This is a genomic window from Enterococcus sp. DIV1639a (assembly GCF_050530445.1).
GTDB classification, from domain to species: domain Bacteria; phylum Bacillota; class Bacilli; order Lactobacillales; family Enterococcaceae; genus Enterococcus_B; species Enterococcus_B hirae.
In genome coordinates, this window is record NZ_CP172886.1 from 115,344 (window position 1) to 346,029 (window position 230,686).

The following is a 230,686-nucleotide window of genomic DNA, read 5'->3' on the forward strand; positions in this document are numbered from 1 at the left end:
TATGTACTGGTCGTCCCTTAGCAGCAATGGCTCATTATTTGCAAGAGTTAGGATTAGTGGACGAAGGGGATTATAGCATCACCTTCAATGGTGGTCTTGTTCAAAAAAATGATACAGGAGAAATCATTGAGAAAAAAGTGATGGAAGTTGCTGATATCCATCGTTTATATGATCTTGCGCAAAAATTGGCATTGCCCTTAGATGTATTATCAGATCATGTGGTTTTACAATTACCGACTGCACCAGGGAAGAAATCTTTATACAACACATTAAATAAATTATTGCAGTTTCAACCGGCAAATTTAGCAGATCTGACAGACGAGTTTGTGTTGAATAAAGCAGTTATTGCCTATCCGCAAGCGGAATTAGATCCTAAGATCAAAGAAATACCAGCCGAATTTCATGAACGTTATGAAATCATCAAGACCCGCAGTATGCTTTTAGAATTTATGCCAAAAGGTGTGACAAAAGCTTATGGTATTTCTTTACTAGCAAAAGATTTAGGTTTAGAACCAGCTGAGATCATGGCAATTGGGGATGAAGAAAACGATTTGCCGATGATTGAATACGCTGGAATGGGTGTTGCCATGGCAAATGCCGTCCCATTTGTTAAAGAAGCAGCGAATTATGTTACATCAAGTAACTTAGAACATGGTGTAGCCAAAGTTATCGAAAAATTTGTTTTAGATTAGGGGGGATCGTATGGGCTTTTTTGATAAAATCAAGCGTGCTTTTACTGGTGAACAACAAGAACCAGAAGAAGTCGAAGTACAAGAGAAATATGATAAAGGGTTAGAAAAAACCAGAAAAACATTTGGCGAACGAATGAATGAATTGTTTGCTAATTTTCGGACAGTAGACGAAGACTTTTTTGAAGAATTAGAAGAAACACTGATTGGTGCGGATGTTGGGTTTGATACGGCTATTCAGATTTCTGAAGCGTTGCGTCAAGAAGTAAAACTGAGAAACGCAAAGAAACCAGCTGAGATCCAAAATGCAATCATTGAAAAATTAGTGGATTTATATGAACAAGAAGGAATCAATGAAGTTAATGAATTAAATCTACAAGAAGAAGGATTAACAGTTATTTTGTTTGTCGGGGTAAACGGTGTTGGAAAAACAACCAGTATCGGAAAACTAGCCCACCAATACAAAAATGAAGGAAAAAAAGTGCTGCTGGCAGCAGCCGATACTTTCCGAGCAGGTGCGATTGACCAATTAGTGGTTTGGGGCGAACGTGCTGGTGTCGAAGTGGTTCGGGGAAATGCTGGTGGCGACCCAGCAGCAGTTGTGTATGATGCGATGGAACGTGCGAAAAGTGAACAGGCAGATGTGTTGTTAGTAGATACAGCTGGACGTTTACAAAACAAAGTCAACTTGATGAATGAGTTGGAAAAAATCAAACGTGTCATTCAACGAGAATTACCAGATGCACCTCACGAAACATTACTTGTACTAGATGCGACTACTGGTCAAAATGCAATGGTACAAGCAAAACAATTTAAAGAAACAACTGATGTCACTGGGCTCGTTTTAACCAAACTAGATGGTACAGCCAAAGGTGGGATCGTGTTAGCCATCCGTAATGAACTTCACTTACCAGTGAAATTGGTAGGGCTTGGCGAAGGAATCGATGATCTTGAACCATTTGAACCTAATGATTTTGTTATTGGTTTATTTAAAGGATTGTTGAAAGAAGAGTAAACAGTTATTCTTTTTATCAGCAAGAAGAGCATTTAGCTAAAAAATTGAATCTTTTTAGCTAGATGCTTTTTCTTATAGAAAGGTAACGGTAATTCTACATATAATGATGGGATTAGTAAGGTATGGGAGTGAACCAATCCAACCGACGAAGTAAGCGTACATAAAATTGGACAGGCTTTTTTTATATTTTGAAACAATTTCATTCTTTTTCTGGCTATTTTTTACTATAATTAGAGGCATACGAACTGGAGGATAATCAACATGAATTTTAAACAATTACTAAAACATCCTAGTTCACGTCCATTTATCGATCAAGCACGTTTTGGTGTGGAACGAGAAGGACAGCGAGTGAACCTTACAGGAGATCTAACACGTACTGATCATCCAAGTGTTTTTGGCGATCGTACGTTTCATCCATATATACAGACAGACTTTAGTGAAACACAAATTGAATTAATTACACCAGTCACCGATTCGATCCATGAGCTTTTCCAATATATGTCAGCCATTTATGATGTTGCTGCTCGCTCAATTCCTGAAAATGAAATGATCTGGCCTTTAAGTATGCCACCAGCATTGCCAGCAAAAGATGAAGACATCATGATTGCAAAATTAGCAAATTTTGAAGATGTGTTATATCGCCGCTATTTAGCTAAAGAATATGGGAAAAGAAAGCAAATGGTTAGTGGTATCCATTTTAATTTTGAATTTGGAGATGATTTGCTTCGATCGTTGTTTGTGCAACAAACAGAGTTTTCGGAGTTTGCTGCTTTTAAAACAGAGCTATATTTGAAAACTGCGCGCAATTTTCTGCGCTATCGGTGGTTGATTACCTACTTTTATGGGGCATCACCATTAAGTGAAGCAAACTATTTCATTGATAAACCAGCTCCTAATGAGCCAGTTCGAAGTATTCGGAATAGTTCGTATGGTTATACGAATCATCCAAATGTCAAAGTTTCGTATGCTTCAATGGAGCAATATTTGTTCGACATTGAAAAGATGGTTGAAGAAGGAAAACTATCAGAAGAAAAAGAATTTTATACGCCACTTCGTTTTCGTGGTGGTAAACGGGTAGCAGATTTAGCTAAAACGGGTGTGCGTTATATAGAATTAAGAAATATCGATTTAAATCCCAATGCACGTTTAGGAATTGATCAAGAACAAGTTCGTTTCTTACAGTTATTTTTAACTTATATGTTATGGACGGAAGAAAAAGAAGCAGCTGATCAATGGGTGGAAGAAGGAACTAGAAAAAATGAAATCGTCTCTCTTGAACATCCGCTAAATCAAACCGAGTTTATCGAGGAAGGTCGTGATCTTTTAACTGATATGAAGAAGATGGCGCTCGAACTTGAGCAACTAGAGGCACTACCATTGATTGAAAAAATGTTAGAAGAACTGGAACGTCCAAGTGAAACACTAGCAGGAACAATCTATCAAGCAGCAAAAGAAAGTAGTCAACATCAGTTTGCTACCTCTTTGGGTCTTTCTTACTATCAAAAAGCGCATGAACGTCCGTATCAACTCGCAGGATTTAGAGAGATGGAGTTGTCTACGCAAATCTTGTTATTTGATGCGATCCAAAAAGGTATTGAAGTGAAAGTGATTGACGAATCTGATCAATTTTTGCGGTTACAGCATCACGATCATATTGAGTACGTGAAAAATGCAAATATGACAAGTAAAGATAGCTATATCGTTCCCTTGATCATGGAAAATAAAACGGTCACTAAAAAAGTCTTGAGAGAAGCCGGCTATCGTGTGCCAAACGGAGCCGAGTTTACGACAATGGAGGAAGCAGTCAAAGCCTATCCAAGATTCGCAAACAAAGCATTTGTCATTAAACCTAAATCAACGAACTATGGACTAGGCATCACGATTTTTAAAGATGGTGCTGATTTAGAGGACTATCAAGCAGGACTTGCGATTGCCTTTAGCGAAGATCGTTCGATTTTAGTAGAAGAATTTATGCCAGGCACGGAATATCGCTTCTTTGTGATTGATGGCAAAGTCAAAGCAATCATGCTTCGTAAACCTGCGAATGTCGTCGGAGATGGACAACGTACAGTTGCTGAATTGGTCGCTGAAAAGAATCTTGATCCTTTAAGAGGCACAAATCATCGAGCACCTTTAGAGCTAATTCAATTAGGAGAATTAGAGCAACTGATGTTAAAAGAACAAGGGCTTACCATTTCTTCTGTTCCCCAGAAAGATCAGGTTGTTTATCTACGAGAAAATTCTAATATTAGTACAGGTGGCGATTCGATTGATGTCACAGACGAATTTTCTGAAAGTTATAAGCAGATAGCTGTTTCTGCAGTTGAAGCTTTAGGCGCAAAAATTAGTGGAATCGATTTGATTATTCCGGACAAAGAGGTAGCACCGGAAAACAGCGCTACTGCTTATGGGATTATCGAAGCTAACTTTAATCCAGCAATGCATATGCACGTGTACCCATTTGCAGGTAAAGGGAGAAGATTGACTTTAGACGTGTTGCATTTATTGTATCCTGAACTTAATATCCTGACTCAAAATTAATCACATTATGGCAAAACTCACTAGTTAAAAATATCCCATAGAATCCAGAAAATAAGGGTGTTATTTTCGGATTTTATGGGTTTTTTTATGCATCGGGTTGCTAAGTACACGATTTATTTTTAAAAGTCATATGTAAAAAGTTAGTGTCATCTGTTTTTCTTAGTGATTTATTTTTTAATTTTTTTAAGAATAAGTGTGAAATCAAAAAAAAAACAAAAAAAACTGAATCTAGTTTAATGATACGCTTTTTTTGTTCAATCAGGACAGTATAAAAATACCCAATGTGTGAAAAAAGAAAGTGAGTGAAATAAATGAAAAAAAGTACTTTTTTAATCAGCACTGGCTTGTTGGCTTCTTTTTTATTAATTAATAATCCAAGGGTATACGCAGCAAGCACAACTACGACCCCGAGTCCAGCAACAGCTGAAACACCGATCAGTGCGCCACTAGAATTACCAACAAATGGTGGGACTAATCCAACGCCACCAAGTAATACGAAAGATCCTGCCAGCTCATCTGATCCAGGGAATAAATCAAATAATCCTACGGTTGCCTTTGGGATTGCTTATGAACCAGGTACTTTTACAATCCCGTCAACAAAATTATTGGAAACTGGCTCTCAGACGATCCCTGTGACCATGCCACAAAATTCTGGCACATTTGATGTCGGGGTCAAAGACAAAACTCGGGAAACTATGGGATGGTCTTTAAAAGCACAAGTTGTTTGGGATAATGGAGAAAAAGGAATGTCGATTCAAACTGCCCATACTGGAACTAATGCGAAGGTCAATACTGGAAATGGTCAGTTAGTAGACGCTCCAGCTGGTTCAGTTACTGCTGTGCCAAATGTTGAGATTACATCAGATGCTCAAGTTTTATTGATGTCAGGAACACAGGGATTTGTGCATAATGACACCTATGATTATGGATTAGGACAAGTGTCTCTTAAAATAGCAAATACAAAAACTACGCCAGCAGGGACACATACAGGACATGTCGAATGGAATCTATCGGTTGCTCCATAATTACCTTAAGAAGGGAAAGGACTTACTCTTTTCCTTTTTTTGATTATTGGCAGACCAAGCTTTTGATCAAAGAGCTGCTGATAATCAAAAAAAGGAAGGAAGAACGGTATTGTTAAAAAAAGTGCAATCAATCATCTTATTTCTTATGTTTATGTTTATTGGTACGTTGGATGTTCAAGCAGAAGAAATAATGGGAGGCTATACGATCGAACGTATTCCCAATGTGCATCAAATTGATACTAATTTAGGCTATTTTTATCTATGTGAGCAACCAGGTACACAAGATCAATTGGGTGTTAAATTGATCAATAGTTCAAATCAGGAGAAACTATTAACGATTAAAGTTACAAACGCAAATACCAATGTGAATGGTTTGTTAGATTATACAGGTACGATAAAAGACAACAAAGATTTGAAATTACCATTGACTTCGATCGTCAAAGCGACACAGTCAGAAGTCAAAGTACCAGCAAAGAGTGAAGTAAAGACCTCTCTTACGGTTACATTACCCAAAGAAAAATTTCCCGGTGTGGTCGTCGGAGGAATCGTGGTTTCTGAGAAAGCTGAAAAAACACCAAAAGACCAGAAAAAAGAAGTATCAATCGAAAATACGTATAACTACACATTAGGAGTAGTTTTAACCAACAATGCAAAAACCAAAATGAATCAACCTATTTCTGTTACTTTAGAAAAAGTCGCTCCGATTTTATCAAATGGAAGAAAAATCATTCAAGCAGATATTTTAAATCCTAACCCTTATATATTTGATCAAGCAACTGTTGCAGGTAAAATTCTTGAAAAAAATACAGATAAAGTCATCAAAGAGCAACAAAAAACAAATGTAAATATTGCACCTTATTCAGTCTATCCTTTTCAATTTGATTGGAAAAAGGATGAACTAAAAGCAGGGACATATGTTTTTACTGGTTCAGTTAAGGCAGGTGGCAAGGAATGGTTATTTAGCAAAGAATTTACGATCAATCCAACAACGGCTAATGATATCAATGAACAGTCGCTTTATCACGTTGTTGTTCCTCAATGGCTCCAAATTAGTTGGATCATTCTCTTTTTAGTCAATGTAGCTGGCATCAGTTATCTCATTATAAGATATAAGAAAAATTAATGAGTACTCATTCTATTTTTCGTTTATATCCATTTTTAGAAAAAATAGGAGTATGAATGATTTACTTTATGAACAGAAATAACATACTTTCAAAGGAGGAATCAAATAAGTATAAGTCTTATATTTATTTGATTGGAAGGAGTGAACAATGATGTATACGATACCGATTTTTATTATTTCAACGGGTATTCTCTTCATGGGCTTAGCCATTTACCTATTTTTAATGAATTATAAAAGAGTGATTATAGGAGAAGAAAATAAAACGATTCTTTATCTTAATACACTAATTCTTATTACTTCAATTTGTTTCATCTTATTAGGTATTGGTTACTTTTTCGTTGTGGCGAAACAATTATAAGTGAAGAGGAGCTGACTGATTTGAGAAAAATAAAATATGTTTCGATCATGATGATTTTGTTAGGAAATATGGTTTATTATGGACAATCAGGCTTTGCAGATAGCCAAACAGAGCAAACAGCGACTGCCGTTGAAAACAACGACTTGAAGCAAGTAGTAGAATCGCCAACGGGAGGAATTCATCAGGGAGTCTATCAACACATCAACTATCTATTGAATGATTCAGAACTAACGCTGTCAGGATTGTCAGACAATACCCAAGTCCCAGCCATCGTGATTAATTCTTCATTTTTAGATGCTATTCAACCAAATATAAAAAAACTAATCTTATCTCCACAATTTTTGAGAGATATCAACAAAAATGAAGTGCATTCTTTGACGGTATCTGCTGATCTTCCTTTCGCCCCTTGTATTGCTAGTGATCAGGGAAATAGTGTCAACTTGTCACAAGTATTTTTTAGAAATCAAACACTTAGAAATGTTGATTTTGGGCAGACTGATTTTAGTCAAGTGACTAATACAAGTGAAATGTTTAAAAACTGTGCGCAATTACAATCTGTAAAGATCAACAAACTTGATGCGACTAATCTATCAGGTATGTTTATGAATTGTCCGAATTTAACACAAGTGACAATCTTAGAAAATGAAATGCCAGAAGATTTGAGTGATATGTTTAATGATTGTCCACAGTTAACAAAAATTGAGGGAATCAACAATTGGAAGACAACCATGATTAAAAGTGTCAAAGGATTCGTCACTAATTGTCACGCATTAAAAAATTTAGATTTAAGTCATTGGCCAGTTTCATTGCAGAATCAATTGCAAGAACAACTAGCAAACAGTGTCATTTTAAAAGACCTAATGAATGAACATTCTATTGAGGGAAGTTATGTAGCGACATCGCCTGTAGATCAAATAACTTCCTCTGTTACAGCAGCAACCGGTACTGTATCGGAATGGCAATATCAGTTGACGCCACAAAAGGATCGTTATCTTTTAACGAAATACATTGGAAAGAGCCAAGAAATCGTTGTGCCTACAGTAATCAATGGAAAGCCGACTATTTTGAACAATATCAACACTGCAGTTTTCCCTAATTATAAATCGATTACCAGTTTTAAAATTGCTTCGGGGAATAAAGTACCAATTCAAACGACAGATTTAAGACATGCTTTTCAATTTTGGTCGAATTTAAAGGAAGTAGATTTGACGGGATTGGATGTTAGTACAGTGACAAACACAGGAGCGATGTTTGCTAATGATCCCCTTTTAACTAAAGCAAATCTGAGTGGTTGGGATACTTCCCATATTATAGATATGAATTATATGTTCAATGCAGATCGAAAATTACAAGAATTAGAACTAGCAAATTGGGATGTTCGTCAAGTAGTAAATATGGATCATATGTTTTCTTATTTATCTAGTGTAAAAAAATTAGATTTGAGCTCTTTTCAAACCGAAAAAGTAAAGATTATGAACAGCATGTTTCTTGGCATGAATGAGTTAAACTTATTAGATTTAAGACAATTTGATCTGACGAATGTCACTGATACTACTAATATCTTTACTACAGACAACAAGACTCCACTATTAGTTATTGCCAAAGATAATAAACTATTGAATTATAATTATCTTTCAAATAATCGGATAATCGCTGGTCCTACTTTTGATGCCAACGGGGGGACGTTTGAAGATAATAGTATAACAAAACACTATTTCCAATCTGTTGCGGTTTCTCCTACCGATCCTAAACTACAAATGGCAACACTTGATCAATTCAAAGCTACTCTAGTCGCTGAGAAACCAAATAGCATTTTTATCGGCTGGAACATAAAAGAAGGGGGCAGTGGAAATCAGGTGACAGACTTACTCAATACGACTTATCAAGCCATCTGGTCACCATTACCAGAAATGCCATCTCCTTCAGACAATATGAGACCGGGAACAACAAGTTCATTTGGACTTTCTTATATCCCTAAGAAATTTAGCTTTCTTGAAACACCATTAAAAGAATCAGGAGAGCAATATATTCCATTTATTAAACAAACTTCTTTTGATGTCGGTGTATGTGATGAGAGTCAAACTAATAATAGTTGGTCACTACAAGCGCAACTTGTTTGGGATAGCGCTCAGGAGATTCCAACAAGCTCGATCGTCCTAACTAACCAAGGTATCGTGAAGAAAAATATCAATGATGGAAATGCGCCATTTAATCCTAGTACGGACTTGGTTGATTGTGGTAGTGAAGTCCAAGGTACTATTTCACCAGAAATAAAAACGGATAGCCCAACCGTTATAATGAAAGCTACTCAAGCAATTCATACCTCTGTCTATAATTATGATTTAGGAAATGTCTCGCTCAAAATCACTGATGCAAAGGTAGCACAACCCGGAAATTATACGGGGCACGTTGAATGGAATTTAGTTAATGCCCCTTAAAATTGATTGAATAGTTATGAAGATCAAAAGAAATTAGCTATGGGATAACATAGGTGAAAGATTTTTTACTGAATGAGGTATGTTGTAGATTGAAAATAGTGTTCAACGCCAAAAAAAGAGAAGATACTTAAATTGCTTGTCAATTTTAGTATCTTCTCTTTTTTAGAGATTGTTTTGAGTATCATGCCTTTTATGGGGAATATGACAGTCAGCATAAGCTTAAAATAGTCGTTCCCAAAAGCTTTTTTTCTTCGGCTGTTCTTTTGGAGAAAGAGACTCTTGTTTGGGATATTTCTTTTCTACATCAATGACTGGCTCGTTGACCGCTTCTTTAGCAGCGACTAATAAACCAAAGCTATTGGGATCATCAGATACATAATCATTAACGATCGTAAAGCGTACATTTTGTTTGGTAGCAAGTTGGATATATTGATTCTGGATCGTTAAAGGTAGCGAGCCATTCAGAAGAACCGTAACATCGGGTTGTTTTTCGATTTCTTTGAGAAAGTTTTCTTTGTTTATAGGATCTTTCATCTCAGCTACAGTCATACTTAAATAGCAACGTTCACGGAATGTCCCCATATATTTATGTTGTTCCTCCGGATTAACTAATGGTGTACCATACATCCCCTTATCTAAGTGGCTTTGTACATCATCTTTTGACATCAAAATATCCTCCTTTTCATTGTATAGCTAATAAAAGTATAACATACAAACAATTGAAGTTTGAAAGGAAAAAAAGCGGTTGCTTTTGTTCATCTGTTCACTTAGAATAAGAATGAGAATCATTATCAATTACAGGAGGGGTTTGATGCGCTACGGTTGGCTCATAGGGTTGTTAGGTTTACTGACTATCAGCTCATTATTTATTGGTGTCTCAACGATTCAAGTAATTGATTTGCTTCAATTCAAAGGACAAAGCACGCAATTGTTTCTTGCCACTCGTCTGCCACGAACGGTTTGCCTGATCCTTGCAGGAGCAACTAGCAGTATTTGTGGCTTGATCATGCAACATTTGACGCAAAATAAATTTGTTTCGCCTACCACAGCTGGAACGATGGATAGTGCAAGATTGGGTATTTTAGTGGTGATGCTTTTTTTACCAAATGCACCGTTGCTTTTACGTTCATTTACTGCTTTTTTGTTTGCTTTTGGTGGGACACTTTTATTTCTTTTTTTGGCACAAACGTTACCTCAAAAGAATCAACTGATGTTACCATTGATCGGTGTCATGTTAGGTAATATCATCGGCTCCATTGCCACTTTTTTTGCTTATCAATTTCAATTGATCCAAAATATGTCTTCTTGGTTACAGGGGAATTTTGCCACGATTATACGTGGAAATTATGAATTGCTTTATGTAACCGTTCCATTATTAATCGTTATTTCTTTCTTTGCTTATCGATTTACGATTGTTGGATTGGGGGAGTCATTTGCGGTCAATTTAGGGATTGACTATAAAAAAATGCAGTTACTAGGGATCGGTCTCGTTTCTTTGGCTAGTGCGATTGTTTTGATCATGGTGGGAAGTATTCCATTTTTAGGGGTAATCATTCCAAATATCACAGCCCGTTTATATGGAGATCAAGTACATAAAACAATTGGTATTACTGCATTGTTGGGAAGTGTTTTCTTACTTTTTTGTGATATCGTTGCTCGCTTGGTGATCTACCCTTACGAAATCCCAGTAAGTGTGATCGTGGGGATCTTCGGGGCAATTATTTTTCTCTATTTGTTGGTTAGGAGGAAAAAATATGCTTAAAAAAAGGGGCGTATTCATTGGACTGTTGCTTCTTGTCCTCTTAGTGATTATGAGCTATTTAACGATCAACACTTATGGAAATTGGCAATTTGCTTGGGCCTTACGGAGTAAAAAAATCGTTGCTTTTTTACTTGTTGCGTTAGCCACCAGTAGTGCCACGATCAGTTTTCAGACAATTACCCAAAATCAGTTTCTGACACCCTCAGTATTAGGACTAGATTCTCTCTATGTCTTAGTTCAAACGGTCCTTTTCTTTGTCGTTGGGGGTGTGACCATGCTTCAGCAAACAGGGACAGGCTTTTTTTTGACAAATATTGCGTTAATGGTTGGCTTGAGTCAATTACTCTTTTTCTTTTTACTAAAGAAAGGACAAACGAACTTGTTTTTGCTTTTGATGACTGGTGTCATCTTAGGGACTTTGTTCAGTAGTGTGAGTACATTTCTACAAGTGGTGATGGACCCAAACGAATATGATTTATTACAAGGAAAATTATTTGCTAGTTTTGGGAACATCCCTAGTCATTATCTAGTACCAGCAACTATATTGATTAGTGGTACATGGCTCTTTTTGTTTTATAAAAGTCGTTATTTAGATGTTTTTCATCTAGGGCAAGAGCAGGCAATCAATTTAGGAATCGATACAGAGCGATTTCAATTTTTAATCCTGTGCGGTGTCAGTCTTTTAACAGGGACAGCAACGGCATTAGTAGGACCATTAACTTTTTTAGGTTTTATTGTAGCGAATGTTAGTTATCGATTATTTGCGACTTATCGGCATCGAGAGTTGTTTTTAGGTAGTTTTTTGGTTGCGTTACTGTTTTTGGTGGGGGGACAACTGCTGGTTGAACAAATTTTTAAATGGAATACCACTGTCAGTGTCATCGTAGAATTTTCAGGAGGACTGTACTTTATGATCAAACTGATTCGAGAAAGGAAGACAATTGGATGATCGATTTAAAAAAGGTCAATAAAAGTTACCATGACAAACGGGTAGTCAAAGATGTCGATGTCTCTATCCATGACCAAAGATTAACGGCTTTTATTGGTCCCAATGGTGCTGGTAAATCAACGGTTTTATCCATGATTAGTCGTTTGATTGCGAAAGATACTGGGGAAATCTATCTTGATCATAATGAAGTGAAAGCCTGGCGATCAAAAGAATTAGCTCAAAAATTAGCCATTTTACGCCAATCAAATGGCATCAGTATGCAAATCACAGTGGAAGAATTGGTAGAATTTGGGCGCTTTCCTTATACAAAAGGCAAGCTAACTACAAAGGATCAACAAATCGTGGCGGAAGCTTTGCAACACTTAGGTTTAACCTCCTTAAAAAACCAGATGATCCATACGCTTTCGGGTGGGCAACTACAACGAGCCTATATAGCGATGGTGTTAGCCCAAGATACTGATTATATCTTACTAGATGAACCGCTAAATAATTTGGATATGAATTTTGCTGTTCAGATCATGCAAATTTTACAACACTTAGTTCGAGATTTAGGGAAAACGATCATTATTGTGCTTCATGATATCAATTTTGCAGCAAGCTATGCGGATGAGATCATTGCCATGAAAAATGGGGAACTGTTTATTCAAGGAGCCACCAATGAAATTATCCAAAAGAACATCTTAGATGAATTATATGAAATGGACATTCGAGTTTGCGAGATTGAAGGACGCAGATTCTGTCTTTATTTTTAAAATAGCAGAAGGAGAATCGGAATGAAAAAATTAGTTGTCAGTTTTTTATTAGTAGCAACAGTAGCGTTAGCAGCATGTGGTAGCAATGCGGGGAGTACTACGACAAATACGAAAACCAGCGGCGGAGAAGTTCAATCTTCTTTGACCGTAAAAGACAGTAACGGTGAGAAAATTGAAGTTAAACAAAAACCTCAAAAAGTCGTCGTCTTTGATAATGGTTCTTTAGATACTTTGGATGCATTAGGAGTGGGGGATAAAGTCGTTGGTGCGGCCACGAAGAATTTACCAGACTATTTGGCAAAATATAAAGAAGTGGATTCCGCAGGCGGACTTAAAGAACCTGATTTAGAAAAAATCAACCAAATGCAACCTGATTTGATCATTATCTCAGGGAGACAAAGCGATTATCAAGAGGAATTAAACAAAATTGCGCCTACTTTATATTTAGCTGTTGATTCAAGCAAGCCATGGGAATCGATACAACAAAATGTTCAAACCTTAGGAAAGATTTTTGATCGAGAAGATCAAGCCGAGGCAGGACTTACCGATTTAACTAAAAAAATCAATGAGATAAAAGAAAAAACAAGTAATCTTGATCAAACTGCGTTAGTGACGTTAGTCAATGAAGGACAATTATCCGCCTATGGTTCAGGATCACGCTTCGGACTTGTTCATGATGTCTTTGGTTTTAAACAAGCAGATGAACATATTGAAGCTTCTACTCATGGACAAAGCGTCTCTTATGAATATGTATTAGACAAAAATCCTGGTATTCTTTTTGTGGTAGATCGTACGAAAGCGATCGGTGGCGATGACAGTAAGGATAATGTCGCTGCGAATGAGTTGATTGCACAAACGGATGCAGGTAAACATCATAAAGTGATTTCGCTACAGCCAGACGTTTGGTATCTAAGTGGTGGAGGCTTAGAATCCATGAAATTAATGATTGAAGATGTTGCTCAAGCCTTGAAATAAAGTAAAAACGAGATGGGACGATTGTTATCGGTCTCATTTTCTTTATATATAAAAAAATATTAGATTCTATAGATGGTGGAGTAATCTTTTTTATAGTCATAACGGGATGTGCTCATATTTATGTAAGCTTAGAACAACTATTTCTTTCTTGAGGAAAAAATTAATGAATATTATATCTTCAACTATGCTATATTTGTTAGCAACTCCCACTAATGAATCGAATAAAGTTTTTTAAATTATTCATCTTAATCTCTACATATGAAAGGAATTGAATTATATGGATGATTATCAACGTCGTTATGAGCTTTTAGCCCTGACCTTAGGGTTAAAACATAATACCAACTTATACTATAGAATGGAAGATGCTGTCAAAGAGCACAAGAGAGACGGTGATACTGGCACAGAGGACGAAGTGATGCTACTTTCTACCTACAAAAAAATGATTGAACAGGATACTGATGGGTTCTTTATTGATGAAAATAGGAAAGAACACATTCTTTCGTCATTAACAAAAACACTAGATTTTTGTAATGCACCAAGTACTACTGCATCGTTACAAATACTGGAAAGTCTTAAAACAAATGATCCTACGTCATTTTTGATTGTACCACTTGCCTATCCTCTTTATTCTGGTAAAGGACATTGTTCTGGATTAATAATATATAAACATGGAAATTGTTATGACGTAGTAATGGTTGATAAAGCGAAACTATTTAATCATCAATTTCCTGTTGGACTTGTAACCATCTATGCTGAAAGAATAGATCAGCTTAATCATGTACTTTATTTAAGTAATAAGTTTGCTCTACCAACGATACAACCTTTCGAAGAATTAAAGAAATTAGTTCACATATCAACAAAAAAGTGTGTTTCTAGGCTTAACGTTGATATGTCACCTCAAAATGTTGGAAACTGCGTTGTTAACGAGGTAGAGTCTACACTTAAAGTAGCTCTTTTTAACTGTCAAAAAAGTATTCTGTCATATTCTCATTCTAAACCAACATTGAGACCTAAATGGAACTCTTGCCCTAATTCAACTTTAGAGATGAGAAAACGATTTCTTAAGGCTTTGAAAACTAATAAACATGAACAAAATAAGTCTTTTGACTATATTTTTAACAATTATTATCTGAAGCGAAAAAATCATCCAAAAAATGTAAAATTACAACAGAAGATGATGAAATTAGAAAAAATACGAAGTCAAAGAAAAAATAATATATATAAAAAAATAAAATACATAGTTTTAAAAAGAAGATATAACAATATTTATAAAAGAAATTGGAGGCTTTATAAACGGAATAAAATTGTTGAAGAATTTAAAAAAGATTCTCGTATTGTAGGAATCAACAATGAACAAATGCCACCTTCTATACCTCAATTAAAAAAAATGGGAGATATTCTTACCTTACCTAGACAACAAAGAACTGAGCCTTCGTTACAATCATATGTTGTAAAGCAAGAGAAATACTTTTCTAGAACATAAGCTTGTTTAATAAAAGTACATTTTTTTTTAAGGAAGATTAATGGTTATGGATTTGTATATAGATATATATTTAGAAGATTTAAATAGGAGAAAAAATGAGACTGTCAGAAAATAATCTGTCAGTCTCTCTTTTGGTTATAAAGCAAGCTATTAGTAGCATTTAGGGAAGTCTGTCTTCAACATAAATTCATTTTCGACTTCATAAGGATTAATTCTAGGTTGATGTTGGGTAAATAATCGTGTGAAAAATTTTTTTATCATCTCGTTCGCCTCCTATGGTGTTGATAAAGATACTAAACGAAACATAAATAAAACTTAAATTTTTATCCTTTTGTTTCAGCTAATGTTTGGTAATTTAAAATTGTCATCGTACGATAAAATTCAGCCGGTAAATGTGCCCACCGTTGTAATAATTGGGAAAAATAACTTTTTCCGGCTTTGATTTTATACTCACCGAGTACTAAGCCAAAAGACGGCATTAGTTTTTTTGATAATTGTTTAAATGTCGTGAGGGCTTGTTCTTTATCCTCGTTGACAAATAAGGTTTTTACTTCAATATAAGATCCTTCAATATTTTGGGTTTCTTCAATAAAATAGATTTTTTTCGTATATTCTCTCATAGGAACTCCTCCGATATCCATTGTATTTATTGGTTATTTCAACGATAACGAAAAGATGTTAATAAAACGTGAACAAAAAATTATTCTTTTTCAAGCAATGATTAAGGATTTTTTATTTTGAACTTTCCAGTCCTTTATTTTAGGCAGGTTTAAGAATTCTTTCGACGGAAGTAGTTGAAAGTTATAACAAATTTCGCTACAGTTAAGAAAACGAAAAAGCAAAAGGTGAGGATAGCGATGGAACAATTGATCAATCGAAATTTGGTTTTTGCGCAACATCAACGTATTGAAACAGAGCGCTTGATTTTACGCCCCGTTACATTAAATGATGCAAAAGACATGTATGACTATGCTCATGATGAAGAAACGACACGGTTTGTATTTCCAACACATCAATCCGTTGAAGATACGAAAAACAGCATCGCTAATTATTTTATGTCAGCACCTTTAGGGAAGTACGGTATTGAATTAAAAGAAAATCAACAATTCATCGGGACAATTGATTTAAGAGTACAAGAAAATGAAGATAACGCAGAGATCGGATATGCACTGAATAAGAACTATTGGGGAAGAGGATTTGTTCCAGAAGCGAGTCAAGCATTGATAAAATTAGGATTTGAAGAGTTAAACTTGGTCCGAATCTTTGCTTATCACGATGCAGAAAACCCTAAGTCGGGGCGTGTAATGGAAAAACTTGGGATGAAAAAAGAAGGAATCATCCCTGATGCAAGGCGTTTCAAAGGAAAAATCGTTTCAGTTGTCTTGCGAGGATTGACACGACAAGAATGGCAAGCAGGTAGAAGTTGATAAAGGTGTAGCATAAACAAGTTAGTTGCATCTGAGTTGTAAAATCATTAAGCTAAGTTTGAGGTGATAAGAATGGAATTATTACTAACAGATGAAGCAAAAGAAAAATTATTAGCACAACAAAATGAAGATGAACAGTTATTACTTGATATTGAAGACGGAGATGGTCCTTTTGCCGACAGTCGAGTAACTTGTCAGATTGATACATCCTTTCGTTTGATTCTCGTAAAGAAAGAGACAACAAAAGATTTGAGTTTATACTCTGTCAAAGTAGAAACAGCTGTTGGACCAATCTACATCAAAAAAAGTGCATTGATGTATCTAGATGATCCGACGACAATTGCAGTTGAACCGACTTATAAGAGTTTACAGTTAAAAGGCCCCAGTGGATTACTAAAAGGTAATCTTCAAATCATACATCACGAGTAGAAAATAGGAGACAGAAGGTAAGCGTATGGGAAACTTGGCAATTATCAGCGATTTACATGTAGATATCAATCAGTTTAGTGAACAAGAATGGCTGATTTTGTGGAAGGTTCTCACAGACAAAGGGATCACACGGCTTCACTTAGCAGGAGATGTGGCGAATAAAGTTGATCTTTGCCAAGCAGTTGTTGAATTTTTTGCTAAAAAAGGAATTTCTACAACGTTCAACTTTGGGAACCATGAATTGGCAGATGTTGAGGGAGAAGAAATGATGAATCATTTCCCGGATTCTCACTTTTTAAATGAACGATATCTGGCGTTGAATGAGCAGACAGTCCTACTTGGGATGAATGGTTGGTATGATTATCAATTCTCAGAGTTAAAAGAAAATAAACAAATTCTGTGCATGAAGAACCTTTACTGGTATGATCGTTTTATTAAACGAGAGGGAAGTGACATTGAAGTCAACGCTCGAGTTCTGATAGCAATGAAAAAGTTACTAGACCAGTTAGAAGCAAAAAAACTGGACGTTATTTTAGCGACACATTTTGTTCCTAAAAAAGACTTTATTGTCTATCAAAACGCTCCATACGAACGCTGGAACAACTTAAATGCTTTTTTAGGTTCAGCTTCTTTTGGACAACTATTAGATCAATACGATAATATCAAACAGGTTGTTTTTGGACATACCCATCGTCGTTTTGAAGATAAAATCATTCATGGTACCCGCTATAGTTGCCGTCCTTTTGGCTATTATTATGAATGGCAATTGACGAGGGAGTTTGTACGAAAAAATCACTTGATCGATAGTTATCATCCCATGAAGTTACGCACGCTATTACGAAAACACGACCCAGAGTTTAATCGCTACCGCAATGAACATTTGTACGAAGAGTTTGCAAAAGCCATGACGACCATTTCTTATTAGAAGGGTTGTCATGGCTTTTTATTCCATTGTCAACGAGTAATATCATTTTTTGAAAATAGGGTTAGAACGGTCACGGTCTAACTATTTATTGCGGAGCTAGGCACTCGTTTATTTTTTCTTGTTGAGCACAATCGGATTATTGATTCACATTATCCCCTTTAGCGAATGAACTCATCTTTTGGCGTCCTTTTTTCGGTTCTTAGTCCGTTAGCTATCCTATTTTTTTCGTCAGTTATTTTTTCAAAAATATTGATCATATTTTTGGTATTGCCAGCTTTTGGATACTTACCCATTTTCGGATCTGCTATAATTGCTTTGTTTAACTGTATTGGTTTCTCTACTTTTGAAAGGTTACTAGAAGGCGTTTCTTTGAAGATTTCTTGAATTTCTGGATGATCGGCAAATATTTTTTTGTATATTTCATGTATTCTTTTTTTTTCTGTCGTTGTTAAAGGCGAATGTTCATCATTCGCTCGTTTTCTCAATTTGTAAATTTCAAAGAAATAATCAGGAAGAGGAGATTTTATGTATTTTGATTTGATCACAGTTAAAAAACGTTTTTGCATCTCCAAAGTGGACTCGGGAACATCACTCCATTTTAATTTTTTTTTACCTTGTGAAGCAAGAAGGTCATGGCGGCAATGTAAGAGCGCAGTTTTTGCAGTAGCTTCTATTTCTTTGACCACACAATTTCCTTCTTTTTGTTCATGCATCGTATAGTCTAGTGACGAAAAGCTGTTAGAAGAGGAATGGTCAATAATTCTGTACAGAATATCATAACAAGTTTCGAGTTTAGGATGATCTCTCTGTGCAAACAATTCTTTACAAAGGGGAGCCATTTTCTCCGAAGGAATTTTAACCATATTTACAGATGAGTTTGACAGGTGCTTCCTTTTATCCACTAGAATAATTCTATAGTTTTTCGTTTCTTTGTAGATGAGTGCTCCGGAAACATGACCACTTTTTTTATTTTTCTTTATACTATAAGATAAGGGCAAAAGAATAAAATCTCGAGGATCATTTGAAATCATCCGCTTTAAAGTATGAAAAAGTTGTGTGTGACGAGTAAAAGAATAGAAATCCTTGCTTCGGTTGAGTGACTGAATCATTTTTAATTTGTCTTGCTTACGTACAAAAAATTCTTGTTCATCTTGTTGGATCATTTTAATATAAATAGAAAATAAAAGTGGGTAATTCACTTTATCATCTTCCGGAGACCATCTATTATTTTTCTTTAATGATAAAGAAAGAGCAAATATATCAAGATGTCGTTGAAGCTCTGTTTCGTAAGGCATAGGAGTTCCTCCATTTATAAAATAAATAGTAAAGTCTGCAATTTATTTTGCGTTATTTGCATAGTATGACATAGGTTAAAAGAGGACAGAAATCAATTTTTTCTCCAAATAAAAAAACTTGGAATCGAAGTGATTCCAAGTTTTTTTGATAAATTAAGCCATAAATAAGAATTTGTATAAGAAGACAGCAACGATACCAGCACAAATCGGTGCAACAACAGGTACCCATGCATAACCCCATTGTGATGAACCTTTATGTTTTAATGGTAACAATGCGTGGACTAAACGTGGTGCGAAGTCACGTGCTGGGTTCAAACCAGGTCCAGTAGGTCCGCCGAGAGAAGCAACTAACGTCCATACTAAGAAACCAAGAGCTAAGTGTGCTGTACCAAGATTGTCTTGGAAGAAAGGTGCTTTAGTAATTCCTAGTGCACCAAAGAATAAAACAAATGATCCAAAGAATTCATTAACAAAACCATTGAATTTAGAACCAACACTGTTGATTGTTGAGAAAGTACCTAATACATGGTTTACATCGTCTGTTTGATCATAATAAGGTTTGTAGCAAGCTACAACGATCAATTGTCCAATTGCGGCACCAATCAATTGAGCAGCAATATAAGGTAATACTTCAGCCCATGGGAATAAACCATTTGAGGCAAGAGCAATTGTGAACGCTGGGTTAATATGATTTCCACTGATACCACCAAAAATCATTGCTGGCATCATTACACCACAGCCATAACCTACAGCGATCAACATCCAGTCACTTCCATAACCTTTTGTTCCTTTTAAATCTACGTTTGCTACAGCACCATTCCCAAGAATGATTAATAAAGCTGTACCGATCATTTCCGCCACAAGACGGTTCATAAGTGAATAATCCATATATACCTCCAAAATTTATAAAAATGCAAAAAAAAAAGAAACAACAACACAATAGGTGTAGTGCTTCGCATCCTACGTTTTTATTGGTCATAAATAAGTGCAGATAAAAAAATGATTTCTATGTATAAAAGAAATCTGACCAACTTCCAAAACAACGTATGGAACTTTCCCACAAAACACCAACCTTAATTATAAATATACCAAAAAAAAACGATTATATTTTTCAAATATTGTACTTTAGAAACAGCACAATTTGAAAATTTCAGAAAAATATTGTTAGTAAAATGAAAGCTAACAATAAGGAGTGTTTCATAGATGAAATTTTTTCAAGAATTTTTTATTATCCTCTTTTTCTCAGTTTTAGGTGAAGGAACTCGTGTATTGTTCCATTTACCAATTCCTGGAAGTATCCTAGGTATCTTATTTTTGTTCCTAGCTTTTGAGATGCGACTAGTAAAGCCTGAGCATTTAGGAGGAACAGGTGATTTTTTATTAAATAATTTAACGATTTTATTCGTCCCGGCAGGGGTAGGTTTACTTGACTATTTTGGTGATATTGCGACAATTTGGCCTATTTTATTAGGTGCAGTAGTGATCTGTTCGATCGTAACGATGGTCGTAGCAGGCAAAACGGCAGAAGTAGTAGAAAAAATGTTACAATCTGTTCAATTGAAACAAACAAGTAGCCAAAAGTTGCAGAAAATCAAAAGGAAGGAGCAACAAATTGACTGAATTTATTCGTAACCCATTATTTGGATTAAGCTTAACGTTAGGTGTCTACGTATTATCAGATAAATTTTTACGCAAGTATAAATTGCCGATTATCAATCCGTTAGTATTGTCTATTTTAGTGATCATTCTTTTTCTTCATTTTTCTGGAATCAGTTACCAGGATTATAATGTGGGTGGGAATTTTTTGACCATGATGATCACGCCAGCAACAGTTGCATTAGCTATTCCTTTATATAAAAATTTTCATTTGTTAAAAGAAAATTTTTTCCCAGTCATTGCGGCAATCTTAGCGGGGATCGTAGCTAATTGCTTAGTCAGTGTGGGTATTGGCTATTTATTTACATTAAAAAAAGCGATGGTCATTTCTCTGCTACCTAAATCAGTGACAACAGCGATATCTGTTGATCTTTCTCATACGATGGGAGGAATCAATGCGGTCACGCTTGCAATTGTTGTTTCTACTGGTATCTTTGGGTCGTTGATCGCTACTCATATCTTTCGTCTTTTTAAGATCAGCAGTCCGATTGCTAAGGGGGTTGCGTTAGGAAGTACCTCTCATGCGATTGGTACAGCAAAGGCAATCGAATTGGGTGAGATCGAAGGGATTATTTCAGGCTTAGCCATTGGCGTCAATGGCATGCTGACCGTCTTTTTATTACCATTATTATTTCAGTTTTTTACTAACCTGTTTTGATGTTGTTTCCCAGGATTTATGCTACAATGAAAAAAACGTTCTAGCATAAAGGAGTGGTAAAAGTTGTATTTGTCATCTGAATATTTAAAACGATTTGATAAAGACCTTTATTATAAAATTCTCCTGCTGGAAAGTTTCGAGGATCATCAGTGGCACACGATTGCTGAACTGGCACAAACAGTCCAATTAGATGCAAGAAGTGTCGCTAAGTACTTAAACGAATTAACAAAAAATTACCATCAGTTCAACGAGAGCTCTCAAACATTGTTTATGAAAACCCCTCGTTCTGGCTATTCCTTTTATGATACGCTTGATTCTATCGAACATGAGCGTTTTTTGATTTTTCTCGTGCAAAGTACGCTGAAATACCAGCTATTGCACGATATTTTTTTTGAAGAGTTTCATACGATCTATCAATTTGCTCAAAAACAATATATCAGCGAATCAACTGCGCGTCGAAAGATCAACGAGTGGAGAGAACAATTAAAAAATTACGGGATTTATTTACAACGTGGGACTTATGTGGTGCAAGGAGAAGAAGAAATCATCCGGCTTTACCTTCACATGACGTTTTGGCAGTTGTTTCGTGGGAAAATTTGGCCTTTTGTAACGATTTCACAATTAGATGTGAAAAAAATTGCTGAACAAATCATGGCTTTTTTCAATGTTCGCCTTAATGAGATCAAAAAAAGAAGACTAGAGTATATGTTAGGAGCTTTCTTCTTGCGTAAATCTCAGAAGCATTACGTATCGTTAAACGAACGAAAGCGACAACTGATTACTGATAATCCTATGTTTCAAAAATTTTGTCATTGGATGCAACCAGTGTTTCCTAACTATTTTCAAAATGAAGAAGAATTAGGTGCGTTATTTTTAGTTTTGATGACACGAGAAGAGTACTATACGGATGAAGACATCCGAGAAGAAATGTTTGCTTTCCATCGAAGGAGACAAACACCACCCTACCATGCACTTTATGAAGCAAAAGAAGCATTAGCTCTCTATCAAGTGGAACAAGGATTGTCAGAAGAACCCTTAACAAAAGAAGCTGAAACCTATCTTTTTAGTAGTCATTTATTTGCCTATCTTTTTCCAGAAGCTAAGGAAACCATTGATGGGAACGACAGTGACTTTATAAATCATTTGATGATCGAAAATAGTGAAATTGTCCAGTGGCTCGATTTGTTTTTTGAGACCGAGCAAAAAGTGGATCAGCTAGCATTTCAAAATACGTCTTTTTTGATGGGGCGGTATTTAACGGTTTTAAAGACAATGGGTGCATTTACACCAAAGTTACCGCAGATCACGATTCTTTTGATGACAGATTTCCCTCTGTTTGAAGAGCAGTTGTTAATAGAAGACTTACATCGTTTTTTTCGAAATGTTTATTGTTTGAAATTTTTACCAACAGATTATCGGGGACGAGAAGTTGATTTATTACTTTCAACGAGCAAAGTGCATCGTAAGCCATGGTCTGATTTAGAATACTTTATCGTGACTGGAGAGTTACAGTTAAACGATTATATCCAATTGTACCAAAAATTTGTGTTGATCCAAGACCGAAAAGATAAAGAAAGGAACGAAATAAATGACATTTGAAGAAATTTTACCAGCATTAAAAAAAGGGAATAAAGTGATTCGAAAAGGTTGGAGTGGTTTTGAATTGTATGTCGTTCTTGTTTCAGGAGAAGAATTTGACGGTTGTCCCGTTACCCCTTACTTTTTAATCAAAACAAGTGACGAAGGATTTTCCAGTTTTGCGCCTACAGTCTGTGACATTTTAGCTGAAGATTGGATCATTGTGGAATGAAAAATAGATACAGTGATCTAACAGAGAAAGTTGTTTTTGTCACTGGAGCAGCTTCAGGTATCGGACAGGCACAAGCTAAAGCCTTTTTAGAACAAGGTTCGCGGGTGTTTGGTTTTGATCAGCAATTAGGCCGAATGGACGATCTATCCCAGCAATTTTCTGAAACCTTTGCTTATTTTTTAGGTGATATCACGAATCATTCTTTGTTAAAAAAGGCGGTTGAACAGTGTCACGAAACGTTTGGAAAAGTTGCGATCTTGCTGAATACAGCAGGAATTTTAGATGAGTACCAGCCATTGTTGGAAACAGATGAAGCTTTATGGGATCGAGTGTTTGCTGTTAATGTCAAGAGTATGTTTCAGCTAACGCACTTGATCCTTCCAGATATGCTTGAGGAAGAAAAGGGGACAATCATCAATATGGCATCAATTGCTGGCTTTGTCGGTGGTGGGGGCGGGATTGCCTATACCAGCGCAAAGCATGCGATCGTTGGCTTTACGAAGCAATTAGCATTAGATTATGCTTCTAAAGGTATTTGTATCAAAGGAATTGCACCAGGCGCGATTCAAACACCTATGAATGCAGCTGATTTTGCAGGAAATGGTGAGATGGCAGAATGGGTGGCGAATGAAACACCTGTTAAACGGTGGGCGCAACCAGAGGAAGTTGCTGAATTAACGTTGTTCTTGGCGACCCCTCAAGCAAGCTATATCCAAGGGACGATCATTCCAATCGACGGTGGTTGGTTATTAAAATGATTTTGTTTTTTTTATTGTTTTCAGATAAGCTATGATTAGCGAATTTATTCGCACTACGGCACTTCAGTTGGAAGTCAATTCCCATCCTTTGGTCGTAGTTATTACCAAGAGTTGAGAGAGACGAGATCTTTTGTGGCATTTTTGACCACAAGGATGATCGATTGTATCACGACCTTGTAAAGGAGAAAGAATATGGATCAAAAGAAAATTCGTTCTACTAATCGTTTTACCACAGCAGAAATTGCTCGAATGGCACTTGTAACAGGCTTATATGTGGCAGTTACATTCGTGTTGTCAGTTATCAGTTTTGGTGCCATTCAAATACGTCTTTCCGAAATGTTCAATTATTTGTCGCTCTATAATAAAAAGTATATTTTGGCTATCACGCTAGGTGTTGCTTTAGCCAATCTTTCCTCTCCATTGGGATGGATTGATGTAGTAGTTGGTAGTATCAGCACCTTACTCGTCTTATTGATTAACTATGAGATAACAAAACGAGTAAGAAACATGAAAATAAAAATGGTGATTACAGCTTTGGTCTTTGCATTTTCTATGTTTACAGTTGCTGGACAATTGAAGCTATTCTATCAATTACCCTTTTTCTTCACTTGGGGAACTGTTGCTTTGGGTGAGCTAGCTTCCATGCTAGTGGGAGGAGTCATCATTTATTGGGTCGGACAAAAAGTAGATCTAAAAAAATAAACGACGATTTAGCTAAGTCTAAAAATAGAAGATAAAAAAGCTTACGATTGAAAGCTTTTAGATTGAAGGGACTGGGACAAAAGTTGTCTCAGTCTCTTCTAGTATCTCTAAAAACGAATAAACGGTGAGACAAAAGTAGCATCTTCGGAAATAAGCCGAAATTTACCAAAAATTTGAGAAGCAATTTTCGGAAATTCCTTCTTATTTCTTGATGCTGAACACTTTTGTCTCAACCTCTTTTTTATATGTCTATTTTCAAAAACAAAAGAAAAATTTGTCTTCTTTTCTTTAGAAAAATACTCTTTTTTCGCTTGATATTTTTTGATTTAGCTTTTTCATATTTAGACAAGCAAAAGTAAGCCCGATTTTCATGTGTATTTTTACAATTCCTATTTGATTGGTATAACGTAATCCATGAAATTCTTTTGTGGTGCTGAATATTCGTTCAATCGTTTCTTCTCTTTTTTTATAGAGATCTTTAAACTTACTTTGTTTTGAAAGCATCGGGTACAGCTCCAATTTATCGTTCTGTTTTAACTTATAAAAAAGACAAAGAACTATAAATAAGCACTTTGTCTATAGTCTGAGATGGGTTATAAACAGAGCCTTTCTTTTTCTTATTGCCATTTATCGTATTGAGATTTGTGTCGATTAAAAAGAAAAATGACAAAATATAATTAATTATTTATATCTTATATAGTGTTCAGAAGGGGAAGGCTATGTCAAATAAAAAATATGATTTACAAGATGAAGTTTTGATGACTGCGGCTGAAGCAAGTATGAATAACTTGAATACAAAAGATTAGAAGCAGAGATACTTAAAATTTCTTATAAAAATCGGTATAGCTTGTTAAAAAAAAGAAGGAACGTTTGAAAAAAATTGAAAGACCTATTCCTGAAGTATATCAGAAAAAAATCAAAAAATGGCTGCAACCTAATAGTTGTTTTGAAGAAGGTATAAAATTTGCACTTGATTATAAGGAAGTAATTTATTGTATCGGACAATTTCAGCAAAACGAAGTTTATAACGCTTAGATCGAATTTCAAGATCAAGAGTATTGTTTTGATGGACACTGCAAGCTTTTTATAAAAAAGAAAACTAAAATAGTTGTATATGAGGACTGCTGTAGGAATCACACAAGTATGCTAAATATGGGTTATATCCAGAAGATTATCAAGCTATAAAACAAATAGTTTAAATAATATTTGTTTTTTTATAAATATATAATTTGTATGAATGCTGTTTTTTTAGCTTTTTGGTGTTTAAAAAATATTTTATTATTTAAAAATACGTTATTATAACTACACCGTTTTATCATCATTATTTTTGGGTAATATAATGTATGAATTTCCATTAGGGGTTATTATTGTGTTGTAAACGTTTGCAATACAATAAATGAATGGAGAAGAACAAATGAAAAAAGAAATTGGTAGGTCCTCTAAAAGTATTTATGCTTTATTTTTCGCAATTCTTTTATGTTTAGGTATATTTTCTCCCATGGCATCAATAGTAGTAGCAGCTGATGAAATTGCTGTGTCAGAAGCAACTTCAATAGAAGTGGTGAAAAATGCGAAATGGGTCGCATTAGAACAGGAACTAGCTACACCTCAATATCAAGTAGCTTCGAAGGCCAATCCTGAAAGCACGGCACAATATATACTTAACAAATATGAGGGAGCAGAAGCCTTCGCTGCTGGGTTAGGTCAACGTATACAAAATGGTGGCTGGAATGTATATTATAATACAGCTTCTGGCAAACAAACTGCTCGTACCGCTTATAATGGTATGTATGTTGCTGCTGCAGGAACCGGTAGCCTTGCTACGGCTTTAGCTAAATTTAGTACTTCTGCTGGATCAGTAGTTATTGGAGCTGCAGATCTTTTAGCAGGTATAGCAATGGGTGCGCTTCATCTTTACTCAAAAGATTGCAGAGATAAAATTGACAACCATGGAAATACTGGAACTGCTCGGATTACACTTACTGAATCAAGATGGTCTTCTAAATATGATAACCGTTGGTAAATTGATCATTTAAACTAAAATACAATCTCTGTTAAATTTATTGATATAATAAATGAGTATAGAGATTGTATTTAGTACATGAGGAGGTGGGAGATGAAATCCCTGGGTTTTCTAAGAATTTGTCAATTTATTCTCTTAGCTCTAAGTCTTTTTTTAGCTATGAAACACCATGCATCATTCGCTTTGTTTCTATGGGCACTATCTAGTGTACTGAGTTTCACTATCCCCCAAAAATATCGATCCCTTTTTCGGTCACCTTACAAAGGATTATTCTTTCCAGTATGGATTGAAAATATTATGGAGTTAGTAATAACAATAGGTGTACTGCTATTGATGAGCTTTCTTTCATGATATAGAAATAAATACGTTGATTTGGAAATATAGTTGCCGCTTGGTAAGGGGCAACAATTATTTAGTTACTACAAAGAATGCTTAAACGTCTCTAATTTTATGTTGGAGGCGTTTTTTTCTGGCGATAGATCCTTCCAAAATTTAAAGTAGTGATCTGTTAGTTCAATGCTACTGATAGTATCCTAATGTACATGGTGTTCACGAATCAACTGTATAGCAACGTATTAAGAATTAAGAATCAGAAATTTTTACAAAATATAATTTATATCAGATTGAAGACAATCCTTATGTAAAAATAAGGTTTGTCTTCTTTTCTTTAGAAAAATACTCTTTTTTCGCTTGATATTTTTTGATTTAGCTTTTTCATATTTAGACAAGCAAAAGTAAGCCCGATTTTCATGTGCATTTTTACAATTCCTATTTGATTGGTATAACGTAACCCATGAGATTCTTTTGTGGTGCTGAATATTCGTTCAATCGTTTCTTCTCTTTTTTTATAGAGATCTTTAAACTTACTTTGTTTTGAAAGCATCAGGTACAGCTCCAATTTATCGTTCTGTTTTAACGTATAAAAAAGACAAAGCACTATAAATAAGTACTTTGTCTATAGTCTGAAAGCTTACGATTGTAAGCTTTTTTTATTTATCAACAATTCAAGGAATTTAGGTAATGCCACAATCAGTTTGAATCAGTGACGATTTTATTTTAAAAAATTTTTCGTAAAGGAATACAACGTAGTAGTTGTTTTGTCTAGTTATTTATCCATACTAAACAACTGAAGTCGAGACAAACGTTTTTTTAGAAACAGACCTACCGAAGCGGCAGCAATCGATTTGATTGCTTCAGGGATTATAAAAGGAAGAAATCCACTTAAAAATGCAGTGTGAAGAGAAAGACTGCTACTGATCATTAACCAAAGCATGCCACAGCATAATGCGGCTGCTGAACCAACTAAGTTTGCGGATATTGTCAGAGGATAGCGAGAACCGACTTTCTCCATGATAAATCCAATTAGCCAAGACTGGAGGATAAAACCAACTAGATAGCCACCGGTAGGACCGAATAATACACCAATCCCTCCAGACATCCCCGAGAAAACAGGTAACCCAATAAGACCTAATAAAAGATAGATCAAGACGGAGACAGTTCCTGTTCTCTTACCAAGGAAAGTAGCAGTTAAACCAATGGCAAAAGTCTGTCCAGTCAAAGGAATTAGACCTAGAGGGAAAGTGAATTGTGAAAGAACGGCAATGATCGCTGCAAATTCTGCAGCAAGAATGAGTTCTTTGAGTGATTTTGTCATAAGTTCTCCTTTGTTAACCATTTTTATTTTCTAAGTTAACGAAATTGTATAAGAAAAATTATTTTTTGTAAAGTATATTTTTTAAATAAACGAAGTATTCCTTCAAAATATTAGTCTATCTTCCTTTGAGGATAGGTTATATGTTCAGTTAAACATTGTTTCATTTTGAACTTTTTGGCAAGTCTCAACATATGATTCTAGGAGAGTTACACGGGCGAATCAAATTCAAATAAAGAAGAGAGCTAGAAAAGAGAGAGGGAAATCTACATAAAAAAAGCCCAACTATCGAATAGATAGTGGGCTTGTAAGCCAAAGCTTTGAAAATTATAGGCTTTGGTTGTAGTATTCAACGACAAGAGCTTCGTCGATTTCTGGATATAGTTCGTCACGTTCTGGTAAACGAGTTAATGAACCTTCCAATTTTTCAGCATCGAAGCTTACGAATGCTGGACGACCAACAGTTGCTTCAACAGCTTCTTTGATTGTTGTCATGTTTTGTGATTTTTCACGAACTGAGATCACTTGACCAACTTCAACGTGGTATGAAGGGATATCAACGCGTTTGCCATCAACCATCACATGACCATGGTTAACTAATTGGCGAGCTTGACGACGAGTAGTTGCAAGACCTAGACGATAAACAACATTGTCTAAACGTTGTTCTAGTAAGATCATGAAGTTAACCCCGTGTTTACCTTCTTTGATTTTGCTAGCTTTAACGAACAAGTTACGGAATTGACGTTCGTTCATTCCGTACATGTGACGTAGTTTTTGTTTTTCAGTTAATTGCATACCGTATTCTGATTGTTTGCCACGGCTGTTTGGTCCATGTTGACCTGGAGCGTAAGGGCGACGTGCTAATTCTTTTCCTGTGCCTGATAATGAAATACCTAGACGACGAGAAATTTTCCATGATGGGCCTGTATAACGAGACATTAAAATTTCCTCCAATAAAATAAATTTAGTTTTTGGAGTAAAATAATCCGATAAAAAATTCATAATCGTGTAGTCCATTCTTCAATCTTCACCTTTGCAGCCGCGGTTACGCAATTGAACCCGAATCGGGGCAATGAACTAGGGACGAAATTATTATTTTTCCGCTGCATTATTTTACACAAAGTCCAGTATAAGGGAAACAAGGTGAAACTGTCAAGTACGTTTCTCTTTAAAAACGCTTTACAAACCTTGTTTCACTCTATAAAATAAGAGGGTATCTTTTAAAAGCATGAAAAATAAACGTACCAATCTTAAAAAGAAATAAATGAAGGATCATGCTTGTGTAAGCACAGCCTATTTTCAACCTACAGAGCCACTAAAAGGTAGTGACAGTGATTTTTCAGCTGTCACCTAAGATACGGGCTTGATTTTTCAAGGAGGACTGTCTTGGAACTTTTAGTTTTTCAAAAAAATGAAGAAAAAGCACATCCAATGGAAATGTATATGAGAAATCAGTTCTCATTTGCAGGTGTGCCCAAACCAGAACGTTGGAAATTGCAACAAACACTTTTGCGTGAAAGCAAAGTGCTTGATGTTCCAGACCTTTTTTTCCTTGTTTTCTATTATTATGAAAAAAAAGAACGGGAGTATCAGTACCTGGCGATTGATTTGATTCAACAAAACATCAAACGTTTATCATTGGATGAGTTGGTCGAATTGTCTGTATTGGTACCGGAAAAAGCATGGTGGGATACGATTGATGCTTGGCGGAAAGTTTATGCTACATGGTGTAAACTTCATATGGAACAATTAGAGACGGTTTCTCTTTTGTTTGAAAAAAAAGAAGATTTTTGGCTTCGGCGAATAGCAATTACGTTACAGTTAGGATTTAAAGAAGCTACCAATCAGCTGTTGCTGGATCGAGTGATTACTGAAGATCGCTTCTCAAAGGAATTTTTTATTCAAAAGGCGATTGGGTGGGCATTGCGCGATTACAGCAAGACAAATGTTTCTTGGGTAAAAGAACAATTGACAAAAGAATGGTCTGCTTTGACAAGAAGAGAAGCAAGCAAGTATTTATAAGAAAGTGAGTCGACTAAAAAAATGAAACGTAAATTATTTGCTTTTGATATTGATGGGACGCTACTGGACACAAATAAACAAGCATTAGACAGCACAAGAGAAGCCTTGGATAAGTTACGTAAAGCAGGACATTTGGTAACGATTGCTACTGGACGTAGTCGTTTCCATGCGCAAGAGGTTATCCGAGATCTAGCATTTACAAATTATATCTTATGTAATGGCGCTGCTGGATTTTTAGATCATGAACAAGTTTATAAAAATTTGCTTGACCGTGAACAATTAGACAATTTTGTCAAAGAAGCACAAGATAAAAATATCGATACTGCTTTTGTGAGTCTAGATAATATCAAACGTTATTCTTCCAATCATGTGGGAATGATGGAAGAGGCAATGCATTCATTTGGTGCTGTTTTACCTGAACTGGATCAGTACTTTGTGGAAGAACAAGATATCTATCAAGCTTTAGCATTTTTTGATCAGAATTACGATCATCATTTTTCTAGTTACGATAAGATTCGATTTGTTCGTTGGCATGAAAAAAGTGTGGATGTTGTTCCACATGACGGTTCAAAAGCAGCCACGATTTTACACCTAGCAGAACAAGTCGGAATTGCGCAAGAAGATATCATTAGTTTCGGTGATGGCCAAAATGACCGGGAGATGCTGCGTATGTCAGGCATTGGTGTTGCAATGGGAAATGCAGTTCCAGAGGTACAAGCAGAAGCGAAGTTGGTTACTGATACAAATGATGAAGATGGAATTTGGAAAGCATTGAAGCAACTTTCCATGATTTAAATAAACAAGTATAATCTAGGATAGTAAAAAGAACTAGTTGGAGACTGACTTCAGCTAGTTTTTTAGTAGTTTCAGATGAGGGTTACGCAGAGGATTTTTCTGCCCTTTTCTTTCTACAAAAAAACAACTATAATATAGAATGATGTTAAAAGAGAAGAGGAAAACGTGTGCGGGTTTTATTTATTGGTGATGTAGTAGGTTCAATGGGAAGAGATATGATTACAACCTATCTTCCTCGTTTAAAAAAGAAATATCAACCACAGGTCACAATTGTAAATGGAGAAAATGCAGCTTCTGGAAGAGGAATAACTGAAAAAATTTATAAAAAGTTTTTACAAGACGGTGTAGATGTTGTCACGATGGGCAATCATACTTGGGACAACCGAGATATTTTTGAATTTATCGATCAAGCAAAAAAAATCGTTCGTCCAGCAAACTTTCCTGAAGGAACGCCAGGTCAAGGAATGGTATTCGTGAAAGTCAATCAAGTAGAACTAGCTGTAATCAACATGCAAGCACGTTCTTTTATGGTCGACTTAGATGATCCATTCCGCAAGATGGATCGCTTGATCGCCGAAGCAAAAAAAAGAACGCCAATCATTTTCGTTGATTTTCATGGAGAAACGACAAGTGAGAAACAAGCTATGGGATGGTTCTTAGATGGAAAAGTCTCAGCGGTCATTGGGACCCATACGCATGTACAAACCAATGATGCTCGGATTCTACCGCAGGGAACTGCCTATTTAACTGATGTAGGTATGACAGGTCCTTATGACGGAATTTTAGGTATGCGCCGAGAACCAGTTATCGAAAAATTTTTAACAGCTTTGCCGAAACGTTTTGAAGTCGTTGAACGAGGACGAGGTATTTTGAGTGGCTGTTTACTGGAATTTGATGATGCAACTGGTAAAGCGAAAACCATCCAATTAATCCAGATCAACGAGGACCGTCCATTTTTAGAATAGAAAGTGAGACATCTTTTGCATAAAGAGCCGAATATTCAACGAGAAGCGGATAAATTAGCTCAACTTTTAAGTGAACATGAAACGATCATCCGCTACCACGAACTAGAGCGAAAAGTACAAACTAGTTCCTATTTAGAAAAGTTAACGGAAGATATCAAATCTGCACAAAAAGAAGCAGCAAACTATGCTTATTATGGGAAAAGAATAGCAGAAAAAGAAGCGAATGGTCGGGTTGAACAATTGACGAAACAATTTGATCAACATCCGATCGTAGTAGCTTATCGGAAACAATTGCTTGAAGCAAATGATTTATTGCATCATTTGACGAAAATGCTGCAAGATGAAATCAATAATTGGATAGAGGAGGAAGACAATGCCTCAAAAAACTAAGAATACTCCAATGATGGAACAATATTTAAGCATCAAGGCCCAATACCAAGATGCTTTTTTGTTCTATCGTTTAGGTGATTTTTATGAATTATTTTATGAAGATGCCATCAATGCGTCTCAAATTTTAGAGTTAACATTAACCAGCAGGAATCGTAATGCAGACGAACCAATTCCAATGTGTGGGGTACCCCATCATGCAGCACAAGGCTATATTGATATTTTAATTGAAAAAGGCTATAAAGTGGCTATTTGTGAACAAGTAGAAGATCCTAAGACCACCAAAGGGATGGTTAAACGTGAAGTGATTCAATTAGTGACACCTGGAACAGTCATGGATAGTAAGGGACTATCTGCTAAAGACAATAATTTTTTGACAGCAATTGTTAGCCAAGGCAACGAATTTGGATTTGCCTACGCTGATTTAAGCACAGGGGAGTTAAAAACTGCTCATTTGTTTGATGAAGAAGCTGTACTGAACGAAACGACGGCTTTGCAAACAAAAGAACTTGTTTTAGGAAATGAAATTAGTGAAAAACTTGCTGAGCAATTAAAGAATCGATTAGGATTAGTTTTCTCAAAACAAGAAACAAGTGAAGAAAATGCAGAGTTTAATTTCTTAACCAGTGAGCTATCCGATCCACTTGAAAAAGAAGTGACCGGAAAATTACTTACTTATTTAGCAGTGACACAAAAAAGAAGTCTTGCGCATATCCAAAAAGCGATCGAGTATCAACCGGATCACTATTTGAAAATGGATTACTATTCTAAGTTTAACCTCGAACTAAGCCAGTCCATACGTACAGGAAAAAAACACGGCACGCTTTTATGGTTGCTAGATGAAACGAAAACAGCTATGGGCGGGCGTTTACTGAAACAATGGCTTGACCGTCCGCTGATTCAACTCAATCAAATCAAGGCACGACAAGAAATGGTAGCTTCTCTTTTGAATAGCTATTTTGAACGACTTGATCTACAAAGTGCATTGACGAAAGTTTATGATTTAGAACGCCTAGCAGGAAGAGTGGCTTTTGGAAATGTCAATGGGCGTGACTTGATTCAATTAAAGACTTCTTTAGAACAAGTACCGCTGATTCGTCAACTGATCGAAGGGATCGATCAAGGTCAGTGGACTGACTTATTGAAGGAAATGCAACCGATGGATGATCTGGTTCATTTGATTGATCAAGCAATTCAAGAAGACCCGCCCCTACAAATTACTGAGGGGAATATCATTAAAGATGGATTTAATGATCAGTTAGATACGTACCGTTCTGCGATGACTAATGGGAAGCAGTGGCTAGCAGAGTTAGAAGCAAGAGAACGTCAGCAGACTGGGATCAAAAATTTAAAAGTTGGCTTTAATCGTGTATTTGGTTATTATATCGAAATCACTAAAGCGAATCTGGCAAATGTTGAACTGGAAAAATACGAACGTAAACAAACATTGGCCAATGCAGAGCGTTTTATCACACCAGAATTAAAAGAGTTAGAGACGCAAATTTTAGAAGCAGAAGAAAAGTCTGTTGATTTGGAATATCAGCTGTTTTTAGCAGTGAGAGAAGAAGTCAAAAAAGCGATCAAACCATTACAAATTTTAGCAAAATCAATCAGTACAGCCGATGTTCTGCAAAGTTTTGCTACGATCAGTGAGCGATACCAATATGTTCGTCCTAAGATGGTCTCGGATCGACACCAATTACTGATTCAAGAAGGTCGGCACCCAGTCGTTGAAAAAGTATTAGGACATCAAGAATATATTCCCAATAGTGTGGATATGGCTGAAGATGAAATGATCTTATTGATAACTGGACCAAACATGTCAGGGAAAAGTACGTATATGCGTCAGTTAGCATTAACTGTTTTAATGGCTCAAATGGGGTGCTTCGTCCCTGCGCAAAAAGCGATCTTACCAATTTTTGATCGGATTTTTACCCGGATTGGTGCAAGTGATGACTTGATTGCTGGACAAAGTACGTTCATGGTGGAAATGATGGAAGCCAATCAAGCGTTGCGGCATGCGACACCAAACAGCTTAATTCTTTTTGATGAATTAGGTAGAGGAACTGCGACTTATGATGGAATGGCATTAGCTCAAGCGATCATTGAATATATCCATCAACATGTACAAGCAAAAACGCTCTTTTCTACACATTACCATGAGTTAACAGTTCTAGAGGAAGAATTACCTCAATTAAAAAATGTACATGTAGGAGCTGTTGAAAAAGACGGCGAAGTAGTATTTTTGCATAAGATGATGGATGGCCCAGCTGATAAAAGCTATGGGATCCATGTAGCGAAAATTGCAGGGCTACCTTCTAATTTATTAGCAAGAGCTGCAGATATTTTGCATACATTAGAATCAGGAGAAGTGAGCCATCATTCCGTGGCTGTTACAAGTGAGCCGCTTGAAGCAATAGCACAACCAGTAACTGATACTGCATCGATAGAACAAGAAGAAACGCAACAACTGTCCTTGTTCAGTGAATTAAGCGATGCCGAAACAGCAGTTATTTCTACATTGAAACAAATGAATCTGTTAGAAATGACACCAATGGATGCATTGAATCAACTCTATGAATTGAAAAAACAGCTGTAAATCAACGATAAATAAGAAGAGTAAGCTCACTATAAATACTATATAGGAAGAAGGCGTAGAATGATGGCGAAAATCCAAGAATTATCAGAACGCTTAGCCAATCAAATCGCAGCCGGTGAAGTTGTCGAACGTCCAGCCTCGGTAGTCAAAGAACTTGTGGAAAATGCCATAGATGCAGGAAGTAGTCAAATCGATATTTTAGTTGAAGAAGCAGGATTAAAAACGATCCAAGTGATTGATAATGGAGAAGGTATTTTGACAGAAGATGTTGAGAACGCCTTTAAACGTCATGCAACAAGTAAAATCCACAATCGTGACGACCTTTTCCGAATTCGTACGCTTGGGTTTCGAGGAGAAGCATTGCCTAGTATTGCTTCTGTTTCAGAGATGACGGTAGAAACAGCCAATCAAGAAGAAACGCAAGGAACCTATTTAGAGCTTAAGGGGGGTGCGGTAATGGAACACCGCCCAGCTCCTTTAAGGCAAGGAACGAAAATCACAGTCAGCAATCTTTTCTTTAATACACCAGCACGCTTAAAATATGTTAAAACGTTGCATACTGAATTAGCGAATATCGGTGATATTGTGAATCGCTTAGCCTTAAGTCACCCGGCAATTGCTTTTCGATTAGTCCATGATGGGAATAAGATGTTAGCAACTTCAGGAAATGGCGAATTGAAACAAACGATTGCCGGAATCTATGGGTTGAATACAGCAAAGAAAATGTTGAAGATTGAAGCGAAAGATTTAGATTTTGAAATCTTCGGTTATATTTCTTTACCTGAAGTGACTCGTGCTAGTCGTAATTATCTTTCAACCATCATTAATGGACGTTTTATTAAAAATTTTTCCTTGAATAAAGCAATTGTAGCCGGCTATGGTTCAAAACTAATGGTAGGGCGATTCCCAATCGCTGTACTGGAAATCAAAATGGATCCATTGTTAGTGGATGTGAATGTCCATCCAACAAAGCAAGAAGTTCGTTTATCGAAGGAACAGGAATTAACTGAGCTAATTACTCAAGCGATTCAAAAAGCATTGGTACAGGAGAACTTAATTCCCAGTGCAGCTGACAACTTGCGATTCAAGAAAAAGGTTGCTGATCAACCAAAAGCGGAACAAATCGAAATTGATTTATCTTACGCTTTTGAAGAAGCGAAACCTAAGAAACCGCAAAGCTTGAATTTTGATCAAACAACCGGAACATTTTTTGTAGCGGAAGAAAAAAGCGAGTTTGTGCATGAATCTGTTGATAAGTCTGTGGATAATGTTGAAAACTCTCCTGTATTTTCTGAAGAAACTACTAGTTATCCAGAAAGCAAAAGAAAAACAGTGGATAACTCTGGTGATATTGTTGATAACTATGTAGAAAAACCAGTGGATAAGAGTGAAAATGAGTTATCCACTATTGAAAACTTTTCCAACGAGCATGAAACAACAGCTGAAGAAGAAACTTCTTCAGAAACAGTTTATCGTGAGGATTTAGCGCTACATCCAGAGTTTGATTTAAGTCAAAATGGGCGCTCATTAGATCAAGCGATTCAGAAATTAGAAAATGAGCAGGTAACACAACGCTTTCCACAATTAGAATATTTTGGACAAATGCATGGAACGTACTTGTTTGCTCAAAGTCAGGATGGCTTATACATTATTGATCAACATGCAGCGCAAGAACGAATCAAGTATGAATATTTTCGAGAAAAAATTGGCGAAGTTTCTAACGATCTACAAGAACTACTTGTGCCGTTTGTATTAGATTATCCCAATAGTGATGCTTTGAAACTGAAAGAGAAAAAACAATTGCTTGAAGAAGCAGGTATTTATCTAGAAGAATTCGGTCAAAATAGTTTTATCGTCAGAGCACATCCTACTTGGTATCCAGCTGGAGAGGAAGAAGCGATTATTCGAGAAATGATCGATATGTTATTAACAACGGGTAGTGTTAGCGTGAAGAAATTTAGAGAAGCCACAGCAATCATGATGAGCTGTAAACGTTCAATCAAGGCAAATCATTATTTGAATGAAGCTCAGGCGAGGGTTTTATTGAAGGACTTAGCCCAATGTGAAAATCCTTTTAATTGTCCTCATGGACGCCCTGTGTTGATCCATTTTACTAATTCAGATATGGAAAGAATGTTTAAACGCATCCAAGATCCACATTAATGAGCCTCATGAAAAGGAGAAGAAACAGATGAAAATTGTGTTAGCTTCGCAGTCCCCTAGAAGAAAAGAATTATTAGGGCGACTGGTTAGTGCATTTGATGTTCATCCGGCTGATATCGATGAAACACCTTTTGTTCAAGAAAAACCTAAAAATTATGTTGAGCGAATGGCAACTGAAAAGGCAAAAGTAGTCAAACATCAATACGATAATGATGTATTGGTGATTGCAAGTGACACGACAGTTGTTTTCAATGATGAGATCATCGGTAAACCAGCGGATGAACAAGAGGCAAAAGCTATCCTTCAAAAACTTAGTGGGAAAACGCATGAAGTATATACAGCCGTGGTGCTGACGAAAGGTGATCAAGAAGAAAAAATCTTAGCACAAGCTAAGGTGACCTTTTATCCTTTGACAACTAAGGATATCGAAGCCTATTTAGCAACCGGTGATTATATGGATAAAGCAGGTGCGTATGGTATTCAAAGTTTTGCAGGTGCATTTGTTAAAGAGATCCAAGGCGACTATTACAGTATTGTTGGATTTCCAATCGGTGCAGTTTACCAAGGTTTGAAAAAATTTATGTAGCTGCAGTTGACGAAAATCAGAAATTGAGATAGGATCGTTCAAGTTTGTGTCCGCTACTTTCAGTCATATTTAGAATTGCAAAGTGTATGAGTGATTGGTATAATCAAAACGAAAGAGGAGTTGCGATCAACAACTCCTCTAGACAGCACCGCGAAAGACGGTGGCGGTTGAATTTAAATATTCGACAAAGAATAAGAATAGCCAGTCTCCCGCTAAAGTGATGGCTATTCTTTGTCGTTTTTAAGCATAGTGACGATCAAACTGACTAAAGCGATGGTGAACGTACCAAAGCCAAGTATGGTTTGAACGATCTCATATGCGGACAAAAAGCGAACTCCTTTCATAGATTTTAGTACTTATTCCCATAAGCACCACCACCTTTGTGAGAAGTTGCCACCGTCGATCCACTTTACTGTCGAGTTTATTGTAGCACATTATCGCGACGAGAAACGTGTTTTATAAAACATAAAAACGTTATTTTTATTTAGGTTTTTTTAGAGGAATTCTATCTTTACGAAAGTTGTAAATACCTGAAGGAATTGGTATAATGAAAACGAAAGAGGAGTTGCGCTAACAACTCCTCTAGACAGCACCGCGAAAGACGGTGGCGAATTAGTTTAATAGTTCAAAAAGAAATAGCTATACTCGCTAAAGTGACGGCTATTTCTTTTTGTCGTTTTTAAGCATAGTAACGATCAAACTGACTAAAGCGATGGTGAACGTACCAAAGCCAAGCATGGTTTGAACGATCTCGTATGCGGACAAAAAGCAAACTCCTTTCATAGATTTAGTACTTATTCCCATAAGCACCACCACCTTTGTGAGAAGTTGCCACCGTCGATCCACTTTACTGTCGAGTTTATTGTAGCACATTGTCGCCACGAAAAACGTACTTTTTAAAACATAAAAACGTTATTTTTATTTAGGGTTTTTTAAGAGGAATTCTATCTTTGCGAAAGTTGTAAATACCTGAAGTAATTGGTATAATGAAAACGAAAGAGGAGTTGCGTCCAACAACTCCCCTGGACAGCACCGCAAAAGACGGTGGCGAATTTTTATTTTACAAAAAATAGCCAGTCTCCTGCTAAAGTGACGGCTATTTTTTGTCGTTTTTAAGCATAGTAACGATCAAACTGACTAAAGCGATGGTGAAAGTACCAAAGCCAAGCATGGTTTGAACGATCTCATATGCGGACAAAAAGCGAACTCCTTTCATAGATTTTAGTACTTATTCCCATAAGCACCACCACCTTTGTGAGAAGTTGCCACCGTCGATCCACTTTACTGTCGAGTTTATTGTAGCATATTAGCGCCACGAAAAACGTACTTTTTAAAACATAAAAACGTTATTTTTATTTAGGGTTTTTAAGAGGGATTCTATCTTTAAGAACGTTGTAAATACCTAAAGTAACTGGTATAATAAAAACGAAAGAGGAGTTGCGACCAACAACTCCCCTGGACAGCACCGCGAAAGACGGTGACCGTTTAATCAGATATTTCAAAGAGAAATAGCCAGACTTCGGTTAAAGTGACGGCTATTTCTTTTTGTCGTTTTTAAGCATAGTGACGATCAAACTGACTAAAGCGATGGTGAACGTACCAACGCTTAAAGAGTGAAAAATAACCTGAAAAAATTCACTAAAAGAATTTTTTCAGGTTATTTTTCATATAGTAGTATTTTTTATTTTAGTTGCGCTTTTCCAATTTTTTCGCTATGACGAACGAGACCTGTTTGATCTAATGTTAAGGCAGCAACTTTTTCATTATTTGTTAATACAACTAAGATGTCCGTTTTCTTCCCAGCCTGCTCAATTGCTGTGAGGTCCATGTCGGCTAGTTGTGTTTTTGGCGTGACTGAATCGCCTTCTCTTACATGGATCGTAAAAGGTAGCCCATTCAATTCGACAGTATCTAGACCCATATGAACGAGAACTTCCAGACCTTCATTAGTTAAAAGACCAATCGCATGTTGTGTATCAAAAATATTTGTTACTTTACCAGCGACTGGAGCATAAACTTTTTCGTTGGAAGGTAGTACAGCATAACCTTCACCCATCATTTTTTGAGCAAAAACAGGATCTGCTACTTCGGTGATTTCCTTGATTTGTCCATCTGCTACAGCGAATAACTCTTCTGTCGGAGTAGAAACTGCTGTTGCATTGGCAGCTTCAAATTTTTGTGGTGAAACGTTGTTTCCATCAGCTGTTTGTAGTTGTAAGCCAGTTGTGTTTTCTACGGGTACAGCAGGATCGATTTTATTTAAGATCCCTTGACGTCTGAAGATTACGGTTAAACCAAATGGAACAATAACTGCAATGATCATAGAAATGATGAACGGAACCCAAGTTTCTGCTTGGATAGCTAGAATACCAGGTAGTCCACCAACACCAATTGCATTAGCACGTACATTCATCAAGTTGGCAAACATTCCAGCTAAACCTGAACCAACCATTGCGGCAACAAATGGGTAAACATATTTTAGATTGATCCCAAACATTGCAGGTTCAGTTACCCCTAGATAACAAGAAATCATTGCTGGAATCGAGATTTGTTCTTCTTTTTTATTTCCGCGATGTAAGAAGATGATCGCAAGAACTGCCGAACCTTGTGCGATATTTGATAAAGCAATCATTGGCCAAAGATTCGTAGAGCCGAAATCGGCAATCAATTGCATATCAATTGCATTCGTCATATGGTGTAAGCCGGTGATTACTAAAGGTGCATATAAGAAACCAAAGACGGCACTAAATAACCAACTGATTGAAGAAGTCAAGCCAGTATTAACAATATTTGAGATCCAACTACCGATTGTCCAACCCACAGGCCCTAAGATGACATGGGCAGCTAAGACTGTTGGGAGTAGAGAGAACAATGGAACAAATATCATAGAAATCGACTGTGGAATATATTTACGGAAGAAAATTTCAAGATAAGCTAACATAAATCCAGCAAGCATCGCTGGAATGACTTGTGCCTGATAACCAATCATATCAACTTGAGCAAAACCAAAATCCCAAAATGGAATATCAGCCGCAGCTGTTGATGCGACACTATAGGCATTTAATAATTGCGGTGAAACTAACGTAATCCCTAAAACAATTCCTAATATTTGTGTAGTGCCCATTTTTTTCGCGATACTCCAAGTGATACCAACTGGTAAGAAATGGAAAATTGCTTCGCCAGGTAGCCATAAAAAGCCGTTTACGCCGTTCCAAAATTGAGAGTGTTCAACAATTGTTCCACCAAGACTTTCAAATTGGATTCCTTCTAATACGTTCCGGAAACCTAAAATCAGTCCCCCTACGATAATGGCTGGAATCAATGGTGTAAAAATTTCTGCCAAAACAGCGATTGCTCGTTGGACAGGGTGGAGATTTTGTTTAGCAGCAACTTTACTTTGCTCCTTGGATACGCCTTCAACACCTGATACAGCAACGAAGTCGTTGTAAAAGGTTGAAACATCGTTACCAATAATGACTTGGAATTGCCCAGCATTGGTAAACATCCCTTTCACACTAGGAATATCTTCGATTGCTTCTTCATTGGCTTTTTTTGGATCATTTAAGACAAAGCGCATCCGAGTGGCACAATGACTAACTGCAGCAATATTTTCCTTTCCACCAATTTCCTTTAACAGTTTCTCAGCATCTGCTTGGTACTTTGCCATAGGAATAAACCCCTTTCTTTTTAAACTTGTATACACAAGTTATCTTATCCATACTATACTTGTTTCTTCCTACTATTGCAAGCGTTTTACAAGTGAAAAATGAAAATGTAATCGCTACACTTGGCTTAGTGTAGGGATATGTGAAAAGAGGGGGCGATTGAAATAACAAAAAAGCTGTAGTATAGTTTATATGCGAATAAAAGAAATTGAATATTAAGTGGAGGAAATGTAATGAATAAATTTAATGAAATTTTTTTAGATTTAGAGCAAAAAATTTTGGATCAACAATACCCTCCGCATACTTTGCTCCCTAGTGAAAATCAGCTGATTCAAATTTATGGTGTTTCACGAGAAACAATTCGAAAAGCGCTTAACCTGTTAACGACTGAAGGTTATATCCAAAAGAAACAAGGAAAGGGTTCGATTGTTTTAGACCGCAATCGATTTGATTTTCCAATTGCAGGATTAACAAGCTACAAAGAATTACAGGAAACACAACGAATCCCAAGTGAAACCATCGTTCAATTAATCGAAGAAACAGAAGTGGACCAATCATTAAGTGAAATAACAGGTTGGAAGAAAAAAACGCCGGTTTGGCATTTGATTCGTCAAAGGAAAATCAATGGAGAAGTGGTCATATTAGATCGTGATTATTTATTAAAAAATGTGGTACCAACTTTAACAGCAACACAAGCTGCTGGCTCGATCTACGAATACTTTGAAAATGAATTGCAACTAACGATTGCTTACGCCCAGAAAGAAATTACCGTTGAAGAAGTAACTCCTGAAATCGAAGAGATGATGGATCTACATGGAGATCGCTATGTCGTGGTAGTAAGAGGACTGGTTCACCTCGAAGATACAAGGTGTTTCGAGTATACAGAATCAATTCACCGTTTAGATAAATTTCGTTTCGTCGAGTTTGCTAGACGTCGTAAAGTCTAAGCAATTATTACTATGAGCAGAATGTTTGCTTCTGATACTTTTGTCGTTATGATTAAAAGAAAAAGGAGGCGTTTTTAGTGGGCGATTTCAAGAAAAATGAGCGTGATTTAAAAGAGGAATTATCTCCAATTTCATATGCTGTGACGCAAGAAAACGCAACAGAAAGACCATTTAGTGGGAAATATGATGATTTCTATGAAAAAGGGATCTATGTCGATATTGTCAGTGGGGAACCATTGTTTAGCTCAGCCGAAAAATACGATGCGGGATGTGGCTGGCCGGCGTTCAGTAAACCAATCACTAGAAAAGATATTAAAGAAAAGGCCGACTTTTCTCATGGTATGCACCGAGTGGAAGTGCGAAGCAGTCAAGCAGATTCTCATTTAGGACATGTATTCAATGATGGTCCTGCTGAAAAAGGCGGACTACGTTATTGCATCAATTCTGCGGCTTTAAAGTTTATTCCATATGAAGAAATGGAAGAACAAGGATATGGAGAATATCTATCACAAGTTGAATAAGGAAGAGCTTTATTTTTGGGTAAAAAATCTTGAGACAATTTTTGATTGTTTCAAGGTTTTTTCTTATTTATCTTTATTGAAGCGTTGTTTCCTGAATATTGATCCTTTGTTTTGAGGAAAGTGCTGAAACTCTGATCGTTCAAATTAAAATCTCTTGCAAAAAATGTTTATCCTAAAAACCTTGATAAACTTACGTTAAAAAGGAGAAGCGTAGCTCGATCTTCTGTTCTCTTTTTTCAAAAGAAAAAGTATGCTACAATGGAAGAAAATATGCGAACATATGTGTGTGAAAGAAAGAGGATAACAGATGTATGAATATCTTACAGGTGTAGTAACCTTTATCAATCCTTATTATTTAGTAATCGAAACAAATGGGATCGGTTATCAAATTGCATTAGGCAATCCCTATCGTTATAGTAGTAAGCTAAACAAAGAAATCAAACTTTACGTCCATCAGGTCATTCGAGAAGATGCACATCTTCTGTACGGATTTGATTCTTTAGAAGAAAAACAATTATTTTTAAGGTTAGTTAGTGTTTCAGGAATTGGACCAAAAAGTGCCTTAGCGATTATGGCTAGTGATGATCATTCAGGATTGATTCAAGCGGTTGAAACAGGGGATGTGACTTATCTGACCAAATTCCCTGGTGTGGGTAAAAAAACAGCTCAACAAATGATTTTAGATTTAAAAGGAAAATTTGGCGAATTAAGTATTGATACGCCCTTCAATTTATTTGATGAAAGTACAGCACAAGATGCGACGGCATTATCAGAAGCAATGGAAGCTTTATCAGCACTTGGATATAGTGATAAAGAGGTCAAGCGGGTCGAGAAACAACTAAAAGAAGTAGAAAATCTCACAACAGATGAATACTTACGCCAAGCTTTAAAATTAATGATGAAAAAATAAGGAGGGAAAATGATGACCGATGAACAGTTATTATCCCCTGAAACGGGCGAGAATGAATTAAGTTTAGAGAAGACCCTCCGCCCACGGTTACTTTCCCAATATATTGGTCAAAAGAAAGTGAAACAGGAACTCAAAATATATATTGAAGCTGCCCGTCACAGGGAAGAGCCGTTGGATCACGTTTTGTTATATGGTCCGCCGGGATTAGGGAAAACGACAATGGCAATGGTGATTGCGAATGAAATGGCAGTCAATATACGAACAACTAGTGGTCCCGCAATCGAGCGACCAGGAGATCTGGTTGCTATTTTAAATGAGTTGGAAGCTGGCGATGTTTTATTTATTGACGAAATTCATCGATTACCTCGTGTAGCAGAAGAGATGCTTTATTCTGCCATGGAAGATTTTTACGTTGATATAATGGTTGGACAAGGACCAACTGCTCATCCTGTTCATTTTCCTTTACCACCTTTTACATTAATTGGCGCAACAACTCGTGCAGGTATGCTTTCAGCGCCACTTCGTGATCGATTTGGGATCATTTCTCATATGGAATATTATGAAGAAGCTGATTTAAGAGAAATCGTGATTCGTTCTGCTGATATTTTTCAAACAGAGATCATTGAAGAAGGTGCACTGGAAATTGCTAGACGTTCAAGAGGAACACCACGGATCGCTAACCGCTTATTAAAAAGGGTACGTGATTTTGCACAAGTACAGGGAGATGGCAAGATCAATCAAACCATTGCCGATCAAGCATTAACGTTGTTACAAGTCGATCAGGCAGGTTTGGATTATGTCGATCAGAAACTATTACGTACGATGATTGAATTATATGGTGGCGGACCGGTTGGATTGAGTACGTTATCTGTCAATATTGGTGAAGAAAGAGAAACTGTTGAAGATATGTATGAACCTTTTTTGATCCAAAAAGGTTTCTTGAAACGGACACCTCGTGGAAGGATCGCCACACCGTATGCCTATGAACATTTTGGTTATGATTATCAAGTATAAAAAGTGATACTTGAATCGACTGTCCACATAAATACTTTTTCAAGAAAATCGTAGAACTAGAAGTCTTTGTAAAGAAGATAGGAGATGATGAGATGGGCGATACACCGCATACTAAGCAATTGATTAAAAACGTATTGATTAATCTATGTCAAAAGCAGTCTTTTCAAAAGATCAGTGTACAGAAAATCGCCCATGAGGCAGGCATCAATCGCCAAACATTTTACTACCATTTTACAGATAAATACGATTTGTTGCGATGGGTGTATTACGAAGATTGTTTATGCTATTTAGATCCTCATTCTCTTTCTTTAGACAACTGGGAAGAGCAAGCATTAAAAATGTTGAAGGCAATTGCTGCACAAAAAGAATTTTATGCGAACACTGTTACATCTGACCAAGAAATACTACAAAAAGAGTTTACTGCTGTTATCCAGCAATCATTTATTAAGATTTTTGATCAAATGGATGAAGAAAAGCAGTTATCAAAAGCAGACAAATTGTTTTATGCTCGTTTTTTTTCTTATGGATGTAGTGGGGTTCTAATCAATTGGATTACACATGATTACGAAGAGACGCCTCTAGAAATCGCCGTCCAATTGTTCCGCTTAGCCAAAGATACAGAATTATATTCCTATCGGTTGTATGCAAAAGAAGAGCTGGAAACAAATGATTAGAAGGAGAGCAAACATGACGAAAGTTTTATTTGTATGTCTAGGAAATATTTGCCGTTCACCAATGGCAGAAGGTTTGTTGAAGAAAATGGTAGCTGAAGACGGACAATCTGATCGATTTTTGATTGATTCTGCAGCGACAAGCACTTATGAAGTGGGGCGTTCACCTCATAAAGGAACAAAGAAAATTTTAGAAAATGAGAACGTGGATACGAGTCAAATGATTGCACGCCAAATCACAGAAGAAGATTTTCAACGATTTGATTGGATCATTGGCATGGATCAATCTAACGTAGAGGATTTACAACGGATGGCACCGACCGACGCACAACATAAGATCCATTTATTTTTAAGTCGGGTTCCTGGAAAAGAAACACAAAATGTTCCTGATCCATACTATACCGATAACTTTGACGAAACTTACCAATTATTGACTGAAGGGCTCAAGTATTGGATGCAAGAATGGAAAAAAGATAAATAAAATAACGATATATCTATATAGGTAACGCTTTCTTTTTGTTGCTCAGTATAGATAATATTCTTGTTATTTCGTTAAATCTTAGGTAGAATATAGTTAATTAAGTAACACTTTCTTAGCTAAAGGAGGAGTGCATTCAATGAACGAAGAAACAGTATCACCAATGAAGAAATTGACCAAGTTAGTCACGCATACGTCGTATCAGCTTTTTGATTCTTTTGTAAATGACACTGAAAAAATAGCAGAGAATGTACGTTTGCAAGGAAAGTTTGTTTTAGAGTTGCAAAAAGCAGCTACTCAACATAGTTTAGTGATTTTACAAGTAAGAGCCAATCGAAAAAGTAATAAGTACGAAACGATTTCAGGCTGGGTAGCTACAAAAAATGTTGAAAAAGAAGTAGTCATGATTCGCCTACAAAACAAGGAACAACAAATACGAATGGTTCCAATTGATCAAATCGAAAAAATCACCAGTCTTTCTCCAGCAGGAGATCAAGAGCGGTTATCTAAATAGAAGCAAAAAAAGCGATGGAATAGATTCTTCATTTTCCGTCGCTTTTTGCTTTTTTTCATATGATGTTGGCGAAGAGAAAACTTAAAATCAATACTAGAGCAGTACATAATTAAGTCATGAGGATAGATGGATTTTATCAATCAATAGAGAGGTGTTATGGGTGCCAAAGAATCGTTTGATTAATTATATGACCAAAAATTGGAAGATAGCCGGATGGAATATATTTGATTCTTTATTCCTTTCTGCAGCTGCAATCGTTGTTTCTTTAAATATAGTGTTCGTCCTATTTCCAGATTTGGATAACTATTATACAAACGCATTAAATTTATTTTTGATTGGTCTGATGATGGTGTTTGTTGGCTTGGGAGAATCAGTAAAATCTAAAGTTGGAAAACGAATCGATGTTTTAATTGGTAGTATTTGGGTAATTTATCTATGCCTCTATTACTTTACAGGTTTTCATAATCCTACTTGGATGAATTGGCAGTTTTTTTGATACGATAAAACGAAAAACAAGAATGATACTTTGAAAATTTGGCAAGACTACTAGGAATGACAAAAGCTGGCTAGTTGGTGATAGATAAACTAAAACACAAAATGGTTGAGACAAAACTATTTTTCAGGTTTGTCTCAGCCAGTTCTAGTTCAATAAAAAAGTCCTGCTAGCCGGGGAGCTAGCAGGATAAGGAGTTAAAAATGAAAAAGTGTTGTTAGGGTTGTTTGTTGGTATGCTTATATATTACTCAGGAGTTGTGAATTTTTTGTGACGAAAGTTTTTGGAAGTTGGTAATTTTTTTAGGAAAATATATTTCTGCTAGCCATTTGACTAAATAGTTAAATACATCCAATGGATTCATTCAAAAAGTAATTTTGTCAGTTATCTGTTGATTCTAATGACTTAGTAAAAAATTCAGAGCCGAAAATAGAAGTAAAATACACAGGTTCCTTCTTGTATATATAAATAGAGCATATTTGAAGCACTTTTCCACTGTTAGATGCAATCTAATAATGGAAAGTTACTTCAAATATGCTCTGTTCATTTCACAGAAGTGAGGTTAGCACACCGTTCCTTCTTTTAGAAGAATGATCGTTCTAGATGCCGTTACTCTACAACAGGTGTTTCTTTTTTAACCATACTCCAAATCAAGCCAATTACTAAACCAATCAATGCTGGGACGATCCAACCCATTCCTAATTTAAAGAATGGCAGATAATTCGTTGCGAAGTCTAACAACGTTTTGACAAAGCTGGTTTGCTTGATTCCGTCTGGGCAAGCATTTAAACCGTCTAAAATTGAAGCAATTAGTGTAAAATAAGTGGTCATGCGGTAAACAGCAGGACGTTGTTTAAACAATGGACCCACAAGAACGAGTAAGATCAAGGTCATTGCTAAAGGATAAATAAACATCAAGACAGGTAATGAAATTTGGATGATATTTGTCAATCCCACAGTAGCGACCAAACAAGCAAGTGCACTAGCTAGTGTCACAAATACAATGTAATTTCTTTTAGGAAACAGATCGGTAAAGGTTTCTGCGAAAGCAGTGATTAGTCCAATCCCTGTTTTTAAGCAAGCAAGGATCACAATAAGAGCGAGCAAGATGCTGCCATAAGTTCCTAAATAATGATCTGCGATTTGCGCTAAGGCGATCCCGCCATTTGAACTTAAAGCAAATCCACCGAGACTCATTGTTCCCACATAAGCAAGTAATGTGTAGATGATTCCCATCAAAACGATACTGATTGCACCAGATTTGATCGTATCCTTAGCAATCTCAGAAGGCTTTGTTACGCCCATATTGCGAATCGTAGTAACAATAAGGATACCAAATGCTAAGGCAGCAAGTGCATCTAACGTATTATATCCTTGAGTAAAACCAGTAAAGAAAGCATGTTCTTGATAACTAGGTTGGACAGTAGCTTGATCGATTGCACCCAATGGATGAATAAAAGCAAGTACCAACAAGATTCCTAGTAAAATCAAAAAGGCAGGATTAAGGAATTTTCCTACATAATCAAGGATTTTAGTAGGCCGTCTGGATAACCACCAAGCAGTGAAGAAAAATAAAATACTAAAAATAACTAAAAATACATGTTGTTGCTTGGCTTGGATAAATGGAGCTAAACCAATTTCAAAAGAGGTAGTTGCTAATCTTGGTAAGGCGAAAAACGGTCCGATGACGAGGTAAAGCAAAACAGTAAAAACCAAAGCATATTTTTTGCCGATCCGTTCTGCTAATTCATAAACCCCTGATGTTTTTGAAACACCGATGGCAATTACACCTAAAAAAGGTAGTCCGATCCCAGTTACTAAGAAGCCAAGATTGGCCCAGAAAACGGCAGAGCCAGATTCTTGTCCCATGTGAACGGGAAAAATCAAATTACCAGCACCAAAAAATAAACCGAATAACATTGAACCGATAAACATACTTTCTTTGAACGTCAATTTTTTTGTCATAGATTTCTCCTTTACTTATTTATACTTTTTTTAAAGTAACAAAAATAACGTAGTTTAGCAATGTTTTTCTAATCAAATAATGAGTATAAAGTATTGATCTTGAGTTGAAATAATCATTATATCCTGAGTGGTTCTGTGAGAGAGTAATTGAAGGGGAGATGTTCTATAAGTAATTGACCAAAAAATCTGGAGGCTGAGCCAAAACTTGCCTCAGTCGCTTCTAGAAGCTCTAAAACCGAATAAATGGTGAGACAAAAGTGGCATCTTCGGAAATTCCTTCTTATTCTTGATGCGAAACACTTTTGTCTCAATCTCATATTCTAAAGATTTTTTGCGGCTTATAAAAAAGAGAGTCCTAACATACTTTTATCAATCTATTTTTTTTTAGTATGGATTGTTGTCTGTATTTCAAAGTGATTGTTTCTCGTATTTCATTCGATAAATGATCAATAACCCAATAAACCAAACAGGAGTTAAGAGTAAGGCAATACGTGTGTCTTTGCCAAGAAATAAAACTAGACAAATGAAAATCATGTAGGCAAAAACAAGAAAATTACTATAAGGATAAAAAGGCATTTTGAACGTATGCTCTTTTTTACCTAACATACTTTTACGATATTTTAAGTGAGTGTAAACGAGTATTCCCCAGATAAATAAAAAGCAAGTAGTCGCAATACTGCTGACGAGTGTAAATACTTCACTAGGCATCACATAATTTAGGATAACGGAAATAAAAATCACAATAGTTGAAAAAACTAACGCATTTCCTGGTACACGGTGAGAAGTCAACTGACGGAATTTTTTAGGCGCGCTACCTTCTTGTGAAAGAGAGCGTAACATACGTCCTGTACTGTAGATCGCGCTGTTACAAGCAGAAGCCGCAGCACTCAATACGACTAAATTAATCAAAGATGCGGCTATGGTGATCCCGATTTCTGAAAACACTTCGACAAATGGGCTGTTGTTCGCATCTAAGCTATTCCAAGGATAGATAGACATGATAACGAACAAAGAACCAAGGTAAAAAAGAATGATTCGAATAGGAATATTATTGATAGCTTCGGGTAAGACTTTCTCAGGGTTTTTGGTCTCACCAGCAACCAAACCGACTAATTCGATTCCTGTAAAGGCAAATGTGACCATCTGAAAGGAAAGAATGAATCCTTTCGTACCAGTTGGGAAAAAGCCGCCATGTGACCAGAGATTGGTGATACTAGCAGGTCCAGCACTTGTTTTGTAATGGGTAAGAATCATGTAAATACCAACGATAATAAATGCAATAATGGAAACGACTTTGATCAAAGCAAACCAAAATTCTAATTCACCAAATAATGAAACAGCCACCATGTTTAAACCAAGCAGTAAAATCAGAGCGATCAATTCAGGAAGCCATTGTGGGACTCCTGGAACCCAGTAACGGACATACATCCCGATCGCTGTCAAATCCGCCATGGCGATCGCAACCCAACAAAACCAATAAGTCCAACCTGTTACGAAAGCAACTTTTTTTCCAAGATATTCTGCAACAAAATCAAGAAATGAATGATTATTTGTATTAGATAATAAAAGTTCACCTAAGGCACGCATAATAAAGAAACAAACGCACCCGGTAATAAGATAAGCCAGTAAAATAGAGGGACCAGCTAATTGAATCGTTTTTCCTGCTCCTAAGAAAAGACCTGTTCCGATCGCACCACCAATCGAAATCAATTGAACGTGTCTATTCTTAAGTCCACGCTGTAGTTCTTGTTGCTCTTCAACCATTGTTTAATCATCCTAACTAAAAAATTTGATAATTTCTATATTAATAGAATTTTCTAAAAATTACAACTTAATTCAGAAAATATTCAAAAATTCATTTTCAAACAAATGCAATCAGACCAATCAATCTAAGAAGAGAGGACTGATCGACTGATGAATTAATGAATGGTGTTCAAATAGATTGCAGATAAACATGAGAAAATAGTGAATCATTTCCCAAAAAAGGAAAAGCCTTTATCAAAACGAACCTGTCGTTTCGGATAAAGGCTTTCTTCTATTTTTTTAAGATACGTGATAAAAACTCTTTGGTGCGTTCTTCTTTTGGATGAACAAAAATATCATCAGAGGTTCCTTCTTCAGCAACAACACCTTTATCCATGAAGATGACACGATCAGAAACATCTTTTGCAAATTCCATTTCATGTGTCACGATAATCATCGTTAAACCAGTGTGAGCTAGGTCTTGAATGGTATTCAATACTTCTCCGACCATCTCAGGATCAAGTGCTGATGTTGGTTCATCAAATAACATTACATCTGGGTCCATTGAGAGGGCTCTAGCGATTGCCACACGTTGTTTTTGACCACCTGATAATTGAGAAGGTTTGGCTTCAATATAACGTTCCATTCCAACTTTTTCTAGATTTTCAAGAGCGACTTTACGAGCTTCGTCTTTGTTTCTTTTTAAGACAGTCGTCTGACCAGACATACAGTTTTCTAAGACATTCATGTTATTGAAAAGATTGAACGATTGGAATACCATTCCGACATTTGTTCGATATTTAGGCAAGTTATATTTTGGCGCAAGAATATTTTCGCCATTATACATAATTTCGCCACCAGTAGGTTTTTCTAAAAGGTTGATGCAGCGTAAGAAAGTTGATTTACCAGAGCCAGAAGAACCAATGATGGTTACAACTTCACCTTTATGGATATCCATGCTGATGTCTTTTAATACTTCATTTTCACCAAAGCTTTTTCTTAAATGATTGATTTTAATGATTTCTTCACTCATGATTCTTCCTCCTTATTCCTGCAAGTTGGCGTTGTCAACTTCTTCAATTTTTGTATAGGCTGAAGGACCATCGATTTTTTTCTCCACTACACGCAAGATTCTGGTAATCGTAAAGGTCATAACCAAGTAGATGATACCTACGATTGTAAATGTTTGGAAGAATTGGAAGTTTGCTCCTGCAGCAGAGTTCCCTTGGAAGAATAGATCAGCTACACCAATAACACTTAAGACTGCTGTATCTTTGATATTGATAACAAATTCATTCCCGGTTGCAGGTAAGATGTTACGTAAGACCTGAGGAACAACTACTTTTCGCATTGTTTGTCCATGTGTCATACCAATTGCTTGCGCTGCTTCAAATTGTCCTTCATCGACAGCGAAAATACCACCACGGACGATTTCAGTCATATAAGCACCAGTATTGATCGATACAATGAATAAGGCAGCAATTGTACGATCAAGGGAGATTCCAAAGGCTAATGCTAATCCGTAAAAGACGACCATAGCTTGAACCATCATTGGTGTTCCACGGAATATTTCAATATAAATCGATAGTAGTAAATTTGCTAACTTTTGGAAGAAACGTGTCACGGCATTGTCAGACTCAGGAATAGAACGGAAAACACCGATCAACAAGCCTAAGGTAGTTCCAATAACTGTCCCAATCAATGCAATAAATAACGTAAGTCCTGCACCACGAAGGAACATATTCCCATATTGATCCCAAATCGTTTTGAAATCAGTGAACAAACCAGCTTTTTCTCCCTCTGTATTTGTTGAAGCGGGTTGATCTTTGATTGCTTGATCCATGATTTCTGTACGTTCTTTTTGAGAGATACCGCTAAGAATTTGGTTAACTTTTTGGATATCTGGGTCACCTTTACGCATTCCAATAGCGATTTGGACATCTTCAGGATTTGTTTGAAAACCATTCTGACCAGTAAATTCTAACATTTTTAAATCTTTATTGACGCTAGTTGCTGTTACCCCTTCAGGTCGTTCGCTGACATAACCATCAATCATACCTGAAGCAAGAGCGGTACGCATCGCAGAGAAGTTATCCATTGCTTGTTGCTTTTGCACATCAGGAATTTGATCGATGACATTATAATGGAAAGTATTTAATTGAGCAGTAATCTTAGCATTTGATAGATCCGCCAAACTTTTTGCATTGGCATATTTACTATCTTTTTTGACGACTACAACAAGCTGTGATTCATAATAAGGATCGGTAAAATCAATTTCTTTTTTACGTTCTGCTGTGGGGCTCATCCCAGCAATGATCGCATCGATTTTGCCAGATTGTAACGCAGGGGCTAATCCATCCCATTTGGTTTGCATGATGACTAATTTTTTCCCTAATCCATCCGCAACTTTTTTGGCAATTTGGACATCATAACCACCAGCATAGCTTTTTTGACCTTGGATCGGTACAGCGTTGTTGGCATCTGTTTGCTGTGACCAGTTGAAAGGGGCATACCCCGCTTCCATACCTACACGGAACTCATCTGTTGGTGTTTTCTCATCGGCATTCACGAAACTTCCTACAGGGAAGAATGAAAAAATAAATGCCATCAATAGGGTAAGTGTAACTGAACTTTTTTTCATAATCTTTCTCCTTTTCTTTTTACACATACGGCTCGACGATTTCATCAGGAATGAAACGGGCGAAGTTCCGCTTCAGCTAACTTAATTTTACTGTCAGATAGACGTACTTATCAAATTAACTGTTTACGCATAATTTTTTTACGAGCGGTTAAACAAATGCGTTGCAGTAGCTTATCAGGAGAAATAAAAAACGACCGCTTCAAGAATATAAAAGGGTCGCTAACATTTCACAAAAGTGATAAACCTCTCACAAAACATAGCGCAACTTAGCATCACTGCTAAGACAGTCCACAAGCTCTTAACTTGTGTCCCAACGTAAACTTCAAGCAAAGAAGAGTACATTTCGGCGATCTTCCCTAGTCCTGCTTCACGGTGTTTGCTTCACTCCACAGGGTTAATGATTCTCGCGACCTCTACCTCATTGATTGAGGTATCTCGTATTCAGTTATTTATACAAAAAATAGTTTACGATAGACAAAGCACTTTGTCAATCTATAACAGAAGTTTTCTTGTGAAGTATTGATAGCTATAGAAAATTTCTATAATTATACAAAAAATAAGAAAAATGATATTCAAAAAGAGCGAAAGTTGTAAAAGAATAATTATTCATTAAATAAATAAAAATTAGGACACGAATCTATTTAAGTGTCCTAATTCCTACTTATTATATAAATATAAAGTAAAGCAGTCGAAAAGATGAGCTGCTTAGCAATAGCTGATCCAATCAATCATTTTCGATCCTGGCTTTCTGTTTATTATGCTGTTTTACTAACTACTTTTTTTTCACGACCTAAGATTGCTTGAAGAATAATCGTTACGCCATAAATAGCCAATATTAAATAAATCAGACTTGAATATTGAGTGATTCCCCAACCCCATGTTCGGAAAATAACTAAGGTAATCGCTAAAACGATCGCAGCAAGTACATTGAAAAATGCAAATGCCCAAAGATTTCCATTTTCTTTACGAGCAAGGTAAAAAATTGAAAAATAAATACTTAATGCTAACCAGGCGATACAAGCTAAAATCACGCCCCAGTAAATAATGGATGGTACCATACCAACTCACCTCACTTTTGTTCTATATGCTTGGTTTATCGTACTATTAGATAGCAATAGTGATGATCATACCGAAGAATCTAGCAGTATTGTAGCACGTTTTCATTGGTTTGTCAGTCTATATTGTGAGATGTTTCTCAAAAAATGAAATCGTTTGAATAAAAAGTACGATCAATCAATAAACGAAAGATAGATGTATAATAAGAGAGAGGTGAAAGGAAATGAAAAAAGTAACCGTTGAAGAAGCGGTAGCAACAATAGCCACTAGTTCAAAAATCACTTTCCTAACTGGCGCTGGGGTATCAACGCCTTCTGGTATTCCCGACTATCGATCGTTAAAAGGAATCTATCATGGATTGGAACAACCCGAATACCTTCTAAGTCATGAAGCAATGAACAATGAGCCACAAAAATTTTATTCATTTGTGAAAAAAATCTATCATCCAACAGCAAGACCAAATATTATTCACTTAGAAATGGCAAAGTTAGCCTCAAAAAAGCAAGTTTGGGTAGTTTCCCAAAATATCGATGGATTACATGAAAAAGCGGGAAGTCCAAAACTTGTGAATTTTCACGGAAATCTTTATCATTGCTATTGTAGGAAATGTGGGAACACCGTTTCTTGGGAAACCTATTTACAAACAGATCAACATGCAACATGTGGGGGACAAATTCGACCAGATATCGTGTTGTATGGGGAGGGATTTAATGATGAAGTCATAGAGCGAGCAACATCGGCTGTTCAACAAGCAGAGTTGATCGTCATCGTCGGAACGAGTTTTCAAGTACACCCGTTTTGTGACTTAATCCAATTTCGTAATACGAAGTCTCAAATCTTAGTAATCAACCAAGAGCCAATCCAGTTAGACCAAGAATATGATTTTCTGCAAACGGACGGTGCTATAGTATTTGAAAAATTATCAAAAGGAGCAAATTATGACCATTAGAACAGAAAAAGAAAAAATGATTGCTGGCGAATTATATTTTGCTAATGATCCGGAATTAGTAGCGGATCGTCAATACGCAAGAAGCCAAAGTACGATCATCAACCAAGCAGAAACAGCAGAGCTACGTTCTCAATTACTAAAAGAAACCTTTGGAAAAACGGGAGAAAAAATCTACATGGAGCCAACGATCAATTTTGATTATGGTTACAATATTCGTGTAGGTGAAAACTTCTATGCGAACTACAACTGTACATTTTTAGATGTAAGTACGATCGAAATCGGCGACAATTGCATGTTTGCTCCAAATGTTCAACTTTATACAGCCACTCATCCACTTCATCCAGTGAAAAGAAATAGTGGCTTAGAATATGCGAAACCAATCAAAATTGGTCATAATGTCTGGCTTGGTGGTGGTGTGATTGTTACGCCAGGTGTTACGTTAGGAAACAATGTCGTAGTTGGAGCGGGTTCTGTTGTAACTAAATCTTTTCCTGATAATGTAGTGATTGCAGGTAATCCTGCTCGAGTAATCAAAAAAATATTAGAAGATCAACAACCAGAAAAACTTGAAGACTTACGTCAAACAATCGATCAGATTGATCAACAAATCGTCAAATTACTAGAAAAACGTATGGACACGGTAACGAAAATTGGCGAAACCAAACAAGCATCGAAAAAAGCAGTCTATGACGAAAAAAGGGAGCAAGAAGTATTAGAAAAAATCGCTAGTCGGTTAGAAAATACGAAATATAAAGAAACGATCACAGCGACATATATCGATCTTATGAAACATTCTCGTGATTATCAAAATGAATTGAATGGGGAGAAAGTGGATGATTGATGGAGAAGTACGGCGCAAAGAGATTCTGCATACCCTGGCAAATGAAGAAAAACCGGTCAGTGCCAGCAAATTCGCTTCACGTTTTCAAGTGAGCCGTCAAATCATTGTCGGAGATATTGCGTTGTTGAGGGCATCAGGTGCGACTATTATTGCAACGGCAAGAGGTTACGTTCTTGAAACAAATGAAACACAGAACGGCTTAGTGAGCAAGATTGCTGTCCAACATGGTCGTGAGCAAACAGAAGAAGAGTTGCGCTTGATCGTTGAAGCTGGTGGCGAAGTTTTAGATGTCATTGTAGAACATCCCTTATATGGTGAGTTGACAGGCATGCTTCATATCCAAACAACTCAAGAAATTGAATTGTTTATGAAACGCTATAAAAAAAGTAATGCTACGTTGTTATCTGAGCTGACCGATGGGATTCATCTGCATACCATCCGTTATCCAGATACTAATGTGTTGAGAACGATTAAGCAACAGTTGATAAAAGCAGGAATTCTCTATGAAGGCTAATGAAGAGCAGAGTAGTCTGGGATGAATATATAAGAACATTAAATAGTGAATAACTGGTATGATTTGTCCATTTATGAATCGTACCAGTTATTTTATTTTTTTGAAAAAATAAGCGTTCGACTATTTTATTTATAAATTACAATAATACGGAATATGAATAATTCAAGCACTATTCTTCTACATAATAAAAAAATAGTGGGAACCAAGTTTAGCAATAGATATTTTTAATACATATTAAAGTAAAGGAGTTAAACCAAATGGATAAATTCACTAGCAAAACAGTACAAGGAAATGGGGAAAAGGCTAAAGTCACAGCAAACATCCAAGAAAACGCAGAAGTGAAAGACCAAAAAGAAGTAAATTCCAATATGCCTTTTATCCAGCAAAAAATAGAAGAAATTTTCACTTTACAATGGGGAATTCAAGAAGTAGAACAAAAATTAGAACAAAAATTAGAACAAGAATTAGAACAAGAATTAGCAGCAAAACAAAGCTTCATTAGCCTCTGTAAAAAAAATCAGAATCAGAATATTGAGGAAATTAGTAACAAATTCAACGAGTTAAACAAAACAAGTGGAATAGTCAATCCAATTCCGACTTTCATCAATCAAAAGTTAGAAGAAACTTTCCTATTGAACAAGCGTATTCTGGAAATACATGACACAACAGAAATAGATAGTAAGTCAAAGAAATCAATGATTGAGAACTTAGAAAATTCGAAGGATAAGCTTATGGATCAATTAATTAAGAAAGTTAGTGAAGAATTCAACGAACTAAGAATGGATAAATCAATTAGCGAAACAGTTCAAGGCAATGATGAAAAGGCTGAAGTCACAGCAAACATCCAAGAAAACGCAGAAGTGAAAGACCAAAAAGAAGTAAATTCACCAAATAATCTACTGAAAACAAGTGGAACAGTAAATACAAATATGCCTTTTATCCAGCAAAAAATAGAAGAAATTTTCACTTCACAATGGGGAATTCAAGCAATAGGACAAAAAGGAGAACAAGTATTAAATAAATCAAGATTTTACCGCGTTACATACTTTAAAAACCAGAAGAATCAGAATATTGAGGAAATTAGTAACAAATTCAACGAGTTAAACAAAACAAGTGGAATAGTCAATCCAATTCCGACTTTCATCAATCAAAAGTTAGAAGAAACTTTCCTATTGAACAAGCGTATTCTGGAAATACATGACACAACAGAAATAGATAGTAAGTCAAAGAAATCAATGATTGAGAACTTAGAAAATTCGAAGGATAAGCTTATGGATCAATTAATTAAGGAAGTTAGCGAAGAATTCAACAAATTAACAAAAGAACAATCAAAACAGACATTAAGAAGCATGAAAGAAATACAAAAGGTAAAAAACACAAGTCAAAATCCTTTATCTAAAAGGGCAAACTCTTCACCACAAAAAGCAGAACCAGATCAAAAGAAGTCAAGATAGTAATATAAGTTGCAATAACATTGAATATGAATTATTCAGGTACTATTTTTCTACATACTAAAGTAAAGGAGCTAAAACAAATGGATAAATCAACTAGCGAAACAGTTCAAGGAGATAGTGAAAAGGCTAAAGTCACAGCAAACATCCAAGAAAACATAGAAGGAATTTTTATATTTGACGAAGTGATTCGAGAAACTCAAGAAATGGTAAGAACAAAGGAACTGATAAGATCAGGAGAATCACTGATTGCGATCTTAATAAATCGAAAGGAACAGTATATTAAGGAAAATAGCAGAAACCTCAACGAATCAAAAAAAGAACAAACACAACAGGCATCAAGTAACATGAAAGAAATGAAAAAGGTAAGAAATACAAATAAAAAGCCTTCATTGCTAAAGGTAATGTTCAATAAACTAATGAGAAGGTCAAAAAATAAGGACAAAAAAGAAGTAAATTCCCCAAATAATCCAATAGAACCAAGTGGAATTGAAAATACGTCTTTACTCAAACAAAAGATAGGAGAAATTTTCATATTTGACGAAGTGATTCGAGAAACTCAAGGAAAGGAACTGACAGAATCAGGAAAAAAAGTGAATGAGTACGTAAAAAATCAGAAGAATCAGCTTATTGAGGAAATGAGCAAAGAATTCAATGAATCAGACAAGGCAAGTGGAATCGAAAACCCCGTTTCGTCTTTAATCAATCAAAAATTAGAAGAAAATTTTGAGGCGAATCAATTCGTTCAAAAATACGAAAAAGATGTAAGCACACATACTTCCGCAATGGTACTATCGATTAAGTTATTAAAAAATAAGAAGTATGCTATTGAGGAAACTATTGGAAAAATCAACGAATTAAAAAAACAACCACAACAGACATTAAAAAGCATGGAAGAGGTACAACAGGTAAAAAATACAAGACAAAATCCTTTATCTAAAAGGGCAAACTCTTCACCACAAAAAGCAGAACCAGATCCAAAGAAGTCCAAGATAATGCAACAAGTAGGCCAACCGGATCAAAGTCGGTCATGATATCTGAAATGGTTAAGGTAAGATCGTTACACTAAGAGAATAATATTGTAGTACAAGAGTTTACGTACTTGAAACTAATGAAACAAAGAACGGCTTAGCGAGGAAAAGAGTTGCCTGGGCTGAATATATAAGAACATTAAATAATAAATAACTGGTATGATTTATCCATTTACGAATCGTACCAGTTATTTTATTTTTGGGAAAAAGAAGGAAGAAACTAGTTTCATTTTTTAAGTAAAATGGGACAATAGGAAGTTTTGCAGCTGAATTTATTTTTTGATTCTGCTTTTTTACAGAAGTATTCGTGACATAAATAAAATATAGGAGTTGAAGCGCATGATAGGATGGATCTGTCAGTTTGAAGATGTGATTCGCTTTTTGGATGATGAAATTAGCGTAAATTTAAAGCAAGCTAACTTACGAATAGCAACATTCAATGCATTTTCAAATAAAAATCAGACTGAAATAAGCCTCCTAAATAAAGGGGAGGATGCTCAATCTAAGCTAATAAAAGAACAATCTCAACGCTTGTCTATGAAAAATTATGCACAGAAAGATATTAGTTATCTATCGAAAGAAAAGCTTGCTGAATATGCAAATATAGCAGAACAGCGAATCATCGAATGAAAGACAAAGAATTCTGGAGATAAAGTACTGGAACAACAAGCTAGTTTTTGGAAGGGGTACAATAAAGTTGCTATCTGAATTAAAGAGTATTGAAATGTTGGAAAAGCGGAAAAGAAATATAATAGAATTCCCCTTTTTATACGAACAAAGCACCGTTGAACAAACGATCAGTTGGTTCGATGAAAACTGGGGATCGGATTTCGATAGAAGTGGGCGCACAAAGGCTCTCTTAAAAAAGAATCTTACCATTTGTCAAGAGGATCTAGAATTTAGAGCACAAGCAGATAAATTACAAGATGAGGTGAATAAGCGACCTGTTTCAGAAATAAATGCATTTTTAAGAGCAGTGGCAGAACGAATAGTTAAAATACAAACAAAACTACAAGAAATCGAATTAAACTCTTCTGAATTTGACTGGCGGGACCTAGATTCTGCAAAAAAAGAATTAGAGAAGTGGAAAGGTTTCGTGGTGGAAATATACAAGTCGCAGGCTGTTCTGATACAACCTTATCTATATGATAAAAATACAGTTGAGGATAAAATAAAACAATTGCCGAGTAATAATGCCACGCTCTTTAATTTGATGGCTAGAAAAAGATGCGAGAAAGATCTTGCGTTACGATCTGAAGCAGAAACAATAATTGAAAATATAAAATGCAAAAATACTCCAGAAATAGTACATATATTAAAAAAAATAGAAGGTCAAATTGAAAAAATTAAAGTTGGGATCAATAAATTAAAAGTATCAAATTCTGAATTAGAGACAGAAATTACTAAAAATCAATTAATGCAAAAAGATGAGCTAATAGGAGAACGCAAAGATCAATTAAAAATCTTGACTCAGCAACTTCGTGCTCAGCGAGAGAATCAATGCTATGCGCAACAGAACGGAGAACAACAGTTAGACAAATGGATGGAAATGATTGGTGAAATAAAACGTTGGGCAAAAACAAACAAGATAGACCTATTGGAGTTGGAAAAGAATCTGACGTTAAGCCCATCTCCAGAGAATCTAGGGCAGAAAAAGATAGTAGAAGGCACAACTAGAGCGGGAGGTAAACTTGAACGACAAGAAGAAAAGTTGGGAGAAAATAGACATAGTAAAGACAGAAACCAGTTTAATGGACAACGAACACATCGCTGATTCTTAGTAATATAAAAAAGGAGTGGGGCTCCCCACGTCAAAAAGCAACATCTTCGAAAAAATGAGTAGCGATTTCCGAAGATGTTGCTTTTTAGTTCAATTTCTTACGAGTCATTTAGATTGAAATACAACTTTCAATCATTTTTATTCAATCACCAATACGCCTTCTTTAAGGGCAAATGGATTCTTTTCGTTGATATGGTCGTAGAACATCACGCCGTTGATATGATCAATTTCGTGTTGGACAACGATTGCCTCATAATTTTTCAAGCGGATTTTATGTTTCTCGCCATTCATATCTGTATAAGAAACCGTGATCTTAGCGTGGCGGACTACGTAGCCAGGTACTTCTCGATCAACAGATAAACAGCCTTCTCCTTCGCCAAGGCAAGCATCTTGAACTGAGTGACTAAGGATTTTTGGATTATACATTACCGTACTTAGCGTGGGTTCTGTTACTTCTGGATCAGGGCTTGGCACGTGTACAGCAATGATGCGTTTAGAAATATCTAGTTGAGGAGCAGCTAAACCAACTCCTCCACGTAAGTTTAATTCTTCCGCTTTGATTGGATCTTGGCTATTTTTCAGGAATTCGAGCATTTCTTTTCCTAGGTCGATATTTTCTTTGCTTAATGGGAGAGCAACTTCTTCAGCTACTTCCCGCAAAGTAGGATTTCCTTCACGGATGATATTATCCATTGTGATCATGGAATATGTACCCCTTTCTTTTTAGACAGTTATACGTCTATTTTCGCATTATAGTTTAACATAAAATTTAAAAAGTAGGAGAAAGTTTGTTTAAAAACTAAATTTTCTTAATGATTCTTCACTTGATTTCTCCCGTAGATTCAGGTAAAGTATAGCTGTATGCGTAAGGCATATCGCCTGTTACTTGGTTAAGCGAATCACCAACGTTTTACTCAGTCACAGGGGAATAATCGAAAGAGGTGAAAGAAATGGCAATTTCAAAAGAACGTAAAAATGAAATCATCAAAGACTATGCACGCCATGAAGGGGATACTGGTTCTCCAGAAGTACAAATCGCTGTATTAACGGAAGAAATCAACCACTTGAATGAACATGCACGTATGCATAAAAAAGATCATCATTCATACCGTGGCCTAATGAAAAAAGTTGGTCACCGTCGTAACTTGTTAGCTTACCTACGTAAGACTGATGTACAACGTTACCGCGAATTGATCAAACGCTTAGGTCTACGCCGTTAATTTTGACAAAAAGAGTGGGGTTCAAATGAATCTCACTTTTTTTACTGTAATACCTAATACAACCATTCTCGAAAAAAGCATGATAGACTCCTACTAACCAAATGAAAGCTGGATAAGCGACGTTTGGCGGTTTTCATTTGTTTAGTAGCGTCTTGCTTTCACGAGAAAGAAAAGGAGTAATTATGTCAGAAAAACAAATATTCAAAACGACATGGGGAGGCCGTCCCTTACAAATCGAAGTCGGTCAATTAGCAAAACAAGCGAACGGAGCAGTTTTAGTTCGCTATGGAGATACTGTAGTTTTAAGTGCGGCAGTTGCTTCAAAAGAAGCAAAAGATACTGACTTCTTCCCGTTGACGATCAACTATGAAGAAAAGATGTATGCTGCCGGTAAAATTCCTGGAGGATTTATCAAGCGTGAAGGTCGTCCAAGTACAGAAGCAACTTTAACGGCTCGCTTGATCGACCGTCCGATCCGCCCAATGTTTGCGGATGGCTTCCGTAACGAAGTTCAAGTAACCAACATCGTGATGAGTGTTGAAACAGATTGTTCACCTGCGATGGCTGCAATGCTAGGTTCTTCTTTAGCATTATCAATTTCAGATATTCCATTTGATGGACCAATTGCTGGTGTCGAAGTCGGCCGTGTGAATGGCGAATATGTCTTGAATCCAACAGTTGAACAAGCGGAACAAACAGATATTGAACTAAGTGTTGCAGGTACAAAACAAGCAATCAACATGGTTGAAAGTGGTGCGAAAGAAGTTTCTGAAGAAGATATGCTTGGAGCATTACTATTTGGTTTTGATGCAATCAAAGAATTAGTTGCTTTCCAAGAAGAAATCGTCCAAGCTGTCGGCAAAGATAAAATGGAAGTTTCTTTGTTACAAGTAGATGCAGATTTGAAAAAAGAAATCTTTGATGCTTCTTATGCTACGATGAAAACGGCTGTTATGACAGAAGAAAAACTAGCTCGTGAAGACAATATCGAACAAGTAAAAATCGATATTCGTGAAGCTTATGCCGAAAAATTTATCGGGCATGAAGAGGAAGATCAATTACTAAAAGAAGTAAAACAAATTACTGAGGACTTAGAAAAAGATGTAGTTCGTGAATTGATCACGATCGACAAGATCCGTCCTGATGGGCGTAAATTGGACGAAATCCGTCCACTAGCTTCAGAAGTAAGCTTGTTGCCACGGGTGCATGGTTCAGGTTTGTTTACTCGAGGACAAACTCAAGCATTATCTGCTTGTACCCTTGCGCCACTAGGTGAACACCAAATTATTGATGGACTGGGAGTAGAAGTTAGCAAACGATTCATCCACCATTACAACTTCCCACAATTTTCTGTTGGTTCAACAGGGCGTGCGGGATCACCTGGTCGTCGTGAAATCGGACATGGTGCTTTAGGTGAACGTGCGCTAGCACAAGTGATTCCTTCAGAAGAAGATTTTCCTTATACAATCCGTTTAGTGGCAGAAGTTTTAGAATCGAATGGTTCTTCTTCACAAGCAAGTATCTGTGCTGGGACATTAGCATTGATGGATGCCGGTGTACCAATCAAAGCACCAGTTGCAGGGATTGCAATGGGACTTGTTTCAGATGGCGAAAACTATACGATTTTAACAGATATCCAAGGATTAGAAGATCATCTGGGAGATATGGACTTTAAAGTGGCTGGAACTAAAGACGGGATAACTGCTCTACAAATGGATATTAAGATCCAAGGGATTACGGAACAAATCCTAAAAGAAGCGCTAGCCCAAGCAAAACAAGCACGTATGGAAATCTTAGAAGAATTGACTTCAACGATTGCAGCACCTCGTGAAGAATTAAGCCCATATGCACCGAAAATCGAAATGATCCAAATCGACCCTGCGAAGATCAAAGATGTGATCGGTAAAGGTGGCGACACAATCAATGGTATCATTGAAGAAACTGGTGTGAAAATCGATATCGATCAAGATGGTAAAGTAAGTATTGCTTCATCTGATAAAGAAATGATCCAAAAAGCAATCAAGATCATTGAAGACTTAACCAAAGAAGTAAAAGTCGGTGAGGTCTATCTAGGAAAAGTAGTTCGTATTGAAAAATTTGGTGCTTTCGTTAACTTGATCAAAGGAAAAGACGGATTGGTTCACATCTCTCAACTTTCAAATGACCGTGTCAATAAAGTAGAAGATGTAGTCAAATTGGGTGATGAAGTCCTTGTCAAAGTAACTGAGATTGACAAACAAGGTCGCGTAAATCTTTCTAGAAAAGCGATGTTAACAGAAGAGGGTTCTGAAAAAGAAACAAAATAATCGTTTAAGCGATAAAATAGCAAAAAGAGTAATCTGAAGGGTGAAATGCCTACGCCAGTGAAAAATACTTGTTTTTGCTACATTGAAAAAGAAGGAGTGAGACAATGTCTTACTCCTTCTTTTTATAGCTAAAATCCCTATGGAAAGTTTACTTGGATAAAAGCTATTCATAATCTTTGGTCTAATTTTCAAAATAACGTAAAATAAAGGTGTATTTTTTAAGGAGGGAACGAGATGCTTTATTTTTTTCTGACTTTGATCGTTGGTGGCGTTTTAGGTCTGTTCGCTGGATTGATCTTAAATGAGGATGTACCTGGCGGTGTCACTGGAAATGTAGTGATCGGTTTTTTAGGAAGCTGGTTAGGAGAATTTGTTCTTGGTGAATTAGGTCCCTCGATCAAAGGATTCTACCTCATCCCTTCATTGCTAGGAGCTCTTTTTTGTCTCGGTGTGTATTCATTTTTAGCAGACTATATCCGTCGACATTACTAAATGAAATCTTGTATAATGATTTGACACTTCGTAGGGGTCTCTAGTTAAGTAAATCACATGAAATAAAAGATCAATGATTTGTGAAGAAAATACGATAGTGAACGAAAGTAGAAAAGAGGGGGACAATTGACAACAAAACACAACACTAAAAAAATTTCAATGGCTGGTCTATTAGTTGCGATGGGCGTAGTTTACGGAGATATTGGAACGAGTCCACTATATGTAATGAAGGCCATCGTAGAAGATAACGGAGGACTACGAGGTATCAATCCTGAATTTGTCCTTGGTTCGGTGTCATTGATTTTTTGGACACTAACATTACTTACCACAATCAAGTATGTGGTGATTGCGTTAAATGCAGATAACCACGGTGAAGGTGGGATTTTTTCTTTATATACACTGGTCAGGAAAGGGAGCAAATACTTGATCGTTCCGGCAATGATCGGTGGAGCTGCTTTACTTGCTGATGGAGTATTGACCCCAGCGGTGACTGTCACGACAGCAATCGAGGGGTTAAGAGGTATCCCACAATTTTTTGATCGATTCGGTAACAATCAAAATATTATTGTCATTATTACATTAGTCATCATTTTCGTATTATTTATGGTTCAACGATTCGGTACCGAAATAGTAGGAAAAGCGTTTGGTCCGATCATGTTTTTATGGTTTACTTTTTTAGGTGTGATGGGTTTAATAAATTTCAGCCAAGACTGGACGGTGATCCGAGCGTTGAACCCCTACTACGCGATTCGCCTACTTTTTAGTCCAGACAATCGATTAGGTCTCTTTATTTTAGGAAACATCTTTCTGGCTACGACAGGGGCGGAAGCATTGTATTCTGACTTGGGGCATGTGGGGAAATTAAATATCCGTTTAAGTTGGCCTTACGTTAAACTTTGCTTAGTATTGAATTACTTCGGACAAGCGGCTTGGTTACTGAATATTTATCAAAATCAAGAGGTGCAACAAATCAATAATCTCAATCCATTTTTCCAAATGTTACCTAAAGGTTGGTTGATTATTGGCGTTGGGTTTGCTACGATCGCTGCGGTCATTGCTTCACAGGCTTTGATTACTGGATCATTTACATTGGTATCAGAGGCGATTAAGTTAAAACTCTTACCACGCTTGAAAATCATGTATCCAGGAAACAGTATCGGTCAGATGTATATTCCCGCGGTTAATTTGATTTTATGGTTGGCTTGTTCGTTGATCGTGGTTACTTTCCGAACATCACATCATATGGAAGCAGCCTATGGACTTTCAATTACTGTCACGATGTTGATGACGACGGTACTTCTTTATTTCTATTTGATCCAAAGCAACTATTCCAAATGGTTCGCCTGGATTGTGTCTTTCTTTTTTGGTGCGATCGAGATCATCTTTTTCATCTCAAGTATCGTGAAGTTTTTCCACGGAGGGTTTGTTGCGGTGTTGATGGCGATCATTATTTTAGCTGTCATGTTTATTTGGGAACAAGGAAATATCATCCGTGAGTCTGCTGCGGAAGATGTGGCATTAAAAGATTACATTCCACAATTAGCGGAATTAAGAGATGATCACTCATTGCCACTTTATCAAACTAATGTGGTGTTCTTAGTACCAGATATGGCCGAAGGAAAAGTTGGTAGACAATTTGTCTACTCGATTCTGGACAAACGACCAAAAAGAGCACGTGTATATTGGTTCGTACATGTGGAAGTGACGGATGAACCTTATACGAAAGAATACCAAATCGATATGATGGATACTGATTTTGTCGTACAAGTGAATCTCTTCTTAGGATTCAGAGTACAACAAGAAATCAATGTCTATGTTCGTCAAATCATTCATGATTTGATGAAACAAGGAAGATTACCAAAACAACCGCAGACTTACTCGTTAACTCCGGGAAGAGAAGTCGGTGATTTCCAATTTATCTTGATTGATGAAGTGATCTCAAATGTGACGACTCTCAGCAAATGGGAACGACAAATCATGCAAGCAAAACTTGCAATTAAAAAAATTGCGACCACGCCAGAAACTTGGTTTGGTTTAGAGTATAGTGAAGTAAAGCATGAAACAGTACCGTTACTAATTGGTGTAACAAGAAAAACGTGGTTAAAAGAACGGAAAAATTAAACTTTAGCGAATAAAGTATTCAATGGGAGAGACATTTCTTGGAATGTTTCTCCCATTGTTTTTGGGCTATTTAGCGTTGCAAAGAGAGTTTAGCTTTTTTAGGCTCGCTTAGATGTTTATTTGAAATACTATTGATTGCTTTTCTTTTTAAATCTTTTAGGTGAGATTTTCCTAGGTAGATGTCAATTTCATTTGGTTCTTGTTGCATTTGCTTTATGTAAACTTGGGTTTGCGTCTTTTTATATGCGAAATTCATCTTAGCGAGGTGTTTTTTAACACCAATTTCGATTACTTTTTGAGTTTTTAGAATGATTTTTTTTCTTAGTATTTCAGCATCCAACTTTGGTAATTCAAGGTTATTAATGATGTGGTTTAGGCTGTGTAACGTTTTTTTTTTTTTGCGATTATTTTTATTTTTTGATTGAAATTCGATATTATATTCATTTTGTTTGCTTCAACTATTTTTTGTGTGTTGGCTAATCGGTCCATTGTTTTTGGTAACTGGAGGTTAGCCATAATAAATTTAATACTTCTGGCTTTATAGTTTAATTTAGACAAAGATGCTAAGCATTCGTTTGGGCCACGTTCTTTACACCTCGTGTTCCACTGGTCAATCGTATTTAGTAGTTCTTGGTTGGATTGAAAATCTGAAGTGATAGTTGATCGCTCTGCCGTAATGATTTTATCTGATTCAATGACTGGATTTATCGTTTCTGGTAAGTAAAGATTCGCTATGATAAATTTGATCATTGAATCATTATAGTTACAGGTAGCTAGAAAAGCGAAGGTTTCATCAGCACCGTTTAGTTTAAGCATTGCGTTCCACTGGTCAATTGTGGTTAGTAACTCCTGATCAGATGAAAAACCTGATTCCACCACCGTTTTGCCCAGAACATTTAACAAGGTTTCAATCTGTTCTTTATCTGTTCCTGCTGGCAAATGAAGGTTGTTTATAATATTTTTGATACTTTCAGTTTCATAATTAAATGTAGTTAAATAGGCTAAGGTTTGGCTTAAGCCGTGAATTTTCAACATTCGATTCCACAAGTGAATACTATTTTCTGATACTTTCATTAATTTGTGTTCTTTCAGAACTTGACTAAGGGGCATAAGATAATCTCCTTTTGATTTTTTTACTAGAACTATTGTAAAGGAATCGATCAGACAAAGAGTCTTCTTTTTTCGGCTATATGAAATTTTAGTTTTGGATAAAAGCTTGACAAAGCTTGCTAAGTTAAAAGAGTTTTGTTGTTCAAGATGAGACTGGGACAAAACTTGTCTCAGTCTCTTCTAGTATCTCTGAAAACGAATAAACGGTGTTCAAACATCAGCTCCTTGAAATAAGCCTGAATTTTTCAAAACATGAGGAGCTGTTTCGAGATTTCCATCCTTAACGCTCAGGTCAAAACACTCTTTTCACGACCTCTTGTTCACGGTGAGACAAAAGCAGCATCTTCGGAAAATTTGCCGAAATTTACCAAAAATTTGAGAAGCACCGAGTAGGTAACAATCAACATCAAAAACAAGTATTTGTGTTTCTTGTCAATTTTCGGAAATTTCTTCTTATTTCTTGATGCTAAACACTTTTGTCTCAACCTCCGATGTGATCGTGGATCGTTGATTTAAATTATTTTTCGAAAAGAGGTACAATAGGGGAGAGAAGAGAGGTGGGAAGTTATGGTACTTAATTTTGCCATATTATTTTTGATGATTGCGGTGACTTCTTTTTTTGTAGCTAGTGAATTTGCATTAGTTAAAATCAGACGTTCACGCTTAGAACAATTAGAAAGAGAAAATGTAAAGAATGCCAAATTAGCATTACATGTCACGCATCATTTAGATAACTACTTGTCGGCTAGTCAATTAGGAATTACCTTGACTGGGTTGATCATTGGTTGGGTTGGCGAAGGCTCAGTGGCGGCGTTACTAGAGCCTTGGATCGGTCGATTGCCGTTTAGCTCAGCATTGAGCGGAACGATTTCTGTCGCGTTAGGGTTTATCTTAGTGACATATATCGATGTGGTGATCGGAGAACTTTTACCTAAAAGTTATAGTATCGTGAATACAGAGCAAGTGGTCTTATTTGTTGTACGTCCGTTGCATTATTTTTATAAAGCAATGTTTCCTTTTATTTGGGTATTGAATCATTCTGCTGCGGCTTTAGGAAAAGTATTAGGTGTGAAATTAGTTTCAGAAGGAGAAGAGACATTATCTCAAGAAGAATTGACGTTAGTGGCTATGAATTCTTATGAAAAAGGAGAGTTGACGAAAGAAGAGTACTATTATTTAGAAAATGTCTTTGAATTTGATGATACGTTGGCAAAAGATATCCAAGTGGATCGAACCTCTATGCAGGTTTTTGAAGCTGGTGAGACAGTGAAAGATGCAATTCAAGCTTCTATTCAAAGAGGTCATACCCGCTACCCCGTTATTTCTGGGTCAAAGGATCACGTCCTTGGTTATGTTACTTTACCAGATTTGATTAAGCAGTCGTTTAAAGACGATCAATTAACAGTGGATGAGTTGGTGGAAGAACCAATCGTTACTTCAGAAACGATCCCCATCAAAAAATTATTGACGATCATGCGTAAAAAAGGAAAACATATTGCTATTTTAAAAGATGAATACGGGGGAACGAGTGGTTTAGTGACGATTGAAGATATTTTAGAAGAAATCGTAGGGGAAATTCGGGATGAAACGGATTTGGATGAAGCATTGATAGCGAAACAAGCAGATGGGAGCTATATTGTTTCAGGAAAATTGACGTTAGATGATTTTGGTCGTTATTTCCACGTTACGATCCCTGAATTTGAAGAGTCTACTTTTATCACACTATCTGGATTTATGTCGAACCATGAAAAAAACATCAAGACAGGTACAGTGATCCAAATTGATTCTTTTCAATTTACGGTGTTAGAATATAACCATACGCATGTGGACTATTTTAAAATCAAAAAACAAGAAATAGCAGAAAACAGTATCGATTCGAATAAAACAGAATGAAGAATCTGGGATAAACAAAATCCTACATTTCACGATCAAAAAAAATGAGAGAAGTAAGACAAAACATTCTAACCACTACCAAAAACGAATAAACCGATGTTTATACTTTCTTTTTGTCCCTTAGTCGGAAGCTTCCTACTCATTTTGGTGGACGGATCTCTTGATCATAAGATTTTAAACGATAGAACTGATGCCAATCCATTCGACTTAGCTGAATGGATTGGCATCTTTTTTACTTTGTAAACCATATATTTGTTCTAAAAAAAAATATCCGATAGAATAGATCTGTAAGCGGAATCACTAAATACAGACATACTATTAACAGGAGGGATTCACATGAATGAAAGAAATCTAACAGTTATTGGTAGTTACAGTACGAGGGAAGAAGCTTTATCAGTGATCGAACAATTGCGTGATGAAGGATACGATCGAGACGATATCATTATCTATACGACAAAAGATGCTGCTCAAAATTTTGGTTTTTCTGGTTTATCAGGAATTGATGTAGAAACGAATGTGGATGAGGTTGAAGGCACGCATGAAGAACGCTCGCTATGGGAACGGATCAAAGATACGTTCACTTCTAACACCTATGAGGAAGATTCGTATACAGAAAAAGCGGATGATTCTGTTAACGATGATCCATTGTATTCATACAAAGAGGATATTGCCGCTGGGAAAATAGTGATTACGGTTAAAGATTACAAAGCGCCAAATGAAGCAGTTGTTGAAAACGATCGGACTCAAAATATGCCCGATCCAACGGATACACTAAATACAAATAATGAAAATATTCAACTCAAAGAAGAACAGTTAGATGTCAATACCCATGACGTGACAACTGGGGAAGTTGATATCCATAAACACGTTGTTAATGATACTAAAACAGTGGAAGTCCCTGTGAAGCGTGAAGAAATCGTTATCGAAAGAAAACCAGTAAATGCTGAAGCAAGCGATAATATTTCAGATGATTCTTTGGAAGACGAAACGATTACAATTCCTCTTAAAGAAGAACAAATTGATGTCAATAAACATACTGTAGTACGTGAAGAGGTAGGTATTCACAAAAAAGAGCATGAAGATATGAAACAAGTGACGGAAGAAGTAAGTCGTGAAGAGTTGGATATTGATACAAAAGGAGACGTTCGAGTAGAAGATACGGATGAAAATACTCGTAAAAATGATCATATATAATAATTGATCGCTAAAATCATCTAACCAGACTCCTTCGTTTTTTGAACGGAACATCATGTAAATTGCTAATAAAAAAGACATTTCTGCTTATCTGATCGATGAGAGAAATGTCTTTTTTTCTTTTATTGGATACTATTGTACTGGATTTCAGGATCATCCATAGCGTATTGTTGTTCATTCTCGAAAGATTTAAGTTGTTTCATTGAACGCAAGTAAGAGTATAGTAGAACAGCGACAGATCCTGCCCAAGCAAGTGGTGAAGCAGCTGCAGCACCCGTATAACCAAGTAAACCAGTTAAAATGATTGCTGCAAATGAACGCATGACTAATTCCATCATTCCTGCGAGTGTTGGAATCTTACTTTGACCAAGTCCTTGTAGTGTGTAACGTAAGATAAATAAAATCGCTAAGATCCAATATAAGGAACCATTGATATTGAAGTAAGTTTGAGCTAATTCAAAGACACGAGTCTCTGTCGGTGAAACAAACAACTGCATAAGTGAATGACCGAAGAAAATCACGATCGCACCTGCAACAACACTAAAGCCAATACTCATCATAAGTGTTTGCTTAACACCTTTTAAAATTCGACCATATTCTTTTGCACCATAATTTTGAGCAGTAAATGTTGCAATAGCAATCCCGAAGGACATCATTGGTTGGTTAGCAAATTGGTCAATTCTGCTGGCTGCTGCTTGAGCGGCTACGACATCTGTTCCTAAACTGTTCAACGCAGCTTGAAGGACGATGGCGCCAATGGCGATGATGGATGATTGAAAAGCCATTGGAAGAGCAGCGTTTAAATGAACACGAATCTCTTCTTTATCAAAGTGAAAATCTTTTTTACGTAATTGCAACAAAGGAATTTTTTTCTTGATATAAACTAAACATAGTAGGCTTGAGCAAACTTGGGCAATAACCGTTGCAATTGCTGCGCCTTCGACACCCATTCCAAAAGAAATGATGAAAATCAAATCAAGCACAACGTTGACAACCACTGCAATAATCAAAAAGAAAAGTGGTGTCCGGCTATCTCCAAGCGCGCGAATAACATTTGAAAGCAAGTTAAAACTCATAGATGCGAAAATCCCTAGTAAGATGATTGAAATGAACGTTTGTGCTTGGTCAATAATCTCAACGGGCGTTTGCATCAATTGCAGCATCGGACGAATAAATACTAAACTAAGGACGGTTAATGCAATAGTGACAACCAAACTGATAACAACACTTGCAGCAAAACTTTTCTTAAGACCACGATAATCTTTTGCACCATAACGCTGAGCTGTGATGATCGCTAATCCAGCAGTAAGACCTTGAGCGAAGCCAAGGATTAAAAAGGTCAAGCTTCCGGTTGCACCAACAGCAGCCAGCGCATTTTTCCCTAATGTTTGACCAACGATGATCATGTCGACCATGTTGTAAAATTGCTGAAAGACATTACCAATAAGTAAAGGAACGGTGAACATTAAGATTAGTTTAGCTGGACTTCCTTTTGTTAAATCGCGCATTTTTTAAACTCCTTATTGTCTATAAAATTTAGTTAGTAGTATATAGTGTTTATCCTGAGATTACTAGGTAAAAATGAAATAATTTTGATAACTTTCAATGTATTGCAGATTCATTTTCAAAGATATTTTCAATGATGTGCATTATAAAACAAGCCAAGAATTGAATCGCTGAATAAATTCAAAGAATGAAACGCAAAGAATAAATTCAAAGGATCAACTACTTGGCCTGGGCGTACAAATCAAAAGGGACAACGAATGGTTGTGAACCTTAATACTGTCTTATCTCGCTGGGTAAAAGAATGGTTTCTCTAGTACCATCATCATAAGCATATACTTGGCTTGGAAAACTTGATGAATAGTGAAACGGTAAATCGATTCCCATCTCAACATCACTACCAGCTTGCGAAAAATGCATAGTTACTTTTCCATTATTGTCGATTAAATCAAAGGCTAACATATTATCTAAGGGGATGACTCCCTTAAGGTCTAGGTCAATAATAAACCAGATACTATCAATCAGTTCATCTGGTAAACTTGATACAACACCTACAGAGGCATACCGGTTACGACTACTGTCAAAACTTTCAAACATCTGTTTAACCTCCTTCGTTTTATCGAATAGACATGTTTTATTTCTTCATTTAGGATAAACGATTTACTGTAACGATGGTTCATTCTAATAGACTTTTTTTAAAAATGCAACAAAAATCGTGTACTTTTTTTCAAAGTATAAGTTTTTTTTAAGGAGAGAAAAAAACGTGCCAAAAGCGAAGGTTACCAACGCTTTTGACACGAACAAGTCACTTGTTATTCTTCCGTTGAACCAATAACTTCTGGTTCGCTTTCTTCATCAGTAGTTTCAGCTTCCTCAGTTGGAGCTGCTACTGCAGCAATTTGTTCTTCACCATCAGAAACGACTTTATAATCGTTGTTTTCAGGTAGATCGGCTACTGTGATTGCATCGCCTAGATTTAGGTTTGTTACATCAACTTCGATACGTTCTGGTAAGTTGCTTGGTGTAGCAGAGACGATCACAGTGTAAAGGTTTTGTGCTAAGACACCACCAGCTTTTACACCTGCAGCTTCGCCAACAAGAACGATTTCAGTTTCGACTTCAGTTTCTTCTGACATGTTCACAGATAGAAATTCCACATGTTCAAAATGGTTGGTAAAGGTATTCGTTTGGACTTTATGAACCAACGTGTTGACTTTTTTTCCATCAATCGTCATTGTGATTACTGTATTTGCGCCATTTTCACGTAATAATTTACTGAATATTTGTCCATCAATAGCAATCGGAGTACTTTCAACATTGTACCCATAAACAATAGCTGGAACTTTACCTTCATGACGCAATTTATTTCTCAATGAACGGGGACGTACTTCTCTCTTACTTACTTCTAATGATACTGACATAACCAAAATTCCTCCTTAAAATGTGACTGTCGGCAACGTAGACCAACAGATTTTATTTAAGTGAACTTTCGACGGCTATTCTCGTGCACATTATTGGCTAGGGCGCTTAAAAAACGCAAAAAGGTAGATGCGCGCATCTACCTTTAGAAAGTCAGGATTCAACTTTTCTCCACCAGGTCATTACGCTGTGTATGAGAAATCCAATTCACTTTACTCTTTAACCGTAGCGCGAATCTGAATTTAAGTCAAGGAATAACAATGGCTTTCTTATTTGCATCTACTCTCTTTCGGGTTATAATGCTTGTTAGGCTAAGAAAGGAAAGCACCATGCGTTTAGATAAATTAATTGAAGAAACTTTACAAACGACTCGAAAAGAGATGAAGCGTTTATTTGCATCAAAACAAGTGAAAATTGATGGTTGTGTCGAATTTTGCCAAAACCGAAATGTGGATAGTTTGATTCATGAGATCGAAGTCTCAGGTAAGCGTTTAACGACAAACGAAGTCTATTACTTATTGAATAAACCGAGTGGTGCTGTGACTGCAGTTAAAGACCAAACAAAAATGACCGTGTTAGACTTGATTGCTTCAGCGGATCGAGCGAAGCCGCTCTATCCTGTCGGACGCTTGGATCGTGATACCACAGGACTACTATTACTGACATCAAATGGTCAGTTGGGATATGAAATGTTGCTGCCTGATAAAAAAGTCTTCAAAACTTATGAGGCGCAGATCAATGAACAAGTGACAGCTTCAGATATCGAAGCTTTTCAAGCAGGAATTGTTTTTGAGGGTGGCTATCGTTGTTTACCTGCACAATTAACAATCATGGAAACATCCAAAAACAGCAGTCGAGTACGAGTAACGATACAAGAAGGAAAATTTCATCAGGTAAAAAAGATGTTCCTTGCACGTGGTAAAAAAGTGACAAAGCTAAAGCGACTAATGATGGGACCTTTACAGTTAGATGACCAACTTGCTGAAGGTGCCTATCGTTCACTGACATTAACCGAATTAAAGCAATTGAAAATATATTTTAAATAGGAGAGAAAAAAAATGAATTATCATACTTTATTATTCGATGTAGACGATACGTTACTTGATTTTCAGATGACAGAAGCAAAAGCATTAAATGAATTATTTGCAGAGCAAGGAATTGAATTGACACCAGAAGTGAAAACAAGTTATAAGGCATTAAATCATCACTTATGGCGTGAATTTGAAAAAGGGAATATGACGAGAGAAGAGGTTACCGGGAGTCGTTTTGGACTACTATTTCAACAATTTGGTAAAACAGTTGATAGTTTAGCTATGGAGAAAAGATACAGACATTACTTGAATCAGGGGCATGATTTGATTGAGGGAAGTCATGAACTGCTTCAGACGTTATCTTCACAAGCGGATCTTTATATTGTGACAAACGGGGTATCGAAAACGCAATATCAACGTTTGACTGATGCGAAAATGTTGGGCTATTTCAAAAAAATTTTTGTTTCAGAAGATGTGGGCGCCCAAAAACCAATGAAAGAATTTTTTGATCATGTCTTTTCACAGATTCCTCAATTTGAAAAAGAAAAAACAGTTATTATTGGCGATTCATTGACCTCAGATATTAAAGGAGGGAACTTGGCAGGAATTGATACGATTTGGTTTAACAAAAATCGGTTGCCGGAAATTCCAGAAATCGTACCGACTTATCGGATTGATTCGTTAGCAGAACTTTATCCTCTTTTGGAAATCGAGAAGCATTAATTTTCAGAAAAATATAGCATTTTCGTGTATTTTCGCTATAATAGATAAGAATGTAAAAACGGATATGAAAGAGGTTTTAGTCAATGACAAAAAGCAAGCCAATTATCATTGGTGTGACGGGTGGATCAGGAAGCGGTAAAACAAGCGTAAGTCGTGCCATTTTCAATAATTTCCCAGACCATTCCATCATGATGCTTGAACAAGATTCTTATTATAAAGATCAAAGCCATTTGAGCTTTGAAGAACGATTGAATACGAATTATGATCATCCCTTTGCCTTTGATAATGATCTGCTGATTCAGCACGTGAAAGAACTACTGAACTATAACGCCATTGAAAAACCAGTTTATGATTATGTTGCACATACAAGAAGTCAAGCAACAATCATCCAAGAGCCTAAAGAAGTAATTATATTAGAAGGCATTTTGATTCTAGAAGATGAAAATCTACGTGACTTGATGGATATCAAAGTATATGTAGATACAGACGATGATATCCGTATCATCCGCAGAATCAAACGAGATATGGAAGAACGTGGCAGAACGTTGGATTCCGTGATCGAACAATATTTGACTGTGGTTAAACCGATGTATCATCAGTTCATCGAACCAACTAAGCGTTACGCCGATATCATCGTGCCAGAAGGTGGCGAAAATCACGTAGCGATCGATTTGATTACGACAAAAGTTGCTAGTTTTTTGGATCATAAATAAAACAAAGAAACCAATAGGATAAGTCGAAGAATCATGAAAATAGGAGAAGCTATTTTCGATTCTTCGACTTATTTATCAAGTGAAACGTTTACTTTTGCAACGATTCTTAATGAAAAGTAGCGCTAAAAGGTGGAGAGACTGAAAATGAACGATCACAATCATTTACATAAATATATCCGAGTAATCCCGATTATTGGCTTATTGTTCTTTTTGGTGTTAATCATTTATGCTTATCAACATGGGATCTTTCGATCAACCACTTCTTTGCAACGCTTCATCCAACAATTTGGGGAGTATGCAGTAGTGATTTTTATTCTCCTGCAGATCATTCAAGTGATCATCCCAATACTACCTGGAGGAATTTCTTCAGTGGCAGGCTTGTTGATGTTTGGAAATGGCTGGGGATTACTTTATAGCTGTATTGGATTGATTATCGGTGAAGCCATTGGTTTTTTATTGGTTCGTTATTATGGCGTTAGTTTTGTACAACTTATTTTATCGCCCAAAAAGTACCAAAAATTCGACCAATTACTGACACAGAAAACGAAGGATATCAAAAAAGTACTATGTTTGACCATGTTGATTCCTTTTGCGCCTGATGACTTGGTTTGTCTGATCGCAGGGTTAACTAAAATATCTTTTAAGGAATATATCCAAATTGTCCTATTATTGAAACCTTGGTCTGTCGGTGCGTATAGTTTGATTATGTTGTATCTGTTCCAGAAAGCACAAGGAAATTTTTAGCAGTAAGAGAGGAAAGAAAAAGAATGTTAGAAAAAGTCAAGGTAACCTCAACTGAAATTGACGAGTTGGTATCAGTAATCAAGGAAGTTTGGCCAGAAGCATTTGTTCCGATCATTGGGCAAGCACAAGTGGACTATATGCTGGCTACCTATCAATCAAAACAACAGATTGAAAAAGAAGTGGCGGAAGGTGTGCAGTATTTTCTCTTAAAAGAGCAAGGGCAAACGGTCGGATATACCGCCTATGAGGTAATAGCCTCCAAAATATATTTGAGTAAGTTATACTTAATGAATCAATTCAGAGGGAAGGGATTGACGTCGGCTCTTTTTCAGTGGTACGAAACTATCGCTAGAGAACAAGGAATCAAAGAGATTTTTCTACGTGTCAATCAAGGCAATGCTCAAGCCATCGCCGTTTACCTTCATCAAGGTTTTGAAATGGCTGGTGAACTGATCTCGGATATTGGTCAAGGATTTCAAATGGTCGATTATCAAATGAAAAAAAGACTCGCATAACTTTGGGATATGTGTTAAAGTAACGACATGCGACGGGTCGAGAAGGCCTCTGGTTTACAGATGCGCCTAATTGATTTTGGAGACACAAGATCATGATGTGATCACTTGCCGGAATGCAAGGGTGTCGGGCAAGACTTTTGTGGAGAAGGGCTTGTCTGCTTGAGTTCACAAAAACTCAAGTACCAGTAAGATAGGACATTAGTCAGAAGAGATTCTGGGTAATGTCCTATTTTTTATGGGCAATCTTTCGTGGTTTGTTTGGCTTGAGTGTTACTATTACTGACAAGAAGACGTGTCGCAATAGGTTATCGCTCGTTATAAGTCGGAATTCTTAGTTGAGAGTATCGGCTAAAATTGGTTTCTACTTATGATTAATGCTAGAATGAATGAAAAATAAGTTTTGTAATTACTCGCTAAGGAGTTTTTTTATGTTCGAGAAAATCAAACAATTTGGTCGTAATTTTACGCAATCAACACCTTTTATTTTAGCTAATACGGTTATATTTATTCCTTATCTTTTATTTCTGAATTTGAGCGATGGGGCTAACTGGGCTTCGATTTTACCGTTTACCTTATTTTATACTTTCCGTATGACGGGATTGTTTTTGATCCGCAGTATTCGTTTAGGTCTAGATAGTTATACATTACTGATGATTGCTCTTTTGATGGGAGGGGCGGGTTCGTTATTAGGGATCTTTGGTGTGCTCTATTTCCCCTTGTTTTATTTGTCTAGTATTTTATTGGGATTTAGTGCAGCTTGGCTACTTCCAGCAAATGTGACTGTTAATTACCATGAAAAGCGACAGGGTTTTACGAATATGACAGGCAAAAAATATATCTTTGCGCTACTATTATTGGTTTTGCTTTTTCGCTCGATCGAGTTGTCAGGTACGACCCAAATCGTTGTGACGTTAGGGCTTTATACATTGTTTTATATCATGGCTTATCACACCATCAGCCATTATCCTAGATATGAATTGGATTTTAAAGAGATGAAAACGACGATTTTTGTCACGAAAGAATTTGTGCTGTTCATTGTGTTTTTTGTCTTATTGTTTTTGCTTCGAAATGCACGCTTGCTCGTTGAGCCAGAACTGTTTGATCTTACAATTTATGTTTTTCTCTTTTTATTTGTTTTAGCCGCTTTTTATTTAGGGCGAGGCAAAAAAAATTGGCAGTTTCCAAGTTGGCTCAATCTCATGAATTTTTTGAGTGGAATGGTGGGGAACTTTCTCTTTTTGTTTAGTACATTTTATGTAGGAGTTTTGTATGGATTTGATCATTTAGCCACTTATATGTATCTACCTTATATTGCTGGAATGGTCGTCGCTAAGCTGATTGGTAATCGTATCTTACGTAGTTTCCCCTATCCTCCAGTGATCGTCCAGTTGATCGGACTATCTCTCTCTTTATTGATTTTATTGATCCCGACTGCGTTTGTGATTGGATTGTTTTTCTTAAGTTTTTGTCATGCTGTGATCAGCGGTTGGTTAAATCGTGTGTGTTATGACACTGATACGGATATTCCCATGGATCAACGAGTCATCATTAAATTTACGACACAAAACAAAGGGAGTGTGGTCCATCAGTTTCTCTTGATGGGGCTGTTACTAGTTCTTACCCGTTGGCTAGAACTACCTGTTGCAGTGTTGTTGCAGTTGACTGACAAGTTAAGAGTTCCTACGATCAGTGTGCAATTAATGGAATACGCTAAGTGGGGGAACATCAGCTGGTTACTCCTTGGTGTGCTGGGTGTTTATCTATTATGGAAACGAGAGGTGCGACATCATGCGAATACTGATTGATGGAGATGGTTCGCCGGTTAAGGAAGATGTAATTGAAATTGCTGGTTTGTATCAAGTGGAAGTCATGATCGTGACGAGCGTGGCTCATTACACCCATAAAGAATATCCAGCGTATGTTCATTTTGTGTACGTTGATCAAGGCGCAGATAGCGCAGATTACCGCATTGTGGGCTTGATTCGCAAAGGAGATATTCTAATCACACAAGATTATGGGTTAGCTTCTTTAGTTTTACCAAAGAGGGTACGAGTGTTTCATCAAACGGGTAAAGAATTTAGTGCAACAACGATTGACTCCTTGTTAGAACAACGTTACCAAAGTGGAAGGTTGCGCAAAGCAGGTCTTCGAACTAGAGGACCTAAACCTTTTACCACTCAAGATCATCAAAACTTTAGACAGGCATTAATTCAAGCACTTGAACAAGTCAAGTTATCTTCAAACAATGAGTAGCGACAATAGGTTTGTTTTCCCCTCAATTAGTACGATATCTTTGCTTGTATTGTCTTTAAAATGATAAAATAATTAAAGATATTTTATTATCTAATTTTTTTCTAATCTGAGGGGAGAGAGTGGAAAATGAAACATGTAAAAGCATTAATTGTAAAAGCAATCATGATTTGGGCGATTTTATGGATCGTATTAACAGGATTATACGGGGTTAGCTTCATGGATTCGACAATTGTTGGGGTCATTATCGTTGTGATGATTTATGTATTAGGTGATTTACTCATTTTGCGAAAGGTGGGGAATATTGCGGCGACGATCGCAGATGCCGGTTCTTCCGCAGTCATTTTGTGGGTATATCTTTATTTTATGAATGATATGACGAACATCTGGATGAAAGTTTTGATTCCTGCTTTATTAATTGGCATAGGAGAATGGTTCTTCCATAAATGGTTGTTAAATCAAGGGATTGTCCCTGATGAACGAAAGATGGAATAGATGAAAAACAACAATCGAAAAAGAGGCGCAGGCAGCGATGCCGTGCCTTTTTTCTTGATTTAACAAATAAGTTTATCGACTTTTTGAAAAATAAGCTGTTTGATTCTTTTGATTTTGTGCTAAAATATGAAGTAAAAGTGAAAGATATTGGATACGGGAGGACAATCTTTTGAAGATTACTTTACTATATGGTGGACGCAGTGCAGAACATGATGTTTCAGTTCTTTCAGCGTTTTCAGTCTTAAATGCTATTTATTATACGTACTATCAAGTTCAACTGATATTTATCAGCAAAGAAGGTCAATGGGTGAAAGGCCCTTTGTTAACAGAGAAACCAGCGAGCAAAGAAGACTTACATTTGACATGGGACCCAAGCGGAAAAGTGACAGATGGCTTTACGGGAAGAGTGATCAATCCTGGAGAAATCAAAGAAGAAGGAACGATTGTTTTCCCTGTCTTACACGGACCTAATGGTGAAGATGGAACGATTCAAGGATTTTTGGAAACATTGAACTTGCCATATGTCGGCGCTGGCGTTTTAACAAGTGCTTGTGCAATGGATAAGATCATGACCAAATACATTTTGCAAGCGGCAGGGGTACCACAAGTTCCTTATGTCCCTGTTTTGAAAAATCAATGGAAAGAAAATCCTAAAAAAATCTTTGATCAATGTGAAGGGTCTTTGCTTTACCCAATGTTTGTCAAACCAGCAAATATGGGTTCAAGTGTAGGGATCTCTAAAGCGGAGAACCGTGAAGAGCTGCAAAATGCGCTTGCATTAGCTTATCAATATGATTCTCGTGCGATCGTTGAGCAAGGAATCGAAGCACGTGAAATTGAAGTAGCTGTTTTAGGGAATGAAGACGTGCGTACCACATTACCTGGTGAAGTAGTCAAAGATGTTGCATTCTATGATTATGATGCGAAATACATCAACAATAAGATTGAAATGCAAATCCCAGCTGAAGTACCGGAAGAGGTCTATCAAAAAGCGCAGGAATATGCAAAAATTGCGTATACAATGCTAGGTGGGAGTGGCTTGAGCCGTTGTGATTTCTTCTTGACGAATAAAAATGAACTATTCCTAAATGAGTTAAATACAATGCCTGGATTCACGCAATTTAGCATGTATCCATTATTGTGGGAAAACATGGGCTTGAAGTATGGCGATTTGATCGAAGAATTGATTCAATTAGGAATCAATCGTTTTAATCAACGACAAGGTTTTTTTGAAGCAAACGAATAGACAAATAAAAATAGAAGCTGGGGCGAATGTCATTCACATTTGTTCCGGCTTCTAAATGCGAAAAGGCGGGTTTTTTATGAAACTAACAGTACAAGAAATCGCTCAAGCTGTAGGAAGCGTAATGAATGATTTAACGGAAATCACAGGTGTGGAGTTCGATAGTCGCAAGATTGAAAAAGGTGGGTTGTTCGTGCCGCTAAAAGGAGCAAGAGATGGACACGAATTTATTCAACAAGCCATGGATAATGGAGCGGTTGCTACTTTTTGGAGTCTGGAAGCGTCCAAAGCACCTAGTGGGATTCGAGTGATTCTTGTGGATGATCCACTAAAAGCAATGCAAGATCTGGCGAAGTACTACCTAGCGAAAGTTGGGGCTGAAGTGGTGGCAATTACGGGAAGTAATGGGAAAACAACGACAAAAGATTTGACTGCTTCAGTTTTAGCTCAAAAGTACAAAACCTATAAAACACAAGGAAATTACAACAATAATATTGGATTGCCTTATACGATTTTGCACATGCCGATGGATACCGAAAAAATCGTTTTAGAAATGGGGATGGATCATGCCAGAGAGATCACTGAGCTTTCTTTGATTGCCCGACCTAAAGTAGCGGCTATTACGATGATTGGTGAAGCACATATTGAAAACCTTGGCTCACGAGCAGGAATCGCGCAAGCAAAAATGGAAATTGTTGATGGTTTGAGAGAAGATGGGCTGTTGATTATCCCAGAAGAAGAACCATTATTGAAACCTTTGACTGAAAGTTTGACTCAAAAAATTGAAACGTTTGGATTAAATACAGGGCAGCTACAGGCGGAGGTAACGAGTGAAGAGAAAACAGCCACACATTTTATCGTCAATGATGAATCGTTCATGATTCCTCTTCCTGGAAGTTATAATGTCACCAATGCGTTGATTGCTTATGCTGTTGGGCAATTTTTTGGTCTGCCAACGGAAGCCATCCGTCTAGGTTTAGCAAGTGTCACAGTGACGCAAAATCGTACGGAGTGGCTAAGTGCTGGAAATGGTGCGGGGATTCTAAGTGATGTCTATAATGCGAATCCTACAGCAATGGGATTGGTCTTAGATACTTTTGCCAACTTACCAACAAAAGGGAGAAGACTTGCTGTACTTGCGGACATGCTGGAATTAGGACCAGATGCTTTGAAGATGCACGCAAGTATGGCTGAACATCTTGATCCAGCTAATTTTGCGGGAGTCTATTTATATGGGCCCAAAATGAAAGCATTATATGAAAAGTTGAACGAAAAGTATCCAGATTTATACGTACAATATTTTGAAACAGATAAAGAACAACTCATTGCAACGGTGAAAGAAGAAATACGTCCGGAAGATAGCATCGTTTTAAAAGGAAGCAATGGAATGGGATTGATTGATGTCGTTAAACAATTGCAAGGAATGAAATAATAAACTGCAAACTTGCAGAAAATAAGAAATTATGCTAGAATAACCTATTGCCGAAAGATGAAGAGAAATTGGACTGGTTCTTTCGTTTATGTAAATTGCTAGAGCCAGATGTCATAACAATGATAAAGCTGAACGCGACCCGTTTGGCTTTTCTAATGCCTAAACTTCGCAAAGTGATTTTTCGGTGGTGCCACAGGGGCTAAGAATGAGTAAAAACGTACGTGGCCACTGTCAAAAAGAACCAAACACTTTGACCGAACAATCGACGGGGTAGCAAAAATTAAGCTACATCCTCAGTTAACAACCATATAGGAGGATTCATTTGAAATTTAAAGAATTAGAATTATCACCAGAATTATTGAAATCAGTAGAGCGTGCTGGTTTTGAAGAAGCAACACCGATCCAGTCAGAAACAATCCCTTTAGCATTGTCTGGAAAAGATGTGATTGGACAAGCACAAACAGGGACTGGTAAGACGGCTGCTTTTGGTTTGCCGATGTTAGAAAAAATCGACACTAATCGCCACGAATTGCAAGGGTTAGTCATTGCACCGACACGTGAATTAGCGATCCAAACACAAGAAGAGCTTTATCGTCTTGGTCGTGATAAAAGAGTACGTGTACAAGCTGTTTACGGAGGCGCTGATATCGGTCGCCAAATCCGTGGATTGAAAGATCGTCCACATATTGTCGTAGGAACACCTGGACGTATGCTGGATCACATCAACCGCCACACATTGAAATTAGGAACAGTGGAAACATTAGTTCTAGATGAAGCAGATGAAATGTTGAACATGGGCTTTTTGGAAGATATTGAAAGTATTATTTCAAAAGTACCTGAAGAACGCCAAACATTATTATTCTCAGCAACAATGCCACCTGCAATCAAAAATATCGGCGTGAAATTCATGAAATCACCAACACACGTGAAGATCAAAGCGAAAGAAATGACAGCTGACTTAATCGATCAATATTATGTTCGAGCAAAAGAATACGAAAAATTCGATATCATGACACGTTTGTTCGATGTCCAAACACCAGAACTTACGATTGTTTTTGGTCGTACAAAACGACGTGTTGATGAATTGGCACGTGGATTAGAAGCTCGCGGTTATCGTGCAGAAGGAATCCATGGGGACCTTTCACAACAAAAACGAATGAGTGTTTTACGTTCATTTAAAAATGGTCATTTAGATATTTTAGTTGCTACGGATGTAGCTGCACGTGGTTTGGATATTTCAGGCGTGACTCACGTCTACAACTATGACATTCCACAAGATCCAGAAAGTTATGTTCACCGTATCGGACGTACAGGTCGTGCGGGTAAAGGCGGGATGTCAGTGACATTCGTTACGCCAAACGAAATGAGCTACCTACATGTTATTGAGAACTTAACGAAAAAACGGATGGCTACTCTACGTCCGCCAACTGAAAAAGAAGCATTCAAGGGACAACTAGGTGCTGCAGTGGAACAAATTGAAGCTAAGCTTGAAGAAAACGGCTTAGACAAGTATTTGCAAACAGCAGATAAATTGCTTGAAGAGTATTCTGCACAAGATTTAGTAGCTTTGTTACTAAAAACGACTGCGAAGGATCCTTCTGATGCAATACCAGTTAAAATCACTCCAGAACGTCCATTGCCAATGCAGAAAAAAGGCTATAATAAAAATGGCAAACGTGGCGGCGGAAATAACCGTAATCGACGCGATAATAACAACTACCGTGGCAACAAATCAAAAGGTGGCTACAGTAAAAATAATAACCATCAAAAAGATGGCGGTAAGCGTCAAAACGATAAAAAACGTGGATTTGTGATCCGTACAAATAACGATTAATAATAAATGATAAGCTTCTCTTTTTTAAGAGGAGCTTTCTTTTTAGTTATTTATGGACATATTGGTGGTAAAATACCGAGAATTTGGTAGAATGAGAGTGTTCTAAAATTTTTGAAAAGAGTAGAGTCTATGATTAAAGGAATTGGGATTGATGCAGTTGAGTTACCAAGGATTGCAAAGATCATCAAAGAAAAACAAAATTTTATCGACCGAGTGTTGACGCCAAATGAAATCGAGCAATTTCAAATCCTGCCTTTTCACCGACAAGTAGAATTTCTCGGAGGGCGTTACGCTTGCAAAGAAGCTTTTTCAAAAGCGTGGGGAACTGGTATTGGTAAGGTGACGTTTCAAGAAATTGAAATTTTAAAAAATGATGCAGGACAACCTGTAGTCACAAAATCACCTCATTCAGGTACTTGTTTTGTTAGTATCACGCATACGGATGAATTAGCGTTTGCACAAATTATTTTAGAAGATTAGAAAGAAGGAAAAATCATGGTTGTCGCTTGGCACCGACCTACAAGAGTCATTATACATACAAAAGCTATTACTGAAAATGTCAAAAAAGAATTAGCTAGATTACCAAAAGGAAAAGAGCTATTTGCTGTAGTCAAAGCAAATGGTTACGGGCACGGAGCAGTCCAGACAGCAGAAGCTGCACTGGCTGGAGGTGCTACTGGATTTTGTGTGTCTAATCTAGACGAAGGGATTGAATTGCGGGAAGCGGGATTCACACAACCTATTTTAGTATTGAATATGATTCCCATTGACGCATTGACTTTAGCGGTTGTCCATGATTTATCGATCACTGTAGGAAACAAAGAATGGTTAGAACAGGCTGTTGAATATCTGCAAGAAAGAAAGCTGAAACATGCGTTAGCACTTCATTTGAAAGTTGATACCGGCATGGGACGGATTGGTTTTTTGACACCTGAAGAAGTCGTAGAGGCAGTTTCATTTATTCAAGAAAGTGCTGTATTGGAATGGGAAGGGATCTTCACCCATTTCTCAACGGCTGATCAAGCGGATGAAACGTATTGGCAACAGCAACATCAACGTTTTATAGAGACAATCGATGCATTGCCTGCTTTACCTAAGTATGTTCATGTAAGTAATAGTGCTACTGCTTTATGGCATGATGAAAAAATTGGTAACATGATTCGTTTTGGTGTAGCAATGTATGGGTTAAATCCTTCAGGGCATGCACTGCCAGAACCGTATCCATTGGAACCCGCACTAGAGTTAGTTTCTGAGTTGATCCAAGTGAAACGTTTGGCTAAAGGTGAAGGCATCGGCTACGGGGAAACCTATATTACCGATCAACCAGAGTGGATCGGGACGATCCCGATTGGCTATGCGGATGGCTGGTTACGAAACATGCAAGGCTTTTCCGTCCTAGTGGATGGAAATTTATGTGAAATTGTCGGACGTGTGTGTATGGATCAAATTATGATCCGTTTACCTCAGGAAGTTCCACTGGGAACAAAGGTTACTTTGATTGGTAAAAATCAGGAAAAAGAGATATCGATGCAAGCAGTAGCGGATCAATTAGGTACGATCCACTATGAGGTAGCCTGTGTACTAGGAACGCGCATTCCTAGAGAATATGAAGAGTAAGGAGAATCCTATGGTAAAAAGAGGAGACATTTATTTTGCTGACCTTTCTCCAGTCGTGGGTTCAGAACAAGGCGGGACACGACCTGTCTTAGTTATTCAAAATAATTTAGGGAATCATTTTAGTCCAACGATTATTGTGGCGGCCATTACTGCCAAAATGGCCAAACCTAAATTGCCTACGCATATTGGAATAAAAGCAACTGGTACTGGAATCGAACGTGACTCTGTCATTTTACTTGAACAGATCAGAACAATTGATAAATCAAGATTAAAAGAAAAAGTTTGTCATTTAGATCGAGGAATTATGTCAGAAGTCGATCATGCACTTAAAATCAGTGTAGGTATCGAAGCATTGACCCCTGTCGCTAAATAAGCACATTATGCCTTTACATATAAAAGGAACAAGCTAATTATCTTGAATGTCAATCAACAAAGGTTATAAGAGAAATCGTTGGATCTGAGCGTTAATGATGTCAATCGCTATACGGTCGTTTCTGACTCTTAATAAAAAATGCTGGATAATGATAAGAAAAAAGTTGAGTCAGCATTGTTCAACTTATAAAAAAGCCGTAAGGACCAAAAATAGTTTTCCTATCTTTAGTCCTTACGGCTTTTTTTATATGTGTTTGATTAGTTTATCTTATTCAGAGAGTGACTGCTATTTTGCCAGAATATCTTTCGTCTGTCTAATACTAATTACCAACTAGCTTTTTTGACACCAGGGATCAGTCCTTGATGAGCTAGTTCGCGAAATTTCACACGAGACATGCCGAATTTTCGCATATATCCGCGAGGACGTCCATCGATCAAGTCACGGTTTTTCAAACGCTCAGGGCGTGCATCTAAAGGTAATTGACGTAAGGCTTCATAATCTTTATTCGCTTTTAACTCTTGTCGTAAATCAGCATAGCGGGCAATCATTTCTTGTTGTTTTCTAGCTTTTGCAATTTTTGATTTTTTTGCCATATTTTCCTCCAATAATCTCTTTAATTTTTCAAATCGTAAAAATTACGGTTTAGTGTAGATACCTTAACATAGTGTGAGAAATAAAACAATTATTTTGTTTCTAAAAATGTTTAGTCCTTCTCTTGTTCTCTATGAAAGAGAAAGACCACCGATGCGATTAAAACAGTTTTTTTGTCAAATAGTGGTGTTACACGTAAACTAGAAGAAAAGGAGGGGGTAGAGATGCGTAGGTTTGCTATTAGTGGTTATGGGCCAGCTGAAAAGGTGTTTCAAGAAATAGTAGACACACCAAGGGAGGTCACGCCAAATCATCTTCGTGTGGAATTGAAAGCGTTTAGTATCAATCCTTATGATGTCGCTTTGCGTTCAGGAAAGATGAAGGAAGTTCGAACCTTAACATTCCCTTACGTATTAGGGAATGATGGTGCAGGAATCGTGACGGAAGTAGCAAGTGACGTCGATTCATTTGCTGTGGGGGACCGTGTAGTCGTTCATCCTGTGTCAGGTGCTTACGGTGAAGAAATCGTCTTACCAGCAAGTAAAGTGGCTAAAATACCAGATGAAATGAGTTGGGTAGAAGCGGCTGCAATGGTAACGACGGGGATCACTGCTTACAATGTGATTAATCATCTGCTAACGATCCAACCAACTGACACGGTAATGGTGACCGGAGCTTCAGGAGGCGTAGGAACTAGTTTGATCCAATTACTTCATCAAAAAGGGATTCGGACGTTTGCTAGTGCATCAAAGACAAATGAAGAATTAGTCCGAAGTTTAGGCGTTACTCATTTTTCTTCTTATGATCAAGAAAATCCTGAAGAAGTATTCAGTAATCAAGCAGATATTGTGATCGATGCGACGAAAGGAAGCATCGCGGGAGACATGGCTATCAAAATTATGAAAGAAGAAGGTCATTATGTTGCGTTGAACGAATTGCCTTCCCTTGCATCTCGTCAGAAAAAAAATGGGTTTTATGAGACTTTTGTTCCTAGAAAAGAATACTCAGATCAAGAAGCTTTGACTCATTTAATTGCCGCATATAAAACAGGAAATTACCAAATTTTTGTAGCAGAAGAATTAGCTGCAACTCTTGATCATTTAATCTGGGCACACCATCAACTTGAAGGACACCCCTCTGCAGGTAAAATCGTATTAACTTATGATTAGAGCTGGGCTGGTAAAAGGAGCAAACTTTTTCTGGATGCGTTTTCTTCTTCTGATTTTTAGCATGAAAATTTCTTTCTGCTTTATTTAATGGTAAAGTGGTACATGTAAAATTTAACTATTTCTTCAATTCTATGGTCAGACAATCGGACAGTTTGACTATTATGTCTAAATTATCGAGCTTTTTGAAAAAAGGGAATTGAAAATTACATGATTTACATGGTAAAGTAATGCAGCTGAAAAAAGAAGAAGGGGATATTTATGCGGTCAATCAAAAACACATTAAAATTATATCTACTTGACTGGAAAAGAATTTTTAAAAATCCAATTGCTACACTTTTGATCATTGCAATTATGATTATCCCTTCATTATATGCGTGGTTCAACATCAAAGCGTTATGGGATCCTTACGGAAATACCGGTGAATTGCCTATTGCGGTTTACAGTGCAGATCAACCGGCAGAATTTCGTGGGAAAGAAGTCGCAATTGGGAAAGAAGTGATCAAATCACTTCATGACAATAAACAACTCGGATGGCAATTCGTTGACTCAAAAGCAGAACTGGAACAAGGGGTTCGTTCTGGGAAATATTATGCAGGAATCTACTTACCGAAGGATTTCTCAGAAGACTTGTTAAGTTTTACGAGTGGAGAGATCAGAAAGCCAAAAATCGAATACACGGTGAATGAGAAAATCAATGCGATTGCTCCTAAGATCACCGATAAAGGAGCTTCTGCGATCCAAACCCAAATTACAGATGAATTTATCAAGACAGCTAGTTCAACGTTATTGAAGGTCTTTAACGAGATCGGTTATGACATTGATTCGAATCTAGTAAGTATCAATAAGGTCAAATCAATGATACTTTCAACGGATGAGAACCTTGATACGATCGACGGTTATACGCAACAAGTACTCGATTTACAAAAACAACTACCTTCTATTAAAGAAAAGTTAAACAAAGCCAATGAATTTGTGGACTATCTCCCACAAGTCGATGAAATGGGACAAAAAGTGGTTGCACTGAATGATAAAATGCCACAGCTCCAAGAGCAAGCGAAAATCATTTTAGATTTACAACAAAAAATACCGGAAATCCAAAATGCAGGTCGACAAATTGCTGAGATCGATCAGGATTTTTCATCGATCCAAGAAACGATGGATCAAGGAATCACTGAAGCGAAACAAGGGTTGTCGATCATTCAACAAGTCCAAGAAATCTTACCTGACGTGAAGAAATTAGAAACACAAGCAAAAGATCTAGCTACTCAAACAAAATCAGGTGCAGAGCAGTTAAAAGATGCATTACCAGGTATCACAACAAGCGTGAATACAACGGTACAATCAATTAGTCAGACAGCAACGTCCATCGGTCTATTTGCAAAGAATGTTGAACAAGCAATCACAGACCATCAATTGACGGAAGACGAGAAGAAAAACTTACTCAGTCTATTGGATAATCTCTATAATAGTTTACCAGCACAGCAACAAGCGATTGATCAGTTGATTACCTTTTTGACACAGCTACAGAATCAAACGGGTAATACCAAACTTCAAAAAATAATTGATACATTAAATAGTATCAAACCAGTTTTAAGCGGCTTACAAAATCGCCTGCCTGCGTTGAAACAAGCCATTCAAGAAGGCAATGTCGAAAAAGTAAGTGAGATCTTAGAGGAAGTTCAAACTGCTGCTGAAAATGTCAATAACTTGATTTCTGGAATCGATGTGAACCAAGTCAGTTCAACCGTTGATTCACTATTAAATCAAGTCATCAGTACGATTGAAACAGCTCAAGGTGCGTTAAGCAAGGCTGACCAAATCGATTTTGATTCGCTGTTAAATTCAACAAAAGCAACAGTGACCAATGCAGTGGCGATATTAGAGAAGTACCAAAAAGAAATGCCAGCGATCGGACAAGAGATCCATGATGCAAACACCATGTTGAATGGTAATATGGAAACGATCGTCAATGGGATCAATAAAGGAGCCGATCTGTATAATAATGATTTGCCAGTGTTAGCCAACAAATTGAGTACAGCTGCTAACTTTATCCAAAATGACTGGCCAACGATCAAAAATGAAATCACAAGTACGATGACAACAGCGAATGAAAAAATGCCACAAGTTGAAACGGCAGTAAATGCAGCAGCTGATTTGATCAATAATGATTGGCCAAACATCAAGACAGGTATCCAAAAAGCAGCAGATGCTATTCGTAAAGGAGAAAAAGAAGTTGATCTAGGAGAAGTGATCAAATTATTGAAACTAGATGCCACGAAAGAGAGTGACTTCTTTACGCAACCAGTAGAATTAAAAACCAATACGATGTATCCAATTGCAAACAACGGATCGGCAAGTACGCCGTTTTATACAGCACTTTGCTTGTGGGTGGGAGCTGTCTTACTCTCAAGTGTAGCGACAACCGATTATTATCTCGGTAAAAAAGAAAGAAACAATTTTACAAAACGAGAACAATTTGTTGCTCGAATGCTCACGTTCTTAACGATGGCTATCGCACAAAGTTTGATCGTTACTTTAGGAAATATCTTTTTATTAGGTGTAGATGTCCATAATCCAGTTTACAGCGTGTCCTTTGCCGTTTTGATCTCGCTAGCCTTTATGATGATCGTGTATGTTTTAGCGGCGCTATTTGATAATGTTGGGAAGGGACTTGCGATCATTATCCTCGTGCTATCGATTTCTGGTGGAGGTGGGAACTATCCTATCCAAGTATCAGGGAAGTTCTTCCAAATGATCAATCCATTCTTGCCATTCACTCATGCGGTTAATCTATTACGAGAATCAGCAGGAGGAATCTATTGGCCAAATGCTGCAAATGCGATTTGGATCATGATTGGTCTATTCGTTAGCTTTGGTGTTATTGGAACGGCTGTTGCGCCTTATCTCCAAGAAAAAATGGTCAAATTCAAAGAAGCAGCACATCAGAGTCATATTTTCCACTAGTAGTTAAAGCAATAACCAGTTTGAAAAAAGAAGACCTTGTTAGACAGAAATAGTCATATATTTTCGTCTGACAAGGCCTTTATTTTATTAACAGAGCTTAGGTGATCAGAGGAGCTATTTTTTTCTTTTTGTAGAAACAACGAGTTTAATTGAAAAAATTGAAAATAGAAAAGTAAAGTTTGTTATGGCTGATTCCACAATGATTGATGATTGCTAGAAAAAATCACAGTCCGTTTACTTATTTTTTGGAAAGTGCTGGTTGTTCAAGTTCTACGAAAAGTAAAAGTTTTTATTGAATAGGAAAGAAAAATCTCGATGAGTGAGATGTTACATTTTTTGACAGAAAAGGAAAAAAGTCGTTGAAATGTAAGGCATTTGCTAATTTAACGTACGATTGAAAAAAATACTGTTTTTTTTCTAATTTTTTTCAATTAATTTTATGAAAGTTTATTGACTTTTATATTATGGGAGCGTACTATAACATCTTGTTTAAGATAAATTTTTTTTAATTTTGACAATAATAATTTTGAAGTAAATATGTGTGTAAAGGAGTAAAAAAATTGGACTACTTAAAAAGGTTGTTAGTAGGTAAGCCGTTGAAATCTGCTGAAAACGACGAGCATAAATTAACTCGTTTTGCCGCGTTAGCATTGCTGTCATCGGATGCCTTATCATCCATTGCTTACGGTACAGAGCAGATTGTGGTTGTTTTAGTTGCCTTGTCAACTGCAGCCATTTGGTATTCACTGCCAATTGCAGCATTTGTTATTATTCTATTGATTTCATTAACTCTCTCTTACCGTCAAATCATTCACGCGTATCCTCAAGGTGGAGGAGCTTACGTCGTCAGCAGTGAAAACCTTGGGAAAAATGCCGGGTTGATCGCTGGAGGTTCCTTGTTGATCGACTATATGTTGACGGTAGCTGTTTCCGTGTCAGCTGGTGCCGAAGCGATTACCTCGGCAATCCCCGCATTGTATGGTCACCAAGTAGCAATCTCAGTTGCAATCGTATTGCTCTTGATGATGCTGAATTTACGCGGGTTAAGGGAATCGGCTTCTTTCTTGCTATTCCCTGTTTACACGTTCATCATTGTGATTACGTTGCTAATTGCGGTCGGACTGTTTAATATCATTACTGGTGCCGTACCATTACATGCAACAGCCTTACCTGGAGCTGCAATCCCAGGGGTGTCGATCGCATTGATTTTGCGAGCATTCTCTTCTGGTTCTTCTTCTTTAACAGGGGTTGAAGCAATTAGTAATGCCGTACCATTTTTCAAGAAACCTCGAGCAAAAAATGCAGCAGCAACTTTAACAATGATGGCTTTGATCTTAGGCTTCTTCTTTGTCGGTATCACGTTCATCAACTATTGGTATGGGATTGTACCTGAAAAAGAAGTTACTGTATTGTCTCAAATTGGGAAAGCTGTCTTTGGCCATGGCGTATTGTATTATGTATTACAATTTGCTACCGCTTTGATCTTGGCGGTTGCTGCCAATACTGGATTCTCTGCATTCCCAGTATTAGCATACAATTTGGCAAAAGATAAGTTCATGCCACATATGTATCAAGATCGTGGCGATCGTTTAGGGTACTCAAATGGGATCATGACATTAGCTTTTGGTTCGATCATTCTCTTATTTATTTTCCATGGTTCAACGGAACGCTTGATTCCGTTATACTCGATCGGTGTATTTATTCCTTTTGCGCTATCGCAAACAGGAATGGTCGTTAAATGGAAAAAAGAAGGAAAGAACTGGTTAGGAAAATCTATTGCAAATATCACAGGTGCGTTTATCTCTTATGCGATCATTGCGATTTTGTTCGTTTACCGCTTAGGTGATATTTGGCCATTCTTTATCATCATGCCAATTGTGATGTATATTTTCTATCGCATTCATGATCACTACAAAAAGGTAGCAGAACAGTTGCGACTTGAAACGGACGCCAAGTTACATGACTATGATGGAAATACCGTGCTGGTTTTAGTAGGAAATGTCACACGTGTTAACATCGGTGCGATCAATTATGCTCGTTCGATCGGGGATTATGTGGTGGCCATGCACGTGTCATTGGATGAAGATATAGCAAAAGAAAAAGAAATTGAAGCAGACTTTAAGAAACATTTTCCTGATGTCCGTTTTTCAGTTGTTCATTCTTCTTATCGTTCCATTGAAAATCCAATTATCCGCTACGTTGATCTGGTAAGTAAAAATGCCGCAAAACAAAACTATACGACGACAGTATTGATTCCACAGTTTGTACCAAACCGTCGTTGGCAAAATATCTTACACAATCAAACAAGTTTACGATTAAGACTTCGTTTATCTTGGCGAGAAAATATCGTGATAAGTACGTATAGTTATCATTTGAAGAAATAAATGTTAAAGACAAAAAAATGCTTGAGTGAGAAACTCAGGCATTTTTTTATTTATTTATTTTATAATTACAAAAAAAATAAATAAAAAAGTGTCACTTAATTGATGTATTTTTTTAGTAGAACATGTTTATCCAATTTATTTGAAGGAGCTGAAAAGACAATGGCACAATATTATAGAAATACTAAAAATGGGAAAGTCTTGACGGAAGATCAATATAAAGAAATCAAGGATCAAATGGGCAACTTTCAAAAAGTATCTGACGATCAACTCAATAAGTCAGAAATGTTGATGGCTAAAATTGCTTCAGGTGATCTAAATGATTATTCTTCTTTTTATGAAATGGAAGATCTAGCTCTGGATCCAAACATCGAAGTAGAGCCGGAAAATACACTAATAGTGATCAACATGGCGGAAGATGTTCACTGCTTAGAAGTGTTCAATAAACTTAAAAGAAATGATCTAAAACCAGATGTTGAGGTTCAACAAGTGATGTTAGCTCAACGCGCGTTTGACGAAAGAGGATTCACAGTGATGGATTTTGAGAATCTTTCAGGCGAAAAGAATGAGTGGCGTGATAGTATTTTAGGTATTATCATTGGCTTTATCGGTGGTCCATTAGGGGCGATTTTTGGCTGGGCAATTGGCGATGTCATTGGTTTTGGGCAAGCGCATCATGCAGAGAAAAAATCTAAAAATGTTTTTCATTATATTGCTAACTGTATCCCAGAAGGACAAGAAGGGGTCTTAGCGATTGTCAAAGAAATGGATGCAAAGAAATTGAATGACTTAATCACTGTGGAGTTTGGAGGCACAATTAAACGTTTTGAACTCAATCATATCAATGAGGCAATCAAATCTATAAAAAAATAAAACGATCACTTGCAAGAAATCGGTTTGTTCGTTCGTTTCTCTTTCTTCTTTTTTCGAGTGCGGGTTTTGCCAAGGCAACAGTAAAAATGTTAGAATGACAAGGCAGAAGATAGAAAGTGAGTGACGATATGTTAACAACAGAAGATTTTGACTTTGATTTACCAGAAGAGTTGATCGCTCAAACACCACTAAAAGACCGTGACCATTCTCGGTTACTAGTTTTAGATCGTACAACTGGGGAAATGTCGGATAAACATTTCCATGACATCTTAGAAGAATTGCATCCAGGAGATGCGCTAGTGATGAATAATACACGTGTGTTGCCAGCTCGTTTATATGGTGAAAAAATTGAAACAGGTGCACACCTCGAAGTATTACTTTTGACAAATACAGAAGGAGATACTTGGGAAACGTTGATCAAACCGGCAAAACGAGCAAAAGTAGGCACGCGGATTACCTTTGGTGATGGTCGCTTACAAGCAGTTGTCAAAGAAGAATTAGAACATGGCGGAAGAATCATTGAATTTGAATACGAAGGTATTTTTCTTGAAACGTTGGAATCATTGGGCGAAATGCCTTTACCTCCTTATATCAAAGAACGTTTAGAGGATCCAGATCGTTACCAAACTGTTTATGCAAAAGAAAACGGGTCAGCAGCAGCTCCTACAGCTGGATTACATTTTACCAAAGAATTGTTAGCAGAAATCGAAGCAAAAGGGGTAGAACTCGTTTATTTGACACTTCACGTAGGGTTAGGAACATTCCGGCCGGTCAGTGTGGACAAGATTGAAGAACACCATATGCACAGTGAATTTTATCGTCTAACAGAAGAAGCAGCAAGTCGCTTAAATCAAGTCCGTCAAAATGGTGGCAAGATCATCGCCGTAGGAACGACTTCGATCCGTACACTTGAAACGATTGGAACTAAATTTGATGGTGAAATCAAAGCAGATAGTGGTTGGACAGATATTTTCATCACACCAGGTTATCAATTTAAAGTAGTAGAGGCCTTTTCAACAAACTTCCATTTACCAAAATCAACGTTAGTCATGTTAGTGAGTGCCTTTGCTGGACGAGAATTAACATTAGCAGCTTACCAACATGCTATTGATGAACGTTATCGCTTCTTTAGTTTCGGCGATGCAATGTTTGTCAAATAAAGATAAAAAAGCTGTTTCAATACAATTAAACAAAATGGCAGTAATTGCCCATTATAAATTATCAGTCAAAGAATCCTCAACTAGAAAAATGGGTTCTTTGACTGATTTTTTTCTATTCTTTGTTTTAGTTGGAATTAAAAAGTGTAGGAGACATGGATTCGTTTATTGCAGAAGATAAATAAACTCAGGCGACAAAAAAAGCTGGGCTCTCGATAAGCCCAGCTCTTCGTATGCGGAAGGAATCAAATAAACAAAATAAGTGTAACTTTCCATGACCCATGCAAAGTACCGTGTTGAATTTCTTCTTGATAAACAAAAAATCTTGTTTTTGTTACATCTTCAACAGTTGAAACATCTCTTGATTCTATTCAGTTTTCAGATATTCATGTTCTTCTTTTTTACGTATCATGTTACTTCTGGTTTAGATACTGCATGATCTAACGCCTCATACGCATTCACTATTTGTAAAAGATTATACTTCACATGACCTCATTGGTGAAACCTGTACCTTTTAACAACTTTGTTTGCTTATACTAATCTATCGAGAAATTCTTTTGTTTATTTGATGGTATCCTCCTTCCTTACACTTATAATATAGCACACTTTGTTAGCGGTTGCAAAAAAGAAGCTCACGAGATATGCTTATTTTAGAGAAGCAACAAGCGGTATAGTTGAATAAGGCAATTTAACAATGGTATAGTAAAATAAGTACCTTTTTTGTGTGCTTAAAATAAAGGAGGAATAGGATGGATGATTTTAAGAAAACAGTGAAAGAAGTGGAGAATGAAACAAAAACAACAATTGAACAGGGGTTAACGACCCAAGAAGCAGAAAAAAGAAGTCAAGAACAAGGGAAAAACAAATTTGAGGAAGCGCCTAAAGAGTCATTGGCAAAAAAGTTTTTACGAAGTTTATCTGATTTTACTACGATTATTTTACTTGTAGCAGCAGTCATTTCTTTTTATACTGCCTTTGCCACCGAACATGGGGATTTATTTGAAGGACTGTTGATCATTGCGATCGTAATCATTAATTCAGTATTAGCTATCGTACAAGAAGGAAATGCCGAAAAAGCGTTGGAATCTCTTCAGGATATGAACAAGCAAACTGCCACAGTCATCCGAGATGGCAAAGTTGAAAAAGTGGATGCTGAACACCTAGTTGTGGGAGATATTCTGGTCTTGGAATCTGGCTCAGCCATTGCGGCGGATGCTCGATTAGTTGAAACCTCTCAATTAAGAGTAGAGGAATCGGCACTGACTGGTGAAAGTGAAGCGGTCGAAAAAGATGCAGATTATGTGAGTCAAGAAGATGATGCCTTAGGTGATCAAATCAATATGGTGTTTAAAGGGTGTACAGTCGCAGCTGGTCGTGGGAAAGCGATTGTGACCGCTATCGGGATGAAAACCGAAATGGGTAAGATTGCTGGACTTTTAAATGACGACACTGCTCAAAAAACACCATTACAAATTCGATTGAATCAACTAGGCAAACGCATCAGTTTTATCGCATTAGCTGCTGCAGCGTTAGTGTTTATTATTGGTGAACTCCAAGGAGAACCCTTACTGGAAATGTTTATGACATCCATTTCTTTAGCCGTCGCTGCGGTGCCAGAAACATTGACAGTTATCGTTACATTGACTTTAGCATATGGTGTCCAAAAAATGGCGAAGAAACATGCCATTATTCGTCAGCTCCCCGCAGTTGAGACTTTAGGAACAGCCAATGTGATTTGTTCAGATAAAACGGGAACGCTGACACAAAATAAAATGCGTGTCCGCCGAGTTTGGAGCAAAGAAGATGAAGTGACTGATGTAGAGGACTCAATGACCAACAGTGCGATGGAAATCTTGAAGATGGCTGCTCTTTGTACCGATGTGACGGTCGAAAAAGAAAATGATGAATTGATTGTCAAAGGAAACCCTACAGAAGCCGCGATCGTACGAGCGGTTGAAGAAAATTATCACACAAAAGAGGAATTAGAAGAAAAGTACCCGAGAGTGGCAGAACTACCCTTTGATTCAGACCGTAAGATGATGACAACGGTTCATCAAATGGGTGAAAAATATATTTCAATTACGAAAGGCGCTTTTGACGTCCTAGCTTCGCGTTTTACTTCAGGAGACATTGAACAGGCCACGATCGTCAATGACAGTTTTGGGAAAAAAGCTTTAAGGGTCATTGCGGTAGGTTATGCTACCTATGAAGAAGAACCGCAAGAAATCACTTCAGAAGCATTAGAAAAAGATTTACGTTTGATTGGTTTGATCGGTATGATTGATCCGCCTCGTCCTGAAAGTAAAGGAGCAATCAAACGAGCGAAAAAAGCAGGAATCAAAACAGTGATGATCACAGGAGATCATGTTGTTACGGCTAGTGCCATAGCCAAAGAATTAGGTATTTTAACAAATCCAGCCGAAGCACTGTCGGGCTCAGAACTACAAGCACTATCTGATGATGAATTAGACGAACGTGTCAAAGACCTTTCTGTCTATGCTCGTGTTACGCCGGAAGACAAGATCCGGATCGTTAAATCATGGCAACGAACTGGTGCCGTGGTGGCTATGACTGGAGATGGCGTCAACGATGCACCCGCCTTGAAGGCAAGTGACGTAGGGTGTGCAATGGGAATCACTGGAACTGACGTGGCACAGAGTGCATCAGATATGATCTTGACCGATGACAACTTTGCAACGATCGTCGATGCGGTTAGTCAAGGACGTTCCGTCTATCAAAACATTCGTAAAGCGATCAACTTTTTGTTGAGTTGTAATGTCTCAGAAATTTTTATTGTGTTGATTGCGATGTTAGTGGGCTGGGGAGCACCATTTACAGCAGTTCAATTGTTGTTTGTCAACGTGGTTGCTGATGGGTTGCCTGGATTTGCTTTGGGGCGTGAACCAGCAGAAAAAGGGATCATGGACGAAGCACCGATTCCTAAGAATGAAGGGATTTTTGCTCGAGGATTACTACAAAAAATTGCGATCAATGCGACTATATTTACGATCGTGACTTTGTTTGGTTATTATTTGGGAAGCTATGTCGATACTATTAGCCCTTGGGTCGATGCAGGACAAGAAGTTGGACAGACAGTTGCCTTTTTAGTGTTAGCATACTCGTCAATCCTCCATGTATTCAATGTGCGTAGCAGTCAATCAATTTTCAAAGTGAACTTAGCAACGAATAAATCGTTATTGGAAATGGCGGTACTTTCATTGGTCATCACTACGGTCATTGCACTTTTACCGTTTACCCAAGAACTCTTTGGCTTAGTGCATGTTAGCTTAAACCATTGGTTGTTAGTAGGCTTTTTATCAGTCGTACCTGTGGCTGTGAATGAGTTGATCAAATTTCATCAATTGCCTGAAGCAGAAGAAGAATAAATCAAAAGAGCTTGGGACAAAAACGAACAGCCCAAGCTCTTTCGCATGTAAAAAATGGCTAAAAGACGTTTAAACAGCTGACTTTCAGTAGGGAAAGTTGATGCGAGAGATTTCTCTTTCCTGCTTCTGCGGTTACTCGTCACATTCTACTTGGCGTGTTTTGTTCTTAATTTGTTTTACTTTCTTTTTGCCTTGATTGATCAAAAACAACGTAAGTAATGACATAGAAAGTAAATAGATAAAATTAAAGAACCAATTGTTTAACAGACTTCCTTCCTTTGGTAAATAAAACTCATAAATATAAATATAGAAAATATGAATAAAATAAAGTTCTTGTGAATGAAGAGAAAGATAATTACTGATAGGGGCGAAGAAATTCCCTTCATATTTAGCTAACATATACCATAAGAAACAGCCACAGAAACAGCCATATAAAATAAAAGGCAACTGTGGTGGGTATTTAAAGTAAGTTAATCCATGGAGTCCGTAGAGATAGAAACTAATGCTTAAGTAACATAAGATAACAATTGATAAGTGTAATAGTTTTTTTCGGTCTAATTGAAAAACAAGTAATCCTAGTAAAGCAATCGGACAATAGCCAAAAGCTAAAGGAACGAGTTGAGTATAAAGTATTTGCCATGAGCTTGGAACATAAGGAATCAAATAAACTAAAAAGATTTGGAGGATTAATAATAAAGTGAAAATACCAAGTATTTCCATAAAGTGCTGATATTTTTTGCTCAATTTATACAGGAAGGGCATGAGTAAAGATACAAGAAAAAACGTTCGCATAATCCAAGCATAACCATAACCTGTATCCATGAAAAAAGCGTGCAAAATATAAAAAATATTAAATTGATAAGGAGTATCGGTAATCTGAGCAATGAAAAAAAGTGATGTAAATAATAACGCCAGAAATATATAAGTTGGAACCATTAAACGAGTGAATCTTTTTTTGACATAGGAAATATAGGAGAGATTCTTGCTGCTATAGTAATAAGAAATAGCTAAACAAAAGGCCATTAATGGCACATCAAAACAACGCAAATTGAACAGGATTCCTTGTAATCCTGTATGAGCAAGAATGATACACAAAATTGCTAATGCTCTCAAGTGATCAATTTTTTGATTGCGTGATCGTTTCATAAAATAATCATCCTTAATAAAGTGGCTGGGGCAATAGTGACTCTATAATTTGAGGTTGAGACAAAATTGTTCAGTATCAAGAAATAAGAAAGAATTTCCGAAAATTGACAAGAAATACAAACACTAGTTTTTGATGTTGATTGTTACCTGCTTGGTGCTCCTCAAATTTTCCGAAGATACTAGTTTTATCTCACCGTTTATTCGTATTTAGAAATACTAGAAGAGACTGAGACAAGTTTTGTCCCAGTCTCTTCATGATTGACAAAGAGCCGCAATCTTTGCTCCAGCTTCAGTTAAATAGTTAGTATAGAATTTTTAATAACATTTTTTACTTTCTTAGAACTAATTGTCCGTTACGTACATCGTAATGGTATGTTCCTCTTGTATTGTGTTTCAAGTTCTCATGATTGATGGCTAAACGAGTTGCATTTGCTTCTCGGTGTGTCACAGTAACTGTGTCGCCCTCCTTCAAATTGATCGTATCCGTTTTAGCATCATAATGACGATCTCCAATGTATTCTTTTTGATAGAGCGTTTCATTATTACGTGAAATAGTGATACTTGCATAGCGATCATTGAAGTAACTATGCGGAGTACCAGCTATTGTACGTACGGTTGCTACGCCATTTGCTACGTCAAAGGAAGCAAAATGGAAGTTTCCTAATCCTTTGAAAGTAAACTCTTGCAATTGATCAAAAGCATTATTTAATCGTGTCAATAAGTTATCTTTTTGGCTACTGTTTGGTAAAGCCGTTACTTTTTTCTTGGCTTGATCAATATCTTTTTGCATCAGATTTGTCTTGATTTTCGAATGATCATTGTCTTGGAATAAGTGGTCAACAGCTTCTGTGGCTTCTTTGAGATAGTTATTTAATGAAATAGTTACTGTACCATTGTCTTTCACAAAAAGATATGGTTTTTGGATATAACCAGTGTCTGTTCCCAATTCAAGAGAGTATACACCATTTGGCATGTTGTTGATCGTAACTGGATCGCTACCTAAAGTAATTTCTTTATAAAGTTTGTTTCCATCTAAAATACGCAATTTCATACCTTCGAACAAGTTGCCATCTTTAAACTTCAATGTAACGTTGCTTGTTAGATTCAATGGTTTTAATTCTTCATTTGTAACTAAAGATAAAACGGAACTTAGACGATTATTTTGTGTCAATTGTTGAATCGCTGCATCTAATCGATTATCAGGAACCACTTGTGCCAAATGAGCTACTTGTTGGTAGCCATTATCTGCGGCTGCTTTTTTCGCTTTTTCTGATACTGATAAGCCCCAAGCGTTTAAGACAGCAGAAAAGTCCACTTTCTTCGGTGCACCCATTTCAGTTGTGATCAAATCTGGTAATGGATAGTTATTGGCATTGAATCCTGACTGACTAGCAAATTTTCGGTAGTTTGTATAGAAATTTGTAAAGCCTTCATTTCCTGCTTTATCAACGATGTTTGAAAGAATGACTAATTTTTTACGTAAATCTTGACTATTGAATTTTGGATCAGCACTATTGATTGTATTCTTTAATGCATTTTCAATGGATTGTTTGTGTCCATAATCATAAAGCCAAGAATTTTTATCGGCAGCAGTTTTACCCATGTGTTTGTAATTATAAATTACACCATATAGATTATTCCAAACTTCACCGACATCCATTCCTTTGTTCATAAAGCTTCCTTGATAGCCGTGACCAGTTTCATGAAGCACTCCCCAACCATCGCCTAACCAAGCGTCGCCAGACGTACTAGTTTGTGCTGCCCAAAGGCCACCATAATAAAGAGCACCCGCACCTGAAGCATCTGCTTTATAGAAATATCTACGTTCTGAAGAACGGTTCAATGGATTTGGGTCATTGTCAGATAAACCTAATAATTCATTATAGGATCCGATAATATCATTATCATATTTATCAATTAGACGGTTGAGGTCCACTTTTAAAGCTTGATTGCGATTTTGTTCAGGTAAGAAAGTTTGAAATCTCTTTCCTTTGATCAACCCATAACCTTTTGTTTGATTCCAAGTATCTTTAAATGCTTCGATATCCCCATTTTTACTAAAGACTGGTAATAGGATTTTTTGTCCTTCTACAGTAAATTCTAATTGTGGTTTTTCCCCATTTTCTTGATTATATGGCGTATAAACAAATGGTACTGCTAAAGCTTTAGCAGTTAGTGTGACATTGTTTGTTGTGAAATCAATAGCAGATTCAGTACTTGAATTATTGGTTAATAAACGCAACGTCATTTTTGAAGTGAATTTTGGATTCGTTTGTCTAATGGTAATTTTTGCACCTTTTGTTAATTGGATACCTAAATCTTGACGATCATGATCTTTCCCCATTAAAATTCCTGCAGCAGCAGTATTTCCTGGATATGCTGTGGTGAACATCGTTTTTTTATAGGTTTTTAATGCAAGATAAGCTTGGTCATATTTTTTTTGTAAAGCTGTTCGTTCAGCTAATCCGTTAGGTAAAGCATTGATTTTTTCTAAAGCTGTGTTTAATTGTTCTTGTGTATTTTCAGCTTTAGGTGTTTCGCCATCGAATAAATCATTGACGGCTTTCGTCGCTTCTGCCAGTTGCGAAGTGAGGTTTTCTAATTTGCCATTTTTAACAAGATAGGTGTAATTGCCGGCAGTATTACCCTTTAAAGAAGGATCTGTAGCAACAAAACGAGTATCATTCGCTTCACGATGTGTGATCGTTACGATATCCCCATTTTGTAAAGGAATATCTTTTTGTTCGGCTGTCAATTTTTGGTTGCCGACAAAGTTTTTTTGATAAACCACTTGTGTCCCACGTTTAATTTGTAAACTTGCGTAAGTATCTCCATAGAAGCCCCAATGTGGTTGGACAGCGAGGGTTTGTAAGTGGAGGTTACTTCTAGCAACACTGATTTGAGCAAAGGTTGTATTATCATAACCTTTTAAGGTAAATCCTTGTGTTTCAGCTTGAACACTGATGGCATTGTAGGCCTTTTCCAGCTTATTCCATAACTGATCGCGTTGAGTTAGATAATCCGGTAGTGCATTAAGTTTAGCTGCTGCTGCATCTGCTTGCTCTTGGGTAATGCCCAGTTTAGGTGTGTCGCCATTGAACAACTCGTTGACAGCTTTCGTTGCTTCTGCCAGTTGCAAAGTGATGTTTTCTAATTTGCCATTTTTAACAAAATAGGTGTAATTGCCGGCAGTATTGCCCTTTAAAGAAGGATCTGTAGCAACAAAACGAGTATCATTCGCTTCACGATGAGTGATCGTTACGATATCTCCATCCTGCAAAGGAATATCTTTTTGTTCAGCTGTCAATTTTTGATTGCCGACAAAGTCCTTTTGATAAACCACTTGTGTTCTACGTTTAACTTGTAAACTTGCGTAAATATCACTATAAAATCTTGAGTGTGGTTCAACGGCCATTGTTTGTAAGTGAAGAGTACTATTCACTACACTAATTTGAGCAAATGTTCGATCATAGTAACCTTTTAGGGTGAAACCTTGTGTCTCAGCATGGACACTGATAGCATTGTAAGCTTTTTCTAGCTTATTCCATAATTGACCAAGTTGGGGCAGATAATTTGGTAGTGCGTTAAGTTTAGCCGCTGCTGCATCTGCTTGTTCTTGGGTGATGCCCAGTTTAGGTGTGTCGCCATTGAATAAATCATTGACTGCTTTTGTCGCTTCTGCTAGTTGTAAAGTAATATTGCTTAATTTGCCATTTTTAACGACATAAGTGTAATCGCCAGAAGTATTACCTTTTAATGATGGGTCATTGACAGCAAAACGAGTATCATTCGCTTCACGATGAGTGATTGTTACGATATCTCCATCCTGCAAAGGAATATCTTTTTGTTCAGCTGTCAATTTTTGGTTGCCGACAAAGCTTTTTTTGTAGACGTCTTGTGTTCCACGCTTAATTTGTAAACTTGCGTAAGTATCTCCATAGAAGCCCCAATGTGGTTGAACAGCGAAGGTTTGCAAGTGAAGGTTACTGTTAGCAACACTGATTTGAGCAAAAGTTGTATTATCGTAGCCTTTTAATGTAAAACTTTGCGTTGAGGCTTTAGGAATAACTTGAGTATTAGTTGATGAGAGATTTTCTTGGGTAGCTAGTACTTGGGCACTTGGTAAAAGTAAATTTGAAAATAGCATGATACCAGTAGCTGAAGTAATAATTATTTTCTTTTTCATTGTATTTCATCCTTTCTCCTATCCAAATAAAGATTTCTGTTTAGGACCTAAGCATATTATTAGTGGCTCAGATATTTTTTTTTTATATTTCAAAAAAGATAGAAGAAATTTATTTTGCTAGAAATGGGTTAAGACATTGATATAACAATATTTGATGTGGATAACTTTAGGAGAGCAATCATTTTTTATTGGAAAAAGGATAGACGTTTATTCGATTGGAGATTTTTATTTTTTAACATAAGTATTCTTGAAATTGAAAAAACGTGAAAAAATTTTTTTTGGAGGTCGCCTATAATTTGTCTATCAATAAAAATTTATTGACAATTTAATAGGAGGTTTTAATGTAAAATGGGAAAGAAAAATCTATCAAAAAGCAAAAAACTTAGAAAACAACTACTTGCTGCGTCAGCTGCAGGCTTAGTGCTTGTTTCAAGTGCAGCTAGTGCAGGAACCTCATTGGTTTATGCAGCAGAAAAAAATCAAACAGCAACTACTGCTGAAAAAAATACAAAAAATTCGGAGGCTATTTCAAACGAGAACACGTTGACTCAAAAACAAAATCTAACAGCTACAGAAAGAAAAACAGTGAATCCTTCCAATTTTGATTGGAATATTGGAGAAGTATTACCATCAACACCGACGAATAATTATTCTGGGACACTACCAAATACTGTGCGAGGAGCTACTTTTCAAATTACTTTTTCAATCTTCAAACAACCTAGTTCCACATTAACAGCGAATGACATAAAGGTTAATGTTCAAGGGAAAAATGTGAAGTTTTCTACTTCGCAATATTCAAATACAATAAATGTTCAAGTGACATTCCAAGCTGAAGGAACATCAACTAATTTTTCTATTAATGTGGCTACTGGTAAGGGAGATATTGCTCGTTGGAATACAAGTAACTATCGTAAATTCACCGATGTCCCACAAAGTGCAATCACAAGTAGAAACAGAATCAGTACATTGCTTGACTCAATTTATTCAACGAGTGGTATCTTAGCTCCAGGTGTTACTCAAAGTAGAATTGATAATGTTCGTCAAGAAATGAATAATTATATTCCAAGAGATATTAGTAGTAGCTATATCTCAGCATACTGGGCTAATTTCCTTACACCGTTTCTAGATAAAGCATCCGCTGAAGTAGATCAAATAAATAAAGCTACGGTAGCAGTGAATAACTTATTCAATGATAATCAAGTACCTAAACCTAATAATACAAGTGAACAGGTTAACGCTGCCAAAGCATTAGTAAATGCTCTGCCATATAGTCAAGCAAAAGAAGACTTGCTTGCAAAGGTTGCAAAAGCTCAGAATGCTTTAGACGAAATACAAGTAAATGCAGCCACAGAAGCAGTAAATGCGTTATTCAATGGAGATACACCAAAACCAGAAAATACACAAGAACAAATTGATGCAGCTAAAGCTAAAGTGGATGCATTAGCAAATAGTGATGCAAAAACAGCTTTATTAGCAAAAATTACGACAGCTCAAAATGCTTTAAATGCAGAAGTAGAAAAAGAAAATGCAGCCACAGAAGCAGTAAATGCGTTATTTAATGGTGATACACCAAAACCAGAAAATACACAAGAACAAATTAACGCAGCCAAAGCAAAAGTAGATGCATTAACAAATGAGACAGTAAAAACAGCTTTACTAGCAAAAATCACTGCTGCCCAACAAGCATTGGATGAAGCAACTGAAGAAGCTGCGAAAGTACAAGCAGCCACAGAAGCAGTAAATGCGTTATTCAATGGAGATACACCAAAACCGGAAAATACGCAAGAGCAAATCAATGCAGCCAAAGCAAAAGTGGATGCTTTAAAAGCAAGCGAAACAAAAACAGAATTATTAGCCAAAATCCAAAAAGCACAAGAAGCACTTGAAGAAAAATCGAAACAAACATTAACACTTAATCCATATACATTAGGAGATCAATATGTAACGGGTACAATTACTGGGAACATCAAAAAATTCCAATTGATTGTCAATGGACAAACCTATGAACCTGGTTTTAAATTAAAAAATGGAAAACTTGAAGTATATGTAGGAAATCGTGTCCCAGAAGGAACAACTGAGTTTACATTAAAAGCATTTAACCCAGCAGGCACACAAGTTGCTTCTCAAACAGTACAAGTTCAAGCACCATCATTGTCTGTCGATAAATTTGTTTTAGGTAGTGAATACATGACAGGCTCTTACCAAGGCAACAGCATTAATAAATTCCGACTAACTGTTGATGGTAAAGTATATGAACCAGGCTTTAAATTAGAAAATGGTAAATTTGAAGTTTATATCGGAAGTAAAATTACTGGAAGTTCAAAAGTTATTAAGCTTGAAGCATTAGATAAAGCCGGTAAAACAATTGTCGAACAAAATGTAACAGTAGAAGCACCGCAATTGACAATTAATGAGTACATTCGTGGTAATGAATACTTAACAGGTACTGTTGCAGGGGAAGGCGTTAAAAAATTCAAATTGATTATTAATGGACAAGAAAGCTTCCCAGGATTCAAATTAACTGACGGTAAATTTGAGATTTACGTTGGTAATAAAGTACCAGCAAATGTTAATTCTATTAAAGTAGTGGGAATAGATAAAACAGGTCAAGAAATTGTTTCTCAAGATGTGAATGTACAAAATCCTGAGTTACAACCAAATGAATACCTAGCTGGCAATGAGTATGTAACAGGGACGTTCACAGGTCAAGCAATTAAAAAATTCAAATTAGTAGTTAATGGACAAGAAAATTACCCAGGATTTAAAATCACTGAAGGTAATAAATTTGAAGTATATATTGGTAACAAAGTACCAGTAGGAACAACGACATTTACGCTGATTGGATTAGATAAATCAGGACAACAATTGACTTCAAAAGAAATCACTGTGCAATCCCCAACTTTAAGTATCAATGAATATGTCCGTGGCGATGAATATATGAGAGGTACATTCAACGGTGACGGCATTAAGAAATTCAAATTAGTAGTAGATGGACAAGAAAGCAATCCTGGTTTTAAAATCACTGGTGAAAACCAATTTGAAGTTTATATTGGTAATAAAATCACGGCTGATTCAAAATCTATAAAATTAGAAGGTCTAGATAAATCTGGAAATGTCTTAGTAAGTCAAGAAGTTTCAGTTTCCCAACCAGAATTAGTTCCAAATGAATATACACGTAATTCAGAGTATCTAACAGGGACTTACAAAGGAGATATCCGTTCTATCAAATTAACTGTTGATAATAAGGAATACAAACCAGGCTTTAAATTAAAAGAAGGCAACCAATTTGAAGTTTATATTGGTAATAAGATTCCAGCTTCAGCAAATAGTTTTACAATTGAAAGTCTAAGTTTCGATGGAAAACAACTTGTTTCTGTAAATGTACCTGTTAAATAAAAGGTATGAAAGACGCTCAAAGCATAGAGAACGCTTTGAGCGTTTTTTTGTTAAAGTTCGTCTTTTTGATATAAAAGTAAAAAATTCCAACTGACTTTGATTTTTTTTCAATTATTGAGGCTGTTCTAAAAAAAAGGAAGAAATAGTTAAAATTAATACTTTGTGCAACTAAATAGAGTCATTGACCGAAGGAAGCTAAAGAAATGTATTATTTCTATCCTATCTTTCAACTAGATTCATTTAAGTTTTTAGTATGAATATAGCAGTATGTTTAAAAATGAAAAAGAATGGATAGTTAATTTTATTGATAAAAAAATAGGCTGAGGTGAAATAGATAAAAAAATGTTATCTGTATGTTTTGCTAAAATATAAATTAAGAAAAGAGGAAAGCGGCTCTCTTTTTCTGCTAGTTCATTGCAAAAAGTATTCTTTAAGGTCTTTGAACGAATGTTTTTCATTTTTAGTAACTTAGAAGAAATTTTTACCAAAATAATTGTAAAATGAGCAGAAGTAAATTTTTATAATGATAACAGTAAGTAATTTTAGGAAGTTAGGAGAAATGATCATGAAATTAGAACGTGGAATCACTGTTTCGGCCTGTGCTGTTTCTGGGGAATTAGCTACAGGGAAGATTAGTAATATTTTAACGAATGTCGTTATTGTAGAAGCAGGTGTCAAACACTATGTTGTTACTAAGAAAGTGCTGAAGGAACAAGGATATATCATCGAAGAGCCAGAAGAAGAATTAGCAAAAGATTATAAAGATTATATAGTAGCGATTTGAAGAGAAATAATCTTTGTCCCATCCTTGCTCTTAGTTTGTTCAAACTAGTTTACTGAGTGGAAAAAAGAAATATTGCTTATTCGAACAAACAGAGTGAAATCATTGGTACTGAACTAGCTTTTTTATTAGTGATAGAAAAGAAAAAAGAATTAGCAAGCAAATTGGATCTTGCTTGCTAATTCTTTTCAGTATCAAGTGAAGATCAATCAAAGTTCATGATACGTGTCGCAATCTTATTGATATCCTTAGAGATGGAATTCAATGAGATTGGGAAAATATTCTCGGTGTTAAAGGTTTCCTTATTCAAAAGCGTTCGCTCACAAATAATTAGATGACCGGTTTTTTTGATATATTTAGGCACATCGTCCATGGAATAATAAAGGGTAGTGTCAATCAATAAATCACTTGTAGACATTTTCTTTTCTAATGAATTCCGAAATACGATATGCGAAGTTTCACTTTCTGCTACGATGACCACACCTATTTTTGATTGGTTCCCATGGGTCAAGATGAAAAAGGTCAACTGACAAAATTCTTGCAGATGAAAATAAGGAATATGATGAATAGGAGTATCAAGTTCTTCAATCCATTTATTTAAAATAAACTTGACTTTATTTAATAAATCTAGTTGCTCTGCACTTAAGAAAATATGTTTGGTAACTAAGAAATTACCAACGTTCAAAGCACACGTGTATAGCAGGTTAAAGAGGGGGACTTCAAACAAAATATTGCCAAATAAATTCACACCAAATTCTTTTTCAAACATTTCGATCAATAAATCGATTTCTTTAAACTTGGTGATCAAGCGATTTCTTACATAATGATAATCGATCTCGATCATGAAATAATTTGGTGAATTGTAAGGAAGTGTACGGTAAATAAGGGCTAGATAGGCTATCTCTTCATCTGTTAAAGGTTCCTCGATTTGTATGAAAATCTCTCTAAACATATTGAAAATGATACCATCTTTAAAAATGTTCATAGTGTCGTTTGGAAAGACAATTGGATTGCTTTTTCGCCGTTCCAATGAAAGATAGATGGCGGATTTGAAGAAAGTATATTGAGTTTTATTTAAACGATTAGACAGGATATGAAGTAGTTTGTCTGCATATTTTTCAGCTTTTTCCATTGTTATGGGATCAATTTGTGTATCTAAATAGTCACACCGCATCCAAACTGAAAGGATCAAAAAGCGATACTGTAACTCATGCGATTCTTCGGGTTCCTTCGTAAGTGGGGTGAGTGCTTCTGCAAAATAGTTCTCTACATCTTTTTTTATTTTGAATACTTTTGTCACAGATAAAAACTCTTCATCCACAAGTGCTAAATAATCATTTTCTCCCATGATATATCGGGAACAAACTCTTAAAAAATTAGAATCTTGGTAAATTTGTTTGATGAGATCATAGCGCCTAATAGATGGTTTGAAAAATATCAGTAGATGACTACTAGTCATTTTATAATAGTCGATATCATCTTCGAGTCGAATGACTAATTTTTGGAAATCCGCTTTGATTGTGTTGAATGTCACACCCAATCTTTCTGCAGTTTCGCTTACGTTCAGTTCTTTTAATTCAAATAAAAATTCAACTAACTTTACTTTTCTAATAATGTCTTTTTCTATATAATCTTCAATCATTTTAAATTCTCCTAAACAGATTTGATTCTCTTCCATTTGAAGTTTCCTTCGCTTGGTAAATATCACTTTATAACGCAAAATATCCATTTTTTGTTCGTTAAATTTTGGGGGAACCAATATAAATAAAGGTAACTATAGTTATTCTATAAGCAATTTTAAAAGGGATTTTTTTTATTATTAATTTTTTTGTGGGGTTCTATAAAAAAATTAGGAAAGTATTATGAACGAAAATACTATACTAATATAGCAACTAAATTTTTTTGTACTAATTTAGGAAGAATGAGATAAATGATTTTAAGGAGAGATGAACAAATGAAAAAAATAATTTTAGCAAGTATGGTTGTTTTCGCATTGGCAGGCTGCTCGGCAGGTAAATCAACTAAAACTACTAATACAACTAGCACTGATAGTACAGCTTCTTCCAGTCAACCAACGCAGACAAGTAGTGAAATGACATGGGCCGATAAGCAAGATATAGAAGTAAAGCAATTAACAAAAATTGCTGAAAAAACGATTACCCAAAATAATAAATTGGACCCAAAAAAATTGAAGTTTATTAAAGAAACATTATCAACAGCTGATTTAAAGACAGTTAAAGGAAAAGGCCAAGAATATAAAAATGTCAAAGAAATTTATGGGAAATATAGTTATGAAGGTAAAGAGACTGATTTTGATCTAGTGATTTCATTTGAAAAACCAGATTCATTCAAGCAATATACAGTCATCAAATATGTAACGGATAATGAAAAAACTAATTTCAGTAAGATTGATTAAGTCAATAGTTGACTGTAGTATCCCTTAGATAATTGATAGCAACTAAGAAAGATAAAAAAAGTATTATTTTCTTTCAAAGTGAACATCGTCAATTAACGAGCAAAAATAGTTTATAAATAATTTTATTTAGGAGAATCAGAGATAAGGATGGAGCAAACAGTAAACATAGAGAAATTTTGGCGTATCATAAAAAAAAGAAAATTTGCGATTGTGATTTCTGCTTTATTAGGTTTAATTATGTCCATGCTTTTGATTGCATTTGTCTTAGTCCCAAAGTATGAATCACAAGCCCAATTAATCGTTACTTTACCTAAAAACGAAACGGCAGACATTAATGATGTCAACAGCAACTTGCAAATGATTACCACCTATAAAGACATTATTACTGGAGACTTGATAATGGATGAGGTGTCTCAAGACTTAGCGAAAAATTTTGGTGTCCATTTAACAATTGAACAATTACGAAACCTTATAAGTATCAAACAAAAGGAAAATTCTCAAATGTTTTCGATTGTCGCAACGGATCCTGATCCAAAACTTGCCCAATACATTGCTAACGTTACAGCCGAAAAATTTCAGAAGAATGCAAAAAAATTACTCAATGTAGATCGCATTTCGATTATTTCAAAAGCTACGCTTAGTGCAACACCAACAGAGCCACATAAAAAAATAGTTTTGGCCAAAGGATTGCTCATTGGTTTATTTATTGGTTTGATGATCATTATGATATTAGAATTCATGGATCGAACAATCAGTGATAGTGAGACGATTCAAAATGAATTTAATATGGTGGTACTGGGAAGTATCCCTTATATGGATGACAATGAGAAAAAAAATCGAAAAAAGAAGTAAGGGTGTAATCAATGAGAAAGACAAGAAGAGGAAGAAATGCCACAGTCAGAAAAAATTTAATTACAATCATGGATAAAACTTCACCGATTACAGAACGCTATCGAACGATTCGGACCAATATCCAATATAGTTTTCCTTATGGTAAAAAAGTGCAAACATTAGTGGTTACTTCGCCAGGTGTAGGTGAAGGTAAATCAACTACAGCAGCTAATTTAGCAGTGGTTTACGCAAATCTAGGGCAAAAAGTATTGATCATAGATGCAGATATGCGGAAGCCAACCCTAGACAAAATTTTTTCTTTAGAGAAACATGTAGGTCTTAGCACATTATTAGGTACAAACATCAAGGCTAAAGAGTGTATACAAGAAAGCTTTGAAAAAAATCTTTCTGTTATGACAAGTGGACCGAAACCTCCTAATCCGGCTGAATTGTTAGGTTCTTCTCGCTTAGAAGAAGTGATTGAGGAGTTGGAAGCAACCTATGACATGATCATATTCGATACCCCTCCCTTGACTGCCGTGACAGATGCACAAATATTGTCTTCAAAAGTGGATGGAACGATTATGGTAGTCAGTGAAAAGTTAACAAAAAAAGCGAATTTTCGAATAGCTAAACATCTACTGGAATTAGTAAATGCCAATATTTTAGGAGTAGTTTACAATGCTTCTAAAGAGGATGAAAATCAAGGCTATTACTACTATGGATCGTGACCTGCTATCATGTTCCAAATGAAACTCTTTGCTAAAGAGAAAAGCATCAAAGTACACGAATGACAAAACAAAAGAACTTTTTCAAAGAAGACCCTAAGTTTTGAAAAAAATCATTTGTCGTAAGAGGCTGACACTGAGGTCTCTCATTTATTTCCTTTTATAATTATGAAAGAGTTTGAGACAAAAATTTTTTGTCTCAAACTCTTTTTATGTATACAAATCATTTTTTATTTTTTTAAGTAATTTGTTTGAAGGCTAAAAAAACAAAAAAAATCAAGTGAGGGTTCTCAGTAGAATAAAAGACATAGTTAATCCTAAATTTACAGGATTTATTAATGAAAGGCGGAGAGATCATGAAAAATTTTAAAGGGATATTGTTGACATTGGTGTCAGTTATCTGTTTATTGTTGCCGACAGCAGTTCATGCTGAAACACAAGGGGCAATCACCAACGCAGAAAGAGATATTTTAAATGAGCTTTATACCGGTGTAACGGTGAAAGGGAAAAAATATGATTTTGATATTACAGATATCACAAAAGCAGAAAATTATCTGAAGGTCCATCAGGTGTCAGATGAAAATGCGTTAAAGGTAGCAAATTACTTAAGAGAAGCACGTCAATTGATCTTAGATAATTCACAAAATGTCGATGTTCGTTCGATCCATTCACTAAAAAATCTGATCAAAGCTTTACCACGTCCAGTGATTGAGCAATTAAAAACGATTGTCTTAAAAATTGGAGAAATTTTAAATCTGAGAGTGACTTTTTATCGAGATGGCGTTTCGGTTGTCGATCCTTCAGGTACTCCTATTTATTCTACAGAAGATGAAATCAAACAAACCGGTGCAGATTATACCACGAGCTATGTGGCTTTAGGTGCTGTATTGATGTTGGCTGGAGGCGCATATTGGGTGGCACGTAGAAGTGAGTAAGAGAGGAATCAAGGGAGGTCTAAATCGAATAGTTAACGGATGTCTGTTGGCGTTTCTTTTTTTGGTCATCAATTATTCTTTGATTTATGTGATTGGCAAACCAGTCATTCACTTTGTTACCTCCTCTATCCAGACATTGTTACTTGCAGAGGCACCCACATTTAAAGAGAACAATCATAAAGAAGCTATCAAACAACTTTCTACGAATGGAGAAAGCGAGATTTCTTCTAGTAAAATTCAATTTCCTCATTATGGTCAATTGTATGGAGAGATATCTGTCCCTTCGATCCAATTAAAAACACCATTATATTTTGGCGATTCAGCAACTATTTTAAGAAAAGGCGCGGGACAATATATGGGTTCCACTTTTCCAGGAGAAATAGGAACTACATTGATTGCTGGGCATAATAGTGATTCATTTGGCAAGTTAATTAACATCAAAGCGCAAGAGATTATAACAATCCAAACGAATTACGGTAGCTATCAATATGAGGTAGAAGAAGTAAGAGTAGCCAATAAACATGATGCTCAGATAAAGCAGGAGATTCGTCAAAGAAATAATGCCAAATTAATACTATATACCTGTTATCCGATCGACAGCATTGGCTTAACGGATCAACGATTATTTGTAACTGCAAAATTACATGCAGGACCGATGATCAATGAAAATAAATAAACAAAGGATAGTCGGCATGAAGAAAGGTTTAAGAAAGAAAACAGCACGCTTATTTTTGACCTATATTTGCTCGGTTGCATGTCTTTGCTTTTTGTCTTTGCTTTGTATCAGAGTAACCTTAGCAAATCCTAATTTCATGAGCAAGCAAATGGAAAATTCTCGATATACAAAATTAGTTCAACAAGAAATTAACGAGAAAATTCAAGATATTGGAAGAGGTAGCAATGTCCCGGCGAATCAGTTAAAAGAGATTGTCTCGTTATCATTTGTCCAAACTAATGTCAAAAAGTATGTAACTAGCCTTTATATGAGGAAAACATACGATTTATCTGGAGAAGAAGAAATCAAAGAGAAAATCCAACAACATTTAAATCACTATATTCAAACAAAAAACATACAAGTAACGAAAGACAAAGAACAAGTAATCAATAGGCTAGTGGATTCTTCGATCGAAGCAACCGAAAAATCGTTAGAAATTCCATTTTTAGCTAACTATGTGAATAAAGTGAAGCAATTTAAGCCGTTGCTGAATCAATTGATTATTGGAAATGGTGTGATCTTGGTTTGCCTACTTCTGCTATTGCTCCATACCATTCATTGGTCACATCAAAAATTCCGATTTGTCGCCTTGATGTTTTTAGGCGCTGGCGGAACACTCCTATTATTACCCACATGGATCTATTTTAGTGGTGTGATTGATCGGATCGGTATTTTAACGGAAAGTGTTTATTACTTTGTACGGGGGTACTTATTGTCTTTCGTCCAAACATTTATATATGCAGGGGTACTTGCTGTGGTTATGGCTATTGGAATGTATGTAATCAGTGAGATAAAAAGAAAGGTCGTTATCAATAAAGGTGGGGCTCAAAAATGATCGATTTACATTGTCATATTTTACCAGGAGTTGACGATGGGCCGAAAACCATCGATGAAAGTCTCAAAATGGCGTTGAAAGCCAGAGAACAAGGAATCACACATTTGATGTGTACCCCCCATCATAAGAATGGGCGATTTTTGAATCCCGCTACGAATGTAGCCAATGAAGTAGCAAAATTACAAACTGAATTTGATCGTAACAATATTGAGCTGAAATTGCTCGTAGGTCAAGAAAATCGTATTACTGGTACGTTGATAGAAGATTTAGAAAAAAGAGAAATTATTGGTTTTGGGCAGCAAAAACAGTTTCTACTAATAGAGTTCCCGACGAATGACGTTCCCCTTTATGCAACAAAGCTCTTTTTTGAATTAATTGCTAAAGGCTATATACCAATCATCGTCCACCCAGAAAGAAATAGGATATTCATTAATGATCCGAATAAACTGTTGCCTTTCTTAGATATGGGGGCGCTAGCTCAAGGAACGGCACCAAGTATCGTCGGTTTGTTTGGACGAAAAATCCAAAAGACTGCCAAAACAATGATTCAATTAAATATGGTTCAAATGATTGCTTCCGATGCCCATAGTTTAGAAAAAAGGAATTTTTATTTAAAAGAAGCATATCACATCATTCAAAAAGATTATGGTAATGAAAAAGTTAAATCATTAAAGAAAATGCCGATGGATATCCTATACGAAAACAAAATTGAGCCGTTTACTTATCAAAGAGTGAAACATCGTCGATTTAGTTTCTTTCGTTGATTTGATCCATTCGATAAAGAAAGGTGGCAATGGGATGAGTGAAAATATCGAGGTTACGAAAAAATTTCAAGAGGGCTTTGGCTCGAGAGTCCAATTTTATCGTGTGAAGCTGAAACGCAAAAAATTATATGAACTTTCTAAAAGAATCATTGATATTATTTTTAGCTTTATTGGCCTTGTGGTTTTATCACCTCTCTTACTTTGGATTGCTCTTAGGATATATCTGGAAGAGCCGGGAAAACCAATCATTTTTTCCCAATACCGAGTAGGCAAAAATAAGCAGTTATTCAAAATGTATAAATTTCGTTCGATGTGTGTCGATGCAGAAAAAAAGCTCCCAACGCTACTGAGCAAGAATGAAGTAGAAGGGGCGATGTTCAAGATGAAAGATGACCCACGTGTAACAAAATTTGGACGATTCATTCGTAAAACAAGCTTAGATGAATTACCACAACTATGGAATGTTTTGAAAGGTGAAATGAGTTTAGTTGGTCCTCGTCCATCTTTACAAAGAGAGGTTTCGCAATATACGAAATATGATGAGCAAAGACTATTGGTCAAACCAGGTTGTACCGGTTTATGGCAAATTAACGGGCGTAGCAATATCGGTTTTTCTGAAATGGTGATGCTAGATTTAGAATATATCGAAAAGCGAAGTATTTATATTGATTTCAAAATCATCTATCGTACATTTTTTGTTATTTTGCGTCCTGAAGGAGCGTGTTGATAGGGAAATGAAAAAAAAAGTTTTGCTCTTGAGTGAATCAATGGAAGGCGGCTTAAGAAAACATATCGTTCAATTGATTGAACAATTAGACCAAGAAGAATTTGATCTTTACTTTATTCATGGAACAAAAAAAATGGATCACTGTTTTTCTGATCAATATATGCAGTTAAAAGATCGAGCTACCTTTATTCCCTGTCCTACCTTTACTAGAAATGTCGATGTGAAAAATGATTATGTTACTTACCGCTTCTTGAAACAACAAATGAAAGAAATTCAACCGGATATTGTGCATTGTCATAGTTCGAAAGCCGGTGCGCTAGGGCGAATAGCTGCTAAAAGAAATCGTATTGAGCAAGTTTTTTATACACCACATGCGTATTCTTTCTTATCTTCGGAATTTAAGCAATCTAAGAAGACACTATTTATTTGGATAGAGAAGATGCTAAGTAGGTATGCAACGAAGAAGACGTTTAATGTATCTGAAGAAGAACGAATGGCAGGTATAAAATTACACCTTGATAACCCATCCAAATTTATAGTCATCCGCAATGGATTGCCTGCAATCGACTTTCCTTCTAAAAAAACGATCAAAGAATCTCTAGGGTTGAAGGAATCGAATATTGTTATTGGTAACAACGCACGTCTTTCTTTTCAAAAAGACCCTTTTTTATTTATGGAAGTAGCAAAAGAAGTCATTCAACAAGACCCTAATTATCATTTTGTCTGGGCAGGGGATGGACCACTATTCAAAGAAGTCAAAGCATTTTTAATCAAGCACGATTTGACGGGAAATGTCCATTTATTAGGAGAAAGAACGGATAGTGAACGAATCGTTGCAGGGTATGATCATTATTTGATCACTTCGAGATATGAAGGGTTGCCTTATTCTTTGATCGAAGCGATTCGCGCTGGTGTTCCGATTATTGGCAAAAAGGTGACAGGAGTAGAAGAAATTATTGAACAAACAGGTGGTTGCTTATTAAATACAGATAGTCCTCACTCATTTGCACGAGCAATCCTAAATGCAGAACATAGCTGTGACAAACAACAAATAATAGCGATCTATCAAAAAAATTATTCATTAAATCAAATGATTCGAGAGATTACAAAACAGTACAACGGAGAAAATTGAGAGAAGGCATAGTATGGACAAACGCTTAAAGGATAAAAAAATATTGTTTATTGCATGGAAATTTTACGATTATCCACAGCTGATCATCGAAGAATTAGAAAGAAAAGGCGCAAAAGTGACGTATTATAATGCGATCCCTTCGGACTCACACCTCAAAATGAAACTTTCTACAAAGTTCAATACCTTAAGAGAGAGTTATCTGAAGCAAATTTTATTAGCGATAGGACAAGAAAATTATGATTACTTTTTCGTTATCAATCCAGTACTGTTTCCTGAAAAGTTCATCAAAGAGGTGACCGATATTGTTGGACCGATCCCTAAATTAGCCTATTTGTGGGATTCAATTGCTACATTTTCACAAGTGACTAGATACTTTGATTATTTTAATTATTTATATAGTTTTGATGCGAAAGACTGCAAGAAATACGCAGAATTAAATTTTTTGCCATTATTCTACATAAATTCCGATGAGAAAAACAAAAAAGAGCCAACCTATCTTTTTTCTTTTGTGGGATTCGGTCATAGCATGCGTTACTCATTTATCAATCAAGTAAAAGAACTTTGTGAGAAAAAACAATATAGCTACTATTTCAAACTATATCTTCCTTCTATCTGGCATTTTTATTATTACAAATATGGAACTAAGACACTCGCAACAGCCAAAAAAGAAGAATTCATCTATCAACCACTTCCGCAAACAATCGTTAATGAAGTGGTTAAAGAGAGCAAAATTATTTTGGATCTAGAGCTAGCAAATCAATCAGGTCTCACGATGCGTACGATTGAGACACATGGAATGAGAAGAAAACTGATTACAACAAATCCAGAAGTGAAAAATTATGATTTTTACCATCCTGATAACATTTGCGTAGTTGACCGAAAAAAGCCAGTTATTCCACAACGTTTTATTGAGACAGACTACCATTTACTAAATGATCAACTTTACAAAAACTATCAATTATCCACTTGGCTCGATCGGATCTTCAGTGGAAAGGAGTAAGAAAATTGAAGAGAATTAGCGTGATTGTTCCAATCTATAACGGAAGCTTGTATTTAGAAAATACACTCCAAGCGTTATTGAATCAGCCCTACAAAAACATCGAGTTGATTTTGATTGATGATGGTTCACAAGATGATAGTTATCAAATTTGCCAAAAATTTGCACAACAAGATGAACGTATATTATTGATTCATCAAACAAACGCGGGGATCTGTGCAGCCCGTAATACAGGTTTAGCTTATGCGACAGGCGAATTTGTTAGTTTTATCGATCAAGACGATGCAATTGATCCCAATATCTATGTCTATTTGTCTAACAAAATCGGAGATGCAGATATGATCGTAGGCGGCAAATCGATGCAGTTGATTGATAAGAAACAACTGCTTTTGTCTGAAATAGATTACTCCTATGAAGAAAAGCAATTAAAGGATCAAAAAGAGATTGCTTATGCTTTGTTTAATTTAGATCATCGAATGACGTTTCTCCATTTATGGAATTGTTTGTACCGAAAAAAAATAATAGATGAGTATGATTTGAAATTCGATGAAAGATTTCGTTATGGGCAAGAAGATACTTTATTCAATTTTAACTATGTTTCTAAATGTCAAACGATTCAGCTGGTCCCCGAAGTAGTTTATCAATATAGTCAACGTGAATTGACGAGTACTTCTTTAAAAAATAATCCCTCAGCTGTGAAAGATTTTCAAATATTTATAGAAACAATTGGAGAAATTGAATGGAATGAACGCGTTTATCCCTACTATCAAAAATATCGCTATACTTATTTTTTACGACATGGGTTGAATATCTATACCCAATTCGGCATGAATACAGCGAATCAAAAAAAGATGCTACAAGATATCCAACAACTATTGTCCAAAGAGAAAATACAGAAACCTTTAATCATAGAATCATCACGGTATTATAGAAACTATTTATGTCTGGTGAGTCGTTTAATGGAAAAACGGAGATATCGAACCTTGAATCAGTTGATTTATGGAACCAGTTTTATAAAAAAAATGTTGAATAGGGTGTCTGCTGGATGATCATCGTTGCTTATTTTGCTGTACTGATACTTAATTTTATTGAAGTTTTCAGAAATAAACGCAATAAATATTTACTCTTATTAAGTGTTTTGATCCTCGGATTGATTTTTGCAGGTGGTACTGAAAATACAGACATGGTCTACTATAAAGCAACTTATTTTGATGATGCACGTATCAAATATAAAGCGACAGAATTCGGCTTTTACTATTTTGCACAGTTTTGCCGACAATTAAATTTAGGACTCTTTGGTATGCGTGGGTTGGTCTTTTTATTTGCAACCCTATTAATCGGTGCGACAGTTAAAAAATATTGCGTAAATACTCATCTATTTATAATTATTTATACGTTATTTTTATTTTTTATTGATGCTATTCAACTAAGGAATTTAGTGGCGATATCTCTTGTAATTTATTCATTTCCATATTTAGTAGAAAATAAAAAAATAAAATATTTTTTTGGCATAATTAGCGCTAGCTTATTTCATACGATCAGTTTATTTTATCTACCGTTTTTATTTTTATCTTCAAAAAACAAAAAGTTTTTTATTCAACTAATGGTTGGTGGTGCAATTTTTCTGGAGTTGATCTATGTAATCTATAGTGGAACTCCTCCCTATTTGAATTATTTAATCGAAGAGTTCTCAACAAATTCCGGAAGAATCCAACAATATACTGAAAAAATAACAAATGGTTCGATACAAGTTATTTTTCTTTTCTTGCTGAATGTGGGGTTAGCATACTGGGCACATTTAGGATTTCCTAAAAGTACAATCAGTCAAAAAAATAAACTATTCTCACAATATGTGTTTTATGCTTCGGTGATTTTATTGATGTTTATTCCTTTGCTTTGGTATTCTGTGGAATTTTACCGTTTAGCCAGAGGTATATTGCCTTTGATTTATATTTCTGTGATCAATGCTAGTTATAAATACAAAAAAGTCACCTATTATCAACTCGTTTTGTGGGGGATGTTAGTTATTCACCTTCTGGCTTGGTTTTATGTTTCTTATTTTTCGATCTCTATACCTGAAAGGATTTTTAATCCGCTATTTTATCAGAATGAATGGTTATAAGAAAGGACAAAATACAATGAGCATCTTATTTTTGAGTGGGATTTCTGCAGAAGAAAATAAAGGTATTTTTAAAAAGAACTGTTCCCAAGCAAAGTATATGAGCAATCATAAAAAGCAATGTTGGTTACTTTATTTTAAAAAACAAGAAATAAGAGTACGTGAGTTTTATGACAAGCAGATGATTCACGACAGTCTATTAACAAAGAGTGATGCAACGAATCACCGTCAAAAAATAAAAGATATCCAAATAGCAACAAAAAAATTATTGTTGTCGAGAGAATGGACTCATTTCTATTTTCGGGATCAATATTATACAAAAATAATGAGTGAACTGTTAAGTATCTCTCAGCAAAAAACAATTCAAACGATTATGGAAATTCCTACTTATCCTTATTATAAAGAACAATTGAATGTAGCACCCAATAAGTTAAAGGGTGGATTGAGTCTAGTATGGAATTACTTAGGTGATCGATTGTATGAAAAAAAATGCAATAAGATTGCAGTAATTGAGGCGAAGACAAGTAATAAAAAAAAGGCGAAGATGGTTTCTTTTTACAATGGTGTAGATCCGGATAATTTGCCAGTCAATTTATATCAGAAAAATGAAGAACAGCCTACACATCGGGTAGTTGCTGTTGGAAATTTTTATCCTTATCATGGGCTGGATCGTTTAATTGAAGGACTTGAATATTATTATCGGACAAAAGATGAGATAGCACCAGAGGTCTTCTTTGACATTGTTGGTGGGGGACCAGCAATTGAAGAGTTAAAACAACTGGTAGCATCTTACCGATTACAAGGATACGTTATATTTCATGGGTATAAAGATCGTCAAGAATTAGAACAGCTTTATGGTGAAGCTTCAATGGCTATCGGTACATTAAAGTTACATCTACGAGGTGCCAATATTGAGACAGCTATCAAAGTATCCGAAGCACTTTATCAAGGAATTCCAGTGATTACATCAGGCGAAACACCATTTTTTAGTGCAGTAAAACAAAATATTTATCAAGTAAAGGATGATGATTCACCGATCTCAATCAACGAAATGCTTCAATTTTTGGAAAAAAAACGTATCCCTGTTGGGGATCAGGTGTTACTCGACCTCTTCTCATGGGAAAAAATAATAGAAAAAATAGTAAATTTGGGGAGTGAGAATTGATGAAAATATTAGTAACTGGAGCAAACGGTTATTTAGGAACTGGAATTGTAGACCAACTGATCAATGATGGAAATGAAGTTATTGCGACAGATGTCAGAACGAATCGAATAAATAAAGAAGCCACTATCTATCAAGAAAATCTTTTTGATATTTCTGATCCGTATCATTATTTTGGTGAACCGAACGTATTAGTCCATCTTGCATGGCAAGATGGGTTTATCCATAATGCAGAAAGTCATATTAGAAACTTATCCGATCATGCACTATTTTTAAAAAAATTTTTCTTATCAGGAATCGATAAAATCGTAGTGATGGGATCGATGCATGAAGTTGGATTTTATGAAGGCTGCATTAACGAATTCACTAGTACACACCCAATGAGTTACTATGGCATTGCAAAAGATTCATTGAGAAATTTCAGTTCGTTTATGGCTAAAGAAACCAATAAAAAATTTCAATGGTTGCGTGCTTATTACATTGTATCGAATCAACCGGGTGGTAGTTCGGTTTTTTCAAAAATCATTGAGAAAGCCAAGGAAGAAGAGGTAAACTTTCCTTTTACAATGGGGGAAAACCAATACGATTTTTTAGACTATGATGATTTTTGTTTTCAAGTAGCAGCAGCTGTTGAACAAGACGAAATCTCAGGAATTATTAATATTTGCTCAGGTTATCCTGTTAAATTAAAAGAACGTGTCGAACAATTCATTGCAGATAATCACTTGAATATTCATTTGGATTATGGTGCCTATCCCGATAGAAAATATGATTCTAAGGCTGTATGGGGGGATAATAAAAAAATACAAAAAATTTTAAAACAAGCAAAAAATAAAAAAATAAGTAAGGTGTAAGAAATGAGACTATCTGTTTTCGGTATGGGCTATGTAGGGCTAGCAAATGCATTGTTGCTTGCCCAAAATAATGATGTGGTTGCTTATGATATCGATCAGAAAAAAATCGAGAAACTAATAAAAGGTTGTTCCCCAATCGAAGATAAAGAGATCCAAGAATTTTTGAATAATAGAGAATTGGGAATAACTTTTACACAAGACTTCAAAAGTGCAGCATCATGGGGAGAATTTATTTTGATTGCTACTCCAACCGATTATGATGAAGAAAAAAACCTATTCGATACTTCCTCCATAGAAGAAGTAATCGAAAAGGTAAAGGCAGTACGTACGGATGCTGTATTTATCATTAAGTCAACGATTCCTTTAGGTTATATTAAGTATTTAAAAAAGAAATATCAATCAGAGGATTTTATTTTTTCACCAGAATTTTTGCGGGAAGGAAAAGCATTGTATGATAATCTCTATCCTTCTCGTATCGTTGTAGGCGAAAACACGAAAAGAGGACAAAAAATTGCTTCGATGTTTAAAAAAAATACTAGAATAAAAGATGTTCCTGTTATTTTAACTGATTCAACAGAAGCAGAAGCGATCAAACTGTTTTCTAATACCTATTTAGCATTAAGGATTGCTTATTTCAATGAACTTGATACTTATGCTGAAATGAATGGATTAGATACAGCTCAAATTATCTCGGGGGTTTCAATGGACCCAAGAATAGGGGACTATTATAATAATCCCTCTTTTGGTTATGGCGGATATTGTTTACCGAAGGATACGAAACAATTACTAGCGAATTACCAGCACGTGCCAAATGATCTGATCCAAGCCATCGTTCAGTCAAATGATACAAGAAAAACATTTATTGCAGATCGTATCATGGAAAAAAATCCAGATGTAGTAGGGATTTATCGTTTAACAATGAAGGCGGGCTCTGATAATTTCAGATATTCATCTATTTTAAGTATCATGCGTCTTTTGAAAGATCAAGGCATTAACGTAGTCATTTATGAACCGACAGTGAAGAAGGAGCATTTTTCGACATTTAAAGTAATAAAGGACATTGATGAGTTCAAGAAGCATTCAGATGTGATATTAGCCAATCGATTTGATCCGTTACTCAAAGATGTAGAAATGAAAGTCTATACGCGAGATATATTTGGAAGGGACTAATAGAATTGAAACATGTGCTTAAAAATTTTGGGTATCAGTCATTATTTCAACTGACAAAGATTATCATGCCAATCATTACAGTCCCAATTGTTTCAAAAGCATTAGGTCCTGGAGGATTAGGGATTTTTAATTACACCAATTCGATTACTCAATATTTTGTGTTAGTCGCTAGTTTAGGGATCTCGATGTATGGGAATCGAGAAATCGCATTAGTTTATAATCGTAAAGAAAATATTTCAAAAACGTTTTGGGAAATCTGTTTATTAAAAGCAGTTTTAACATGTATTACACTTTTAGTTTTTTTGTTATTTACTACTTTTTTAGGTAATAAGATCTATTTCTATATACAAAGTCTCACTATTATAGCTGTTATGTTTGACATTTCGTGGTTTTTTATGGGAATCGAGGATTTCAGAAAAACGAGCATGATCAATCTGGGAATTCAATTTGTTACTTTCATTTTAATTATCTTTTTGATTAAAGATTCTTCTGATACGATTTTATATATTTTACTACAGTCAGTAGGAACCTTATTATCTCAACTATTGACATGGCTATTTATTCATAAACATATAAATTTTAAAAAGGTAGCATTCTTAGATAGCTTTAGACATATCCGATCATCTTTTGAATTTTTTATCCCACAGGTTGCTATTTTACTTTATACGAATCTAAACAAGACTTTATTGGGTGTTTTTATTGGTAGTACAGCTGTTGGTTATTACACTAATTCATTAACAATCAATACGGTATTTATCACGGTTATTACAACGCTTGATATGGTGCTATTACCGCACATGAGTGGGTTATATGCCAAAGGAAACATTAATAAGATGGTGGACATCATTGATAAGACGATTCATTTACAATTATATTTTAGTGTTCCAGCGATGTTCGGGATGCTTACGGTTTACGATAAATTAGTTCCCTGGTTTTTTGGGAAAGAATTCTTATTCATCAATAAAGTTATTCCACTTTTTTCTATTTTGATCGTTGTGATGCCCTTAGGTATGTCCATTTCTAGACAATATTTGATACCGATTGGCAAAGTAAAAATCTACAATAAATCTGTATTAATTGGTGCGGTTATCAATATTTTATCTAATTTAATCTTGTTACCGTGGATCGGTTTTTTTGGAGTGGTTTTTTCAAATCTTTTAGCAGAAATTTTTGTAACAGTGGTACGTACAAAATCATTCTTGAATCAAACAAATTTTAGCTTTAAGAAAAAAAACTTACTGGTTATTTTTTGTTCATCCATTATTATGTGGTTCGTTACAAGAATAATTACAAATGGCATGTCACCTACCTTTTTGACTAATCTAATCCAAGTTTCTATAGCCGTCCCTATCTATTTTTTATTAACGTCTTTGTTTGGCTATAACCCTATTTTGAGTGGTTTAGGGAAATGGAAAAAAGAAAATTGAACACGAGTAGTTTCCTTGCTCAAAATTTTTAATAATTTCAATAAAGAGTAGATTCGTATTTTTTTTAAGAAAAAATGACGTTGAATAATCCTTTAGAGTAAAGAAGTAAATAGACGCAGTTTGGTTTTAGGTAAAATTTACTATTCTTGTAAACAACCCAATCATTCCTATACACTAACCTTTTATGTGATACCCAATTACCTAGATGCCAACTACTATATTTACAATCAACTTTGGAGGGCGAAATTTATGAGCAAAATTTATGAGGTAGCTACTATTAATACAGGTGGTCGTAGTGGTAAAATTTATTCACAAGAGAAAAAATTTTTGTATGATGTCGCAGCACCTGGAACCCAAAACACGGATGCAACAAATCCCGAAGAGCTCTTTGCAGCAGCTTATAGTGCCTGTTTTAACGGTGCCTTAGAATTAGTTTTATCTAGAAAGAACATCAATCAACCTAGTTCAGTAAAAGCAAACGTTGCCTTGCTGAATCATGGAGAGGCAGATTTTACAATAGAAGTTCTTTTGACAGTCTTTATCAAAGATATGCCGAAAGATGAAGCAATACGTTTTGTTGAAGAAGCAGATCAAGTTTGCCCTTACTCAAAAGCTTTGCGTGGAAATGTAACAGTAAATTTAGAAATCAGTGACACTGACTTCTAAAATCGTTCCTTTCCATCAAAAGTAATGATGAAACATATTAGAAAAGCCATGGGGGAGCTTTTCTAATATGTTTTTTTTTTATTTGTTCATGACTAGATGGTAAAAAAATAAAAAAAATAAGATGAAAGATTTAAGTAGAATAAAGACATAGGGATATATTATTTGCTTTATCTCTTATATTCTCTCAATGAGGCTGGAGGATTCAATTCATCCAGCCTCAAACTCCTAAAAAAAGAACGATTAATCGTTCATTTCAAGAATCTAACAATTGATTGTGAAGGAGCTGAAAAAGATGAAGTTGTTTGTATGGTGTTTAACGGTATTAACTAGTTTTAGTTTGGGGATGTTGGTGATGTTTGTTTTTAATTATCCTTATGAAAATTATGGGAATGAAACGAAAGAAATCAAGGTTGCCAATGTTTCTAGTTCGTCCACATCTGCGGATGAAATTGAGGAGCCGGAAAAATTCAATGTATCATTAAAAGAAGCACTTGAAACTTATCAGACTTGTTATCCTCATCAAGCGATTACTTCTGTGAAAGTTAGTCAGACTGTTGGTCCTTACTATTACAAAATTACTGGTAGAGATGCAACTAAAGAATGCAGCGTAAGAATTTCAACTAAAACAGCGAACATCAAAAAAAAAAGTATATCGCATACGAAACAAACACGAACAAGCCACTACCGAGCAATCCGCAGATCTGTTCAATATCAAAAACTTAAAAAGTTTATCGGAAGTTACTGAAGTAGCTGAAGAAACGACTGGGACAGGAAAAGCAGTAATGTGGTATCTCGAAAGACAATCAGGAAAATCGTATTGGACAATTACTATTAAAGAAAAAATAAAAAAAGTGACAGTCAAAGTTGATGCGTATACTGGCGAAGTTCTAAAAGCTGAGCAGAAGTGAGCGAAATGAAAAAAGCGACTGCGGCTGAAGCATGTGAAACGACCCTCAAAAGTTAGATTTTTGGTCTAACTTTTGAGGGTCGTTTCATTGGACATTGATTTTTATACGTTTTTTGGCAATTGTTCATAAAAAGCTGCTTTAGTTGCTGTAATATAAGGATTTAACCATAAATAACCAATTCCAGCAGTTAGCATGGCTAAGATATGCCAGCCAATAAAGGATAGATCAAGCCAGAACAATTTACCTTTGTAGCCATCCATTAATTTACGACTAGCAGTGATCGTATTGAGAACACTCGGTTTTTCCCCTGTTTCAGTGATAACATCATAGTAAATGAAGTAACTTTGGGAATAAGAATAACTTTTGATGATACCAGGAATAACGAATAATAACGCCCATAAAGTAGTGAAGATCGAAATCAAAATAGCTAGTAAAATCACACCACCAAGAAATAATCCTGTAAAACCACGAAAGGCATCTTTAAATGGTTCGATGGTCGATTTGGTTCCACGCAGGATATCTAGATAGGTCCATGAGATCCCACTCATAAATAGTGCGCTGATAATACCAGACACAATACCACCACCGCTAGAAGCAGCACCTCCGTTGGTATTGTTTGCCATATCTTGGACAGCTGCAGGATCATTATAAGAATGAGCAAATAATAAAGCGGTCGGAATAGCTATGATCATAATGAGTGCAATTGTGATTAACGTTGGGACTAAATTCAATAATACAGCTTGTCCCCAGCGTCCTTTTAAACTGTCTTTTGCTTGTTGTTTCAGTTCTTTTGAAGATAGCATGAGTTTCACTCCTTTTTATTTATGCCATAAGTATAACAAAGAAGAAACAATTTGGCTTTCTTTATCTTTTATCTGTTATTATAATTTCTTTAAAAAATGAAGGTTAAATAAACACCTGTTACCCAATGAACCCTTGCAAAAAAGAGTTAGAACGATTATGATGATGGGAGTTGTCAATGCGATTATTATAGAGAAAGTAGGGAATTGAATGACACAACCTGCCATTCGTTATCGTTTAATCAAAAAAGAAAAACATACCGGTGCCCGTCTTGGTGAATTGATCACTCCTCATGGGACATTTCCCACACCAATGTTTATGCCTGTGGGAACACTAGCAACTGTCAAAACCATGTCACCTGAAGAATTAAAAGCAATGGGTGCGGGAGTCATTTTAAGTAATACGTACCATTTATGGTTAAGACCTGGAGAAGACTTGGTAGAAGAAGCAGGCGGCTTACACAAGTTCATGAATTGGGATCAACCGATTTTGACAGATTCAGGTGGTTTTCAAGTGTTCTCGCTAAGCGATATGCGTAACATCGAAGAAGAGGGTGTCCATTTTAAAAATCATTTAAATGGTTCTCGGATGTTTTTATCACCAGAAAAAGCAATTAATATCCAAAATAAATTAGGATCAGACATCATGATGAGCTTCGATGAATGTCCTCCTTTTGATGAAAGCTATGATTATGTCAAAAAATCAGTGGAAAGAACCTCACGTTGGGCTGAGCGAGGCTTAAAAGCCCATCTGAATCCTGATCGTCAAGGATTATTTGGTATCATTCAAGGAGCTGGGTTTGAAGATTTACGTCGCCAAAGTGCAAAAGATTTGATCTCAATGGATTTCCCTGGCTATTCAATCGGTGGTTTGTCTGTTGGCGAACCTAAATCAGAAATGAACCGTGTGTTAGAGTTTACAACACCATTGATCCCTGAGGATAAACCACGTTATTTAATGGGTGTTGGTGCAGCAGATTCATTGATTGACGGCGTGATTAGAGGAGTCGATATGTTTGACTGTGTCTTGCCTACACGTATCGCAAGAAATGGTACTTGTATGACTTCACAAGGACGCTTAGTCGTGAAAAATGCACAATACGCACATGACTTCCGCCCAATCGATGAGAAATGTGACTGCTACACATGTAAAAATTATACACGTGCGTATATTCGTCATTTGATCAAATGTGATGAAACATTTGGGATACGGTTAACGTCTTACCATAACTTGTACTTCTTATTAAATTTGATGAAACAAGTGCGTCAAGCGATCATGGATGACAATTTATTAGAATTTCGAGCAGCCTTTTTTGAGGAATATGGGTTTAATAAAGAGAATGCCAAAAGTTTCTAATCTTTTTCACTAAATTTATGTAAAAAACTAGTGTCTCACGCCTTTTTCTGCTAAAGTTGAGTGTGTAGATACATGTTAGTGAGGTGAAAAAAATGGGATCATTACCAATGTTAGTCATGTTCGTTGCTCTTTTAGCAATGTGGTATTTTATGTCACGTTCACAAAAGAAACAACAACAAGAACGACAAAATTTACTAGACAGTATGAAATCAGGCGATGAAGTAGTTACAATCGGCGGATTACATGGTGTTGTTTCAGAGATCGACAATGAAAAACGCACAGTCGTTATAGATTGTGAAGGGATTTTTCTAGAATACGATCGAGCAGCCATCAAAACGGTTAAACCTGGAACTGTCGTAACCAATGATTCGACAGTAAATACGGTAGAAAAAACAGAACCAAAAGTTGCTGAAACAGTAGAAGTGAAAGAAGAAGCTACTGAAACTGTTGAAACACCTGAAGATAGTAAAGAAAACAAATAGGTAAAGCTTAGTAGTTGAGTCTGAGACGGTGTCTCGGGCTCTTTTTTTATCCTAAAACTCTGACTTTGTTAAGTTTTGAATAAACTGTTTTTTTGATAAAATACTTTGGATAATTAGGATAATAAATAAAAATACTGATAAATAAAGGATTTAATCGAAATTTAAAAAACTGTGAAAAAAATCACAATAAAGGTTTACATCTGAAAAGGTTTGTTGTATGATGAGAATGTGAATTAATTAACAAACAACCATGACCCATTAGGAGGAAGACAATGGCTAAAGTAATGGAGAAAGAACAACCAAAAACTATTGATGTTCAAGGAATGATTGATGAATTAGCAACGAAAGCAAATGTCGCATTAAAAGAGATGGAAAACTTTGATCAAGAAAAAGTAGATCATATTGTGCATGAAATGGCAATGGCAGCATTAGATCAACATATGCCGTTAGCTAAAATGGCAGTTGAAGAAACTGGTCGTGGGATCTATGAAGATAAAGCGATCAAAAATATGTATGCTTCTGAATATATTTGGAATAACATCAAGCACGATAAAACAGTTGGTGTCATCAATGAAGATGTTCAAAAAGGCTTGATTGAAATTGCTGAACCAGTTGGTGTGGTTTGTGGGGTAACTCCAACAACTAACCCAACATCAACGACAATTTTTAAATCAATGATCGCGTTGAAAACAAGAAACCCAATCGTTTTTGCATTCCATCCAAGTGCTCAAAAATCTTCTGCTGAAGCAGCACGTGTCGTTCGTGACGCAGCGATCGCAGCTGGCGCACCTGAAAATTGTATTCAATGGATTGAACATCCATCGATTGAAGCGACTTCAATGTTGATGAATCATCCAGGGATCGCAATTGTTTTAGCTACTGGTGGGGCAGGAATGGTAAAATCTGCTTATTCAACAGGAAAGCCAGCTTTAGGTGTTGGACCAGGTAATGTACCAGCATATATTGAAAAAACAGCAAAAATCAAACGAGCAGTGAATGACTTGATCGTTTCTAAAACGTTCGATAACGGAATGATTTGTGCTTCTGAGCAAGCAGTAATCGTTGACAAAGAAGTCTATGCTGCAGTTAAAGCAGAATTCCAAGCACATCAAGTCTATTTTGTGAAACCAGCTGAACTTTCAAAATTAGAAGATGCAGTGATGAATGAAGGTAAATACGCAGTAAATCCAGCAATCGTTGGACATTCTGCAATGGACATTGCAAAACTAGCTGGCATCAAAGTTCCAGAAGGGACAAAAATGTTAGTAGCTGAATTAGAAGGTGTCGGAGCGGATTACCCTCTTTCACGTGAAAAACTTTCTCCAGTACTTGCAATGGTTAAAGCAAACAATACAGAACATGCCTTTGAATTATGCGAAGGAATGTTGAACTTAGGCGGGTTAGGCCATACTGCAGTGATTCACTCAGAGGATGAAGAGCTACATGTGAAGTTTGGTCTACGGATGAAAGCTTGCCGTATCTTAGTAAATACTCCTTCAGCAGAAGGTGGAATCGGAAATATCTACAACGAAATGATCCCTTCACTAACTTTAGGTTGTGGTTCATATGGTAAAAATTCTGTTTCTAGAAATGTAAGTGCCATCAACTTGATCAATGTCAAAACTGTAGCGAAACGGAGAAATAATATGCAATGGTTCAAATTACCACCAAAAATCTTCTTTGAAAAGAACTCTTTGCTTTATTTAGAAAAAATGGAAAACGTAGAGCGTGTCATGATCGTTTGTGATCCTGGTATGGTGCAGTTTGGTTACTGTGATACGGTTCGTGAAGTACTATCAAGACGTAAGAATGATGTGAAAATCGAAGTCTTCTCAGAAGTTGAGCCAAATCCTTCAACAAACACAGTCTATGCAGGAACGAAATTGATGGCTGATTTCAAACCAGACACAGTGATTGCATTAGGTGGCGGTTCTGCAATGGATGCTGCTAAAGGAATGTGGATGTTCTATGAACACCCAGATACTTCATTCTTTGGAGCAAAACAAAAATTCTTAGATATCCGTAAACGGACATATAAGATCGATAAACCAGAAAAAACACAATTTGTGTGTATTCCGACAACTTCAGGAACGGGTTCTGAAGTAACACCTTTTGCCGTTATCACAGATAGTGATACACATGTGAAATATCCATTGGCAGATTATGCATTAACACCAGATGTAGCAATCGTCGACCCACAATTTGTCATGTCAGTACCAGCTTCTGTCACGGCAGATACAGGGATGGACGTATTAACTCATGCGATTGAGTCTTATGTTTCTGTTATGGCTTCTGATTATACAAGAGGATTGAGCTTACAAGCAATCAAATTAGTCTTCGATTACCTAGAAAAATCAGTGAAAACTCCTGATATGGAATCACGAGAAAAAATGCACAACGCTTCTACAATGGCAGGGATGGCATTTGCGAACGCCTTCTTAGGAATTTGTCACTCAGTTGCGCATAAAATTGGTGGAGAATATGGTATCCCACATGGTCGTACAAATGCCATTTTATTACCACATATCATCCGCTATAATGCAAAAGATCCACAAAAACATGCAATGTTCCCTAAATATGATTACTTCCGTGCAGATACAGACTATGCAGATATTGCTAAGTTCTTAGGGTTAAAAGGACAAACAACAGCGGAATTAGTTGAAGCTTTAGCAACAGCAGTTTATGAATTAGGACAATCAGTTGGAATCAATATGAGCTTGAAGGCGCAAGGTGTAACACAAGAAACCTTAGATTCAACGGTTGACCGTATGGCAGAACTTGCTTATGAAGATCAATGTACAACAGCAAATCCAAAAGAGCCATTGATCAGTGAGCTAAAACAAATCATTATTGATGCTTATAATGGTTAATTCAATACAAGTATAGTTAATCAAGCCCCTTTTCCAGATAAAGATGATCTGGAAAGAGGGGCTTTTTTTGTCGGAAAGGGGAACAATCTCGTTAGAACTAGCGTAGAAATTTCTTTTGTTAGAAAAAAACGATTAATTCGCTTTTTTAGAAAAAGTAGTTTTATCAAGACCGATGAACCATGTTACTTTAGATAAGTAAAAATGAAAAAAGAAAGGAAGTTGTTAGGATGACAAAACCATTATTTGAGAAAACAAAAAATCAAGAAAATATGGGAAAAGAACAATTGATGTCAACCGTTGATTCATTAGAAGTCAAATTGCGGGAAAACTTAGAACCACTTGAAAACGTACACAAATGCACTGAGCTATACATAGAGTTGAAAAATGAACTAAAGAGAGAAATTGAAGAACGGGCTAAGAAAAGAGAGGATTGGTATAAGAAAAAGCATTCTCAAATTAAAAAAAAGGAAGATTGTGAGCAGGAACTTCAAAACGCAGTGAAAGCAAAAAAAAATGCATTATATAAAAGCACCAAGCGAGTACATGGTGAAACGATCAAGAGCAAAAAAAAAGAGCTTAACGAAATAGCAAAAGAAATCAAAAATTGCAAGTCTGAGATAAAAAAACTGACGAAGGAAATGCAGTATTTAACTGGTAGGAGAGGTGAAAAATGGATCGATCATTCTTTATTAAAGTACGTGGTGAACACTAAAGTTGTCGCAGATGAAAAAAATACACCGGAGGATGACAAACTAAAAGAGGAAGCAGCAACCGAAAAAAATATAGCAGCAAAAGAAAAAGTAACAACAAAAGAACTAAAACTGGTTACTAAAGAATTGACTGGAAAACAACGAAAGCAACAATTAAAAAATAATCTCCACAATCTTAAGGAGCTAGATCAAACGTTAAAAAAATTAGGGAATGTAAAGAATCCTTGTTTTAATCAAAATAAAATAGACTATTATGTCATAATACGTTTATATCTTAAAAGATCTATGCAGCTAGAAAAAATTATACGATTCAGGATTAACCCTGGCGGAAAAACGCTCAATCTATTTAGTGGTGGTAAAGTGGATAAAAAACGAAAAAAAATAGAACGAGATCTTCAGATGAGTTGGAGAGATATTTATAGTTATCTACTAACCAATCCAGATAACTTTAAGCGTGAAACAGCAGTTCAGGAAAAACAGCAGGGGAAAAAATAATTGACTGATCTAATAAGCAAAGAACTAGGGAAAGTATGTGAAACGAGTAGTCCTGAGATAGGGAAGGGGATGGGTATAATAAAACCTAGCGCTCCGCCAATGATGCCAGGAATGGAATTATAGCCGTTTGTCAAAGATACATAGGTTTTATTTTTGTTTATCAGATGAAAAAGAATTGGTATCCTATTATTTATCGCATGAAAACTTGAACAAAAGTATGAAGTGATTGGTGAAGGATAAAATAGAGTCAACGCCATAAGAAAATCTCATTCTAAGAAAACTTTGTATTTTTGTAGACAAAAAAGGTCGTCATTCATCTTTTCGATGATTGGACAACCTTTTTGAGTTGAATCGATTTGTTTATTTCTTTCGTGTGCCATATTTGGTCAGAGGGATTCCTCGGGCTTCGCACCAATCTTTAGTAGTTCCAGATAAGATCAAGGGTTGGTGATGAAGTTCTTGGATAGTTTTAGCTCCTACCATGGTCAATAGCCGTTGAAGTTCTGCTTGCCATTGTTGGACTAGTTGGATCGTTTCTGCCACGCCGTGTGTCATGAGATGCGTTAAGATCGTTCCAGAAACGCCTACTGCATTGGCACCAAGACAAAGTGCTTTGAAGAGGTCGAAGGCATTGCGAATACCACCAGAAGCAAGAATCTCTACTTGATGTTGGGCTTCGTTTGCCTCTAGCAGAGAAGTAACCGTTGATTGTCCCCAATCGACTAAATAATCTAACTCTCTTTTTTTTCGACGAGCATTTTCGATTTGAGTGAAGCTGGTTCCGCTTCGGCCACTGATATCGATTGTCTGAACCCCCAACTCGGCTAGTTCATCGATCGTTTCTCTAGTCATACCAAAACCGACTTCTTTCACGATCAAAGGAACCGAAATGCCTTCGCTGATTTCTTTGATCAATTCTTTCCAATTGGAAAAATCACGATCCCCTTCAGGCATCACCAATTCTTGTGGTGCATTGAGATGGAGTTGTAAAGCATCGGCTTGAAATAGTTCAATCGCCTCTTTTGCTCGTGCTAAAGAGGTGCCGGCTCCTACGTTGGCAAGGATCTTTCCTTCTGGATAAACGTCACGCATGATCGTGTAAGAATCGCTTAAAGCAGAATCTTTTAAAGCTGCACTGACTGAACCCGTGGCAATCATTAAATTTGTTTCTTTTGCGATCATCGCTAGATCATGGTTGATTTTTTTAGTTTTTTCACTTCCACCAGTCATAGCATTGATATATAAAGGATAGTCTAAAGTTAAGCCAGCAACAGTCGTATGTAGATCAATCTCTGACATGGAAACTTCAGGTAAGGGGTTATGAACGATTCGAACCGTATCAAATTCATTTTTTTGTTTACTATGAAAAGCTTTAGCTAATGAGACATGTTCATCTTTTCGATTCATCCTTTTTCCTTTCGTTGGTTACTATAGACGTGTAATGGCAAGGGTGTAATTTCTGCTAATTCCCAAGCGCTCATCAAAGGCAAGATACCGGATTTTTGATCCACGATTACGATACCACAATCGCCACCACCTGCTCCAGATGATTTTGCTGCACCCTCGTATTCTTCTGCTAAGCTACATAATTTATTTAAAGCAGGGGTTTCGATCAATACGCCCGTAATTGACGATAGCTCATGGAGTAGTTGTCGGTTTTTCCTGATCATGGCTTGGATCAAATCAATGTTATTTTCTTTGAATCCTTTAATCATTTCATGAACGCATAAGGTACTATCTTGTAAAAATTTTTGATAGGCTACCATTTTTTCCTTACGTGAGCGATGGACTTGATCGACTAAATCAGAAGTTGATGCAGGACTACCAGTCCAACCAATCAGTAAACGCAGATCTTTCGGTGTCGGAAGAGACTCAATGGATAAACCAGGCCAATCCATTTCGATGAGTTCAACGATCGTATGTTGTTTTTCTTGTTCTTGGAGCCACTGGTGATCAAAGGTTGAAAAAGCAATCCAACCACCATAACAACTAGCTGCAATATCTCCACAAGAGCCATTATCTTGAACCGTTAAATTTGCTAGTGCAGCAATTTTGAAAATTTCAATCTGTGTAAGATTTAACGCATAAAACATATTCAATGCCTTGACTGTTGCGACAGTTACGGCGCCACTTGAGCCTAGACCGTATTTGCGTCCGTTAGAACTATCCAATTCACTTGTCACTTTTAGGTCATAAAAAGAAAGTAAAATATTTTTTTCTCGTGCGTATTTTTCAGTCAAACGAATGGCAGCAAGGATATAATGAAATGGATTTTCACGAATATCCAAGACAAGTTCACCATCACGCCGAGTCCAACGAATCGGCATGCCACTATATTGCTCAGATTGGATGCTGCCGACTTTTCGTGCGGTTTCAACGGTTACAGTAACAAACTGATCAATGGCTACGATGATAGCCGGATGTCCGGTTTCAACAACTGCGTATTCTCCAGCAATATAAAGTTTTCCTGGTGCAGATACTTCAATCATAAAAATCTCCCTTTATTCAATAATCGTCATTCCTGGACCTGCAAAAGCCGAAATGACTTGTTGGCTACTAAATAAGTCACTAAATGTTGTTTTGACCTTATCTAGATGGTCTTTTTGAACTAGCACTTTCACATTTGGGCCAGCATCCATAGTAAAGTAACAAGGAATCCCCTGATTTCTTAAATCCCGTACCGCTTGCATGGCTTTTAAACTATCAGGAGACCAGTAGGTAAATGGCGGACGAGCAGCTAATGTCGTTCCGTGCATTTTTAACCCATTTTGTTCCATAGTTTCACCTAGAAGTTGAAAGTTCTTAGTTTTGATTGCTTGTTTTAGTTGATAAAGATCGGCTTCGACAGAATCTAACCATCCTTGATAAAAACTTGAAGTTTCAACCGTTCGGCGCATACCATCACGACTTGAGACATCCTTTTTTTGTTCATTCAACAATAGAAAGACCATCGCTAAGTGATCTTCAAAACCGTCTGAGGAAATTGGATGAGCATACGAACTTTGATCATCGTGTCCTTTTTCCCATTCAACAAATCCACCAAAAATACTCCGACAAGCGGAACCTGATCCTCTACGAGCCAGTCTTGATAAAGCTTGGTCATCTAACCCTAATTTCAATGCCTCGTTGCATGCTCCGGCTAAAGCCGCTAAGCCGCTGGCAGAAGAAGCTAAACCCGCAGCAGTCGGAACGAAATTCTGGCTGATCACTTTTGCTTTTTTCGTGGTACCCGCTTTTTCTCTCGCAATATCCAAAAAAGTACTGATTTTTTTGGTTGCTTTTTCATCTTGCAATTGATTATCTAAATAAAATTGGTCTTCTGTGTAAGCTTCTGAAAAGCTGACTTCAGTTTCCGTATAAAATGCATCTAATGTGAGTGATAAGCTGTTATTCATCGGGAGAATCAACGATTCATTTTTTTTACCCCAGTACTTGATAAGGGCGATATTCGTATATGCTCGTGCTTTGCCTTTAAACATAGGTATGTACTCCTAATCCTTGAATCCAAGTTGCAGCTGCTCCCGCTTGTAAGAGGGCTTCGCTGATTTCTTGGGCTTTTGTTTTTGTTTGAGCTAGCGCAATCATGCAGCCACCTCGACCACCACCAGTTAGTTTTGCTCCCAAAGCGCCTGAATCTCTAGCGGTTTCGATCAATACATCAAGAAAATCGTTGCTGATCGTTAAATTTTTTAAAATTAGTTGGGCTTCATTCATCGCTTGGGCTAAATGCTCGGGGTTATTTTTAACAATGGCTTTTTTGGCTTGCCTTGTTAAGTATCCTAGTTGTTGGATTTTTTGTCCAACTTTCTGCTGATCTTTTTCAAATAAATGAGCAACGTCTTTGACCACTGCTCGCGTCTGACCTTTGATTCCGGTATCAGCGACAATCAAAAAAGCGTCGATATTTAAAGAGAAATAATCAAACGGGTGTCCTTTCACAAAGTAGATTGGTTCTAAACTGCTTGTTGCCGCAGCATCGATACCGCTAGGATTACCATGGGCAATTTTTTCTGAAATTTGAACATTTGTCAAGAGCTGTTCGCGAGAAAGTGGTTGTTCGAGATAATCGTAAAAGGCACGAGTAACTGCCGTAGCTACTGCAGCGCTTGAGCCCATTCCACGTTCGGCAGGGATAGTGCTGTGAATAGTTAACTCTAATGATTGCTCAATTTGCAGTTCCTTTTTTAAGTTGAATACTAACTGCTTGATGTTTTTTAACGAATGTGGGGCATCACGCAGTATTCCTGTATAGTAGGAAGAAACAAGCTGATCTCCTGACGAAGTGATGTGTTCATTCAAGGAAGCAACTACTTTTGCTGCCTGAAAAGGAAAAGCGATTGCCGGTTCGCCGTAGACAACTGCATGTTCGCCCATCAGAATAATTTTACCATTTGATTCCCCTTGGCCATAATTTGCCATAATCTAACTCCTTCTTTTATTCCCATAACTTTTTTGAGCAAAAAATAAAGCGCCTTGGATCCTTTGCGCTAACGAACAGATTGTATAACATAGAAGTTCAAAAAACAATTCATCTTTATTTTACTAAAACCTTCCCAGAAGTAAAATAAAGAATACGTTTTCTGTTGAAAAACCTCTTTTTTCTTAAGATTTTATTGAATTTTATGAATGGAAATATCCTGTTATTCCTAATTGACACCACCAGATATTGGGGGTATATTTAAAAAGAATTGGAAAAAGACACAACATTTAGTGATAAAGTGAGTTGGAGGTTAATGAGTGTGATTGTTTTAGCAGGTACCATTGGCGCTGGAAAATCAAGTTTAACAGAAATGATGGCTGAACACTTTGGAAGTCGAGCTTTTTATGAGTCAATCGAGGATAATGAGGTATTGCCTTTATTTTATGCCAATCCTGAGCAGTATGCGTTTTTGTTACAAATCTATTTTTTGAATAAACGTTTTGAAAGTATCAAGCAGGCAATGAAAGAAGACAACAATGTTTTAGATCGTTCGATCTATGAAGATTCTTTGCTTTTTCATTTGAATGCTGATTTGGGGCGGGCGACTGAAACAGAAGTTCGAGTATACGACGAGCTATTAGCCAATATGATGGAAGAGTTGCCGTATGCCGCACATAAAAAACATCCGGATTTATTGGTTCATATTCGTGTTTCATTTGATACGATGCTTGAACGGATCGAAAAAAGAGGACGATCATATGAACAACTTTCCTTCGATCCAAGCTTATATGATTATTACAAAGAATTGAATCGTCGCTATGATCAATGGTATGACGAGTACAATGAAAGTCCCAAAATCCAAATTGATGGCGATCGATTCAATTTTGTGGAAGATCCCCAAGCAAAAGTAGAAGTGCTGAACATGATTGAAGAAAAGTTGGCAGAAATTCGTCAAGAAGTCTTTGTTTCTTGAGTTCAATAAAAAATGATAGTATAAAGAAGACAGGATCTAACTTCGATATCTAAGCCGAAGAAATTGAAAATAGGAGAGCTATTTTCGCTTTTCATCGGCTTATTCTGTTTTTTGAGAGCGAGACAGCGGTCGGAATGGCTAACTATCTATAAATTCGCCAAGAATACTTGGAAGGGTAGCCATGAGACACTCAATGAATCTATCAGTGCAGGAAGAAGGGGAAGGTATGAGAGAAAAACGTTTTTTTAATTTTGATCAAAATTTTTGGATGAACGTACCTAGAGATGATGTGATGGGAATCAAAAATCTTAAGGAAGAGTATGGCATTAGTGATGAGATGCTTACCTATTCTTTAGACAAAAATGAACGTGCTCGTGTGGAATATGATACTCTTGATGATATTTTACTTTTAGTCACCAATGTTCCTCATCAACAAAAAATCGAAAACCACTATGAAACAAGTCCAGTAGCATTTATTCTAAAAGAAAATGGTCTATTTACATTTACGACTCAAAATACAGAATATGTGATTCGCCTGATTCGTTCAATCTTAGATCGAGATTCCGAGATAAATGTATATAGTTTACTTTTCCGTACGCTCTTTCTGATTTCAGATTCCTTCTTCCCGTTGATTGAAGAAGTGAATAGTGAACGACAACGCTTAAACCAAAAGTTGCGAGAAAAAACTACGAACCGCAATTTACTAGCTTTATCTGACCTCGAAGTTGGTTTAGTTTATCTAGTGACTGGTACAAAACAAAATGTCGTATTATTAGAACAAATCAAAGCATTAGCGATTTATCGAAAGCTCACTGAAAAAGAGAAGGAACAATTGGATGATGCATTGATTGAAGCAAAACAGGCAGTGGAAATGACTAATTTGGCCTCCCAAATCCTAGATCAACTTTCGGGAACGTATAATAATTTGTTGAACAACAACTTAAATGACACGATGAAATTTTTGACAGTCTGGTCGTTGATTCTGACTGTTCCTACCATTGTGACAGGCTTTTTCGGTATGAATCTACAATTGCCTTTTACACATTCTGTCTTTGGTTGGGGGATCGCCTTATTCATCAGTCTGATATTGTCAGTTTGGATGCTGATCGCATTGTGGCGTAGGATTCGGTAGTTTCAAGGAAGACGGTCACCAAAAAAGTTGAGTGTCTGATGAAGGGTGTGTTTCGATAGCTAAAAGTTTTTTTATTTAGACAAGTATACAACTAATGTAATTAAATGATTGGGGAATGTTTCGAGAGTCTCTAGTGAAAAAGATTGACAAAGAAATATAGATTTGCTATACTATTGAAGTTGAGAAATAAAAGCAGAAGCACCCGCTTCTCGCCTTAGTTGATTCAGTCACTGGGCTAGATAGTTTTCATCTATTGAATTAGGTGAAGTACGTGCGGGTTCTGGAAGAGAACTCGTTTTTTTATTGCCGAATATTCGGTACGCTTTTCTTTCTCTCATAATATTTGGAGGTGAATGACCATAGCAAAGGATATGATGGTTAACGACGGCATTCGTGCACGTGAGTTACGATTGATCGGTTCAGATGGTGAGCAATTAGGAGTTAAGACAAAAGCAGAAGCATTGAAAATTGCAGAACAAGCAAATTTAGATCTTGTGTTAGTTGCCCCAAGTGCGAAGCCACCAGTTGCGCGAATCATGGACTACGGAAAATACCGTTTCGAGCAACAAAAGAAAGACCGCGAGGCGCGTAAAAAACAAAAAGTGATCAATGTTAAAGAAGTTCGTTTAAGTCCAACAATTGACGTGAATGACTTCAATACAAAACTTCGTAATGCACGTAAGTTCTTAGAGAAGGGCGATAAAGTGAAAGCTTCTATCCGCTTCAAAGGCCGTGCCATTACCCACAAAGAAATTGGTCAAAAAGTCTTGGATCGCTTAGCTGAAGAAACTGCTGATATTGCGACAGTTGAGCAAAAAGCGAAAATGGACGGACGCAGCATGTTCTTGACGCTGGCACCGAAAAACGACAGTAAGTAATTTGAATGACTCACTGACTGTTGGACAGTCGATAGTCGGATAACGAAAGATTTTGAGGAGGAAATATAGTCATGCCAAAACAAAAAACACACCGCGGATCAGCAAAACGTTTCAAACGTACTGGTAAAGGCGGATTAAAACGTTTCCGCGCGTTTACAAGTCACCGTTTCCACGGTAAAACTAAAAAACAACGCCGTCAATTGCGTAAAGCAAGCATGGTTTCTAGTGGCGACTTCAAACGTATTCGCCAACAACTAGCAAAAATGAAATAAAAAAAACAAAAAGATCGAAATTTGAAGATTTATTTTTATTAGGAGGAATTAAACATGGCACGTGTTAAAGGTGGAACAGTCACTCGTAAACGTCGTAAAAGAATGCTAAAATTAGCAAAAGGTTACTACGGTTCAAAACACACTTTATTTAAAACAGCAAAAGAACAAGTAATGAATTCATACAACTACGCATATCGCGATCGTCGTCAAAAGAAACGCGACTTCCGTAAATTGTGGATTGCTCGTATCAACGCAGCAGCACGTATGAATGGCTTGAGCTACTCAAAATTGATGCACGGTTTGAAATTAGCTGAAATCGACATCAACCGTAAAATGTTAGCCGACTTAGCTGTCCACGATGCAGCAGCATTTACTGCATTAGCTGACCAAGCTAAAGATGCTTTAGCTAAATAAAGGGTATTCAATACCCACAAGCCCACTTTAATTAGTGGGTTTTTTGTTATTTAAAATTTAATTTAAACTCATAAATTCCATTAGCTTATCAACGATTTGTTCTCTTTGCTTATCATTTAAATGCGTGTATACATTTAGTATAGTTTTCACATTAGAATGAAACATTTCTGTATCTCTTTTAGATTTATTCATCATAACTATAGTAAGATAGTAGACTTACATGTATATACATCAAACCATGAATTGTAATAAATTTTTGGTCTTTCCCTGTCTTCTTTTTATAGTGTCTGACAATAATTTGTATCCATTCTTTTGTTATAGTTGGTTCTAATTTTCTTCCTATTTTTAGCTACTGCCTACATAGTAATTGAACATGAGTTTGATTGTGTTATCTCCTTTTTGTATTGTTTGATTTATATCACAAAAGATCTCCTTTTTATGGGATAGGATAAAGTTGAGACTATTATTTGGTATCAGTAAAGAAAATTCTAATAAGATTAGATATTAAGAAAAAAGTTAGTAAAGTTGGGGGATTTTCGCTATTACAGATTGTTTAATGGTACTATCCTTCTTTTTTTATTATTAATTTAATTGTATACTAAAGTAGATAGCTTATTGAGGGTGATTGAATGAATATAACTTTTTTGCTGGGGAATGGCTTTGATATTCAATGTGGGTTACAAACTTCATATATTAATTTTTATGAATATATTTTAAAGAAAAAGTATTCTTTAGAATTGTCCCAAGAAATGGATGAAAAGTTTGTTTCAAAGATTGATAATATGATTTATTCTGAAATTTATAAATCCAAAGATAGTATCGAAACTTGGGCTGATTTGGAATTTCAGTTGGGGGCATTTACGAAACGTTTAAAAGAAGAAAATCAGGAAACCAGTATAGCCGAGAGATTTTTAGACGATTTTGAAACACTGCGAGAAGACTTAAATGAATATCTTAAAGGTATTCAAATACAAGATAATGTTCAAATTAATGAGGATTTTTCAGAGATACTGTTTATTACTATGGATAAATTTTTTAATGGTGTATTAGAACAAGAACATGATGAAATTAAATCTATGCTAAGTGAAAACACTAATAGTCATTTTAATTATCGGTTCATATCTTTCAACTACACAAACAGTTTACAAATAGTACTTCAAAATTCTAGTAACAATACAAAAGGTAATAGTTTCAATAGTTCAAGTTTTAGTCAATATCTTAACAAAGCAATTATCAATGTGCATGGAGTAATTGACCGATTTTTAACATTAGGATTGAATGATGAAAGCCAATTAGCAACCGATTTTTTTGAAAGAGATGATTTAAATGATTTATTAAAACCTGACTCACTCGCAAATTCTAGAGAGTATAGACGTAGAAACGCTGAAAATGTTATTGAGAATAGTGATATTATTGTAATTTTTGGAATGTCCATTGGTTCAACAGATAAACATTGGTGGGAAAAGATTGCTGAGGTTTTGTTAAAAGCTAAAAATAAAAAACTAATTATTCATCTATATGAAAAAGAACCTAGTTATTTATCTAGTAGAAAAGTAAGATTAAGAAGAAAGAAAAAAGAAGATGAGTTCTTATCTCATTTAGATAATTTAGACTTATCAGATGAAAAAATATCTCAATTAAGAAAGCAAATCTATATTGTGACGAATAGTCAATATATTGTTAATGCTGATTTAAGAAAATATTTGAATCAAGTTGAGAGTAAAAAAGACAATATCATTGATTTTGAAACAAAAGATAACAAATTATCTGAAAAAGCCACCTAGAAAAACTAGGTGGCTTTTTAAAAGTTTGATAGATTAGGTTTTGAATAAACCAAAAGAATATTCTTTTATTTCTGAACGAGACCTATATTCTGAGGAGTTAAGATATTTTTCGTTCATTTTAATTCTAGCTATAGGAGAAAAATATTGTCCATAATTTTTTAGATAAGGCATATAGTCAGATGTACCTGCACAGATTATGCTGTTTGTATTATTGCCTTTTAATTCTCCCATTCTAAGTGTGACTTCTCTTAGGGCTAGTTTTTTAAATCCTTTTTCAAAAAATAAGAAATTAGTTGTTCCAGTTACCATAGATTTATATGCTATACAATCTGGTTTTTCATGATTTATTTGATTTATTAGGATATTGTCTTCATTAGATAATGGAATATTATTATCACATTTTTCTAAAATTTCTTCAAAACCGAATCGTATCCCATCGACAATAATCAAAGGTTCTTTATTATCGAGAGTTGGAAAAGTACTTGTTAAATCATCGTATGCCCAGAATGTAAGAATATTTTTACTAGAACCATGTTTCTTGATTTCTTTGCGAGAAGTATCTGAACAGTCTGACCAATAAGACAATTTTTGATTTGGAAATAATTGAGAATATCTATTTGAAATATTACTATTTCTTAAATTACCATGAAATAGTTCACTGACAGTTTTTCCGTAAAAACTTGAATTAAATTCAACGCATCTAAAAAAGTCAAATTCTTCAGTTATCAGTATGGGTAAAGTATTATGTTTATAAACCTTAGATAGATAAGAGTGATTGGAATATAATTTGCAACCTCCTAGTAATGATGTTATAAAATTCCTTGTTAGAAGGATATTTTTATAATTAGTATCCCTTTCAGATATTGATTTATCAATTTCTAAACAGATTGTCTGATTGAAAAGGATACATTAATTATTATTCAATAATCCCTTTAAAATACTAAAAATGACAAGAAATATTATTAATGTCAAACTCATAAAAGATAAATAAGTGATGTTAGATGTTTTATCAGAATTGTAAAAAGTAAGGCATGGAAAATCGAACATCTGATTTTTACAATAGGAATTTTTACTGGTTTGCGGATTCCTGATATTTTGTATTTAAAAGTTTCTGATGTCTAAAATAAAACAACTGCAGTTATTGTTGAGGAAAGAACACTAAGCAAAGAGAATTAAATTTATCTAACTTAACAAGCCTAATTATTAATTATTTAAATACCTATCATGATGGAAAATCTGAGTAATTATTTTATCGTCCTTCAATCCATTCACAAGAGTTAGGAACTCATCGATATTCTAAAGTCCTGCAAAGAGTCGCAGATACTTTAGAATTTAATTATATTGGTATACACACGATGCGAAAAATATTCGGATATAAGTATTATCGCCAATTCTGGGATATTCCCATATTGATGAAGATTTTGAATCATTCTAGTTAAGCAGTTACTATCCGTTACATCGGATTAGAATAGGAAGAAATTCGAGCAAGTTTAGACAAGTTTAATCCTTTAGATTAAATAGGGACACTTTGTTAAGTGATATTGGTGAAGAGAAATCTTAGAATAATTTGGACGAGGTTGAGACAATAGTCAAAAAAATGGCTCTTTGTCAAATGATGTTGGTAAAGAGAAATATTAGAATAATGTGAACAGAAAGAAGAGAAGCTTCTTTCATGATCTCTTGCTTTAAAAGGTGTTTAAACATCAGTTCATTGAAATAAACCTTAATGTTTCAAAACATGAGAAAGTGTTTCAAAAAGTTTTTCTTATTGTCTCGGAGCCCCAATACTTTCACAATCTCTTTTCTTTTGTCCCAGAATTGACCCAGACTTTTTCAAAAATAGCAGGCTATCTCTTATTTAGTATCTTTAACGACAGGGAACTGAGCCAAAACTTGCCTCAGTCGCTTCTGGTATCTCTAAAAACGAATAAACGGTGTTCAAGAAGCAACTCCTTGAAATAAGCCTGAATTTTTCAAAACATGAGAAGCTGTTTCAAAAAATTCTTTCTTATTGTCATCAGAGCTACCCGATGTTTTCACGACCTCTGATTCACGGCGTTCAAGAAACAACTCCTCAACAATAAGCGATGATTTTCTAAAATATGAGGAGCTATTTAAAAAAATCCTCTCTTATTCGCTCGGAGCTGAACGCTTCTTTCACAGCCTCTTGCTATTACGATAATCTTGCTTATGCTGTCTTATTTCGAATAACGAACATGTCAGGTGCTTTGTATTTATCTCCCTTTTTCAGGGTCAAAGAATAGGGTTAGTCCTTTGATTATTCGTACATAACACGTATTCATGATTACTGATGGTTTTTTCCTTATTTGATCTATGTGGCAGTCGAATACAAAAGTAAGAATGTAAGTTGAATCAAAAAATGCTATAATTTTCTTTGTGAATCACAGGAACCTTTTTTATAGCAAAATTTAAGAAGAAAGTAGGAGCGAAGTGAAACAAATAAAAGAGACTATCCGCAATAATAAAAAAATTTTAGTTCTTATTTCTGCCTATGTTATCATGGCTGTTTTAAATTTTTTAACACTGTTAATTGCGGATGATATTGAGTATATGTATAAAACAAGTAGTTTTTCATCTATTTTACATGATGAATACACACAATATATGACCTGGACAGGAAGATCCGTTGTCCATATCATTGCACGTTTGTTTTTGTTGATGCCTAAAACAGTATTTAATTTGGTCAATCCACTGATCTATGTTTTATTGACATTATTGATTTATAAAATGACCACAAAAGATAATACTACGTTTTATTCCTTCAAATATTTTTTAATTAATGTATTTTTATGGTTATTTGTCCCAGCTTTCGGTCAAACAATTTTATGGGAAACTGGTGCTGCTAACTATTTATGGGGAGGTATCATCGTTGTCAGTTTCCTATTTCTTTACCACCGCTATTATGAGAAAGAGCAAGAATTGTCTTTTAATCCTATAGTAAATAGCATATTGCTACTCATTTTAGGAATCTTAGCTGGCTGGTGTAATGAAAACACTTCTGGTGGGATGATCTTGATCGTTCTTGGCTACCTCTATTTTTATTATCAAAAGAAAAAGCCTTTACGACCATGGATGTTCACAGGATTGTTAGGAGCAATTTTTGGCTTATTCATGATGGTAACAGCCCCTGGAAATGCTGTTCGAGCTACTTATTTTGCTCGTAGCCAGTGGTCTTTACCTCGGAAATTGTATTCGGGCGTTTTTTCAATCACAAAAACGCTATATGAAAATAGTTTAGCTCTTTTTGTGTTGATGGCGGTTCTGATCGTGTTGGGAATTTTCTTTAGTAAACACAAAGAATGGTTGAGACTATCCTATATCTATCTCTTTGCAGGGATAGCCACGATCTATGTATTATCTCTTTCACCAGCTGGACTTGATTGGGGAAGATCATTTTTTGGTGGTGTTTTATTTATCATTATGGCGATGGCGTTTGAATGGCCAGATAAAGTGTTGAAATCTACCCAGGGAGCGTTTTATGGGGTGATTAGTGGCGTATTGATTACCCAATTTCTATTTACTTTTGCTTTAGGAGTCAATGACATCGCACTTTCTTATAGAGAGATCAATCAACAATACCATTACGTCAGAGAGCAAAAAAAACAAGGAAATTTGAATCCGGTGATTGCCAACTTTACGATTTATAATCAAACTGGTCATACTGCTTACTCGGGAGGACTATCCCACGTAAAAACGGATATAACGAAACAAGTCAATCGAGCGAATGCAAAATATTTTGGTTTAGAGTCCATTCATTCAGTACCAAAAGAGGCTTGGGAAACAATCTATCAACAGGGAGATCCAAAATGGATGAGTATTTGGAATGCTAACACCTATTTTGAAGCATTAAGTCAAACTGATCATTTGGTTGTGATGGCAGGTGCAGGAGACAAGGCACAAATGAACCAGCAGTTAGCTGAAGAGATCCGTAAGCTGTTCCCTGAGTTTAAAAATGGGGATTCAGAAAGTTCTTGGAATTTTTCGGGTATCCGTCTGTTAGGAAAAAATCCTGAATTTTCACAGACAAAGAACTATAATTCTGTTAGCCAAGAAATCAATGGGAAAGAGATCTCAGTATCTTCAAGTTTTACACCGTATGCTGACCAACAGTTTGCTGCGATAAAAGTGGGCGATATAAATGTTGCAAGAAATAAAGCGGGCATAAATATTGCTGTTTTGTCAAAAGAAGGAAAAATAGTAGATGCTGTTAATATTCAATTAACTGGTGACAAACTAACCCTCTCAAGATAGAAGAGAGAAAATAGTAAGAAAAACGAGCCTACCAAAAGGATCACTCTTTTTGGTAAGCTCGTTTTTTAAAGAAATTTTTTGGACAAGCAAAAACCTCAACCATGTTGACTAACTAATGATTGAGGTTTTATTTCAATCAGGGCGTACTTCGTGCAGTTGTTTGACACGCCCTCCGATCGATTTAGCAAAAGCTTCTGATGCTTTTTTTTCTTTGAAAATCAATAAGTTATCTGGATTTTTTTCTCTTGTGCGGCAGCCTGTTTTATCAATGTAACCGTGCAATACTTTCACAACATACATGATGATCACCTGCTTTTTATTTTATTATACGGATGAATCAAGCCAACACAAGAAAAAAGGCAGCTTTTTTGATTTTTTTTAAGAAAATCCGTAATGGAAATCCTAAAAAATACAAGAGGTAAAGACTATTCTTCAGCTATCCAACTGTGCATACTCGTGGAATAAGCGATCTAATGCAGGATTTACCCGTTCAAGTTTGGTTAACTTCTGATTGTCAGCGAGTAAAAAACAATGTTTGCTAGAGCCAGTTGTTCGTAATTTTCCGTCATCTAAACCGTAGATTTCATAACTAAAATTTAATCTTGTGCCACTATATTGTTCGATTTTAGGCAAAATACGAACAGTTTCACCATAACGAATCATTTCTTTGTACTGGCAAGTGACTTCTAAAACAGGGATGATCACCCCTAGTTTTTCAATTTTTGTATAGCTGAAACCTAAATGATCCAATAAAGCAACACGAGATTCTTCCATCCAACGGATATAGTTGCTGTGATGGATGATCCCCATTTGATCGGTTTCATAGTAAAACGGCTCACGCATGTACCCAGTAAATTTTTCCATTATTAGAACTCCTTGTTTCCATCTTTTTTCTGACTAAAATAGTGCATCCATTGAGGGATTGCTTGACTGATTTGTGTCGGTAAAACAACATATTGTTTTTTTGCCAGTTGATCCCCAATAAAACTATGCAGGTAGACAGCTGCTGCGATCGTTTCATCGTTTTTAGGGAATTGTGCCAAGAATCCAGTGATCATACCAGCTAATGTATCACCAGTACCTCCAGTGGCCATTGCGGCAGAGCCAGTAGTATTTTGATAACATTTTTGTTGCCCGTAGATCGTGGTTCGATGACTTTTTAAAACAATCGTTGCGCCTAATTTGGCTTGCTGCTTGCGGTTGTTCTCAGGTGTTTGTTCCTCGATCTTAAGTGAGCTTACTCTTTGCCATTCCATTTGATGAGGAGTCATGACGGTTTGCTCGGGAAAATGGAGGGTTAGATTTTCTTTAGCGAATAATGTTAATGCTGAACCGTCCATCACTAACCACTGATGGCTTTTTTGATGTGCTAAAGTGAATGCTAATAATTCTAAACTCAATGAGGAGTCCCCTAATCCTGGACCAATCAATAGAACGTCTGCCGTGTCCATCACTGCTAACAGTTGTTCTTTTTCTTGCCAGTCGATGCACATTGCTTCAGGTAAATGGGTGTGAAGTGGTGCTTGATTCCACTGGTCCGTAGCAACAGTCGTTAATCCTGCGCCACTGTGTACAGCCGCTAGTGCACTCATGATGATCGCACCACCAAATTGATGATTACCGCCAATCAAGACAGTACGACCGAATGTTCCTTTATGTGACTTTTCTGGGCGTGGTTGAATTATTTTTTGTAATAAATCGCTATCTATTAACAATTTCTCCGCCTCCTTTCTTGTATTATAACTGAGTATTTTTAAATAAAATACCGTTTGGCTAAGGAACCACAAATTTTTTTGCACGTTTTTTTGGCAGGATTTATGGTATGATGGACAGGTAGACTTAATGAGTGGAGGATTGATTTTATGACAATCGATTGGCAAAAAGAAGTAGAAGCACGTAAAGAAGAACTACTTGAAGATTTAAAAAATCTTTTACGTGTGAACAGTGAACGGGATGATTCAAAAGTAACTCCTGATGCACCTTTTGGACCTGGACCTCGAGATGCGCTAAAACATATGTTGGCTTATGGCGAACGTGATGGGTTTGTCGTAAAAAATGTTGATAACTATGCAGGACATATTGATCTTGGTGAAGGTGATGAAACTTTAGGTATTTTTGGTCATATGGACGTAGTACCAGCAGGGGATGGTTGGGATACAGATCCTTATGAACCAGTAATCAAAGATGGGAAAATCTTTGCTCGTGGTTCTAGTGATGATAAAGGACCAAGCATGGCTGCTTACTATGCCATGAAGATCATCAAAGATCTTGACTTGGAATTATCCAAAAAAGTTCGTTTTGTAGTTGGTAGTGATGAAGAAAGTGGTTGGGCAGACATGGCTTACTACTTTGAACATGAAGAAGAACCTGACTTTGGCTTTTCTCCAGATGCAGAATTTCCAATCATCAATGGTGAGAAAGGAAATGTTTCTTTCGCACTACGTTTCCAAGGAGACAACGCAGGAGATTATGTCTTGAAGACATTTACTTCAGGTTTACGTGAAAACATGGTGCCTGGAACAGCAACAGCGACTCTTGAAGTACCAAATGTAGAAGCTGCGATCCAAATGGAAGAAGCTTTTTATCGTTTTGTTGAAGCAAACCCAGTAAGTGGTTCGATCGAAGCGGATAATACCTATGTGAAAATCGAATTGATCGGAAAGGGCGCACATGGTGCAAGTCCTCAATCAGGGATCAATGCCGGTTCATTCTTAGCATTATTCTTAGACGATTATGAATTTATCGGTTCTGCTAAACAATTCATCCATGTAGCAGCAGCCTATGTCCATGAAGATTTTTATGGAGAAAAATTAGGGGTTGCCCATGAAGACGAAAAAATGGGTAAATTGACCATGAACGCTGGATTGTTTGCCTTTAAAGAAAATGGGTCAGAAGAAGATAACTATATCAACATGAACTTCCGTTTTCCAAAAGGGGTTACCGTTGACGGCTTAGAAAATGACATTGCAACAACGATGAAAGCAGAAGGAGCAACAGTTACTCGTGGCGCACGTGTCATGGAACCTCACTATGTACCAATGGAAGATCCATTGGTAGCAACTTTATTGCAAGTTTATGAAGACCATACAGGCGAAAAAGGCTATGAACAAATCATTGGCGGCGGAACCTATGGCCGACTATTGAAACGTGGTGTAGCTTACGGCGCAATGTTCCCAGGCTATACAGATACAATGCACCAAGCCAACGAATTTATGAGTCTGGATGACCTTTTCAGAGCAACTGCCATTTATGCAGATGCCATCTACCGTTTGGCGAAGTAATAGTGAATGAAACTCATGCTGATTCAGCGAATATCCTTGTTCTAAAAGATAATTTTTGAAAAGGATCGTTGGAAAAGTGAATGAAAAAGATGTTCTAACATGATATGGATGTGATTTTTTGCTTGATGGGGCGAAAAATCACATCCTTTTTATTTGCTAAATAATATTCTAAATATTCAACATCGAAGATTGTTCCAAAAAAACAAATGAATGATATTTTTTATGAAGGAAAAAATAATATTTGTAGTTAATGATGAGGAGATAAAGATAAAAAACAGTTATTGGTTCAGCGATTCTCATCAATAAAGAAAGTTGCTAGGAATAAATATCATTAGCATAGAACAAAAAATCTGTTATTTAGAAATTTTTGGCTAAAAAAACTCTACATTTGTGTTACATTCAGATTATTAATCAAATAAGAGAAGGGGATCTAATGACAGAAATAGCAGAAGGTAGAGGATTTACAAAAGCAGAGATTGATAAGCAAAAAAAAATAGTAGAGAACGCCTATAAAACAATGGATAGTCACGCTACCTATCCTCACGGAGAAAATTATAAAAACGCAGCTCGTATTCATGAAAAAGAAGAGGGAAAGTTAGCAACGATGCTAAGACGCCCAATTAAAGCAACAGATATGGAATATAGTCGTGAAGAATTGAAGGCGCAAAAAAAATTGGTAGCACAGCTCTTCTCAACTTATGATGCTTATTCCACCCATCCTCATAATGATAAAGCAAGAAAAGTAGAGAATGACTACTTAAAAGCAAAGTGGGATTTACATATTATGGAAGAAACAAATAGAGAAATTCAAGATAAAAGAGAACGTGCAAAAATAAAACATTCTCCTAATCATGCAGAAGCGAGGATACCAGAAATTAAGCAAGAAACTCAATCAATAGTCCAAGAAGGTAGTTTAGCAGTAGATGAAGAACGAGAATTTTTTAAACAAAAAGATTCTTCTCTTTATGAGACAGTAGAAACTGAAGTTATCGACAAATTAAGCCCGTTAGAAAGTAAAAAGGAAGAAGTACATACAAAGTTATCTAAACTAGACGAAGAAATTAAAAATATCTTAAATAGTATAAGAGAACGTGATGAAGCCAAAGAAAATTTTTTGGATAGCTATTTTGAAAAGTTATCTCTACAATCAGATGCTGAACAAATAGACTCGAAAATTAAAGCGATTGATCAGTCATTCTTTAGAAAAATCATTAATTTTTTTACTAAGGAACAGGCTGAATTACGAACAGAGTTAGATACAAAAAAAGCTACAATTAATACTATGATTTCTAAAATAGAAGAAGCACAAACAGTTTACACAAGAAATGAGAATATCCTTAATGAAGTTTTCTCTAGTAATGAAATATTTGAGGGGTGGAAAGAAAAGTGTGCAAATATAGGATCCACTTTGAATGATTTAAATCAGAATTATGAAATAGTAAAGGAAAATATACCAAAAGAGGTAAATAGGGAAGCTTTAACGAAAAAAATAGAAAATTTACAGAAGAATTTAGAAGAAGTTAAAGGTACCGTGGGAGGTATAACACAAAATCTGCAAAAAATAGACGAATACCGTAAGCAAGAACAAAGTAAAGATCAACAAGGATTTATTCGTCTGATAAGCAAAGCGATAGATCAAACAGTAATCGAAACAGTAAATCAAACAAATGAAAGAAGGGAAAAAAATGCTAAAAGCAAACATTTGAATGAAAGAGAAAATATCTTTACCAATCAACTTTCGGCTGAATTGGGAAATAAAAATGTACGTATTGAAGAATTAAATGCTCCTAGTTTGTATCAATATTTAGTCCATAAAAGCACCGAATTAGATATGAAAGTTCAAAATATCTTTTCCAGTGACTTTAAACAATTATATGACTTAACGATACAAGAGCGTGATAAGGCAACTCATTCTGTGAAAAATATTACTCAAGAAATTACGAAGATACATAAGGATTGGGAAAAATCAACGAAAAAAATAATTAATAGCGATCAGCCGAGAGTAAAACGATTTCTTAGTCGATTTACTAAAAAACATATAAAAGCTAGAGAAAAGTACACTGCCAAAAAAAGCGGGTTATCGACAACTTTTAAGGATAAAATAAAGGAACTCATTGAGCGAAAAAGGATTGAAACAGAAAAGAATGAGCAGGCTGAGAGAATTTTTATCAAGGCGAGAAAGGAAGTTGATCATGTTAACAATGAATTGGCAGATTTAAAAAGCCAGTTGAAACAGCTGAAAAATAAATATCCAACAGGAGAAGAACAACCAAAGATTAATAATGAACTAGCTGCTCAAATAAAGAAAAGTTTAAAATTTATTAAGGAGCAACAGCCAAAGATAAAAGAACAATTGGGTTTTTGGGTGATGCTGGAACTTAAAGATAAGGAACCTTCAGAAAAAGTGGATCAGTCACAGAAAAAATCTGTTGATTATCAAAATCCTAGAATATTGGTAACGAATGCTTGGAATAAGGAGTTGTTAAAAAATAACAAAAATAGCACCCGGCAATCTCAACAAGTACATAACCAAACGAATCAATCAATTGGCAGAGAAGTACATACATTATAGAGAATAAAATTTTGTACTCTCTAATATGTGGCGGTATCTTGCCTGATGTTTTACTAAGATATGATATACGTATCAAGTGATACAAGAGATTTCTGAAGAAAAAAGTGGTCTGTTATTGAAGGAGCATCTTTTGAATCTGTAAATAAGAAAAATATAGGATTGGCATTAAAATCAAGAATGGAAAAGCAAAAATTGCTTTTGATCTTCTTGATTTTTTTGTTTGCTTTCGGAGGTGAAGTCAACGATTGGTAAATGCTGACGAGTAAGTACAGATAGAGGATACTAAATACTACTTGTTTCGAAAAACGTTAGTTTGATCTCTCAGAAGTTTTAAGGGTGCGATGAAGTGTCTTTTTATTCTAGAAGAATGAAACTTTTTTAAAAATTTCCAAACAAAGAAATTATTAAAAAATAAAGTTTTTATTGTCATGTTACGCTTAATTTATCAATATAACGAAGGAGTGAAATAAGAATGGGAAGGCCAGTTTTTCAGGAAGGAATAACTCAGCAATCAGCTGCAGAAGTAGCCGCAGAAGCTGAAAAGAAAAAAGCGATGGATAAAGCTATAAAAGAAATTGACCTACAACAAGAAAAAGTTAATGGTGCATGGCAGGTATTGGATCATATGGAAACATATCAACCTTTTTCAGATGAGTTTAAGGTTGCGAAGATTATCCATGTAGCTGCAGAAAATAAACACGCTGAATTGGTGGATAAATTTTTAAAAGAATATAAAGTGATGCCTTCCAAACCAAAGAAACAGGAAATAAAACAGGAAACAAAACCAAAAAGTGAAATTGACGATAGTAAGCGAGATCCAGAAGTCGAGGGGTTCGGTCCTAACGCACGGAAGCAAAAGGAGGAAATAGATCAACAAATCAAGGAATCAGAGACTAGAGTAAAAAATATTATAAAAGACTTGTTTCCAAATAGAGATGTTATTAAGGAACTAAAAGAAATAAAAAAAGAAACAGAAGAAGACATAAAAGAAGAAATCGAAGAAGAAGTAGAAGAAGAAATCGAAGAAATAAAAGAAATAAAAGAAGGAATAAAAAAAGAAATAAAAAAAGAAATAAAAAAAGAAATAGAAAATGAAAGAAAGAATCAGCTTAGTAAATTGAAGACATCTTCCTTAGAACCCGTAAATAACAATCTAGTAGATAGCTTAAGTAGTAAAGTTGGTGAGAAACCGTCATTCTTCAAACGCTTGCTTAATTTTTTTACTGGAAAAAAAGAGCAACCAAGGAACCCCATACAGCAAACAACCTTGAAAACTAAGGATTGGGAGGCAGAATTTGAGAAACGCTTTGAGGCAGAATTTGAGAAACGCTTTGAGGCAGAATTTGAGAAACGCTTTGAGGCAAAACTTGAGGAACGCTTTCAGGAAAAACTTGGGGAACGTTTTCCAGAAGAACTTAAGGCACGCTTTCCGAAAGATCTTAAGGAACGTTTTAAGACAATAGAATCTACAGATGAAATTGCAAAACAAGTAAAAAAAGGCTTAGAAAAAGAAATAAAAATGTTCAAAAAAGAGTTAGATAAAGTAGAAAGGGAAAAAGTAAAAGCAGTTAAACCTTATGCAATGAAAGTATATGCTGAAATCATTAGTAAGGTGACAACGCTAAAGGATGGAATAGAACCACTACAACTTGAAGCCCGAAAACTAATTAACGACAACTCGAAGAAACCTCAAAAAATCCGTAAAAAGATTAATCAAGCACAACAAAAAGCTACTATATACTTGGATCAATCGGACTCATTAAACATGCAAAATGGTCAGAAGCTTAATAGTAAAAAACATTCAAGGGCATAGTAACTTAGCAAGGCATCGTCAAAAATTCTCAAACAAAAAAATTATTAGTAAATAACATGAATAAACTCATAATACGCTTGTATTACATATGTTAGTACGAAATACAGAGAAGTGGAATGAAATATGGAAAGTCATGATAAAAAAAGTTACTCAAGTACCATCAACCGCACGGTACAGCGATCAGGAGTTAGAAACTCTAAAGGGAAATTTTGAAGAGGCAAAAAAAGTTTACAGATGAGAAAACTATACCGAATCAAAAAGCTTTTGAAGGTTCACAAAAACAATACAATAATGCATTAGAGAACAATAAAAGAATTAAAGAAAAAGTTTCTAAAGACATAAAAAAAGTAAACAATATAAAATCAGTACAACAAAAAACTCTGGAGAGAATGGCTGCAGCATCAGAACAACTCGATAATCCTCTAATTGATGATTTAGAGAAAAAGGTAAATAAATTTGAATCCCAATTTAAAGATAAGATTAGCCAAATAGAGCAAAAACTATCGCCTGTTCAAAATGGCGATCAACAAATAGCTGAAATAGGTGAGGTAGATACATCTATTGGGAAGGTAAATACGAGATTAAAAAAACTAGATACGGATCTCGTTACTAAGAACCAAGCCGTCACTTATTTCAACAATTCTTTTGTACGGAAGTTGTTTAACGTCTTTACAGGAGAAAAAACTAAATTAACACAGAATGTAAAAATAGTTACTGAGGATATTATAAATACGAATAATCAACTGATTGAAGATATTAATCAGAAGGGTAACTTAGAAAAAATGGTTACTTCGAATTTAGATAAGAATATAGCTGTCTGTGATCAGGTGAAAAGTGAAATTAACGTTCCTAAAGCGAAACTTAGTGAACTGTCAGCAGAGTATGACGTTGTTGAAGATAAGACAAAGGGACTACGAGATGTTAGTAAACACAGAGAGAACAACTTGAAAATTAAACGTCATGGAGCAAAAGGTTGAGGACCTGGAAAGAAATGTACAAGGTTGAATAGGAAAACATGAAAAATTTAAAGAAGAGCTTCCAGTGAGAAAGCAAGAGATACACCAACTGAAAGAGAATGCTAAACAGCGGGCAGAAAAGCTCAACAACCGAGGTGATAAACAAGATCAAATGCAAAATAGCAGTAAAACGAATCGAACTTCAAGAGGATAATCGGATGGTGAAATGCCAGCAATCATAGATAGTAAAACAGAAAATAATCCATTGATGAAAAGAGCAACGTACATAAATAATTAGATAGCAGTATCTTACTTGGATAATCAATTAAATTTAGGAAAAAAGAGCATAGGTGTTCCCTAAAATTTAACGTTTTTACGTATATTTTTTAGGAAACACCTTATTTTATATCCATCTGTTTTTTGAATCGGTGTATTGGTAGAACAGGTTCGGAATATTTTTTAAGTGAGAGTTCTATCTCAGTCTCTTCTAGTATCTCTAAAAACGAATAAACGGTGTTCAAACATCAGCTCCTTGAAATAAGCCTGAATTTTTCAAAACATGAGAAGCTGTTTCAAAAAATTCTTTCTTATTGTCATCAGAGCTACCCGATGTTTTCACGACCTCTGATTCACGGCGTTCAAAGAGCTGACCTTCGGTGATAAGTCAAAAAATCTCAAAACATGAGGAGCTGTTTCGAGATTTTCATCCTTAATGCTCCTGCGATTACTCGTCGCAGTTTTTACTTGGTGAGCGCTCAGGTCAAGACACTCTTTTCACAACCTCATGTCTGAACTAGTTTATTGTCACCGCTGTCCCACTACAGGTGACCATTAGCATTCCGTTATCGCTCCCCAATACTTCATAATCCATTTTCATCCCAATGACTGCATCTGCACCTAATGATCGAGCACGCTCTTGCATTTCTGCTAAGGCCTCTTCACGTGCAGCAAGCAATTCATCCTCGTAGCTTTTTGAACGTCCGCCAAAAACATTGCGAAATCCTGCCCCGATATCTTTTAATACGTTGATTCCAGTAATGACTTCACCAAAAACAATGCCTTTATATGCTGTTACTTCTTTATTTTCCACGTTGTTTGTTGTTGTAATGATCATTCGATCACTCCTTTCTTTAAAAATAGTATATCAAAATTTATTTCTTAAGTCGCAATTGGAATTAGCTAGTCAATTACAGCGCATCATTTCCAAAAAATGGACATTCTATTATATACTGGAACTATGCAAAATAATATAGTTGATGATCAAAAGAATGAAAGCGCAAACTTGGTGTGACCACAAAAGGAAGAAGGAGAAATGGCATGAAAAAAAGTATCTTACTTGTCTCCCATAGTCAACAGTTAACGGATGGACTCAAAGAAATGATTGAACAGATGCAACAATCAGAAGATGTGTTACTTTTTTCCTTAGGAGGGGTAGAGGGAAGAATTGGTTCTGATCCGATGAAAATCATCGATGCGATCAACCAATCAGCTGATTCCGATATGTATTTTGTGTTTGCGGATATCGGGAGTGCGGTTTTGAACGCTGAAATGGCGAAGGAAATGCTGGATGAAGACCAACAAAAGAAATACTACCTTGTGGATGCGCCACTTGTTGAAGGAGCTTTTGCTGGAGCCATCACAGCAGGTATCACGGATGATCCTCAACAAATACTAACGGAAGCACAGAATGCGAAAAAGAAAGGGTGGACGTGAAATGAAAAAAATCATGAATAATCCTAGTACGATCGTAGAAGAAATGTTGTCTGGTTTAGTGATAAGTTATCCAGAAATGATTCACCAAGTAGCTGATTCTCGAGTAGTAGCAAAAAATGATCAAGTAGAACAAGTTGGCTTGGTTTCTGGCGGAGGAAGTGGTCATGAACCAGCGCATGCAGGTTTTGTTGGTGCTGGGATGTTGAGTGCCGCAGTTTTAGGAGATGTTTTTACTTCGCCGACACCTGATCAGATTCAGATAGCTATCAAAGAAGCGGATCAAGGAAAAGGCGTTTTATTGATCATCAAGAATTATACAGGAGATGTACTCAATTTTGACATGGCTAAAGAAATGGCGGCTATGGAAGGGATTGAAGTAGAAAGTGTTGTAGTGGATGATGACATTGCGGTGGAAAATAGCACATATACTGCTGGAAAACGTGGAGTGGCTGGAACAGTTCTTGTGCATAAAATCTTAGGGGATGCCGCTAGGAAAGGTGCATCCTTGCAAGAATTGAAGGAACTAGGAGATAGACTAGTTCCAGCGATCAAGACGATTGGTGTGGCATTGCGTGCGGCCACGGTTCCTGAAGTAGGAAAGCCAGGATTTGAATTAGCCGAAGATGAGATCGAATACGGAGTAGGGATCCATGGCGAGCCTGGTTATCGTAGAGAAAAGTTGCAACCTGCTAAAGTATTAGCTGAAGAATTAGTAACAAAAATTTTAGCTGACTACCCAGAGAAACCAAAAGAAGTTGGAGTGCTAGTTAATGGGATGGGTGGCACGCCATTGATGGAACTCTTTGTTTTTATGAATGATGTCCAATCATTACTCGATCAAGAAGCAGTCAAAGTGACATTTCATAAAGTCGGTGATTTTATGACTTCTTTAGACATGCAAGGATTATCTCTGACGATGATTGACCTAACAACTAAGAAATGGCAGGAAGCATTGGAAAGTGAAGTTCACACAATTTCGTGGTAGAAGGTGGGAGAATAATGGAACTAACGGTCAAAGAAATTCAAGCGTGGTTAACGGATTTTACAGAGAAAATCGATGAAAATAAAAGTTATCTGAGTGAGCTCGACACGCCGATCGGTGATGGCGATCATGGCAATAATATGGGGCGAGGGATGACGGCTTATCAAGAAGCGTTTCAAAAAGAACAACCGAAAACGATCAGTGACACGTTCAAGGTTCTTTCGATGGCAATGATCTCAAAAGTTGGAGGTGCTTCTGGACCATTATATGGTTCTGCCTTTATGAATATGATGAAGGCTACAAAAGACATTGATGTGATTACATCACAAGAACAATTAGGGAAAATCATTGAAGAAGGAAAAAATGGGATTCAAGCTAGGGGGAAAGCAGAAGCAGAAGAGAAAACGATGCTAGATGTCTGGTTACCTGTTACTGAAGCCTTGAAGAATAATCGATTAACAGAAGAAGTGATTGAAGAAGCGAAGGAACATACAAAAGATTTAGTAGCCAAAAAAGGACGTGCCTCTTATCTAGGGGAAAGAGCCATTGGCCATATCGATCCCGGAGCAGCTTCTAGTGCTATTTTCTTTGAAACTTTATTAACTAATATAGAATCATAAATAACAAAATATTTATATAGCTGACTTTTTGACCAGTAAAAATGGGAACAAAAGTCAGTTTTTTTCTATTCCAGAACACTTATGAGAATATGCTTTCAAATCAAAAAAACAAAGGATAAACAATTTTAAAACAAAAATTTCCAAACTGAGAAAATGTCGGAGAAATAACAGTTGTCGCGCGTGTTATCCTTAACACACTAAAGTAATAAAGGAGATAAGCAGATATGGGGGATTTAAATAACAAAAATAAAAATGTGGCAGTATCTAGTTTAGAAATGGAACAGGAAGATAAATTTAAGAAATATAAAAAGGAATGTATAGCAGCGTATGTCACTAACGACCAAGCTAAAATTGCGTCAATTGAACAAAACAAACAAAACCTGTTGAAAAAACACGAAAAATCAGATCTAAGTCTAATGAGCGAATATTCTTTTGGTTCATATAAGGAATCATTAGTTGTTCCTAAAAAAGAAGTACAAAAGTGTTTTGAACTAAATAAAGACATGAGGTCAGTAATTAGTATGCAAAACAATTTAGAGAGTGATGAAGACAAAATAAAAATAAAAATTCAGTCGTTGGAAGAAGAGATAGGCGTAGAATTGACTAGCTACACTAGTGAAAAAAACAACATGGATAACAAATTGGATCGGTTAAATGCAATACCAGTACTAATCAAGGAGAAGACTGATGAAATCGATAAGATCAAAGCTTCACCGTTTAGAAGATTTTTAAGTTATTTTACAGGTGAAATAGGAGCATTGGAAAAAGAGAAGCGTTCATTGGAAAATGAACAAAAGCTTATAAAAGGTAAACTGGAGTCTGATCTATCATCACTTTATGGGAAAGGCTATAGTTTGAGTGGGGAGGTTGATAGTAAAAAGATAAAGAAGAAATGGATAAATAAAATAACGAAAGAATATTCTGATTTGAATATGAATGAACAATTTAGTATGGTGAAGAAAGGTTTTATAGATTTAAATAATAAAGTATCAGCCAGTCTATTTCCGTACGTGGCACCGCTATTAGGCGAACTTGCTCGCTCAATTTATACAACCGAAAAAAATTTCTTAGAGACACAGCAGAGATTTGAAAATATCAAGAATCATCGCCCACAAGTACTAAATGCGGAGTTACATGAATATCAGAATAAAGTACAAGCCGAAATGAAAAGAAATGATGAACAAAAAACAAATGGTCCACGTGAATTATATACTCTGATAGAAGAAGTTACGCAGCCACAAAGCCAACCAGGGAAACAACAAAGCCAACCAGGGAAACAACAAAGCCAACCAGGGAAACAACAAAGCCAACCAGGGAAACAACAAAGCCAACCTGAGAAACAACAAAGATCAACGACTGAACACGATTCACGTAATTAGTAATATGTTTGGAAAGTTTCGTTTGTCCAAATGCGTTTCGTCTAAGTTTAGGCACAACGCATTCGTTTTCGAAATATCTCGATTACTAAATGATAAGGAGTAAAAAAATGTCAATACTACCAAAAGCAAAAGAGGTTAAAACAAAAGAAAAAATTTATCAGCTTGTTGAACAAGAAGTAGTATCTAAAAAAAATGCCAAGATTTACCAATTAACTGAGGTAAATGGAAATAAAAAAAAGAGTATAAAGATGGAAATTCCCATGCTATTGGATAAGGAATTTTTACATACATATAAAACGATCCTAGAGTTAGATAAGCAAAGACAAAAGCAGTATGCTCGAGTTTCTTATTTGAAAAAAGAACGGATGAATCGATTAAATTATTTAAATCATGCAAAAAAATTAGACGTAGAACCACGAGATCAGGAAAATATGAAAGTTCATTTGACTCAACGAATCGATAAATTGCAGGATAGTATGAACAAAAACGAAGAAAAATTAGCAAAAGGTGTGAATTGGTTACAAAAATATATGTTGAAAAAAGAAATTGACGCTCAAAAAGCTGAGTTAGCATTAGGAAAAAAACTTCTAGGAACAAAAAGTCTTGAAAAGTTAAAGAAAGATGTGAGCAAGGAAAGAGAGCGTTTTTTAAATTTGAATGTTCAACTGGAAAACACTACTCAGAGTCAATCACAACTTCTGGTTGCCAAAATGATGCCTTTGATTAATAGTTTTAAAGGATTGGTAAAACAAGATATAGAATATACAGATAAGCTGATCGCCTCTCTGGAAAAGCATATGGAATTAGAACAAGGGAATGGACAGCGACAAAAAGCTCAATTAAAAGACAAAGTACAGAAAAATGGGACAACAAAGCAGAATCCAGTTAATAGACAACCAATTACACAAGCAAAACAAGATCTAAATGATAAAGGAAGATGATTATCGAGTATTTTCACCGAAATAATTCCATGCTCACTCTTTTCTTGCTATTTTTATTGTTTCTCTCATTGATAGTCTTTACAATGTAGGATAGGGAAATCGTTAAGAAAGAAGTGGCGGAATGGATTTATTAACTAGTGATTATGAATTGTTTGATCGTTCGATGTATACCTTTAAGCAGCTAAAAGAAAGTTATACTACTGAAGAATTAGTACAGCTTAAGGTGAGGTATCAAACACACTGGCAAAAGTGGAAAAAAATGAATGAACAAGTGGCAAAAGCAACCCCCTTGCAATGGCAGATGAGAAAACCAAAAATCGAAAGTTGGACGAATGGTTGGAATCTCAGAAGCCATTTTTGGTGTGCGTACCGTAGTGAAGGACGCCAACAGGAAAATGCTTGTTTAGCTACTTTGCTAAATAAAAAACAATTTCAAATCTATTTGATGTTTCAACATTATAAAAGTGAAGAACGCCAAGGAAGTATTTCGTCCTTCAATCATCTACTAACGGTTTTAAAGGAATGGAGTAAGCACATCTCAGTTGAAGAGTATTATATTTGGCCGCAACCAGAACATGAACTGGTGGATCACCTGCCGTTAGCCACCTATTTGACGGATAAGCAAAAACAAATCGAATTAAAAAAAGCAATGGAGGATAAAACCTTCCAACTTGGTAAGCTTTATTTTTATCCCAATGAATTAAAAGATGCTGAAAAGTTGATTTTAGATGGTATGCAGGAATTGATGCCTTTATACCTTCGATTGAATGGGAAATAATAACATTAATTAGGGTGAGAGAAAGAGGTATTTGATCGCTTAGATGATCGAAAACGTTAAAATAATAAAATAAAAGAAGTAAATTTGTCGTTGATAAATACTAGTTTATAAAATTTTCTTAAGCTTCAAAAATTTTTAAAATTTTCATTTGATGGTCAAATGAGCGCCATTGAATGGATCATTCATCTTAGAAAAAATGGATGAAATAAAGGGATCAATGAGTTATTTTAGGTAATTGGATGCAAATAATTTTAAAAAAAGAATGTTCGGATTTTACTGTTTTATTCCATTGTTGAAGAAGTATAGAAAGAAATTTTTATCTTTTTTATTGACAAAGAAAAAATAGCGTTCTATGATAGACACATATTAACTTGATAACAGGCAATGATCAAAACGCAGTAGTTATTAAAGCCAATGTTTCAGAGAGCTAGTGGTTGCTGAGAACTAGTACAAGCTTTAAGACGAATTACATTTTAGGAGCCTTTGGCATTGATTTGTCACGTGACAGCGTTAAATGTTTGAGTGATATGTTTTGAATGAAACATATAAAATGGGTGGTACCGCGAGATTTCGTCCCTTGGTTAGTTAACCAAGGGATTTTTTTTATTGATTTTAATTAGTATGAATGATAGCAGGTTCCTGCTTTCACAATAAAATGATACGGAGGGATTTAACATGAATATTATCGACGAATTAACTTGGCGTGATGCCATTAACCAACAAACGAATGAAGAAAGACTTCGTGAACTTGTTGACGAAAAGAGTATTTCACTATATTGCGGAGTTGACCCAACTGGGGATTCTATGCACATCGGACATTTGATTCCATTTATGATGATGAAAAGATTTCAATTGGCAGGACATCATCCATACATTCTGATCGGTGGCGGAACAGGTACAATTGGAGACCCAAGTGGCCGTAAGACAGAACGTGTCTTACAAACAATGGAACAAGTCCAACATAATGTTGATGCTTTATCTAACCAAATGAGAAAATTATTTGGGAAAGATGCAAACATCACGTTTGTAAATAACTATGATTGGTTATCAAAAATCTCATTACTTGAATTTTTACGTGATTACGGTAAAAACTTCAATATTAACACGATGTTAGCGAAAGATATCGTAGCAAGTCGTTTGGAAGTCGGTATCTCATTTACAGAATTTACTTACCAAATCTTGCAATCAATTGACTTCTTGCACTTACACAAAACATATGATGTTCAACTACAAATCGGTGGTGCTGATCAATGGGGGAACATCACAGCTGGATTAGACTTAATCCGTAAATTAGAAGGACCAGAAGCAGAAGCATTCGGTTTAACGATCCCATTGATGTTAAAAGCGGATGGGACAAAATTTGGTAAAACTGCCGGTGGCGCTATCTGGTTAGATCCTGAGAAAACATCACCATTTGAGTTCTACCAATTCTGGTTGAACCAAGATGACCGAGATGTTGTGAAATACTTGAAATTCTTTACTTTCTTATCACAAGAAGAAATTGAAGATTTGGCGAAAAAAGTTGAAACTGAACCTGAAAAACGTGAAGCACAACGACGTTTAGCAGAAGAAGTGACGAGATTCGTTCATAGTGAAGAAGACTTGAAAGAAGCACAAAAAATAACAGAAGCATTGTTCTCTGGAAACATCAAAGAATTAAATGCAGCTGAGATCGCTCAAGGATTTGGTAAAATGCCAAACGTTGAAATTTCAAGCAAACCTGAAAATATCGTGGAATTATTGGTTTCCACAAAAATTGAACCATCAAAACGCCAAGCGCGTGAAGATGTTTCAAACGGAGCTATAAGTATTAACGGTGACCGTGTTACCGATTTAAATTTTGTCATAGATCCATCGAAGGAATTTGATGGTAAGTTTGTGGTTATTCGAAAGGGTAAGAAAAATTACTTTTTGGCCAAAGTAGTTGATTAGAATTTAGTAATTTTTTGGCTTGAAAATGGTCAACTCTATTACAAGATTCCAATTTTGAAACCCAACCTAAAAGGGTGACGTGGGATCTCGTTAATACAATCTTTACGAGGGAATTTACTTTTGTAAATTCCCTCGTTTTTTTTAATTTTTTTAAATGTGTAAACAATTCGCACAATTGATAAATATTACAAAATGATTAAAAAATCACTTGTGATTTAGTTTACAGAAATAAAAAACAGGTGTAATGTAGGGCTCGACAAAATTTAAATATTTTTTAGGAGGGTTTCACATGGAATCATTGTCAAATGAATTAAACCTAAATGCACTATTTATCGGAGACAAAGCGGAGAACGGCCAACTCTATAAAGATTTGTTGAACGATTTAGTAGATGAACATTTAGGCTGGCGACAAAACTACATGCCACAAGACATGCCAGTTATTACACCAGAAGAACAAAGTAGTGCAAGTTTTGAGCACACAGTCAATAAAACAAAAGATGTTTTATCTGAAATCTCAGCTCGTATGCGTACTCACTCAGTACCATGGCATACAGCTGGACGTTATTGGGGTCATATGAACTCTGAAACATTAATGCCATCTTTACTAGCATATAATTTCGCAATGCTATGGAATGGTAACAACGTTGCTTACGAATCTTCTCCAGCAACAAGTCAAATGGAAGAAGAAGTAGGACTAGAGTTTGCGAAATTAATGGGCTATAAAGATGGCTGGGGACACATCGTTGCTGATGGTTCTTTAGCTAACTTAGAAGGTCTTTGGTATGCACGTAACATCAAATCACTTCCGCTTGCAATGAAAGAAGTTGCACCTGAATTAGTCTCAGGAAAAAGTGACTGGGAATTGATGAACATGTCTACAAAAGAAATCATGGACTTGTTAGATAGTGTTCCAGAAAAAATTGATGACATCAAAGCACATTCTGCACGTAGCGGAAAACATTTACAACAATTAGGAAAATGGTTAGTACCACAAACGAAACATTACTCATGGCTAAAAGCAGCTGATATCATCGGTATCGGGTTAGATCAAGTAATCCCTGTACCAGTTGATCACAACTATCGAATGGATATCAACGAACTTGAAAAAATCGTTCGTCAACTAGCAGCTGAAAAAACACCAATCTTGGGTGTAGTCGGTGTTGTTGGTTCGACAGAAGAAGGAGCCATTGACGGTATCGATAAAATCGTTGCATTACGTCGAGTATTAGAAAAAGATGGTATTTACTTCTACTTGCATGTTGATGCTGCTTACGGCGGTTATGGTCGTTCCATTTTCTTAGACGAAGAAAATAACTTTATTCCATTTGAAGAATTAAAAGATGTTCATGCAAAACATCATGTATTTACAGAAAACAAAGATTATATCTTAGAAGATGTACACAGTGCCTTCAAAGCAATTGAAGAAGCAGAATCTGTAACAATTGATCCACATAAAATGGGTTATGTTCCTTACTCAGCTGGTGGGATCGTCATCAAAGACGTACGTATGCGCGACGTTATTTCTTACTTTGCTACTTACGTGTTTGAAAAAGGCGCAGATATCCCAGCATTACTTGGTGCATACATTTTAGAAGGTTCAAAAGCAGGAGCAACTGCTGCTAGTGTTTGGGCTGCACATCATGTCTTACCACTTAATGTAACTGGTTATGGTAAATTGATGGGAGCTTCAATCGAAGGAGCACATCGTTTCTATAACTTCTTACAAGATTTATCATTTAAAGTTGGCGATAAAGAAATCGAAGTACATCCATTAACTTACCCAGATTTCAATATGGTTGACTATGTATTTAAAGAAAAAGGCAACGACGATCTAGTTGCAATGAACAAATTGAATCATGACGTTTATGACTACTCTTCATACGTTAAAGGTAGCATCTATGGTAATGAATTCTTGACATCACACACTGACTTTGCTATTCCAGATTATGGCAACAGCCCATTACAATTTGTGAACCAATTAGGTTTCTCAGATGAAGAATGGAACCGTGCAGGAAAAGTAACTGTTTTACGTGCAAGTGTAATGACACCATACATGAATAAAGCAGAAAACTTCGAAGAATATGCTGGAAAAATCAAAGCAGCTCTTCAAGAAAAATTAGAAAAAATCTACGCAAATCAATTACTAGCAAGCGAAGAAAAATAATAAAATAAAAAACATTCTGAGTATAAGAAGTAGAAGTCACTTTTATTGTATGCTATAAAACCGAATAACCGGTGGTAGCTCAATCGAAAAATACAGTTGAAGGATCTTTAAAATACAAAAAGTTATTTTTTAGATTCTTCTGCTGGTTTTTCTGAGCTCAGCACTTCTGTTATCTGCTCAGGTGTTTTTTGTTTTACAGGTTGTCTTTGAAGCGATACAAGTAATCCGTTCAAAACAGCCGAGGTTGTAATGAAATAGCTTGCGCTCTTTTAGGTATTTGGTATGAATGAAGAGAAAGATCGAAAAGCTTCAATACAAATACAGCGAATGGAACACAAGACTATTTCAGATTTTTCTTTTTTAGCAAATAATAACTAATAAAATCCAGTCACTAAGCATCGTTTTTATACTAAAAAAGTTGTGGGGAACAACCTCTTGGCTTTTGTCTTGCGACTTGGGATTACTTTGAAGACAACGTTTTTTTATTCAAAAAAAACAAGGAGCGTGTCAACAGTGAGTAAATCACAAGTAAGTAAAATGGGTCTTGGGACCTTTGTCGGTCTGACGATGGCTTTGTGTGCGACAGTTCGGAGTATTCCGACTTTAGCAGCCGTTGGTTGGACATTGATTTTTTATTCAATTTTTGCCGTACTGTTTTTTGCCGGTCCTATTTCGATGGTTTCTGGTGAGCTTTCTACGATGCTTCCACAAGAAGGTGGACCACAATTATGGGTCAAAACTGCCTTAGGAAGTAAATGGGGATTTGTTGTTGCCTGGTTGCTTTGGGTTCAAATGTTCCCAGGGATGGTTATGGTTGCATCAACATTAGGTCCATTATTAGGAAATACATTCGGGAACGTAGAATTAGGCAATAATCATTTATTTGTATTAGGTTGTATTTTAGTTATTTATTGGATCATTACAATTTTGAACTTGAAATTTGATATGGCCAAAGTTGGTGGGAACATCGGCGTTTGGTTAGGTGTGTATATCCCAGTGGTTATCATGTTTGTCCTTGGTTTATTCGCCGCATTCAAAGTGGGTCTAGTATCTAATGGTTACTTAGGAGATTTTTCTTGGTCAAAAGCTTTCCCAGATTTACAACATAGTGAATCATTGAAATATCTTGCAGGTATCACATTTATTTTTGTTGGTATCGAAATGAGTTCTGTTTACATGCCTCGTTTAAAAGATGCAACGAAAAACTACACTAAAGGGGTCTTTATTGCGTTGATTGGTCTTGTTTTATTGAACGTGATCAATGCAATGTTAGTTGCCAATGTTGTACCAAATGGAAAAATGGAATTAGCAAACATTACGCAACCAATCTTGATTTATTGCCAAATCCTTGGCTTACCAACAATTATTGGGAACATCTTCAGCTTTATGGTGTTTATCGGTGTGTTACTTCAATTATCTGCATGGGTAACTGGACCATCTAAAACGATTATCCAAGTAGCACGTGAAGGTTTCTTACCACCTAAATTTGGATTCCATAAAGAAAATGAATATGGTGTTTCTCGTAATGTCGTATTAACTCAATCAATCGTTATTTCATTATTCGCTTTACTTTACGGCGTAATGGATGACGTCAGTGCTGTATTCTTAACATTAACAAATGCTACAACTGTTATTTATTGTATCGTCTATATTTTGATTGCTGTTTCATTGATCAAAATGAGAAAAAGCCATCCAGATTTAGAACGTCCTTATCGAATTGGTAAAAAAGGAAATGGAATGGCTTGGGTAGTTAGCTGCATGTTGATTTTCTCTATCATTGCAGTAGTTGTATCCACTTTAGGAACATCTACCTTGACGGATGCATTATTGGTAGCAGTTATTGCAATCGTTATGTTTGTCATTCCTTTGATCATCAATCGTTTTAAAAATGATTCTTGGGGAAGCGAAGTAGAAAAGAGTTTAAAAGAATAGAATAAATAAGAAGCAAGTAAAAAATGTAAATAGGGAAGGGGGCTATGACAAAAATCTTGTCACAGTCCCTTATTCCTAACAAACGGTGTTCCAGAAGTAGCTCATGTCTGTTACAGCATGGTTTGCCAAATGTATGCTTTTTAATCAGGGAACCTTTGCGAAAATAACGCTAATCATAAGGTTCAGCGGATTTGAGAAAATAATCGTCATTAGCATCGTCTATCCGCTAAAACAAAAAAATGATGCTATGACCAGTTGTCCTACCAAAAGAACGCTTTTTTTTAGGTAGGGCTTTTTTTGTAAAAAAATAGGAGAAGATACGATGAATAAAAAAATATCTGTGAAAGAAAGTATGGCAGTTTTATTCATATTGTTGGCGATATTAGGAATACTGATTATTGGATTTCAATTGTCTCCGCATATTCCTATACTAATTGCTTTCATGTGTTTGTTATTTTATGGACGATTTAGAGGTTTCTCATGGGATGAGATTCATGATGGGATTGTCAAAGGAATTACTCCAGGGATCATCCCAATTTTGATTTTTCTATTGATTGGTGTTTTGGTAGCTTCGTGGATTTTATCTGGAACGATTCCAACGATCATGGTTTATGGTTTCCAATTGATCTCGGTTCGCTTTTTCTTACCGACTGCTTTTCTTGTTTGTGCAATCGTCGGGATTACGGTGGGAAGCTCATTTACAACGATTTCGACGATCGGTATTGCTTTTTTAGGAATCGGTCATATTTTAGGTTTTAGTGATGCAATGACGACAGGAGCAGTTGTTTCGGGGGCTTTTTTAGGAAATAATTGTTCGCCGTTATCTGATACTACGAACCTGGCGGCAGGGATCGGAGAAGTAAATTTATTCGAGCATATCGCTCAAATGCGTTACACTGATTTGCCGGCATTTTTAATTGCTATGTTATTTTATGTTTTTCTTGGGAATGGGAGTCACACAGCGGATCTACATGCGATCACGGATATGATCCAAAACATGAAAGCAGGTTTCTGGATCTCTCCATGGACGTTGATCCCATTAGTGATCTTGTTTGGTGGAGCGATTAAAAAAATTCCAGCGATTCCAACACTACTAGTTGGTTCAACTGCTGCGATTGTTCTTTCCTTCATCAATCAACCACATTTAACGATGTCAAAAGTAGCTAATATTTTAATGAACGGCTATGTTGCCCATACAGCAGACCCTAAAATCAATGAATTGCTTTCAAGAGGGGGAATTGTTAGTATGCTTGGTTCAGCAAGCTTGATTCTTCTAGCTTTAGCTTTGGGTGGCTTGTTGATCAAATATACGATTGTGGAAACGATTGTTCAGGAATTGCGAGAAAAAATGGATCGGCCTTCTCGCTTGGTTGGCTTTACAGCATTAAGCTGTATCGGGATCAATTTGATCGTAGGCGAACAGTACTTGTCGATCATTTTACCAGGCGAAACCTTTAAGCGATCGTTCGATCGTGCGGGCGTTAATAAAAAGTATCTTACCAGAACTTTGGCAGATGCTGGAGCAACCGTTAATTCACTCGTTCCGTGGGGAGTTAGTGGTACCTTTATTATGGGCACGATGAAAGTCAGCGCATTACAATATCTACCATTTACTTTCTTCTCGATCTTAGCACCGATTTTTACGATTTTGAGTGGTTTCTGGCTTAATCAAAAGATGAAAAAACGTACCAGTGAATAGTCTAGGCACCATCAAGGTTTGAGAACGAGAATCGAAATAGCTTTTTATACTCAGTTTCTTTTTCATGAAAAAGTTATTTGAAGAGTGTAGATTCTTAAAAAATGAACCTGTATAGTAAAAAAACAACTGAAGACACTACAAATAGTTTATTTGTGTGTTCAACAGTTGTTTTATTTTTTTTCTTATAAACGAGGAACGACAGTTTCTCGTTTGACGAGTTGATGAGGAATGACTAAACGAACACCGCTACTGATTTCATCGTGGATCAATTCGTATAATTTTTGCATCGCAACCCTTCCTAATTCAGAAATATCGATATCGATACTGGTTAAATAAGGGTGAGTCAATGTAGCGAAAATAGAGTTATTGAAGCTGATGATTGATAGGGTATCAGGAATTCGATAGCCATACATCTGTGCTAGTTGCATCGTTCGTAAGGCAAAAATATCGTCAATGACTACAAGCGCTGTTGATTGTGACTTTTTCAAAATGGCATCAAAAGCTAAATAATCTTCGGGTTGTTCGATCACTACACTAGGATGAACTGTAAGTCCAGCTAGCATCAAGGCTTTTTGGTAGCCAAAATAACGTTCGAAGTAAAGGCTCTCGTGGGTTGTATTGGTTACGAAAAGAATGTTTTCATGACCGTTTTGAATCAAGAAATCCGTGGCTTGTTTACCTAATAATTGGTTATCATTATCGACATAAATGATTTCATTCTCATGTCGGTAAGGCTGACCAATCAAAGTGAAAGGAATCTCATTCGTATAGAGATAATCTATGACAGGATCTTCACTGTCGGAATAAACTAAAATAAACCCATCGACTTGTTTTTGCAGATGCATCCGTTGCACGTTTTCTAATAAAGTATCAAAATTTTTGGCTGTTGCTATAGCAGTTGTCAGATCATAACGGCGTGCTTCTTCATTGATCGCTTCCATGATCTCAAGATAAAAAGGATTCCCAATCCGTTCTTTTGAATCAAGGGGTGGGAGAATGACGCCAATTGCGCTAGAAATTCTTTTCCCTAGATTTCTAGCAGTGATATTTGGTACATAGCCTAGTTCATCCATGACTTTTCGTACTTTCTTTTTGGTTGCCTCTGAGATGCTTGGATGGTCATTGATGACCCGTGAAACAGTCGAGGTCGCAACACCAGCTTTTTTGGCTACATCCTTCACTGTGATCGCCATAAACGATACACCTCTTTTCTAGACTTGCTTTTCATTTAAACGATGAAATTGATAAGTGGTAGAGCAAATTTTTTCTTGTCCCGGATATAATGCGATTGACCCAAATTCAGGGAAATGAACGGCATCAGGAAGTTCTTGTGGTTCAATTGCCAACCCATAATTTGAGTGCATTTTTTGCCCATTGATTAAAAAATCTGCTTCAAATCCAGTCGTAGAAAATAATACCATACTTTTGCTCGTCGTTGCTATAGACAACTGGCGACCAGCTTGCTTTTCGGTCAAGGTAAGTATTTTCTTCGTTCGTTTAGGCGTACTTAAAACAAAAGCATCATCTAGTCCGTATGGATCATTCGTTAAAATTTCCATTAGCGAATGTGAGTGTTTAAAATTAAGCGGTAAGTCGCTGAGAGCGATCACTTCACCAGTTGGTATTTTTTCGTGATCTAAGGCTAATATTCCATCTGTTTGGATCGTTAGTTCATGATCGTAGATATCTCGTTTGCCATTGCCAGAAAGATTGAAATACGCATGATTCGTTGGGTTGCAGATGGTTTCAGTCGAGCTGCTTGTCTTGGTGATCATTTCTAATTTATTTTGGGTTATCTGATACGTAACGGTTGCGGTGATCGGACCGGGATAACCGGAAAAAGTATCCTGCAAATAAAAAACAACACCGATCGCTGTAGGAGTCTCAAAAACTTCTACCTCCCAATACTGAAATGCCCAACCGTTTGAACCACCATGGATATGGTGATTTCCTTCGTTTTTTTCTAGCTGGTGATCAGCCCAAGAGCCATTTTTAATTCTGCCAGCGACTGGTCCAATCGTTGCCCCAAAATAGCTTTGATCTTTTAAAACGTCTTCTAAGGAATCATAAGATAATAAGACATTTTCTAAGTGACCATTTTTATCTGGAGCTAGAATTTGATGAAGCCTTGCCCCGTAGTTGAGAAGAACGACTGTGAGTTCGTCGTTCTTCAATGTGATTTGCTTCAAGTTGGTGTTGGGAATGGGGATCACAGTGATGGAAGGTTTAGACATACTGTGTCCACTCATTTTTTAAATAGTCTAGTGTAAGGCAAGTCGTATCAGGTACGACTGGGATATCTTTTCCAAGATCTTCTATTCGTCCAACACCAATTGGAAATGCTCCGCTAGCACGGATTGCTTTGATCCCAGATTGTGCATCTTCGATCCCGATGCATTCTTGTGGGGATAAGCCAATTTCTTTTGCGGCCAATAAGAAAATATCGGGAGCCGGCTTACCCAGTTTGATCGTTGCAGGATCGGCAATTGCATCGAAAAATGGCGTTAATGCCATTTTAGCAAGGAGGAAAGGTCCGTTTTTACTAGCTGAAGCAAGGGCAATCTTGATCTTGTTTGCTCTCAATTCTTCAAGTAATGGCAATATCCCTGGAAAAACATCTGTAGGCGTGATCGCTTGAATCATTTCAAGATAGTACTCATTTTTTCTGTGCGCTAATTCTTGAAATTCTTGTGGGGAAAACTCACTTTCTTTTTGTCCGTAGGAAAGCAATAAGCGAAGTGAATCTTCTCGACTAACCCCTTTCAATTGTTCGTTGAATGTTCGATCAATGGGAACACCGATTTCCTGACCTAATTTTTTCCAAGCGCGATAATGAAACTCCGCAGTATCTGTAATCACCCCATCTAAGTCAAACAAAACTCCTTTAAACATCTAATTCCTCCTTACGCAAAGGTACCTTTAACTGGTCTTCTAAAAGATACGTTTTTTCGTACACCTTTAATGGACAACTTTCGCCTGATACTAAGGTCAATTGCACCTGTTCACTAGACACCGAAACAAATAATAAACGACCACGATAATTCACATGGAAGGAGTAGGCTGTCCACGTGTTTGGTAAGAAAGGAGCAAAACGTAACTGTTCGTGATCTGTTTTCATTTGAGCGAATCCTTGGACGATTGCGAGCCAACTACCAGTCATCGACGTGATGTGTAAGCCGTCTTCGGTATCGTTATTATAATTATCTAAATCAAGGCGGGCTGTCCGTTGATACATTTCCACTGCCTTATCCTCCATACCTAATTCAGCAGCTAAAATGGCATGGATACTTGGTGAAAGGGAAGACTCATGAACGGTCATTGGTTCGTAAAAATCAAAGTTCCGTTGTTTTTCTTCTTTACTAAACGAGTCGTTGAAGAAATAGATTCCTTGTAGCACATCCGCCTGCTTAATGAAACAAGAACGCAAAATTTTGTCCCAAGACCAATGTTGGTTTAATGGAAGCTCGCTAGGAGATAGCTCTGATACCGGCAATAATTCTTTATCTAAAAATGTATCATGTTGGACAAAAATACCTAATTCTTCATCTTTAGGAAAATACATATTTTCTGCAATGGTTTGCCAATTCGTTAGTTCTTCGTCAGTGATCGTTACAGTAGTTTCTGTTTGGAATTTTAAATAGTTTTCCCGGGTATACGTTAATACCCAGCAAGCTATCGTATTGGTATACCAGTTGTTATTGATGTTGTTTTCATATTCATTCGGACCAGTCACGCCATGGATCATATATTTGTTATGACGTTTTGAAAAATGAACCCGATCTGCCCAAAAACGAGCAATCTCAACTAATACTTCTAACCCTTCTTTTTTCAAATAATCGGTGTCACCTGTATAGTTCGTATAGTTGTAAATCGCATAAGCAATCGCACCGTTACGATGGATCTCTTCAAAGGTGATTTCCCATTCGTTGTGGCATTCGACTCCTGTAAAAGTAACCATTGGGTACAAAGCGCCTTTTAATCCTTGTTGTTGGGCATTATGAATAGCTTGTGGCAATTGATTATGGCGATATTTAAGGAGATTTTTTGTCACTTCAGGTTTTGCTAAAGCAAGATATAAGGGGACAGCGTAAGCTTCCGTATCCCAATAAGTAGCACCACCGTATTTTTCTCCTGTAAAGCCTTTGGGTCCAATATTCAAACGTTCATCTTCGCCGTAATAAGTAGAAAATAGTTGGAAAAGATTGAAACGAATCCCTTGCTGTGCTTCCTCGTCACCTTCGATCACCACATCAGCCAGTGCCCAGCGTTTGCTCCAAGCAGTGGTTTGTTCTGCTTTTGCTTGCAGATAATGACTTTGTAAGTCACTAAATTCTTGGAGGATCTGTTGGACTTGCTGTGCTTCGGGGATGTCACGGCTCGTCAATACAAGCACTTCTTTATCAAGTGTCACGGATTGATTCGTTGTTAAGTCGAAAGAAAATTCCCCAAGGACTGCTAATGTATCTTCGTGGTAAATTGGTTGCGCTAATTCTTCATTCACGAAATGTCTCATGGCAGCTGTTACGGTAAATTGTTCGATCGCAAAATTATTTGGAATCGTTTTGGTCATTAAGTAGGCTGTTTCATCAGAAGTACCTCGACCGATTTCATTCCAAAAATGTTCATCATAGTTACTATCTTCATTTTGAACTTTACTATCCAATTTAGAGATGACTTTGACCGTGCCATTTCCTTCGAGCATCGTAACTGTTAAACGAATATAAGCAGCTTCGCTTTTGACGATACTTAAAAAACGTTCAAAGGTGATCTTTAGTTTGTTAGTTGCAGTCGTTACTGTGTAACTACGTGATAACACACCGTTTTTCATATTCAATTCCCAATAAAAGTCTTCTGGTTCGATTGTAGCAAGGTCTAATAATTGCTCATCGATATAGATATCCATGGCAATAAAATTGATTGCATTAATCACTTTACCAAAATATTCGGGATAGCCATTTTTCCACCAGCCAACACGAGTCTTATCGGGGTACCAAACCCCAGCTAAATAAGTTCCTTGATGATGATCACCTGAATAGGCTTCTTCAAAATTCCCTCGCATGCCCATGTATCCGTTACCAATACTAGTTAAAGATTCCTGTAAACGGAGATTTTCCCGATCTAATGTGTTGGTGCTGATCTTCCAAGGATCAATTTGAAATAGGCGCTTGATTTGTTTCATTGTACTCCTCCTAGATAATTTCATTGATACGTTTATAATAAACGCAACCGATTGCGTAAGTCAATATAAATAAAGCAGAATTTTTTAGCGGGGATTTAAAACAAAGAAATGAAAAGATAATTTTCCTGGAAAACATTAACTGTTTTGATAATAAGTTACTATTGAATGCGAAAAGAAAATGATTCTTCTGATAGCGACTGTTTGGGTAGAAAGTGAATAAAATCAAAAATAAAGCATTTACAAAAAAAGAAACAAAGGCTATAATAACTAACAACGAAACCGATTGCATAAAGGAGAGCAGGAGTTATGAAGAAATTATTTAATTTTGAGTTTTGGCAAAAATTTGGGAAAGCTTTAATGGTTGTTGTGGCAGTGATGCCAGCTGCGGGTTTGATGATCAGTATCGGGAAATCTATCCCGTTGATTGACCCTAACTTAGCTTTTTTAGTAACAACGGGGGGTGTCATTGAAAATATTGGTTGGGCGATCATCGGGAATTTACATCTGTTGTTTGCTTTAGCAATAGGTGGAAGTTGGGCAAAAGAGCGTGCGGGTGGTGCTTTTGCAGCAGGGATCTCATTTGTTTTGATCAACCGGATCACGGGAGCGATTTTCGGAGTGACGAGTGAGATGCTAGCAAATGAAGATGCCTTTACCCATACATTATTTGGCACGAAGATCATGGTCAAAGGATTTTTTACTAGTGTATTAGAGGCACCTGCGTTGAATATGGGCGTGTTTGTAGGGATTATTGCTGGTTTTGTTGGTGCAATGGCCTATAATAAATATTACAATTATCGTAAATTACCTGATGCGTTATCTTTCTTTAATGGAAAACGATTTGTTCCTTTTGTAGTGATTCTTTGGTCAACGATTGTAGCTTTAGTATTGGCTGTTGTCTGGCCAAATGTCCAAGCAGGTATCAATAATTTTGGTCTTTGGATCGCTCAGTCACAAGAAAGTGCACCGGTTTTAGCGCCATTTCTTTATGGTACCTTAGAAAGATTATTGTTACCTTTCGGCTTACATCATATGTTGACGATTCCGATCAATTATACGCAATTAGGGGGCACGTATGAAATCTTATCTGGTGCACAAGCAGGAACGCAAGTCTTTGGGCAAGATCCTTTATGGTTAGCTTGGGCTACTGATTTGGTGAATTTAAAAGGTGCGGGGGATTTATCACAGTATGAATTTGTGTTGAACAACTGGACACCAGCTCGTTTTAAAGTGGGGCAAATGATTGGTTCTTCTGGTATTTTGATGGGGTTAGCTTTAGCTATGTATCGAAATGTTGATCTTGATAAAAAAGCACGCTATCGTTCCATGTATTTCTCAGCTGCATTAGCTGTTTTTCTAACAGGGGTTACTGAACCATTAGAATTTATGTTTATGTTTGCTGCAGTTCCACTTTATATTGTTTATTCTGTGATCCAAGGGGCAGCATTTGCAATGGCAGATTTATTACCGTTACGTGTTCATTCCTTTGGAAACATCGAATTGTTAACTAGAACTCCTCTAGCGATGAAAGCTGGACTTGGTGGCGATTTGCTTAACTTCGTCATTTGCGTCATTTTGTTTGGAGTTGTTACGTACTTTGTGGCAAACTTCATGATCAAAAAATTCAATTTTGCTACACCAGGGCGTAATGGTAATTATGATAGTGACAGTAACGATAGCAATGGGAATGGAGAACAAACGACAGTCCAAGCTGGCACGTCAGACCCACAAATCATCAAAATCATTCACTTATTAGGCGGGAAAGATAATATCAAAGATGTAGATGCATGTATGACACGGTTACGTGTGAGTGTAGCTGATCGTGAGAAAGTAGGTTCAGAAGAAGAATGGAAACGTGCAGGCGCTATGGGGCTAATCGTCAAAGATAATGGTGTACAAGCTGTCTATGGCCCAAAAGCCGATGTATTAAAATCAGATATCGAAGATTTGCTTCAATCGGGGGCGCCTATCCCAGCTCCAGTAGAAGAAGTTGTTGTTGAAAAAGAAACAGCTAATAATCAAACGTTAGGTATACGAAAAGAGTTGCAGACTGTAGCAGCTGGTGAAGTGATAGACTTGGCAACAGTCAACGATCCTGTTTTTTCAAAGAAAATGATGGGGGATGGCTTTGCTGTTATTCCGACGACTGGTGAAGTTGTGGCACCTATTACTGGGAAAGTAGTTAGTATTTTTCCAACCAAACATGCTATTGGAATGGAAACAGAAGAAGGTGCAGAAGTACTAATCCATATGGGAATCGACACAGTCCAAATGGATCAACCAGCTTTTGAAATCCTGGTAACAGAAGGTCAAACCGTTGAAGCAGGAGCAAAACTGGCACAAATGAATCTAACCGAAATCAAAAATGAAGGAAAAGATATAACGATTATGGTGGTATTTACGGATGGGAAAGTCAATGAAATGATTCTCAAACATTTAGGACCAACGGAATTAGGAACAGTAATTGGCGAAATAAAACTGTGATCATTATAAAAGACACCCAACAATAATGAGTAAGATGACCAGTACCAAATTTAATTCCTTATTTGGTTTCCGATAGTCAGTTTTTCTGTTTCTCAAATAAGTCTGAAAACACGAAAACGCTATACTTCGTTTTTGAGTTCTCAGACTTATTTTTTTGAATATCTGCGAGCGGGTAAACAATCACAGCTAATAATCCATGGCTATCCTATCATAAAAGAAATGAAGTAAGTTTTAATCAATAAGGAGAATTGAAGATGAAGATGATGACTTTGAATACACATAGCTGGTTAGAAGAATCACCAGAAGAAAAGATGCGCCAGATCGTAGATAAAATCTGTCAAGCAGATTATGATGTGATTGCTTTACAAGAAGTCAATCAATTAATCACTTCCGAAAGTATCGTGAATGAAGAATTAAACAAATTTTGTCCAGTTATAGAACAATCGCCCGTCCATGTCGATAATTTTGCTTATTGCTTGGTGCGCTACTTAGCCAAACAAGGGAAAGACTATTATTGGAGTTGGGAAATGAGTCATGTCGGTTATGGGATTTATGAAGAGGGGAATGCGCTGCTTTCTAAGACACCACTAAGCAGTGAAGCAATCTATGTTTCTGAAACAAAGCAAAGAGAGGATTACCACACTCGGAAAATTTTGATCTGTCAGACGATGATCGATGACCAAACAATCACTCTAGCAAGCTGTCATTTTTCTTGGTGGATAGATGAAACGAAGGGCTTTGCTTTTGAATGGCATTGCTTGATGGAACACTTAGCTAATCTCTCAAATCCACTGTTTTTAATGGGGGATTTTAACAACCCAGCAGGAGAGGCAGGCTATCGCTTGGTTGAAAAAAGCCCTCTTGCGATTGTCGATTCCTATACTGTTGCCCAAGAAGTTCATGGTCAGGCAACCATTGAACAGAAAATCGATGGATGGGAAACGAATACAGAGCAGTTACGAATCGATTATATCTATGTACCACAGGAATTCTCAGTTCCTTCTTATCGTAGTATTTTTGATGGAAAACAAGAAATCATTGTAAGTGACCATTATGGAGTAGAGATAACGGTCAGCCCCATTCAATAAAATAATCAAAAAGTCCCATAGAAAGGATGTATCCATTTTTCTTTCTATGGGACTTTTTGTTTGCAGCAGCTTCAGCTACGTGCAGAAATTTGATTAGATAATTAAATGACTGTTAGCGCGATGGGAAGCACCAAGGAGGAAGGCAATAAAATTCTCTGTTTCTTTGGTCTCTGCATTGTTTTTTTAACTCGGCTGGACTTTTTTTCCGATTGGCAGAAATGAATTCTCGGACATTTTTCAAGGAGTCGGGCTCTTTAGTTACCGGTGTATTTTTTTGTAAATTGGTATTATGTAGTACTTCCTCATGTAAAATATTAAAATGGTCTATAAATCGATCTTTATCGGAATCGGTTAGAATTGGCAAGTTATCTAAAAGATTCAAAAGTACAACGAGGGAATCTTTGATTTTAGGCTCATGAGGTTGCAGATCTTCACCGCTAGGCTCACGATGTGGCAGTTCATTAATTAACTGCTCTATGATGCTTGTCAGCTCTTTTACCTCTTCAGGAGAGTTTGCAGTTTTTTTTAAAATGTCTAAAATGGTATTTCTTTTAGAATAATCTTGGTCATTAATACAAGTTGATTCACTCGTTGACCGAACATTTGAAATGGGCGTAGGTGATCGATCACCAATTACAGTTACATATAGCGGCTCAGTCTTACTATTTGGCAGCTCATACAGCTGTTCATTAGTTGATTCTTTAATTGATAGCGAATCCTCAGGTAGATCTTTAAGTATCATTTTAAGGTGAGACTCAGTATTAAGGGTAGTATTCGTAGATTGATGAACAAAAGCATGTCCGATTTTTTTTTTCAAAGTCAATTGTCGATTCGTTGTTTGAGGCATATGTATCACTCCTTCTTTTCTGTATTCTAGTATAGTTTATAAAAGAAGAGAGTAAATAAATATTTTTTCTTATGTTTAGAAAAAAAAGTAGCTACTAACACGATTCGTTTATTAGGACTACTATATTTGACGATTTGTTTGCTATTCTATAAAAAGGTATAAAAAAGAGACAGCTTCCGTGTTGAGAATTTCTCTTTTTGATCCACAGAAGCCAGTCCCTTATTTTTTAGTTATTCTCCAAACCTGGTAACGATTTTTGACAAAGAGTCCGATCAAAACGAACCAACCAATCAGGAAGAATGCCATCACAAAGTAAAAGAAAGTTGGTAAATCATAATAGAGAGTGATCTCATTGATTCCATTGTGCTGTTTGACGATAGGAGTACCGATATCTGTTAATTGATAATCTGTCAATTTTTTGCCGTGTTGCAGTAACACTGTGCGGTCATAGACAATGACTGGTAAATGGACAGTTTCTTCCCCAGTGTTTTTCCATTTGATCGTTAAACGTCCACCAGGATGAGATTTAATGAACGTGGTTTCTCCTTCCAAGATTTCTTCATTATAACGATCATATTTATTTGCTTTAGTTTCATGATAGATTGGTAGATAATCGGGTGTTGTCTTTTGAAAAACGAATAAACTAGTCGACATATCATGGTCATAAAATGTTTTTCTTGCCTCTGCTGGTGTATCAAAGAGATACGTGTGACGGCTGACAAATGTTTCGTCTTGCCATTTATCCAGATGCTGATAGAGGTTTTGGATCGTTTGTGCAGAAGCGACAAAGAGAAATAGGACACTCAACGCACGATACCAATTTTTCTTTTCCCATTGATTTAGCGCAAGCGCTAAAAAGAGTAGAAAGAGCAAGGTAAATGGGACAAAGAAACGAAAAGGAAACTGGATCAAGCTTACGAAAGGTACCTCTTTTTCCACTAGTGTTGTCCAAGGGATCAAACTGGTTGAAAGTAGGAAGAATCCAAGACTTGTGCGTAAAAGTAACTTTGTAAAAATGTCGTAGTGACGGCGGAAAAGAAGATACAGTATTAGTCCGATCAATAAAAAAATTGGAAAAATCTTGGGATACGCTAGCCAATAGCTGCCATCCAGATTGATTGCTTTTTGGCTCATCTCTCGGTTGACAAAAGGTGGCAAAATCTTATTTCCACCATAGACGATAGCTAATCCTGCCCAAATATTTGCTGTTAGTACAAAATAAAAGAGGACAGATTTGATCAGTTGCCCGATTGCTTTGCCTTTTTCTGTCTGAGTAAAGAAATAATAAAGATAAAAAGGGATATACATCAGTACCAACATAACGGTGGACAGTAAGTGGATCTGAGTCATCAGTGCAATTGAAAAGGTAACTTTCAAGACAGGAAATTTTTTATGAACAACAAAGTCCACTAATGGAATCATGCATAAGGGATAAAAACAGGTGCCCCAACTGGTAAAGCCCTGATTGATTGCCCAATATTGAATGGAATAAGTCGTCATAAATAATACCGAGATTGGTATGCTGACCCATTTTTTCACCTGTACATAATTCAATAGTGTCAACATCGACCAACCAGAAATCACAAAGAGAATAAAGTTTGATAAGATTTGATAGTGGAACCAACTGCCTGAAACTAAAACGATCAAGCCTTGAAAATAAGCAAACAACGGACCATAGATCGCATTGACGATACGCCCGCTTTGCTGAAATCCATACATGGAAGGGAAATAATGGAAATCCCAATTAGCGAATTGTTCAGCGGCATCGTAAAAACGGTTATAATGAAATGGTGCATCTGCTCCAATGATAAGGTCATGTGTTAGGATATTTGGCATAACAAATAAGAATGCAAATAGTAAAATTGTCAAATACGGAACATATTTTTTCAATTGTCATACTCCTTTTTTGATAGTGTAACTTATTTAATCATAAAGCTTACCTAAAAGAGTGGCAAGAAATTCGAAAAAATATGAAAAAAATTATCATTATTACAGGAAATTTTCAAAATACATCCTTTGTTGCTCGCTTTATTTAGATCAATAGTTAATTAAAAAAACAGCCATAGTATGAGATGCTATGGTTGTTTTTCTCTATTCGTATAAGACTAATAGTCAAATCTACGAATGATTCTTATTTTATCCGTTTATAGTTTTTATCAAAATAACGACCTTCTCGGATATCACTAGGCATTCCTTCATAAGGAGCTTCACTAATGACATCTTCATTATTGAGACCAGCATCGCCCATATAAGTAATGTTAGCGAACTCTGGTACTAACAATTTTGGATAAGTTTCATATTTTTCACGTGCTGCTTCCATCTCAGCTATATGTTCATTTTGGAAAGTAACTGTGATCTCAGGATGTTCTTCAACCCATTTAGGAAAGAAAATCGTTCCATGTAATTTTTTTTCATTGGGCATGAAATCCAAGGCCACGTCAGTACCAGTTGGTTCAGTCCAAGTAATTTTGAAGACGCCATCTGTTAACTTAACGATATCTGCTTCTTGATCTTTGACCCAACGGCCTTTGACCATTCCGCCGTGAATTCGATAGTCGACAGTATGGTCATTTTTAGCATACCATTCATATTCCCAACCATTATCGTACGTATAAATAAAGTGTGTACCGATAAAATCTTCTAGTTCTTTAAATTCTTTCATGAAACAACAGCTCCTTTTAAATTAAAACATGTAATAAAGTACATGTTTTTGATTACGTGATTATGATAGAATGAATAAAAGGATTTGTCAAGGAGGAGAGAGCATGGCGAGAAAAAATACGCTACGCTATATTTTGTTAGGATTGTTGAGTAAAAAAAAGATGACAGGCTATGAATTAAACCAATCGTTCAAAAATGAAATCGGTGAGTTTTGGCAAGCGAAGCATAGTCAAATTTATCCTGAATTAGCAAGAATGGAAGAACGAGGGATCATCAAACATGAAGTTGAAATTACAGGGATGAAATTGGAGAAGAAAGTCTATCAATTAACGGATGAAGGAAAGGCATTGTTAAACGAATGGATTCGGACGCCAACGAATGAATTACCAGTCAATCGGGACGAGTTTGTGTTGAAATTATATTTTGTGAAAGATGTGAATGATCCGATGTTGAGAGAGATCATTGAGCAGCAACGGGATCTCCATGAAGAAAAGCGAGCACATCTATTGGCACGTCAAGAGAGGATATTTCCAACAAGAAAAGAACAAGAAGAAAATTATGGGCACTATTTGATTTTATCCCATGCGATCAATCGAGAAACAGAATATGCGAATTGGTTGACGAGCGTATTAGAAGAGCAAAAAAGACAGAAATAATAAATGGAATAGAGAATAGAAAATAAATTTTATTTTTTATTTTATTGATAGTAGCAAACTGAAAAAGATAGAAAAGAAGCAAAAAATGTAGTCGATTATCGTCAATTTCTTAAACTGTTTTGGTAAAACACAAGAGAAATTGGGAGAATTGACTACATTTTATTTTTCATTGCTTAAAGATTTTTCAATAATTGTTCGAAATCAATTTTTTCGCTTACGGGGACAATTTTATACGTGAGTTCATCTGTTGCTTCATCGTGGATGATATAAAGTTTTGAGTCTTCAGTTGTCTCTTTGAAATCACCGATCAATAAAACAGTATATCTTTCATCAATCAATTCGATTTCTTTGATTGCTTTGGAAAAAACTTTGCGGACATGCTTCATTTTTTTTAGACGTTCTTCGGCTTTTTCAGCTGATTTGTTCAACGTATAGCCTTCATCTAAATATTTTTTGATAATCTCAACCTTGATAACAGTAGGTAATTGATATTTTCGAGGACAATTCACACCAGTAGAAACGGAACGAATGAATTCTTTTTGTTCCCAATATCGTAACTGACGTGGAGACACACCGACAATTTCACTTAGTTCACTGATTCCTACCAGTAAATGATCATTTTCTAATAAACGTTTCAGGGATGCTCCTACCATTTTTGTCCCTCCTTTTGTTGTCTAACTTTCCTTAATTATACTTGGGATAACTTATGTGTCAAGTAGGTTGACAAATGAACGAAATAGGACTAAAGTATTCAAGTGGTTTCAGAAAGAATTCAGAAAGAAGGAGAAATATGAATAAAAATCAACCCGTAGATATTTACGGCAAACCATATAATCGGACACTATTAGTTGTCGTTTTATTGATTGGTACCTTTTGTACGGTATTAAATCAAACCTTATTAACTACAGCTTTTCCTACGCTGATGAAAGATTTTGATATCTCTGCATCAAGTGTTCAATGGCTAACAACAGGGTTCTTATTGGTTAACGGAATCATGATCCCGATTACTGCTTGGCTGATCAATAAATTTAGTTCAAGAAGTTTATATTTATCAGCAATGTCAGTCTTTTTAATCGGAACAATTACCTGTTTTGTTGCCCCTAACTTTAGTACTTTATTGATTGGACGTTTGATCCAAGCCTGTGGTGTGGGTGTTTCAATGCCTTTATTACAAAATATTATGTTATCGATTTTCCCACCAGAAAAAAGAGGATCTGCCATGGGGATGTCAGGGATCGTTATTGGATTGGCTCCAGCTTTAGGACCAACATTATCAGGTTATATTATTGATAACTATCATTGGCGTGATCTATTTGGTATGGTCTTACCAATTGTCGTCTTAGTTTTGGTCTTAGCCTTTTTCTTGATGCGAAGCGTTATTCCGTTATCAAATCCAAGTATCGATATTCTATCTGCTATCCTTTCAACAATTGGATTTGGTAGTTTGCTTTATGGCTTTTCAAGTGTCGGTGATGCTGGATGGGGCAGTGCGAAAGTGATCGGCTTCTTGATCGTAGGGGTAATATTTATTGCCTTATTTGCATGGCGCCAACTTCGTTTGGAAAATCCATTCTTGGAACTGCGTGTATTTAAATCATCAACCTTTACGATTGCAGCAGTTTTAGCTGGTGTAACGAATATGGCGATGGTCGGTGCTGAAATGGTTGTTCCTCTATATATCCAAAATATCCGTGGCGAATCAGCTTTTCATTCTGGCTTGATGTTACTACCCGGTGCCTTGATTATGGGGGCGATGATGCCGATCACAGGTGCGATCTTTGATAAACACGGTGCAAAACGTTTAGCGATTGTTGGGATGTTCGTGCTAACCGCTGCAACAGCACCATTTGCTTTCTTAACAAAAACAACGCCTGTTTTATATATTGTTGTTCTCTATGCGATTCGGATGTTTGGGATCTCTATGGTTATGATGCCAGTAACAACATCTGGTATGAATGCTTTACCAAACAAACTGATCAGTCATGGGACTGCAGTAAACAATACCTTCCGACAAATTGCTAGTTCGATTGGGACAGCTATTTTGATCAGTGTATTGACCAATGTGACAAAAGATAATCTACCTGCAAAATCAGTCTTAGAAAGCACGCCTTTAACTTATAAAGACCAAGCGATCAATGCGACATTATCTGGTTACCACGCAGCATTCTTTGTGGCGATCGTCTTTGGTGTGATTGGTTTTGTGATTGCCTTCTTATTGAAGAGAAAAGAACCTGTTCTAGCGAAAGCGGGGGATAAAGCATGATTATTTTCGTATTGATCATTAGTTTAGTGGCTTTTGCCCTAATGAATATCTTTGCAAAAAAAGCTTGGCAAACAATTGTATCATTACTTTTTGGGTTAGTCTTTGTGGCATCCTTAGGGTTGATCGTGGCTAATTTATCCAACCATTTTGGTATGGAAAAAGTAACTGAAACGAAAACCACTAACATCGTATCAAGTGCTGATTCAGATAGTGCAAATATGCTTTTATATCAAGCATTAGGTGACGGGACGGAAAAAGTCTATCTTTACCGTACGAGTGAAGACCAAAAGAAACCAAAAGCTACCGGTACTGATAATGAAACCAATAAAGTAGAACGTACGACTGGTCAAGCGCAAAAAGTAGCAAAAACAACTTATTGGGTCTATAAAAATGATATGTATAAATTCTGGTTCAATCTAGCGGATAATAACCACGAATATGCCAGTCGTGTGAATACCTTTAAAATTCCAGCTGATTGGATCGAATTAAGTACGGATCAAGCAAAAACATTAGCGCAACGAGTAAAAGAACAACAAAGTACGATGGAAAGCGACGCAAAGGCTTTTGTACAAGAAGGTCTGATGAAAGCTATGACTGAAAATCCAGCCATGACGCCAGAAGAACAAGCAACATTGTCAAAAGAATTAGCAACGCAATTCCAACAACAAGCATTAACGAAATTAGTTGAAGAAGTCAAAGCAAATAAATAGTCAGCTAATCAAGTAAGTGCAAGAATCAGTTAATTTCAAAAAGGGCTCCTCCCTACAGTTGAACGATCAGCTGTGGAGGGTCCTTTTTTTTGTTATACTGAACAAAAAAGGGGTGGGGAAATGCAAAAAAAATATTCTTTTCAGTCAAAAATTTATGCTTCTGAAATAGGCAAGGGTGGCGCATATATCATTTTTCCTTATGATCTCAGAGAAGAGTTTGGTGTAGGCCGAGTCAAAGTTCAAGCGACATTTGATGGAGTAGCATATGAGGGAAGTATTGTGAATATGGGGGTGAAAAACGAAGATGGAACAATTTGCTACATCTTAGGGATACGTAAAGATATTCGTAAAAAAATTGAGAAAGACATCGGTGATATCGTTTCTGTAGAAGTGATTCCAAAAAAATAAAGCAGAAGATAGTTGTCTTCTGCTCATTTTTTATTAACTACCATGATGGATTTGCCACAATCCGATCTATTTTTCTAACTCAATTTCTCCGATTCCTTTCAATTCGAGATAAATCGAGGCTTGTTGATCATATCCAGAATAGTCAAAAGTCATATCCCAATAGTTATTTGACCCTTCAGTAACAGAAGTAAATTTAGAATATGGGTAATAGGTTGTCGTCTTTTCAGTTACTATTTTTAATTGAATATTGTTGTCGGCATTACTTTTTGGTTTTGGCAACTTTTTCAAAAAGTCTTGTTCATCTTTAAAACGAATGACAAAATTAGTAGGATATGCCATTGCTCGCTCAATCGGTAAAAGGTGATTATTTTTTGGAGTAAAATTTATTTCATCAAAATAGTTAATCTTACTTGTATCAATAGGTAGTTCCCATTCGCCTTTAAAAATAGAATATGCTTTTGGGTCACTTGTTCTGTAGGCTGTGATGCCATTGATTTGTATGGTTGTCTCTTCAAGAGAGGGAACCGAGCCCGTTTTTGTAGGATGTAGATTGTAAATAAATTCCAATGTGTTTGTTTCTCGATCAATGCTCTGTTCCTCATTGATCGAACGGAATAGCGACAAGTCTTCTTTTTCTTCTGCTAGTCCTGAACGAAAATCAATCAAATACTGATCTTGCCCATTTTTGATCCCAAAATTTAATCCATATTTCTCCCATTTTTTGTTTAAAAGCTCCGAGTTTTTTGGAAGATGAACAGTAAAATGTAACCCTAGTTCATTTTTATCTACATAGAGTTCTGTTAACTGTATATCTGCTTTTTTATCATAAGCTGTAAGTTGTTGGCTGGAAATAAACCCTTCATGATTCAATGTTTCAGAAGTAAATTTCCCAAACCGTAAAAAATTAGCAGTTGCAGTGCCTAAGGGTGAGTATGCATACAAACAGATACTTATGAGAAATACGGCAACAGCTATCAAATAACCCCGTTTTTTTATGTAGTTTTTAAGTGGAACCTGTTTCTCCTTTCGTATAGAGTCATAGGTGGCTTCTAATTTGGTTCGTACTTCTGAGGGTAAGCGTTCCTCTTTTTTGAGTTCTTCCATAAATTTCTTTTCAGAAATAGTCATTTTTTCTCCTCCTAGCTCTCCTCTATTTTTAGTAGTTTTTTCCCTCGAGCAAGGTGTGTCTTCACTGTATTGACTGGTTCAGATAATATCGTGCTGATTTCTTTGATGGAAAACCCATTATAGTAATAGAGCACCAACGGAATTCGATATTTCAAATCTAATTTTTGTAGCATGTGTTTTAATTCCATTGAACGTATCGTTGTATTTTTTTCTTCCTCGTATTCTACATAAAAAGTTTCTTTCTTTGATTTTTTGAGAATTTTTTTGCAATTATTAATGAGAATTTTGCATAACCAGGTGTTAAAATATTCTGGTTTTTGCACGCTTTGGATATTTTTGTAGGCCGTCAATGCTGTTTCTTGTAAACAATCTGCAATGTCTTCTGAATTGTTCAAAAACTTACGCGCTGTATTATAGAGAACAGCTTCATAACTTTTAAACAATTGGACAAATGCCTCTTTATCTCCCTCCTTTGCTTTTTTTACTAAAAATAAATCACTGGGCACACGATTTTCCTCCCACTTCATAAAGATTTTTTCTCTTACATCTATTAGAGTCAAATAAATAGGAAAAAGTTTCAAATACATAAAAATAATTTTGGCTATTTAAGCGTTTTCTAAAAGATGCATATTCTATCATTTAACTGTAAAAAACATAGGTACAGAAATAGGGAATACCTACAGCTCTAAAGTTGCAATTGGAGAAGCAATATGTGCTGGGGGGGGCTACACGCAAGAGTGGTACATCTACTATTCTTACAATCCAGTCAACAGTGCATGCTATGTTGTTTCTAACACATAATATTACTGACTAAAAAATAAAGAAGAAACTGAGCTAAAACTTGTCTCAGTTTCTTCTAGTATCTCTAAAAAAGAATAAATAGTGTTCAAAGTCTGACCTTCGGCAATAAGCCGAAATTGTCCAAAAATTTGAGAAGAACCAAGTAGACGACAATCAACAGGGAAAACAAGTATTTGTGTTTCTTGTCAATTGCCGGAAATTCCTTCTTATTTCTTGCTGCTAAGGACTTCTCAATCTCTTTCAAACAATATCAATCGTTTATTCTGCACGCAGAGCAATCGCTGCATCTTTTTTAGCAGCCATTCTTGCTGGGATGTGCCCACCTAACATCGTTAAGATCGTAGAGACGATCACGAGGATCAGTGCATGGAGTGGGTTCAGTTGAGCCACATTTTTTAGATCAGTCATTTGATAGAGTAAATGATTGATTGGGAACGTTGCTAACCAAGCAATCAAAACACCTAATAAGCCCGAAGAGATTCCTAAGATACAAGTTTCTGCGTCAAAGACACGAGTGATATCTTTTTTACGAGCCCCTAATGCTTTTAACACCCCGATTTCTTTGGTACGTTCGATGACTGAAGTATACGTGATAATACTGATCATGATCATACTTGTCACTAGTGAGATACCAGCAAAAGCAACCAATACATAAGTGATGGCATCCATCAAACCACCAGTCAATTCAGTCATTGTTCCTGCTAAGTCAGAGTAAATGATTTTATCTTCTTCTGCTTTTCCTTTGTTGTAAGCATCTAAGTAATCAAGGATTTTTTCTTTGTCACCAAAGTTATTTGGATAGATCATGATGCTAGTTGGAATGCTGTCACCGCCTAAATAGCTGATCAGTGATTGTTTAGCTGTTTCATCCACTTTTTCGTTGGACATCACATTCGTATCACTAACTTTTTGCGCTTTTACAATTTCAGAATCTTTATTTTCGTTAACGATTTGTGTCGTTAATTGATCACTATATGCAATTCCAGGGGAAAGAAGATTCATTGTTGAAGAAGATTTTACTCGTAAAATCCCTGCAATCTTTACTTCACTCGTTGAATTAGCATACATCGTATCGTAATCAGTATTTGGAATAAAGTTGCCAGTAGGTAATTTCGTGTAGTAATCATTGTTGTTGATCACTTTGAAAGTTGTCCTAACAATGCGATCAAAGTCTAATTTTTGACCGTCTTTTACATCAAAGCCCAGGTTTTTCAAGGCATTGATATTTGTATTGTTGTTACCATCTACGATCAAGACCACGTCATTCGCAGAAGCAGGATAACTGCCTGAAAGCAGTGAATAGTTCGCTTTTAAAAAGTTTTCTTTTTGATTGTCTAACTGTGTTGGAAAACTGGAAACACCGACACCCGTCATAGCAGACATTGTGCTTGATAACGATAATGATTCGTTTTCAGGGTTTTGGTTAGAGAAACTTACTGGTTGCACTTTACCATCAACTTGGCGAAGCATATTGATACCAGTAGCACGAGTAAAGCCAATATTATTACTTAAATTAGGATCGATATCTTTGACATAATCTACATAAGATTGGTCGATTTTATTGGTGTGCTGTGCTTTATCTTCATCACTGATCTTAGCAGTTACCTGTTTTGTATTTGGATAATCCGCTTTACTCGTACCCAATGAAGCAGAATCTGTTGAACGATTGGTTGTCACTTTGGAGATAGTGATCGGGAATTTTGCCATCGTTTCAGACTGTGTTTTATCAATTTGTTTTTGGAAGCCTGAAGATAATGCCAAGACGATCGCAATCCCGATGATCCCAATACTTGAAGCAAAGGACGTCAAAAATGTTCGCCCCTTTTTCGTGCGGATATTATTAAATGAAAGTTTCAAGGCTGTCCAGAAACTCATTTTTGTCCGACGTAAATTGAATTGATCATCTTTTGGTCGTTCGATATGAGGATGTGAATCTGCCAAGATTTTACCATCTGAAAATTCAATGATTCGATCTGCATATTGATGAGCAAGATCAGGGTTATGTGTAACCATGATTACTAGTTTCTCATTAGATAGTTCTTGGATCAATTCCATGATTTGGATACTTGTTTCGGTATCTAGAGCTCCAGTTGGTTCATCGCATAAGAGGATATCTGGATCGTTGGCTAAAGCACGGGCAATTGCGACCCGTTGCATTTGTCCGCCAGATAATTGGTTTGGTTTTTTGTGCATATGATCCGTTAAACCGACACGGCGTAAGGCTTCCTCAGCCTTTTGGCGTTTTTCTTCTTTGGCCACACCGCTAAGTGTCATCCCTAATTCAACATTTTCGATGATTCCTAAATGTCCAATCAAGTTATAACTTTGAAAAATAAAACCAATCGAATTGTTTCGGTAAGCATCCCAATCGCTATCTTTAAAGTCTTTTGTGGACTTTCCGTTGATCACCATATCTCCGGAATCATAGTTGTCTAAGCCACCGATGACATTCAACATCGTTGTTTTTCCTGAACCACTTGGACCAAGAATGGCAACAAATTCTTTTTTTCTAAAGGCAACAGATATGCCATCTAATGCTTTAGTCGTTGTTTCGCCAACTTTATAATATTTCTTTATATCTTTAAGTTGTAGCATATTCGTCCTTCTTTCTTATTAGAATATTCGGTATACTTAAAAGTATATCAGAACAATAAACGCAGTATAATCAATGAATGTTAACTCAATATGAACAATCAGAAAGAAACAAGAAATTTTTCAAAAAATCGAGGGAATAAAATGAACCGTATATTAGTAGTAGAAGATGATGAAAATTTACAATTGCTTTATCGTTCAGTATTAGAACATGCTGGTTTTTCGGTAGTCACAGCTAGTAGTGGAACAGAAGCACTAGCACGATTGGAAAATTTTCATGTAGAATTGATTATTACCGATATCATGATGCCTGAGATGGATGGTTATGAATTGTTGGAAAGTTTACGAGATGGAAAAATAGAGCTTCCTGTGCTGATGATCACGGCTAAAGCCGATTTTGAAGATAAAAAACGCGGTTTCCAGTTAGGAACGGATGATTACATGACGAAGCCCGTAGATGTCAATGAAATGGTTTTACGTGTGGAAGCGTTATTAAGGCGAGCAAAAATCAATCATAGTAATCAATTGAATATTGGAAATACTACCTTAGATCAGGAAACGTATGAAGTAAGACAAAATGAAAAGGTCAGTGTGCTACCTCAGAAAGAATTTCTTTTGCTTTACAAACTGTTAGCTTATCCGAATAAGATTTTTACGAGACAACAATTGATGGACGATATTTGGGGGTTGGATACAAATACAGAAGAACGAACGATCGATGTACATATCAAACGATTAAGGACACGTTTTGAAGCAAGTGAAGATTTTCAGCTCATCACCGTTAGAGGACTCGGGTATAAAGCGGAGGTCAAAAGATGAAAAAGAAATTATACTCTCAACTGTGGATCTACTTTGCTAGCATTGTGTTTGTTTCAATATTAGTGACTCTACTGTGCTTCTTAGGCTTTATTTTTTTGCTTTCTCATCAAAATGTTACGCCATCTGAACGACCAACACTCTATCCGTTATTCGTTTTTGCTTTTTTTAGCATGATCGTCGGCACGGTAATCTCTGGCTTTGTCGGTCATAGGATCTTGAAGCCAATCAGTGAATTACGTAAAAATATGAGTAAAGTAGCTACAGGTGATTTTTCTATTCGAATGGAGGAACCTCCCAAAGTCGCAGAAGTCCAACAGTTATATAAAGATTTCAACGTGATGGTCCAAGAACTCAATAGCATCGAAACGCTAAGAAATGATTTTGTTTCGAGTGTTTCTCATGAGTTTAAAACACCACTAGCGACGATCCAAGGCTATGTCCAATTGTTACAAGCACCAGATATTCCAGAAGAAGAGAAGCAAGTGTTTTTGCAACGATTGATTGAAAATATTACTCAGCTCTCACAGTTGACTGAAAATATCTTGAAACTAAATAAGTTAGAAAACCAAAGTGTCAAAATCGAAAAGCATAAATTTCGTTTAGATGAACAAATACGAGAAGTCATCGTGTTTTTGCAACCTAAATGGGAAGGGTTGAAGTTGCATATCGATTTGGATACGGTCTTTTATGAGGGAAACGAAGAATTTTTATACCAAGTGTGGTTGAATATCATGGATAATGCGATCAAGTATAATCAACCTGATGGCAAGATCGAAATTCGTTTGACTCAAAATGCTACAGATATTTTATTGGAAGTAACGGATTCAGGTGTAGGGATGAACGAAGAAACTCAAAATCGCATTTTTGAAAAATTTTATCAAGGAGACACAAGCCGTCAGATGGCTGGCAATGGCTTGGGATTGTCTTTGGTAAAAAAAATCCTTGAATTGCATGAGGGTACGATACGCTATAACAGCATTCCTGAGGTAGGAACCACAGCTGTGATCAGCTTGAAAAAATAAAAAGCTAAACTTTAATGATGAAGTAGTTGTTCTGTTCAATTGTTTTATTATGAACTAAAACCAGATCAATTACGTGATAAAAGAAACATACTAAGATGAGTGGTAAGGTATTCCGTCGACTAATCTTAGTATGTTTTTGTCTTTCTCAAATGGCTCAACTCTAATAATCTGAAGCAGCAATTGATTTCGGAGCGTTATTCATAGATTTTAGATCTGACTATTATGCTGTTTTATTTAAAAATAATCAACATTTATATTTTAAAACAATATTATATGTAGTATAATATGTTGTGAAAGAAGATATTGTATAAAAGAAGGTGAAGGAATGCACATCCAAGTTCCAACGATATTACTTGATGGCACGGTATTAGCTGCATTGAGTAAAGAAGATATGTATGGCTATGCGTTGACTAAAATCGTACAGGAAAGCCTGTCGGTAAGTGAGTCAACGATGTATCCCGTCTTAAGAAGGTTAAAAAAAGAAGGATTTTTAGATACTTATGATGAACCCTTTGAAGGAAGAAATCGTCGATATTATCAATTAACACCAGCGGGGTATAATCGGTTAGAAGATATTATTGATGAGTGGATCGTCTTTCGAGATTCCTTAAATCGATTATTGGAGGATAATAAACATGAATGAATATTTAGATGAGGTAATAGAGGAAATCCAAGAGATTCCTGAAGATGACCGATTCGATTTGATTCAATATTATGAAGAATATTTTTTAGATTCTGGCAAAACAATTGATCAAATCATTGAAGAATATGGTACGCCTAAACAGTTTGCGCTTAAATTGAAAATCAATTATTTCTCTGAACAAGATGATTCAGCAACAGATGAAGTCAACCCAAGAAGTTCTAAACGACAAATTCGGTTGATTTGGATGATCGTGATTGGCTTATGTGCCTCCCCTCTGTTGATTCCTTTGGCGATTGGTTTTGTTGCAGTGATCGTGGGGTTATTATGTCTATTAGTCGCTTTGCTGGTAGGTGGTTATGTCGGTTGTATTACTGTTTTAGGGCTTGGATTATTTTCAGTTGTTTCGGGTATTGGTGTGTTGGGGCAGTCGATAGAAAGTGGATTATTTTACGTTGGATTAGGGCTATTCGCTACCGGAACCGTCGTCTTCTGTGCGCCGCTCCTTCTGAAAATGACAAAATGGATATTTAAAATGATGATGAATTTTGTGAAGTGGGTTGGACGTCGTTTTGTAACGAGACGTGCGATTCATTCGTCGAAGTTATAAGAAAAAGAGGTGTGAAGATGAAATTAAAATATTTTTTAATGGCTGGTCTAGGCTTGATGGTTAGTGGTGGCTTACTTGCTGGGACAACCTATGCGTTTGGGACGCACCGAAGCCTTGCTTGGGAAAATGGCCCTCAATTGGTCGAAATGAACCATGACTCACAAGTGATATCGACAAAAGAAAAAATCAACAAAATAGTGGTCAATGCACAATACCAACAAGTTGAGATCAAACGTGGCAAAAATTTTGAAGTTAACTCTACGTATGAAAAAGCAAGTAAACCTCAAGTCACTACTAAAGGAGATACTTTGACGATTAACGGAAATGGTCGTGAACAAAACGTCTTGTTTCATGTAATGAATAACACATCCAAAATCACCCTGACAGTTCCTAGCGAACTTCCTTTAGATCAACTTGTGTTAGAAGGAGAGCAAGGGCAACTGTTATTAAATGACGTAGTGAGTGAGAATGTTTCCGTTACAAATAATGGTGGATACATTACATTTAATAAAGTTGATGGAAAAAAAGTCAAAGTAAATTCTGTGCAAAGTTATGTAAATATTGATAATTCAGATATTTCAAACATCGAATTGAATGCCAAGTATGGGAATCTATTCTTAAATGGATTCAAAAATACCCAAGGAACAGTTATGTTAGAAAATTGCTATGTAGACTTTCTTGATAATGGAGAGATTGGATTAGATATTGATCTATTAGGGATGTCAACTGTCACAAAAAATAATGAAGAATTACCAATCAAAACAGTGATCAAAGGAGAAAACAATATAAAAATCACTGGTTATGATAGCAGTGTGGTGATAGCTGACGAAAACCATCAATATGATGTTTAAAAAGGATAAAGTCTTTCATTAAGAGTAAGTAAAGAGAAATAAATCGAAGAGGTTCAAAGATAGGTGCAACTATTTTTGGAACTTTTCGATTTTTTGATTAAGTGATTTTTTTCAAAAGATTTTGAATGACGGACGTTGATTATGGATGATGATCCACGTAAAAGTTTTTTTCGAATAACGGTTTATTCACATTTAGATAACGATTTTACATCTTTTATCTCGGATAGGTGTTTGATAGATAGTTTCTCAGATAGGTTAGCTAATATAACAGACATGACTGTTATATTAGCTAAGACATCGGGAGTATCATGGGGAAGAACGATTTTTTTCATCGCTTAACTTACAAATCTGTAGTAAAATAAGAGAAAATAGAGAAAACACAGCTGAGATAATAAGGTGGAAAAATAGATGAGAATAGATGAAGCGAAACAAGAAGAGCTACAGTTAGAAATAACAAAATTACATAATTATCTCACGGAACTTAATCATAAATATTATGATACAAAAAAAGAACGTGTGATGATCGATTACCCGAATAACTCAGAAGGTCGGCAATTAGAACAAGTTTACAATGAAGTATTCCATCATTTATTGAAAGTAAAGAGGGAATTAGACTATTACTCTTTGCCGATTTTAGATACAGGGATCTTAAAGTACGACGACGAAAAAGAGCGTTTTGTGTTCAAATCAGTTCGAGAGAATTTGATTCTTTCTGCAGGAATTGATTTAGAGATTTTAGTGGAAGATTATTTTACCGAAGAAAAACATTGGGTACGCACAAGGTTAGAATATTTACCCCAAACTTCCGGGGGACCACAAGTGAGTGGTTGGTATATCACAGAAGATAAGGAATTAGAATTAGAGGGAGTGATGGCACGGATTAGAAAGAAACCAATCATGTAGGAATGGTCTAAGAAAGGAACTAAGTGATGAGTGAAAAGAAAGCGGTTTATGTAAATGGGTATATTGGATTGATCGGTTTGGTGTTATTAGTTGGTATCGGCGGCTTCTTATTCTATTTTGGCATGACAAGTGGAGCGATCTTCCAGACGGTCATGGGTTTTGTTTGTTGGTTGATTGCTATTGCACTACTAAGCTCCGCAACGGTTGTTAGTCCCAACCAAGCAAAAGTTATTTTGTTTTTTGGACAGTACATTGGGACGATACGAGAAAGTGGTTTTTTCTTAACGGTTCCGTTTGCACAAAAAATCAACTTATCTTTAAAAGTACGAAATTTTAACAGTTCGGTTTTAAAGGTGAACGATTTAGATGGCAATCCCATCGAAATATCTGCCGTCGTAGTTTTTAAAGTTGTTGACACGGCTAAGGCGTTGTTCGATGTGGCGTATTACCAAGACTTTGTTGAGATTCAAAGTGAGACAGCGATTCGTCATATTGCCAGCCAATACCCTTATGATACTTTCAATGAAGAAGATTTGACTTTGCGAGGCAATACGACTGCCATCTCTGATGAATTAGCCAACGAGCTACAAGAGCGGTTATCTGTTGCTGGGGTCGAGGTGATTGAAACGAGATTGAATCATCTAGCGTATGCGACTGAAATTGCTAGTGCAATGTTACAAAGACAACAAGCAAAAGCTATTTTATCTGCTCGGCAAACGATCGTTGAAGGAGCAGTTACGATGACACAAATGGCATTGGAACAAATTGAAACAGGACAAGAGATCAATTTCACAGATGATCGGAAAGTCCAATTGATCAATAACCTACTTGTTTCGATTATTACAGATAAAGGAACACAACCAGTCATTAATACAGGGACAGTGAAAGAAAAATAGCCATTATTGAGTAAATATCGTATGATTGTAACGAATTTTTCAACTGTATTTTTTCTATAATAGAACAGTAGAGTAGTCAGAGACTGAGCCAAAACTCAGTCTTTTTTAGTATCTCTAAAAACGAATAAATGGCGTTCAAAGAGCTGACCTCTTGTTCACGGTAAGATCAAAGCAGCATCTTCAAAAAATATGAGAAGCAGTTTTCGGAAATTCCTTCTTATTTCTTGATGCTAAACACTTTTATCTCAACTTCTTTTTATAAAATTCATCAAACTATTATCTAAATAAAAAACGATTCGATTCAAGCTTGCGAATCACTCTTTTGCTTTGTGATAGATAAATGACAATATTGAAAGATATTTGACAGTTAAATCAAAGGTAAAATACGGTCTTTTTTTTTATAATTGCCCTATCATATGTGAAAGAAGGAGAGGAAATGAAGAAACTACTGGTCGGGATTGGCATTTCCATTGCAGCGTTGGTATTAGGTTCGGTAGTTTTTATCTTTGGGGGCCTAAAAATTGCGGATCGAATGATCATGGGTGGCGATAGCTACTATGTCAAAATTACGACAGATGGAGAAAAAGAGGAAATAAAAGATGATCGTGATGAAATAACCATCCAATATAAATATACTCTTCCCGGATATGATGAAAAGGGAAGTGAAAAAATATTAACATTTAATGGACAAAAACCGCGTCCTTTAAGAAAAGGAGCCTATTTAGAGATTACATGGAATAAAAGCAAAGGTGTCACTTCTTATGAAGAAGTCAAACAAAACGATATACCTAAGTTAGCACAAGAAAAACTAAGTAAAGGATAGATGAAAATGGAAAAAATTGTTGAGGTTCAAAATGTAACAAAAATCTACGGTAAGAATAATGAGAAGAAGACACAAGCCTTAAGTGGGATTAGCTTTACAGTAGAAAAAGGAGAATTTATCGGAATCATGGGGGCTTCTGGATCTGGTAAATCAACGTTGTTAAATATTTTATCTACATTAGACAAACCCACAGACGGAAATATCCGAATCAATCAAAACGATGTAACAAAGTTAAAAGGAAACCAATTAGCAGACTTTCGTGCGAAAGAGATTGGCTTTATTTTCCAAGATTTTAATTTACTAGAAAACTTAACTGCACAAGAAAACATTGCAGTACCACTTTCCTTACAAGGTGTTAAACCTAAAGAAATCAAGCGACGGGTCAAAGCAGTAGCAGAACGTTTATCGATTTCTCATATCATGGGAAGTTATCCTTCTGAAATTTCAGGTGGTCAAAAACAACGGGTAGCAGCAGCTCGTGCCTTGGTTACACAACCAACGATCTTATTAGGTGATGAACCGACTGGAGCTTTAGATTCTAAGAGTGCGCGTGATTTGCTAGATACGATGAAAGAATTGAATCAAAAAGATGATGTTTCAATTCTATTAGTAACACATGATCCGTTTTCTGCCAGCTACTGTGAACGAATCTTATTTATCAAAGATGGCGGTATCCACGAAGAAGTCAAACGTGGCGAACAAAGCCGTGATGAGTTTTATCGTCATATTCTAACGATCTTAGGAAATCTAGAACAGTAAGGGGAGGAAAAAACATGCTTTGGAAATTATCGCTTACTGGGATTAAAGGGCGTTTAAGAGATTATATTGTTTTATTTTCAGGTTTGGTTATGACTTCAGCTATTTTTTATATGTTCGAGTCAATCGCAAGCAATGAAGCGTTTTTAGAAAGTAATTCTACCGTTGGATCAACTGTTTTAATTTTTCATTTTGGCTCGGTATTATTAGCAATCATTACTTTTGTATACATCCTTTATGCTAATTCATTTTTAATGGCGATGCGTCAGAAAGATTATGCAATGTTTATGATGTTAGGGGCTAAGGGCAGAAAAATTGCACAAATGATTTTTACCGAAACATTTGTTGTGGGTGCAACGGCGACCGTCGTTGGCTCTGCGATTGGTGTAGGGCTAACAAGTATTGTGGAACGAATACTCGTTGAACAATTAAACATTTCAATTACACATTTTACACCATTTAGTGTAAAGGGTATTCTGATCACTCTTTTCTTTTTTGCTGTTTTGTTTTTATTAGCAGCAATCACCAATGCTTTTTCAATTGTGAAAAAGCCAATTCTTACATTGATTCGTGCGGAAGCTACACCAACACGAATGAAACAAAATAAATTTTTATTTTTACTTGAAGTTGTATTAGGGGTTGTTTTATTAGGCGTTGGTTATTACGTTCTATCAGAAATTGCACGTATTGGATTGTCTGGTTTAGGGATTTCTCTCGTAACGATTTGTCTGGGAACCTATTTCATTTTCCATTCAGTGATTATTTTCTTCTTGTCTTTACTGAAAAAATCAGAAGGTATCTCATTGAAAAAGTTGAACAACTTTACCTTATCACAATTAAGCTTTAGGATTCGGGACTATACGCAAATGCTTTCAATGGTAGCGATCTTATTTGCTTTAGCTTTAGGAGCGTTAACGGTTGGTTTAGGATTCAGAAATCAAATCTCCGCATTGACCAATTCATCAAACGCTTATGATTTAGTTCTAAACAATGCACAAAAGATTGACCAAGGAAAAGTCAGAGAATTAAATCCAACGTCAAATAACATCTATGCTCAAAAAGAAGATGAACAATACGTTTATTACAATTATGATGAATGGGAAAAAGAGCCGCTTAGATATATTGCATATAGTGGGAACACTTTTGCGGATAACAAAGTAAAGACAGCAACTGGTGAAGAAATCGCAAAATCAAGTGAGTTGCAAGAGACATTAAGACAAAACGAATTACCTACGCAACAAGCGAAGGGAATAAAATTAGTTCGTGCGAGTGAATTCGATCAATTAGCGTTGCCAGAAACAACGTTACAATTAATTACAGTCAAAGATTTTGAAGCAAGTTTACCAGGTATCGAAACATTAGTGAAAGAAAATAATCAAGTCAATCCAGAGTTGAAAGATTACCAAGCCATGAGTGGACAAAAATATGAAATGTATCAACAAGTGAATGGTATTTTCTCAGGGATGGAATTTATGGGCTTCTTCCTAGGAATTGCGTTCTTAGCGATGTTAGCAAGTTGCTTGATGTTTAAGATTCTTTCAGGTAGTAAGAGCGATATTGGTCGATATACGATGTTAGAAAAAATCGGTGCGACTCGTGGTTTATTAAGACAATCGATTCGACGAGAAATTGGTGTTTTATTCTTAGCGCCTGGTATTTTAGGAGCGATCCATGTCTTATTTGGTTTAAGACTATTTGAATTTTTAATGAATGATCCATATCGTGATGTGTTGATACCATTCGGAATTTTCTTTGTCATGTACTTTATTTACTATGTATTGACTGTTTGGTTATATACAAGTATTGTTTTGAAAAGAGAGAAATAAAAATACTCTAAATAGGTGATATTGTTGGTTTCATCGATAGCACTTGTTAAAGAGACGAAAAAGAAGCATTGGTTCATCTGAGGTATTGAACTAGGCAATATCAGCTTCTGGAGGAATAAATTGTTCCATATGGATTACTGAAGTGGTTTGATGGACGATCCAATAGTTAAACAAAAGGCACACTCCTTTGATTTTTGTTCGTTACTTGAATCTTACAAGGTTGTGTGCTTTTTGTGTACGCTAAAACAAGAAACATCTGAGACATCACACGTTCACTCTAAACATGAATAAGCCGGAGAAGAGACTGAGACAAAACTTGTCTCAACCTCATCTCCGGCTTGTTTTCAGAGCTAGACACTTCTGTCATAGCTTTTTTTAAGTTAATCTACTCCATGATGGATGGATGATCGCTAAGTTTTTCAATAAAGGAATGGTGTCGGCTTTGACTTTAATGACAGTCGTTTTTGGAATTTCTCTGGCAGATAGTTGCAAGTACAATTCCCAGTAATTTGGTGTTTTCATTGTAGAAAGATATTCTGGTTTTTTCCTAATTGTTTTTAAAGACCAAGTGTCTACATCAACTAGCGACATCTCATTTTTATCCCAAGACACAGGTACTACCAAAGGTTTTGAAACATTTTTAACTTTGGTTTCTTTATTATCTTCTTTTTTCGGTTCATCGTATTTAGTTAAATCATACGATTCAATGATCGCATTCAATTTTTTGGCGTATTGTTTATCTGTAGCATAGCGGCCTTCCAGATACTTCGTTGCCTCTTTATAACTTTTGGCTTCAGATTTCCAAGTTGGTTTGTAGAAATCTTTGTTATTGGACAACCCGCCTTTGATCAATTTCGCATAGTCTTCTAAGCTTTCTTTATAAGAAGGGTATTTACGGAAGGTTGCATGGATTTGGTAATTTGCACCGTTGCTGTCTTGTTCCAAAGTATTGAACAAAACACTTTTTCCTTCATAAGTTCCTTTTATGCCAAACAGATTATAGTTTGGTTCACTTGCCAACAAACTATTGCCAGAACCACTTTCTAAAATCGCTTGAGCCATCATAACAGAAGCGTAAATGCCTTCTTTTTGACCAATTTCTTGCGCGCTTGTAGCAATTTTTTTCAAAAACTGATCCGTTGTTTGATTTTTTGTAAAGTTGAATGAATCATTTAAACCATCTAAAATCGACTGGTTTTTCAGTTGGTCAGTCACGCTTGGTAGACCTGCGATATTGACACGTACTGCAAAATCTGGTCTGAAATCAGCAATTGAAGTAATCCGAACTTTGTCACCTGGTTGAGGGGCATGAATAAATTGTCCATTACCAATATAAATCCCAACGTGATGAGTGACACCTGAGGAAGGTCCCCAGAATACTAAGTCACCTGGTTGTGCTTGATCTACTGGAATCTGTGTTCCAGCGTATTGTTGTTCACCTGTCCATCCACCGATATAATGACCAGTGGCCTTCATGTAAACATAATAAGCTAAACCCGAACAGTCAAATGTACTTGGTCCTTTTGCTCCCCAAACGTAGGGTCTGCCTAAATATTTATAGGCTTCTTTCACGATTTCTTTTTGAACTGCTGTCGTGTTTGTTGGTAAAGTTGTTTCAATCGGTGTTTTGCTGACAAAATCGGAGGACCCGTCTACAGGATTTTCAATTCCTGCCTGTTGACCTTTATTTTTGTCATTTGTTTGGTGATTGGAAGAATTATTGGTATTCGCTGAAACAACTGAATCGTTACTGGTTGACGTTGACGGTTTCGATTGTTCTTTTGAACTATCAGTTGGTTTATTTTTGTCTGTGCTAGGTTTCGTTGTATCATTAGGTTTTGTCGTTTGAGAAGAATCTTGAGTATTTCCAGCTGAATTAGTCGTATCCTGAGTAGAAGAGTCTTCAGATGGAACAGTTGGTGTGTTGAATGAAGCAGTCAATGATAGATCCATTACACCAACGACAAAGAATCTTTTTTGATAATTCACTTCTTGGGCACCATTTACTTGGAAAGAAAGTAATTTTTCACCTTTAGGAGGGGTGATTTCATAGAACACTTTCGTTCCTTCTTTCAACCCACTGACCGTGCCATTAGGTTGGATGGTCAACTCTTTTTCTTCTCGAGGGGCGCTACTGATAACAGACAGCTTAATTTTCCCCAGTAATTCGGGATTAACTGTCAGTGTATGTGTCGCAACTTCTTCCGCAGGTTTCTCAGTTGATTCACCTGTTTCAGTCGTTGATGAATCAGTGGTTGATGATTCACCCGTTGAGCCAGTTGTGGCTGATGAATCTGTGGTGGACGATTCAGTTGTGTCTGTACTTGATGCTGTTGAAGTTACAGAATCACTTCCCGAAACAAGTGAGCTACTTGTAGTTGTTGGTTGGTTTTCTGTTGCAAAAACAGCTTGAGTCGATAAAATCGTTGGAGCAATCAGCCAAGATGCAGCAAGTAGGCGTATTGCTTTATTTTTGTTCATATGCGGTACTCCTTTTCTTTTTGCTTGTGACGAGTCTCTATGCTCATGCAACTGTTGTTAATACATAACAAAGATCTGATTTTTTTGATTAATAAGCTACGATTCTTTTTTCTAATAAGTCGCTTCGCTTTAACATTTTAATTATTCTGCATGCCATTAATTTGTTGGGGGAGAACAAATTTGGGGGAAATGGTCATACTACTTAAATTGTACCAAAGGAGATAGATTTCTACAAAATATTTGTAAAAATAACGACCGTAAAAAACAAAAAAAAAATAAAACACAAAAATACTTCATCATGTTTTATTTTTTTCTTCATAATTTATTCACAAATGCTACTTACACGCTTAGTTGAAGCTCTTTTTTTCAATTCTACTGGTAATAATTTTTCGCTCCATTCTTTTTCAGGCGACTGGATACGGGCTAATAATAATTGAGCAGCAGATTGACCTAATTCAAAAATTGGTTGAGCGATCGTCGTTAATTTTGGTTTGACATATTCACACATATCCACATTATCGTATCCAATCACGCTATAATCTTCGGGGATTTTCTTTCCATGTTCTTCCAACCCACGATAAATACCAAAAGCGAGCTCGTCGTTTAAGGCAAAGATTGCGGTCGCAGAGGAATTAAGAATCGTCGGAACGACCTGGTACCCACCATTTTTAGAAAAATGAGTAGGTAGTAACAATAAATTGTCGTGCGAGAGCTGATAAAAATCTAGTGCATGTTTAAAACCCTCGATCCTACGATAGACGTTTTCAGGGGGATTTTGTGGATAAACGAGCGCAATGGATTGGTGACCTAAATGAAGTAAGTGTGTACCAGCCAAGTATCCTCCACGAAAATCATCTGTGCTGATCGCATCACTAAATCCTTCAGCCTTTTTTTGATCCAACACAATAAAAGGTCGATTTTGTTTCTTGAGATTTTCATTGATTGCTGTAGTCGAAACAGCGGAAGTAGCTATGATAAACCCATCGACGCCTCGTCGTGCTAATTCGGCTAAATACTCAATTTCTTTTTGATGGTCAGAATCAGCGTTACATAAAATCGTCACGAAGTTTTGTTTGTATAACACATCTTCAATTCCACGCATTAGCGTATTAAAAAAAGGGTTGGTGATATCCGGCACGAGGACACCAATCGTTTTTGTTTCTTTCGTAATCATTTGGCGAGCGACATAGTCAGGTTGATAGCCGAGAATGTCTTTTGAAGCAAGCACTTTTTCAACTGTTTTAGCGCTGAATTTTTCTTCATTACCATTTAAAATCAATGAAACAGTGGCAATGGAAACACCAGAATGTTTTGCCACGTCTTTAATCGTTATTTTCTTTTTTTTCATTCTGATACTCCTATCTAACGGTTACCTTTATTTTCCCATGGAAAACCAGCAATGTAAATGAAAAACAAGGCGTGTTTGGTTCCTTTATCTGGCTTCTTCGATTGCTTGAAGGATTTCTTTGGTTGTACGCACCCGTGCTGTTTTTGGAAACATTTTTTCAAAAAAGAGCGTATGAAGTTCTAGATCTCGATCACTACAACCATCTTCGATAACAATAACATGGTAACCATGTTGAAAAGCATCTAAAGCGGTGGCATAGACACCGTTTGAAGTTGCTACACCTGAAAGAATGAGCGTATCGATCTTTCTTCGACGAAGTTGGGCATCTAAAGACGTTCCAAAAAAAGCACTTGGATTATGTTTAGTGATCGTGAGTGTGTTTTGTGTTCCTTTGGTGGTAGGTTCAAGTAATAAATCAGTAAATTCTTTAGGGGGGGTATAAAAAGCACCTGCTTGTGCTCGGTCATTTTTAGCACTCAAATACTGAAAGCTGGTAATATCGACATTGACTAGTATATTCCAAGCAGTTGTATGCTTTAACTGCTCAGCAATCAGTTGATTGTTTGAGAGGATGGTGGTTGCATCATAAGGGAATAATTGCCCAGAATTCACAATTCCTTTTTGGAGATCGATCGGTAAAAAAGCTGTTTTTGCTAATTCGAGTGGAATAGGTGATTTTGTAGTAGTCATGGGTTTTCCTTCTTTCAATAAATAGATCGTTTTCCATGTAAGTAAAACATAATTTCTGTATTTGTCAATGAATCGTCTATCAAATCTTTAGTCTGATTCATTTCAATGGTAAAATAAAAAGTAGTGACTTTATTCGTAAAGAGATGGAGATGAGAGAAGAAGGATGAGCTATGTAGAAGTAATCAACGAATGTAAACGGTACAAAATGGGAGAAACAACGATTACCGCAAATGATAATATTTCATTTGCGATCAAAAAAGGAGAACTAGTCATTATACTTGGTCCAAGTGGTGCAGGGAAGTCAACAGTTCTTAATATATTAGGCGGGATGGATAAGCCAGATGAAGGGCAAATCATCATTGATCAGACAGACATCGCTCAGTTCAACGATAAACAATTGACCGCCTATCGTCGAACAGATGTCGGATTTGTATTTCAATTTTATAATTTGGTACCGAATTTAACAGCAAAAGAAAATGTCGAGTTGGCAACAGAAGTTTCACCAGATGCGTTAGATCCAGTGGAGGTATTGACACAAGTAGGTCTGGCACATCGGCTGGACAATTTTCCTTCACAGCTTTCAGGAGGAGAACAGCAGCGTGTTTCCATTGCTCGAGCATTAGCAAAAAATCCGAAATTACTTCTATGTGATGAACCAACAGGTGCGTTGGATTTTGAAACAGGGAAACAGGTGTTGAAGTTATTACAAAATGCGAGTAGAGAACATGGAAATACGGTGTTGATCATTACTCATAATTCTGCCTTAGCACCGATTGCTGATCGTGTCATCCATATCAACGATGCGAAAGTCCGTTCGATTGAAACAAACGATCATCCTTCAACCATTGATGAGATTGTGTGGTAAGGAGGGGCTATGAAAACAAAAACATATCTTAAAGCAAGTGCTAGAGAAATCAAACAATCGAAAGGCAGATTTATTGCCATTGTATTGATCATTTTGCTAGGGACCTTGTTATTCGTAGGCGTTAAAACGGCGGGGCCGGTTATGCAAAAAACGATGGATCACTATGTTGAAAAAGGCAATCTATCGGATTTACAAATCATTTCAACTGGTGGTTTAACGGAACAAGACGTAACTAGAGCCGAAAAAATCCCTGATGCACAACTGGAAACGGGAAAACAATTTTATTATTCCAGCTCAAGTAAAAACGAAGTTGTGCAAGTTTTTTCTTATAAAAAATCAAATAAACAAAACCTTTTAGAAGTAGTAGATGGGCATTTACCAAAGAATAAAGACGAACTCGTACTAGATGAAAAAGCAAAAAGTCTAGGCTATAAAATAGGCGAAACGTACACGATCGATTCTGACAACGTGAAAAAGAAAGACTATCAAATTGTTGGATTTGTACGATCGCCACTTTTCATCAATAATTTAGAACGTGGTTTTGCCAATGTCGGGAACGGCACGATCGATTATTTTGTTTATTTACCTGAAACAGAATTTAACACAGACATTCAATCGGTTATTTACTTAACTTTTAAAAATGTTTCATCCTTTGATACTTATAGTAAAGAATATCGGGACAAAATGGCACAAAACCAAAAAAGCGTGGAGAAACTTTTTCAAGATCGACCAGCTGCACGTTTAACTGAACTAAGGGAACAAGCTAAGGAGTCTTTACAACCAGAAAAAGAAAAGGTGAGTGCTGGTCAAGAACAAATTAGTCTGGCACAAAGTCAATTGGCAGCTGCCAGATCCCAACTAGAGCAACAACGTTCAATGATCGAACAATTGCCTGAAGTACAACGAACAGTAGCAACTAATGAACTAGCTACGCAAGAAGCACAGCTAGCTGAGCAAGAAAAGCAAGTCGCTGAACAACAAGAAAAACTGAATGATGCACAGGCCCAAATTACCGAAAATGAAGAAAAGATCAATCGTTTGGAAAAACCAACCTATCGTTTCCAAGAGCGTTCAGATAATGTGGGCTTTCAAGAATTTGGTGATTTAGCTGAACGGATCGCAGCCATTGCTAATGTTTTTCCTGTTTTCTTCTTCTTTATTGCAGCATTGATCACTTTTACGACGATGACACGGATGGTCGAAGAAAACCGACGAGAAATCGGTACGTTGAAAGCATTAGGCTATACTAAATTTGAAATTGCAAAAAAATATGCTATTTATGCAAGTTTAGCTTCTGGTCTAGGAATCATTTTAGGAACCGTCTTAGGAACCAATCTATTACCAAGAATTATTTTTGAACTATCGAATGAACGCTATGATATCGGATCAGCAGTCATTTTTTATGATTGGTCTCCGATTTTACAAGCGGCAGTGGCGTTTTTTATCGCTGCATTTGGTGCAGCGATGATTGTCTTATTCAAAGATTTAAGAGAAAGACCGGCAGCTTTATTACAACCCAAAGCGCCAAAACCAGGCAAAAGAATATTATTGGAATATATCACACCACTGTGGTCAAGATTAAGCTTTAATCAGAAAATCAGTTATCGAAATCTGTTCCGTTATAAATCCAGAATGTTTATGGCAATCGTTGGGATTGCTGGTTGTGCTGGTTTAATGGTAGCAGGCGTAGGATTGAAAGACTCTTTAAGCTCTGTTTCTGATAAACAATTTGGCCCAATTACGAATTACCAAGCAATTGTCACTTTAGATGGAGAAACAGAAAACAGTGAAACAAAAGCAAAGGAACAGTTAGAATCCGATCCGAAAATTACTGATTTGCTAGCAGTAAACATGCAAACGATCGAGCTTCGGCAACAAGGACAAGCGACTCAAAGCGTTACGATGATCATACCGGAAACGTCAAAAGGTCTATCACCGTTTATTCACTTGATCTCATTAAAAGGACGTAACATGGAGTTGAATGATTCAGGAATCGTCCTCACACAAAAAGCTGCCGAACTGTTTGATGTATCTGAAGGAGACCGCCTTTCATTGTACACGGATGACCAAAAAGAGTTATCGGTTACGGTGAAAGCCATTGCTCAAAACTATTTAGGAAACTTTGTTTATATGAGCCCTGCCTATTATCAAAAAGTATCAGGAAACGAAGCTTCTACAAATGCTTATTTAGTTCAAGCTGACCCAATGTCTAAAAAACAAGAGAATGCTTTGTCAGAAAAGCTATTGGGAACCAATGCAGTAACAAATACATCATTTGTTTCGAAACAAATGGAAACCCAAGAAGAATCACTTGCGAACCTCGATTCAATCGTTGTGATTTTTGTCGTTTTATCAGGGCTGTTAGCGTTTATCGTGTTGTATAATTTAACCAATATCAATATTTCTGAACGAGTGCGGGAATTATCAACGATCAAAGTACTAGGCTTTTTTGATAAAGAAGTAACGATGTATATTGTGAGGGAGAATATTATTTTTACTTTAGTTGGTATTGTAGGTGGATTTGGCATCGGCTACGTCCTAACTGACTTTATTTTACAACAGGCTTCAATGGAGACGGTGATCTTCCCATTAGTGATCACTTGGAAAGCATATGCTCTTTCTGCTGTTTTGACTATTGAATTTACAGTTATCGTTATGATAGCGACCCACTTCAAGCTGAAAAATATCAATATGATTGATGCTTTGAAATCAAACGAATAAAAAAAGCTTCTTGCTAAAAGTTGAGTAGACTTTTGCAAGAAGTTTTTTTATTAGGTAACTGGTTGATGAAAAGAAAATTTGGTGTAGGGAAAATGATACGCAGGTTTTGTTATGCCAATTTGTTGGATGTGCGACAGTTTATAATGGGTGAGGTCTTCCTATTAGAGGGCTTAGCTCTGTCCTTGATAAACGCTTCCTTTTCCTTTATAATAGGATTTGTAAACTTGTATATATAAGTTGGAATGATAGCTGATTGGAGGCGAATGAAGATGTCGTTTAATGAGAAAGTAGTTTATCAAATTTATCCTAAATCTTATCGTGATAGTAATGGTGACGGGATTGGCGATTTAAAAGGGATCAAAGAAAAATTACCTTATCTGCATGAACTAGGGGTCGATATGATTTGGTTGAACCCCATTTATCCGAGTCCACAAAAAGATAATGGCTATGATATTTCTGATTATGTAGCGATTGATCCACTATTTGGAACGATGGAAGAATTTGAAGAACTAGTCACACAAGCAAAGAGCTATAATATAGAGATTATGCTTGATATGGTTTTAAACCATGTCTCAATAGAACACGAATGGTTTCAAAAAGCTTTAGCTGGCGATCGTTTTTACCAAGATTTTTTTATTCTAAGAGATGAGCCAACCGATTGGGTATCTAAATTTGGTGGTAATGCATGGGCGCCTTTTGGAGATACGGGTAAGTATTATTTACATCTCTATGATCAAACACAAGCAGATTTAAATTGGCGAAATGAAGCAGTGCAAACAGAGTTGTTCAAAGTTGTTCGTTTTTGGATGTCTAAAGGGGTCAAAGGCTTTCGCTTTGATGTGATCAACGTGATCGGGAAAGATGAAGAACTCAAAAATAATGCAGAGAACCAAGGAAAAGCAGAATATACTGACAAGCCGATTACTCATACGTATCTTCAACGATTAAATCGGGAAACTTTTGGACAAGATCCAGAAATCATCACAGTTGGAGAAATGAGTTCAACGACGATTGAAAATTGTATTTTGTATACGGAACCAAGTCGGAATGAGCTTTCGATGGTGTTCAATTTTCATCATTTGAAGGTTGATTACGAAAATGGAAACAAATGGAGTACGCCACCTTTTGATTTTGAAGCTTTAAAAAGTCTGTTCCATACATGGGGCGAAGCGATGAGTAAAGGAAATGGCTGGAATGCGTTGTTCTTAAATAACCACGACCAGCCAAGAGCCCTCAACCGCTTTGTAGCAATTGATAAATACCGCACAGAAGGGGCTAAAATGTTAGCGACGATGATCCATTTGAATCGTGGGACGCCTTATATTTATATGGGGGAAGAAATTGGGATGATCGATCCAGACTTTCAGCATATCGATGATTACGTCGATGTAGAAAGTTTAAATGCTTACCAAGAAATGCTGAACCAATCCTTCTCGGAAGAAGAAGCTTTTCGGCGAATCAAGGCGAAATCCAGAGATAACGCTCGGACACCGATGCAATGGACAAGCGATGAAACAGCTGGCTTTACCACAGGAACACCTTGGTTAGGTTTAGCAGCAAATCATGAGGTCATCAATGTAGAACAAGAACGTACATCTGAACAATCGATTTTCGCATACTACAAAAAATTGATTCAATTGCGAAAACAATATCCTGTAATCGCATCAGGGGACTATCAAGCTTATGAACCCGATCATCCTCAAGTATACGGTTATTTAAGACAATTAGACGGACAAAAATTATTGGTTTTAACTAATTTTTACGAAAATGAAACGACCATAACGATCCCAGAAGAATTTGTTAGTGCCCAACCGCTTATCAGCAATTATGCCAATACTCTTATCCAAGAGGAATTGACCCTAAGACCTTATCAAGCGATCGCACTGTTGATCCAGTAAATAAAAGATCAAGAGCAAAAAATTGGTAAACGATGAGCCGATAGTAACTGAGCATGATCTTTGTTTCTAAAGTAAAAAAACTTTCATGAGATTGACAAATTACTGATGTCTTTATGAGCAACTGTTTTGAAAAAAACGATGAATCGGTTGCAGATAAAATTTTACACGAGATATTTCGAAAGAAAATTGTATTTTTAATGAACCATCAGCTGGTGGTAAAACATTCGACGCTTAATCCATGATTTATTGGATTAAGGTCGTTTTTATTTTGTCTAAAAACAAATGTGAGATAAGAAGAAAGAATCATGAAAAAATCAATTGAGTAATGATAAAATTGAGTATCGCAAATCAAAGAATATGATGGAGTCAATAACAATTTAATGTATGCTCTCATCTAAGAAAAAAGAGGATACAATATCATTAATAGACCTAGTGTAAGATGGACTATAAATCTTTTATTTGTATTTTGCATAAAACTTGCCTGAAGTTTTTCTGAAACCCAAACAAATTGTAATTCGTTTTTGGGATGGTCTATTAAATACTGTTTAAATATTTCGCGTTCCTTTTTTTTGGATTTAATTAAGTAAAAACCTGTAACAGCACTGATGGTAAGGGCTATTCCCAAATAGGGAATTATATAATTCAAATTTTTAGGAACGTCTTCAATAGGGAAAAAGTAGTGAATAACACGTTCCAAAATAAAAAAGACAATAACATAAATGATAAATGAAAATTTTCTTTTTAGAGCAAAAGAAGGATCCTTTTTTTCATAATATTGTGAGATTGCTTTTTTTCGTTTCTTTTGTTCTTGTTCAGTTAGGTTTGGAAAAGTACGCTCTCTTTCTTGTTTATATAGAGCCATGATATCTGAATACTCCTGTTGGATCTGCCTGACTTTGTAGACTGTATAAATAAAACTACCATAATATATTAAAGTAAACATAAATTTAATTAAAAGCATTATTTAGTTCTCCTTAAAGACCTTTTTTTAATTATAGCAAACAACATTTGAAAGTAGCTTTAAAAATGTAATAAAAAAGAGAGTAGAGCAATAATCAGATTTTTTTCTGACTATTGTCCCACTCTCTTTTTCTTTTACCTATTAACCTTTACATAAAGCGTAACATGTAGGTGAAATATTTCTTCAGATGATAAGTAGTGGAAGAAGCTTGATTGATTTCCTCGATCAATGAAAGAAATATATACAAAAAAAGTTATGGTAAACGATCAAAATTCAAGAATATTAATTGGGAATATTGAGCGTTTATGCTTAATTAGAACAAGTAAAATAAATGTTGCAGGGGAGATGATCCATACGATTTTGTCAGCTTCGGTAACAAAATGGACATTGGAAAGAAAAATCAATTGAAAACAGGGGAAACACCTAAAGCTGATGAAGTGGTATTGACGAGAAAATAATGATCAAAAATAAGAGCAAAAAAGGAGTAAATATGAGTAAGAAAAAATTAACAGCAAAACGTAAAAAACAGCTATTAACGATGTTTGCGGTGGCTGGTGTGATGGGAAATACTGGGATTGCACCAACGATGGCATTAGCGGATACTTTGACACCAACAGCCGAAACTTCTACTGAACAAACACAGGCGAATGAAGCAAAAGAAGTCATCGATCAAACGATACAAAACGTCACAGATCCGTTAGTAAACCCAACGGATTCAACTACTACAGCTAGTGATTCGTTAGCACCAACCGATGAAACAACGGATGACACCCAAGACCAAGCAACAGAACAAGAGCAAGCAACAGCAGCGACTGCCGACAGTGAAGGGGATGCAACTAATCCAACAGCTGAAGCGCCAAAAGTAGCGCAAAAAGCGAACGTGGCAGCAGCTTCTAAGATAACTGGCACATGGGGTACCAGCTCGTATACTTTTGATGAAAATACAGGAGTATTGACAATCGGAGCAGGTGAGTTAAGTCGATATACAGAATCCCCATGGAATAGCAAAAAAGTATCAGCGGAAGCAATCAGGAAAATTGTCTTATCTGGAAAAGTAGTTGCTCCGGAAAATTCTTGGGCCTTATTTGGTGGTAGTCAATTGCAGAATGTAACTGAAATCGAAGGGTTAAGTCAACTGGATACCAGTAAAGTAACAACTATGGGAAATATGTTTAGAGCTTTGAGTAGCATAACAAGTTTAGATGTAAGTGGCTTTGATACCAGTAACGTAACAAATATGAATGATATGTTTTGGGGTATGAGCAGCGTAACAAGTTTAGATGTAAGTGGCTTTGATACCAGTAACGTAACAACTATGATTTATATGTTTAACGGTCTGAGTAGCGTAACAAGTCTAGATTTAAGCAACTTTGACACTAGCAAAGTAACAGATAGGTGGAATATGTTTGGTGATACTCCACTTAAGAAATTAATTCTAGGAGATACCTTTAAATTTGTAAAATCAGCCAACGGACCAGCAGGCCTTACTTCTGCGTGGATGAGAGAAGATGGCAAAGGGACGTTTTATTCAGCAGCAGATTTCATGAACAACTATGGCACTGGTGACTTGACTGCTGGCACGTATGTTTCTGCTACAGGATGGTGGGGTACCAGTCCGTATAATTTTGATGAAAACACAGGGACATTGACGATCGGAGCAGGTGAGTTAAGTGGCTATGAAGAATCACCTTGGAACAGCGGAACAGTGGATCTTGAAGCAATCAAGAAAATTGTTTTGTCTGGAAAAGTAGTGGCTCCAGAAAATTCAAACTACTTATTTAGTACAAGTACCGCTAATAAGGATCTTACGAATGTAACTGAAATCGAAGGGTTAAGTCAACTGGATACCAGTAACGTAACAGATATGAGTTATATGTTTTTTGGTATGAGCAGTGTAACAGGTTTAGATGTAAGTAGCTTTGATACCAGTAAAGTAAAAAATATGTATAGTATGTTTAACGGTATGAGTAGCGTAAAAAGTCTAGATGTAAGTAGCTTTGATACCAGTAACGTAACATCTATGCCTTATATGTTTACTAATACTTCACTTAAGAAATTAACACTAGGAGACACATTTAAATTTGTAGAAACAGATGGAAAAAACGCAAGTCTTACTTCTGCTTGGATGAGAGAAGATGGCAAAGGGACGTTTTATTCAGCAGCAGATTTCATGAAAAACTATGGCACTGGTGATTTGACTGCTGGCACGTATGTTTCCGTTGAAACAGGCACATGGGGTACTAGTCCGTATATGTTTGATGAAGATACAGGAACGTTAACAATCGGAGCAGGTGAGTTAAGTGGTTTTGTAGAATCGCCATGGTACAAAAACAAAAAAGTAGATGCTACAGCCATCAAGAAAATTGTCTTGTCTGGAAAAGTAGTTGCTCCAGAAAATTCTTTTTTATTATTTAGTGGAAATACCTCGGCTGACAAACCTACGAATGTAACTGAAATCGAAGGGTTAAGTCAACTGGATACCAGTAACGTAACAGATATGAGTAAAATGTTTAAAGGTATGAGTAGCATAACAAGTCTAGATGTAAGTGGCTTTGATACCAGTAAAGTAACAAATATGCAACATATGTTTTCCGGTATGAGCAGCGTAACAAGTCTAGATGTAAGTGGCTTTGATACCAGTAACGTAACAGATATGGCTAATATGTTTCGTGGTATGAGCAGTGTAACAAGTTTAGATGTAAGTGGTTTTGATACCAGTAATATAACAACTATGGAGAATATGTTTTACAATATAAGCAGCGTAACAAGTTTAGATGTAAGTGGTTTTGATACCAGTAACGTAACAACTATGAAGGATATGTTTGCTGATACTTCACTTAATAAATTAACACTAGGCGATCACTTTAAAGCGGTTGGAGACACTGGTTTATCAGCACCGAAAGCATTGAACGATGGAGATCAGCTGACAGGAAATTGGATTCGTGAAGATGGTCAGTCCAAAGGCTATTCACCTGCTGACTTTATGACAAATTACGGCACTGGTGATTTAACGGCAGGAACTTATGTGGCAGAACTAGTGAAAAGTGAGTTGAAACCACAAGAATATCATGTAGGAGATGTCAATATTACTGGAACCTACACAGGGGATATGTCTCTCGGACGATTAACCGTTAATGGCAAAGTGGTCAGCTGGGGCGGTAGCTTCAAAGATGGTCAGTTCAGCTATTATGTCGGTGTTGGCAAATTAAAAGTCGGCGACAAAGTCGTATTAGATGGCTACAACAAAGAGAAGGAATTGATAGATTCCAAAGAGATTGAAGTGATTTCCGAATCTTCAGGATCAATTGATCAGGTGGACACTTATAAGCTAGGTGATTCAACCATTACTGGAACTTATACGGGGGATATCCATAAAGGAAAACTAGTAGTGAATGGGGAAGTAATCAGCTGGGGCGGAACCTATAAAGATGGTAAGTTTAGCTATTATGTGAACTCTCAAATCATCAAAGCAGGGGATCAAGCAACGATTCAAGGCTATGATAAATTCGATACACCACTAGGGGACCCACAACCAGTGACTATAGGAGAACAACTGGGTCAATTAACAGAAGCCCATCGTGTGGGAATCAGTACAGTAATCGAAGGAACCTACACAGGCGATGTTTACCAAGGAATCTTGTTGGTCAATGGCGAAAAAGTTAGTCAAGGCGGCAGCTTCAAAGATGGCAAGTTCAGTTATTATGTAGGAAACCTCAAAGTGTCAGAAGATGATCAAGTAGTCTTGATGGGTGCCAACAATCGAGGACAACAAATTCCAGGATCAGAGATTGGGGTCACTATTCAAACACCAACAGCTGAAATCAACGAACTGACTTATAAAGTCGGCACACAAACGATCAAAGGAGCCTATGGTTCTGATACCCAGGTCCACCAAGGACACTTGTTTGTCAATGGTAAACTGATCAGTAAAGGTGGGAGCTTTAAGGATGGGGCAATCAGTTATTATGTGAAGCCAGACCTAATCAAAGCTGATGATCAAGTAACAATGAATTTCTATGATGGAAGTGGCAACTTATTGGCTGAAAACCAAACAGTTTCTGTAAACTAAGGAAAAATAAATTTATGTAAGTCTAAAAACTGGGGCATTGATTAGAAAAAATCTGATCAATGTCTCAGTTTTCTTGATTTAAGATACGCTCAAAATTAAAACAGGTTGAGCTAAATGATGAATACCGTAATGTGTACAGAGGTTTATATTTTTCGTCAAATAAAATTAAAAATTTATGCCATTTCAAAAGAAAAGTGACAGATAAATGTTTAAAAATTAAATATCAATGAACAAAAACGCAGTCATTTTGAATGAGTATAATTCAGTATATAAGCTAAATTATCTAACTGGGGCAGTGATGAATAATAATTTGTCTTTTTTAAGAGATTCTTTTGGTATAAACTGAATAAGTGGCTTCTTGAACCAAAAGTAATGAATTACAAGAATAGATAGAAGGAAGTGAAAAACAAAATGAAAAATGTATTACTTATGATTAGTTTAATTGCAAATATAGTGTTAGCAGGGGTACTATTTTATACCGTTACAGAGATGAATAAGATTGATGATAAACGAGAGAGTTTAGCAATTGATAATGAGCAATATAAAAAAAATCTAGCTGAATTGAATAGTACAACCGAGAACAATCAAGAAGTACTAGAATCTTCCAGAAACGTTTATGGTAATGAATCTCAAAGCAATTCAGAAAATAGCATAGTGTCAGAAGAATCTACAGAAATTGAACCTCAAAACGCTACAATAACTATAGGAACAAGAGTATTCAACTTTGTAGCAAACGGTTTGACAATTGAGCAAGACCTTAGCAAGCAAGGGAAAATGACCGAGCTTTCTCATGAGTACCCAGTGATTGTTACTACGCCTAGTGCTACACTTGATGGTGTATTGGTGCAAGATAACAACGATAATAATTGCTATATCATGATAGACGGACAAACAATATATAGCGGAACATATCAATAAGTGGAGTAAGATGTGAATATAATTCAGCAGTACGAATGCGGATATATTACTTATGAGGAATTATTAGATGAGATTGGGGGGTACAACCAACGATTGATTAATGAGGTTGGCGTTGACTACTTTAGTTTCCATGTTGCTGCGGCTTTTGGTTATCATACCTATTCGTATTATATTAATAGGTATAGTATTTAGTTATTCTTTTTGTATAGTGATTAAGGTATTGCTACAATGCTGTTCAAATATAATTATTAGTTAAAAAAGGGAATGGGATAATAGTTCTTTCTCAAAAAGAAAATAAGTCCGATTTTGATGTTTATTGTCAAAATCGAACTTATTTTTTCTGTTTATTTTGAACGATTTTCTTAACAATTAAATATTTATATTTTGTGTCAAATAAAATTAAAAATTTATGCCATTTAAAAAGAAAAGTGACACACAAAAAATACATTATATCAGGGGTTTCTTCTTTTTTAAACTTGTGAACTTAGCTGTTTTTTCCCTTTCTATTCTTACTTTTTAGTTTAAAAATATCTATTGTCATTGTGTCGATCAAATCTCCATTTTCTGGACACTAATATCTAAAAATAAATATGATGTAAAATTATGCGTTACTTAGTGTTATGTAGTAATCACACTAATCACCCTGCCAAGATTCCAATCACAACCACCTTTGAACAACATGAAACAACGATGACTAATAACAGTGGATTTAACGTTTCGCAAAATCCATTGGATGGACAATGATATTAGCAATGATGATTTCCCATTCTGATTGTAAAAGATCAATAAAGTTGATATAATAAATACGAAAAGAGGAGTTGCGCTAACAACTCCCTTAACAGCACCGTTTAAGACGGTGACCAGTTTAATATTATTTTTGAAAAATAATCGTCGACCGGCTAAAGCTGACGGTTATTTTTTTTGATTGTTGTTTACAACTGCCAAGATTCCAAAAATGATTGTTGCGATTAAAGAACCGAAACCAATCATTAATCCTAACGCCGTTTCAACAGGCAAAAGGCTTCTCCTTTCTGTAAGATTTTGGAAGTACGCACATACGCACCACCTCACTTTCAATCGGATAGCCACCGTCACAAACTTTACTGTCTTGATTATTATTAGCATATCTAAAATCGATTAAAAATTCTCGATTTTAGTTGTTTTTTCTATAATTTTAGCGAGGTGATCGTGATGGAATAATCTATTGTTTTACTCGGTAAAATTCAGGAAATCAAGACACAGCCATTGCTTGTGCGATTTACATTACCAATGAGCCCTGAACCAATCAATCAGTGGTCAATATAGAAATAACGGATAAATTGCTTATTTTGGAAGAAGGCAATTATACTATTTCAGTAACAGGTCACTTCAATAAACGGAATCACTTAGTCATTGAATCGATGTAAATTAAAAACCCCAATCATTTTATGCGATTGATGAGCATAAAAAAGAAGAGCTGCACTCCTAAATGTGGATTGCAGCTCTTGTTGTTTTACATAGAAACAGGAACAAAGGTCTATTTAGTAGAGACTGGGACAATAGTCTTCTTCAGTAAGAAAAATAAGCTTGATCGTCCTAGTCCCTCGTTTTTTTGAAAGATGTTCCAGACTTTCTTTACTCTTTTTCAAAGTAGTCTTTTTCCGAAAATTCTGCTTTTTGGTAGACACCCTGATCGCCATAATACTTGTTGTAGCGTTGTTTGAACTTTTTAAAAGTAAAGACAACCAATAATTTGATCAATGTGTAGATGGGGATCCCGAAAATTACACCCATGAGTCCTAGTAAATCACCCATCACTAATAAAACAATCAAAATAGTGATTGGATGGACTTGAAGGCGATTGCCCATAACTCGAGGGATAACTAAGTCCCCATGAAGTAATTGGACGATGAACCAGACCAAAACAAACTTAATTGCCATGAATGTCGAGTCTTGGAAAGCAATAAACAATCCAGGAAAGAAGGCAATAAATGGTCCAATGTAAGGAATGATACATAAAATCCCAGCTGCGATTGCTAGTATGCTTGCAAATTCTAAGCCGATCAATAAAAATGTGACCCAATAAACAGCTCCTAAGATGAAAGAAGCAATGATTTGCCCTTTTAAGAAATCACCTAATTGTTGATTGGCGATTTTAGTCAATGTCCGAAAATCTGTACGGAACTTGGGTGGTACGATCCCTAACACAGCTTGATAAAATTTCTGAGGATCTCTTAATAAGAAGAACGCAATGATTGGACCAGTAAACAATGTAATAAAGGTAGATGTTACTGCTGAAAAGATATTCCCGATACTTTGTGCGCCACTTTCCCAATAATCGCCAATAAACGAGGCAAAATTAGATGTCCAATCATCAATCGATGAAAAGAATTGATCGAATGTGTCCGCAAAAGGTGTTTGCGCTAGGAAGTTTTTCAAAGTTTGTATAAAATCGTTGAACAAATCAGGAAAACTAGTCATTAGTGTTTTGGCTTGTTGCTCCAAGAAAGGAACTAACCAAACACTCCCTAAGCCGATCAAAAATAAAATAATGACATAAACGATAGTAACAGATAAATTTCTAGATAGTTTTCGGCTCAAACGTTTGATCAACGGGTCTAGTAAATAATATAAAACTAACGCAAATAGTACTGGGGCGAGTGTCGTCGCAAAAATCACGAAAAATGGTTTAAAAATAAAACCGATCTGCTGAAAAAAGTAGATCACTAAAGCTAACATAATCAACAACCCTAATACATAATAAGAAGTCGTTCCTCCTAGAAAACGTATCAGACGAGACTGATCTTTAGAATTATTCTTCAATTTATTACTCCTTTCAATGTACTAAATCGCTCTAAGTTCAAGATAAAAGTAAAAGGAAATTGTTTTTTACCTATCGGGAACGTCAAGCTGATTTATCTTATTATAGTCGGAACTAGTGACAAAAAGAAAATGATACTGTTCAGAAATGGCTAGAAAATAAAAAGAAATAGTTTTAAGAAAACGCTTGACTATTTATTTAGCGATATGATAAATTAAATCCTGTTGCTAAAGCGTAAAGATTACGATTTGGTAACTTTAATCGTAAAATGAAAGAAGATGAAGGAGTGCCGTCAAATGAAGCGTTTGGTTTATTTATTAGGGATAGTAGCTACTGTTTGTATACTTGCCAGTTGTGGCAATCAACAAGAAGCCGCGAACAAAAAAGAAAAATTGCAGGTGATGACGACTTTTTATCCAATGTATGATTTCACGAAAGAAGTAGTGGGAGATGAAGGAGAAGTTGAGTTATTGATTCCTGCTGGGACAGATTCACACGACTATGAGCCGTCAGCAAAAGATATGGCAAAAATTCAAAATGCGGATGTCTTTGTCTATAACAACGAAAATATGGAAACCTGGGTACCAGCAATCCAAAACACATTGAAAGAGGGGAATGTGTTAGCAGTCAAAGCGACTGAAGGGATGTTGTTGTTACCGGGTAGTGAAGAAGGACATGACCATAGTCATGGCGAAGCAGGGCATTCTCATGAATTAGACCCGCATGTTTGGTTAGCTCCAAGTTTAGCAATGAAACAAGTAAAAAGTATAAGGGATCAACTGATCACAAAATACCCCGATAAAAAAGAAGCCTTTACTAAAAATGCGGAGAATTATTTAGAAAAATTACAAGAACTTCATCAGAGTTATCAGGATACCTTAAGTAAAGCAAAACAAAAATCTTTTGTTACCCAACATGCCGCATTCAACTATTTGGCATTAGAGTATGGACTGAATCAAGTGTCAATAGCTGGCTTATCCTCAAGTGAGGAGCCTTCAGCCGCAAGAATTGCTGAATTAAAACAGTTTGTAAAAGATCATGGGATCAAATATATTTATTTTGAAGAAAATGCTAAAGACAGTATCGCTAGAACTCTAGCAAATGAAGCCGGCGTTTCTTTGGCTGTCTTGAATCCTCTAGAAGGTTTAACGAAAGAACAACTTGCAAATGGTGAAAACTACGTAACCATAATGAAAGAAAACCTCAAGTCGTTACAAAAAACGACAGATACAGTGAATCCACTGGAAGCCACACTGAAACCAGAAAAAGAAAAAAATGTATATAATGGTTACTTTGAAGATTCAGCTGTGAAAGACCGCAAATTGTCCGATTGGAAAGGGCAATGGCAAACGGTCGATAACTATTTAGCTGATGGAACCTTAGATCCCGTATTTGAGTATAAGGCAAAAATCGATCCAAAAAAATCAGCAAAAGAGTACAAGGATTATTATACCGTCGGATACCAGACGGATGTCGAAAAGATCAAGATTGACGGAGATCGAATGGCATTTACTTTTAAAAATGGTGAGACGGAGCAATCATCTTACCGATATGCAGGTAAAAGAGTTTTGAATTACGCTGCAGGAAATCGAGGCGTACGCTACTTATTTGAAGCAGTAGAGCCAGAAAGTGGCGCTTATCGATATGTACAATTCAGTGATCATTCGATTGCACCAACAGATTCGGAACATTTTCATATCTATTTAGGGAATGAAAGTCAAGAAAGTTTACTGGCAGAAATGGATCATTGGCCAACTTTTTATCCAGTGGAGATGAGTGGGCAAGAAATTGCGCAAGAAATGCTGTTACATTAAACTACAAAATAGGAACAAGAAAAGATAAATAAGAAAAAATGAGCAAAACAAACAGACGAGTTTTGCTCATTTTTTTGTTTGTTTTTGGGGAGAAGTCTGAGATTTACGAGATCAATTTTTTTAAACCACGTACAGAAGCCGGAATCACTTCGCCATTTGCTAACGTGATTTCACGAGTTTTTTTGTTGATCGTACGGACATTTTGAGTATTGATCACGTATGATTTATGGCAGCGGATAAAATGACGGTTCATTTTCTCTATTTCTTTGATTTTATCATAGAACTGCATTTGCGCATGAGTCAAATGAACCTCTAATTTATGTGGCGTTCCTGGGGAAGTAGAGAAATACTGGATATCTTTGATCGGCAGAAATTTTATTTCATCGTTAAATTCGATTTTAAAAATATCTTTTTGTAAAGGAGTCGCTTTGACATCTTCAAAGATCTTACTTAAAATACGTTCCACATTTTCTTTTAAATCAAAAATATCTTCTTTGATAATATAATCAGTCGGTTCAATATTGCTCTTTAAGATAGACATTGAAAGATCTGTATGAGAAGTAACATAAATAATTTTTCCTAAAGGATCTAGATCTCTTACGCGTTTTCCGATCATAATACCATCTAGATCGCTATCTTTTAATTCAATGTCTAAAAAATAAATACCAAAAGATGAGGTTCGTACTCTAGCTGCTTGAAGAAGTTCAATTGGATCAGAAGTGGCGATATGGACATAACTATCCAAATTCTCAATCATAATTCGATTTTTGATCACTGCTGAAATTACTTCCAACTGTTTCGTGTCATCTTCGCAAATATAAATTGGAATCATACGAATACTCCTTTATTTTGTTTGTATATAGATTGTCTGAGAAAAACGTTGATTCTCAATAGATGTCTCTAAAAAGATATAAGGATTGGCCTTTGACAGCTCATCCAAAATGAATAAACCGAGTCCTTCGTTTTTAGGATCTTTTTTTGTTGAAAAACCTTTTTGTTTTAATTGATTTAACGGAAGTGTATTCATCGTTGTATTGATGACACGAATAATCACTGAGTTTTTCTTTTTTAAAACAAAGAGTTCAATTTTCTTCTTTTTAGTAATTAAAGCTCCTTCAATCGCATTATCTAAAATAATACCTAACATTCGGACGATGTTTACTGTGTGTTTTTTCTTTAAAGTGATCTCTTCTGGAATAACAAGATGCACGGATAATCCTTTTTCTTGTGCCATCATTAATTTCAAAGACAATAAGCTTCTTATTTCAGGAATTTTTATGTTATCTAACAGACTAAGGTTTGCTGGGAAAAGATCCATCATTTGACGAGTGGGTAAGATATTTTGATTGTAGTACTTACGTAATCCCTCCAGGTCACCTTCAGCAAGATAACTATTCATTGAAAAAAGCAAGTTTTGATAATCATGCTTGAATTCTCTAAGATCTTGATAGTTTTTTTCTAGATCACGGATGTAATCTTGTTGCATTTGCATACGCTGTTCTAACAATTGGTCTGCCATTTTTCTCTTTGAAATTTTCCAATAATAAATGAGGATAAACAGCCCGCCACAGAGATAAAGAATGAAAAAGCCAGTGTTGATAGTTAAAATTTGGGGAGTCTCGCCAGAAAAACGTGTATAAAAGATAACGATATAATAGGTAAATAACATCAACGCGCCAACGGTTCCAATCATTCGGCGATCCAACCCATGGAAATTTTCTAAGGCTTTTTTAAAGGCTAAAGCAAGTAAGATCGATAACGTCGCAGAAATGACGATATGAATATACTGCAAGGAATCTCCTGGTTCAATGACAGCAGATTTCAAAATAAAAAAATCGCTGATGCTCGTCAAATGGTCTCCTAAAAGCGAAGTAAGCAATCCCCAAGGAAGAGCATAAACCAGTTTTTGCGGGGAAGTAGAAAAGAAGAAGAATGTTAGCATCAGCATACCTATAGCAAATAAAGCAGTAAATATCCCAAATAAAGGATACATAAAACCTAACAAGACACAAGAGATTAAAATAGTGGTAACGAATAAGTATTTCTTTTTAATTTGGTGTTCAATGAGTAATACACAAATTGTGTAAATTAAATATTGCAAGGCTATGGACCACAAAAACATAAAGTACAGCTCCCATTGATTTTTACCAAATTATAGCATATTTATTGAATTATTTTTTTAATTTTTCAGGGATTTTAAACTCTGAACTCATACCAAAGCAGCATCCAGACACAAAGAAGTCAGACAAATTAGTAAGTTGTTTAATGATTGTTTTTTTCATAGAAAATTCCTCCAAGATTCATTATATAATTCGTAATTGGAAGCAGCGTAGCTATTTCTAAAATAATCCCGAGAAGCAAGTAAGTAGAAAAGTAAGAATTAGCGAAAAATAAAATAGTTATTGCAAATAGAAGAAACATGAAAATTGCTTTTTTTAACAGTGGTGGGCGTTTTTCAGGTTCAATGGGATTGATTGCTGTACCTTTTGATCCATAGCGAAGCAACAATAAGAAACAGATGATCAATGAAATGACCTTCAGTGGGGAAGAGATGGTCACATCAAAGTGTTTCATTAAGAGGGGAACGCCCCACAAATAAAGCAAAGTCCATAGTAAACAAACAAATTCAGAATCAGAATGAAGTCCGTAAGCATAGCGACGGATACAAATATAAGAAAGAAAGGTCAATCCTGTTTCGACCCAAGAACCGGTTATTAAAGAAAATACTAAAACAACGGCCAATTTGCCAAGGTTATTCATTAATACATCAAGGGCAAATTTTACTTGGAGATAAACCATTTCATCTTCTATTTTTTCACCACTGAATAATGTGTCTAATATTCTATTTACAACTTTATTTTTCATCCAACGTACCTCCAATAACGATTTTATTCTAAATTTGTTAAAAATAGTGTTTCGATTCATAAAAGGTTGTTTTGACATCAAAACCGTAAAAAAAAGATCAAAAAATTCAGTTAGATCTTTCTTTTTTGAGTATTTTATAAATGGCAGATAAAAAAAGTGAACGGTTTTGACATGAAAAGGGCTTTTTATGATTTTTATGTGTTCTCTGCCTAGAAGTGTGTTAAAAATTGATTGACTTAAAAAATATTGGAGGAACTATCATGGGGAATGAACAAGTAATGGAGAAAATGGATGAGCAATTATTTGAAGTTGGTGAAACAGGTGCTTTTGTTTCAGATTTATTTGAAGCGCCTATCAAAGGAGAAATTGAAAAAGTTTATGAAAACAGCGTGATGATCCGGGTCATCAAATGTGCAGTAGAAGATAATGAAACTGCCGACAGTTTGCATTGGCAACTTGTTGTTCGAAAATCAAGTGCGATAATGGAATGAATAAAAATAAACATAAACACAACAAATAGGCTGAGGTACTGTCCGAGTATCCTGTAAATCAGTCTATTTGTTGTGTTTTGAAGTATAGTGATTTTTTAGTTGGCCATTAAAGTGAACACGCTTGTCCTTATTTTTTGGATAAGACTATATGACGTTGGTAAAATTTCCATACTTGAATGCTTTGAACAATTGCTATGATTAAAAATAAAACAGCCACTAATAAAATAGCAAAATGCCCAAATAAATGGTGGCAAAAAACGAGAACGCCTGCACCACTGATGAAAGCCAGAACAACTGTCAGAAAATGGAAAAAACGATCGAACGCTGCTTTTTCTTTTGTGACAAGAGAATCGTATAAGTTAGTAGCAACTCCTTTTAGATTCCCCGTAGTAAAAAGATTAGTATAAGCTCGTCCATCGATTTTATCAAAAGCGACCCATTGAATAGCTGCTGTAAATGCAATCATGATGGTTACGATGGCTGGGTGGATACTGATTGGAGTCAGACTGACTAAGAAAAAGATAATTGCTTCGTAGTAAAGAACATACAAACGCCAATAGTGTTTTTCTTTCTTTTTGAAATAATCAATCAAAAATTTTGTCAGTAAAATCCCTAAAAAAAAGAAGACAGTAGAAAGAATTTTTTTTCCAACGCTAATCCATTCACCATCGAAAGCTTGGATGATTGCTAAGACAATATTACCCGTTTGTGCTGAAGCAAATGCGTTATATTGAATATATGTATAACTGTCCATTGCGCCACCGATAAAGGATAATAAAAGTCCGATTGTCCGTCCTTCATGAAATGAAGTACTCATTTATATTCACCTTCAAATTAATATATTTGTCTTTTTTATTCTATCATATTGGTTATATGTTTTTGATATTTTATAGATAATTTTCAGAAAAGGTCAGTGTTTGCTAAAGTCATTTTAATTTTTAGAAAGGTCTGTTAGTATAAAAGAAAAATATTGACCATTTATATATAGAAAGATGTGAAAACAATCAATCAAGGGAATGAAAAAGAAATACTTCGCTTACAAAGAGAAATCAGTCATTGGGAAAAAAGATATGAGAAGCTCCAACAAATTTTCCGGATGCAAGAAGAGATCATTGCAAGCTATGAAGCAGCTTATGGTGAAGCACCTGGGCTGATTGAGGAAGAAAAAGAAACGAATAATAGTCATTCATTTTTCGATATGATGGAAAAGCGCTCCTACAATCGTTTTAATTACGAGCAAAAAGCAGCGATTACTTACAATATGGAAAAAAATCTAAGGATCATTGCAGGAGCGGGAAGTGGGAAGACCCAAACAATTTGTGCAAAAGCTGTCTATTTAATGACTGAAAATCAGGTAGATGAGCAACGGATATTGATGATCACTTTTACGAGAAATGCTGCGAATGAATTGAAAAAGCGAGTAGATAATTTTAGCCAACGAAAGACCAATGTTCATATAGGAACTTTTCATAGTATCTTTTTTCGTTTGTACAATGATATTTGTCGCCAATTCCCAGAAGTAGTCACTGAAGGGATACAGGGAGAATTTTCAAAAGAGACCTCATACAAAGTCAGTGGACTAATACAACAACTTATTCGTAAGTATAATTTATACGCTTTTGATCAATATGGAGAAAAAAATTTGGCGGCACGTCTTGATTATTGGCAGAATATGAACTTATCAATAGAAGAAACGCGAGTATTGATAAAAGAAAACTTTGACTTTATTGAACCGAATGCAACTATGCCGATTTCCGAAAGAATGACCCACTTCATGCGAGAACTGCAAGCACAAAAGAAAGAGCAACATCTTTTTGAATTCAATGATGTTCTAAGTAATTTAAAACAAGCCTTGCAGAACGAAGAAATCAGAAACTTCGTGGGACAAAAATATGATTATTTATTTATTGATGAATTTCAAGACACGAATCCTTTACAGTGGGAAATTGTTCGCCTGATCACGAAGGAAACACCAATGAAACTTATTGTGGTCGGTGACGATGATCAAAGTATCTATGGGTTTCGAGGTTCGGAACCTTCTTATATTAAAAATTTTGACCAAGAGTACGCAACGAAGACGCTTTTTTTATTAACCAACTATCGTTCACGTGCCACCATTGTTCAAGGAGCGAATCGCTTAATTACATTTAATAAAAATGATCGTATCCAAAAAGCAATGATTCCAGCTAAGAAAGAGGCGGGGATCATGCAGGCGCTAGCTTTTGATGATATACAAGCTGAAAGTCGCTGGATCATTGAACAAATCAAAACATTGATTAAACATAAAGGAAAATACAAAGAATCAATCGTTTTATATCGGTCGTTAACGCAAACCCAGCAATTAGTCCAAGACTTGTTACAGACGGATATCCCCTTTGTGCTAGAAGCAGATGGCCCATACGAAGGGATATTTGGAATAAAACTATTTCAACAGTTCTATCAAAGGATTCTTTACTGGCAAAATGCAACTACTTATCAAAAAAAGACACAAGGTTATCAACAAGTACTCTATCAGTTAATGATTAATTGCTATTTCAAGAAGGCTGAATGTGAGGACTATTTTTCTAAACGAAATAAAGTAACAGATATTGTGGAATATATCCTTTCTGTAAAGCCGCATTTAAAAACAAAAGAAAAAGAGATTCATCGGTTTGTAAAGGACCTTCATACTTTTGATAAAAATGGCGGAAAAGGTTTTGATCGTTTAATTCAAAGCTACCTTAAATTAAGTCGACCAACTAAAGAAATAGACGGTAGTGAGCGTGAATGGTTGTTAGGAACGCTCAAACAATTTCCAACATTAGAAAAAATCAACCATTTAGAAAAAGACATCCAAGCAGTTGCGAAACAACTAAAAACTCGTTTAATCGCTTACCGACAAGGAAAACTTGATGCTTTATGCATTCAAAGTATTCATAGGAGTAAAGGCTTAAGCTATCGCAATGTTTTTTTAGTTGGTTGTAATGAAGGAGCTATTCCTTACAATGGTGCCTCTGATAAAGCAGCCATTAGTTTGGATAAGGTCAAGGCAGAGCATGTGACAACAGTCGAAGAAGAACGCCGTCTTTTTTATGTAGCAATGACCCGAGCAAGGAATCGTCTCTATTTGTGTATACCTTTGATGAAGGGGACGAGAAAATTGAAAACTTCTAGATTTATTAGAGAAACAGGTTGTAAAATTAAAAAAATACATGTTTGATCACATAAAAAACGATATTATTAGGTAAAAAATACTAATAATATCGTTTTTTTTATGTATTTTTCTTCTTTTTTTTATACAAAATAAATTAATTTTTTTCATATAAACACAGGATTAAAAGGGTTTAATAGCAAAGAAGAATAAATTTTCTGAATTTTAATAGCTAATAATTGGTGTTTTTTATAACTTTCAGTTAGAATGGGATTATAATTAAAAAGGAGTGAGAGAATGATAAAAGTATATACTTCCCCTAGCTGTACTTCTTGTAGAAAGGCAAGAGCATGGTTGCAAGAAAATCGTTTAGATTTTGAAGAAAAAAATATTTTTGCAGAGCCGATATCAGAAAATGAAATACGTGAAATTTTAGCAGCCACTAACGGAGGCGTTGAAGACATTATCTCTACTCGCTCAAAAATATACGAAAAATTAGCTATTGACTTCAACGAGCTCACATTAAAGCAAATGATCGTCCTTTTTAAACAATATCCTTCTTTACTAAGACGTCCGATCTTAATTGATGAAAAAAGAATATTGATCGGTTTTAATGAAGATGAAATTCGTTCGTTTGTTCCAAGAGAAATTCGTTCAGTTGCAAGAAGAATGATTTATATGCAAAACAGTATCTTCAGTTAAATTTAAAAAAGGAGGAATCTTGTGAAGGTATACGGGTCGGCGCATTGTGTGACGTGTCTAAAAGCAAAGCAGTGGTTAGAAGAACATCATCTCTCTTATCAGTTTATTGATTTAGATCAGAGAGAGCTAACCGTTAAGGAAGCAAAAGAATTGTGTGGGTTTGAGAATGTTCACGCGGAACGACTGTTCGCCACTTGGTCACAAGGTTTCAAAAATCTGGAAATTGATTTATCTACTATTAATGAACAACAATTGATTGTTTTGTGTAGAACACATGGAGAACTAATCAGACGTCCGCTGATTATTTTTGATAATGTTTTATTTGTTGGGTTTAATGAGGAATTAATGGAGAAATTAATTGCAAGCCAATAAATACAGGATGACCTCAGTGGCAAAAAAACGAAATAGTCGGTTAGAGGAGATGGATGGCTATTCATTTCCTTTTTTTGTGAGTGATCTTTTCTAAAAGAAACTTGTCTCGGTCTCTTCTATTATCTCTAAAAACGAATAAACGGCGTTCAAGAAGCAACTCCTCAACAATAAGCGATGATTTTCTAAAATATGAGGAGCTATTTTAAAAAATCCTCTCTTATTCGCTCGGAGCTGAACGCTTCTTTCGCAGCCTCTTGCTAAACGGTGTTCAAACATCAGCTCCTTGAAATAAGCCTGGATTTTTCAAAACATGAGAAGCTGTTTCAAAAAATTCTTTCTTATTGTCATCAGAGCTACCCGATGTTTTCACGACCTCTGATTCACGGTGAGACAAAAGCAGCATCTTCGGAAATTTCTTCTTATTTCTTGATGCTGCTTTTGTCTCAACCTCATTGATCAACGGGAAAACGATGAACGCTCATCAATGGGGCAACTGTGTGGAGCAACCAAAGATGTCATAAATGGACAACAGCTGAAAGAAGTCTTACGGTTCGATTATCTGGATAGCCAGAATCAGTAGAATGACTATGGCTTATTTAATATAGAAAAGCTGAAACCAAGAGTGATAACCTATACCAAAGGTTTAAATACTTATTGACATGTGTAAAATTACATGGTATATTCTTTTTTGTTGTTTTTAGTTACTCGTTTTAAAAAAATGAAGTAATAAAAAAGATTCAAAAAGTTCTTGACGTATGAGTTATCACATGATAAGATAACTGAGTCGTTAAAAACCGACAGCTTATGAAGCTTGATTTCATCGAAAAAAACTTCAAAAAAGTTGTTGACAAATAACAAACGATGAGTTATGATAAATGAGTTGCTGAAGCGTTTCTGAAAAACGAATTGAAAAAACTTTTGAAAAATAGTTGACAAACAAATGTCGATCTGTTATGATATAAAAGTTGTTACGGCAATATCGAGTGATTAATCGCTAGCTCGTTAAGAAGTTTCAACTTTAAATCAAGTAGCATTAATCAAGTAGACCTTTGAAAACTGAACAAAGCAAAGACAAACCAAATGTGTAGGGCGTCTTGATTGATTCAAGACAACAAACATTTTTAACAAGCAAGCAATATGCTAGCAAACAATTGAGCTTAACAATCGCAAGATTGTTCGAACTTTTTA

The 230,686-nt window shown here is 36.1% G+C and carries 201 protein-coding genes, 1 rRNA gene, 3 pseudogenes, 1 riboswitch and 2 other annotated features (2 of these 208 only partly in view); of the genes and pseudogenes, 146 read left to right on the forward strand and 59 right to left on the reverse strand.

Features of this window, described 5'->3' with window-relative positions; all coding sequences use genetic code 11:
* The 7 genes from IGJ32_RS00570 to IGJ32_RS00600 all read left to right on the forward strand — a co-directional run.
* A protein-coding gene (locus IGJ32_RS00570) for a Cof-type HAD-IIB family hydrolase (RefSeq protein WP_063626406.1) crosses the window boundary here: on the forward strand, window positions 1-692 show its 3' portion. Its footprint begins 118 nt before the window's first position; 692 of the gene's 810 nt are visible here — the last part of the coding sequence; its start codon lies off the left edge, out of view; it ends in the stop codon at window positions 690-692.
* A gap of 10 nt (window positions 693-702) precedes the next feature.
* Window positions 703-1,704, forward strand: a complete 1,002-nt coding sequence (gene ftsY / locus IGJ32_RS00575) for a signal recognition particle-docking protein FtsY (protein ID WP_010720411.1) — start codon at window positions 703-705, stop codon at window positions 1,702-1,704.
* A gap of 261 nt (window positions 1,705-1,965) precedes the next feature.
* Entirely contained in the window at window positions 1,966-4,245 is a 2,280-nt protein-coding gene (gshAB, locus tag IGJ32_RS00580; RefSeq protein WP_207426854.1) for a bifunctional glutamate--cysteine ligase GshA/glutathione synthetase GshB, read from the forward strand.
* A 311-nt stretch (window positions 4,246-4,556) separates the two neighbouring features.
* Window positions 4,557-5,270 (forward strand): hypothetical protein, encoded by a 714-nt coding sequence (locus IGJ32_RS00585; protein WP_010720409.1) that lies wholly within the window; start codon window positions 4,557-4,559, stop codon window positions 5,268-5,270.
* Between the two features lie 109 nt (window positions 5,271-5,379).
* Window positions 5,380-6,393, forward strand: a complete 1,014-nt coding sequence (locus tag IGJ32_RS00590; RefSeq protein WP_181915167.1) for a DUF3324 domain-containing protein — start codon at window positions 5,380-5,382, stop codon at window positions 6,391-6,393.
* Window positions 6,394-6,544: 151 nt separating this feature from the next.
* Window positions 6,545-6,751 (forward strand): hypothetical protein, encoded by a 207-nt coding sequence (locus tag IGJ32_RS00595; RefSeq protein WP_034698647.1) that lies wholly within the window; start codon window positions 6,545-6,547, stop codon window positions 6,749-6,751.
* A 20-nt stretch (window positions 6,752-6,771) separates the two neighbouring features.
* A complete protein-coding gene (locus IGJ32_RS00600) occupies window positions 6,772-9,189 on the forward strand; it encodes a BspA family leucine-rich repeat surface protein (RefSeq protein WP_063626409.1) in 2,418 nt (805 codons plus the stop codon).
* Window positions 9,190-9,408: 219 nt separating this feature from the next.
* On the opposite strand, the gene IGJ32_RS00605 is transcribed toward IGJ32_RS00600, so the two are convergent.
* Entirely contained in the window at window positions 9,409-9,855 is a 447-nt protein-coding gene (locus tag IGJ32_RS00605; RefSeq protein ID WP_010720405.1) for a YueI family protein, read from the reverse strand.
* A gap of 145 nt (window positions 9,856-10,000) precedes the next feature.
* Here IGJ32_RS00605 and IGJ32_RS00610 point away from each other — a divergent pair, with 145 nt between their 5' ends.
* The 5 genes from IGJ32_RS00610 (at window position 10,001) to IGJ32_RS00630 (ending at window position 15,110) form a co-directional block, all read left to right on the forward strand.
* Window positions 10,001-10,951 carry an ABC transporter permease gene (locus IGJ32_RS00610; protein ID WP_010736816.1) on the forward strand — a complete coding sequence of 317 codons (951 nt, stop codon included), beginning with the start codon at window positions 10,001-10,003 and terminating at the stop codon, window positions 10,949-10,951.
* A complete protein-coding gene (locus tag IGJ32_RS00615) occupies window positions 10,944-11,900 on the forward strand; it encodes an iron chelate uptake ABC transporter family permease subunit (RefSeq protein WP_063626410.1) in 957 nt (318 codons plus the stop codon). The genes IGJ32_RS00610 and IGJ32_RS00615 overlap by 8 nt, the downstream gene beginning before the upstream one ends.
* Window positions 11,897-12,652, forward strand: a complete 756-nt coding sequence (locus IGJ32_RS00620) for an ABC transporter ATP-binding protein (protein WP_034698655.1) — start codon at window positions 11,897-11,899, stop codon at window positions 12,650-12,652. The genes IGJ32_RS00615 and IGJ32_RS00620 overlap by 4 nt, the downstream gene beginning before the upstream one ends.
* Before the next feature lie 21 nt (window positions 12,653-12,673).
* Entirely contained in the window at window positions 12,674-13,627 is a 954-nt protein-coding gene (locus IGJ32_RS00625; RefSeq protein ID WP_081128351.1) for a siderophore ABC transporter substrate-binding protein, read from the forward strand.
* A 277-nt stretch (window positions 13,628-13,904) separates the two neighbouring features.
* On the forward strand, window positions 13,905-15,110 hold the full coding sequence (locus IGJ32_RS00630) for a hypothetical protein (RefSeq protein WP_113792598.1): 1,206 nt from the start codon (window positions 13,905-13,907) through the stop codon (window positions 15,108-15,110).
* Between the two features lie 323 nt (window positions 15,111-15,433).
* On the opposite strand, the gene IGJ32_RS00635 is transcribed toward IGJ32_RS00630, so the two are convergent.
* Complete coding sequence (locus tag IGJ32_RS00635) at window positions 15,434-15,730, reverse strand: hypothetical protein (protein ID WP_034698663.1); 297 nt, start codon at window positions 15,728-15,730, stop codon at window positions 15,434-15,436.
* A gap of 237 nt (window positions 15,731-15,967) precedes the next feature.
* Between IGJ32_RS00635 and IGJ32_RS00640 the strand changes: the two genes are divergently transcribed.
* The 3 genes from IGJ32_RS00640 (at window position 15,968) to IGJ32_RS00650 (ending at window position 17,891) form a co-directional block, all read left to right on the forward strand.
* On the forward strand, window positions 15,968-16,537 hold the full coding sequence (locus IGJ32_RS00640) for a GNAT family N-acetyltransferase (protein ID WP_010720398.1): 570 nt from the start codon (window positions 15,968-15,970) through the stop codon (window positions 16,535-16,537).
* Window positions 16,538-16,609: 72 nt separating this feature from the next.
* Window positions 16,610-16,966, forward strand: coding sequence for an iron-sulfur cluster biosynthesis family protein (locus tag IGJ32_RS00645; RefSeq protein ID WP_010736822.1), 357 nt, complete (start codon window positions 16,610-16,612; stop codon window positions 16,964-16,966).
* Window positions 16,967-16,991: 25 nt separating this feature from the next.
* Entirely contained in the window at window positions 16,992-17,891 is a 900-nt protein-coding gene (locus tag IGJ32_RS00650) for a metallophosphoesterase (RefSeq protein ID WP_373169102.1), read from the forward strand.
* A gap of 158 nt (window positions 17,892-18,049) precedes the next feature.
* Here IGJ32_RS00650 and IGJ32_RS00655 read toward each other — a convergent pair whose 3' ends face one another.
* Together IGJ32_RS00655 and IGJ32_RS00660 are read right to left on the reverse strand one after the other, a co-directional pair.
* On the reverse strand, window positions 18,050-19,186 hold the full coding sequence (locus IGJ32_RS00655; protein ID WP_051641763.1) for a hypothetical protein: 1,137 nt from the start codon (window positions 19,184-19,186) through the stop codon (window positions 18,050-18,052).
* A gap of 153 nt (window positions 19,187-19,339) precedes the next feature.
* Window positions 19,340-20,074, reverse strand: coding sequence for an MIP/aquaporin family protein (locus IGJ32_RS00660; RefSeq protein WP_342081900.1), 735 nt, complete (start codon window positions 20,072-20,074; stop codon window positions 19,340-19,342).
* 315 nt (window positions 20,075-20,389) lie between these two features.
* On the opposite strand from IGJ32_RS00660, the gene IGJ32_RS00665 reads away from it, so the two are divergent.
* The 6 genes from IGJ32_RS00665 to IGJ32_RS00690 all read left to right on the forward strand — a co-directional run bounded on the left by IGJ32_RS00665 (window position 20,390) and on the right by IGJ32_RS00690 (window position 24,770).
* Window positions 20,390-20,806 (forward strand): CidA/LrgA family protein, encoded by a 417-nt coding sequence (locus IGJ32_RS00665; RefSeq protein WP_010720392.1) that lies wholly within the window; start codon window positions 20,390-20,392, stop codon window positions 20,804-20,806.
* The gene (locus IGJ32_RS00670) at window positions 20,799-21,500 is read left to right on the forward strand and encodes an LrgB family protein (RefSeq protein ID WP_010720391.1); all 702 of its coding nucleotides are present in this window, start codon (window positions 20,799-20,801) and stop codon (window positions 21,498-21,500) included. The genes IGJ32_RS00665 and IGJ32_RS00670 overlap by 8 nt, the downstream gene beginning before the upstream one ends.
* A 63-nt stretch (window positions 21,501-21,563) precedes the next feature.
* Window positions 21,564-23,099, forward strand: a complete 1,536-nt coding sequence (locus tag IGJ32_RS00675) for a helix-turn-helix domain-containing protein (RefSeq protein ID WP_228197261.1) — start codon at window positions 21,564-21,566, stop codon at window positions 23,097-23,099.
* Window positions 23,089-23,310: a DUF2829 domain-containing protein gene (locus tag IGJ32_RS00680; protein WP_010720389.1), complete on the forward strand. Its 222-nt coding sequence runs from the start codon at window positions 23,089-23,091 to the stop codon at window positions 23,308-23,310. The genes IGJ32_RS00675 and IGJ32_RS00680 overlap by 11 nt, the downstream gene beginning before the upstream one ends.
* Window positions 23,307-24,068, forward strand: coding sequence for a 3-oxoacyl-ACP reductase (locus IGJ32_RS00685; RefSeq protein ID WP_063626417.1), 762 nt, complete (start codon window positions 23,307-23,309; stop codon window positions 24,066-24,068). Before IGJ32_RS00680 ends, IGJ32_RS00685 begins: the two co-directional genes overlap by 4 nt.
* 192 nt (window positions 24,069-24,260) lie before the next feature.
* Window positions 24,261-24,770 carry a QueT transporter family protein gene (locus tag IGJ32_RS00690; protein WP_010720387.1) on the forward strand — a complete coding sequence of 170 codons (510 nt, stop codon included), beginning with the start codon at window positions 24,261-24,263 and terminating at the stop codon, window positions 24,768-24,770.
* A gap of 327 nt (window positions 24,771-25,097) precedes the next feature.
* On the opposite strand, the pseudogene IGJ32_RS00695 reads toward IGJ32_RS00690, so the two are convergent.
* Window positions 25,098-25,250, reverse strand: a pseudogene (locus IGJ32_RS00695) (transposase); the annotation flags it as partial.
* Window positions 25,251-25,640: 390 nt separating this feature from the next.
* On the opposite strand from IGJ32_RS00695, the gene IGJ32_RS00700 reads away from it, so the two are divergent.
* Both IGJ32_RS00700 and IGJ32_RS00705 read left to right on the forward strand, forming a co-directional pair.
* Window positions 25,641-25,805 (forward strand): hypothetical protein, encoded by a 165-nt coding sequence (locus IGJ32_RS00700; RefSeq protein ID WP_193796983.1) that lies wholly within the window; start codon window positions 25,641-25,643, stop codon window positions 25,803-25,805.
* Window positions 25,806-26,268: 463 nt separating this feature from the next.
* Complete coding sequence (locus tag IGJ32_RS00705) at window positions 26,269-26,793, forward strand: hypothetical protein (RefSeq protein WP_342081901.1); 525 nt, start codon at window positions 26,269-26,271, stop codon at window positions 26,791-26,793.
* 706 nt (window positions 26,794-27,499) lie between these two features.
* Here IGJ32_RS00705 and IGJ32_RS00710 read toward each other — a convergent pair.
* From IGJ32_RS00710 to rpsD, 3 genes and pseudogenes are all read right to left on the reverse strand, one after another.
* Window positions 27,500-27,652, reverse strand: a pseudogene (locus tag IGJ32_RS00710) (transposase); the annotation flags it as partial.
* 246 nt (window positions 27,653-27,898) lie between these two features.
* A complete protein-coding gene (locus IGJ32_RS00715) occupies window positions 27,899-28,447 on the reverse strand; it encodes a biotin transporter BioY (protein WP_010736828.1) in 549 nt (182 codons plus the stop codon).
* Window positions 28,448-28,771: 324 nt separating this feature from the next.
* Entirely contained in the window at window positions 28,772-29,383 is a 612-nt protein-coding gene (gene rpsD / locus IGJ32_RS00720) for a 30S ribosomal protein S4 (protein WP_010720384.1), read from the reverse strand.
* Window positions 29,384-29,830: 447 nt separating this feature from the next.
* On the opposite strand from rpsD, the gene IGJ32_RS00725 reads away from it, so the two are divergent.
* The 7 genes from IGJ32_RS00725 to IGJ32_RS00755 all read left to right on the forward strand — a co-directional run bounded on the left by IGJ32_RS00725 (window position 29,831) and on the right by IGJ32_RS00755 (window position 37,961).
* Complete coding sequence (locus IGJ32_RS00725) at window positions 29,831-30,466, forward strand: DNA alkylation repair protein (protein WP_063626422.1); 636 nt, start codon at window positions 29,831-29,833, stop codon at window positions 30,464-30,466.
* Between the two features lie 21 nt (window positions 30,467-30,487).
* Window positions 30,488-31,261: a Cof-type HAD-IIB family hydrolase gene (locus tag IGJ32_RS00730; protein ID WP_010720382.1), complete on the forward strand. Its 774-nt coding sequence runs from the start codon at window positions 30,488-30,490 to the stop codon at window positions 31,259-31,261.
* A gap of 167 nt (window positions 31,262-31,428) precedes the next feature.
* Window positions 31,429-32,226 (forward strand): TIGR00282 family metallophosphoesterase, encoded by a 798-nt coding sequence (locus IGJ32_RS00735; RefSeq protein WP_010720381.1) that lies wholly within the window; start codon window positions 31,429-31,431, stop codon window positions 32,224-32,226.
* A gap of 15 nt (window positions 32,227-32,241) precedes the next feature.
* On the forward strand, window positions 32,242-32,616 hold the full coding sequence (locus tag IGJ32_RS00740; protein ID WP_010736830.1) for a YlbF family regulator: 375 nt from the start codon (window positions 32,242-32,244) through the stop codon (window positions 32,614-32,616).
* Window positions 32,617-32,629: 13 nt separating this feature from the next.
* Window positions 32,630-35,212 (forward strand): DNA mismatch repair protein MutS, encoded by a 2,583-nt coding sequence (mutS, locus tag IGJ32_RS00745; protein WP_373169388.1) that lies wholly within the window; start codon window positions 32,630-32,632, stop codon window positions 35,210-35,212.
* A 63-nt stretch (window positions 35,213-35,275) separates the two neighbouring features.
* Window positions 35,276-37,375: a DNA mismatch repair endonuclease MutL gene (gene mutL, locus IGJ32_RS00750; RefSeq protein ID WP_342081916.1), complete on the forward strand. Its 2,100-nt coding sequence runs from the start codon at window positions 35,276-35,278 to the stop codon at window positions 37,373-37,375.
* A 28-nt stretch (window positions 37,376-37,403) separates the two neighbouring features.
* Window positions 37,404-37,961, forward strand: coding sequence for a Maf family protein (locus IGJ32_RS00755; protein ID WP_010736833.1), 558 nt, complete (start codon window positions 37,404-37,406; stop codon window positions 37,959-37,961).
* Between the two features lie 224 nt (window positions 37,962-38,185).
* Here the strand turns inward: IGJ32_RS00755 and IGJ32_RS00760 are convergent.
* The 5 genes and pseudogenes from IGJ32_RS00760 to treP all read right to left on the reverse strand — a co-directional run bounded on the left by IGJ32_RS00760 (window position 38,186) and on the right by treP (window position 41,628).
* Window positions 38,186-38,327, reverse strand: a pseudogene (locus IGJ32_RS00760) (putative holin-like toxin).
* A 294-nt stretch (window positions 38,328-38,621) separates the two neighbouring features.
* Window positions 38,622-38,744 carry a putative holin-like toxin gene (locus tag IGJ32_RS00765; RefSeq protein ID WP_161306430.1) on the reverse strand — a complete coding sequence of 41 codons (123 nt, stop codon included), beginning with the start codon at window positions 38,742-38,744 and terminating at the stop codon, window positions 38,622-38,624.
* Between the two features lie 313 nt (window positions 38,745-39,057).
* On the reverse strand, window positions 39,058-39,177 hold the full coding sequence (locus tag IGJ32_RS00770; RefSeq protein WP_080704594.1) for a putative holin-like toxin: 120 nt from the start codon (window positions 39,175-39,177) through the stop codon (window positions 39,058-39,060).
* A 319-nt stretch (window positions 39,178-39,496) separates the two neighbouring features.
* Entirely contained in the window at window positions 39,497-39,583 is an 87-nt protein-coding gene (locus tag IGJ32_RS00775) for a putative holin-like toxin (RefSeq protein WP_081128401.1), read from the reverse strand.
* A gap of 59 nt (window positions 39,584-39,642) precedes the next feature.
* A complete protein-coding gene (gene treP / locus IGJ32_RS00780; protein WP_081128336.1) occupies window positions 39,643-41,628 on the reverse strand; it encodes a PTS system trehalose-specific EIIBC component in 1,986 nt (661 codons plus the stop codon).
* A 231-nt stretch (window positions 41,629-41,859) separates the two neighbouring features.
* Here treP and treR point away from each other — a divergent pair, with 231 nt between their 5' ends.
* The 8 genes from treR (at window position 41,860) to IGJ32_RS00820 (ending at window position 47,177) form a co-directional block, all read left to right on the forward strand.
* The gene (gene treR, locus IGJ32_RS00785; protein ID WP_010720375.1) at window positions 41,860-42,573 is read left to right on the forward strand and encodes a trehalose operon repressor; all 714 of its coding nucleotides are present in this window, start codon (window positions 41,860-41,862) and stop codon (window positions 42,571-42,573) included.
* Between the two features lie 77 nt (window positions 42,574-42,650).
* Entirely contained in the window at window positions 42,651-43,094 is a 444-nt protein-coding gene (gene msrB, locus IGJ32_RS00790) for a peptide-methionine (R)-S-oxide reductase MsrB (RefSeq protein ID WP_034698687.1), read from the forward strand.
* 307 nt (window positions 43,095-43,401) lie between these two features.
* Window positions 43,402-44,004, forward strand: a complete 603-nt coding sequence (ruvA, locus tag IGJ32_RS00795; protein ID WP_010720373.1) for a Holliday junction branch migration protein RuvA — start codon at window positions 43,402-43,404, stop codon at window positions 44,002-44,004.
* Window positions 44,005-44,016: 12 nt separating this feature from the next.
* On the forward strand, window positions 44,017-45,018 hold the full coding sequence (gene ruvB / locus IGJ32_RS00800; protein WP_010720372.1) for a Holliday junction branch migration DNA helicase RuvB: 1,002 nt from the start codon (window positions 44,017-44,019) through the stop codon (window positions 45,016-45,018).
* Between the two features lie 92 nt (window positions 45,019-45,110).
* Entirely contained in the window at window positions 45,111-45,692 is a 582-nt protein-coding gene (locus IGJ32_RS00805) for a TetR/AcrR family transcriptional regulator (RefSeq protein ID WP_207431815.1), read from the forward strand.
* Between the two features lie 13 nt (window positions 45,693-45,705).
* Window positions 45,706-46,170, forward strand: a complete 465-nt coding sequence (locus tag IGJ32_RS00810) for a low molecular weight protein-tyrosine-phosphatase (protein WP_010720370.1) — start codon at window positions 45,706-45,708, stop codon at window positions 46,168-46,170.
* 136 nt (window positions 46,171-46,306) lie between these two features.
* A complete protein-coding gene (locus IGJ32_RS00815; RefSeq protein WP_010720369.1) occupies window positions 46,307-46,681 on the forward strand; it encodes a hypothetical protein in 375 nt (124 codons plus the stop codon).
* Between the two features lie 160 nt (window positions 46,682-46,841).
* A complete protein-coding gene (locus tag IGJ32_RS00820) occupies window positions 46,842-47,177 on the forward strand; it encodes a hypothetical protein (protein ID WP_034698688.1) in 336 nt (111 codons plus the stop codon).
* A 606-nt stretch (window positions 47,178-47,783) separates the two neighbouring features.
* Here IGJ32_RS00820 and brnQ read toward each other — a convergent pair.
* From brnQ to IGJ32_RS00845, 5 genes are all read right to left on the reverse strand, one after another.
* On the reverse strand, window positions 47,784-49,139 hold the full coding sequence (gene brnQ, locus IGJ32_RS00825) for a branched-chain amino acid transport system II carrier protein (RefSeq protein ID WP_010736841.1): 1,356 nt from the start codon (window positions 49,137-49,139) through the stop codon (window positions 47,784-47,786).
* 408 nt (window positions 49,140-49,547) lie between these two features.
* On the reverse strand, window positions 49,548-50,903 hold the full coding sequence (locus IGJ32_RS00830; protein WP_034698690.1) for an amino acid permease: 1,356 nt from the start codon (window positions 50,901-50,903) through the stop codon (window positions 49,548-49,550).
* A gap of 271 nt (window positions 50,904-51,174) precedes the next feature.
* Window positions 51,175-51,915 (reverse strand): amino acid ABC transporter ATP-binding protein, encoded by a 741-nt coding sequence (locus IGJ32_RS00835; protein ID WP_010720365.1) that lies wholly within the window; start codon window positions 51,913-51,915, stop codon window positions 51,175-51,177.
* A 12-nt stretch (window positions 51,916-51,927) separates the two neighbouring features.
* On the reverse strand, window positions 51,928-53,523 hold the full coding sequence (locus tag IGJ32_RS00840) for an ABC transporter permease subunit (protein WP_081128330.1): 1,596 nt from the start codon (window positions 53,521-53,523) through the stop codon (window positions 51,928-51,930).
* A gap of 249 nt (window positions 53,524-53,772) precedes the next feature.
* A riboswitch (Lysine riboswitch) is annotated at window positions 53,773-53,947 on the reverse strand.
* Between the two features lie 331 nt (window positions 53,948-54,278).
* The gene (locus IGJ32_RS00845) at window positions 54,279-54,581 is read right to left on the reverse strand and encodes a hypothetical protein (protein WP_010736843.1); all 303 of its coding nucleotides are present in this window, start codon (window positions 54,579-54,581) and stop codon (window positions 54,279-54,281) included.
* Between the two features lie 221 nt (window positions 54,582-54,802).
* Between IGJ32_RS00845 and IGJ32_RS00850 the strand changes: the two genes are divergently transcribed.
* The 7 genes from IGJ32_RS00850 (at window position 54,803) to IGJ32_RS00880 (ending at window position 61,139) form a co-directional block, all read left to right on the forward strand.
* Window positions 54,803-55,528, forward strand: a complete 726-nt coding sequence (locus IGJ32_RS00850) for an NAD-dependent protein deacylase (RefSeq protein WP_010736844.1) — start codon at window positions 54,803-54,805, stop codon at window positions 55,526-55,528.
* A complete protein-coding gene (locus IGJ32_RS00855) occupies window positions 55,518-56,369 on the forward strand; it encodes a chorismate mutase (RefSeq protein ID WP_081204151.1) in 852 nt (283 codons plus the stop codon). The genes IGJ32_RS00850 and IGJ32_RS00855 overlap by 11 nt, the downstream gene beginning before the upstream one ends.
* Window positions 56,362-56,883 carry a transcription repressor NadR gene (locus tag IGJ32_RS00860; protein ID WP_373169095.1) on the forward strand — a complete coding sequence of 174 codons (522 nt, stop codon included), beginning with the start codon at window positions 56,362-56,364 and terminating at the stop codon, window positions 56,881-56,883. Before IGJ32_RS00855 ends, IGJ32_RS00860 begins: the two co-directional genes overlap by 8 nt.
* Window positions 56,884-57,140: 257 nt before the next feature.
* Window positions 57,141-58,337, forward strand: coding sequence for a hypothetical protein (locus IGJ32_RS00865; protein ID WP_081128325.1), 1,197 nt, complete (start codon window positions 57,141-57,143; stop codon window positions 58,335-58,337).
* Window positions 58,338-58,417: 80 nt separating this feature from the next.
* Window positions 58,418-59,368 carry a hypothetical protein gene (locus tag IGJ32_RS00870; protein ID WP_081128324.1) on the forward strand — a complete coding sequence of 317 codons (951 nt, stop codon included), beginning with the start codon at window positions 58,418-58,420 and terminating at the stop codon, window positions 59,366-59,368.
* Window positions 59,369-59,704: 336 nt separating this feature from the next.
* A complete protein-coding gene (locus IGJ32_RS00875) occupies window positions 59,705-59,995 on the forward strand; it encodes a hypothetical protein (RefSeq protein WP_232088544.1) in 291 nt (96 codons plus the stop codon).
* Window positions 59,996-60,062: 67 nt separating this feature from the next.
* Entirely contained in the window at window positions 60,063-61,139 is a 1,077-nt protein-coding gene (locus tag IGJ32_RS00880; RefSeq protein WP_256733883.1) for a hypothetical protein, read from the forward strand.
* Window positions 61,140-61,283: 144 nt separating this feature from the next.
* Here the strand turns inward: IGJ32_RS00880 and def are convergent, their stop codons facing one another.
* A complete protein-coding gene (gene def / locus IGJ32_RS00885) occupies window positions 61,284-61,847 on the reverse strand; it encodes a peptide deformylase (RefSeq protein ID WP_010720354.1) in 564 nt (187 codons plus the stop codon).
* Between the two features lie 248 nt (window positions 61,848-62,095).
* On the opposite strand from def, the gene rpsO reads away from it, so the two are divergent.
* The 4 genes from rpsO (at window position 62,096) to IGJ32_RS00905 (ending at window position 67,284) form a co-directional block, all read left to right on the forward strand.
* The gene (rpsO, locus tag IGJ32_RS00890; RefSeq protein ID WP_010720353.1) at window positions 62,096-62,365 is read left to right on the forward strand and encodes a 30S ribosomal protein S15; all 270 of its coding nucleotides are present in this window, start codon (window positions 62,096-62,098) and stop codon (window positions 62,363-62,365) included.
* Between the two features lie 182 nt (window positions 62,366-62,547).
* The gene (gene pnp / locus IGJ32_RS00895) at window positions 62,548-64,671 is read left to right on the forward strand and encodes a polyribonucleotide nucleotidyltransferase (RefSeq protein ID WP_342081904.1); all 2,124 of its coding nucleotides are present in this window, start codon (window positions 62,548-62,550) and stop codon (window positions 64,669-64,671) included.
* A 234-nt stretch (window positions 64,672-64,905) separates the two neighbouring features.
* Window positions 64,906-65,163 (forward strand): GlsB/YeaQ/YmgE family stress response membrane protein, encoded by a 258-nt coding sequence (locus tag IGJ32_RS00900; RefSeq protein ID WP_010720351.1) that lies wholly within the window; start codon window positions 64,906-64,908, stop codon window positions 65,161-65,163.
* A gap of 126 nt (window positions 65,164-65,289) precedes the next feature.
* Window positions 65,290-67,284, forward strand: coding sequence for a KUP/HAK/KT family potassium transporter (locus IGJ32_RS00905; RefSeq protein ID WP_010736848.1), 1,995 nt, complete (start codon window positions 65,290-65,292; stop codon window positions 67,282-67,284).
* 70 nt (window positions 67,285-67,354) lie between these two features.
* Here the strand turns inward: IGJ32_RS00905 and IGJ32_RS00910 are convergent, their stop codons facing one another.
* Complete coding sequence (locus IGJ32_RS00910; protein ID WP_051641764.1) at window positions 67,355-67,624, reverse strand: hypothetical protein; 270 nt, start codon at window positions 67,622-67,624, stop codon at window positions 67,355-67,357.
* A 32-nt stretch (window positions 67,625-67,656) separates the two neighbouring features.
* Window positions 67,657-68,394 carry a hypothetical protein gene (locus IGJ32_RS00915; RefSeq protein ID WP_081128321.1) on the reverse strand — a complete coding sequence of 246 codons (738 nt, stop codon included), beginning with the start codon at window positions 68,392-68,394 and terminating at the stop codon, window positions 67,657-67,659.
* A 567-nt stretch (window positions 68,395-68,961) separates the two neighbouring features.
* Between IGJ32_RS00915 and IGJ32_RS00920 the strand changes: the two genes are divergently transcribed.
* Window positions 68,962-70,287, forward strand: a complete 1,326-nt coding sequence (locus IGJ32_RS00920; protein WP_010736850.1) for a hemolysin family protein — start codon at window positions 68,962-68,964, stop codon at window positions 70,285-70,287.
* A gap of 336 nt (window positions 70,288-70,623) precedes the next feature.
* A complete protein-coding gene (locus tag IGJ32_RS00925) occupies window positions 70,624-71,481 on the forward strand; it encodes a DUF2382 domain-containing protein (RefSeq protein ID WP_063626436.1) in 858 nt (285 codons plus the stop codon).
* A gap of 122 nt (window positions 71,482-71,603) precedes the next feature.
* Here IGJ32_RS00925 and IGJ32_RS00930 read toward each other — a convergent pair whose 3' ends face one another.
* From IGJ32_RS00930 to IGJ32_RS00940, 3 genes are all read right to left on the reverse strand, one after another.
* Window positions 71,604-72,989, reverse strand: a complete 1,386-nt coding sequence (locus IGJ32_RS00930; protein ID WP_063626437.1) for an MATE family efflux transporter — start codon at window positions 72,987-72,989, stop codon at window positions 71,604-71,606.
* 268 nt (window positions 72,990-73,257) lie between these two features.
* Window positions 73,258-73,581 carry a DUF960 domain-containing protein gene (locus tag IGJ32_RS00935; RefSeq protein ID WP_010720345.1) on the reverse strand — a complete coding sequence of 108 codons (324 nt, stop codon included), beginning with the start codon at window positions 73,579-73,581 and terminating at the stop codon, window positions 73,258-73,260.
* Between the two features lie 215 nt (window positions 73,582-73,796).
* Window positions 73,797-74,405, reverse strand: coding sequence for a 50S ribosomal protein L25/general stress protein Ctc (locus IGJ32_RS00940; RefSeq protein ID WP_010736853.1), 609 nt, complete (start codon window positions 74,403-74,405; stop codon window positions 73,797-73,799).
* A 327-nt stretch (window positions 74,406-74,732) separates the two neighbouring features.
* Between IGJ32_RS00940 and IGJ32_RS00945 the strand changes: the two genes are divergently transcribed.
* From IGJ32_RS00945 to IGJ32_RS01010, 14 genes are all read left to right on the forward strand, one after another.
* A complete protein-coding gene (locus IGJ32_RS00945; protein ID WP_081128316.1) occupies window positions 74,733-75,449 on the forward strand; it encodes a 16S rRNA pseudouridine(516) synthase in 717 nt (238 codons plus the stop codon).
* A gap of 12 nt (window positions 75,450-75,461) precedes the next feature.
* Entirely contained in the window at window positions 75,462-76,157 is a 696-nt protein-coding gene (locus IGJ32_RS00950) for a YjjG family noncanonical pyrimidine nucleotidase (protein ID WP_010720342.1), read from the forward strand.
* A gap of 83 nt (window positions 76,158-76,240) precedes the next feature.
* Entirely contained in the window at window positions 76,241-76,870 is a 630-nt protein-coding gene (gene udk / locus IGJ32_RS00955; protein WP_010720341.1) for a uridine kinase, read from the forward strand.
* Window positions 76,871-77,014: 144 nt separating this feature from the next.
* Window positions 77,015-77,614, forward strand: coding sequence for a TVP38/TMEM64 family protein (locus tag IGJ32_RS00960; protein WP_342081906.1), 600 nt, complete (start codon window positions 77,015-77,017; stop codon window positions 77,612-77,614).
* Between the two features lie 23 nt (window positions 77,615-77,637).
* Window positions 77,638-78,129, forward strand: coding sequence for a GNAT family N-acetyltransferase (locus tag IGJ32_RS00965; protein ID WP_010736856.1), 492 nt, complete (start codon window positions 77,638-77,640; stop codon window positions 78,127-78,129).
* A 428-nt stretch (window positions 78,130-78,557) separates the two neighbouring features.
* Window positions 78,558-79,934, forward strand: coding sequence for a hypothetical protein (locus tag IGJ32_RS00970; protein ID WP_094940636.1), 1,377 nt, complete (start codon window positions 78,558-78,560; stop codon window positions 79,932-79,934).
* Window positions 79,918-80,382, forward strand: coding sequence for a YaiI/YqxD family protein (locus IGJ32_RS00975; protein ID WP_088745039.1), 465 nt, complete (start codon window positions 79,918-79,920; stop codon window positions 80,380-80,382). Before IGJ32_RS00970 ends, IGJ32_RS00975 begins: the two co-directional genes overlap by 17 nt.
* Window positions 80,383-80,508: 126 nt before the next feature.
* On the forward strand, window positions 80,509-80,874 hold the full coding sequence (locus IGJ32_RS00980; protein WP_034698720.1) for a DUF2512 family protein: 366 nt from the start codon (window positions 80,509-80,511) through the stop codon (window positions 80,872-80,874).
* Window positions 80,875-81,043: 169 nt separating this feature from the next.
* Complete coding sequence (locus tag IGJ32_RS00985; protein ID WP_010720335.1) at window positions 81,044-82,120, forward strand: D-alanine--D-alanine ligase; 1,077 nt, start codon at window positions 81,044-81,046, stop codon at window positions 82,118-82,120.
* A 76-nt stretch (window positions 82,121-82,196) separates the two neighbouring features.
* Window positions 82,197-83,549 carry a UDP-N-acetylmuramoyl-tripeptide--D-alanyl-D-alanine ligase gene (locus IGJ32_RS00990; RefSeq protein WP_081128308.1) on the forward strand — a complete coding sequence of 451 codons (1,353 nt, stop codon included), beginning with the start codon at window positions 82,197-82,199 and terminating at the stop codon, window positions 83,547-83,549.
* A 322-nt stretch (window positions 83,550-83,871) separates the two neighbouring features.
* Entirely contained in the window at window positions 83,872-85,383 is a 1,512-nt protein-coding gene (gene cshA, locus IGJ32_RS00995; protein WP_010720333.1) for a degradosome RNA helicase CshA, read from the forward strand.
* A gap of 129 nt (window positions 85,384-85,512) precedes the next feature.
* Complete coding sequence (acpS, locus tag IGJ32_RS01000; protein WP_010720332.1) at window positions 85,513-85,863, forward strand: holo-ACP synthase; 351 nt, start codon at window positions 85,513-85,515, stop codon at window positions 85,861-85,863.
* A gap of 15 nt (window positions 85,864-85,878) precedes the next feature.
* Window positions 85,879-87,000, forward strand: a complete 1,122-nt coding sequence (gene alr / locus IGJ32_RS01005) for an alanine racemase (protein WP_010720331.1) — start codon at window positions 85,879-85,881, stop codon at window positions 86,998-87,000.
* A 10-nt stretch (window positions 87,001-87,010) separates the two neighbouring features.
* On the forward strand, window positions 87,011-87,373 hold the full coding sequence (locus IGJ32_RS01010; protein ID WP_010720330.1) for a type II toxin-antitoxin system PemK/MazF family toxin: 363 nt from the start codon (window positions 87,011-87,013) through the stop codon (window positions 87,371-87,373).
* A gap of 323 nt (window positions 87,374-87,696) precedes the next feature.
* On the opposite strand, the gene rpsN is transcribed toward IGJ32_RS01010, so the two are convergent.
* A complete protein-coding gene (gene rpsN / locus IGJ32_RS01015) occupies window positions 87,697-87,966 on the reverse strand; it encodes a 30S ribosomal protein S14 (protein ID WP_010736862.1) in 270 nt (89 codons plus the stop codon).
* Between the two features lie 222 nt (window positions 87,967-88,188).
* Here rpsN and IGJ32_RS01020 point away from each other — a divergent pair, with 222 nt between their 5' ends.
* The 6 genes from IGJ32_RS01020 (at window position 88,189) to IGJ32_RS01045 (ending at window position 99,894) form a co-directional block, all read left to right on the forward strand.
* On the forward strand, window positions 88,189-89,133 hold the full coding sequence (locus IGJ32_RS01020; protein WP_161637979.1) for an NADP-dependent oxidoreductase: 945 nt from the start codon (window positions 88,189-88,191) through the stop codon (window positions 89,131-89,133).
* A 258-nt stretch (window positions 89,134-89,391) separates the two neighbouring features.
* Window positions 89,392-92,097 (forward strand): YhgE/Pip domain-containing protein, encoded by a 2,706-nt coding sequence (locus IGJ32_RS01025; protein ID WP_342081907.1) that lies wholly within the window; start codon window positions 89,392-89,394, stop codon window positions 92,095-92,097.
* Window positions 92,098-92,657: 560 nt separating this feature from the next.
* Window positions 92,658-94,481: an amino acid permease gene (locus IGJ32_RS01030; RefSeq protein WP_010720326.1), complete on the forward strand. Its 1,824-nt coding sequence runs from the start codon at window positions 92,658-92,660 to the stop codon at window positions 94,479-94,481.
* 159 nt (window positions 94,482-94,640) lie between these two features.
* The gene (locus IGJ32_RS01035) at window positions 94,641-95,351 is read left to right on the forward strand and encodes a hypothetical protein (protein WP_342081908.1); all 711 of its coding nucleotides are present in this window, start codon (window positions 94,641-94,643) and stop codon (window positions 95,349-95,351) included.
* Between the two features lie 128 nt (window positions 95,352-95,479).
* Window positions 95,480-96,511: a tRNA preQ1(34) S-adenosylmethionine ribosyltransferase-isomerase QueA gene (gene queA / locus IGJ32_RS01040; RefSeq protein WP_010720324.1), complete on the forward strand. Its 1,032-nt coding sequence runs from the start codon at window positions 95,480-95,482 to the stop codon at window positions 96,509-96,511.
* Window positions 96,512-97,257: 746 nt separating this feature from the next.
* Entirely contained in the window at window positions 97,258-99,894 is a 2,637-nt protein-coding gene (locus tag IGJ32_RS01045; protein WP_342081909.1) for a cation-translocating P-type ATPase, read from the forward strand.
* Between the two features lie 132 nt (window positions 99,895-100,026).
* Here IGJ32_RS01045 and IGJ32_RS01050 read toward each other — a convergent pair whose 3' ends face one another.
* Both IGJ32_RS01050 and IGJ32_RS01055 read right to left on the reverse strand, forming a co-directional pair.
* Window positions 100,027-101,040 (reverse strand): acyltransferase family protein, encoded by a 1,014-nt coding sequence (locus IGJ32_RS01050; RefSeq protein WP_342081910.1) that lies wholly within the window; start codon window positions 101,038-101,040, stop codon window positions 100,027-100,029.
* Between the two features lie 328 nt (window positions 101,041-101,368).
* Window positions 101,369-105,226, reverse strand: a complete 3,858-nt coding sequence (locus tag IGJ32_RS01055) for a putative mucin/carbohydrate-binding domain-containing protein (protein ID WP_342081911.1) — start codon at window positions 105,224-105,226, stop codon at window positions 101,369-101,371.
* 348 nt (window positions 105,227-105,574) lie between these two features.
* On the opposite strand from IGJ32_RS01055, the gene IGJ32_RS01060 reads away from it, so the two are divergent.
* On the forward strand, window positions 105,575-108,622 hold the full coding sequence (locus IGJ32_RS01060) for an immunoglobulin-like domain-containing protein (protein WP_373169087.1): 3,048 nt from the start codon (window positions 105,575-105,577) through the stop codon (window positions 108,620-108,622).
* Between the two features lie 565 nt (window positions 108,623-109,187).
* Window positions 109,188-109,406, forward strand: a complete 219-nt coding sequence (locus IGJ32_RS01065) for a hypothetical protein (RefSeq protein WP_010720317.1) — start codon at window positions 109,188-109,190, stop codon at window positions 109,404-109,406.
* 202 nt (window positions 109,407-109,608) lie between these two features.
* Here the strand turns inward: IGJ32_RS01065 and IGJ32_RS01070 are convergent, their stop codons facing one another.
* A complete protein-coding gene (locus IGJ32_RS01070; protein ID WP_430610624.1) occupies window positions 109,609-111,081 on the reverse strand; it encodes a helix-turn-helix domain-containing protein in 1,473 nt (490 codons plus the stop codon).
* 276 nt (window positions 111,082-111,357) lie between these two features.
* Here IGJ32_RS01070 and IGJ32_RS01075 point away from each other — a divergent pair, with 276 nt between their 5' ends.
* From IGJ32_RS01075 to IGJ32_RS01165, 19 genes are all read left to right on the forward strand, one after another.
* Window positions 111,358-111,819: a hypothetical protein gene (locus tag IGJ32_RS01075; RefSeq protein ID WP_342081913.1), complete on the forward strand. Its 462-nt coding sequence runs from the start codon at window positions 111,358-111,360 to the stop codon at window positions 111,817-111,819.
* A 147-nt stretch (window positions 111,820-111,966) separates the two neighbouring features.
* Complete coding sequence (locus IGJ32_RS01080; RefSeq protein WP_010720314.1) at window positions 111,967-112,671, forward strand: YveK family protein; 705 nt, start codon at window positions 111,967-111,969, stop codon at window positions 112,669-112,671.
* Window positions 112,672-112,682: 11 nt separating this feature from the next.
* Window positions 112,683-113,381, forward strand: coding sequence for a CpsD/CapB family tyrosine-protein kinase (locus IGJ32_RS01085; protein ID WP_010720313.1), 699 nt, complete (start codon window positions 112,683-112,685; stop codon window positions 113,379-113,381).
* A 353-nt stretch (window positions 113,382-113,734) separates the two neighbouring features.
* On the forward strand, window positions 113,735-114,313 hold the full coding sequence (locus IGJ32_RS01090; protein WP_342081914.1) for an LPXTG cell wall anchor domain-containing protein: 579 nt from the start codon (window positions 113,735-113,737) through the stop codon (window positions 114,311-114,313).
* Window positions 114,306-114,989, forward strand: coding sequence for a class D sortase (locus IGJ32_RS01095; RefSeq protein WP_010720311.1), 684 nt, complete (start codon window positions 114,306-114,308; stop codon window positions 114,987-114,989). The genes IGJ32_RS01090 and IGJ32_RS01095 overlap by 8 nt, the downstream gene beginning before the upstream one ends.
* 148 nt (window positions 114,990-115,137) lie before the next feature.
* A complete protein-coding gene (locus IGJ32_RS01100; protein WP_342081915.1) occupies window positions 115,138-115,863 on the forward strand; it encodes a hypothetical protein in 726 nt (241 codons plus the stop codon).
* Window positions 115,860-116,627, forward strand: a complete 768-nt coding sequence (locus tag IGJ32_RS01105) for a tyrosine-protein phosphatase (protein ID WP_010720309.1) — start codon at window positions 115,860-115,862, stop codon at window positions 116,625-116,627. Before IGJ32_RS01100 ends, IGJ32_RS01105 begins: the two co-directional genes overlap by 4 nt.
* A 34-nt stretch (window positions 116,628-116,661) precedes the next feature.
* Window positions 116,662-117,354, forward strand: a complete 693-nt coding sequence (locus IGJ32_RS01110; protein WP_096709714.1) for a sugar transferase — start codon at window positions 116,662-116,664, stop codon at window positions 117,352-117,354.
* A gap of 7 nt (window positions 117,355-117,361) precedes the next feature.
* A complete protein-coding gene (locus IGJ32_RS01115; RefSeq protein WP_010720307.1) occupies window positions 117,362-118,486 on the forward strand; it encodes a glycosyltransferase in 1,125 nt (374 codons plus the stop codon).
* A 13-nt stretch (window positions 118,487-118,499) separates the two neighbouring features.
* Window positions 118,500-119,486: a hypothetical protein gene (locus IGJ32_RS01120; RefSeq protein ID WP_010720306.1), complete on the forward strand. Its 987-nt coding sequence runs from the start codon at window positions 118,500-118,502 to the stop codon at window positions 119,484-119,486.
* 5 nt (window positions 119,487-119,491) lie between these two features.
* Window positions 119,492-120,532 (forward strand): glycosyltransferase family 2 protein, encoded by a 1,041-nt coding sequence (locus IGJ32_RS01125; protein ID WP_010720305.1) that lies wholly within the window; start codon window positions 119,492-119,494, stop codon window positions 120,530-120,532.
* Entirely contained in the window at window positions 120,529-121,605 is a 1,077-nt protein-coding gene (locus tag IGJ32_RS01130; protein WP_010720304.1) for an EpsG family protein, read from the forward strand. Before IGJ32_RS01125 ends, IGJ32_RS01130 begins: the two co-directional genes overlap by 4 nt.
* Window positions 121,606-121,621: 16 nt before the next feature.
* Complete coding sequence (locus IGJ32_RS01135; protein ID WP_034699377.1) at window positions 121,622-122,767, forward strand: glycosyltransferase family 4 protein; 1,146 nt, start codon at window positions 121,622-121,624, stop codon at window positions 122,765-122,767.
* Complete coding sequence (locus tag IGJ32_RS01140) at window positions 122,767-123,618, forward strand: NAD-dependent epimerase/dehydratase family protein (RefSeq protein ID WP_010736877.1); 852 nt, start codon at window positions 122,767-122,769, stop codon at window positions 123,616-123,618. Before IGJ32_RS01135 ends, IGJ32_RS01140 begins: the two co-directional genes overlap by 1 nt.
* 3 nt (window positions 123,619-123,621) lie before the next feature.
* Entirely contained in the window at window positions 123,622-124,788 is a 1,167-nt protein-coding gene (locus IGJ32_RS01145) for a nucleotide sugar dehydrogenase (protein WP_010720301.1), read from the forward strand.
* A 5-nt stretch (window positions 124,789-124,793) separates the two neighbouring features.
* Window positions 124,794-126,215, forward strand: a complete 1,422-nt coding sequence (locus tag IGJ32_RS01150; protein WP_373169083.1) for a flippase — start codon at window positions 124,794-124,796, stop codon at window positions 126,213-126,215.
* Window positions 126,216-126,464: 249 nt separating this feature from the next.
* On the forward strand, window positions 126,465-126,881 hold the full coding sequence (locus IGJ32_RS01155) for an Ohr family peroxiredoxin (protein WP_010736880.1): 417 nt from the start codon (window positions 126,465-126,467) through the stop codon (window positions 126,879-126,881).
* A 292-nt stretch (window positions 126,882-127,173) separates the two neighbouring features.
* The gene (locus IGJ32_RS01160) at window positions 127,174-127,626 is read left to right on the forward strand and encodes a hypothetical protein (protein WP_342082066.1); all 453 of its coding nucleotides are present in this window, start codon (window positions 127,174-127,176) and stop codon (window positions 127,624-127,626) included.
* A 37-nt stretch (window positions 127,627-127,663) separates the two neighbouring features.
* Entirely contained in the window at window positions 127,664-127,789 is a 126-nt protein-coding gene (locus tag IGJ32_RS01165; RefSeq protein WP_081248800.1) for a PepSY domain-containing protein, read from the forward strand.
* A gap of 101 nt (window positions 127,790-127,890) precedes the next feature.
* Here the strand turns inward: IGJ32_RS01165 and IGJ32_RS01170 are convergent, their stop codons facing one another.
* A complete protein-coding gene (locus IGJ32_RS01170; protein WP_126344801.1) occupies window positions 127,891-128,592 on the reverse strand; it encodes a DUF975 family protein in 702 nt (233 codons plus the stop codon).
* Between the two features lie 208 nt (window positions 128,593-128,800).
* Here IGJ32_RS01170 and tgt point away from each other — a divergent pair, with 208 nt between their 5' ends.
* The 5 genes from tgt (at window position 128,801) to IGJ32_RS01195 (ending at window position 134,626) form a co-directional block, all read left to right on the forward strand.
* Window positions 128,801-129,946, forward strand: coding sequence for a tRNA guanosine(34) transglycosylase Tgt (gene tgt / locus IGJ32_RS01175; RefSeq protein WP_010720296.1), 1,146 nt, complete (start codon window positions 128,801-128,803; stop codon window positions 129,944-129,946).
* A gap of 92 nt (window positions 129,947-130,038) precedes the next feature.
* Window positions 130,039-130,428 carry a preprotein translocase subunit YajC gene (gene yajC / locus IGJ32_RS01180; protein WP_010720295.1) on the forward strand — a complete coding sequence of 130 codons (390 nt, stop codon included), beginning with the start codon at window positions 130,039-130,041 and terminating at the stop codon, window positions 130,426-130,428.
* 272 nt (window positions 130,429-130,700) lie between these two features.
* Entirely contained in the window at window positions 130,701-133,298 is a 2,598-nt protein-coding gene (gene adhE / locus IGJ32_RS01185; protein WP_010736883.1) for a bifunctional acetaldehyde-CoA/alcohol dehydrogenase, read from the forward strand.
* Between the two features lie 227 nt (window positions 133,299-133,525).
* The gene (locus IGJ32_RS01190) at window positions 133,526-134,503 is read left to right on the forward strand and encodes a hypothetical protein (protein WP_342082067.1); all 978 of its coding nucleotides are present in this window, start codon (window positions 133,526-133,528) and stop codon (window positions 134,501-134,503) included.
* Window positions 134,504-134,626 carry a hypothetical protein gene (locus IGJ32_RS01195; protein ID WP_275586657.1) on the forward strand — a complete coding sequence of 41 codons (123 nt, stop codon included), beginning with the start codon at window positions 134,504-134,506 and terminating at the stop codon, window positions 134,624-134,626. It abuts the gene before it with no gap.
* 237 nt (window positions 134,627-134,863) lie between these two features.
* On the opposite strand, the gene fni is transcribed toward IGJ32_RS01195, so the two are convergent.
* The 4 genes from fni to mvk are packed head-to-tail and all read right to left on the reverse strand — an operon-like array spanning window position 134,864 to window position 138,922.
* A complete protein-coding gene (fni, locus tag IGJ32_RS01200; protein ID WP_126344797.1) occupies window positions 134,864-135,910 on the reverse strand; it encodes a type 2 isopentenyl-diphosphate Delta-isomerase in 1,047 nt (348 codons plus the stop codon).
* Window positions 135,907-136,992: a phosphomevalonate kinase gene (locus IGJ32_RS01205; RefSeq protein ID WP_010720289.1), complete on the reverse strand. Its 1,086-nt coding sequence runs from the start codon at window positions 136,990-136,992 to the stop codon at window positions 135,907-135,909. The genes fni and IGJ32_RS01205 overlap by 4 nt, the downstream gene beginning before the upstream one ends.
* 12 nt (window positions 136,993-137,004) lie before the next feature.
* Entirely contained in the window at window positions 137,005-137,982 is a 978-nt protein-coding gene (gene mvaD / locus IGJ32_RS01210; RefSeq protein ID WP_081128251.1) for a diphosphomevalonate decarboxylase, read from the reverse strand.
* Window positions 137,975-138,922 carry a mevalonate kinase gene (mvk, locus tag IGJ32_RS01215; protein ID WP_010720287.1) on the reverse strand — a complete coding sequence of 316 codons (948 nt, stop codon included), beginning with the start codon at window positions 138,920-138,922 and terminating at the stop codon, window positions 137,975-137,977. The genes mvaD and mvk overlap by 8 nt, the downstream gene beginning before the upstream one ends.
* Window positions 138,923-139,236: 314 nt before the next feature.
* On the opposite strand from mvk, the gene IGJ32_RS01220 reads away from it, so the two are divergent.
* From IGJ32_RS01220 to IGJ32_RS01245, 6 genes are all read left to right on the forward strand, one after another.
* Window positions 139,237-139,896, forward strand: a complete 660-nt coding sequence (locus IGJ32_RS01220; protein ID WP_025480454.1) for a deoxynucleoside kinase — start codon at window positions 139,237-139,239, stop codon at window positions 139,894-139,896.
* 226 nt (window positions 139,897-140,122) lie between these two features.
* Window positions 140,123-141,028, forward strand: a complete 906-nt coding sequence (locus tag IGJ32_RS01225; RefSeq protein WP_081128399.1) for a magnesium transporter CorA family protein — start codon at window positions 140,123-140,125, stop codon at window positions 141,026-141,028.
* 184 nt (window positions 141,029-141,212) lie between these two features.
* Window positions 141,213-141,338: a sequence feature (ribosomal protein L20 leader region), on the forward strand.
* 43 nt (window positions 141,339-141,381) lie between these two features.
* Complete coding sequence (gene infC / locus IGJ32_RS01230; RefSeq protein ID WP_010720284.1) at window positions 141,382-141,906, forward strand: translation initiation factor IF-3; 525 nt, start codon at window positions 141,382-141,384, stop codon at window positions 141,904-141,906.
* A 71-nt stretch (window positions 141,907-141,977) separates the two neighbouring features.
* Window positions 141,978-142,178 carry a 50S ribosomal protein L35 gene (gene rpmI / locus IGJ32_RS01235; RefSeq protein WP_002289309.1) on the forward strand — a complete coding sequence of 67 codons (201 nt, stop codon included), beginning with the start codon at window positions 141,978-141,980 and terminating at the stop codon, window positions 142,176-142,178.
* A 54-nt stretch (window positions 142,179-142,232) separates the two neighbouring features.
* On the forward strand, window positions 142,233-142,592 hold the full coding sequence (gene rplT / locus IGJ32_RS01240; RefSeq protein WP_010720283.1) for a 50S ribosomal protein L20: 360 nt from the start codon (window positions 142,233-142,235) through the stop codon (window positions 142,590-142,592).
* Between the two features lie 629 nt (window positions 142,593-143,221).
* A complete protein-coding gene (locus IGJ32_RS01245; protein ID WP_342082069.1) occupies window positions 143,222-144,376 on the forward strand; it encodes an AbiH family protein in 1,155 nt (384 codons plus the stop codon).
* Window positions 144,377-144,409: 33 nt separating this feature from the next.
* On the opposite strand, the gene IGJ32_RS01250 is transcribed toward IGJ32_RS01245, so the two are convergent.
* Window positions 144,410-144,961, reverse strand: coding sequence for a hypothetical protein (locus IGJ32_RS01250; protein ID WP_373169080.1), 552 nt, complete (start codon window positions 144,959-144,961; stop codon window positions 144,410-144,412).
* A 1,866-nt stretch (window positions 144,962-146,827) separates the two neighbouring features.
* Between IGJ32_RS01250 and IGJ32_RS01255 the strand changes: the two genes are divergently transcribed.
* The gene (locus tag IGJ32_RS01255) at window positions 146,828-148,648 is read left to right on the forward strand and encodes a DUF3329 domain-containing protein (RefSeq protein WP_342082070.1); all 1,821 of its coding nucleotides are present in this window, start codon (window positions 146,828-146,830) and stop codon (window positions 148,646-148,648) included.
* Window positions 148,649-148,780: 132 nt separating this feature from the next.
* Here the strand turns inward: IGJ32_RS01255 and IGJ32_RS01260 are convergent, their stop codons facing one another.
* The 3 genes from IGJ32_RS01260 to IGJ32_RS01270 form a co-directional block, all read right to left on the reverse strand.
* Window positions 148,781-148,948, reverse strand: coding sequence for a hypothetical protein (locus IGJ32_RS01260; RefSeq protein ID WP_010720280.1), 168 nt, complete (start codon window positions 148,946-148,948; stop codon window positions 148,781-148,783).
* A 132-nt stretch (window positions 148,949-149,080) separates the two neighbouring features.
* Window positions 149,081-149,512, reverse strand: coding sequence for an acyl-CoA thioesterase (locus IGJ32_RS01265; protein WP_014834326.1), 432 nt, complete (start codon window positions 149,510-149,512; stop codon window positions 149,081-149,083).
* 2 nt (window positions 149,513-149,514) lie between these two features.
* Window positions 149,515-150,363, reverse strand: coding sequence for an NAD(P)H-hydrate dehydratase (locus tag IGJ32_RS01270; protein WP_342082071.1), 849 nt, complete (start codon window positions 150,361-150,363; stop codon window positions 149,515-149,517).
* A 147-nt stretch (window positions 150,364-150,510) separates the two neighbouring features.
* On the opposite strand from IGJ32_RS01270, the gene pepV reads away from it, so the two are divergent.
* The 4 genes from pepV (at window position 150,511) to IGJ32_RS01290 (ending at window position 157,291) form a co-directional block, all read left to right on the forward strand.
* Entirely contained in the window at window positions 150,511-151,929 is a 1,419-nt protein-coding gene (pepV, locus tag IGJ32_RS01275; RefSeq protein WP_096709698.1) for a dipeptidase PepV, read from the forward strand.
* Window positions 151,930-152,362: 433 nt separating this feature from the next.
* The gene (locus tag IGJ32_RS01280) at window positions 152,363-154,501 is read left to right on the forward strand and encodes a hypothetical protein (RefSeq protein WP_342082072.1); all 2,139 of its coding nucleotides are present in this window, start codon (window positions 152,363-152,365) and stop codon (window positions 154,499-154,501) included.
* 472 nt (window positions 154,502-154,973) lie between these two features.
* Window positions 154,974-156,314, forward strand: coding sequence for a hypothetical protein (locus tag IGJ32_RS01285; RefSeq protein WP_342082074.1), 1,341 nt, complete (start codon window positions 154,974-154,976; stop codon window positions 156,312-156,314).
* Window positions 156,315-156,523: 209 nt separating this feature from the next.
* Window positions 156,524-157,291: a hypothetical protein gene (locus IGJ32_RS01290; RefSeq protein ID WP_342082075.1), complete on the forward strand. Its 768-nt coding sequence runs from the start codon at window positions 156,524-156,526 to the stop codon at window positions 157,289-157,291.
* A 772-nt stretch (window positions 157,292-158,063) separates the two neighbouring features.
* Here the strand turns inward: IGJ32_RS01290 and IGJ32_RS01295 are convergent.
* On the reverse strand, window positions 158,064-158,384 hold the full coding sequence (locus IGJ32_RS01295; RefSeq protein WP_010720273.1) for a putative heavy metal-binding protein: 321 nt from the start codon (window positions 158,382-158,384) through the stop codon (window positions 158,064-158,066).
* A 203-nt stretch (window positions 158,385-158,587) separates the two neighbouring features.
* On the opposite strand from IGJ32_RS01295, the gene dhaM reads away from it, so the two are divergent.
* The 10 genes from dhaM (at window position 158,588) to nhaC (ending at window position 171,410) form a co-directional block, all read left to right on the forward strand.
* Entirely contained in the window at window positions 158,588-158,983 is a 396-nt protein-coding gene (gene dhaM / locus IGJ32_RS01300; protein ID WP_342082076.1) for a dihydroxyacetone kinase phosphoryl donor subunit DhaM, read from the forward strand.
* 1 nt (window position 158,984) lies between these two features.
* Window positions 158,985-159,968, forward strand: a complete 984-nt coding sequence (gene dhaK / locus IGJ32_RS01305; protein WP_010720271.1) for a dihydroxyacetone kinase subunit DhaK — start codon at window positions 158,985-158,987, stop codon at window positions 159,966-159,968.
* Window positions 159,969-159,982: 14 nt separating this feature from the next.
* Window positions 159,983-160,585 (forward strand): dihydroxyacetone kinase subunit DhaL, encoded by a 603-nt coding sequence (gene dhaL, locus IGJ32_RS01310; RefSeq protein WP_010720270.1) that lies wholly within the window; start codon window positions 159,983-159,985, stop codon window positions 160,583-160,585.
* 224 nt (window positions 160,586-160,809) lie between these two features.
* A complete protein-coding gene (locus IGJ32_RS01315; protein WP_342082077.1) occupies window positions 160,810-161,964 on the forward strand; it encodes a hypothetical protein in 1,155 nt (384 codons plus the stop codon).
* A 107-nt stretch (window positions 161,965-162,071) separates the two neighbouring features.
* Entirely contained in the window at window positions 162,072-162,905 is an 834-nt protein-coding gene (locus tag IGJ32_RS01320) for a hypothetical protein (RefSeq protein ID WP_081128232.1), read from the forward strand.
* Window positions 162,906-163,026: 121 nt separating this feature from the next.
* Window positions 163,027-163,683: an HI_0552 family protein gene (locus tag IGJ32_RS01325; protein ID WP_081128230.1), complete on the forward strand. Its 657-nt coding sequence runs from the start codon at window positions 163,027-163,029 to the stop codon at window positions 163,681-163,683.
* A 375-nt stretch (window positions 163,684-164,058) separates the two neighbouring features.
* Window positions 164,059-164,264 (forward strand) — a binding site (T-box leader).
* A 94-nt stretch (window positions 164,265-164,358) separates the two neighbouring features.
* Entirely contained in the window at window positions 164,359-165,615 is a 1,257-nt protein-coding gene (gene tyrS, locus IGJ32_RS01330; protein WP_010736915.1) for a tyrosine--tRNA ligase, read from the forward strand.
* A 289-nt stretch (window positions 165,616-165,904) separates the two neighbouring features.
* Complete coding sequence (gene tdc, locus IGJ32_RS01335; RefSeq protein ID WP_081128229.1) at window positions 165,905-167,779, forward strand: tyrosine decarboxylase; 1,875 nt, start codon at window positions 165,905-165,907, stop codon at window positions 167,777-167,779.
* Between the two features lie 513 nt (window positions 167,780-168,292).
* On the forward strand, window positions 168,293-169,711 hold the full coding sequence (gene tyrP, locus IGJ32_RS01340; protein WP_010720263.1) for a tyrosine-tyramine antiporter: 1,419 nt from the start codon (window positions 168,293-168,295) through the stop codon (window positions 169,709-169,711).
* Window positions 169,712-170,033: 322 nt separating this feature from the next.
* A complete protein-coding gene (gene nhaC / locus IGJ32_RS01345; protein ID WP_010720262.1) occupies window positions 170,034-171,410 on the forward strand; it encodes a Na+/H+ antiporter NhaC in 1,377 nt (458 codons plus the stop codon).
* Between the two features lie 182 nt (window positions 171,411-171,592).
* On the opposite strand, the gene IGJ32_RS01350 is transcribed toward nhaC, so the two are convergent.
* Genes IGJ32_RS01350 through IGJ32_RS01365 form a run of 4 tightly spaced genes read right to left on the reverse strand, consistent with a single transcriptional unit; the run spans window position 171,593 to window position 176,589 of the window.
* The gene (locus IGJ32_RS01350; RefSeq protein WP_010720261.1) at window positions 171,593-172,603 is read right to left on the reverse strand and encodes a LacI family DNA-binding transcriptional regulator; all 1,011 of its coding nucleotides are present in this window, start codon (window positions 172,601-172,603) and stop codon (window positions 171,593-171,595) included.
* Between the two features lie 18 nt (window positions 172,604-172,621).
* On the reverse strand, window positions 172,622-173,644 hold the full coding sequence (locus IGJ32_RS01355; RefSeq protein WP_240273842.1) for an aldose epimerase family protein: 1,023 nt from the start codon (window positions 173,642-173,644) through the stop codon (window positions 172,622-172,624).
* A complete protein-coding gene (gene pgmB, locus IGJ32_RS01360) occupies window positions 173,637-174,302 on the reverse strand; it encodes a beta-phosphoglucomutase (protein ID WP_010736920.1) in 666 nt (221 codons plus the stop codon). Before pgmB ends, IGJ32_RS01355 begins: the two co-directional genes overlap by 8 nt.
* Window positions 174,295-176,589, reverse strand: coding sequence for a glycoside hydrolase family 65 protein (locus IGJ32_RS01365; protein WP_373169074.1), 2,295 nt, complete (start codon window positions 176,587-176,589; stop codon window positions 174,295-174,297). The genes pgmB and IGJ32_RS01365 overlap by 8 nt, the downstream gene beginning before the upstream one ends.
* A gap of 306 nt (window positions 176,590-176,895) precedes the next feature.
* Here IGJ32_RS01365 and IGJ32_RS01370 point away from each other — a divergent pair, with 306 nt between their 5' ends.
* Together IGJ32_RS01370 and IGJ32_RS01375 are read left to right on the forward strand one after the other, a co-directional pair.
* Window positions 176,896-179,073 (forward strand): PTS transporter subunit IIBC, encoded by a 2,178-nt coding sequence (locus tag IGJ32_RS01370; RefSeq protein ID WP_096709685.1) that lies wholly within the window; start codon window positions 176,896-176,898, stop codon window positions 179,071-179,073.
* A gap of 254 nt (window positions 179,074-179,327) precedes the next feature.
* Complete coding sequence (locus IGJ32_RS01375) at window positions 179,328-180,161, forward strand: endonuclease/exonuclease/phosphatase family protein (protein ID WP_248255255.1); 834 nt, start codon at window positions 179,328-179,330, stop codon at window positions 180,159-180,161.
* A gap of 112 nt (window positions 180,162-180,273) precedes the next feature.
* On the opposite strand, the gene IGJ32_RS01380 is transcribed toward IGJ32_RS01375, so the two are convergent.
* The 3 genes from IGJ32_RS01380 to IGJ32_RS01390 all read right to left on the reverse strand — a co-directional run bounded on the left by IGJ32_RS01380 (window position 180,274) and on the right by IGJ32_RS01390 (window position 183,670).
* Window positions 180,274-181,008, reverse strand: a complete 735-nt coding sequence (locus IGJ32_RS01380; RefSeq protein ID WP_342082079.1) for a hypothetical protein — start codon at window positions 181,006-181,008, stop codon at window positions 180,274-180,276.
* Window positions 181,009-181,227: 219 nt separating this feature from the next.
* Window positions 181,228-182,844, reverse strand: coding sequence for a hypothetical protein (locus IGJ32_RS01385; RefSeq protein ID WP_373169121.1), 1,617 nt, complete (start codon window positions 182,842-182,844; stop codon window positions 181,228-181,230).
* Between the two features lie 295 nt (window positions 182,845-183,139).
* Entirely contained in the window at window positions 183,140-183,670 is a 531-nt protein-coding gene (locus IGJ32_RS01390; RefSeq protein ID WP_034699269.1) for a phenolic acid decarboxylase, read from the reverse strand.
* A 103-nt stretch (window positions 183,671-183,773) separates the two neighbouring features.
* Here IGJ32_RS01390 and IGJ32_RS01395 point away from each other — a divergent pair, with 103 nt between their 5' ends.
* Entirely contained in the window at window positions 183,774-184,325 is a 552-nt protein-coding gene (locus IGJ32_RS01395; RefSeq protein ID WP_010720252.1) for a PadR family transcriptional regulator, read from the forward strand.
* A 173-nt stretch (window positions 184,326-184,498) separates the two neighbouring features.
* Here IGJ32_RS01395 and IGJ32_RS01400 read toward each other — a convergent pair whose 3' ends face one another.
* On the reverse strand, window positions 184,499-184,978 hold the full coding sequence (locus IGJ32_RS01400) for a MerR family transcriptional regulator (protein ID WP_010720251.1): 480 nt from the start codon (window positions 184,976-184,978) through the stop codon (window positions 184,499-184,501).
* A 137-nt stretch (window positions 184,979-185,115) separates the two neighbouring features.
* Here IGJ32_RS01400 and IGJ32_RS01405 point away from each other — a divergent pair, with 137 nt between their 5' ends.
* The 3 genes from IGJ32_RS01405 to IGJ32_RS01415 all read left to right on the forward strand — a co-directional run bounded on the left by IGJ32_RS01405 (window position 185,116) and on the right by IGJ32_RS01415 (window position 187,706).
* Window positions 185,116-186,588 (forward strand): MDR family MFS transporter, encoded by a 1,473-nt coding sequence (locus IGJ32_RS01405; RefSeq protein ID WP_010736928.1) that lies wholly within the window; start codon window positions 185,116-185,118, stop codon window positions 186,586-186,588.
* Window positions 186,585-187,298 (forward strand): DUF4811 domain-containing protein, encoded by a 714-nt coding sequence (locus tag IGJ32_RS01410; protein WP_010736929.1) that lies wholly within the window; start codon window positions 186,585-186,587, stop codon window positions 187,296-187,298. Before IGJ32_RS01405 ends, IGJ32_RS01410 begins: the two co-directional genes overlap by 4 nt.
* 120 nt (window positions 187,299-187,418) lie before the next feature.
* Entirely contained in the window at window positions 187,419-187,706 is a 288-nt protein-coding gene (locus IGJ32_RS01415) for a DUF1905 domain-containing protein (protein WP_342082081.1), read from the forward strand.
* 66 nt (window positions 187,707-187,772) lie between these two features.
* Here the strand turns inward: IGJ32_RS01415 and IGJ32_RS01420 are convergent, their stop codons facing one another.
* The 3 genes from IGJ32_RS01420 to IGJ32_RS01430 form a co-directional block, all read right to left on the reverse strand.
* A complete protein-coding gene (locus tag IGJ32_RS01420) occupies window positions 187,773-188,834 on the reverse strand; it encodes a hypothetical protein (RefSeq protein WP_342082082.1) in 1,062 nt (353 codons plus the stop codon).
* Window positions 188,835-188,845: 11 nt separating this feature from the next.
* Window positions 188,846-189,421, reverse strand: a complete 576-nt coding sequence (locus IGJ32_RS01425; protein WP_240273835.1) for an RNA polymerase sigma factor — start codon at window positions 189,419-189,421, stop codon at window positions 188,846-188,848.
* A 472-nt stretch (window positions 189,422-189,893) separates the two neighbouring features.
* On the reverse strand, window positions 189,894-192,230 hold the full coding sequence (locus tag IGJ32_RS01430) for an ATP-binding cassette domain-containing protein (protein WP_342082083.1): 2,337 nt from the start codon (window positions 192,228-192,230) through the stop codon (window positions 189,894-189,896).
* Window positions 192,231-192,371: 141 nt separating this feature from the next.
* Here IGJ32_RS01430 and IGJ32_RS01435 point away from each other — a divergent pair, with 141 nt between their 5' ends.
* The 10 genes from IGJ32_RS01435 to IGJ32_RS01480 all read left to right on the forward strand — a co-directional run bounded on the left by IGJ32_RS01435 (window position 192,372) and on the right by IGJ32_RS01480 (window position 201,373).
* A complete protein-coding gene (locus tag IGJ32_RS01435) occupies window positions 192,372-193,046 on the forward strand; it encodes a response regulator transcription factor (protein ID WP_010720244.1) in 675 nt (224 codons plus the stop codon).
* Window positions 193,043-194,068: a HAMP domain-containing sensor histidine kinase gene (locus IGJ32_RS01440; RefSeq protein WP_010736934.1), complete on the forward strand. Its 1,026-nt coding sequence runs from the start codon at window positions 193,043-193,045 to the stop codon at window positions 194,066-194,068. The genes IGJ32_RS01435 and IGJ32_RS01440 overlap by 4 nt, the downstream gene beginning before the upstream one ends.
* Before the next feature lie 325 nt (window positions 194,069-194,393).
* Complete coding sequence (locus IGJ32_RS01445; protein ID WP_010736935.1) at window positions 194,394-194,711, forward strand: PadR family transcriptional regulator; 318 nt, start codon at window positions 194,394-194,396, stop codon at window positions 194,709-194,711.
* Window positions 194,704-195,318, forward strand: a complete 615-nt coding sequence (locus tag IGJ32_RS01450) for a DUF1700 domain-containing protein (RefSeq protein ID WP_010720241.1) — start codon at window positions 194,704-194,706, stop codon at window positions 195,316-195,318. The genes IGJ32_RS01445 and IGJ32_RS01450 overlap by 8 nt, the downstream gene beginning before the upstream one ends.
* A 17-nt stretch (window positions 195,319-195,335) precedes the next feature.
* Window positions 195,336-196,169 (forward strand): DUF4097 family beta strand repeat-containing protein, encoded by an 834-nt coding sequence (locus IGJ32_RS01455; protein ID WP_010736937.1) that lies wholly within the window; start codon window positions 195,336-195,338, stop codon window positions 196,167-196,169.
* A gap of 408 nt (window positions 196,170-196,577) precedes the next feature.
* Window positions 196,578-197,072 (forward strand): DUF5348 domain-containing protein, encoded by a 495-nt coding sequence (locus IGJ32_RS01460; RefSeq protein ID WP_373169067.1) that lies wholly within the window; start codon window positions 196,578-196,580, stop codon window positions 197,070-197,072.
* A 26-nt stretch (window positions 197,073-197,098) separates the two neighbouring features.
* On the forward strand, window positions 197,099-197,968 hold the full coding sequence (locus IGJ32_RS01465) for an SPFH domain-containing protein (RefSeq protein ID WP_034699254.1): 870 nt from the start codon (window positions 197,099-197,101) through the stop codon (window positions 197,966-197,968).
* A gap of 436 nt (window positions 197,969-198,404) precedes the next feature.
* The gene (locus tag IGJ32_RS01470) at window positions 198,405-198,791 is read left to right on the forward strand and encodes a YxeA family protein (protein WP_207495442.1); all 387 of its coding nucleotides are present in this window, start codon (window positions 198,405-198,407) and stop codon (window positions 198,789-198,791) included.
* A gap of 6 nt (window positions 198,792-198,797) precedes the next feature.
* Window positions 198,798-199,550 carry an ABC transporter ATP-binding protein gene (locus tag IGJ32_RS01475; RefSeq protein WP_010720235.1) on the forward strand — a complete coding sequence of 251 codons (753 nt, stop codon included), beginning with the start codon at window positions 198,798-198,800 and terminating at the stop codon, window positions 199,548-199,550.
* A gap of 14 nt (window positions 199,551-199,564) precedes the next feature.
* The gene (locus tag IGJ32_RS01480) at window positions 199,565-201,373 is read left to right on the forward strand and encodes an FtsX-like permease family protein (RefSeq protein WP_063626493.1); all 1,809 of its coding nucleotides are present in this window, start codon (window positions 199,565-199,567) and stop codon (window positions 201,371-201,373) included.
* A gap of 375 nt (window positions 201,374-201,748) precedes the next feature.
* On the opposite strand, the gene IGJ32_RS01485 is transcribed toward IGJ32_RS01480, so the two are convergent.
* From IGJ32_RS01485 to IGJ32_RS01495, 3 genes are all read right to left on the reverse strand, one after another.
* Entirely contained in the window at window positions 201,749-203,854 is a 2,106-nt protein-coding gene (locus IGJ32_RS01485; RefSeq protein WP_161638201.1) for a glucosaminidase domain-containing protein, read from the reverse strand.
* Window positions 203,855-204,176: 322 nt separating this feature from the next.
* Window positions 204,177-205,202: a ribose utilization transcriptional repressor RbsR gene (gene rbsR / locus IGJ32_RS01490; RefSeq protein WP_010720232.1), complete on the reverse strand. Its 1,026-nt coding sequence runs from the start codon at window positions 205,200-205,202 to the stop codon at window positions 204,177-204,179.
* Between the two features lie 84 nt (window positions 205,203-205,286).
* Window positions 205,287-205,892 (reverse strand): cysteine hydrolase, encoded by a 606-nt coding sequence (locus IGJ32_RS01495; RefSeq protein WP_063626495.1) that lies wholly within the window; start codon window positions 205,890-205,892, stop codon window positions 205,287-205,289.
* A gap of 163 nt (window positions 205,893-206,055) precedes the next feature.
* Between IGJ32_RS01495 and IGJ32_RS01500 the strand changes: the two genes are divergently transcribed.
* From IGJ32_RS01500 to treC, 3 genes are all read left to right on the forward strand, one after another.
* The gene (locus tag IGJ32_RS01500) at window positions 206,056-206,757 is read left to right on the forward strand and encodes an ABC transporter ATP-binding protein (RefSeq protein ID WP_010720230.1); all 702 of its coding nucleotides are present in this window, start codon (window positions 206,056-206,058) and stop codon (window positions 206,755-206,757) included.
* 9 nt (window positions 206,758-206,766) lie between these two features.
* The gene (locus IGJ32_RS01505; RefSeq protein WP_342082085.1) at window positions 206,767-209,478 is read left to right on the forward strand and encodes an FtsX-like permease family protein; all 2,712 of its coding nucleotides are present in this window, start codon (window positions 206,767-206,769) and stop codon (window positions 209,476-209,478) included.
* Window positions 209,479-209,747: 269 nt separating this feature from the next.
* Complete coding sequence (gene treC, locus IGJ32_RS01510; protein ID WP_034699232.1) at window positions 209,748-211,376, forward strand: alpha,alpha-phosphotrehalase; 1,629 nt, start codon at window positions 209,748-209,750, stop codon at window positions 211,374-211,376.
* Between the two features lie 394 nt (window positions 211,377-211,770).
* On the opposite strand, the gene IGJ32_RS01515 is transcribed toward treC, so the two are convergent.
* On the reverse strand, window positions 211,771-212,337 hold the full coding sequence (locus IGJ32_RS01515; protein ID WP_034699229.1) for a hypothetical protein: 567 nt from the start codon (window positions 212,335-212,337) through the stop codon (window positions 211,771-211,773).
* A 490-nt stretch (window positions 212,338-212,827) separates the two neighbouring features.
* On the opposite strand from IGJ32_RS01515, the gene IGJ32_RS01520 reads away from it, so the two are divergent.
* The 3 genes from IGJ32_RS01520 (at window position 212,828) to IGJ32_RS01530 (ending at window position 217,516) form a co-directional block, all read left to right on the forward strand.
* Window positions 212,828-216,406, forward strand: coding sequence for an immunoglobulin-like domain-containing protein (locus IGJ32_RS01520; RefSeq protein ID WP_342082086.1), 3,579 nt, complete (start codon window positions 212,828-212,830; stop codon window positions 216,404-216,406).
* A gap of 411 nt (window positions 216,407-216,817) precedes the next feature.
* Window positions 216,818-217,324, forward strand: coding sequence for a hypothetical protein (locus IGJ32_RS01525; protein ID WP_342082087.1), 507 nt, complete (start codon window positions 216,818-216,820; stop codon window positions 217,322-217,324).
* A gap of 12 nt (window positions 217,325-217,336) precedes the next feature.
* Window positions 217,337-217,516 (forward strand): hypothetical protein, encoded by a 180-nt coding sequence (locus tag IGJ32_RS01530; RefSeq protein WP_094940478.1) that lies wholly within the window; start codon window positions 217,337-217,339, stop codon window positions 217,514-217,516.
* 720 nt (window positions 217,517-218,236) lie between these two features.
* Here IGJ32_RS01530 and IGJ32_RS01535 read toward each other — a convergent pair.
* Together IGJ32_RS01535 and IGJ32_RS01540 are read right to left on the reverse strand one after the other, a co-directional pair.
* Window positions 218,237-218,341, reverse strand: coding sequence for a putative holin-like toxin (locus IGJ32_RS01535; RefSeq protein ID WP_223603620.1), 105 nt, complete (start codon window positions 218,339-218,341; stop codon window positions 218,237-218,239).
* A 597-nt stretch (window positions 218,342-218,938) separates the two neighbouring features.
* Window positions 218,939-220,126 (reverse strand): AI-2E family transporter, encoded by a 1,188-nt coding sequence (locus IGJ32_RS01540; RefSeq protein ID WP_010720222.1) that lies wholly within the window; start codon window positions 220,124-220,126, stop codon window positions 218,939-218,941.
* A gap of 294 nt (window positions 220,127-220,420) precedes the next feature.
* Here IGJ32_RS01540 and IGJ32_RS01545 point away from each other — a divergent pair, with 294 nt between their 5' ends.
* Window positions 220,421-221,938 (forward strand): zinc ABC transporter substrate-binding protein AdcA, encoded by a 1,518-nt coding sequence (locus IGJ32_RS01545; RefSeq protein WP_240273824.1) that lies wholly within the window; start codon window positions 220,421-220,423, stop codon window positions 221,936-221,938.
* 103 nt (window positions 221,939-222,041) lie between these two features.
* Here the strand turns inward: IGJ32_RS01545 and IGJ32_RS01550 are convergent, their stop codons facing one another.
* The 3 genes from IGJ32_RS01550 to IGJ32_RS01560 all read right to left on the reverse strand — a co-directional run bounded on the left by IGJ32_RS01550 (window position 222,042) and on the right by IGJ32_RS01560 (window position 224,803).
* Window positions 222,042-222,770: a LytR/AlgR family response regulator transcription factor gene (locus IGJ32_RS01550; protein WP_010720220.1), complete on the reverse strand. Its 729-nt coding sequence runs from the start codon at window positions 222,768-222,770 to the stop codon at window positions 222,042-222,044.
* Window positions 222,771-222,782: 12 nt separating this feature from the next.
* The gene (locus IGJ32_RS01555; RefSeq protein WP_010736951.1) at window positions 222,783-224,060 is read right to left on the reverse strand and encodes a sensor histidine kinase; all 1,278 of its coding nucleotides are present in this window, start codon (window positions 224,058-224,060) and stop codon (window positions 222,783-222,785) included.
* 140 nt (window positions 224,061-224,200) lie between these two features.
* Window positions 224,201-224,803, reverse strand: a complete 603-nt coding sequence (locus tag IGJ32_RS01560; protein ID WP_010736952.1) for an accessory gene regulator B family protein — start codon at window positions 224,801-224,803, stop codon at window positions 224,201-224,203.
* 260 nt (window positions 224,804-225,063) lie between these two features.
* On the opposite strand from IGJ32_RS01560, the gene IGJ32_RS01565 reads away from it, so the two are divergent.
* Window positions 225,064-225,294 carry a hypothetical protein gene (locus tag IGJ32_RS01565; RefSeq protein WP_010720217.1) on the forward strand — a complete coding sequence of 77 codons (231 nt, stop codon included), beginning with the start codon at window positions 225,064-225,066 and terminating at the stop codon, window positions 225,292-225,294.
* Between the two features lie 127 nt (window positions 225,295-225,421).
* Here IGJ32_RS01565 and IGJ32_RS01570 read toward each other — a convergent pair whose 3' ends face one another.
* Window positions 225,422-226,111 (reverse strand): YoaK family protein, encoded by a 690-nt coding sequence (locus IGJ32_RS01570; RefSeq protein ID WP_010736953.1) that lies wholly within the window; start codon window positions 226,109-226,111, stop codon window positions 225,422-225,424.
* 177 nt (window positions 226,112-226,288) lie between these two features.
* Here IGJ32_RS01570 and IGJ32_RS01575 point away from each other — a divergent pair, with 177 nt between their 5' ends.
* From IGJ32_RS01575 to IGJ32_RS01590, 4 genes are all read left to right on the forward strand, one after another.
* Window positions 226,289-228,493 (forward strand): ATP-dependent helicase, encoded by a 2,205-nt coding sequence (locus IGJ32_RS01575; RefSeq protein ID WP_010720215.1) that lies wholly within the window; start codon window positions 226,289-226,291, stop codon window positions 228,491-228,493.
* A 228-nt stretch (window positions 228,494-228,721) separates the two neighbouring features.
* Complete coding sequence (locus IGJ32_RS01580) at window positions 228,722-229,126, forward strand: Spx/MgsR family RNA polymerase-binding regulatory protein (RefSeq protein ID WP_010720214.1); 405 nt, start codon at window positions 228,722-228,724, stop codon at window positions 229,124-229,126.
* Window positions 229,127-229,147: 21 nt separating this feature from the next.
* Window positions 229,148-229,498: a Spx/MgsR family RNA polymerase-binding regulatory protein gene (locus IGJ32_RS01585; RefSeq protein ID WP_010720213.1), complete on the forward strand. Its 351-nt coding sequence runs from the start codon at window positions 229,148-229,150 to the stop codon at window positions 229,496-229,498.
* A gap of 1,183 nt (window positions 229,499-230,681) precedes the next feature.
* Window positions 230,682-230,686, forward strand: a 16S ribosomal RNA gene (locus IGJ32_RS01590) (it continues 1,555 nt past the right edge of the window).

Bases quoted from the DNA above. Each gene is read 5' to 3' on its own strand.
- ftsY (WP_010720411.1), top strand. From the start codon at position 703: ATGGGCTTTTTTGATAAAATCAAGCGTGCTTTTACTGGTGAACAACAA.
- gshAB (WP_207426854.1), top strand. From the start codon at position 1,966: ATGAATTTTAAACAATTACTAAAACATCCTAGTTCACGTCCATTTATC.
- IGJ32_RS00585 (WP_010720409.1), top strand. From the start codon at position 4,557: ATGAAAAAAAGTACTTTTTTAATCAGCACTGGCTTGTTGGCTTCTTTT.
- IGJ32_RS00595 (WP_034698647.1), top strand. From the start codon at position 6,545: ATGTATACGATACCGATTTTTATTATTTCAACGGGTATTCTCTTCATG.
- IGJ32_RS00605 (WP_010720405.1), bottom strand. From the start codon at position 9,855: ATGTCAAAAGATGATGTACAAAGCCACTTAGATAAGGGGATGTATGGT.
- IGJ32_RS00610 (WP_010736816.1), top strand. From the start codon at position 10,001: ATGCGCTACGGTTGGCTCATAGGGTTGTTAGGTTTACTGACTATCAGC.
- IGJ32_RS00615 (WP_063626410.1), top strand. From the start codon at position 10,944: ATGCTTAAAAAAAGGGGCGTATTCATTGGACTGTTGCTTCTTGTCCTC.
- IGJ32_RS00620 (WP_034698655.1), top strand. From the start codon at position 11,897: ATGATCGATTTAAAAAAGGTCAATAAAAGTTACCATGACAAACGGGTA.
- IGJ32_RS00625 (WP_081128351.1), top strand. From the start codon at position 12,674: ATGAAAAAATTAGTTGTCAGTTTTTTATTAGTAGCAACAGTAGCGTTA.
- IGJ32_RS00630 (WP_113792598.1), top strand. From the start codon at position 13,905: ATGGATGATTATCAACGTCGTTATGAGCTTTTAGCCCTGACCTTAGGG.
- IGJ32_RS00635 (WP_034698663.1), bottom strand. From the start codon at position 15,730: ATGAGAGAATATACGAAAAAAATCTATTTTATTGAAGAAACCCAAAAT.
- IGJ32_RS00640 (WP_010720398.1), top strand. From the start codon at position 15,968: ATGGAACAATTGATCAATCGAAATTTGGTTTTTGCGCAACATCAACGT.
- IGJ32_RS00645 (WP_010736822.1), top strand. From the start codon at position 16,610: ATGGAATTATTACTAACAGATGAAGCAAAAGAAAAATTATTAGCACAA.
- IGJ32_RS00650 (WP_373169102.1), top strand. From the start codon at position 16,992: ATGGGAAACTTGGCAATTATCAGCGATTTACATGTAGATATCAATCAG.
- IGJ32_RS00655 (WP_051641763.1), bottom strand. From the start codon at position 19,186: ATGCCTTACGAAACAGAGCTTCAACGACATCTTGATATATTTGCTCTT.
- IGJ32_RS00660 (WP_342081900.1), bottom strand. From the start codon at position 20,074: ATGGATTATTCACTTATGAACCGTCTTGTGGCGGAAATGATCGGTACA.
- IGJ32_RS00665 (WP_010720392.1), top strand. From the start codon at position 20,390: ATGAAATTTTTTCAAGAATTTTTTATTATCCTCTTTTTCTCAGTTTTA.
- IGJ32_RS00680 (WP_010720389.1), top strand. From the start codon at position 23,089: ATGACATTTGAAGAAATTTTACCAGCATTAAAAAAAGGGAATAAAGTG.
- IGJ32_RS00685 (WP_063626417.1), top strand. From the start codon at position 23,307: ATGAAAAATAGATACAGTGATCTAACAGAGAAAGTTGTTTTTGTCACT.
- IGJ32_RS00690 (WP_010720387.1), top strand. From the start codon at position 24,261: ATGGATCAAAAGAAAATTCGTTCTACTAATCGTTTTACCACAGCAGAA.
- IGJ32_RS00705 (WP_342081901.1), top strand. From the start codon at position 26,269: ATGGCATCAATAGTAGTAGCAGCTGATGAAATTGCTGTGTCAGAAGCA.
- IGJ32_RS00715 (WP_010736828.1), bottom strand. From the start codon at position 28,447: ATGACAAAATCACTCAAAGAACTCATTCTTGCTGCAGAATTTGCAGCG.
- rpsD (WP_010720384.1), bottom strand. From the start codon at position 29,383: ATGTCTCGTTATACAGGCCCATCATGGAAAATTTCTCGTCGTCTAGGT.
- IGJ32_RS00730 (WP_010720382.1), top strand. From the start codon at position 30,488: ATGAAACGTAAATTATTTGCTTTTGATATTGATGGGACGCTACTGGAC.
- mutS (WP_373169388.1), top strand. From the start codon at position 32,630: ATGGAACAATATTTAAGCATCAAGGCCCAATACCAAGATGCTTTTTTG.
- mutL (WP_342081916.1), top strand. From the start codon at position 35,276: ATGGCGAAAATCCAAGAATTATCAGAACGCTTAGCCAATCAAATCGCA.
- IGJ32_RS00755 (WP_010736833.1), top strand. From the start codon at position 37,404: ATGAAAATTGTGTTAGCTTCGCAGTCCCCTAGAAGAAAAGAATTATTA.
- IGJ32_RS00765 (WP_161306430.1), bottom strand. From the start codon at position 38,744: ATGAAAGGAGTTTGCTTTTTGTCCGCATACGAGATCGTTCAAACCATG.
- IGJ32_RS00770 (WP_080704594.1), bottom strand. From the start codon at position 39,177: ATGAAAGGAGTTCGCTTTTTGTCCGCATATGAGATCGTTCAAACCATG.
- treP (WP_081128336.1), bottom strand. From the start codon at position 41,628: ATGGCAAAGTACCAAGCAGATGCTGAGAAACTGTTAAAGGAAATTGGT.
- treR (WP_010720375.1), top strand. From the start codon at position 41,860: ATGAATAAATTTAATGAAATTTTTTTAGATTTAGAGCAAAAAATTTTG.
- ruvA (WP_010720373.1), top strand. From the start codon at position 43,402: ATGTATGAATATCTTACAGGTGTAGTAACCTTTATCAATCCTTATTAT.
- ruvB (WP_010720372.1), top strand. From the start codon at position 44,017: ATGACCGATGAACAGTTATTATCCCCTGAAACGGGCGAGAATGAATTA.
- IGJ32_RS00805 (WP_207431815.1), top strand. From the start codon at position 45,111: ATGGGCGATACACCGCATACTAAGCAATTGATTAAAAACGTATTGATT.
- IGJ32_RS00810 (WP_010720370.1), top strand. From the start codon at position 45,706: ATGACGAAAGTTTTATTTGTATGTCTAGGAAATATTTGCCGTTCACCA.
- IGJ32_RS00815 (WP_010720369.1), top strand. From the start codon at position 46,307: ATGAACGAAGAAACAGTATCACCAATGAAGAAATTGACCAAGTTAGTC.
- brnQ (WP_010736841.1), bottom strand. From the start codon at position 49,139: ATGACAAAAAAATTGACGTTCAAAGAAAGTATGTTTATCGGTTCAATG.
- IGJ32_RS00830 (WP_034698690.1), bottom strand. From the start codon at position 50,903: ATGGTTGAAGAGCAACAAGAACTACAGCGTGGACTTAAGAATAGACAC.
- IGJ32_RS00835 (WP_010720365.1), bottom strand. From the start codon at position 51,915: ATGAGTGAAGAAATCATTAAAATCAATCATTTAAGAAAAAGCTTTGGT.
- IGJ32_RS00840 (WP_081128330.1), bottom strand. From the start codon at position 53,523: ATGAAAAAAAGTTCAGTTACACTTACCCTATTGATGGCATTTATTTTT.
- IGJ32_RS00845 (WP_010736843.1), bottom strand. From the start codon at position 54,581: ATGGTACCATCCATTATTTACTGGGGCGTGATTTTAGCTTGTATCGCC.
- IGJ32_RS00850 (WP_010736844.1), top strand. From the start codon at position 54,803: ATGAAAAAAGTAACCGTTGAAGAAGCGGTAGCAACAATAGCCACTAGT.
- IGJ32_RS00855 (WP_081204151.1), top strand. From the start codon at position 55,518: ATGACCATTAGAACAGAAAAAGAAAAAATGATTGCTGGCGAATTATAT.
- IGJ32_RS00860 (WP_373169095.1), top strand. From the start codon at position 56,362: ATGATTGATGGAGAAGTACGGCGCAAAGAGATTCTGCATACCCTGGCA.
- IGJ32_RS00865 (WP_081128325.1), top strand. From the start codon at position 57,141: ATGGATAAATTCACTAGCAAAACAGTACAAGGAAATGGGGAAAAGGCT.
- IGJ32_RS00870 (WP_081128324.1), top strand. From the start codon at position 58,418: ATGGATAAATCAACTAGCGAAACAGTTCAAGGAGATAGTGAAAAGGCT.
- IGJ32_RS00875 (WP_232088544.1), top strand. From the start codon at position 59,705: ATGATAGGATGGATCTGTCAGTTTGAAGATGTGATTCGCTTTTTGGAT.
- def (WP_010720354.1), bottom strand. From the start codon at position 61,847: ATGATCACAATGGATAATATCATCCGTGAAGGAAATCCTACTTTGCGG.
- rpsO (WP_010720353.1), top strand. From the start codon at position 62,096: ATGGCAATTTCAAAAGAACGTAAAAATGAAATCATCAAAGACTATGCA.
- pnp (WP_342081904.1), top strand. From the start codon at position 62,548: ATGTCAGAAAAACAAATATTCAAAACGACATGGGGAGGCCGTCCCTTA.
- IGJ32_RS00900 (WP_010720351.1), top strand. From the start codon at position 64,906: ATGCTTTATTTTTTTCTGACTTTGATCGTTGGTGGCGTTTTAGGTCTG.
- IGJ32_RS00915 (WP_081128321.1), bottom strand. From the start codon at position 68,394: ATGCCCCTTAGTCAAGTTCTGAAAGAACACAAATTAATGAAAGTATCA.
- IGJ32_RS00920 (WP_010736850.1), top strand. From the start codon at position 68,962: ATGGTACTTAATTTTGCCATATTATTTTTGATGATTGCGGTGACTTCT.
- IGJ32_RS00925 (WP_063626436.1), top strand. From the start codon at position 70,624: ATGAATGAAAGAAATCTAACAGTTATTGGTAGTTACAGTACGAGGGAA.
- IGJ32_RS00930 (WP_063626437.1), bottom strand. From the start codon at position 72,989: ATGCGCGATTTAACAAAAGGAAGTCCAGCTAAACTAATCTTAATGTTC.
- IGJ32_RS00935 (WP_010720345.1), bottom strand. From the start codon at position 73,581: ATGTTTGAAAGTTTTGACAGTAGTCGTAACCGGTATGCCTCTGTAGGT.
- IGJ32_RS00940 (WP_010736853.1), bottom strand. From the start codon at position 74,405: ATGTCAGTATCATTAGAAGTAAGTAAGAGAGAAGTACGTCCCCGTTCA.
- IGJ32_RS00945 (WP_081128316.1), top strand. From the start codon at position 74,733: ATGCGTTTAGATAAATTAATTGAAGAAACTTTACAAACGACTCGAAAA.
- IGJ32_RS00950 (WP_010720342.1), top strand. From the start codon at position 75,462: ATGAATTATCATACTTTATTATTCGATGTAGACGATACGTTACTTGAT.
- udk (WP_010720341.1), top strand. From the start codon at position 76,241: ATGACAAAAAGCAAGCCAATTATCATTGGTGTGACGGGTGGATCAGGA.
- IGJ32_RS00960 (WP_342081906.1), top strand. From the start codon at position 77,015: ATGAACGATCACAATCATTTACATAAATATATCCGAGTAATCCCGATT.
- IGJ32_RS00965 (WP_010736856.1), top strand. From the start codon at position 77,638: ATGTTAGAAAAAGTCAAGGTAACCTCAACTGAAATTGACGAGTTGGTA.
- IGJ32_RS00970 (WP_094940636.1), top strand. From the start codon at position 78,558: ATGTTCGAGAAAATCAAACAATTTGGTCGTAATTTTACGCAATCAACA.
- IGJ32_RS00975 (WP_088745039.1), top strand. From the start codon at position 79,918: ATGCGAATACTGATTGATGGAGATGGTTCGCCGGTTAAGGAAGATGTA.
- IGJ32_RS00980 (WP_034698720.1), top strand. From the start codon at position 80,509: ATGAAACATGTAAAAGCATTAATTGTAAAAGCAATCATGATTTGGGCG.
- IGJ32_RS00990 (WP_081128308.1), top strand. From the start codon at position 82,197: ATGAAACTAACAGTACAAGAAATCGCTCAAGCTGTAGGAAGCGTAATG.
- acpS (WP_010720332.1), top strand. From the start codon at position 85,513: ATGATTAAAGGAATTGGGATTGATGCAGTTGAGTTACCAAGGATTGCA.
- alr (WP_010720331.1), top strand. From the start codon at position 85,879: ATGGTTGTCGCTTGGCACCGACCTACAAGAGTCATTATACATACAAAA.
- IGJ32_RS01010 (WP_010720330.1), top strand. From the start codon at position 87,011: ATGGTAAAAAGAGGAGACATTTATTTTGCTGACCTTTCTCCAGTCGTG.
- rpsN (WP_010736862.1), bottom strand. From the start codon at position 87,966: ATGGCAAAAAAATCAAAAATTGCAAAAGCTAGAAAACAACAAGAAATG.
- IGJ32_RS01020 (WP_161637979.1), top strand. From the start codon at position 88,189: ATGCGTAGGTTTGCTATTAGTGGTTATGGGCCAGCTGAAAAGGTGTTT.
- IGJ32_RS01025 (WP_342081907.1), top strand. From the start codon at position 89,392: ATGCGGTCAATCAAAAACACATTAAAATTATATCTACTTGACTGGAAA.
- IGJ32_RS01035 (WP_342081908.1), top strand. From the start codon at position 94,641: ATGGCACAATATTATAGAAATACTAAAAATGGGAAAGTCTTGACGGAA.
- queA (WP_010720324.1), top strand. From the start codon at position 95,480: ATGTTAACAACAGAAGATTTTGACTTTGATTTACCAGAAGAGTTGATC.
- IGJ32_RS01045 (WP_342081909.1), top strand. From the start codon at position 97,258: ATGGATGATTTTAAGAAAACAGTGAAAGAAGTGGAGAATGAAACAAAA.
- IGJ32_RS01050 (WP_342081910.1), bottom strand. From the start codon at position 101,040: ATGAAACGATCACGCAATCAAAAAATTGATCACTTGAGAGCATTAGCA.
- IGJ32_RS01055 (WP_342081911.1), bottom strand. From the start codon at position 105,226: ATGAAAAAGAAAATAATTATTACTTCAGCTACTGGTATCATGCTATTT.
- IGJ32_RS01060 (WP_373169087.1), top strand. From the start codon at position 105,575: ATGGGAAAGAAAAATCTATCAAAAAGCAAAAAACTTAGAAAACAACTA.
- IGJ32_RS01065 (WP_010720317.1), top strand. From the start codon at position 109,188: ATGAAATTAGAACGTGGAATCACTGTTTCGGCCTGTGCTGTTTCTGGG.
- IGJ32_RS01070 (WP_430610624.1), bottom strand. From the start codon at position 111,081: ATGGAAGAGAATCAAATCTGTTTAGGAGAATTTAAAATGATTGAAGAT.
- IGJ32_RS01075 (WP_342081913.1), top strand. From the start codon at position 111,358: ATGAAAAAAATAATTTTAGCAAGTATGGTTGTTTTCGCATTGGCAGGC.
- IGJ32_RS01080 (WP_010720314.1), top strand. From the start codon at position 111,967: ATGGAGCAAACAGTAAACATAGAGAAATTTTGGCGTATCATAAAAAAA.
- IGJ32_RS01085 (WP_010720313.1), top strand. From the start codon at position 112,683: ATGAGAAAGACAAGAAGAGGAAGAAATGCCACAGTCAGAAAAAATTTA.
- IGJ32_RS01090 (WP_342081914.1), top strand. From the start codon at position 113,735: ATGAAAAATTTTAAAGGGATATTGTTGACATTGGTGTCAGTTATCTGT.
- IGJ32_RS01100 (WP_342081915.1), top strand. From the start codon at position 115,138: ATGGAAAATTCTCGATATACAAAATTAGTTCAACAAGAAATTAACGAG.
- IGJ32_RS01105 (WP_010720309.1), top strand. From the start codon at position 115,860: ATGATCGATTTACATTGTCATATTTTACCAGGAGTTGACGATGGGCCG.
- IGJ32_RS01110 (WP_096709714.1), top strand. From the start codon at position 116,662: ATGAGTGAAAATATCGAGGTTACGAAAAAATTTCAAGAGGGCTTTGGC.
- IGJ32_RS01115 (WP_010720307.1), top strand. From the start codon at position 117,362: ATGAAAAAAAAAGTTTTGCTCTTGAGTGAATCAATGGAAGGCGGCTTA.
- IGJ32_RS01120 (WP_010720306.1), top strand. From the start codon at position 118,500: ATGGACAAACGCTTAAAGGATAAAAAAATATTGTTTATTGCATGGAAA.
- IGJ32_RS01130 (WP_010720304.1), top strand. From the start codon at position 120,529: ATGATCATCGTTGCTTATTTTGCTGTACTGATACTTAATTTTATTGAA.
- IGJ32_RS01135 (WP_034699377.1), top strand. From the start codon at position 121,622: ATGAGCATCTTATTTTTGAGTGGGATTTCTGCAGAAGAAAATAAAGGT.
- IGJ32_RS01140 (WP_010736877.1), top strand. From the start codon at position 122,767: ATGAAAATATTAGTAACTGGAGCAAACGGTTATTTAGGAACTGGAATT.
- IGJ32_RS01145 (WP_010720301.1), top strand. From the start codon at position 123,622: ATGAGACTATCTGTTTTCGGTATGGGCTATGTAGGGCTAGCAAATGCA.
- IGJ32_RS01155 (WP_010736880.1), top strand. From the start codon at position 126,465: ATGAGCAAAATTTATGAGGTAGCTACTATTAATACAGGTGGTCGTAGT.
- IGJ32_RS01160 (WP_342082066.1), top strand. From the start codon at position 127,174: ATGAAGTTGTTTGTATGGTGTTTAACGGTATTAACTAGTTTTAGTTTG.
- IGJ32_RS01165 (WP_081248800.1), top strand. From the start codon at position 127,664: ATGTGGTATCTCGAAAGACAATCAGGAAAATCGTATTGGACAATTACT.
- IGJ32_RS01170 (WP_126344801.1), bottom strand. From the start codon at position 128,592: ATGCTATCTTCAAAAGAACTGAAACAACAAGCAAAAGACAGTTTAAAA.
- tgt (WP_010720296.1), top strand. From the start codon at position 128,801: ATGACACAACCTGCCATTCGTTATCGTTTAATCAAAAAAGAAAAACAT.
- yajC (WP_010720295.1), top strand. From the start codon at position 130,039: ATGGGATCATTACCAATGTTAGTCATGTTCGTTGCTCTTTTAGCAATG.
- adhE (WP_010736883.1), top strand. From the start codon at position 130,701: ATGGCTAAAGTAATGGAGAAAGAACAACCAAAAACTATTGATGTTCAA.
- IGJ32_RS01190 (WP_342082067.1), top strand. From the start codon at position 133,526: ATGACAAAACCATTATTTGAGAAAACAAAAAATCAAGAAAATATGGGA.
- fni (WP_126344797.1), bottom strand. From the start codon at position 135,910: ATGAATCGAAAAGATGAACATGTCTCATTAGCTAAAGCTTTTCATAGT.
- IGJ32_RS01205 (WP_010720289.1), bottom strand. From the start codon at position 136,992: ATGATTGAAGTATCTGCACCAGGAAAACTTTATATTGCTGGAGAATAC.
- mvaD (WP_081128251.1), bottom strand. From the start codon at position 137,982: ATGTTTAAAGGCAAAGCACGAGCATATACGAATATCGCCCTTATCAAG.
- mvk (WP_010720287.1), bottom strand. From the start codon at position 138,922: ATGGCAAATTATGGCCAAGGGGAATCAAATGGTAAAATTATTCTGATG.
- IGJ32_RS01220 (WP_025480454.1), top strand. From the start codon at position 139,237: ATGAGTGTGATTGTTTTAGCAGGTACCATTGGCGCTGGAAAATCAAGT.
- IGJ32_RS01225 (WP_081128399.1), top strand. From the start codon at position 140,123: ATGAGAGAAAAACGTTTTTTTAATTTTGATCAAAATTTTTGGATGAAC.
- infC (WP_010720284.1), top strand. From the start codon at position 141,382: ATGACCATAGCAAAGGATATGATGGTTAACGACGGCATTCGTGCACGT.
- rpmI (WP_002289309.1), top strand. From the start codon at position 141,978: ATGCCAAAACAAAAAACACACCGCGGATCAGCAAAACGTTTCAAACGT.
- rplT (WP_010720283.1), top strand. From the start codon at position 142,233: ATGGCACGTGTTAAAGGTGGAACAGTCACTCGTAAACGTCGTAAAAGA.
- IGJ32_RS01245 (WP_342082069.1), top strand. From the start codon at position 143,222: ATGAATATAACTTTTTTGCTGGGGAATGGCTTTGATATTCAATGTGGG.
- IGJ32_RS01260 (WP_010720280.1), bottom strand. From the start codon at position 148,948: ATGTATGTTGTGAAAGTATTGCACGGTTACATTGATAAAACAGGCTGC.
- IGJ32_RS01265 (WP_014834326.1), bottom strand. From the start codon at position 149,512: ATGGAAAAATTTACTGGGTACATGCGTGAGCCGTTTTACTATGAAACC.
- pepV (WP_096709698.1), top strand. From the start codon at position 150,511: ATGACAATCGATTGGCAAAAAGAAGTAGAAGCACGTAAAGAAGAACTA.
- IGJ32_RS01280 (WP_342082072.1), top strand. From the start codon at position 152,363: ATGACAGAAATAGCAGAAGGTAGAGGATTTACAAAAGCAGAGATTGAT.
- IGJ32_RS01285 (WP_342082074.1), top strand. From the start codon at position 154,974: ATGGGAAGGCCAGTTTTTCAGGAAGGAATAACTCAGCAATCAGCTGCA.
- IGJ32_RS01295 (WP_010720273.1), bottom strand. From the start codon at position 158,384: ATGATCATTACAACAACAAACAACGTGGAAAATAAAGAAGTAACAGCA.
- dhaM (WP_342082076.1), top strand. From the start codon at position 158,588: ATGAAAAAAAGTATCTTACTTGTCTCCCATAGTCAACAGTTAACGGAT.
- dhaK (WP_010720271.1), top strand. From the start codon at position 158,985: ATGAAAAAAATCATGAATAATCCTAGTACGATCGTAGAAGAAATGTTG.
- dhaL (WP_010720270.1), top strand. From the start codon at position 159,983: ATGGAACTAACGGTCAAAGAAATTCAAGCGTGGTTAACGGATTTTACA.
- IGJ32_RS01315 (WP_342082077.1), top strand. From the start codon at position 160,810: ATGGGGGATTTAAATAACAAAAATAAAAATGTGGCAGTATCTAGTTTA.
- IGJ32_RS01320 (WP_081128232.1), top strand. From the start codon at position 162,072: ATGTCAATACTACCAAAAGCAAAAGAGGTTAAAACAAAAGAAAAAATT.
- IGJ32_RS01325 (WP_081128230.1), top strand. From the start codon at position 163,027: ATGGATTTATTAACTAGTGATTATGAATTGTTTGATCGTTCGATGTAT.
- tyrS (WP_010736915.1), top strand. From the start codon at position 164,359: ATGAATATTATCGACGAATTAACTTGGCGTGATGCCATTAACCAACAA.
- tdc (WP_081128229.1), top strand. From the start codon at position 165,905: ATGGAATCATTGTCAAATGAATTAAACCTAAATGCACTATTTATCGGA.
- nhaC (WP_010720262.1), top strand. From the start codon at position 170,034: ATGAATAAAAAAATATCTGTGAAAGAAAGTATGGCAGTTTTATTCATA.
- IGJ32_RS01350 (WP_010720261.1), bottom strand. From the start codon at position 172,603: ATGGCGATCACAGTGAAGGATGTAGCCAAAAAAGCTGGTGTTGCGACC.
- IGJ32_RS01355 (WP_240273842.1), bottom strand. From the start codon at position 173,644: ATGTCTAAACCTTCCATCACTGTGATCCCCATTCCCAACACCAACTTG.
- pgmB (WP_010736920.1), bottom strand. From the start codon at position 174,302: ATGTTTAAAGGAGTTTTGTTTGACTTAGATGGGGTGATTACAGATACT.
- IGJ32_RS01365 (WP_373169074.1), bottom strand. From the start codon at position 176,589: ATGAAACAAATCAAGCGCCTATTTCAAATTGATCCTTGGAAGATCAGC.
- IGJ32_RS01370 (WP_096709685.1), top strand. From the start codon at position 176,896: ATGAAGAAATTATTTAATTTTGAGTTTTGGCAAAAATTTGGGAAAGCT.
- IGJ32_RS01375 (WP_248255255.1), top strand. From the start codon at position 179,328: ATGAAGATGATGACTTTGAATACACATAGCTGGTTAGAAGAATCACCA.
- IGJ32_RS01380 (WP_342082079.1), bottom strand. From the start codon at position 181,008: ATGCCTCAAACAACGAATCGACAATTGACTTTGAAAAAAAAAATCGGA.
- IGJ32_RS01385 (WP_373169121.1), bottom strand. From the start codon at position 182,844: ATGCCAAATATCCTAACACATGACCTTATCATTGGAGCAGATGCACCA.
- IGJ32_RS01390 (WP_034699269.1), bottom strand. From the start codon at position 183,670: ATGAAAGAATTTAAAGAACTAGAAGATTTTATCGGTACACACTTTATT.
- IGJ32_RS01395 (WP_010720252.1), top strand. From the start codon at position 183,774: ATGGCGAGAAAAAATACGCTACGCTATATTTTGTTAGGATTGTTGAGT.
- IGJ32_RS01400 (WP_010720251.1), bottom strand. From the start codon at position 184,978: ATGGTAGGAGCATCCCTGAAACGTTTATTAGAAAATGATCATTTACTG.
- IGJ32_RS01405 (WP_010736928.1), top strand. From the start codon at position 185,116: ATGAATAAAAATCAACCCGTAGATATTTACGGCAAACCATATAATCGG.
- IGJ32_RS01410 (WP_010736929.1), top strand. From the start codon at position 186,585: ATGATTATTTTCGTATTGATCATTAGTTTAGTGGCTTTTGCCCTAATG.
- IGJ32_RS01415 (WP_342082081.1), top strand. From the start codon at position 187,419: ATGCAAAAAAAATATTCTTTTCAGTCAAAAATTTATGCTTCTGAAATA.
- IGJ32_RS01420 (WP_342082082.1), bottom strand. From the start codon at position 188,834: ATGACTATTTCTGAAAAGAAATTTATGGAAGAACTCAAAAAAGAGGAA.
- IGJ32_RS01425 (WP_240273835.1), bottom strand. From the start codon at position 189,421: ATGTATTTGAAACTTTTTCCTATTTATTTGACTCTAATAGATGTAAGA.
- IGJ32_RS01430 (WP_342082083.1), bottom strand. From the start codon at position 192,230: ATGCTACAACTTAAAGATATAAAGAAATATTATAAAGTTGGCGAAACA.
- IGJ32_RS01435 (WP_010720244.1), top strand. From the start codon at position 192,372: ATGAACCGTATATTAGTAGTAGAAGATGATGAAAATTTACAATTGCTT.
- IGJ32_RS01440 (WP_010736934.1), top strand. From the start codon at position 193,043: ATGAAAAAGAAATTATACTCTCAACTGTGGATCTACTTTGCTAGCATT.
- IGJ32_RS01445 (WP_010736935.1), top strand. From the start codon at position 194,394: ATGCACATCCAAGTTCCAACGATATTACTTGATGGCACGGTATTAGCT.
- IGJ32_RS01450 (WP_010720241.1), top strand. From the start codon at position 194,704: ATGAATGAATATTTAGATGAGGTAATAGAGGAAATCCAAGAGATTCCT.
- IGJ32_RS01455 (WP_010736937.1), top strand. From the start codon at position 195,336: ATGAAATTAAAATATTTTTTAATGGCTGGTCTAGGCTTGATGGTTAGT.
- IGJ32_RS01460 (WP_373169067.1), top strand. From the start codon at position 196,578: ATGAGAATAGATGAAGCGAAACAAGAAGAGCTACAGTTAGAAATAACA.
- IGJ32_RS01465 (WP_034699254.1), top strand. From the start codon at position 197,099: ATGAGTGAAAAGAAAGCGGTTTATGTAAATGGGTATATTGGATTGATC.
- IGJ32_RS01470 (WP_207495442.1), top strand. From the start codon at position 198,405: ATGAAGAAACTACTGGTCGGGATTGGCATTTCCATTGCAGCGTTGGTA.
- IGJ32_RS01475 (WP_010720235.1), top strand. From the start codon at position 198,798: ATGGAAAAAATTGTTGAGGTTCAAAATGTAACAAAAATCTACGGTAAG.
- IGJ32_RS01480 (WP_063626493.1), top strand. From the start codon at position 199,565: ATGCTTTGGAAATTATCGCTTACTGGGATTAAAGGGCGTTTAAGAGAT.
- IGJ32_RS01485 (WP_161638201.1), bottom strand. From the start codon at position 203,854: ATGAACAAAAATAAAGCAATACGCCTACTTGCTGCATCTTGGCTGATT.
- rbsR (WP_010720232.1), bottom strand. From the start codon at position 205,202: ATGAAAAAAAAGAAAATAACGATTAAAGACGTGGCAAAACATTCTGGT.
- IGJ32_RS01495 (WP_063626495.1), bottom strand. From the start codon at position 205,892: ATGACTACTACAAAATCACCTATTCCACTCGAATTAGCAAAAACAGCT.
- IGJ32_RS01500 (WP_010720230.1), top strand. From the start codon at position 206,056: ATGAGCTATGTAGAAGTAATCAACGAATGTAAACGGTACAAAATGGGA.
- IGJ32_RS01505 (WP_342082085.1), top strand. From the start codon at position 206,767: ATGAAAACAAAAACATATCTTAAAGCAAGTGCTAGAGAAATCAAACAA.
- treC (WP_034699232.1), top strand. From the start codon at position 209,748: ATGTCGTTTAATGAGAAAGTAGTTTATCAAATTTATCCTAAATCTTAT.
- IGJ32_RS01515 (WP_034699229.1), bottom strand. From the start codon at position 212,337: ATGCTTTTAATTAAATTTATGTTTACTTTAATATATTATGGTAGTTTT.
- IGJ32_RS01520 (WP_342082086.1), top strand. From the start codon at position 212,828: ATGAGTAAGAAAAAATTAACAGCAAAACGTAAAAAACAGCTATTAACG.
- IGJ32_RS01525 (WP_342082087.1), top strand. From the start codon at position 216,818: ATGAAAAATGTATTACTTATGATTAGTTTAATTGCAAATATAGTGTTA.
- IGJ32_RS01545 (WP_240273824.1), top strand. From the start codon at position 220,421: ATGAAGCGTTTGGTTTATTTATTAGGGATAGTAGCTACTGTTTGTATA.
- IGJ32_RS01550 (WP_010720220.1), bottom strand. From the start codon at position 222,770: ATGATTCCAATTTATATTTGCGAAGATGACACGAAACAGTTGGAAGTA.
- IGJ32_RS01555 (WP_010736951.1), bottom strand. From the start codon at position 224,060: ATGTTTTTGTGGTCCATAGCCTTGCAATATTTAATTTACACAATTTGT.
- IGJ32_RS01560 (WP_010736952.1), bottom strand. From the start codon at position 224,803: ATGAAAAATAAAGTTGTAAATAGAATATTAGACACATTATTCAGTGGT.
- IGJ32_RS01565 (WP_010720217.1), top strand. From the start codon at position 225,064: ATGGGGAATGAACAAGTAATGGAGAAAATGGATGAGCAATTATTTGAA.
- IGJ32_RS01570 (WP_010736953.1), bottom strand. From the start codon at position 226,111: ATGAGTACTTCATTTCATGAAGGACGGACAATCGGACTTTTATTATCC.
- IGJ32_RS01580 (WP_010720214.1), top strand. From the start codon at position 228,722: ATGATAAAAGTATATACTTCCCCTAGCTGTACTTCTTGTAGAAAGGCA.